205 protein-coding genes, 11 tRNA genes and 1 other RNA gene (2 of these 217 running past the window's edge) are annotated in these 230,686 nt (G+C 40.7%); 142 read left to right on the top strand and 75 right to left on the bottom strand.

From position 1 onward, the window contains the following. The 6 genes in view from hemW to PP2015_RS12455 are tightly spaced (at most 14 nt apart) and all read right to left on the bottom strand, a layout consistent with a single transcriptional unit that may run on beyond the window. A protein-coding gene (gene hemW / locus PP2015_RS12480; protein WP_058030657.1) for a radical SAM family heme chaperone HemW crosses the window boundary here: on the bottom strand, positions 1-495 show its beginning. Its footprint begins 642 nt before the window's first position; only the first 495 of its 1,137 coding nucleotides appear in the window; it begins with the start codon at positions 493-495; its stop codon lies off the left edge, out of view. Positions 496-497: 2 nt separating this feature from the next. Then, the gene (locus PP2015_RS12475) at positions 498-1,085 is read right to left on the bottom strand and encodes an XTP/dITP diphosphatase (RefSeq protein ID WP_058030656.1); all 588 of its coding nucleotides are present in this window, start codon (positions 1,083-1,085) and stop codon (positions 498-500) included. A gap of 7 nt (positions 1,086-1,092) precedes the next feature. Beyond that, positions 1,093-1,527: a DUF4426 domain-containing protein gene (locus PP2015_RS12470; protein ID WP_058030655.1), complete on the bottom strand. Its 435-nt coding sequence runs from the start codon at positions 1,525-1,527 to the stop codon at positions 1,093-1,095. A 12-nt stretch (positions 1,528-1,539) separates the two neighbouring features. Beyond that, a complete protein-coding gene (locus PP2015_RS12465; RefSeq protein ID WP_058030654.1) occupies positions 1,540-2,076 on the bottom strand; it encodes a YggT family protein in 537 nt (178 codons plus the stop codon). A gap of 9 nt (positions 2,077-2,085) precedes the next feature. After that, on the bottom strand, positions 2,086-2,907 hold the full coding sequence (proC, locus tag PP2015_RS12460) for a pyrroline-5-carboxylate reductase (RefSeq protein WP_058030653.1): 822 nt from the start codon (positions 2,905-2,907) through the stop codon (positions 2,086-2,088). Positions 2,908-2,921: 14 nt separating this feature from the next. Next, on the bottom strand, positions 2,922-3,632 hold the full coding sequence (locus PP2015_RS12455) for a YggS family pyridoxal phosphate-dependent enzyme (RefSeq protein WP_058030652.1): 711 nt from the start codon (positions 3,630-3,632) through the stop codon (positions 2,922-2,924). A gap of 2 nt (positions 3,633-3,634) precedes the next feature. Between PP2015_RS12455 and PP2015_RS12450 the strand changes: the two genes are divergently transcribed. Genes PP2015_RS12450 through PP2015_RS12440 form a run of 3 tightly spaced genes read left to right on the top strand, consistent with a single transcriptional unit; the run spans position 3,635 to position 6,694 of the window. Continuing rightward, positions 3,635-4,681, top strand: coding sequence for a type IV pilus twitching motility protein PilT (locus PP2015_RS12450; RefSeq protein ID WP_058030651.1), 1,047 nt, complete (start codon positions 3,635-3,637; stop codon positions 4,679-4,681). An 11-nt stretch (positions 4,682-4,692) separates the two neighbouring features. Beyond that, a complete protein-coding gene (locus PP2015_RS12445) occupies positions 4,693-5,811 on the top strand; it encodes a PilT/PilU family type 4a pilus ATPase (RefSeq protein WP_058030650.1) in 1,119 nt (372 codons plus the stop codon). Next, complete coding sequence (locus PP2015_RS12440) at positions 5,792-6,694, top strand: hypothetical protein (RefSeq protein ID WP_058030649.1); 903 nt, start codon at positions 5,792-5,794, stop codon at positions 6,692-6,694. Before PP2015_RS12445 ends, PP2015_RS12440 begins: the two co-directional genes overlap by 20 nt. Positions 6,695-6,697: 3 nt before the next feature. On the opposite strand, the gene ruvX is transcribed toward PP2015_RS12440, so the two are convergent. The 6 genes from ruvX to PP2015_RS12410 are packed head-to-tail and all read right to left on the bottom strand — an operon-like array spanning position 6,698 to position 10,979. After that, on the bottom strand, positions 6,698-7,147 hold the full coding sequence (ruvX, locus tag PP2015_RS12435) for a Holliday junction resolvase RuvX (protein WP_058030648.1): 450 nt from the start codon (positions 7,145-7,147) through the stop codon (positions 6,698-6,700). A gap of 15 nt (positions 7,148-7,162) precedes the next feature. Further along, the gene (locus PP2015_RS12430) at positions 7,163-7,723 is read right to left on the bottom strand and encodes a YqgE/AlgH family protein (protein WP_058030647.1); all 561 of its coding nucleotides are present in this window, start codon (positions 7,721-7,723) and stop codon (positions 7,163-7,165) included. A gap of 47 nt (positions 7,724-7,770) precedes the next feature. Then, positions 7,771-8,727, bottom strand: coding sequence for a glutathione synthase (gene gshB / locus PP2015_RS12425; protein ID WP_058030646.1), 957 nt, complete (start codon positions 8,725-8,727; stop codon positions 7,771-7,773). A gap of 55 nt (positions 8,728-8,782) precedes the next feature. Further along, positions 8,783-9,517 (bottom strand): 16S rRNA (uracil(1498)-N(3))-methyltransferase, encoded by a 735-nt coding sequence (rsmE, locus tag PP2015_RS12420; protein WP_058030645.1) that lies wholly within the window; start codon positions 9,515-9,517, stop codon positions 8,783-8,785. A 57-nt stretch (positions 9,518-9,574) separates the two neighbouring features. Beyond that, on the bottom strand, positions 9,575-10,051 hold the full coding sequence (locus tag PP2015_RS12415; protein WP_058030644.1) for a hypothetical protein: 477 nt from the start codon (positions 10,049-10,051) through the stop codon (positions 9,575-9,577). Between the two features lie 34 nt (positions 10,052-10,085). Continuing rightward, entirely contained in the window at positions 10,086-10,979 is an 894-nt protein-coding gene (locus tag PP2015_RS12410; RefSeq protein WP_058030643.1) for a DUF350 domain-containing protein, read from the bottom strand. Positions 10,980-11,060: 81 nt separating this feature from the next. On the opposite strand from PP2015_RS12410, the gene glnE reads away from it, so the two are divergent. Then, complete coding sequence (gene glnE, locus PP2015_RS12405; RefSeq protein WP_058030642.1) at positions 11,061-13,856, top strand: bifunctional [glutamate--ammonia ligase]-adenylyl-L-tyrosine phosphorylase/[glutamate--ammonia-ligase] adenylyltransferase; 2,796 nt, start codon at positions 11,061-11,063, stop codon at positions 13,854-13,856. 57 nt (positions 13,857-13,913) lie between these two features. Here glnE and PP2015_RS12400 read toward each other — a convergent pair whose 3' ends face one another. The 3 genes from PP2015_RS12400 to tolC all read right to left on the bottom strand — a co-directional run bounded on the left by PP2015_RS12400 (position 13,914) and on the right by tolC (position 16,933). Further along, on the bottom strand, positions 13,914-14,528 hold the full coding sequence (locus PP2015_RS12400) for a TcpQ domain-containing protein (protein WP_058030641.1): 615 nt from the start codon (positions 14,526-14,528) through the stop codon (positions 13,914-13,916). A 16-nt stretch (positions 14,529-14,544) separates the two neighbouring features. Then, on the bottom strand, positions 14,545-15,471 hold the full coding sequence (gene lpxL, locus PP2015_RS12395; protein ID WP_058030640.1) for an LpxL/LpxP family Kdo(2)-lipid IV(A) lauroyl/palmitoleoyl acyltransferase: 927 nt from the start codon (positions 15,469-15,471) through the stop codon (positions 14,545-14,547). A 121-nt stretch (positions 15,472-15,592) separates the two neighbouring features. Then, entirely contained in the window at positions 15,593-16,933 is a 1,341-nt protein-coding gene (gene tolC / locus PP2015_RS12390; protein WP_058030639.1) for an outer membrane channel protein TolC, read from the bottom strand. 166 nt (positions 16,934-17,099) lie between these two features. Between tolC and nudF the strand changes: the two genes are divergently transcribed. From nudF to PP2015_RS12350, 8 genes are all read left to right on the top strand, one after another. After that, positions 17,100-17,723 (top strand): ADP-ribose diphosphatase, encoded by a 624-nt coding sequence (gene nudF, locus PP2015_RS12385; protein ID WP_058030638.1) that lies wholly within the window; start codon positions 17,100-17,102, stop codon positions 17,721-17,723. A 12-nt stretch (positions 17,724-17,735) separates the two neighbouring features. After that, positions 17,736-18,191 (top strand): DUF1249 domain-containing protein, encoded by a 456-nt coding sequence (locus PP2015_RS12380; RefSeq protein WP_058030637.1) that lies wholly within the window; start codon positions 17,736-17,738, stop codon positions 18,189-18,191. After that, entirely contained in the window at positions 18,178-18,951 is a 774-nt protein-coding gene (locus tag PP2015_RS12375; RefSeq protein WP_058030636.1) for a metallophosphoesterase, read from the top strand. Before PP2015_RS12380 ends, PP2015_RS12375 begins: the two co-directional genes overlap by 14 nt. Then, positions 18,936-19,502: a YqiA/YcfP family alpha/beta fold hydrolase gene (locus PP2015_RS12370; RefSeq protein WP_058030635.1), complete on the top strand. Its 567-nt coding sequence runs from the start codon at positions 18,936-18,938 to the stop codon at positions 19,500-19,502. The genes PP2015_RS12375 and PP2015_RS12370 overlap by 16 nt, the downstream gene beginning before the upstream one ends. Positions 19,503-19,536: 34 nt before the next feature. Then, complete coding sequence (gene parE, locus PP2015_RS12365; RefSeq protein ID WP_058030634.1) at positions 19,537-21,426, top strand: DNA topoisomerase IV subunit B; 1,890 nt, start codon at positions 19,537-19,539, stop codon at positions 21,424-21,426. 113 nt (positions 21,427-21,539) lie between these two features. Next, on the top strand, positions 21,540-23,837 hold the full coding sequence (gene parC / locus PP2015_RS12360; protein WP_058030633.1) for a DNA topoisomerase IV subunit A: 2,298 nt from the start codon (positions 21,540-21,542) through the stop codon (positions 23,835-23,837). Positions 23,838-24,002: 165 nt separating this feature from the next. Beyond that, positions 24,003-24,461, top strand: a complete 459-nt coding sequence (locus PP2015_RS12355) for a helix-turn-helix domain-containing protein (protein WP_058030632.1) — start codon at positions 24,003-24,005, stop codon at positions 24,459-24,461. A gap of 114 nt (positions 24,462-24,575) precedes the next feature. Beyond that, positions 24,576-25,883, top strand: a complete 1,308-nt coding sequence (locus PP2015_RS12350; protein ID WP_058030631.1) for a M20 metallopeptidase family protein — start codon at positions 24,576-24,578, stop codon at positions 25,881-25,883. A 52-nt stretch (positions 25,884-25,935) separates the two neighbouring features. Here PP2015_RS12350 and rluA read toward each other — a convergent pair whose 3' ends face one another. The 5 genes from rluA to rapA form a co-directional block, all read right to left on the bottom strand. Continuing rightward, positions 25,936-26,589: a bifunctional tRNA pseudouridine(32) synthase/23S rRNA pseudouridine(746) synthase RluA gene (rluA, locus tag PP2015_RS12345; protein WP_058030630.1), complete on the bottom strand. Its 654-nt coding sequence runs from the start codon at positions 26,587-26,589 to the stop codon at positions 25,936-25,938. A gap of 122 nt (positions 26,590-26,711) precedes the next feature. Continuing rightward, entirely contained in the window at positions 26,712-28,580 is a 1,869-nt protein-coding gene (locus PP2015_RS12340; protein ID WP_157599089.1) for a methyl-accepting chemotaxis protein, read from the bottom strand. A gap of 177 nt (positions 28,581-28,757) precedes the next feature. Next, positions 28,758-29,672 (bottom strand): DMT family transporter, encoded by a 915-nt coding sequence (locus tag PP2015_RS12335; RefSeq protein WP_058030628.1) that lies wholly within the window; start codon positions 29,670-29,672, stop codon positions 28,758-28,760. A 241-nt stretch (positions 29,673-29,913) separates the two neighbouring features. Further along, positions 29,914-30,534, bottom strand: coding sequence for a hypothetical protein (locus PP2015_RS12330; protein WP_058030627.1), 621 nt, complete (start codon positions 30,532-30,534; stop codon positions 29,914-29,916). Between the two features lie 233 nt (positions 30,535-30,767). Further along, entirely contained in the window at positions 30,768-33,662 is a 2,895-nt protein-coding gene (rapA, locus tag PP2015_RS12325) for an RNA polymerase-associated protein RapA (RefSeq protein ID WP_058030626.1), read from the bottom strand. A gap of 349 nt (positions 33,663-34,011) precedes the next feature. On the opposite strand from rapA, the gene PP2015_RS12320 reads away from it, so the two are divergent. The 3 genes from PP2015_RS12320 to yiaY all read left to right on the top strand — a co-directional run bounded on the left by PP2015_RS12320 (position 34,012) and on the right by yiaY (position 38,271). Then, positions 34,012-35,412, top strand: a complete 1,401-nt coding sequence (locus tag PP2015_RS12320) for a PhoH family protein (protein WP_058030625.1) — start codon at positions 34,012-34,014, stop codon at positions 35,410-35,412. A gap of 619 nt (positions 35,413-36,031) precedes the next feature. Beyond that, positions 36,032-36,901, top strand: coding sequence for an MBL fold metallo-hydrolase (locus PP2015_RS12315; RefSeq protein ID WP_083496649.1), 870 nt, complete (start codon positions 36,032-36,034; stop codon positions 36,899-36,901). A 221-nt stretch (positions 36,902-37,122) separates the two neighbouring features. After that, entirely contained in the window at positions 37,123-38,271 is a 1,149-nt protein-coding gene (gene yiaY, locus PP2015_RS12310; protein WP_058030623.1) for an L-threonine dehydrogenase, read from the top strand. 297 nt (positions 38,272-38,568) lie between these two features. On the opposite strand, the gene PP2015_RS22085 is transcribed toward yiaY, so the two are convergent. After that, the gene (locus PP2015_RS22085; RefSeq protein ID WP_227009232.1) at positions 38,569-39,336 is read right to left on the bottom strand and encodes an NBR1-Ig-like domain-containing protein; all 768 of its coding nucleotides are present in this window, start codon (positions 39,334-39,336) and stop codon (positions 38,569-38,571) included. A gap of 413 nt (positions 39,337-39,749) precedes the next feature. On the opposite strand from PP2015_RS22085, the gene PP2015_RS12300 reads away from it, so the two are divergent. The 3 genes from PP2015_RS12300 to PP2015_RS12290 all read left to right on the top strand — a co-directional run bounded on the left by PP2015_RS12300 (position 39,750) and on the right by PP2015_RS12290 (position 45,308). Then, positions 39,750-40,475 (top strand): substrate-binding periplasmic protein, encoded by a 726-nt coding sequence (locus PP2015_RS12300; RefSeq protein WP_058030622.1) that lies wholly within the window; start codon positions 39,750-39,752, stop codon positions 40,473-40,475. A 183-nt stretch (positions 40,476-40,658) separates the two neighbouring features. Further along, positions 40,659-44,405, top strand: a complete 3,747-nt coding sequence (locus tag PP2015_RS12295) for a PAS domain-containing hybrid sensor histidine kinase/response regulator (protein WP_058030621.1) — start codon at positions 40,659-40,661, stop codon at positions 44,403-44,405. Then, positions 44,406-45,308, top strand: a complete 903-nt coding sequence (locus PP2015_RS12290) for a GGDEF domain-containing response regulator (RefSeq protein WP_058030620.1) — start codon at positions 44,406-44,408, stop codon at positions 45,306-45,308. It abuts the gene before it with no gap. A gap of 34 nt (positions 45,309-45,342) precedes the next feature. On the opposite strand, the gene PP2015_RS12285 is transcribed toward PP2015_RS12290, so the two are convergent. Both PP2015_RS12285 and PP2015_RS12280 read right to left on the bottom strand, forming a co-directional pair. Further along, positions 45,343-45,723 (bottom strand): DUF3192 domain-containing protein, encoded by a 381-nt coding sequence (locus tag PP2015_RS12285; protein WP_058030619.1) that lies wholly within the window; start codon positions 45,721-45,723, stop codon positions 45,343-45,345. Positions 45,724-45,886: 163 nt separating this feature from the next. After that, positions 45,887-46,834: a D-2-hydroxyacid dehydrogenase gene (locus PP2015_RS12280; RefSeq protein WP_058030618.1), complete on the bottom strand. Its 948-nt coding sequence runs from the start codon at positions 46,832-46,834 to the stop codon at positions 45,887-45,889. A gap of 74 nt (positions 46,835-46,908) precedes the next feature. On the opposite strand from PP2015_RS12280, the gene zntR reads away from it, so the two are divergent. From zntR to PP2015_RS21655, 4 genes are all read left to right on the top strand, one after another. After that, positions 46,909-47,322: a Zn(2+)-responsive transcriptional regulator gene (zntR, locus tag PP2015_RS12275; protein WP_058030617.1), complete on the top strand. Its 414-nt coding sequence runs from the start codon at positions 46,909-46,911 to the stop codon at positions 47,320-47,322. Further along, positions 47,306-48,745 (top strand): SO_0444 family Cu/Zn efflux transporter, encoded by a 1,440-nt coding sequence (locus PP2015_RS12270; protein WP_058030616.1) that lies wholly within the window; start codon positions 47,306-47,308, stop codon positions 48,743-48,745. The genes zntR and PP2015_RS12270 overlap by 17 nt, the downstream gene beginning before the upstream one ends. 95 nt (positions 48,746-48,840) lie before the next feature. After that, positions 48,841-49,941: a lysophospholipid acyltransferase family protein gene (locus PP2015_RS12265; RefSeq protein ID WP_058030615.1), complete on the top strand. Its 1,101-nt coding sequence runs from the start codon at positions 48,841-48,843 to the stop codon at positions 49,939-49,941. Positions 49,942-50,082: 141 nt separating this feature from the next. Then, positions 50,083-50,325, top strand: coding sequence for a DUF1289 domain-containing protein (locus PP2015_RS21655; protein WP_083496581.1), 243 nt, complete (start codon positions 50,083-50,085; stop codon positions 50,323-50,325). 10 nt (positions 50,326-50,335) lie between these two features. Here the strand turns inward: PP2015_RS21655 and PP2015_RS12260 are convergent, their stop codons facing one another. Beyond that, positions 50,336-51,022: a type 2 periplasmic-binding domain-containing protein gene (locus PP2015_RS12260; RefSeq protein WP_169792726.1), complete on the bottom strand. Its 687-nt coding sequence runs from the start codon at positions 51,020-51,022 to the stop codon at positions 50,336-50,338. Positions 51,023-51,134: 112 nt separating this feature from the next. On the opposite strand from PP2015_RS12260, the gene PP2015_RS12255 reads away from it, so the two are divergent. From PP2015_RS12255 to PP2015_RS12245, 3 genes are read left to right on the top strand one after another with little or no spacing between them, the layout of a single operon-like run. Beyond that, positions 51,135-51,341, top strand: coding sequence for a DUF3283 family protein (locus PP2015_RS12255; RefSeq protein ID WP_058030613.1), 207 nt, complete (start codon positions 51,135-51,137; stop codon positions 51,339-51,341). A 5-nt stretch (positions 51,342-51,346) separates the two neighbouring features. Continuing rightward, positions 51,347-51,751: a GNAT family N-acetyltransferase gene (locus PP2015_RS12250; RefSeq protein ID WP_058030612.1), complete on the top strand. Its 405-nt coding sequence runs from the start codon at positions 51,347-51,349 to the stop codon at positions 51,749-51,751. 22 nt (positions 51,752-51,773) lie between these two features. After that, entirely contained in the window at positions 51,774-56,276 is a 4,503-nt protein-coding gene (locus PP2015_RS12245; protein ID WP_058030611.1) for an EAL domain-containing protein, read from the top strand. Between the two features lie 20 nt (positions 56,277-56,296). Here the strand turns inward: PP2015_RS12245 and PP2015_RS12240 are convergent, their stop codons facing one another. Continuing rightward, positions 56,297-57,241 carry an ion transporter gene (locus PP2015_RS12240; RefSeq protein ID WP_058030610.1) on the bottom strand — a complete coding sequence of 315 codons (945 nt, stop codon included), beginning with the start codon at positions 57,239-57,241 and terminating at the stop codon, positions 56,297-56,299. Positions 57,242-57,244: 3 nt separating this feature from the next. Continuing rightward, a complete protein-coding gene (locus PP2015_RS12235) occupies positions 57,245-59,926 on the bottom strand; it encodes a bifunctional acetate--CoA ligase family protein/GNAT family N-acetyltransferase (RefSeq protein ID WP_058030609.1) in 2,682 nt (893 codons plus the stop codon). A 410-nt stretch (positions 59,927-60,336) separates the two neighbouring features. On the opposite strand from PP2015_RS12235, the gene PP2015_RS12230 reads away from it, so the two are divergent. Both PP2015_RS12230 and PP2015_RS12225 read left to right on the top strand, forming a co-directional pair. After that, the gene (locus PP2015_RS12230) at positions 60,337-61,023 is read left to right on the top strand and encodes a hypothetical protein (RefSeq protein WP_128724326.1); all 687 of its coding nucleotides are present in this window, start codon (positions 60,337-60,339) and stop codon (positions 61,021-61,023) included. A gap of 55 nt (positions 61,024-61,078) precedes the next feature. Then, positions 61,079-61,921 (top strand): ADP-ribosylglycohydrolase family protein, encoded by an 843-nt coding sequence (locus tag PP2015_RS12225; RefSeq protein WP_058030607.1) that lies wholly within the window; start codon positions 61,079-61,081, stop codon positions 61,919-61,921. Positions 61,922-62,161: 240 nt separating this feature from the next. Here PP2015_RS12225 and PP2015_RS12220 read toward each other — a convergent pair whose 3' ends face one another. The 3 genes from PP2015_RS12220 to PP2015_RS12215 all read right to left on the bottom strand — a co-directional run bounded on the left by PP2015_RS12220 (position 62,162) and on the right by PP2015_RS12215 (position 63,812). Then, positions 62,162-62,623, bottom strand: a complete 462-nt coding sequence (locus PP2015_RS12220; protein WP_058030606.1) for a hypothetical protein — start codon at positions 62,621-62,623, stop codon at positions 62,162-62,164. 32 nt (positions 62,624-62,655) lie between these two features. Next, positions 62,656-62,820, bottom strand: a complete 165-nt coding sequence (locus tag PP2015_RS21895) for a hypothetical protein (RefSeq protein WP_157599088.1) — start codon at positions 62,818-62,820, stop codon at positions 62,656-62,658. A 227-nt stretch (positions 62,821-63,047) separates the two neighbouring features. Next, entirely contained in the window at positions 63,048-63,812 is a 765-nt protein-coding gene (locus PP2015_RS12215) for a hypothetical protein (RefSeq protein WP_058030605.1), read from the bottom strand. Positions 63,813-64,005: 193 nt separating this feature from the next. Between PP2015_RS12215 and PP2015_RS12210 the strand changes: the two genes are divergently transcribed. Further along, entirely contained in the window at positions 64,006-66,105 is a 2,100-nt protein-coding gene (locus tag PP2015_RS12210) for a TonB-dependent receptor (protein WP_058030604.1), read from the top strand. Positions 66,106-66,152: 47 nt separating this feature from the next. Here PP2015_RS12210 and PP2015_RS12205 read toward each other — a convergent pair whose 3' ends face one another. Beyond that, the gene (locus PP2015_RS12205) at positions 66,153-66,338 is read right to left on the bottom strand and encodes a PA3496 family putative envelope integrity protein (RefSeq protein ID WP_058030603.1); all 186 of its coding nucleotides are present in this window, start codon (positions 66,336-66,338) and stop codon (positions 66,153-66,155) included. Positions 66,339-66,929: 591 nt separating this feature from the next. On the opposite strand from PP2015_RS12205, the gene PP2015_RS12200 reads away from it, so the two are divergent. The 3 genes from PP2015_RS12200 to PP2015_RS12190 all read left to right on the top strand — a co-directional run bounded on the left by PP2015_RS12200 (position 66,930) and on the right by PP2015_RS12190 (position 70,822). Next, positions 66,930-69,848, top strand: a complete 2,919-nt coding sequence (locus PP2015_RS12200; RefSeq protein WP_058030602.1) for a M14 family metallopeptidase — start codon at positions 66,930-66,932, stop codon at positions 69,846-69,848. Positions 69,849-70,045: 197 nt separating this feature from the next. Further along, a complete protein-coding gene (locus tag PP2015_RS12195; protein ID WP_058030601.1) occupies positions 70,046-70,225 on the top strand; it encodes a hypothetical protein in 180 nt (59 codons plus the stop codon). Positions 70,226-70,639: 414 nt separating this feature from the next. Beyond that, positions 70,640-70,822, top strand: a complete 183-nt coding sequence (locus PP2015_RS12190; RefSeq protein ID WP_058030600.1) for a hypothetical protein — start codon at positions 70,640-70,642, stop codon at positions 70,820-70,822. Between the two features lie 88 nt (positions 70,823-70,910). Here PP2015_RS12190 and PP2015_RS12185 read toward each other — a convergent pair whose 3' ends face one another. After that, positions 70,911-71,426: an NUDIX hydrolase gene (locus tag PP2015_RS12185; protein ID WP_058030599.1), complete on the bottom strand. Its 516-nt coding sequence runs from the start codon at positions 71,424-71,426 to the stop codon at positions 70,911-70,913. Between the two features lie 127 nt (positions 71,427-71,553). Further along, a complete protein-coding gene (locus tag PP2015_RS12180) occupies positions 71,554-72,606 on the bottom strand; it encodes an aldo/keto reductase (RefSeq protein WP_058030598.1) in 1,053 nt (350 codons plus the stop codon). A 156-nt stretch (positions 72,607-72,762) separates the two neighbouring features. Between PP2015_RS12180 and dinB the strand changes: the two genes are divergently transcribed. Next, entirely contained in the window at positions 72,763-73,824 is a 1,062-nt protein-coding gene (gene dinB / locus PP2015_RS12175; RefSeq protein WP_058030597.1) for a DNA polymerase IV, read from the top strand. Here dinB and PP2015_RS12170 read toward each other — a convergent pair. Continuing rightward, entirely contained in the window at positions 73,821-74,009 is a 189-nt protein-coding gene (locus tag PP2015_RS12170; protein ID WP_128724810.1) for a hypothetical protein, read from the bottom strand. The genes dinB and PP2015_RS12170 overlap by 4 nt on opposite strands. 524 nt (positions 74,010-74,533) lie before the next feature. Further along, the gene (locus PP2015_RS12160; protein WP_058030594.1) at positions 74,534-75,907 is read right to left on the bottom strand and encodes a dihydroorotase; all 1,374 of its coding nucleotides are present in this window, start codon (positions 75,905-75,907) and stop codon (positions 74,534-74,536) included. Positions 75,908-76,215: 308 nt separating this feature from the next. Here PP2015_RS12160 and PP2015_RS12155 point away from each other — a divergent pair, with 308 nt between their 5' ends. Continuing rightward, positions 76,216-77,907 (top strand): carbon starvation CstA family protein, encoded by a 1,692-nt coding sequence (locus PP2015_RS12155; protein WP_058030593.1) that lies wholly within the window; start codon positions 76,216-76,218, stop codon positions 77,905-77,907. A 73-nt stretch (positions 77,908-77,980) separates the two neighbouring features. After that, positions 77,981-79,513 (top strand): M17 family metallopeptidase, encoded by a 1,533-nt coding sequence (locus PP2015_RS12150; RefSeq protein WP_058030592.1) that lies wholly within the window; start codon positions 77,981-77,983, stop codon positions 79,511-79,513. A 54-nt stretch (positions 79,514-79,567) separates the two neighbouring features. On the opposite strand, the gene PP2015_RS12145 is transcribed toward PP2015_RS12150, so the two are convergent. From PP2015_RS12145 to PP2015_RS12110, 8 genes are read right to left on the bottom strand one after another with little or no spacing between them, the layout of a single operon-like run. Then, positions 79,568-80,281, bottom strand: a complete 714-nt coding sequence (locus PP2015_RS12145; RefSeq protein WP_058030591.1) for a DUF3379 family protein — start codon at positions 80,279-80,281, stop codon at positions 79,568-79,570. After that, positions 80,281-80,796, bottom strand: a complete 516-nt coding sequence (locus PP2015_RS12140; protein ID WP_058030590.1) for a sigma-70 family RNA polymerase sigma factor — start codon at positions 80,794-80,796, stop codon at positions 80,281-80,283. Before PP2015_RS12140 ends, PP2015_RS12145 begins: the two co-directional genes overlap by 1 nt. 53 nt (positions 80,797-80,849) lie before the next feature. Continuing rightward, on the bottom strand, positions 80,850-82,481 hold the full coding sequence (locus tag PP2015_RS12135) for a BatD family protein (RefSeq protein WP_058030589.1): 1,632 nt from the start codon (positions 82,479-82,481) through the stop codon (positions 80,850-80,852). Then, positions 82,475-84,346, bottom strand: coding sequence for a vWA domain-containing protein (locus PP2015_RS12130; protein WP_058030588.1), 1,872 nt, complete (start codon positions 84,344-84,346; stop codon positions 82,475-82,477). Before PP2015_RS12130 ends, PP2015_RS12135 begins: the two co-directional genes overlap by 7 nt. 2 nt (positions 84,347-84,348) lie before the next feature. Continuing rightward, positions 84,349-85,347 carry a vWA domain-containing protein gene (locus PP2015_RS12125; protein WP_058030587.1) on the bottom strand — a complete coding sequence of 333 codons (999 nt, stop codon included), beginning with the start codon at positions 85,345-85,347 and terminating at the stop codon, positions 84,349-84,351. Beyond that, complete coding sequence (locus PP2015_RS12120) at positions 85,340-85,774, bottom strand: DUF4381 domain-containing protein (protein ID WP_058030586.1); 435 nt, start codon at positions 85,772-85,774, stop codon at positions 85,340-85,342. The genes PP2015_RS12125 and PP2015_RS12120 overlap by 8 nt, the downstream gene beginning before the upstream one ends. A 3-nt stretch (positions 85,775-85,777) precedes the next feature. Next, entirely contained in the window at positions 85,778-86,725 is a 948-nt protein-coding gene (locus tag PP2015_RS12115; RefSeq protein ID WP_128724793.1) for a DUF58 domain-containing protein, read from the bottom strand. 2 nt (positions 86,726-86,727) lie between these two features. Then, positions 86,728-87,684, bottom strand: a complete 957-nt coding sequence (locus PP2015_RS12110; RefSeq protein ID WP_058030584.1) for an AAA family ATPase — start codon at positions 87,682-87,684, stop codon at positions 86,728-86,730. A 304-nt stretch (positions 87,685-87,988) separates the two neighbouring features. On the opposite strand from PP2015_RS12110, the gene fadI reads away from it, so the two are divergent. The 6 genes from fadI (at position 87,989) to PP2015_RS12080 (ending at position 94,266) form a co-directional block, all read left to right on the top strand. Further along, complete coding sequence (fadI, locus tag PP2015_RS12105) at positions 87,989-89,299, top strand: acetyl-CoA C-acyltransferase FadI (protein WP_058030583.1); 1,311 nt, start codon at positions 87,989-87,991, stop codon at positions 89,297-89,299. Further along, complete coding sequence (gene fadJ / locus PP2015_RS12100) at positions 89,299-91,521, top strand: fatty acid oxidation complex subunit alpha FadJ (protein ID WP_058030582.1); 2,223 nt, start codon at positions 89,299-89,301, stop codon at positions 91,519-91,521. The genes fadI and fadJ overlap by 1 nt, the downstream gene beginning before the upstream one ends. 192 nt (positions 91,522-91,713) lie before the next feature. Next, the gene (locus tag PP2015_RS12095) at positions 91,714-92,283 is read left to right on the top strand and encodes an elongation factor P hydroxylase (protein WP_058030581.1); all 570 of its coding nucleotides are present in this window, start codon (positions 91,714-91,716) and stop codon (positions 92,281-92,283) included. Continuing rightward, positions 92,273-93,400, top strand: a complete 1,128-nt coding sequence (locus PP2015_RS12090) for an ATP-NAD kinase family protein (RefSeq protein ID WP_058030580.1) — start codon at positions 92,273-92,275, stop codon at positions 93,398-93,400. The genes PP2015_RS12095 and PP2015_RS12090 overlap by 11 nt, the downstream gene beginning before the upstream one ends. A gap of 8 nt (positions 93,401-93,408) precedes the next feature. Then, positions 93,409-93,684: a YfcL family protein gene (locus tag PP2015_RS12085; protein ID WP_058030579.1), complete on the top strand. Its 276-nt coding sequence runs from the start codon at positions 93,409-93,411 to the stop codon at positions 93,682-93,684. 132 nt (positions 93,685-93,816) lie between these two features. Further along, entirely contained in the window at positions 93,817-94,266 is a 450-nt protein-coding gene (locus tag PP2015_RS12080; protein ID WP_058030578.1) for an MBOAT family O-acyltransferase, read from the top strand. A 78-nt stretch (positions 94,267-94,344) separates the two neighbouring features. Here PP2015_RS12080 and PP2015_RS12075 read toward each other — a convergent pair whose 3' ends face one another. Together PP2015_RS12075 and PP2015_RS12070 are read right to left on the bottom strand one after the other, a co-directional pair. Further along, the gene (locus PP2015_RS12075; protein ID WP_058030577.1) at positions 94,345-96,318 is read right to left on the bottom strand and encodes a collagenase; all 1,974 of its coding nucleotides are present in this window, start codon (positions 96,316-96,318) and stop codon (positions 94,345-94,347) included. Positions 96,319-96,499: 181 nt separating this feature from the next. After that, positions 96,500-97,354, bottom strand: a complete 855-nt coding sequence (locus PP2015_RS12070) for an HDOD domain-containing protein (protein ID WP_058030576.1) — start codon at positions 97,352-97,354, stop codon at positions 96,500-96,502. 190 nt (positions 97,355-97,544) lie between these two features. On the opposite strand from PP2015_RS12070, the gene PP2015_RS12065 reads away from it, so the two are divergent. Continuing rightward, positions 97,545-99,095, top strand: a complete 1,551-nt coding sequence (locus PP2015_RS12065; protein WP_058030575.1) for an AbgT family transporter — start codon at positions 97,545-97,547, stop codon at positions 99,093-99,095. 143 nt (positions 99,096-99,238) lie between these two features. Here the strand turns inward: PP2015_RS12065 and PP2015_RS12060 are convergent, their stop codons facing one another. The 8 genes from PP2015_RS12060 to PP2015_RS12025 form a co-directional block, all read right to left on the bottom strand. Further along, a complete protein-coding gene (locus PP2015_RS12060; protein WP_237113193.1) occupies positions 99,239-100,324 on the bottom strand; it encodes an alpha-hydroxy acid oxidase in 1,086 nt (361 codons plus the stop codon). 168 nt (positions 100,325-100,492) lie between these two features. Next, positions 100,493-101,341: a fumarylacetoacetate hydrolase family protein gene (locus tag PP2015_RS12055; RefSeq protein WP_058030574.1), complete on the bottom strand. Its 849-nt coding sequence runs from the start codon at positions 101,339-101,341 to the stop codon at positions 100,493-100,495. 20 nt (positions 101,342-101,361) lie between these two features. Next, positions 101,362-101,727 (bottom strand): L-rhamnose mutarotase, encoded by a 366-nt coding sequence (locus PP2015_RS12050; protein ID WP_058030573.1) that lies wholly within the window; start codon positions 101,725-101,727, stop codon positions 101,362-101,364. Between the two features lie 66 nt (positions 101,728-101,793). Beyond that, entirely contained in the window at positions 101,794-102,570 is a 777-nt protein-coding gene (locus PP2015_RS12045) for an SDR family NAD(P)-dependent oxidoreductase (protein ID WP_058030572.1), read from the bottom strand. Further along, positions 102,567-103,424: an amidohydrolase family protein gene (locus tag PP2015_RS12040; RefSeq protein ID WP_227009233.1), complete on the bottom strand. Its 858-nt coding sequence runs from the start codon at positions 103,422-103,424 to the stop codon at positions 102,567-102,569. The genes PP2015_RS12045 and PP2015_RS12040 overlap by 4 nt, the downstream gene beginning before the upstream one ends. Next, a complete protein-coding gene (locus tag PP2015_RS12035) occupies positions 103,421-104,443 on the bottom strand; it encodes an aldo/keto reductase (RefSeq protein WP_058030571.1) in 1,023 nt (340 codons plus the stop codon). Before PP2015_RS12035 ends, PP2015_RS12040 begins: the two co-directional genes overlap by 4 nt. Then, the gene (locus tag PP2015_RS12030; protein ID WP_058030570.1) at positions 104,437-105,651 is read right to left on the bottom strand and encodes a UxaA family hydrolase; all 1,215 of its coding nucleotides are present in this window, start codon (positions 105,649-105,651) and stop codon (positions 104,437-104,439) included. Before PP2015_RS12030 ends, PP2015_RS12035 begins: the two co-directional genes overlap by 7 nt. Then, a complete protein-coding gene (locus PP2015_RS12025) occupies positions 105,648-105,944 on the bottom strand; it encodes a UxaA family hydrolase (protein ID WP_058030569.1) in 297 nt (98 codons plus the stop codon). Before PP2015_RS12025 ends, PP2015_RS12030 begins: the two co-directional genes overlap by 4 nt. A gap of 362 nt (positions 105,945-106,306) precedes the next feature. Between PP2015_RS12025 and PP2015_RS12020 the strand changes: the two genes are divergently transcribed. Both PP2015_RS12020 and PP2015_RS12015 read left to right on the top strand, forming a co-directional pair. Continuing rightward, entirely contained in the window at positions 106,307-109,111 is a 2,805-nt protein-coding gene (locus PP2015_RS12020) for a TonB-dependent receptor (protein ID WP_058030568.1), read from the top strand. Positions 109,112-109,946: 835 nt separating this feature from the next. After that, a complete protein-coding gene (locus tag PP2015_RS12015; RefSeq protein ID WP_058030567.1) occupies positions 109,947-112,139 on the top strand; it encodes a hypothetical protein in 2,193 nt (730 codons plus the stop codon). 837 nt (positions 112,140-112,976) lie between these two features. On the opposite strand, the gene PP2015_RS12010 is transcribed toward PP2015_RS12015, so the two are convergent. The 3 genes from PP2015_RS12010 to PP2015_RS12000 all read right to left on the bottom strand — a co-directional run bounded on the left by PP2015_RS12010 (position 112,977) and on the right by PP2015_RS12000 (position 119,238). Next, entirely contained in the window at positions 112,977-115,199 is a 2,223-nt protein-coding gene (locus PP2015_RS12010; protein ID WP_058030566.1) for an alpha-L-fucosidase, read from the bottom strand. Positions 115,200-115,942: 743 nt separating this feature from the next. Continuing rightward, positions 115,943-117,844 carry an alpha-L-fucosidase gene (locus PP2015_RS12005; RefSeq protein WP_083496579.1) on the bottom strand — a complete coding sequence of 634 codons (1,902 nt, stop codon included), beginning with the start codon at positions 117,842-117,844 and terminating at the stop codon, positions 115,943-115,945. A 617-nt stretch (positions 117,845-118,461) separates the two neighbouring features. Next, positions 118,462-119,238 carry an IclR family transcriptional regulator gene (locus PP2015_RS12000; RefSeq protein ID WP_058030564.1) on the bottom strand — a complete coding sequence of 259 codons (777 nt, stop codon included), beginning with the start codon at positions 119,236-119,238 and terminating at the stop codon, positions 118,462-118,464. Positions 119,239-119,544: 306 nt separating this feature from the next. Here PP2015_RS12000 and PP2015_RS11995 point away from each other — a divergent pair, with 306 nt between their 5' ends. After that, complete coding sequence (locus PP2015_RS11995) at positions 119,545-120,192, top strand: RraA family protein (RefSeq protein WP_058030563.1); 648 nt, start codon at positions 119,545-119,547, stop codon at positions 120,190-120,192. A 45-nt stretch (positions 120,193-120,237) separates the two neighbouring features. Beyond that, entirely contained in the window at positions 120,238-121,638 is a 1,401-nt protein-coding gene (gene fucP / locus PP2015_RS11990) for an L-fucose:H+ symporter permease (RefSeq protein ID WP_058030562.1), read from the top strand. 111 nt (positions 121,639-121,749) lie between these two features. Here the strand turns inward: fucP and PP2015_RS11985 are convergent, their stop codons facing one another. Both PP2015_RS11985 and PP2015_RS11980 read right to left on the bottom strand, forming a co-directional pair. Next, positions 121,750-122,529 (bottom strand): hypothetical protein, encoded by a 780-nt coding sequence (locus tag PP2015_RS11985; RefSeq protein ID WP_058030561.1) that lies wholly within the window; start codon positions 122,527-122,529, stop codon positions 121,750-121,752. 542 nt (positions 122,530-123,071) lie between these two features. Then, positions 123,072-124,385: a Na+/H+ antiporter NhaC family protein gene (locus PP2015_RS11980; RefSeq protein ID WP_058030560.1), complete on the bottom strand. Its 1,314-nt coding sequence runs from the start codon at positions 124,383-124,385 to the stop codon at positions 123,072-123,074. A 477-nt stretch (positions 124,386-124,862) separates the two neighbouring features. On the opposite strand from PP2015_RS11980, the gene dapB reads away from it, so the two are divergent. The 5 genes from dapB (at position 124,863) to PP2015_RS11955 (ending at position 132,396) form a co-directional block, all read left to right on the top strand. Continuing rightward, positions 124,863-125,669, top strand: a complete 807-nt coding sequence (gene dapB, locus PP2015_RS11975; RefSeq protein ID WP_405127341.1) for a 4-hydroxy-tetrahydrodipicolinate reductase — start codon at positions 124,863-124,865, stop codon at positions 125,667-125,669. A gap of 211 nt (positions 125,670-125,880) precedes the next feature. Next, entirely contained in the window at positions 125,881-127,014 is a 1,134-nt protein-coding gene (gene carA / locus PP2015_RS11970) for a glutamine-hydrolyzing carbamoyl-phosphate synthase small subunit (protein WP_058030558.1), read from the top strand. A 16-nt stretch (positions 127,015-127,030) separates the two neighbouring features. Further along, positions 127,031-130,249, top strand: coding sequence for a carbamoyl-phosphate synthase large subunit (gene carB, locus PP2015_RS11965; protein ID WP_058030557.1), 3,219 nt, complete (start codon positions 127,031-127,033; stop codon positions 130,247-130,249). A 114-nt stretch (positions 130,250-130,363) separates the two neighbouring features. Further along, the gene (gene greA, locus PP2015_RS11960; protein ID WP_058030556.1) at positions 130,364-130,840 is read left to right on the top strand and encodes a transcription elongation factor GreA; all 477 of its coding nucleotides are present in this window, start codon (positions 130,364-130,366) and stop codon (positions 130,838-130,840) included. A 314-nt stretch (positions 130,841-131,154) separates the two neighbouring features. Next, the gene (locus PP2015_RS11955) at positions 131,155-132,396 is read left to right on the top strand and encodes a hypothetical protein (protein WP_157599087.1); all 1,242 of its coding nucleotides are present in this window, start codon (positions 131,155-131,157) and stop codon (positions 132,394-132,396) included. Positions 132,397-132,416: 20 nt separating this feature from the next. Here the strand turns inward: PP2015_RS11955 and PP2015_RS11950 are convergent, their stop codons facing one another. Continuing rightward, positions 132,417-132,857: a VOC family protein gene (locus tag PP2015_RS11950; protein WP_058030554.1), complete on the bottom strand. Its 441-nt coding sequence runs from the start codon at positions 132,855-132,857 to the stop codon at positions 132,417-132,419. Positions 132,858-133,015: 158 nt separating this feature from the next. On the opposite strand from PP2015_RS11950, the gene PP2015_RS11945 reads away from it, so the two are divergent. The 6 genes from PP2015_RS11945 (at position 133,016) to ihfA (ending at position 139,801) form a co-directional block, all read left to right on the top strand. Continuing rightward, positions 133,016-134,209, top strand: coding sequence for a sensor domain-containing diguanylate cyclase (locus PP2015_RS11945; protein WP_058030553.1), 1,194 nt, complete (start codon positions 133,016-133,018; stop codon positions 134,207-134,209). Between the two features lie 65 nt (positions 134,210-134,274). Further along, positions 134,275-135,330: a DUF2066 domain-containing protein gene (locus PP2015_RS11940; RefSeq protein ID WP_058030552.1), complete on the top strand. Its 1,056-nt coding sequence runs from the start codon at positions 134,275-134,277 to the stop codon at positions 135,328-135,330. Next, the gene (hda, locus tag PP2015_RS11935; protein WP_171041728.1) at positions 135,327-136,037 is read left to right on the top strand and encodes a DnaA regulatory inactivator Hda; all 711 of its coding nucleotides are present in this window, start codon (positions 135,327-135,329) and stop codon (positions 136,035-136,037) included. Before PP2015_RS11940 ends, hda begins: the two co-directional genes overlap by 4 nt. Before the next feature lie 83 nt (positions 136,038-136,120). Then, on the top strand, positions 136,121-137,101 hold the full coding sequence (pheS, locus tag PP2015_RS11930) for a phenylalanine--tRNA ligase subunit alpha (protein ID WP_058030551.1): 981 nt from the start codon (positions 136,121-136,123) through the stop codon (positions 137,099-137,101). 13 nt (positions 137,102-137,114) lie between these two features. Continuing rightward, positions 137,115-139,502 (top strand): phenylalanine--tRNA ligase subunit beta, encoded by a 2,388-nt coding sequence (gene pheT, locus PP2015_RS11925; RefSeq protein WP_058030550.1) that lies wholly within the window; start codon positions 137,115-137,117, stop codon positions 139,500-139,502. Positions 139,503-139,504: 2 nt separating this feature from the next. Beyond that, positions 139,505-139,801, top strand: a complete 297-nt coding sequence (ihfA, locus tag PP2015_RS11920) for an integration host factor subunit alpha (protein WP_058030549.1) — start codon at positions 139,505-139,507, stop codon at positions 139,799-139,801. Positions 139,802-139,997: 196 nt separating this feature from the next. Here the strand turns inward: ihfA and PP2015_RS11915 are convergent, their stop codons facing one another. The 4 genes from PP2015_RS11915 to PP2015_RS11900 all read right to left on the bottom strand — a co-directional run bounded on the left by PP2015_RS11915 (position 139,998) and on the right by PP2015_RS11900 (position 145,433). Next, complete coding sequence (locus PP2015_RS11915; protein WP_058030548.1) at positions 139,998-140,852, bottom strand: Tim44 domain-containing protein; 855 nt, start codon at positions 140,850-140,852, stop codon at positions 139,998-140,000. Positions 140,853-140,975: 123 nt separating this feature from the next. Further along, a complete protein-coding gene (locus PP2015_RS11910) occupies positions 140,976-141,863 on the bottom strand; it encodes a substrate-binding periplasmic protein (protein ID WP_058030547.1) in 888 nt (295 codons plus the stop codon). 120 nt (positions 141,864-141,983) lie between these two features. Further along, positions 141,984-142,952 (bottom strand): cysteine synthase A, encoded by a 969-nt coding sequence (gene cysK, locus PP2015_RS11905; RefSeq protein WP_058030546.1) that lies wholly within the window; start codon positions 142,950-142,952, stop codon positions 141,984-141,986. Positions 142,953-143,093: 141 nt separating this feature from the next. After that, the gene (locus tag PP2015_RS11900) at positions 143,094-145,433 is read right to left on the bottom strand and encodes a carbohydrate binding family 9 domain-containing protein (RefSeq protein ID WP_058030545.1); all 2,340 of its coding nucleotides are present in this window, start codon (positions 145,431-145,433) and stop codon (positions 143,094-143,096) included. 210 nt (positions 145,434-145,643) lie between these two features. Between PP2015_RS11900 and PP2015_RS11895 the strand changes: the two genes are divergently transcribed. The 15 genes from PP2015_RS11895 to PP2015_RS11825 all read left to right on the top strand — a co-directional run bounded on the left by PP2015_RS11895 (position 145,644) and on the right by PP2015_RS11825 (position 151,583). Further along, on the top strand, positions 145,644-146,792 hold the full coding sequence (locus PP2015_RS11895; protein ID WP_058030544.1) for a dicarboxylate/amino acid:cation symporter: 1,149 nt from the start codon (positions 145,644-145,646) through the stop codon (positions 146,790-146,792). 185 nt (positions 146,793-146,977) lie between these two features. Continuing rightward, positions 146,978-147,628 (top strand): UvrY/SirA/GacA family response regulator transcription factor, encoded by a 651-nt coding sequence (gene uvrY, locus PP2015_RS11890; protein WP_058030543.1) that lies wholly within the window; start codon positions 146,978-146,980, stop codon positions 147,626-147,628. 9 nt (positions 147,629-147,637) lie between these two features. Then, positions 147,638-149,461: an excinuclease ABC subunit UvrC gene (gene uvrC, locus PP2015_RS11885; protein ID WP_058030542.1), complete on the top strand. Its 1,824-nt coding sequence runs from the start codon at positions 147,638-147,640 to the stop codon at positions 149,459-149,461. Between the two features lie 41 nt (positions 149,462-149,502). Beyond that, complete coding sequence (pgsA, locus tag PP2015_RS11880; protein ID WP_058030541.1) at positions 149,503-150,048, top strand: CDP-diacylglycerol--glycerol-3-phosphate 3-phosphatidyltransferase; 546 nt, start codon at positions 149,503-149,505, stop codon at positions 150,046-150,048. Between the two features lie 168 nt (positions 150,049-150,216). Further along, positions 150,217-150,292: transfer RNA gene (locus PP2015_RS11875), tRNA-Gly, on the top strand. 14 nt (positions 150,293-150,306) lie between these two features. Beyond that, a tRNA-Cys gene (locus tag PP2015_RS11870) sits at positions 150,307-150,380 on the top strand. Positions 150,381-150,414: 34 nt separating this feature from the next. Then, a tRNA-Leu gene (locus tag PP2015_RS11865) sits at positions 150,415-150,501 on the top strand. 98 nt (positions 150,502-150,599) lie between these two features. Continuing rightward, positions 150,600-150,675 (top strand) — tRNA-Gly (locus tag PP2015_RS11860). A gap of 31 nt (positions 150,676-150,706) precedes the next feature. Further along, a tRNA-Leu gene (locus tag PP2015_RS11855) sits at positions 150,707-150,793 on the top strand. Positions 150,794-150,815: 22 nt separating this feature from the next. After that, a tRNA-Gly gene (locus PP2015_RS11850) sits at positions 150,816-150,891 on the top strand. A 31-nt stretch (positions 150,892-150,922) separates the two neighbouring features. Beyond that, positions 150,923-150,998: transfer RNA gene (locus PP2015_RS11845), tRNA-Gly, on the top strand. A gap of 110 nt (positions 150,999-151,108) precedes the next feature. Next, a tRNA-Gly gene (locus PP2015_RS11840) sits at positions 151,109-151,184 on the top strand. A 104-nt stretch (positions 151,185-151,288) separates the two neighbouring features. Continuing rightward, positions 151,289-151,364 (top strand) — tRNA-Gly (locus PP2015_RS11835). An 18-nt stretch (positions 151,365-151,382) separates the two neighbouring features. Next, positions 151,383-151,456: transfer RNA gene (locus PP2015_RS11830), tRNA-Cys, on the top strand. 40 nt (positions 151,457-151,496) lie between these two features. Beyond that, positions 151,497-151,583: transfer RNA gene (locus tag PP2015_RS11825), tRNA-Leu, on the top strand. Positions 151,584-151,720: 137 nt separating this feature from the next. Here PP2015_RS11825 and PP2015_RS11820 read toward each other — a convergent pair. Beyond that, positions 151,721-152,053 (bottom strand): ribonuclease E inhibitor RraB, encoded by a 333-nt coding sequence (locus tag PP2015_RS11820; RefSeq protein WP_058030540.1) that lies wholly within the window; start codon positions 152,051-152,053, stop codon positions 151,721-151,723. A gap of 138 nt (positions 152,054-152,191) precedes the next feature. On the opposite strand from PP2015_RS11820, the gene PP2015_RS11815 reads away from it, so the two are divergent. Genes PP2015_RS11815 through PP2015_RS11800 form a run of 4 tightly spaced genes read left to right on the top strand, consistent with a single transcriptional unit; the run spans position 152,192 to position 159,360 of the window. Beyond that, entirely contained in the window at positions 152,192-153,913 is a 1,722-nt protein-coding gene (locus tag PP2015_RS11815; protein ID WP_237113192.1) for an autotransporter assembly complex protein TamA, read from the top strand. Continuing rightward, on the top strand, positions 153,913-157,641 hold the full coding sequence (locus PP2015_RS11810) for a translocation/assembly module TamB domain-containing protein (protein ID WP_058030539.1): 3,729 nt from the start codon (positions 153,913-153,915) through the stop codon (positions 157,639-157,641). Before PP2015_RS11815 ends, PP2015_RS11810 begins: the two co-directional genes overlap by 1 nt. After that, positions 157,638-158,468 (top strand): substrate-binding periplasmic protein, encoded by an 831-nt coding sequence (locus PP2015_RS11805; RefSeq protein WP_058030538.1) that lies wholly within the window; start codon positions 157,638-157,640, stop codon positions 158,466-158,468. The genes PP2015_RS11810 and PP2015_RS11805 overlap by 4 nt, the downstream gene beginning before the upstream one ends. A 4-nt stretch (positions 158,469-158,472) precedes the next feature. Continuing rightward, a complete protein-coding gene (locus PP2015_RS11800; RefSeq protein WP_083496578.1) occupies positions 158,473-159,360 on the top strand; it encodes a peptidylprolyl isomerase in 888 nt (295 codons plus the stop codon). Positions 159,361-159,569: 209 nt separating this feature from the next. Here PP2015_RS11800 and queF read toward each other — a convergent pair whose 3' ends face one another. After that, positions 159,570-160,415, bottom strand: coding sequence for an NADPH-dependent 7-cyano-7-deazaguanine reductase QueF (queF, locus tag PP2015_RS11795; protein ID WP_058030537.1), 846 nt, complete (start codon positions 160,413-160,415; stop codon positions 159,570-159,572). Positions 160,416-160,475: 60 nt separating this feature from the next. Between queF and syd the strand changes: the two genes are divergently transcribed. Further along, positions 160,476-161,015 carry a SecY-interacting protein gene (gene syd, locus PP2015_RS11790; protein ID WP_058031625.1) on the top strand — a complete coding sequence of 180 codons (540 nt, stop codon included), beginning with the start codon at positions 160,476-160,478 and terminating at the stop codon, positions 161,013-161,015. 73 nt (positions 161,016-161,088) lie between these two features. Here the strand turns inward: syd and PP2015_RS11785 are convergent, their stop codons facing one another. Beyond that, positions 161,089-161,862 carry a Zn-ribbon-containing protein gene (locus PP2015_RS11785; protein ID WP_058030536.1) on the bottom strand — a complete coding sequence of 258 codons (774 nt, stop codon included), beginning with the start codon at positions 161,860-161,862 and terminating at the stop codon, positions 161,089-161,091. A 2-nt stretch (positions 161,863-161,864) separates the two neighbouring features. After that, a complete protein-coding gene (locus tag PP2015_RS11780; protein WP_058030535.1) occupies positions 161,865-162,128 on the bottom strand; it encodes a hypothetical protein in 264 nt (87 codons plus the stop codon). A 245-nt stretch (positions 162,129-162,373) separates the two neighbouring features. Here PP2015_RS11780 and PP2015_RS11775 point away from each other — a divergent pair, with 245 nt between their 5' ends. Continuing rightward, complete coding sequence (locus PP2015_RS11775; protein WP_058030534.1) at positions 162,374-163,030, top strand: GNAT family N-acetyltransferase; 657 nt, start codon at positions 162,374-162,376, stop codon at positions 163,028-163,030. A gap of 2,043 nt (positions 163,031-165,073) precedes the next feature. On the opposite strand, the gene PP2015_RS11765 is transcribed toward PP2015_RS11775, so the two are convergent. Both PP2015_RS11765 and PP2015_RS11760 read right to left on the bottom strand, forming a co-directional pair. Next, a complete protein-coding gene (locus PP2015_RS11765; RefSeq protein ID WP_058030532.1) occupies positions 165,074-165,376 on the bottom strand; it encodes a DUF3301 domain-containing protein in 303 nt (100 codons plus the stop codon). Then, positions 165,376-166,404 carry a DUF3549 family protein gene (locus PP2015_RS11760; RefSeq protein WP_058030531.1) on the bottom strand — a complete coding sequence of 343 codons (1,029 nt, stop codon included), beginning with the start codon at positions 166,402-166,404 and terminating at the stop codon, positions 165,376-165,378. The genes PP2015_RS11765 and PP2015_RS11760 overlap by 1 nt, the downstream gene beginning before the upstream one ends. Before the next feature lie 140 nt (positions 166,405-166,544). Between PP2015_RS11760 and PP2015_RS11755 the strand changes: the two genes are divergently transcribed. From PP2015_RS11755 to PP2015_RS11740, 4 genes are read left to right on the top strand one after another with little or no spacing between them, the layout of a single operon-like run. Further along, positions 166,545-166,871 carry a YqcC family protein gene (locus PP2015_RS11755; RefSeq protein WP_058030530.1) on the top strand — a complete coding sequence of 109 codons (327 nt, stop codon included), beginning with the start codon at positions 166,545-166,547 and terminating at the stop codon, positions 166,869-166,871. A 12-nt stretch (positions 166,872-166,883) separates the two neighbouring features. Continuing rightward, positions 166,884-167,618: a tRNA pseudouridine(65) synthase TruC gene (truC, locus tag PP2015_RS11750; RefSeq protein WP_058030529.1), complete on the top strand. Its 735-nt coding sequence runs from the start codon at positions 166,884-166,886 to the stop codon at positions 167,616-167,618. Beyond that, on the top strand, positions 167,618-168,058 hold the full coding sequence (locus tag PP2015_RS11745) for a flavodoxin (RefSeq protein WP_058030528.1): 441 nt from the start codon (positions 167,618-167,620) through the stop codon (positions 168,056-168,058). Before truC ends, PP2015_RS11745 begins: the two co-directional genes overlap by 1 nt. A 1-nt stretch (position 168,059) precedes the next feature. Beyond that, positions 168,060-168,647, top strand: a complete 588-nt coding sequence (locus PP2015_RS11740) for a hypothetical protein (RefSeq protein ID WP_058030527.1) — start codon at positions 168,060-168,062, stop codon at positions 168,645-168,647. A 71-nt stretch (positions 168,648-168,718) separates the two neighbouring features. Here the strand turns inward: PP2015_RS11740 and dapD are convergent, their stop codons facing one another. Together dapD and glnD are read right to left on the bottom strand one after the other, a co-directional pair. Then, a complete protein-coding gene (dapD, locus tag PP2015_RS11735) occupies positions 168,719-169,546 on the bottom strand; it encodes a 2,3,4,5-tetrahydropyridine-2,6-dicarboxylate N-succinyltransferase (RefSeq protein ID WP_058030526.1) in 828 nt (275 codons plus the stop codon). 8 nt (positions 169,547-169,554) lie between these two features. After that, entirely contained in the window at positions 169,555-172,173 is a 2,619-nt protein-coding gene (glnD, locus tag PP2015_RS11730; RefSeq protein WP_058030525.1) for a [protein-PII] uridylyltransferase, read from the bottom strand. 244 nt (positions 172,174-172,417) lie between these two features. Between glnD and PP2015_RS11725 the strand changes: the two genes are divergently transcribed. After that, positions 172,418-172,627 (top strand): hypothetical protein, encoded by a 210-nt coding sequence (locus tag PP2015_RS11725; RefSeq protein ID WP_058030524.1) that lies wholly within the window; start codon positions 172,418-172,420, stop codon positions 172,625-172,627. A gap of 58 nt (positions 172,628-172,685) precedes the next feature. Here the strand turns inward: PP2015_RS11725 and map are convergent, their stop codons facing one another. After that, on the bottom strand, positions 172,686-173,474 hold the full coding sequence (gene map, locus PP2015_RS11720; protein ID WP_058030523.1) for a type I methionyl aminopeptidase: 789 nt from the start codon (positions 173,472-173,474) through the stop codon (positions 172,686-172,688). Positions 173,475-173,738: 264 nt separating this feature from the next. Here map and rpsB point away from each other — a divergent pair, with 264 nt between their 5' ends. From rpsB to PP2015_RS11625, 19 genes are all read left to right on the top strand, one after another. Next, complete coding sequence (gene rpsB, locus PP2015_RS11715) at positions 173,739-174,467, top strand: 30S ribosomal protein S2 (protein WP_058030522.1); 729 nt, start codon at positions 173,739-173,741, stop codon at positions 174,465-174,467. Between the two features lie 103 nt (positions 174,468-174,570). Beyond that, entirely contained in the window at positions 174,571-175,422 is an 852-nt protein-coding gene (tsf, locus tag PP2015_RS11710) for a translation elongation factor Ts (RefSeq protein ID WP_058030521.1), read from the top strand. A 150-nt stretch (positions 175,423-175,572) separates the two neighbouring features. Beyond that, positions 175,573-176,310, top strand: a complete 738-nt coding sequence (pyrH, locus tag PP2015_RS11705) for a UMP kinase (RefSeq protein ID WP_058030520.1) — start codon at positions 175,573-175,575, stop codon at positions 176,308-176,310. A 23-nt stretch (positions 176,311-176,333) separates the two neighbouring features. Further along, on the top strand, positions 176,334-176,891 hold the full coding sequence (gene frr / locus PP2015_RS11700; RefSeq protein ID WP_058030519.1) for a ribosome recycling factor: 558 nt from the start codon (positions 176,334-176,336) through the stop codon (positions 176,889-176,891). A 76-nt stretch (positions 176,892-176,967) separates the two neighbouring features. Beyond that, a complete protein-coding gene (locus tag PP2015_RS11695; protein WP_058030518.1) occupies positions 176,968-177,741 on the top strand; it encodes an isoprenyl transferase in 774 nt (257 codons plus the stop codon). An 11-nt stretch (positions 177,742-177,752) separates the two neighbouring features. Then, complete coding sequence (locus tag PP2015_RS11690; RefSeq protein ID WP_058030517.1) at positions 177,753-178,619, top strand: phosphatidate cytidylyltransferase; 867 nt, start codon at positions 177,753-177,755, stop codon at positions 178,617-178,619. Continuing rightward, entirely contained in the window at positions 178,616-179,806 is a 1,191-nt protein-coding gene (gene ispC, locus PP2015_RS11685) for a 1-deoxy-D-xylulose-5-phosphate reductoisomerase (RefSeq protein ID WP_058030516.1), read from the top strand. The genes PP2015_RS11690 and ispC overlap by 4 nt, the downstream gene beginning before the upstream one ends. Positions 179,807-179,808: 2 nt before the next feature. Next, entirely contained in the window at positions 179,809-181,161 is a 1,353-nt protein-coding gene (gene rseP, locus PP2015_RS11680) for a sigma E protease regulator RseP (RefSeq protein WP_058030515.1), read from the top strand. A 68-nt stretch (positions 181,162-181,229) separates the two neighbouring features. Beyond that, entirely contained in the window at positions 181,230-183,701 is a 2,472-nt protein-coding gene (gene bamA / locus PP2015_RS11675; protein WP_058030514.1) for an outer membrane protein assembly factor BamA, read from the top strand. A 58-nt stretch (positions 183,702-183,759) separates the two neighbouring features. Further along, the gene (locus PP2015_RS11670) at positions 183,760-184,230 is read left to right on the top strand and encodes an OmpH/Skp family outer membrane protein (protein WP_128724147.1); all 471 of its coding nucleotides are present in this window, start codon (positions 183,760-183,762) and stop codon (positions 184,228-184,230) included. Continuing rightward, positions 184,230-185,267 (top strand): UDP-3-O-(3-hydroxymyristoyl)glucosamine N-acyltransferase, encoded by a 1,038-nt coding sequence (gene lpxD / locus PP2015_RS11665; protein WP_058030512.1) that lies wholly within the window; start codon positions 184,230-184,232, stop codon positions 185,265-185,267. Before PP2015_RS11670 ends, lpxD begins: the two co-directional genes overlap by 1 nt. 10 nt (positions 185,268-185,277) lie before the next feature. Then, on the top strand, positions 185,278-185,730 hold the full coding sequence (fabZ, locus tag PP2015_RS11660) for a 3-hydroxyacyl-ACP dehydratase FabZ (protein WP_058031624.1): 453 nt from the start codon (positions 185,278-185,280) through the stop codon (positions 185,728-185,730). Then, positions 185,730-186,503 carry an acyl-ACP--UDP-N-acetylglucosamine O-acyltransferase gene (gene lpxA / locus PP2015_RS11655; protein ID WP_058030511.1) on the top strand — a complete coding sequence of 258 codons (774 nt, stop codon included), beginning with the start codon at positions 185,730-185,732 and terminating at the stop codon, positions 186,501-186,503. The genes fabZ and lpxA overlap by 1 nt, the downstream gene beginning before the upstream one ends. Positions 186,504-186,583: 80 nt before the next feature. Continuing rightward, entirely contained in the window at positions 186,584-187,741 is a 1,158-nt protein-coding gene (gene lpxB, locus PP2015_RS11650) for a lipid-A-disaccharide synthase (protein ID WP_058030510.1), read from the top strand. Then, entirely contained in the window at positions 187,731-188,327 is a 597-nt protein-coding gene (rnhB, locus tag PP2015_RS11645) for a ribonuclease HII (RefSeq protein ID WP_058030509.1), read from the top strand. The genes lpxB and rnhB overlap by 11 nt, the downstream gene beginning before the upstream one ends. Then, a complete protein-coding gene (gene dnaE / locus PP2015_RS11640) occupies positions 188,327-191,818 on the top strand; it encodes a DNA polymerase III subunit alpha (RefSeq protein ID WP_058030508.1) in 3,492 nt (1,163 codons plus the stop codon). The genes rnhB and dnaE overlap by 1 nt, the downstream gene beginning before the upstream one ends. A 14-nt stretch (positions 191,819-191,832) precedes the next feature. Continuing rightward, positions 191,833-192,789 (top strand): acetyl-CoA carboxylase carboxyl transferase subunit alpha, encoded by a 957-nt coding sequence (gene accA / locus PP2015_RS11635; protein WP_058030507.1) that lies wholly within the window; start codon positions 191,833-191,835, stop codon positions 192,787-192,789. Positions 192,790-192,842: 53 nt separating this feature from the next. Then, positions 192,843-194,168, top strand: a complete 1,326-nt coding sequence (tilS, locus tag PP2015_RS11630) for a tRNA lysidine(34) synthetase TilS (protein ID WP_058030506.1) — start codon at positions 192,843-192,845, stop codon at positions 194,166-194,168. Between the two features lies 1 nt (position 194,169). Next, positions 194,170-194,508 (top strand): hypothetical protein, encoded by a 339-nt coding sequence (locus PP2015_RS11625; protein WP_058030505.1) that lies wholly within the window; start codon positions 194,170-194,172, stop codon positions 194,506-194,508. Positions 194,509-194,560: 52 nt separating this feature from the next. Here PP2015_RS11625 and PP2015_RS11620 read toward each other — a convergent pair whose 3' ends face one another. Then, positions 194,561-195,457, bottom strand: a complete 897-nt coding sequence (locus PP2015_RS11620) for a GGDEF domain-containing protein (RefSeq protein ID WP_058030504.1) — start codon at positions 195,455-195,457, stop codon at positions 194,561-194,563. Positions 195,458-195,601: 144 nt separating this feature from the next. Between PP2015_RS11620 and PP2015_RS11615 the strand changes: the two genes are divergently transcribed. Continuing rightward, entirely contained in the window at positions 195,602-197,575 is a 1,974-nt protein-coding gene (locus PP2015_RS11615; RefSeq protein WP_058030503.1) for a monovalent cation:proton antiporter family protein, read from the top strand. 46 nt (positions 197,576-197,621) lie between these two features. Here PP2015_RS11615 and PP2015_RS11610 read toward each other — a convergent pair whose 3' ends face one another. Continuing rightward, positions 197,622-198,773, bottom strand: coding sequence for a patatin-like phospholipase family protein (locus tag PP2015_RS11610; RefSeq protein ID WP_058030502.1), 1,152 nt, complete (start codon positions 198,771-198,773; stop codon positions 197,622-197,624). Positions 198,774-198,924: 151 nt separating this feature from the next. Between PP2015_RS11610 and PP2015_RS11605 the strand changes: the two genes are divergently transcribed. Further along, entirely contained in the window at positions 198,925-199,815 is an 891-nt protein-coding gene (locus tag PP2015_RS11605; RefSeq protein ID WP_058030501.1) for a DUF3014 domain-containing protein, read from the top strand. Positions 199,816-199,945: 130 nt separating this feature from the next. Beyond that, positions 199,946-200,042, top strand: an RNA gene (ffs, locus tag PP2015_RS21645) — signal recognition particle sRNA small type. A gap of 311 nt (positions 200,043-200,353) precedes the next feature. Here the strand turns inward: ffs and PP2015_RS22080 are convergent. Further along, a complete protein-coding gene (locus tag PP2015_RS22080) occupies positions 200,354-202,093 on the bottom strand; it encodes an alpha/beta hydrolase (protein WP_227009235.1) in 1,740 nt (579 codons plus the stop codon). A gap of 617 nt (positions 202,094-202,710) precedes the next feature. Between PP2015_RS22080 and PP2015_RS11595 the strand changes: the two genes are divergently transcribed. The 33 genes from PP2015_RS11595 (at position 202,711) to PP2015_RS11400 (ending at position 226,435) form a co-directional block, all read left to right on the top strand. Then, positions 202,711-203,085, top strand: a complete 375-nt coding sequence (locus tag PP2015_RS11595) for a hypothetical protein (RefSeq protein ID WP_058030500.1) — start codon at positions 202,711-202,713, stop codon at positions 203,083-203,085. Between the two features lie 101 nt (positions 203,086-203,186). Continuing rightward, the gene (locus tag PP2015_RS11590) at positions 203,187-203,627 is read left to right on the top strand and encodes a hypothetical protein (protein ID WP_058030499.1); all 441 of its coding nucleotides are present in this window, start codon (positions 203,187-203,189) and stop codon (positions 203,625-203,627) included. 1,226 nt (positions 203,628-204,853) lie between these two features. Further along, positions 204,854-205,435, top strand: a complete 582-nt coding sequence (locus tag PP2015_RS11575) for a hypothetical protein (RefSeq protein ID WP_058030496.1) — start codon at positions 204,854-204,856, stop codon at positions 205,433-205,435. Between the two features lie 123 nt (positions 205,436-205,558). Further along, positions 205,559-206,068 carry a hypothetical protein gene (locus PP2015_RS11570; protein WP_058030495.1) on the top strand — a complete coding sequence of 170 codons (510 nt, stop codon included), beginning with the start codon at positions 205,559-205,561 and terminating at the stop codon, positions 206,066-206,068. Between the two features lie 111 nt (positions 206,069-206,179). Then, positions 206,180-206,731: a hypothetical protein gene (locus tag PP2015_RS11565; RefSeq protein WP_058030494.1), complete on the top strand. Its 552-nt coding sequence runs from the start codon at positions 206,180-206,182 to the stop codon at positions 206,729-206,731. Between the two features lie 455 nt (positions 206,732-207,186). Beyond that, the gene (locus PP2015_RS11560) at positions 207,187-207,558 is read left to right on the top strand and encodes a cell envelope integrity TolA family protein (protein WP_058030493.1); all 372 of its coding nucleotides are present in this window, start codon (positions 207,187-207,189) and stop codon (positions 207,556-207,558) included. A 124-nt stretch (positions 207,559-207,682) separates the two neighbouring features. Continuing rightward, positions 207,683-208,060, top strand: a complete 378-nt coding sequence (locus tag PP2015_RS11555; protein WP_058030492.1) for a hypothetical protein — start codon at positions 207,683-207,685, stop codon at positions 208,058-208,060. A gap of 113 nt (positions 208,061-208,173) precedes the next feature. Further along, positions 208,174-208,614 carry a DUF6678 family protein gene (locus PP2015_RS11550; RefSeq protein WP_058030491.1) on the top strand — a complete coding sequence of 147 codons (441 nt, stop codon included), beginning with the start codon at positions 208,174-208,176 and terminating at the stop codon, positions 208,612-208,614. A gap of 456 nt (positions 208,615-209,070) precedes the next feature. After that, on the top strand, positions 209,071-209,493 hold the full coding sequence (locus tag PP2015_RS11540; RefSeq protein ID WP_058030477.1) for a hypothetical protein: 423 nt from the start codon (positions 209,071-209,073) through the stop codon (positions 209,491-209,493). Positions 209,494-209,602: 109 nt separating this feature from the next. Next, the gene (locus tag PP2015_RS11535; protein WP_058030489.1) at positions 209,603-209,968 is read left to right on the top strand and encodes a hypothetical protein; all 366 of its coding nucleotides are present in this window, start codon (positions 209,603-209,605) and stop codon (positions 209,966-209,968) included. Positions 209,969-210,090: 122 nt separating this feature from the next. Continuing rightward, entirely contained in the window at positions 210,091-210,348 is a 258-nt protein-coding gene (locus PP2015_RS11530) for a hypothetical protein (RefSeq protein WP_058030488.1), read from the top strand. A gap of 881 nt (positions 210,349-211,229) precedes the next feature. Further along, positions 211,230-211,688 (top strand): hypothetical protein, encoded by a 459-nt coding sequence (locus tag PP2015_RS11520; RefSeq protein ID WP_058030486.1) that lies wholly within the window; start codon positions 211,230-211,232, stop codon positions 211,686-211,688. A 557-nt stretch (positions 211,689-212,245) separates the two neighbouring features. After that, positions 212,246-212,671 carry a hypothetical protein gene (locus PP2015_RS11510; protein WP_058030484.1) on the top strand — a complete coding sequence of 142 codons (426 nt, stop codon included), beginning with the start codon at positions 212,246-212,248 and terminating at the stop codon, positions 212,669-212,671. A 102-nt stretch (positions 212,672-212,773) separates the two neighbouring features. Further along, positions 212,774-213,196 (top strand): hypothetical protein, encoded by a 423-nt coding sequence (locus PP2015_RS11505; RefSeq protein ID WP_058030483.1) that lies wholly within the window; start codon positions 212,774-212,776, stop codon positions 213,194-213,196. A gap of 461 nt (positions 213,197-213,657) precedes the next feature. After that, the gene (locus PP2015_RS11500) at positions 213,658-214,059 is read left to right on the top strand and encodes a hypothetical protein (RefSeq protein ID WP_128724471.1); all 402 of its coding nucleotides are present in this window, start codon (positions 213,658-213,660) and stop codon (positions 214,057-214,059) included. A gap of 455 nt (positions 214,060-214,514) precedes the next feature. Next, positions 214,515-215,024, top strand: coding sequence for a DUF6882 domain-containing protein (locus PP2015_RS11495; RefSeq protein WP_058030481.1), 510 nt, complete (start codon positions 214,515-214,517; stop codon positions 215,022-215,024). A 343-nt stretch (positions 215,025-215,367) separates the two neighbouring features. Then, positions 215,368-215,553: a hypothetical protein gene (locus PP2015_RS11490; RefSeq protein ID WP_058030480.1), complete on the top strand. Its 186-nt coding sequence runs from the start codon at positions 215,368-215,370 to the stop codon at positions 215,551-215,553. A gap of 625 nt (positions 215,554-216,178) precedes the next feature. Further along, entirely contained in the window at positions 216,179-216,481 is a 303-nt protein-coding gene (locus tag PP2015_RS11485) for a hypothetical protein (RefSeq protein WP_058030479.1), read from the top strand. A gap of 115 nt (positions 216,482-216,596) precedes the next feature. Then, positions 216,597-216,926, top strand: a complete 330-nt coding sequence (locus PP2015_RS11480; protein WP_058030478.1) for a hypothetical protein — start codon at positions 216,597-216,599, stop codon at positions 216,924-216,926. A gap of 127 nt (positions 216,927-217,053) precedes the next feature. Then, positions 217,054-217,476, top strand: a complete 423-nt coding sequence (locus PP2015_RS11475; protein WP_058030477.1) for a hypothetical protein — start codon at positions 217,054-217,056, stop codon at positions 217,474-217,476. Between the two features lie 446 nt (positions 217,477-217,922). Next, positions 217,923-218,351: a hypothetical protein gene (locus PP2015_RS11470; RefSeq protein ID WP_058030476.1), complete on the top strand. Its 429-nt coding sequence runs from the start codon at positions 217,923-217,925 to the stop codon at positions 218,349-218,351. A gap of 91 nt (positions 218,352-218,442) precedes the next feature. Further along, positions 218,443-218,877, top strand: a complete 435-nt coding sequence (locus tag PP2015_RS11465) for a hypothetical protein (RefSeq protein WP_128724416.1) — start codon at positions 218,443-218,445, stop codon at positions 218,875-218,877. An 83-nt stretch (positions 218,878-218,960) separates the two neighbouring features. Further along, a complete protein-coding gene (locus PP2015_RS11460) occupies positions 218,961-219,212 on the top strand; it encodes a hypothetical protein (protein WP_058030474.1) in 252 nt (83 codons plus the stop codon). Between the two features lie 121 nt (positions 219,213-219,333). Next, the gene (locus PP2015_RS11455) at positions 219,334-219,651 is read left to right on the top strand and encodes a hypothetical protein (RefSeq protein WP_058030473.1); all 318 of its coding nucleotides are present in this window, start codon (positions 219,334-219,336) and stop codon (positions 219,649-219,651) included. Between the two features lie 804 nt (positions 219,652-220,455). After that, positions 220,456-220,836, top strand: a complete 381-nt coding sequence (locus tag PP2015_RS11450; protein ID WP_058030472.1) for a hypothetical protein — start codon at positions 220,456-220,458, stop codon at positions 220,834-220,836. A gap of 101 nt (positions 220,837-220,937) precedes the next feature. Beyond that, complete coding sequence (locus tag PP2015_RS11445; protein WP_128724477.1) at positions 220,938-221,318, top strand: hypothetical protein; 381 nt, start codon at positions 220,938-220,940, stop codon at positions 221,316-221,318. A gap of 128 nt (positions 221,319-221,446) precedes the next feature. Beyond that, positions 221,447-221,908 carry a hypothetical protein gene (locus tag PP2015_RS11440; protein ID WP_058030470.1) on the top strand — a complete coding sequence of 154 codons (462 nt, stop codon included), beginning with the start codon at positions 221,447-221,449 and terminating at the stop codon, positions 221,906-221,908. Between the two features lie 83 nt (positions 221,909-221,991). Continuing rightward, complete coding sequence (locus PP2015_RS11435; protein ID WP_058030469.1) at positions 221,992-222,390, top strand: hypothetical protein; 399 nt, start codon at positions 221,992-221,994, stop codon at positions 222,388-222,390. A 183-nt stretch (positions 222,391-222,573) separates the two neighbouring features. After that, complete coding sequence (locus tag PP2015_RS11430) at positions 222,574-222,957, top strand: hypothetical protein (protein WP_157599086.1); 384 nt, start codon at positions 222,574-222,576, stop codon at positions 222,955-222,957. Between the two features lie 701 nt (positions 222,958-223,658). After that, complete coding sequence (locus PP2015_RS11420; protein WP_058030466.1) at positions 223,659-224,285, top strand: DUF6037 family protein; 627 nt, start codon at positions 223,659-223,661, stop codon at positions 224,283-224,285. 135 nt (positions 224,286-224,420) lie between these two features. After that, positions 224,421-224,678, top strand: coding sequence for an Imm32 family immunity protein (locus PP2015_RS11415; protein WP_058030465.1), 258 nt, complete (start codon positions 224,421-224,423; stop codon positions 224,676-224,678). A 501-nt stretch (positions 224,679-225,179) separates the two neighbouring features. Next, positions 225,180-225,578: a hypothetical protein gene (locus PP2015_RS11405; protein WP_058030463.1), complete on the top strand. Its 399-nt coding sequence runs from the start codon at positions 225,180-225,182 to the stop codon at positions 225,576-225,578. 110 nt (positions 225,579-225,688) lie between these two features. Beyond that, positions 225,689-226,435, top strand: a complete 747-nt coding sequence (locus PP2015_RS11400) for a C40 family peptidase (RefSeq protein WP_058030462.1) — start codon at positions 225,689-225,691, stop codon at positions 226,433-226,435. A 474-nt stretch (positions 226,436-226,909) separates the two neighbouring features. Here PP2015_RS11400 and PP2015_RS11395 read toward each other — a convergent pair whose 3' ends face one another. Continuing rightward, a complete protein-coding gene (locus PP2015_RS11395) occupies positions 226,910-227,953 on the bottom strand; it encodes an IS110 family RNA-guided transposase (protein WP_058030461.1) in 1,044 nt (347 codons plus the stop codon). A 213-nt stretch (positions 227,954-228,166) separates the two neighbouring features. Here PP2015_RS11395 and PP2015_RS11390 point away from each other — a divergent pair, with 213 nt between their 5' ends. The 5 genes from PP2015_RS11390 to PP2015_RS11370 all read left to right on the top strand — a co-directional run. Continuing rightward, entirely contained in the window at positions 228,167-228,520 is a 354-nt protein-coding gene (locus tag PP2015_RS11390; protein ID WP_058030460.1) for a hypothetical protein, read from the top strand. 123 nt (positions 228,521-228,643) lie between these two features. Further along, a complete protein-coding gene (locus tag PP2015_RS11385; RefSeq protein WP_058030459.1) occupies positions 228,644-229,102 on the top strand; it encodes a hypothetical protein in 459 nt (152 codons plus the stop codon). Positions 229,103-229,210: 108 nt separating this feature from the next. Further along, positions 229,211-229,744: a hypothetical protein gene (locus PP2015_RS11380; protein WP_058030458.1), complete on the top strand. Its 534-nt coding sequence runs from the start codon at positions 229,211-229,213 to the stop codon at positions 229,742-229,744. 67 nt (positions 229,745-229,811) lie between these two features. Continuing rightward, positions 229,812-230,321, top strand: a complete 510-nt coding sequence (locus tag PP2015_RS11375) for a hypothetical protein (RefSeq protein ID WP_058030457.1) — start codon at positions 229,812-229,814, stop codon at positions 230,319-230,321. A 121-nt stretch (positions 230,322-230,442) separates the two neighbouring features. Beyond that, positions 230,443-230,686, top strand: the 5' portion of a protein-coding gene (locus tag PP2015_RS11370) for a hypothetical protein (RefSeq protein ID WP_058030456.1). 116 nt of this gene lie beyond the right edge of the window; only the first 244 of its 360 coding nucleotides appear in the window; the start codon lies at positions 230,443-230,445; its stop codon lies beyond the right edge, outside the window.

The raw sequence follows: 230,686 nt of genomic DNA, 5'->3' as shown, positions 1-230,686 counted from the left end.
ATGCATTAAATCCATATTAAAAGAATTTAAACCTGCAGCTTGTGCTTCTTTTGCTGCGTTTATGGCTTCATTTTCACCGTGAATACGACCTAGCGATTTTAATTTGTCGGCTTGTAAGCTTTGTACACCAATTGAGATACGGTTAATACCCGCTTCAACGTAATGCTTAAACTTGTCTTTTTCTACCGTACCAGGGTTCGCTTCTAAGGTAATTTCAATATTATCTTCAAAGGGAATAAGCTTTTCTATTTCGTCTAATAGCCATTGATAGGCTTTACCCGATAATAAACTTGGTGTGCCACCGCCGACAAAAATACTGTGTAATTTGCGACCTTGAACTAAATGCAAATCAGCCTGCAAGTCGTGAAGTAAGTGTTGAATATATTCTTGTTCAGGAATTTCACCCTTTTGACCGTGGCTGTTAAAGTCACAGTAAGGACATTTTTGCACGCACCAAGGCACGTGCACATATAAGCTTAGAGGAGGAAGCTGCACAATTAGCCTTTTAATTTAGCAACAAGTTGCTGAAGTGCCTGACCGCGATGGCTCAGGGCATTTTTTTGCTCCTTCGTTAATTGTGCAGACGTGCATCCTTCGCTTGCTACATAAAACACCGGATCATAACCAAAGCCTTCACGGCCTTGTTGATCTTCTGTGATACTCCCTTCCCAGCTTGCTTGGCAAACGAGTGGCGTAGGGTCATCAGCATGACGCATATAAACTAGCACACACCAGAAGCGTGCTGAACGTACTACTTTATCTTGCATCTCAACCAGTAACTTATCAATGTTATCTTGGTCGTTTGCGTTTTCACCGGCAAAGCGTGCTGAGTACACGCCCGGTGCGCCGTTTAAAGCATCGACTTCTAAACCTGAGTCATCAGCGATGGCAGGCAGGCCGGTAATTTTAGCAGCGTGACGCGCTTTAATAATGGCATTTTCGATGAAGGTAGTGCCCGTTTCTGGCACGTCAGGCACGTCAAACTGGCTTTGTGGCAATACTTCAATGTTTAACTCATTAAGCATTGCGCCCAGCTCTTTCACTTTACCTTGGTTGCCTGTGGCAAGAACGATTTGTTGACTCATCAGTTAATTAGTCCACGTAGAATTTCTGTTGAAAGTTTAAAACTTGGAAGTTGTTGCCTTGATTAATGTTGATCTTAAAGCGGTAAATCTCTTCATTACGAAAATCAACTTGGGCAAGATAGTAAATGGCATCACCATCAACTACTTCTTTAAATTCCAGCACTTGTTTAGTGCCAAGAAGGTTCTTTGCTTCACCTGTGAGTTTGGCTTTTTGAGCAGGCGTGCCTTTCTTATTAGCAAGCACTGAGATATTAATCACGCCTTTATAATTACTACGCTCAAGCCCATAGGCTTTGGCAATACCAGGTTGAATAAACGTTGAAGGGAAAGCTATGTAGTGCACTTGCCATGGGCCAAGCTCTTTATATTGCCCACCTTGCACTGAATTAGCAGAGGCAATAAAGCTACTTAAAGTTAGGATGAAAGCAATCAAAATTCGCATAAATACTCCTAATTACCCGAGGATATCAACAAGCAGTAAACGCTTTAAAAACTGTAAAGCAATAATCGCAACCAGAATTGATAGGTCAAAACCGCCAATAGGAGGTATTACTTTACGCAGTGGTCTGAGCATAGGCTCACTTAGTTGCTCAAATACTGCAGCAATTGGATTATAACCTTGTGCTACCCAGCTTAATAAAGCCCTAACAATTAAGATAAATAGTATTAGATTGAAAGACTCTGTGATAACCGTTACTAGACTACCTAGTGCGGCACCAACTGGCTCCCAGCCACCATAAAACATCACCATGAGTATAGACACTTTGGCGAAGCCAACTAAAAAGGCAAGTATTAAAGATGCGAGGTCTAAGCCTCCTACACCTGGAATGATTTTGCGTAGAGGGTTAACCGCAAAAGAGGTGGCTTTAACGACGGTTTGACTTAATGGATTGTAAAAGTCAGCCCGAACTAACTGTAGCCAAAAACGCAGTAACACGACCATTAAAAAAAGGTCGAATACAATACCAATTAAAAATTGCATAGCAGTCATGGCTGTCTCCTAAATCTGTTGTTCCATTTCTTCAGCGCGAGCGATACAGGCGTCCATAGCGTCGGCAACGGTAGTTTGTAAGTTTTGTGATTTTAAGTATTCAACAGCCGCGTGTGTTGTACCACCTTTTGATGTGACATTGGCGCGCAGTTGTTCGAGAGAAATATCATCATTGGCAAATGCCATTTCAGCCGCACCTAACGCAGTTTGCTGTACCAGTAATCGAGCTTGTTCATGGCTAAAGCCAAGATTTACGGCTTTTTCAGCAATAGATTGCATAAATAGGAAGAAATACGCAGGCGATGAGCCGGTTACGGCAATGATGTCGTTAATTTGCGACTCTTGTTCTAGCCACAGAGCAATACCTGTCGCGCTGAACATGTCAGTGACAATGGATTTTTCTTCATCGCTAATTGCATCGCTGAATAAGCCACTGACGCCTTTGCCCAATAAGCTAGGTGTATTTGGCATACAGCGTACCAGTTTTGCATCAAAACCCAGCATTTCGCGCAAGCGTTTAACCGTAATGCCCGCTGCAACTGAGATGAATAGTTTGCTACTCATCTCTATACCAGCGTCTTGGAATGTTTGGCAAAGTTCCGCCATCATCTGTGGTTTAACAGAAAGTACGATAATATCGGCTTGCTTAACTGCAGCAAGGTTATCTGATGTGGCATTCACACCTAAGTCAGCTTCAACTTTTGCTAGTTTTTCTGGATTACGGTTGGTGGCAATAATGCTGTTCGCATCGAAGCCATTTTTTACCATACCACCAATGATGGCATAGCTCATGTTACCTGTTCCGATAAACGCGATGGTTTTATTTGACATAGTTTGTGCTTACCTTATTGTCTTTTTCCAAAAATGTCGGTGCCAATACGCACCATGTTCGCCCCTGCAGTGATGGCCGGCTCTAAGTCCTGACTCATGCCCATAGAAAGGGTATCTACTTGAGGATATTGGTGCTTTAGTTTATCAAAGCAAGCTCGCATTTGCTGGAAATATTGTAACTGTTTCTGTTCATCATCAGTTTTTTCAGTGATGGTCATTAAACCACGCAGGTTTAATTGTCGTGCATCTGCAATAAACGAAGCCAATTCATCAAGCTCTGATAGCTGACAACCCGACTTATTTTCGTCTTCACTGATATTTACTTGGATCAGGATGTTCAATGGCATGAGGTTATTCGGTCGTTGTTCGTTTAGGCGTTTTGCAATTTTTAAACGGTCTACACTTTGCACCCAGCTAAAGTGCTCAGCTATATGGCGAGATTTATTTGATTGAATAGGGCCAATAAAATGCCACTCAATGTCTTTTTTATCTTTTAATTGCTGAATTTTATCAACGGCTTCTTGTACGTAAGATTCACCAAACTGACGTTGTCCTGCGTCATAAGCATCTTCAATAAGCTCGATAGGTTTGGTTTTTGACACGGCTAGTAATTGCACTGTATCGGAAAATGGACTGTTTTGTTCTGCTTTTATCACGCGATCGTAGGCGCAGCTCAGACGTTCTGCTATTGTAACCATATTATATTTCAGCTCGTTTGGAGTCATACATGGATATTACTGAATTATTGGCCTTTAGTGTTCAACATAAAGCCTCGGATTTACATTTATCGTCGGGGGTTTCACCGATGATACGGGTTGACGGCGATGTGCGTCGTGTAAATATTCCCGCGTTAGAATCGAAAGACGTAAATAGTCTTGTTTACGATATTATGAATGATAACCAGCGAAAGGACTATGAGCAAAATTTAGAGGTGGATTTTTCATTCGAAGTGCCTAATTTAGCGCGTTTTCGTGTCAACGCGTTTAATACAAGCCGCGGCCCTGCAGCGGTGTTTCGTACTATTCCATCAAAAGTACTGTCGTTAGATGATTTAGGTGCCCCGGATATATTTAGAGATATCTCCGATAACCCTAGAGGATTAGTGTTGGTCACCGGCCCAACAGGTTCAGGTAAATCGACGACCTTAGCGGCCATGGTGGACTATATAAATAATAGCAAGCATCACCATATCCTAACCATCGAAGATCCAATAGAATTTGTGCATCAGAACAAACTCAGTTTAATTAACCAACGGGAAGTTCATAGAGATACACATAGCTTCAAAGCGGCTCTGCGTTCTGCGCTGCGTGAAGATCCGGATGTAATCTTAGTGGGTGAATTACGAGATTTAGAAACTATTCGTCTAGCCATGACCGCAGCTGAAACTGGCCATTTAGTGTTTGGAACTTTGCACACTACATCGGCACCAAAAACCATTGACCGTATCATTGATGTTTTCCCTGGCGAAGAAAAAGACATGGTGCGTTCAATGTTGTCAGAGTCACTGCAAGCGGTTATTTCTCAAACACTGGTAAAAAAGGTGGGTGGTGGTCGTGTGGCAGCGCACGAAATTATGCTTGGTATTCCGGCAATCAGAAACCTTATCCGTGAAGATAAAATTGCACAGATGTACTCGGCTATTCAAACCGGTGCCATGCATGGCATGCAAACTATGGATCAATGTTTAAAAAATCTAGTTAACCGTGGTCTTATAACGGCGCAAGATGCGCAAACTAAAGCGCATGATAAAGCACAATTTGGTCCAAACATGTAGGAGTGACTTAAATGCTACTAAATCAATTCTTACAGGTGATGGTTGATAGACAAGCTTCAGATTTATTTGTATCTGCGGGTTTAGCTGTTAGTGCCAAAATTGATGGCGAATTAACCCCTTTAAGTGAAGAACGTTTAACAGCAGAAGCCTCGCTTGAGCTTGTTGAGTCAGCGATGAATGAAAGGCAAAAAGAAGAGTTTTATCGCGAAAAAGAATGTAATTTCGCGATTGCTACTGATGAAGGGCGTTTCCGTGTTTCTGCGTTTTGGCAAAGAGATTGTGCGGGCATGGTGCTGCGCCGAATTGTGACGAAAATCCCCGATGTAAACGATTTAGGTCTACCTTCAGTTTTAACGGATGTGATCATGTCCAAACGTGGGTTAGTGCTGTTTGTAGGTGGTACAGGCACTGGTAAATCAACCTCATTGGCAGCATTGCTGGGTTATCGTAACCGTAATCAGCGTGGCCACATTCTAACCATTGAAGATCCAATTGAATTTGTGCACGAGCACAAAAAGAGCATCATCACACAGCGTGAAGTAGGTATTGATACAGAGAGTTTTGAAGCGGCGTTAAAAAGCTCTTTGCGACAAGCGCCTGATGTCATTTTGATAGGTGAAATTCGCTCCCAAGAAACCATGGAATATGCATTAAGTTTCGCCGAAACTGGCCACCTATGTGTGGCAACACTTCACGCAAATAATGCTAACCAAGCGATAGATCGTATTATGCATCTGGTTCCAAAAGAGAAACATGATAAACTTAAATATGATTTGGCGTTGAACCTACGTGCAATTGTCGCTCAGCAATTGGTACCTTCAGCGAAGGGAGAGGGTCGTGAAGCAGCGATAGAAATCTTACTTAATTCGCCTATGGTTGCTGAGCTGGTTAAAAAAGGAGACATAGGTTCAATTAAAGAAACTATGGCGAAATCGAAAGAAATGGGTATGCAAACATTTGATCAGGCATTGTTTGAACTGTATAAACAACGTCGTATTAATTATGCAGACGCACTTCACTACGCAGACTCGCCAAATGATCTACGCTTAATGATAAAGCTGCAAAACAATGAGCAGCAAGGCGCAGGTTTCTTACAAGGTGTGACTGTTGATGGGTTGGACTCAAAGTAATAAGTATCTGAGAAGTTTATATTTTGTTTTGCCTTTGTTGGCTGTGTTGTTTTGTCACGCAGTCAACGCAGTAGGTACTGACAAAATACAGATATATGTTAGAGATGATGTTTACATCGATTACAAACGCTTTCTAAACGGACGTAATGTGTCTGAAATCACAGACTTTTCAGGCAATTATATTCGTCGAGATGTTGTTGATATGATTCTGGCCCAGCAGGCACTCGTTCTGGGCGGCTTTACAAAACAATTTGAATATCAAACCGGCAATGTCAACTTTAGAAATACCAAACTCTTAGAACGAGGAAAGCTGTTACTTAGCATGGATAGTTATTGGTTAGAAGATGCTAAAGCCATGTCTAACTCTGTTTATGTCAGTAAAGCCCTTATCAAGCGCGGAGAATATTATGCAGGTGTATTTTTCGCTCCAGACAATAAAAAAATGCAGCGACTGCAAAGCTACCAACAATTAAAAGATTATACGTCAGTAAGTACACCACGTTGGCGGACAGATTGGGAAACACTACATAATCTGCCATTACAAAAGTTATTTGTAGAGCATGAATGGGTATCACAAGCACGTATGGTGAGCATGATGTGGGCTGATTTTATGCTAATGCCACTGATGCCTAGTTTAAAAAATGAATTCAATTTAGAGGGAATAAAGCTAGTTGCTCATCCAAGTTTAGTTGTTCTACTCGATGGCAGTAGACATCTGGTTGTATCTAAATCACATCCTTATGGCAAAGAAGCCTTTAAAGCGCTTCAAGTTGGGCTTGAAATACTGCGGGATCGGGGAATGATCATAAAAGCCTACACGCAAGCAGGCTTTATTCCTGATCTGTCAAAATATGAGGTTTTAAATCAGTTACCAACTAGGTAAGAATTAGTCCCACAGCGATTCGAAAAAGCTTTCTAGAATGATGACCGCAGACATACCATCAACGTTACTCTTGCCTAAGTTTCGATAACCGCCTTGTTCGAATAAACGCGCTTTCGCGTCAGTTGTTGTGAGCCGCTCATCCTGAGTTTCAACTTGTAACTTAAAGTTGTTATGCAGACGATTAGCGAACTTCTTTGCTTGGAACGTAACTTGTTGATTCGTCCCATCCATATTTAACGGCAGTCCAACGACTAATAAATCGGGCTTCCAGTCTGAGATATGGTTACCTATTTCATCCCAGTTAGGAATACCATCTCGCGCTTTTACGGCACCAACACTATTGGCTGTGCCCGTGATCTCTTGACCAACAGCAATGCCAATACTTTTAGTACCAAAATCAAAGCCCATGACTGTTCGTTGGCCAATGGGTGTTTTTTCTTTTTTATCTGACATGAATTATTTTCTGTATTAGGCGTGGCCAGCGATAGTCGCTAATTTCGACACATCGAAGCCAAGCATTTCAACGGCCTTTTGCCATCTTTGTTCTACGGGTGTGTTAAATATAATTGCAGGATCGGCTTTGATAACCAACCAGCTATTTTCTGATAACTCTCTTTCTAACTGACCTTGCTCCCAACCCGCATAGCCAAGGGTAATAATAAATTCACTAGGGCTGTCATCATAAGTTAGGCTGGCAAGCACATCTTTAGAGGTCGTTATCATAATCTCTGAACTAAGCTCTTGACTCGACGAATAGCCATATTTTGGCGTATGAAGCACAAACCCTCTATCAGTATGCACAGGACCGCCTGCAAATACATGACGTTTAGACGCTTCACTCATCTTGTTATTTTCAATATCTATCTTGTCGAGTAGCTCACCGACGGTGACATTGACAGGATGGTTAATCACCAGCCCCATTGCCCCTTCTTCATTATGCTCACAAATATACGTCACACTTTGCTTAAAGTAAGGGTCTTGCAAACTTGGCATTGCGATTAAGAAATGATTTTCTAATGATGATTGCATATCGATGGCCTCAGGTTGGAAGGAGGGGTAATGACTACCCCAATAATTTACTTATTATGGGCGAGTTTTTCTTCGATCGCCTCATAGAGTTTATCCATAATTGAAATATCAAACGCTGCTTCTATTTCTTTTACACAGGTTGGCGCTGTGACATTGATTTCAGTTAGTTTGTTACCAATGATGTCTAAGCCAACAAAAATGAGCCCTTTTTCTTTTAGGGTAGGGGCAACAGCTTGCGCGACTTTTAAATCATCCTCACTGATTGGACGGGCTTCACCACGACCACCAGCGGCTAGGTTTCCACGTGTTTCACCGCCTTGAGGAATACGGGCTAAGCAATAGGGGATAACTTCTCCATTCACCACAAGCACACGTTTATCGCCTTGCTTGATTTCAGGAATATATTGCTGTGCCATTGCGAAGCGGCTGCCATGTTCAGTTAAAGTTTCACAGATTACGCCAATGTTTGGGTCATCCTGCTTTACTCTGAAAATCGATGCACCACCCATGCCATCAAGAGGCTTTAGTATGATGTCGCCATGTTTAGTTAAAAACTCGCGAATTTGTGCTTGAGAGCGCGTGACAAGCGTATCAGGCGTATGCTCACTAAACCATGCAGTGAATAGCTTTTCGTTTGCATCGCGTAAACTCTGAGGCTTGTTAACGACTAAAGTGCCAGCGTCTTCAGCGCGCTCAAGAATATAAGTTGCATAGATATATTCAGTATCAAATGGTGGATCTTTTCTCATTAAGATCACATCTAGGTCACTCAGCGCAATATCCTGCTTATCTTCAAGTGCATACCAGTTATCTACGTCGTCAAACACGGTCGCTCTAGCTGCGGTCGCACGAGCTTGACCTTGATATAAAAACAAGTCGTCCATTTCCATGTAGTAAAGTTCATAGCCGCGTTTTTGAGCACTGAGCATCATGGCAAAGCCAGTGTCTTTTTTAATATTGAAACCACTGATTGGATCGCTAATGATACCGAGTTTAATTGCCATAATGTTTACCTAGTTATTTGAATGTTTTAATCAATATGGGGGTAGAAAAGCACTTTTAAAGTGCTAAATCACCAAATTGCAATTGCAGTGCACTTAATACTGTTAGAGCGGCTGTCTCTGTGCGAAGTACTCGTGGGCCTAGGCGAACATCGACAAAGCCTTGCTCTGAGGTTGTTGTCATTTCTTCATCGGTAAAGCCACCTTCAGGACCGACAACAAAGCGCACACCATTTTTAGGCGTTGGCAATGTTTTTATACTGTGCTCAGCTCGTGGATGAAGGGTAAGTTTCAGTTCATCGCTTTGCTGTGATAGCCATTGTGACAACTGTACGGGAGGGTGAACTTTAGTTACAAAGTTACGGCCAGACTGCTCTGCAGCGGCAATGGCGATTTTTTGCCATTGCTGGTGTTTTTTAGCAAGACGTTCACCGGTCAGTTTTACGCCACAACGGGTCGTAAACAGAGGTGTAATTTCAGTAATGCCTAACTCTACCGATTTTTGAATAGTGAAATCCATCTTATCACCACGAGAGATCCCCTGACCAAGATGAATTTTTAGAGGTGATTCAACATCAGCTTCTATAAATTCAATTGGGGTTGCTGTGACAGATTTTTTGCCGACTTCAACAAGCTCGCATAGGTATTCACCACCCTCACCGTTAAACAAAGACACTTGATCACCAACTTGCATTCTTAGCACTCGACCAATATGACCAGCAGCATCATCAGATAGCTGAACTGGCGTGTTAAGGTTTAACTCAGAGGGTTGAAAAATATGAGGAACACGCATAGTGAATAGACTTAAAAACAAAGATGCTGCAATAGTAAGGCTAAGCGCGAATGACGTCTAGTCATTCTCTAATTTACACAGAGACGCTTCGAGTGATTTGTCTGCTTCATTTAAGTGAGAACTGTCGCAAGACATATGGTTATCCTGAAAAGTATCAGCAATTTGGCTGTAGTTGTAACCTTCAGGAGTTATCTCTACCAAATATCTAACTGGGTGAAGAGAGTTAAAGATGACTCTTTGTTCGTCATTTGCAAGATGAAAGTCTAAATCGTGAATAATGATACCTGCGATTTGGTGATGTTCTTGTAAATAAGCGGCAAGCTCAGTCACACTTATTTCATTGGCGAAATCACAGTAGCAATAATCTTTAATTAGATTGTCGAACATCATTTTTACAAGATGACGAGTGTTTTCACCCGCAACAATAAGATGTTGAGGCTTGTTAGGGAATTGCTGATTCTGATAGGTCACAAAGTCTCTACTGAACTCTGAGTTGCTATCAATGAGTAGAAAATTTTCAAAACAAGTCGCCATACCTTCACCTTGCTTCAGTTAGCATTTGAAAGCGCTAAACTGAAAAGAGATTAATAAGTAAATAGCCCATAGCGGTAAAAACCGCAAATTCTATACAAGCAACGCCAATGTTATCTTGGTGATCAACTTCTAGCCCAACGTTCACTTTTGGTAGAGCAAAGTGAATAAGAGAAAAACTCATTAAATATAACAAAGCCCACATTATTCCGCAGTGAACTAACACACTATTGATATTCTCAACGATGGTGGCCCCATGGTATGGCGCACTTTGTAATCCAGCAAATAGTGCCAAAGATAACCCAACAGTCTTACCCGCATAGCGTATACCAATTGAGGTATTAGCAAGGTTAAAGTTTTGTTGTAATGAAGCCCCTTGATTCGCTTTAGCAAAACGCATTTCTCTTAATTTGCTATCAATAGCGAATACGATTTGTAAAACAATAAAGCTCATAGTTGCCACTAATAAATCACTGACACCTTGTGGGTGAAGCCAATGAAAAATACCAAGAACGAGAATGGTATTGCCAAGTAACATGCCTGAATCAACTAAGGCTGCACAGATGTTTTGCTTCATAATGGCTTTTTCTTCATTAAAGCGATTTAAAATCCATTTGCGGTGAATATATTGGCCCAGCAAAATAAAACTGAATGAGATCACTACGGTAAGAACAGCCAAAGTAAAGTGTCCATTAGTTAAATGCTCGTAAACATCAGGAAAAACATAAGCAGCTGTAATTGCGATGATCCCTATTTGGCAGGCGTAGTTAATGCCAAATGCAAAGTTATCACGTTTGGCTATTTCAGATTCGAGGGCTTTTTTAGCTTTATATTGCATGAGCAAGCGATGACCTATAACGATCAGGCTCGCTAATATAAAACAAATTAAAATGGCAAAAATATTGATATCGAGTAAAGACAAATATGACATATAACGTGTAATGTTATGGTTTTAATAGATTAACTATAACGACTCCCAACTCATTGAGCTACCTAGCTTTGGAGATTTTTTATGCATCAGGTCGGTTTTCCACTTTCACTTTTGCAATTAGCTGAGCAACGTTGGCAGCAATTATATGGCACACAGCCCTATGATGAGCAGCTTGGGCAATTGATTAGTCTAAGTGATTTTGCATTTCGAATTTTAGAAAAGCGCCCTGAATTAGGGGCGTGGTTACAACAACTCGACATAGATTGCCGCCACGTTCCAGAACCTCTTCAAGGTGATCTGACTGAGCTCAGTGATATTGCGTGTTTTAGCCAGCTACGCTTATATCGTCAACAATATTGGCTAAAAGTGATGTGGTTAGATTTGGTTCATCAAAACCCAATTGAAGATAGTATTAGATATATTTCTAATCTTTCAGAGGCTTTAATTGGGGCTGCTAATGAATGGGCGTTTGCGCAAACAACAAAGCAATGTGGCACGCCTTTAGATGAACATGGGATGCCTTTGCCTATGTTGGTATTAGGAATGGGCAAACTCGGTGGTGGAGAACTCAACTTTTCATCAGATATTGACCTAATTTTTACTTACCCAAGAAACATACCTACGCAAGGTGGTAGGCGCAGTTTTGAATCTCAGGTTTTTTATACCAAGGTTGCACAAAAGCTTATCAGTGCATTAAACCAAGTGACTGCAGACGGTCAGGTATTCAGAGTAGATATGCGGCTTCGACCATTCGGCGAAAGTGGACCTTTGGTGATGAGCTTTGCAGCTATGGAGGATTATTACCAAGACCAAGGCCGTGAGTGGGAGAGATATGCGATGCTTAAGGCTAGGCCTCTGGGCGTCGAGACGATTTACTGGGATGAATTTAAACAACTGCTAAAGCCTTTTGTTTATCGCCGTTATATCGACTTCTCAGTGATTGAGTCGCTAAGAAAAATGAAGCATCTCATCGCGCAAGAAGTACGAAGGAAAGGGTTAGTAAATAACATTAAACTCGGAGCGGGTGGTATTCGTGAAGTTGAGTTCATAGTCCAAGCACTTCAGATGATCCGCGGAGGTCGAGATGTTGGTTTGCAAACCCCCTCTATATTGGCTGCTATTTCAGAATTAACTCAGCTTGATATTTTGCCGAGTGAAGTCAGCCTTAGTTTAAAGAGTCACTACTTATTTCTTCGCAGAGTTGAGCAATACCTGCAGGCATTCGACGACCAACAAACACAAACATTGCCAGACATCGAATTAGATAAATCAAGACTCGCTTATCTGTTGAATCAGATAGATTTTGAGTCTGCTCTACCAGAGATTAATCAAGTAATGGAGTCGGTTAGGCAAGAGTTTGCTTTGGTGGTGGGAGATGAACCACAAGAACAAGCAAATCTAGACGATAGCTTTAGTTACGCGTGGCTTCAAAGAGATTGTTTACAGCTAGAAGGGGTTTTAGATAATGCGAAGTTAGCTCAATGGCAAAGTGTGCTTGTTGAATTCGACGCAAAGCTCAATAAAAGACAAGTTGGGACAAGAGGGCGAGATATTCTCGACAAATTAATGCCTGCTTTATTACATGCTCTAGCACAGCAAGAAAGTACAGCTGAGTTACTGCAACGAGTGCTAAATATTGTTGAGATGATAGCCACTCGAACGACTTATCTAGAGTTGTTGTTTGAAAACCAAGGGGCGCTTAAACAGCTAGTATTACTGTGTGGTCATAGCAAATGGATAGCTGAGCATATTGCTAAATACCCAATATTGCTTGATGAACTCATTGACCCAGCAGCGCTTTATAAACCCTTGCCACTGAGTGAGTATCAGACCGAAATTAGACAGTACTTTTTACGTATTGAGCAAGATGATCTTGAATTACAAATGGAAGCACTAAGGCAGTTCAAGCAAACTCATCAATTACGTATTGCAGCAGCTGATGCGACAGGTGTTTTAAGTATCATGAAAGTAAGCGATCATCTAACTGCGCTTGCTGAAGCCATTGTTTTGCAGTCTGTGAATCTGGCTTGGCAGCAAATGGTAAGTCGTTACGGAGAGCCTAAGGGGTGTGATGAGATTAGTAAAGGCTTTGCTGTCATCGCTTATGGAAAAGCCGGTGGGGTAGAGCTTGGGTATGACTCGGATCTCGATTTAGTATTTGTGCATAATCAACAAGGTGATAGCAGCACTGTTGGCAATAAACAGATTTCCTCACGACAGTTTTATCTAAAACTAGCTCAACGTTTGATGCACTTATTTAATACTCGTACAGCGTCAGGTATTTTATATGAGCTTGATACAAGGCTTCGCCCTGAGGGCAACTCTGGCTTATTGGCGATTAATATTGAAAGCTTTAATCATTATCAGCAATCACAAGCGTGGACATGGGAACATCAAGCTTTGACCCGCGCGAGAATGATTTATGGTGAGACAGAGTTAGTCGAGCGTTTTGCAGAGATCCGTAAAAATATTTTATGTACAGCAAGGGATGAAGCTCAATTGAAAGATGATGTGGTCAAAATGCGCGAAAAGATGCGCGCGCATCTTTCTAAAGACAGTAAACAAGCATTTGATTTGAAACAAGGTCATGGCGGTATGACAGACATTGAGTTTATCGCTCAGTTTTTGGTGTTAAATCATGCTAAGCATTGTCATGAACTCACGCAATTTCCAGATAATATTCGTATTCTAGAAAGTGCTGCGCTACACGGTGTGATTAGCTCAGAGCAACAATCTATATTGACAGAATGTTACTGCACACTTCGTGAGCGTTATCACTTAAATAGCTTAAATCAGCACGGTCGATGTGTGCCAAGAGAGCTGGTAGCCGATCAGGTAGAACAGGTCAGAAATATTTGGCAGCAACTTTTTAAGTAAGCTTACTTCTAGAATAAAAAAATGGGGCTAATTTTAGCCCCATTTTTTGTTGATGATTTACTTATTTAATCTTCTACAATTTGTTCTAACGAAGTGAGACGGTTTTTGTGTAATGACCGCTGCGCGATGGTTTGGACAAAAGAAAGTGTATACTTCGTATTCAAAGTCATCATTGATGGCCCTACCTACTTGATAAAGCGCCGATACAAAGTTGCTATCAACTCTAAAGTTATGTTTGACGACATAATCTTTTTCTAAATACCAAAATAGTTCAATGCCTTCTTCACGCGCATAGTTGGCTAATACCTCTTTTAAGGTGCCGCCTGATTCGAAACGTCGTGGTGTTGATTCACCAGTCCAACCGGGTGAGGATGGCTTTACAACGAGTCCTCGTTGAGCAAGCGCATCATCAAGAGGAAAGGTTGGTTTTCCTAACTTGATGACAAATTGATCACGTTCAGTATCTCGCTCACTAACTCGGTTTCTAAAGCTCTCGTAAAACTGCGACAGACCTTTTGCTGCGGCATTACTGGTTTTTGTCATATCCATATTCTCAGGCAGAGCGCCATTGAGAACATAATAGGCTGCTGCAATTAATATTGCGCTCAAGGCGAGGTGTTTTACCCAAAACCCCATTGAAGACGACTTTTTTCTCTTATTTTTTTTAGCCATACATAGCACTCATGATCTATTTATAGTACGACGGCGCATTTTCATCAGGTCGTGTCTTAAACCTTCTGTGTAACCACATATATTGCGATGGTGCTTTATCGATAGATAGCTCCATACGTTCATTTACGCGCCTTACGTCACTATTTTCATCACCACTAGGGAAATTTTCCAGAAGTGGGTAGAACTCAATATGATATTTACCATCTTTATCGCGAGTCCCTGAAAAGCTTAGGGCTTCACAATGTTTGCTTGCTGCAAAAAGGAGAGTTCCGGTTGTTGTCGCAGCATCTTTTACAGCATAGAAAGAAGTGAACTCGCAACGGTTTCGACCATAGTCTTGGTCGGGTAAGTAGTAGCACATCTTTCTATTTTTTAATGATTGCAATAAACCCTTTACATCTCTTTTGCCGATTAATGCCTCGTTAGAGCGAAGGCGACCTCGTGTCATAAAAAACTCCATCAAGGCATTGTTATGTGGTCTGTAGAATCCAACACCAGGCTGGATAGAACCGACTATTCTGCCAAGCATTTCAAGGTGTAACATATGCGGTACAAGTAATAGTACACCTTTACCCTCAGCTTGGACGCGCTCTACATGCTCAAAGCCCTTAATAGAGCCGATGACATTTTTAACCCGCCAGTTTGGCCACCACCATGCCATACCTGTTTCTAACGTTGCTACGCCTGTGTTTTCCATATTCTCTTTTACGAGTTTAGCCTGATCAGCCTCGCTCATATCAGGGAAACAAAGCTTTATATTTACTTCGGCAATTTTTCGGCGTTTCTTAACATATTTATGGACTAGTTTTCCGAGGCCTTGACCTAACCATATTTGTATTTTTTGCGGAAGCCAAGAAATTAGGTAAAGGAAAAGTACACCTAGCCAGGTTAACCAATACTTTGGTGCCAAAAAAGCGAGTTTAAAAGATGGATTTGTGACCACAAAAGTTCTCTCGTACACAGAATTGCCGATAGTTTAACGATAAGCTTTTCAAAATACAAAAGCCGGCAAATGCCGGCTTTTGAAAAAAGAATTTTAAGTGTCTGTTTAACTAGACTTAATTTTAGCCTTCAACAAGACCTTTATTGATAGCTTCAAGGTCAGATCTTGAAAGGGTACCTGTTGCTTGCTTAAGTCTAAGTGATGAAAGCACGTATTGATAACGTAAGTTAGCTAGGTTACGTTTTGCTGCATATAGGTTTCGTGTACTGACTAGTACGTCAACAATAGTACGAGTACCTACTTCAAAACCCGCTTCTGTTGCTTGTAAAGCACTTTCAGCAGAGACAACGGCTTGCTCTAGTGCTCTGTATGTAGCCACATCAGACACAACTTGGTTATAAGACGTGATCACCGAGCGCGTGATGTCACGCATACTCTTTTCTAGATCTTCGCTAGCTGCAACATAATTAGCCCTTGCTCTGTCTGTCGCTGCTTGTGTTTTACCACCAGAATAAATTGGTACGTTTAAAGTTAATCCAATTTGTGTCGTATCGCCACGAGGTTTACCGTCAGCACCAGCTGTATTAGTTAAACCATCTGAGTATGACGCTTCAAAACCAAGTGTTGGGTAATGACCCGCTTGCGCTCTGTCAATTTCATCTGATGCAATGTCGAGTGACGCTTTAGTGATCTGTAAAGATAAATTACGCTCTTTTGCAATATCAATAAAATCGGTTGATTTTTTAGTTGGCTTCACAGTTGAAAAAGTATCAGTGTTTAGAGCATCAAGTTTACTGTGGTATTTGCCAGTGATTGTTCTTAATGTTTCACGCGCGGTTTCAACATCATTTGAAGCAACAATTTCGTCAGCAACTGCACGGTCAAACTGGGCTTGTGCTTCATGCACATCAGTAATTGCTGTTAAGCCCACTTCATAGCGTTGCTTTGTTTGTTCAAGCTGACGTTCGATTGCGCGTTTTTCTGCTTGTACGAATTCAAGATTGTCTAATTTACTTAAAACGTCAAAGTAACCTTGGGCAATGCGAACAATTAGGTCTTGCTGAGCTAAGGCATACTGAGTCTCGGATTGCAGTGCTTGTTTTTCCGCTATGCCCAAACTTTCCCACACACCTAAACTGAATACGGTTTGTGAAAGAGTAAGCGTACGACTGAAAGTGTCTGAAGATGAACTACCAAATACATAACCTTGAGCGTCGTTTCCGTCGTAACTATCGTTATCGGTTTCACCATAGCTCATTCTTAAACCTAATGTTGGTAGTAATTCACCTAATGCGCTGTCTTTAGCAAACTTTTGAGCGTCTGCTTGGGCTTTTGCTTTTAATACCGTAGGATCATTGGCAGTTGCAATGTCGTAAACTTGTAATAAATCTTCGGCTTGAGAAATCGTGCTGGTTAAAGCGCATGATAAACCAACAAGTAGTGATAATAAGCTTTTTTTCATTTGTCGCTCGATCCTTAGACAATTTTTAATTGAGAGTATGTTACCGTGTTTTTATCAATAGCAAAGGGGTAAATACGTAAAAGTTTACGTTCAAGTGTAACAGAATATATTACAGTTGAAATACCTAGTTTTTGGCGTCTAGAGCCCTATTTTTAAAGGTTAATTTATGAAGTCTATAAATCAATTTAATGAAAATGATGTAAAAATCACATCAATTGAGCCGGTTTTTGAGGGCTTCTTTAAAATTCATGCGTATAAATTTAACCATGCTCTTTTTGCTGGTGGTATGAGCCAAACTGTGCGCAGAGAAATATTAGAACGCGGTCATGCTGTTGCTGTTTTACCATATGATCCGAGTACAGATAACGTACTACTTATTGAGCAAATTCGTATAGGGGCTTTGGCAACAAAAGACTCCCCTTGGTTGTTAGAATGTATTGCTGGGATGGCCGAGGGGTCGACGGATTATGAAGAAGTAGTTCGCAAAGAAGCCAAAGAAGAAGCCGGCTTAGAGCTGCAAGAACTTGAATTTATGACATCCTATTTGTCTAGTCCAGGTGGTACCACTGAGCGATTATATTTATATCTGGCGAAAACAGACTTATCTGAAGCTGGTGGTATCTTCGGCTTAGATAACGAAGGTGAAGATATCAAAGTGCATGTTATGCCTTATGATGAAGCGATTGCCCGCCTAAACAGTGGAGAAATTGATAACGCTGCGACCGTGATTAGTCTACAATGGTTAGCGTTAAATAAAGCCCGTATTTTGGAACAATGGCAAGCAGAGTAAAGAGGTGCACAGTTGAGTAATGTGGTTACTAGGCAAGCGTATATTCAATCACTCCCCAAGTATATTACTTTGTGTGAGCGTAACTACTTACGCGCTTTAAAAGTATTACCCGAAGAAGTGGTTGGTGAGAAGCGTAAAATCGTATTAGCCAATGCCACTTACGAAGTACATATTGATGACTGTGCAAAATACACCACTGATATTTCGATTAAACAAACCTCAACAATCAGCGACTATCTGCCTGAACTAGATATTGCTGTGCGTTTATACCATGATGCTAAGGTGGCTGAAGTGGTGCATCATGACTTTCATCAGCGCATTAAGCCTTCTTACGGTTACCCAAATCCGAGTATGCACCACAAAGATGAAAAATATCAGTTGAATGCTTTTTTAGGCGATTGGCTGATGGCATGTTTAGAAAGTGGTCGAGTACCTTTAAATTGGGACGTGAACAATGGCATGGTTTGAACAAATTTATACTTTTGACACCCGCCATCTAAAACTTGCTCATTTCACTGATTGTCACTTATTCGCAAATAGAGAAGGTGAATACTTTTCTGTAAATACAGCAAGCAATTTAACGGCAATCTTCGATTTCCTTGCTACACAGCAATTAGATGCGGCAATATTTGGTGGCGATATTACCCAAGATCATACTCAAGAATCTTATCAGTTATTTGCAGAGCTTTTGGAGCAAAGTGACTTAACCTGTCCGGTCTTTTGGTTGCCCGGGAATCATGATGAGCTGAGTGAATATATGGCGATTGAAAATACCCAAATACTGCCTCATAAAAAACTAGTTGCAGATGGCATTGAAGTCTTACTGCTGAATTCAAAAGGTGACACGCCAGCAGGTTGGTGTACGCAAAGTCACCTAGAAGAATTAAACGCGCATTTGCATGAAACTGAAAATCATGTGCTTGCGCTATGTCACCACCATCCAATGCCAATCAACGGCTATTTAGACAAACATATATTAGAAAATGGGCCGCAATTATTAAATGCCTTGGTTGAGAGTGAAAAAATAAAGGCACTTATTCACGGCCATGTGCATAACGATTACTCGCAGAGCTTTAGAGAGTTGCCTGTGTTAGCGACGCCTGCGACTTCTATTCAGTTTTCAAAAGCAACCCCTAACTGGCAGCAGCAAAATTTGGGGCCCGCAGTGCGGCTAATTGATTTCTCGCGTTCAGCGTTTAAAACAGAGGTGATATGGTTAAACGCGTAATATACATCCACGGGTTTAATAGCTCAGAGAAGTCATTTAAAGCGCAACAGTTTGGACAATGGGTATCAACGCATTATCCTGATATTGAATATATCTCACCGAGATTACACTTTGATCCCAGAGTTGCAATCATTCAGCTAACACAGCTGATTGACCAACATACGGTGTTGTTGGGCAGCTCGTTAGGTGGATATTATGCGACCTATTTGTCGCAGTTGTATAACATTAAAGCAGTTGTGATTAATCCTGCAGTTAAGCCTTTTGAATTATTAGCAGATTACTTGGGACCGCAGTATAATCCCTATCAAGACATGCACTACGAACTTACCTTAGAGCATGTTGCTGCCTTACAATCACTATTTATGACTCATCTTCCACATCCAGGTAGGGTAATGTTGCTTCAGCAAATGGGAGATGAAGTTTTGCCATTTGAGCAAGCAGTTGATTATTTTAAACAATGCGCGCAACATGTAGAGTTTGCCGGTGATCACAGTTTTATGGGTTTTGAGCGTTACTTTGACACCGTTGCCAAATTTCTTAAAATCACGTAAAACAAAACGAATAAAAAAGATAAAGAATTAAGCCATGAGCCAGCAGAATTATAATGCCGAAGCGATAGAAGTTTTAAACGGGTTAGAGCCTGTAAAACGTCGCCCGGGAATGTACACAGATACCACTCGACCTAACCATTTAGGCCAAGAAGTAATAGATAACAGTGTTGATGAAGCATTAGCTGGCCACGCAACCAAGATTGATGTCATCCTGCATGAAGATAACTCACTAGAGGTTATCGATGATGGCCGAGGTATGCCGATTGATATTCACCCAGAAGAAGGCATTCCTGGGGTAGAGCTGATCCTGACTAAACTGCATGCTGGTGGTAAGTTCTCAAACAAAAACTATCAGTTTTCAGGTGGTCTACACGGGGTAGGTATTTCAGTCGTAAACGCCTTGTCAACGCGTGTTGAAATTAGCGTGCGTCGTGATGCTCAAGTCTATGAAATGGCATTTGAAAATGGCGATAAAGTACAAGACCTAGAAGTAACGGGCACGGTAGGTAAGCGCAATACGGGTACTTCAGTCCACTTTTGGCCTGATGCAAGCTACTTTGATTCAGCAAACTTCTCTTTATCTAAACTTAATCACTTATTAAAAGCCAAAGCGGTATTATGCCCTGGTTTACGCATTCGCTTTATCAATAAGCAAACTAAAGAAACGCAAGAATGGCACTATGAAGCCGGCCTTGAAGATTACTTAAAAGACGCAGCTAGCGGTTTCGAAGTATTACCAAAATCACCTTTCACTGGCAGCTTTAGTGGCTCAACAGAAGGTGTCGATTGGGCGCTACACTGGTTACCTGAAGGTGGCGAGTCAATCGCGGAAAGCTACGTAAACTTAATACCGACAGCACAGGGTGGTACACACGTAAATGGTCTTCGCCAAGGTCTATTAGAGGCCATGCGTGAGTTTTGTGAATTCCGTAACTTATTGCCCCGAGGCGTTAAGCTAACCCCAGACGATATCTGGGATAAATGTAGCTATGTGTTATCGGTGAAGATGCAAGACCCACAATTTGCAGGTCAAACCAAAGAAAAATTATCTTCACGTTCATGTGCGACCTTTGTATCGGGCATTGTGAAAGATGCATTTAGCTTGTGGCTAAATGAGCACACAGAAACGGCTGAGCTACTGGCAGAATTGTGTATCAGCAATGCGCAAAAACGTATGCGCGCAGCGAAAAAAGTGGTGCGCAAAAAAGTTACATCAGGTCCAGCATTACCGGGCAAGCTAACCGACTGTTCGGGCAGTGAAACAGAACGCTCAGAGCTCTTTCTAGTAGAGGGTGACTCGGCGGGTGGTTCAGCGAAGCAAGCCCGAGACCGTGAATTCCAAGCTATCATGCCACTGCGCGGTAAAATCCTAAATACCTGGGAAGTTGAATCAGGACAAATTCTAGCATCTCAAGAAGTACATGATATTTCAGTTGCTTTAGGTATCGACCCTGATTCAACTGATTTGTCGGGCCTGCGCTATGGCAAAATTTGTATTCTTGCTGATGCTGACTCAGATGGATTACACATAGCAACACTCTTGTGTGCGCTATTTGTTAAGCATTTCCCAACCTTAGTTAAAGCGGGCCATGTGTATGTGGCAATGCCGCCATTATTCCGTATTGATATTGGTAAAGAAGTTTATTACGCGCTCGATGAAGACGAAAAACGTGGTATTTTAGATAGAATCGAAGCCGAGAAAAAACGCGGTAAAGTGAACGTACAGCGATTCAAAGGTCTGGGTGAAATGAACCCAATGCAGTTACGTGAAACAACCATGGACCCTAATACGCGACGTCTCGTACAGCTGACATTAGACGAAGAAGAGCATACCATTGAAATGATGGATATGCTGCTTGCGAAAAAACGCTCGGGTGACCGTAAATCATGGCTTGAAGAGCATGGCGACAGAGCAGAAGTTTAAGAATAGATTTTAAAATTGAATAGCCGCTAAACGATATAATCGCTAGCGGCTTTGTACGTTTTGTTCATTTTAAAGAATGAAAGCGTATAAAGATAATAACAATAGGGCGCGATATGACAGATCCGCAAACCTTGTCTTTACAGGGCATAGAACAACAAACCATGGGGCGTTTTACCGAAGACGCCTACCTCAATTATTCCATGTATGTGATCATGGACCGTGCACTGCCACATATTGGTGATGGTCTAAAACCAGTACAACGTCGAATTGTGTATGCGATGAGTGAGCTGGGTCTTTCAGCTGCCGCTAAGTATAAAAAGTCAGCACGTACGGTCGGTGATGTACTGGGTAAATACCATCCTCATGGTGACAGCGCGTGTTACGAAGCCATGGTATTAATGGCGCAGCCGTTCTCATACCGTTACCCGCTCGTTGATGGTCAAGGTAACTGGGGTGCTGCGGACGATCCAAAGTCGTTTGCGGCAATGCGTTATACCGAAGCCCGATTATCTAAATTCTCAGAAGTGCTGTTAAAAGAACTTGGTCAAGGCACCGTTGATTGGACTCCGAACTTCGATGGCACCATGAACGAACCGCAAGTGCTGCCAGCACGTTTGCCTCATATCTTACTTAATGGCGTAACGGGTATTGCGGTAGGTATGGCGACAGATATACCGCCACATAATGTTCGAGAGTTAGCGTCTGCCTGTTGTACATTACTTGATAAGCCGAAAACAACTCTTGAAGAGTTGTTAGAACTCGTTCAGGCACCTGATTATCCTACGGATGCTGAAATTATCACGCCAAAAGCGGATATTCAGAAAATCTATACCACGGGTAAAGGCTCAATAAAAATGCGTGCGGTTTACACTGAAGAGCAAGGTGAAGTGGTGATCACAGCTTTACCGCATCAGTGTTCGGGTGCAAAAGTATTAGAGCAGATTGCAGCGCAGATGACAGCGAAAAAGCTGCCTATGGTGGCCGACCTTCGCGATGAGTCAGATCATGAAAATCCAACGCGCATTGTGATTGTCCCTCGTTCAAATCGAGTTAAAGTTGAGCCTCTGATGGCGCACCTATTTGCAACCACAGATTTAGAAAAGAGCTACCGTGTTAACCTGAACATGATTGGCTTAGATGGCAGACCGCAAGTTAAAGACTTACGCTCAATCTTAGCGGAATGGCTTGTGTTCCGCCGTGAAACAGTGCGCCGTCGTTTGCAGTATCGTTTAGATAAAGTGCTTGCTCGACTGCATATTTTAGAAGGTTTAATGATTGCCTTCTTAAACATCGACGAAGTTATCGAAATTATCCGTAATGAAGATAATCCAAAAGCAGAGTTGATGTCGCGCTTTGGTTTATCAGACAAGCAAGCTGAGGCCATTCTTGATTTAAAACTTCGTCATTTAGCGAAGCTAGAAGAGATGAAAATCAAAGGCGAGCAAGATGAACTTGCAGCAGAGCGTGACAAGCTAGAGCTAACACTTGGCTCTGAGCGTCGTATGTCGACCTTGATGAAAAAAGAAATTCAAGAAGCCGCTGAGCTTTACGGTGATGAACGCCGCTCACCTGTAGTTGAGCGTGGTGAATCAAAAGCCTTAAGTGAAAAAGATTTAATTCCTTCAGAAGCTGTGACGGTGGTGCTATCTGAAAAAGGCTGGGCGCGTGTAGCCAAAGGCCATGATATTGATGCTGAAGGCTTGAACTATCGTTCAGGCGATGAATATAAAGCCTCAGCACGGGGTAAGAGCAACCAGCCTGCCGTATTCTTAGACAGTACAGGGCGCGCGTTTGCGACGGATGCACATAGTTTACCGTCAGCCAGAAGCCAAGGTGAACCAATGACGGGTCGCTTTAGCTTAGCGGGTGGCGCGACATTTGAACACGTGGTGATGGGCGAAGAAGAAGAGCTTTACCTAATGGCAACCGATGGCGGCTATGGCTTCATCACTGGCTTTAATGACTTAGTCAGTAAGAATAAAAATGGTAAAGCGCTAGTAACTGTGCCGAAAGGAGCTGAACTTATAGCGCCTATTTCTGTGAATGATGTTGCAACCGATCGCTGTATGGCAATTTCGAATGAAGGTCGAATGCTTATTTTCCCACTGCGTGATTTACCAAAACTGGCTAAAGGTAAAGGTAATAAGATCATCTCTATTCCAAGTGCGAAAGTACAAGCACGTGAAGAGTTTGTCAAAGTACTCGCGTGTGTGCCTGATGGTGCATCGGTTACACTACATGCAGGTAAGCGCAAACTAACCCTTAAGCCGAGTGATTTAGAACATTACTATGGTGAACGTGGTCGTCGTGGTAATAAACTACCAAGAGGGCTTCAACGTGTTGATGAATACGAGATTGAGTTTACTAAGGCAGAGCCTATAGAAGAGGCCCCGTCAGAAAGCTTAGAGTAAGCATTTTAGTTTTGAAAGCCCGCAATTGCGGGCTTTTTTAATGGCTAATCGTATTAGCTAATTATATGAACTTTAAAGATAAAATTTCGTGTCGGGTAAAAGTCGTGGTTGAGTTGCTGTACTTTGTTCATAGTGACCTCGTTGGAAGCAAGGAAACAAGAAATAATGGTTTTAAAACAATTAAGAGTCAGTAGACATTTAACCCAAGAGCAGTTAGCCGAAATGTCAGGCCTCAATGTTCGTACAATTCAGCGAATTGAAAGCGGCCATAATGCCAGTTTGGAATCATTAAAATGCCTTGCCTCTGTTTTAGAAGTGAATGTAGATACATTGCAACAAACGAGGTTAGATATGAAAACACAAAAAGAGTTATGGCAGGCAGCGCCTTTATGGGTGAGATTATGGTTTGCTTTGAACTATCTCAATTTAACGCCGTCAAAACGTGCGACAGTTCGGGCGTTGTTTACTTGCCACATAAGTGGTTATGTATTCTGTGTACTAGGTCTGATCAGTCAGCCAGCATTGGCGGGCGGCATCATTATGTTGGGAGTCGGGTATTTCTTCAATTTTTGTTTATGGCTTGGCAATAAGTACAGTATCTGGAGTGATGCAGAGCACACTTAATTCATTACGTGCTGTCAGTTTCTAAAGTGAGTATTAGACCAGTTGCTATTGGCGAAAAGCGACTGAAACTGATAAGTTTAATGCTCACTTATTACACAAGATAAAAAACAAAAAATGAAAAAACTGACTCTCAGCTTAGCCTTATTACTCAGTGCTAATATTCACGCCCTAGATTTAGATAAATCGGTTCAACAAAGTTTACCTAAACTCAATCAGCTTTATTTACACCTGCACCAAAATCCAGAGTTGTCCTATCAAGAAGAGCAAACAGGTAAACGTTTAGCGAAAGAGCTAGAACAGCTTGGTTTTGATGTGACTAGCAATGTGGGTGGTTTTGGCGTAGTTGGCTTATATAAAAATGGCAATGGCCCAACTGTGATGATCCGCGCGGATACTGATGGGTTACCTATTGTTGAGCAGACAGGTAAAGCGTATGCGTCAAAAGTAAAGGTGTTAGATAAGCATAATAATCAGGTCGGTGTTATGCATGGCTGTGCTCACGATATTCACATGACCAGTATGATCGGTACTGCTGAGCAGCTGATGAAGCACAAAGACCAATGGCAAGGGACGCTGATGATGGTTGCTCAGCCTGCTGAAGAAGTCGGAGGTGGTGCCAAAGCCATGATCAAAGAGGGGTTATTTAAGCAGTTTGCAAAGCCTGACTATGTGTTGGGTTTACATACCAGTGCGTCACTTCCTGCAGGTCAAGTAGCAATCGCACCAGGCTATGCTCTAGCAAACGTGGATTCGGTGGATATTTCAGTCAAAGGCAAAGGCGGACATGGTGCTTACCCACATACCACTATCGACCCTGTGGTATTAGCGTCTCGCATTGTTTTAGGTCTGCAAACCATTACCAGCCGAGAAATTTCACCGCTTAAACCATCTGTTATCACAGTCGGTTCAATTCACGGTGGCTCAAAGCACAATATTATTTCAAATGAAGTGAAGTTGCAGTTAACGTTACGCTCTTATGATCCTGCGGTTCGCGAGCAACAAATTGCCGCAATTAAACGTTTAACCGCGGGCATTGCGCAAAGTGCCGGGTTAGATGAGTCGCTTTATCCAGAAGTGTTGGTGCATGAATCTGAGTCTATTCCATCAACTTATAATAACCCTGAACTTGCAACTCGTATGACAAAGAGCATTAAACAGGAGTTGGGCGACTCGCAGGTTGTCAAAGCTGAGCCTGTTATGGCGGGCGAAGACTTTGGTTTATTTGGCCGTACCGAAGAAAACATTCCCATCACCATTTTTTGGCTAGGTGGGGTTGAGCCAAGCAGCTATCAAGCTGCCATGCAAAGTGGTGAGCCTCTGCCTTCATTACATTCGAGCAAGTTTGCACCAGATTATGAATTGGCAGTACATACGGGTGTAAGAGCCATGACAGCGAGTGCTATTGACCTGTTTAAGCAGTAGTTTTAACTCGTTAAAATATAAAATAGCCGCAAGATTACCTGCGGCTGTTTTATTAAAAAGGCGCAGGGGTGGTAAAAGTCATCATCTCTTCAGTGCGAGGGTGTGCAATTTGCAACATCTCGGCATGCAGCTGTAAACGGTTTGCTGCCGCTAATGCTTCATCTTTAGCATATAACCTGTCACCTAAAATGACATGACCTAGTGATAACATATGTACGCGAAGTTGGTGTGAGCGACCCGTGATAGGGGTAAGTTTTACACGAGTTGCCGCCGCTTCATGCGCTAACACCTCAAAGTGGGTAAGTGATGGTTTGCCACTTTCATGACACACCATTTGTTTCGGTCTATTAGGCCAATCACAGGTTAAGGGTAAATCAACAGAGCCTGTAGGCTGCGCTAATTTGCCATGCACACGGGCAATGTAGTACTTATTGGTTAATCTATCTTGAAATTGAATGCTTAAAAAACGATGAGCTTCTTTGTGCATAGCTAAACACAACACGCCAGAAGTCGCCATGTCTAAACGATGTACTATTCGCGCAGTAGGAAAAACACGGTTTACTCGAGCAATTGCACAATCTGCATGCTTGGGGTCTTTACCGGGCACTGTTAACAATCCACTGGGCTTATTGATAACCAACATATCGTCATCTTGATACAGAATATGTAAATATGGGTCTAGTGGGGGAGCATAGTTAAGTAGCACAGTGATACCTCGTTTTTAGCAAGGGCGCTATTCTACCCTAAGGGCAAGGTAATAAGCGAGTTAACTTCACATACAAAAACAGACCCAAAAGGGTCTGTTTAAAACTCTAGGGTTTGAGTGCCCTATACCTTAAATTGCTCAAGCATATCTTCCTGATGAGCAATTTTATCAAACTGCGACTGCATGGTTTGGTCCACATTGGCAGCTTGAGAGAGCACAGTGTCAGAGATAATACGAATTTCAGAGGCATTGTCATTTACGTCAGTGACTACTTGCCTTTGTTCGTGCAGCATATTGGCGATTTGCATATTTAAATCAACAATATGTGCAATTGAGTCTCGTATCGCATCAAGGGCATGTTTGGTTTCATCGGCTTTACCTACCGTCGTTTGTACCACTTGCTGACTTTGCTTCATCACTTGTACAGCGCTCATTGCACCGGCTTGGAGTTGGTCAATCATTGACTTAATTTCTGTAGTTGCCTCTTGTGTACGTTGCGCAAGTGTTCTTACTTCGTCAGCTACCACCGCAAAACCTCGGCCTGATTCACCGGCACGGGCTGCTTCGATTGCTGCATTGAGCGCTAGTAGGTTAGTTTGCTCGGCAATACCATTGATCACAGACAGAATTTGTTCGATACCACTTGTTGAGACTTCAAGCTCATTCACGACGTTAACAGCATCGCTTATTTGCTCTGACAATTGTGCGATTGAAGAGGTGGTCTCTGATACAACCTTTTGGCCGTCTTGTGCAGCAGTATCAGTATTTTGAATCGCAGAAGCTGCCTCTTGGGCAGTGTTGGCAACACGCTGTTCAGTATCTGACATACTGGCTGTCGCTTCGACTAACGCACCTAACGCATTCACCTGACGCGAGATTTCTTGTCGAGATTGGTTTGCATCATTTGACGTTTGCTTCGCATCGGCAAGAATTTCATGACCTAGGCTCTGAATTTGCTCAATGATCCCCTGAAGACGTGCAGTGAATAAGTTGAAGTTTTCTGCCAATTCAGAAAATTCAGGGTCGCTATCAGTGTTTAAGCGCACAGTTAAATCAGCATTGCCTTTTGCAATATTCGCCATGGCGTCATTAATATCCTCGAGCGGCTTAAGTAGAATATTAATCACAATAGAAAGCAGTACAACAGCAATAATGACAAACAAAATAGTGAAAGTGATTGAGTCACTGGTTAAGTTATCAACCGCGGCAAATACTTTATCTTTTTCAAGTGCCACACCAACCAGCCAGTCAAACCCTTCAACTTGCTGAAACACTAGTATGTGCTCTTTACCATTGAGTTCTATGCTTTGCATTTTTTGTCTAAATTGTGTGTTGCCCAAGAACTTTGAGGCTTTTTCACCATTTAATTTGCTATCAGGGTGAGAAATAATAGTCCCGTCTTCACTCACCATAAAGGCGAAACCAGCGTCAAACAAATTGAACGAGTTAATCATGTTACTGAGCTTTGCCAAGCTAACATCAAAGAAAATAGCACCATGAAATTGACCTGACTTTTTAACCGGTGTGCCAATTGAAACGAGAATTTCTTTTGATACAGAATCGGCGTAAGGTGCGGTAACAATGAGTTTATTTGCGTCCTTAGCATCTTGATACCAAGGGCGCTTTCTTGGGTCCCATGTTGGGCCTGGATTCCAGCTTGGATCGCTGGCAACATATTTGCCCGTGCGCTCTTCACCATACCCTATGAGAATGAATTCTTGTTGTAGCTTTTGCTGAGCAAGTAGCGGTGCAGCTTCATTTAAGCTACCTGTTTGCGCGACTAAATCAGTCGTTAAACTGGCTAAATTTGCACTGCCTTGCATTTGAGCTGTGACAGTATTACTGATCCCTTGAATAATTTCGGTCACGCTTTGTTCAACTTGTTTTTCAAGGTTACTTTTCAGCGAGAAATATTGTTTTATAGAAAGCACAGCCAGTGCAAGCAGTAAGACCAGTGAGGATATGACGATGATTTTGTGTTTAAACTTCACACATAACTCCAAAGGCCAGAGGCCAGTCATTTATTATTATTAAAGTTTTGATTTTTATCTGTTGATTTGAGAGTGATAACTCGGCGCAATCACTCCCTTAGCGAAATGCTAAACCCTACCAAAGTCTAGGGTTTAAATGCTTAAAACACAACTTTACTCAAAGAGTAAAGTTGTGTTTTATTGTTTGTTGGTATTAATTAAGTAGACGGCTGAAAGTGCCAGTGCACCACCAATGCCCACACTTAAAGGAATGGTTTCTCCGAAATACCAAACCGATAACCCCATAGCGGTTACGGGAACCACAAAGATAAAGGAGCTAGAGCGGCTCGGGCCAATTCTCTGGTTTGCCAGGAAAAACACACTCGTGGCAATACTGACTACGATTACAGATAAAAACAGCATATGGTGCCAATAGACATTTGGGTAGTTTGTCATTGAGGTAAGTGGGTTTAAATCAAAGGCAAAGATATAACTCATCACACTGGCCCATAAATACATCAGCGCGCTGAAAGTCATAAAGTCGGCAAATTGTGTCCCGCGTTGGCTTGCAAGCGTTAGAAATGCCCATGAAAGCGCTGCAAGTACAAAGAATAAGTTTCCTGATGCCAAAATCTGTTCGGTATCAAAATGCCAAACCTCAATCATCATCATGCCTCCCGCAAGGCCTAATAACATACCTACGAGCTGCAAAGGCTTAAACTTTTGCTGATTAAAAATAGCAGCAAGGGCAAATGTCATGATAGGGTTTATGGTTGTAACCAGCATACCGCCTTTACCAGGTAAACCGTCATGTAAGCCTAGGAAGAATAGTTGGTTATAACTTGCCAGTAATAACCCTGCAGGTAAAGACCAAAAGAGCGCGGGCTTAGCAAAACGTAAGTTTACCAATTTAAACTTTTTGACTAAGAAAAGAATGGGCAGCATGCTAACGGTAGCCAGAGCAAGTCGATAAAAAACGGTGAGCTTTGCTGGAGCCATATCGGCAATGATTTTCCCTGAAATCCAGCTTGCACCCCAAAATAACATCGCGGTGACGAGTGCTAGAATTACGGGGGCGTCATTCGAGTTTTCTGATTGCTGCAAAGAGTGCATGGTTTTCCTTTAAAGTCCTAATCTAGACAAGTACGTTTTATATCATACTTATTTCAGTTTCATTCGAAAAAGAGGATGAAATTGTCTGATTTTATCGAGCGCTTAAAAGACGGGGCGAATGTTTGATCTAACTCGTTTTAAGTATTAAATATATTGGTGCTGAGGTAGACATTGATGATCCATTTGACTACCAAATGGATGTATAGCTATTTTAATGACACTTCGTTAATGAGTTGGGTAGCTATTCTGCTAGTAGTTTATCTATATCATTGATGGCGTTTTGATAATGCATAATCATGAAAGCTTCTTGCGCGATGAGTTCTAATAGTAAGTTTCTCATCAAATACAGCGTTTCTAGTAAATGTTCTTTTCGGACAGATTCTCTTGTGTAAAAAATATCGCCTAACCGAGACAAAGTGGCTTCAATACTCAAGGCCTGTAAGCGGTATAAAGTCGACAACAAAGATACTGTTTCTATATGCATGTTAGAAGAGATCCCCGACTGCTTAAGAGCATCCCAGGCGGAATTTCTTAACATATCCTGCACTAAACCGTTTGGCATCTGGTTTAAGATAAACTCCCGTTGTTTATTACTTTGCGAAAATTCGGGGGGATTTGTAATGGCGGATTCAACATTGGCAAGTACTTGTTGATGGTAAGGTCGCCACTGTTCTAGCAATGCTTTATTGGCAGTTAATTCGGCTTTTATTAGCTGCAGGGCGCGGACTTTTTCTTGGTCTTTTTTAACTTGCGAATGCATTTCACTTAAAAATAAAGCCAATAGTACACTGAATACGATTAACCCAGATTCAAATAAAACTTTGATGATATTTGCCCGTGCTTTTTTAGTTTTAAATAGCATCTTCCACCCCAAGTGGTTTATTGCCAGTCTCATTAGATTGAGAGTATTTTTAAAGCATAATAAGACTGTATTTGAATTGGGTAAACAGCAAAAGGGTAAATTTACGATGAGAAATCATCAACTTTCAGGTAATACGGTTTAGTGGTGAGCTTTGTAAGCGCTAATAAAAGTTTCGGAAGAAGTTTAAATAGAGAGGAAATGGAGGCCAGCCATTGGCTGACCTCACAGAGCATTTAGTGAGACACCACTATTAAGCGGATCGCATCGAGTTTCAATTGTGCTTTTTCAATAAATTCATCGAGCTGTGCTTTTTGATTATCAAACACCTGAATTTCTTCATCGCGAATATTCGGGTTGATGGCTTTAAGTGCAACAAGACGACCTTGCTCTTCGTTTAACGAGGTTTGCATTTTCTCTTGTGCAACAGCTTTTAGCGTCACTAACTCAGCACCCGCTAATTCATTCGCTTTAGTAATGAGTGGGTGAATGGCTGGCTGTAAAGCATTTGCCAATTTACTACCCGTTTGGCGGCCAACAGCCGAAAGCTGGTTGTTGAATGCATCAAAAGCAACATTCTCAGCTAGGTTATTGCCTGTTTTATCGAGTAATACACGAATAGGTGTTGGTGGTAAGAAACGACCAACCTGCAACGCTTTTGGTGCAGAGGCTTCAGCAACAAAAATTAACTCAACAAAGAAGGTACCTGCAGGTAGCTTTTTGTTTTTTAGTAATGCCACAGACGCACAACCAAAGTCATCGTCACAGATCATATCCATGGTGCCTTGTACCATAGGGTGATCCCAACTAATAAACTGCGCATCTTCTTGTGAAAGAGAGGTTGCACGGTCAAACGTCACAGTAATACCATCATCGCGCAAACACGGGAAAGACGGGTTAAGCATGTGCTCTGTTGGCTTCAAGATAATGGTGTTTTCGCCTTTATCTTCTTGGTTTACACCAAACATATCAAATACATTGATCATGTAAGCTGGTAGCACAACATCGTCATCAAGTTGTTCAATTTCAGCGGCTAATGTATCTGATTTACCTTGACCACTCGAGTGTAGCTCTAATAAACGGTCGCGGCCTTGTTCCATTTGCTTACGTAGTTGTGCGTTTTGTTTTGCAGCTTGTTCTAAAAGTGGGTCTAATTCTTCCTCGTCACAGTTATGCTCACTGATAAACTCTAATAAATCATCGCTGAACTCTTTGTAAAGAAGCTGACCTGTTGTGCTGGTGGTTTCGAATGCATCTAGGCCTTCATGATACCAACGTAATAACACTTCTTGCGCGGTATTTTCAAAGTAAGGCACATGAATGTTGATATCGAACTTCTGTCCAATACGGTCAAGACGGCCAATACGCTGCTCTAACAAGTCAGGGTTGAGCGGTAAATCGAACAGTACAATGTTATGTGAGAATTGGAAGTTACGGCCTTCAGAACCAATTTCAGAACATAGTAACACTTGCGCACTATCGTATTCGTCGGCGAAGTAAGCGGCTGCACGGTCACGTTCAACAATGCTCATGCCTTCGTGGAACACTGCTGATTTAATGGCTTCGCGCTCACGTAAAATTTGCTCAAGGTTGATTGCAGTTTCTGCTTCTGCACAGATCAATAACACCTTTTCGTGCTTAAGCTCTTTGAGTTTGACAATTAACCACTCAACACGTGGGTCAAAGCCTGCCCAGCTACTACCTGTACCTTCAAACTCTTGGAAGATTTTTTCAGGGAACAGGGCACGTAATGCAGACTTTTCAGGTGTTTGAATGCCACCCATATTACCCATTACAGACATGGCGGTTTTGTATTGCTTAGGTAACTCAACCGGGTAGCTATGTAATTTACGGCTTGGGTAACCATCGATACCACTGCGGCTATTACGGAATAAGATACGACCTGTACCGTGGCGGTCTAATAGCATTGACAAGATTTCTTGTTTTGCTGCGTCATCACCGCTTTGTGCTTTGGCAAGTAATTCAGTGATGTCAGTTTCTTTTAACAGAGTCTTTAAAGTCTTCTGATTCTTTTCATCTAACTCGCCTTGTTGTAACAGCTGATTAGCGGCATCAGCCACTTCTTTATAGTGGCTTTCTTCTTCAACAAAAGCGTCGTAATCGTAGAAGCGATCTGGGTCTAACAGCTGCAGACGAGCAAAGTGACTGTAGTGGCCAAGTTGGTCTGGCGTTGCTGTTAGAAGAATTAAACCCGGAATATCTTGGCTAAGCTCTGCAATACGCAGGTACTCTGTGCTTGGCTTTTCTTTAGTTACCGTTAAATGGTGCGCTTCATCGATGATCAATAGATCCCAATCAGCCAAAGTGGCTTGTTCAAACCAGCGGCGTTTTTTAGTGATGAACTCAAGACTCACCAATACCAGTTGCTCAGTTTCGAATACGTTTGGAGAGTCGGCAAATGCTTCGTCACAACGTTCTTCATCGAAGATAGAGAAGTACAAGTTGAAGCGACGCATCATTTCAACCAGCCATTGATGCTGTAAGTTTTCAGGAACCACAATGAGCACGCGGCTGGCACGGCCAGTTAAAATTTGTTGATGTAAAATCATGCCCGCTTCGATGGTTTTACCCAAACCAACTTCATCTGAAAGTAAAACACGTGGCGCGTGACGTTGGCCTACTTCATCAGCAATATATAACTGGTGCGGAATAAGGCTGGCACGTTGGCCAATTAGGCCTTTTAAATGCGATTGCTGACGGGCGAACTGGTGCTGCCATGTGTTATAGCGCAACGTATAACGGTCGAATCTGTCAATTTGACCTGCGAATAAGCGATCTTGTGGCTTATTAAATTTAATAAAGTGGTCTAAAAACGTTTCTTTTAACGTGGTTTTTTCTTCTGTATCGAGGCGAATACCGTGATAGCTCAAAATGCCATTTTGTTCTTCAACGGTTTCTACCTCTAGTTCCCACTCTTCGACACTGCGAATAACATCACCAGGATTAAAGATTACACGGGTCACCGGTGCTTCTTGTACTGAGTAAACGCGGTTTTCTCCACTGGCAGGGAATAAAATCGTAAGCTGTCGCCCCTCTAAAGCTACGATGGTACCTAATCCTAAATCTGATTCAGTATCACTGATCCAGCGCTGACCTAAGGAAAAATTCATGTTTGTCTCGACTTAGCAGAAAAAAGGCGGCTATGTTAACCGTAAGCAAGGGCCTATTCAATCTTGTTTCTCAGGCAATTTTATGCTTTTGAGGATTCAGTAGCGCGCAGATAAATCATTGCCTTTTAAGATAGTCGAAATCTTCTGATTTAGTGAAGGGAATTGATCGGTGTATTGAGCTTTTGGTTTGAGCAAAATTCACGCCTTGAAGGTAAACACAATCTATTTCTGTCATAAAACAGACTTTTATGACAGATAGGCTAAACTTACAGTGTGGCCATGAGTTTTGATGGCAACGTCATCAAAAGCCATGGCTGTCGCGGTATCAATGCAACGATAGGAAGACGCTATGGTAAAAGCTCAAGATGTCGATAAAAAAATGTACGTGCTCGACACTAACGTACTACTCCACGAACCCCTCGCTTATCTCTCTTTCCAAGAACACGATGTAGTCGTCCCAATGACAGTGTTAGAAGAGCTTGACCATATTAAGGATAGAAAACGTGATGTAAGCCGTGATGCTCGCATCGCTATTCGCGGTCTTGAAGATATTTTAAAAGATGCTTCGCCTGAGCAGATGTTAGAAGGTGTTCAGCTTCCTAATACAACGGGACAGAACAACTCCGATAATTGTGGTCGCCTTGTGATTATCAACGACCATCTATTTCCTGATAATGTGTCTGGTTTGCCGGGTAATGAAAATGACCACAGAATCATTAACTGTGCAATCCATTTACAGCAGCAACATAAACTTACTAAAGTTGTGCTAGTCACTAAAGACATTAACATGCGCCTCAAAGCAAAAGGGGCGGGGTTAAAGTTTGTAGAAGACTATCGAACAGACCAACTCATCGACGATATAAAATTGTTAAGCTCGGGATTTAAAAAGTTTCAAGGAGACTTTTGGCAAAGTGTTGGCGAATGCAGTTCAGAGCAGCAAGGGCGTTACACGCTGCATCATATTCCTAAAGAGCGAATAGACGATGTATTTTGCAATGAATATATTGTTGACGAAACAGAGCACTTTGCAGCCCGAGTTGTTGGGTACGATAATCAACATATTACGCTAAAAGACTTAGGTGTAGAGCGTCTTATGCATCAACAAGCTTGGGGCGTCTCACCAAAAAACATTTATCAAGGTATGGCACTGGATGCCTTGTTAGACCCAGAAATAGAGTTGGTGATCTTAACTGGTCCTGCTGGATGCGGTAAAACGCTCCTCGCTTTGGCTTGCGCCCTGGAAATGGTCATCGAGAAAAAAGTGTATGACAAGGTGCTTGTTACTCGTAATACGCCTGAAATTGCAGAGAGTATTGGCTTTCTTCCCGGCACGGAAGAAGAGAAAATGGCACCTTGGCTTGCTGCTATCACCGATACACTTGAGGTGTTACATAAAAATGATGAAAGCCCTATTTCAAGCCGTAACTATATTATGGAAAAGGCCAACATTCAGTTTAAGTCAGTAAACTTTATGCGTGGGCGCAGTATCCAAAATGCGGTGGTGATTTTAGACGAAAGCCAAAACTTAACTGCTTCGCAATTGAAGACCATTATTACCCGATGTGGTGAAGGCACAAAACTCATTTGTACGGGTAACTTGGCACAAATAGACAGTAATTATCTGACCCCAGTGACATCGGGTTTGACTTACTTGGTTGAGCGGTTTAAACACTTTGAAGGTAGCGCCACTATCAATCTTAATGGTGTGGTGAGGAGCCGTTTGGCGTCATTTGCCGAAGAAAACTTATAGTTTAATTAAATAACCTGAGCTCTGGATAATAAATCTATCTCCAGCGGCTACTTTCAACGTTAACAGCGTTGAATTTACTTGCAATAGGCCAGCTATTGACGCGTAAATTCGCCTTGTTATCGCTAAAAGTCTCCGGCTGCAGACTTGAAAAATTACTTATTATTTTAATATCAATATGTTAGTAAATCTCTTAACCAAAGCTCAGGTTAAATATTTTTCATTCAAATCAATGCTCACCTCGGTGGGCATTTTTTATAGCGGTTTTAATCAATCCTTTTATGTTTCTATTTCGTAGCTATATTTTGATACAGGCTGTTTGAATATACCCAAACCACCTCAAGATACGAGGTTCAGCGAGAATTGATTGGCTGTCAGACAAGGTATCGATTTGAAGGTCTAGTGGTTCTAAATCGAAAATTGATAACGCAGTATGAAAGCCAATCAAACTCGCCCAAGGGAGCGTGCTTTCAGTCCTATTTCATCGTCAAAGAACTTGGAAAGGACTCGTCATTACGCTGCGTCCTTTTCCTTGAACTAGAACAGAAGGCAGCGCTCTGAATCATGCATCTTGAGGAAGTTTGGGTATATAAGCAGTTAATAATAACGAAAATTGAGAGTCATCATGAAAACATTACCGATATTAATCGCGGCGTCTTTACTCAGCGCGTCGTTTACAAGCATTGCAAACGTCAAGTTTAAGTTAGAGGCATTGTCTGAAAATCTACATGTGCTTTATGGGCGAGGCGGTAACATTGCCATTAGCACGGGCGATGATGGTATTTATTTGGTAGACGACCAATTCGCCAAGCTCAGTGATGACATTAAAAAACAAATAAGCCAGTTAAAACCTGGCGCGCCTGAGTTTGTAATTAATACACATCACCATGGTGATCATACTGGTGGAAATGAGAACTTTGCCGAGGCAGGGAGCCATGTCATAGCGCATCATAATGTGTATGACCGTTTGAAAGAAAAGCATGGTGAAGGGTCTAAATATCTCCCAGTTTTAAGCTTCAGCCAAGATATGACGCTTCATTTTAACAATGAACACGCACAGCTTTGGCATTACGCTCATGCTCACACCGACGGCGATGCGGTCATTTTTTACAAAAATGCCAATGCAGTACACATGGGAGATATTTTCTTTAATTTAGGCAGTTTACCTTTTGTTGATGTCGACAGTGGTGGTTCGCTTGATGGAGTGATAAAGGCGGTAGAGCAAACTTTAGCGAGAATAGATAACGATACAAAAGTGATCCCCGGTCACGGCCCTGTCACTGACAAACAGGCACTCGAAGCGTATCGAGCATTACTGTTACAAGCTAAAAGCGCCATGGTATCAGCGATGAGCGGCGGCAAATCGCTTGAAGAGGTGCTTGTTGCTAAGCCGCTGTCAGTGTTGAATTTAACTTATTCAAACTGGTTACCAGAAGAGCGAGTGACCACTTTGTTTTATAGAAGCTTGAGTGCGCCACATCATAAACATTAATCGCTATTTGTTATTATTTATTACATCAGTGAAGAGGTTACTTCGCTGATGTAATAACCATCTATGGTTGTCTTCTAAGCACTAAGACTAAAGTGTATGTCCCTAATTAAACACATTTGCTCTGGATCAATTCTTTGATTTTGTTCTGCTGTCACACTTATTGATGTAGTAAGAGTTCAGTAGTAAGAAATCAAAATCTAATTGAATGGGAAATTCACATTATGACTTCAGCGTTTTATATTCCAACAATAAATCTTATGGGTGCAGGTTGTTTGAAGGATGCCGCCGACAGCATTCAAGCACAAGGTTTTAAAAAGGGCCTTATCGTTACCGACCAAGTATTAAATAAAATTGGTGTTGTGGCTCAAGTGCAAGCTTTATTAACTGAACGTGACGTGCAAACGGCTGTTTTTGATGGCACGCAACCAAATCCAACTATTGGCAATGTCGAACAAGGGTTAAGTATTTTATCTGACAACCAATGTGATTTTGTTATATCACTGGGTGGTGGCTCTCCGCATGATTGTGCAAAAGGCATCGCATTAGTTGCCGCTAATGGCGGAAAAATTGCTGACTATGAAGGCGTTGATCAGTCTGCCAAGCCGATGTTACCGCTGATTGCTATTAACACCACCGCAGGAACCGCATCAGAAATGACGCGTTTCTGTATCATTACCGATGAAGCGCGCCACATCAAAATGGCCATTGTTGATAAACATACGACACCGCTTATTTCAGTAAACGATCCAGAGCTAATGCTAGCAAAACCAGCGTCATTGACAGCTGCAACGGGTATGGATGCACTGACACATGCCATTGAAGCATATGTATCTATTGCAGCGACGCCAATCACAGATGCAGTGGCAATTAAAGCCATTGAATTAATCCAAGCCAATCTACGTGAAGCTGTACAAAACGGTGAAAGCATTGAAGCGCGCGAGCAAATGGCTTATGCGCAATTTATGGCGGGAATGGCATTTAATAATGCATCGCTAGGTTATGTGCATGCAATGGCACATCAATTAGGTGGTTTCTATGATTTACCGCACGGTGTATGCAATGCAATTTTATTGCCTCATGTACAGCGCTTTAATGCTAAGGCTTGCCCTGAGCGATTAAAGGATGTCGCAAAAGCCATGGGTGTTGATGTGAGTGCTCTGACAGCAGAAAAAGGTGCAGAAGCGGCGATTGATGCCATCGTTAAATTAGCGGCTGATGTGGGTATTCCTTCTGGTATTGAGCAGCTAGGTGCGAAAGCTGATGATATTCCGACCTTAACTGAAAATGCATTGAAAGATGCCTGTGGATTTACCAACCCAATTCAGGCGACAGCGGATGAAATTTCAGAAATCTTCCGTGCAGCAATGTAATTAAAAAGAACGAATATCAAACCTGAGATAAGGTTACTGAGATGTCGAAGCCTTGGTAAATTTGCCAAGGCTTTTTGTATTGGGGTTTCGTTTTTACTTTTATCTGCTGATGAGAATGCACCTCAGACACTCAATAAAGCCATTCATTTCGCCTTTTGGGGTTATTATTTGATACTTTTTTAGTTTGTCGCCATCAAGAATCATTTACTCGACAAATACACGACATTACTGCTTAGATAGGTCGCACTTAATTTAGAGGGGTAGAATAATTCAAACTTTGATTCTGTGCGGTTGAAGTTAAAGGTTCTCTTCTACCACATGCACAATACTATAAAGCCCTTGTTTGTCAGGAAAAGTTAAATTTCCATTATTATCGACCATCTTCCAATCAGTCCTGCAAGTACCTGGATATCTTGGGGTGGTAAACTCTATAGAAATATCAACGATTTCACCAGATTCTACTGTTGGCAGAGGAATGCTATCACGTGAAAAGCATAAATTAGGGTCTTGAGGCGTCATACGTTTTAGGTGTTTTTCTTTCCAAGGTACTGTGCCGATATTTTGCACTCGCCAAGTTTTAACGAAACGCGTGTTAATCGGAATAGGTGAGCCATCTGGAATAGTTACATCTTTAATAAATTTGGTTGCAAAGCCCGTTGTTAGCTCGATATTCTCTTGCTTATTATCGGAACGAGATGCATAAAGATAGTAAGTGCACGCTAATATACATGTGAAACCTAATAGCCACATAGCATAGCTAGATAAAGTGATGGAGCTAAATGTGTTCGATGTGATGTTAAACCAAGTATTTTTCTGCTTATGAATATCAGACTTGCTTTTTTTATTCTCTGAAGCCTTACTTGTTTGCATCAACAGTGCGAACTCTTCTTCACCAATTTCTAAAACTTCCATCAGCTTTATTTGTAGGTTTTTACTGGGCGCACGTTGGCCATCTAGTACTTTATAAAAGTGGGAACGGCTGCATTCACACATGTTCACTATCTGCTTTATGGTCAGTCCGTTTGTCTCCGAGACACGTTTTACTTGGTGTCTGAGTGGTGTCATTACTATTCCTTCCTTTGGGTTTTTTAGTGTTTTAGGTTTTTTGTCTCAGAGACAATTTTTTCATTGTACATAAAAAAAGCAAGGCATAGAGTTTGTTACGGGAGTTTTGTAATACAAATTACTTATAAAGCATAACTATAGCGCGAGTTTAAGCACCAAGTTAGAAGTCTAATGCAATGAAATGGTTAAAGCACTTTTGGATTTACCTTGTTACACCAAGTCGAGCGTGCGAAGAGTGTACTTTGATATTTAAACCAAAGCAGAGCAATGAGCGGCTATGCGAAAAGTGCCAAGCGCGTAAAAGCGAAGCAAAAAAGTACGCTTCTTCAAGTCTTGAGTAGTTACAAAACCACTCAAGATTTTATGAATTGATTATACTGATAATATAAGTATCAGTTTTTGAGGCGACATAAATGAGTCACCCATGGCTTGTGTTTTTATTACTCGTATCAACTAGCCTATTGGCTAAGCCATTTAATGTCGTAACTGGCATAGATAGACCGCCATACTCTATACAAAATGCAAAGGTAGGCTTTGAAATAGAATTGCTAAATGCGGTGCTAGATAAAGTGGTTGAACATCACGAGTTTGTGATAGCGCCCTATGGCAGAACGATAAAAATACTAGATGTAAACAATATAGATGCGATGACAACTGCGAGTATTTCTGTTTACAAAGCATCTGGTAAGCTTAGTTTGCCTTACATACAGTATCGAAACGTTGCGGTGACTCTAAAAAGCGCAGGTTTAAAGCTTGCATCAATAAATGACCTTGAACGATTTTCAATCGCAACGTTTTTAAATGCGAAAACAATTTTAGGTGATACTTTTAGTCAAGCAGTTTCAAAAGCCAGTCAATATACTGAATTGTCAGATCAATCTCTACAACTTCATATGTTAAGGAAAAATAAGGTTCAAGTCCTTGTAATGGATATAAATATATTCAACTATTTCAATAAGTTTCATGAGCTTGATGTTGATATTCACCAAATCTTTCCACTGACAGCTTATGGGCTTTTAGTCAAAGATGACAGAACAAGAACTGCGTTTGATAAAGAGCTTAAAAAGTTTATAAATTCTTCACGTTATTATAAGTTAGCAGAAGGGTGGTCAATTGAACCGACACTATTAATTGACTGAACAAAAAGCTTGTTATAAATAATACATGATTGCACAGCAATAATGTTGAGTTAACCCCGAAAATAAAGGGCACACAAAAAATTAAGTTTTTTTGGAGCTGCCTTAAACTACTTCATTTAAATTCCCCTATTTGTTAATTGCTTGCTAGTATTAGGTAAATCATTATACCAAAGGAATTTGTGCATGATGATGCACACGGAAGAACAACTCACAACATCACCACTGCAATTTTATCGGCGCGCTTTTTGGGTTGCACTTGCTATTACCATTATGCTTGCAGCTACACTGTCGCTGCATTTATATAATCTGAAACTACAACACACCTTCACTCAACTAGAAGCTCATTATGGTCGGCTTAATAGTCAACTAGACAAAACCATCACAGCCATTGATAACATCTTTCTTGCAGTGGATGTGAGCCTAGAGCAGCCGTTAAGTTACGAATTCCCGCAGCCTAAAGTATCGCCTGTAGTTCAGCATTCGAATTATTTTTATCAATCTCTTGGCAAACACTTTGGTGAGTTGGTGGGCTATGGAGACTTAGATGGCATTGATTTAACACACCCATATTGGCAAAGAGTAATGGCATTGGGCGGTGTTTTTAATACTTCTTTAGCTTTGCTCGAGCCTCTTGAGGCTATCGCGTATGTCAGTGACAGTGGGCTAGTATTCGTGAAGAGACGGCACAACCAACAAAGCGAACTTCTGAGTAAAATTGTTTCTGGCAGCTTTAAAGCAAATCCAGATCCGTCAAAGTATATGGTAAGTCAGCGGATAGAAGTTGCGAATAAAAGTTACTTTGCGCTATCTAGTCAGCGTACCTCAAGTTCACGTGCACATACGCTAATGATCTTTGATGCTACTAAGTTTCAAGCATTGTTTTATGATAAGTCATTGCCTAAAGCAGAAATTTATTTGAACGATAAACTTCATCGAAACGTCATTTCTGCATTATCACTGGGTAAACCAGCTTACTCTGAGCAAAGCGAAATAGCTCCTTGGCATGAAGGTGTTACGTTTTATAAAAGTGACGAGTCGCGACCGCTTGATGTGGTCATGAAAGTATCTGAGAAGGAGTTCGCTGAGACAATAATTTATAGTTTAGGGTTAGAATTTAGTTTTATTCTGTTATTTATTTTAGCAACTTACTTTCCTCTACATTGGCTTTGCGAGCAAATTTTTGTTCGACCATTGAAGGAACTTTTCTCATTCATTCAGCAGCCAGATAATATTTCGAATAACTATATAGTACCTAAGCTCTGGCTTGCTGAATTTAAACAAGTTAAAGCCATTCTCCAGCGTCGTGCACATTTATTTTCTCGAGTAAAAGAAGATCATCTAGCTCTGACAGAGCAATTACACCAAAAGCAGCAGTTTTTAGAACTGGTTGGGCAAGATAAGGAAAGGCAAAGCGCTATTTTGAAAGGTGTTTTAGATGCTGTTCCCGATGCTATCTATTTTAAAAATACTGATGGCATGATCGTCGGCTGCAATAGAGCATTTGAGTGTTTGATAAAAACCAGTAAACAGCATGCACTCGGTAAAGACTTTCATGACTTTGCAGCTCACTTAAATTGTTTAAAAGGGATTGAAGCAAAAGTAAGAGAACAGCATAAACCCATATCTCAAAAAGTAATGGTAGAAGCTAATACTTATTTTACTACTATCGTGCCGTTTTTTAGTGAGCAGCTCGGCATTATGGGCTGCGTTGGTGTGTTGCGTGACATCACAGAACATCAAACAGCGTTACACTTATTGCAAGTGTCTGAATCTAAATTTAAATCAGCAATCGAGTATGCGCCTAATGGCATTGCGCTTGTGAAAGTAGATGGTACTGTAATGATGCTAAATAAAGCTGCGGAACGTTATCTTGGGTGTGAGAACAAACAAGGAGAGCATGTATCTACCTTATTTGGATATGAGAACTATCAGCAACTTTCTCAGTTATTAGAGCATTTATCAAACCATAATCAGTCTGTTGACCAACTTAGTTTGACGCAGTCAGGCACTTATTCATTTCTTGATTTGCGAGTGTCTTTGGTAAGTGATAGCGAGCAAATGCCAAAATACTTTGTTATTCATATTCAAGATGTCACCGAAATTACGACTTCAAGAATGGAAGCTGAAAGAGCCACACTAGCAAAAAGCCGTTTTATAGCCAATTTAAGTCATGAGATCAGGACGCCGCTTAATGTCATTATGGGGCTGGTGGATATGGTAAAAAGAAGCGTGACTGAAAAGCAGCAAAAAAACCGACTAGATACAGTGACGCACGCAGCTGAAACTCTGCTAGACATGTTGAATGACATTTTAGATTTTGCCAAGGTCGAAAGTCACGAAGTGAGTATAAAAAATAACGATATTATCGTCAGTGAGCTCTGTGAAAACCTTAAAGAGTTAATCGAACCATTGGCAAACAAGAAAGGGTTAGATGTTACTTTTGAAGTTGATGATTGTGTTTGGCCTTGTTTATATGGTGATAAGCAAAAAATCACTCAAGTCATGTTAAATCTATTAAACAATGCGGTGAAATATACACAACAGGGAACAGTAAGTTTTCACCTTAAATTAATAAGCACAGATAACGAGAATCAAACCATTCAGTTTTCTGTAAAAGATACGGGCATTGGTATCAAAGAAAGTGATCAAATCAAATTGTTTGATGCATTCACCCAAGTTGATGATAGTTTGTCTCGTGAGCATGAGGGAATTGGTTTAGGGCTGGCTATTGTGAAGCATGAAGTTGAATTACTGGGTGGCACAATTGCATTAAATAGCCAGTTAGGAGAGGGAAGTGAATTTTATTTTTCACTGGCTTTACATAAAAAGCAGCTTGCAGAACAGAAGAAGGCTAAGTCTTGTGTGTATTTTGGTACTACGAAGCCTGATTTGCTTAAAGAATTCGCGATTTGTTCAGTGCAGAAGGTGGATGAATTGCCAAATAATATGCACTATTTATTTGTCGAGAAGGGCTTCTTATCTTATCTATCTCCGACTTTTCTTTCCTCGATTGAAGGTTTAGAGCATATTTATGTGAGTTCAGATGAGTCACAGATTAAAAATATGCACTTAACCGAAATGCTTACATGCAATGCTTCTTTTTGTGAAGAAGGGGCATTTCTTCAATCGTGTTTGTCACAAGTATTTTTTGCAAAACAAAAATCATCCCATTTTTCAGAGCCGTTACAATCATGCGGAGTAAGTAGCTCAAGATCTCAACATAGTTACTGTGGCGCATTATGTTATGTCGTCGATGATAATGAAATAAACCTAGAAATAGCAAAAAACTTATTAAAGCAATTGGGGTTAAATGTCGTTATTAGTAAAACTGCAAAAGATATCTGTAATGCGGTCGATAAACTAAGGCCAGATATTATTTTCATGGATATCCATATGCCAGAGGTTGATGGGTTTCAAGCCGCCAAGCAACTTTCTGATAGCTACCATTTAAATGAGATCCCCATTTTTGCACTAACTGCTAACGCAGAAATATCTTCTCAACAAGAATATTTGCATTCTTCGATGCAGGGATATATTAATAAACCTGTAAGCATTGAAGAGCTAGAGAAAATATTGGTTAAGCACGTAAGACCACAACGCAAGTTTTTTGATGAAGCCTTTGCGCTTCAGCAAATGATGGGTGAATCCTCATTTTTAGATAATATGCTGGTGAAGTTTTCTGAGTTATGCTCGAAATATATTGAGCAATTAGAGAGTGATCTTGAAGTAAAAGACATGATCTTATTAGCGCATAGTGTTAAAGGTGCGTCAGCAGGGTTAGGCTTTGAGCGGTTAGCGGACGCAGCGAAGCAGTTAGAGGCTAATGTGAAGCAAGCGCAAAAAATCGTTAACCCTGAATTAGTCGTTGAGCTTAAAACGCAATTATTAAAAGTACAAGCGTTTATAAATGAAAGAGCAAGAGGGTGTTAAATGGCAAATAGTGCACATATTTTAATTGTAGATGACGACCCTCTAAATCGAGTTGTGTTAGAAAACACTTTGGCTGATGAATACAGTATTTCGCTGTGTGCCAGTGGAGAGGAAGCATTAACTTTTCTAGAGTCAAATACAGTCGATTTGATTATCTCAGACATTAGAATGCCCGGTATGAGTGGGTATGACTTGCTAGAAAAATTAAAAGAAAAGCAAAATACTTACTCAATTCCATTTATTATTATTTCTGCGAGTAACAGCTATAACGATGAAGCCAAAGGACTTGAAATGGGCGCTATGGATTACATTACCAAGCCGTTTAGCCCAGTAATAGTGAAAGCAAGGGTAAAGAATCATTTAGCAATCAAGCAAAAGAACGATTTACTCGAGAAGTTGGCTGCGATTGATGGCTTAACAGAGATCCCTAATCGTAGGTTGCTAGATGAAACGCTAACCAGTTATTGGCAGGCCTGTTCAAAAAGTTATGAACCTCTCTCACTATTTTTAGTAGATATAGATTATTTTAAAGAATTTAATGATACGTACGGCTATGCTGCTGGAGATGAATGCTTGATTAAAGTTGCACAAGCTTTAAATGAGAGCAGTCGTAAGCATGATGGTTTTGTGGCGCGTTATGATGGAGTGCGCTTTGCGGCGTTACAAAAAGGGAGAAATAAAGACCAAATCGCGCTTTTTGCTAAACATATGCATGATGTTATAGATGATTTAACAATTCCTCATAAGAGTTCGCCTATCTGTGCTCATGTGAGTATTAGTATTGGCATTGTGCATATAGATAAAGATTTTAGCGGTAGTGAGCAAGGAGTGTTAAAGCTAGCAGATGACGCGCTTGTTAAGTCTCATATGCAGCAAGAAAGGGTTACAATATTAAGCCGTTAAGTGAGTTTAACGGCTTAATGAAATCTCAGGCTATTTATAAAATTTGTAATAGAGCTGATTGGCCAAAACCAATTAGCTTTTCATTTTTGAAAACAAGTGGCGTGCATTCGTCTTTCGTTACTTTTCCATCAGAGTGTTTACTATTCGTTGCAATGTAAATCACTTTATAAACACCTTCTTCTTTTCTAACTAACTCAGTGAAGTCAGGAGTTGGAAGCTGCTCAAGTACTTGGTTGTAGTCAGCGCCAAGGTCTAATTTTGAAATTGTTTTACGGTTCTCTTTTTGCTGATATTGCCAGCTTTCACCGTTATAGTTTTTACCCCAACCAGTTTCAACGCCATCATCTGAAACAGCCACGATACAGCCTGACAGTAATGGTGCACTTAGCGCAGCAGCAAGTAATAATTTTTTCATTGTAGATTTCCTTAAAAATTCGTTTCGGATAATTTGTTTTTATTAGAGCAATATTGTTGCCAACTTTAAAAGTCTATATTTTACAATTGATTGTTGTTTTTTATACAGAATTTAAAGTGTAGACCCTTCTAAATTTTAGGGTTATTCACCAACTTTTAGCGAATTACACAACCACATTACTGGCTGTGCCATTATTAAAGTTTACAATATTATTTGCTATTTCTTTCACTAGTCGATCAATAGATTCTTTCGCCGCCCAAGCTGTATGTGGGGTTAGTATTAAATTGTGCCCTTGATAATTTGCAAGTGGGTTGTTTGCTTGTGCAGGTTCAACAGATAAAACATCAAAGCCAGCTCCTGCAATTTGGTTATTTGTCAGAATTTCAACTAAAACCGCTTCATCAACTATACCGCCTCTGGCTGTATTGATCACAAAGCTGGTAGGTTTAAGCAAATCTAAGGTCTCCCTATTGAATAAATTTCGGGTTTCATCATTAAGCGGGCAATGGATAGATAACACATCGGCCATCTTTAACGCTTCGGTGAATGCTATTCGGCCAGGGCGAATATCAGTAGCGTTTGGTCTTTCAGCAATAATGACCTGTGCGCCAAATGCTTCGGCAACTTTACCAACAGCTTGCCCTAGGCTGCCATAGCCAAAAATCACAAAGTTTTTACCTGCAAGCTCTGTAATAGGATAATCAAGGCGGCAAAACATATTACTTTTTTGCCAAAGATCATTCGCGCAATCTTGCTGGTAGCGGTGGATGTTGGTCATTAAATTGCCAAGTAGAGTGAAAGTATGTTGCACTACTGATGGAGTTGAGTAACCCGCGACGTTACAAACTCGAATACCCAACTGCTTAGCAGCATCAAGGTCAATATTATTTGTGCCTGTTGCTGCGACACAGATAAGTTTCAGGTTTGGTAATTCGGTTAAGGTTTTAGCATCTAATGCAACCTTATTGGATATTACAATATCAGCATCTTTGCAGTGAGTAAGTACCTGCTCTTTATTTGTGTGCTGGTATTCAACTAATTGTCCTAGTGTCGACAAAGACGCTAGGTTAGCATTGGCAAGTGTGGCTGCATCAAGCAAGACTATCTTCATAAATTTAATCTCTTACCTTGACCTTAGAGTTAACTCAAAGGTTTATAATGTACTTATTAAGTCGGGAGTGTAAGATGAAAATAGGCGAGTTAGCAAAGCGTTTAGATATTAGTACGGATACCTTAAGGTATTACGAAAAGCATGGCTTACTGAGTTTCAGTGAACGCAGCGAGGCAGGTTATCGTATTTATAGCCCTAAACATGAACAACAAATGCAGTTTATTTTAAGAGCAAAAGCAGTTGGGTTTAGCCTTAAAGAAATTCAAGAATTGTTAGCGATTAAAGTCGATAAGCAACTGCACAGCTGTGGTGAAGTGAAACAGCTCACTTTACAGAAAAGGCAAATTGTTCGCGATAAAATAGCTGAATTACAACGCTTTGAAAAATCTTTATCACTGTTAGCTGATGCCTGCTGTGGTGGGCCTGAGCTCGCGACCGGTTGTTCAATCTTAACTACTTTGGAGGCAGCGGATGACCCTGTTATCTAATTTTTGGTCTTTATTTTTAGTGTCAGCCCCGTGGCTAATGTTGGGGTTGCTACTCGCAGGGCTTTTAAATGTGTTTATACCAAAAAACTTCTTACAGAAACACCTAGGTAAAGAAGGGGGTTGGACGACCATCAAAGCAGCCTTGATTGGCGCGCCTATGCCTTTATGCTCTTGCGGGGTTATTCCAGCCGCAGTTGGACTTAGAAGAGCTGGAGGCTCGAAAAGTGCAACGACGGCGTTCTTAGTGTCGACACCTGAGACTGGCGTAGACTCTGTGTCCGTTTCATACGTTCTGCTTGGACCATTTATGGCAGTTATTAGGCCCATAGCTGCAGTATCGAGTGCGATAGTCGCAGGTTTATTGGTGGGCAAAGAGAAAGATTCTGAACAAGAGGGCTTAGATAAAAAGAGTTTAGATAAAAATACTCAAACCGATGTAACTGATACTAATTTGGTATCAACGGGGACTGGGTGTTGTGCGTCTAAACAAACAGATATAGAGAATACCACTGAGAAACAAACTTGCTGCAGTGGTAAAAAGGCTGAAGTAAAAATTGAGCCAAAAGTCTCATGCTGTGAAACAACATCTAAGAATTTGAGCGAGAAGAAAGAAGAGAAATCTGCGGCATCTAGCTGCTGCGGGTCACAGCAAGCAGAAAAGCAAAAAAGCTGCAGTAGCGTAAAAACAGTTGTAGAAACTGAGGCAAAAGCATCTTGTTGTGCCACATCACCTGAGCCTATTATCGTAAATAGCGACAAAGCGTTGCTTGCAACAACTGCTAGCTGTTGTGATACAGAGCATCAAACAAAGCCTGTGAAAAGCGAAGCTTCGTGTTGCGATAGTAAAAAGCATGAACTGCAAGTAGCGTCTTTTTCTTCTAAGCTGAAGCAAGCCATTCATTTTAGTTGTAATAAACTCCTCAGTGATACCATGGGCTGGCTGATGATCGGACTATTTTTTGCTGCGCTTGTGCAAACCTTTGTACCTACATCATTCTTAAGCCAGTGGGGAGATGGCATACTGGCAATGGTTGTGGTGATCTTGGTAAGTATTCCAATGTATATTTGTGCGACTGCTTCTACTCCGATTGCTGCTGGATTATTAATGGCTGGTGTCTCACCAGGTGCAGTATTGGTGTTTATGCTGGCAGGTCCGGCAACAAATATTGCCACTTTAGGTGTTGTTGCGACTGAACTCGGAAAACGCGCTGTGAGCGCTTATTTAACAGGTGTAATTGGTGTAGCCATTGCTTTTGGCTTTTTAACTGATTATTTAGTTGAACAGTATGGTTTTACTGTTAATCCGGCACACGCTATGGAGCATGAACTAATGCCGAGTTGGTTAATACATAGCCTAGGTATTATATTGTTGATTTTAATGTTTCGATTAGTTCTGTTATCGTTAAAACAACGAATGAAATGATAGGCTTATCTGGTCGGAGTTGATAACCTTAGCATCCAACTGATTAGCAAGATAAAATACCTCGTTTTTTTTACCCAGTGACAATGAGTAGTTTTGTGGATAAATACGCAGATATAAGACCTTACAATGATGAAGAAGTCCCAGCCGCGCTGTCTCGCCTTTTAGAAGACAATGATTTTATTGATGTAATTGCCAAGCATAACGCGCCAGGATGGTTAAATAAATGGCCTTTCATTGCAAGACCTTTAGTGCGTAGCCAGCTTCGAAAGAAATGGGGCAATATTGTAACTGTTGAACAGGTTCAACAAGAAGTTGCAGGTTATTTAGAGCTATTAATTAAACGTACGACAAGTGAAGTAACCTTCTCTGGCTTAGAAAAACTCGACAAATCTACATCTTATCTATTTATCTCGAATCACCGTGATATTGCACTTGATCCTGCAATCATGAACTGGGGGCTACATTCACACAATATGCAAACTGTACGTATTGCAATTGGTGATAACTTGTTGCAAGTGCCATATATTAACGAATTGATGCGCTTGAATAAGAGCTTTATCGTGAAGCGTTCAGTGAAAGCACCGAAAGAAATGCTAAAAGCGTTAAGTCAGCTTTCTGCATATATTTATGACTCTTTAGATACCGGTAATTCAATTTGGATTGCGCAAAAAGAGGGGCGTGCAAAAGATGGTGTTGACCAAACAGACCCAGCACTTTTAAAGATGTTACAGCTACAAGGTCGCCGTTTAAAGTTGCCTTTTGAAGACTATGTTAAGCAGTTAAAAATTGTCCCTGTGTCTATTTCTTACCAATACGAGCCTTGTGCCGTGGCTAAAGCAAAAGAACTTGTTCATAAGAAAGCGCATGGCGAGTATGTAAAAGCTGAGGGTGAAGACATTGAAAGTATTATCGAAGGCATGCGCTCAGACAAAGGCCATGTGCATGTTTCGTTTGGTTCGCCGATTACACAAGAGTGTGATACGCCTGAAGCGTTAGCCGCAAGTATCGACAAACAAATTATCAGTCAGTATCACCTTCATTCATCTAATTACATTGCTGGTGGTCAAGAAGAGTCTGTTTCGTCTGAATTGAAGAGTGAATTTCAGACCCGTCTTGAGTCAATTCCAAGTGAATTACACCAACAAATTTTGGCCATGTACGCTGAGCCATTAAAGCGCAAAGGCGAATTTGTTTAAGTGTTATTTAAATGATTAGAGGGGAGCTGTCAGGCTCCCTTTTTTATTGCATGCTTTTATTTCTCAATTTATGTTGTTGACAACAGTAGGTTAAAAAATCTAAAAATAGATTAAAGACTATACATTTTTAACGAACTGTTGATGGAACAGATTGAGATTTTTGAGATCCCTAGTCCATGTAAGGGGATCTGCCAGGTAAATAATCGCGGCTACTGCAAAGGGTGTTACCGTAGTAGAGAAGAGCGCTTTGCCTGGAATACACTAACAGATCAACAAAAAAGAAAAGTGATAACCTTATGTCAGCAACGCTATAAGCGGTATTTAGCCAGTAAGAAAAAACAATCCAAAGAAGACACTGTTCAACAAACCCCTTTCGATTTTTAACACCCCTTCATCATAGATTATGTTTACTCTTTAATTCGCGCATTTTTCCTGATTGTTTCAACTGCGTCAGTGTTGCCGTGAGCGCAGGTATTAAGTGCTGGTGTTTTTTGTGAAGGTAATGATAGACATGTTGAGAGTCTAGTGTAGTGAATTTGATACCTGCTTTTTGAAGCTTGTGCATATAAGGATCTAAATAAAAGCCGATAACGAGTGCTGCAGAAACCTGTTTCTGTATTAGTAAATTGAGTAATGTTGAAACGCTTTTCACTTTATAAAGCTGACCATTGTATGGGTTTGACTCAAGGTATTTAGCAGGCGCTGGGTAAGTAGAATGGATAACCAGAGAAGGCATGTCAGATAAAGTACATGCATTACAAAAGCTGATTAGGTTAAGTTTAAAGTCTAATAAGGGAGTCTCGAGTCGGACTAAATTTTTATAAGTATTTTCCAACCCCGATATTTTTGCTAACTGCCCGTCTAATACGCCTTCATTCGCAGCAACTAAAGCACTGTCTCGGTTAAAGTCTATTAACTTAACGTTTATTCCATTTTCTTTATAAACGAGTGAAATTAGCTCTACAACATATCTTGATTGAGGTGTGTCAGCAGGGCGATTAAACGTGAGTATATCGCCGCTAGCTTGAGCAAATGGCGCAAATAACAGAAGTAAAAATATACATCGTTGCAAAAAAAACAAAACTATTCCTTTTATATCTTCTTCACTGTTTCCCAAATTATGGCGATTTATAGCTAAAAATAGTAAGGTAGTTAGTCTTATTTTTACGTACTTAAATTTTAGCGAAGCCATTATGAGTTACAACTTGTGCAACTTGCCTAGACAAGAAAAATACCAAATTCAATTGGATTACGAAGCGTCATTTTGGGCTTATCAAATTAAACGAGGCAAAAACTCTCGTGAAACGATTTACGATACTATCAACAATCGCCCACTTTCGGAACAGCAAATCTTAAAGCAAAAGTTTGAATATTATCTCAGCATGATGTTAGCAGGCTAACAGCTTTGAATGTTGAACGTTTAGAGCAAATAGCCATTCCTTTGGCGAATAAGTTTTATCAAGCGCACAACGTACGCGGTCGTGCAAATAAGCAAGATGAAGTATGGGTGGTTAAGAACCCATCTATCATTGCAGCGTGTCGTATTCAAAATAGAGTTGATGCGTTATTTTTATCTACGTTATATGTAGATGAAAAATGGCGCGGGAAGGGGATAGCTAAACAAATTATTCTTGCCGCTCTATCTCAACATACTCAACCTGTGTTTACTTTTGCATACGCCCACTTAGAAGCATTTTATCAAGCTATTCATTTTAGATGCGTTGACACCTTGCCAGAAGAATTAGCATATATGTTTAAGGCCTATCGACAACAAGGCCGTGACATAATTGCAATGAAATATCAGGCCTAGAGGCCACTAAGGAGGAGATAACATGAGGCTAATAACCACAGTCATTATTTGGATATTACTGATATGTAGCACTATGGTCTTTGCCAGTGTTAGTCGCTTATCTCCAGCGGAAGGTTTATCACAAAGTTACGTTAATACTTTGCTCCTTGATAGCCAAGGTTTCTTGTGGCTCTCAACAGAAGCTGGTTTAAACCGATATGATGGCTATCAAGTACTTAATGTATCAGGGCCGGATGGTGTGCTTGAAGAAGTTGTATTGAACCGAATCTATCAAGACTCTCAAGAAAGGATTTGGATAGCTACTCAAAGCGCTGGCTTTTTCAGTTACGATGTAAGATCTGATAGCTATAAAACTTATTTTCCAGCACCAAAAACAGAAGAAGATTACGTAAACTTTTCAATAAACCAAATTTTAGAGAAAGACGAGAACCACATTTGGCTTGGCCGTTTTGACAATGTTGCTTTAATGCAAGTCGATACCGGCGAAATTGTTGACGAGATCAAGTTACCTGTGACCGAGGGACGCACTTTTGTAAGAGCTCTTCTTAATTTTGGCGATTTTCTCTTTATTGCAACCACAGATGGTGCGTTTGTATTTCAACACTCTTCAAAACAACTGCAGAGAATAAAGTATATTGATGACGTTACTCATGAATATCAATCCAATACTAAACGACTTTATCTAAAAGATACGAATACCTTATTGCTTGGGGCTGTGAAAGGGCTATATGAAATAGACATTAGTGGCCTACAGCAGAAGTTTGCAAGTTCCTCATTTGAATGGCAATACAAAACTCTATTTGCAGACATTAATGTATGGGATATAGAGCCCCAAGACGACCATTTACTCCTCGCAACAGACAAAGGGCTAATACATTTTTGGCCTGAAACAGGAGACAAAGTTCGAGATCAAAGACTGTTAAACAGTGAGTTTACTCTGGCAGATAGCAGTATTATGGAAATAGTACGTGATAGCCACAACGGGTTATGGCTAGCGACCAAAAGTGATGGCGCGTTTTATCTCTCGGAGCAAGTAGACCGATTTAATAATGTTAGTAGCTTGAATACACAGGGCTCAGGGTTTTCACATAATACCGTTTGGCGAATGGTGGAGCTGGGTGGCTATATTTGGGCTGCCACAAACGATGGCCTAACACGGTACGACCCTGAAAAAAATGAAACGCAAATTTTCTTAAAAGGATATATGGGAGAAGATGTTTACCCTGAATTTTCAATATATACACTTCATCTTTATGAAGAAAAACTGTGGATAGAAACAAATCGCGGTTTCTTTGTATACGATCCAGTTAAAGATAAAGCGACACAATTAACTGGGCGGGATGAAGAAGAAACTAAAATCCTTCAAGATAGGTTGTATGGTGTTTATGTATCTGAAGATGGATTTGTGTATTTTATTCATGCTGAGCATGGCTTTTTTAAATACAATATCACCGATAGAACATTGCACAAGCTAGAAGGGGAATTTGAGCAGTTTGACCCGTTTTTGTCTTTTTCATTTTTAAAGCCTTTACCAAGCCATCCAACTCATCCGTTGTTTTTTACGGGCGGAACTTTGTATCGCTTTGACCCCATCTTTAATAAATTGCATACCATTTATGCGGTTCCGGACGCGCATAAAGATATACCCATTATCGTGCAATCATACATGATAGATAAAAATAATATTCTGTGGCTGTCGCTTTCAAATTACGGATTAATAGGTCTCGACCCGCAAAGCTCTGAGCGTGTGCACACCATAGACTTAGAAGAAAACAACCTTGGCACCTTAATGTACGGTATGCAAGAAGACGATGAAGGTATGATTTGGATGTCTTCTCATAAAGGAATTTGGCGTTTAGACCCTGATAATCTTCATTTACAGCAATTTACTACTGGTGATGGGTTACTGAGTAATGAATTTAACGGTGGAGCGACTTTAAAACTCAGTAATGGTCATATTGCTTATGGTTCAGTAAAAGGCTTCACTATGTTTGACCCTAAGGTAAATAGACCACAGAGAAATTTATTAGATAGGGTAAATATTACCTCTGTTGAACTTATGTCAAGAAAGCTAACTCACAGTGGGCTTAAGGTGTTTGAAGAGATTGAATTAACCCACGATGATATAGGCCTAGAAGTGTCTTTTTCTGCGATGAGCTTCATTTATCAAGAGCGTATTGTCTACGAATATCAAATTTCAGGTGGGCAAAGGATTTTAACGCGAGGCAATAATCGGGTTGTGTTTCCAAAGTTAAACCCAGGGAATTATCAGTTGAAGGTATGGGCTAAAGATCCGCTCACAGGAGACTACACGCCGCCAGCTTCGCTCAGTATTAAAGTGAATTATCCTGTCTGGCGCTCTCCTTTGGCGATAGCCAGCTATGTTTTTATTATTACTCTTTTATTTGCTTTGTGGTTGCGTCGAAAGCAACGCATTGAGCAAATTCTACTGGCGGCACACAAAGAGACACAAACTAGTGAAATGCGTTTAAAGCTTGCACTTGAAAGTAGTGATTCAGGGGTATGGGACTGGCAGTTAGATCATCACTTAATCTATCAACCCAGATTAACCGCAGAGCTGGGATATAGTAATGATGCTGTAACATTGGATGAGTATTTGCAGAAAATTCATCCATTTGAACGTAATTTATTTAGACTTGAATGGCTCGAGTTCGTAACAACTAATAAAGGCTATTTTAATTGCACATATCGTGTGCAGCATAAAGAAGGTCATTGGCGTTGGTATAAAGACTCGGGCAAAGTTATGGCGTGGACCAACGATGTGCCTGAGCGTGTAACGGGTACTTATACCAACCTCACCAGAGAGAAGATGTTTGCTGAGCGGGCAAGATTGTTTGGTGCAGCTTTTGAGCAAGCGAGAGACTGGGTGTTTATTCTAGATAAGCAGTTGCGTATTAAAGCGTGTAATGCAGCTTTACAACAAGCTTTTAATATTGAAGAAGAGCCAAAGTCTAGCTCAGCCCTAAACTTAGGGTTGCCAATTGCAACGAGAATGCATTACTTACGCAAAATAAGTCAGCTAAAAGTATCGGAATACTTTGTTGGTGAGGAAAGGCTCGGCCTGCCTGATGGTACACAATGCCATGTACTTATTAAAGTGACGGCAGTATCTGATGGAAATGGTGAATTGAGTAATTATGTGGTTGGTTTAACCGATATCAGTGCACAAAAACGTTCTGAACGCTCATTACAGCAGCTAGAAAATATCAATACTGTCACACAGCTTGCTGGCAAAGCTCGTTTTATAGATTGGGTTGAACATGCCATCAGTCAAAATGAGCCTAATCAAAGCTTAGCGGTGATGGCGATAAGAGTCGACCGACTTAAACATTTCTATGACATTTATGGTAAGTCATTTTTTGTTAGCTTAATCAAGCACATTGCTAAGCAATTGTCGCTTAGCCTTGGGCAGCAAGTTAACATCGCGTTTGCCAATGGCCGTGAATTTATGGTGCTGTTAGAGCGATTAACTGAACCTGCTGAGGTTACCCAATTCATCACTAAAATTAAAAGTCAGTTTGAGTATGCACAATTAATCGATGGTCATAACATCCAACTAGTTCCATTTATTGGTGTAGCGAGTTTTCCAGAAGATGCTGATAATGCTGAAGAACTATGTCAAAAATCACGCATGGCGTTAAATCATGCCATGGACGAAACAAGCAGAGACTACAAGTTCTTTACACGTGCCATGCAAACGCGTGCTGAAAGGATCTTTGCAATCGAACAAAGCCTTATGACTTCGCTTAAAGAAGGCAACTTCGTAAATCAATATCAACCAATTTTGAACTATGAAACACAACAAGTAGAAGGGCTCGAAGTCTCACTTAAATGGCCATCACTAGATGATTACTCTCAACAAGATGTCAATGACGTGGCCAAGCAAATAGGCGCGAGTCACCGGCTTTTATTACATGCTTTGAGTGCCGGCCTTATTGAGTTAAAGCAGTGGCACTTGCATCACCCGAATCTTTATTTAGCGGTTAATTTGACTGCTGCAGACTTAGTGCAGGGTGATTTGTTGAGTCGTATTGCAAATGTGATTTCACGTTCGAATATTGGCGCAGAGCATGTTGTCTTTGAGATCACCGAAGCACTGACGGTGATTAATTCTGAGCAAACACTTTGTTTAATGACTCAACTTAAATCAATTGGCTGTCAGATTCATATTAATGGTTTTGGCTCTGAATTTGCGTCTCTGGCCTCTTTGCAAAGCCTACCCGTTGATGCCTTTAAGATAGCGCCAGCACTCATTAATCAAAAAGAGGGGGATCAAGCAGTGATTGCCCACGCAGTGATTAGTGTTGCTAATCTGCTTGAAAAGCGTTGTATTGCTGAAGGCGTGGTTAACGCTGAGCAAATAAATACATTCAGAGATATTGGCTGTGAAATTTTTCAAGGCCCAATTTATGGTGACCCAATCACAGGTGATCATGTAGCAAACATGCTAGATAAAGCTTGGTATGTTTTTGCTCCTAAAATCCCCGCAGAATTAGAACCTTAAAAAATATAAAATTACTGTGGCTAAAGCTTGTGGCCACAGTGCCTGCAATACTGGCTATGGACGCGTTTATTGGTCATCACTTTGATAGCTTGGTTAGCTTCAGCAGCGCTTAGCCCCAATTCAACTCTCAGGGCCTCAAGATGGGCGCGTTCTTCTTCGTCAACATGGCCGTCTATCAAGCTATGTAATACAGCTTCATGAAAAACTTCACGACGCTTACGTAACTGCTCAGCAAAGCTCGATGCTAATAAACCCGTTGGTATGGCTACCATACCCATACTTAGCATAGTAATGACACCGCCAAAAAAGCGACCTAATGGCGTAATAGGTACCACATCACCGTAACCAACTGTGGTTAGAGTGGCCATTGCCCACCACATAGCATCAGGTATTGAGCCAAACTTATCGGGTTGAACATCGTGTTCAATAAGATAAATACCGCATGACGCCATGATAAGCACTACAGACATAATAAAAAAGGCCGCCATTAAACTGCTGGCTTCTTCTTTAAATGCTGCCAATAACAACTGCATGGCTTTTGAGTAACGGGTTAGTTTGAATATTCTTAGTAATCTTACAACACGTAAGAAACGCAGATCAAAGCTGAAGAACATCATCAGAATGGTTGGCGCGATAGCGAGTAAATCAATTATCGCAAGCGGCGTCAGTGCATATTTAAAGCGCTTTTTCAGGTTTGAGCCTTTAACTTGTTTGTATTCGATTTTATCGACACAAGACCATAACCTTGCTAAGTACTCTATAGTAAATATGGCGACAGAACCAATCTCTATAACAAGAAAAACAGTGTGATAAGTTTGGGCGAGTGAGGCCACAGATTCTAAAACAATGGCAATCACATTAACCATAATTAAGCAGATCAAAAATACATCGAGTATGTGACCTGCTTTTTGATGTCGGCCACTACTTTCAAGTAAGCTTGCGACCTTTTGTCTGTTTGTTAGCATAGTTTATTGTTGTGCTTCATCTAACTTCAAAACCATATTAATGGTTCCTTCTTCAAAGTCACGGGTTACTTTGAAGCCTAAGCGCTTAGAAAGCTCAATCATGCCGGTATTTTCTGGCAGAGTAATACCTTCAACAACGCCCACTCCTTGGCTACGGCAATAGTCTATGGCTGCATTCATAAGCAGTTTTCCAAGTCCTAAGCCTTGGCTTCCTGAGCGAACGACAACAGCAAATTCCGCAGAGAGATTATCTGGATCCATTAATACGCGAGATACTCCCAGCGTGCGATAAGCGCTTTTATGCGGGGCAGAGACGATGAATGCCATTTCTCGGTCGTAATCAATTTGCGTCATTTTAGCCAATTGTTCATGGTTGAACTCAGGCAGTTCACCAAAGAAGCGTTTATATCTGTCTTCTTTGGTCAGCGACTGGTCAAACTCTTGGTGGGCGCGCTCATCTTCAGGGCGTATTGGTCTTAAAACAGCTGCTTGGCCATCTTTCAAAGTGACCTTCTGCTCCCACTCTTTGGGATAAGGTTTGATGGCTAAGCGTTTGCGATTGGCTTTGACCTGATAAGGGCGAAGCTGTATCGCGGCGTCGAGTACTAAAAATTGCCCTTCACTGGCAAGTACAGGGTTAAGCTCTAAATTATAAATATCGGGTTGGTCAACCAATAATTGTGAAATACGCGTCAGCAGGGCGCAAAGGCGATATTTATCGACTTTATCGGGTAAGGTGCGCTCTTTTAGCACGCCTTTGTCTTGGGCTGCAGCGATTAAGTATTTGGCCAAGTTCATATTAAGTGGAGGGAGGGCCACTGCGGCTTGAGAGAACTCAAGACCGGTACCTGCTTCACCTAACAATATGACAGGACCAAAGCCAGGCTCGGTTTTGATGGCAATACGCAGCTCTTGTGCACCGGCTCTAGGCGCCATACGCTGCAATGAAAAACCTTCAATAATGGCATCCGGGTAGGCTTCTTTAATACGTAGCAAGATGGCAAAGGCATTTTGCTCGACTTCATTGCCATCATTTAAATTCAGTACTACGCCACCCACTTCAGACTTTGAAGGAATAGACGGGCTGATAAGCTTTAACGCCACAGGAAAACCAAGTCGCTCAGCTTGCTCTTTTGCTTCGCTTGGAGTGAGCGCAATTTCAGTTTGAATACACTCAATTGAATAGTGAGATAAAACTTTTCGGGCAAGGTGCGTTGATAAGTGGGTATGGCCTTCAGCGATAAACTCTGCAATTTCATGCTTTGCCGCCTGACTATTGATCAATAGGTCGCTACTGATCGACTCAGGCGTTTGCGTTAAATGCTTTTGGTTACGGCGATAGCTTACTAAGTGCATAAATGCCCCAACCGCGCCTTCAGGTGTGCGGTAGGTCGGAATTGAATGTTCCGCACACACATAGCGCGCTTCATAAGCCGCATACTCTCCCATAAATACGGTCATGACATAAGGGCGAGCCATTTTTGGAATTTTTTCTAAGGCGTTGGCAATGATCTCAGCATACTCTTCGCTGGGTGCAAGCGCTGAAGGCGTGTGGATGATCAGTAAGTTTTTCACCTCAGGCGCTTTAAGCAATATCTCTAGCGCTTGTTGGTAGCGTTTTGGTGATGAGTCTCCAAATAAATCGACGGGGTTATAGATTTTCTCAGCCTGAGGAATGACTTTATTCAATGCTTCACGAGTTTGGTCACTCAGCTCCGCCAGTTTTCCTGAGCCTTGTAAAAGTGTATCAACCGCCATAATGCCTGGGCCGCCGCCATTGGTGAGAATGGTCAACTGTTCTACTTGTAACAGTTTAGGGTGAAGCGCCAAGGTCTGAGTGGCGGCAAAGAGCTCTCGTAAATCATTCACCCTTAGCATACCCGCTCGTTGGAACATGGCATCGTACACCGCGTCGTCACTGCTTTGGCCGCCAGTATGAATATACGCAGCTTCTGCACCAGCGCGAGTGCGACCTGTTTTAATTACCAACACAGGTTTACTGAATGCAGCGGCACGTGCGGCAGATATAAAGCGGCGAACGTCATCAATGTTATCGATATACAGTAATATCGCGCGAGTTTTCGCATCACGGCCTAAAAAGTCCAATAACTCGTCAAAGTCGATATCAATACAATCGCCGACAGAAATAAAGTATGAAAAACCAATACGCTTATTCTGCGCCCAATCTAAAATGGTTGAGCACACTGCTGCCGACTGTGAAATAAACGCCAATTTGCCTGGCTCAGCGACAGTATGCGAAAAGCTGGCATTTAAACCTAAGTGAGGTATGAGTAGGCCTAAACAGTTGGGTCCAAGTAGAGTCACGCCCGCTTCTTTTGCAGTCTGCTTAAGGGCGCTCTTTTGAGCTTGGTTTGCACCCGAGGCTATAATAATTGCATGTTGACAGCCTAGCTCACCGAGTTCGATGATGATTTGCTTTAAGGTATTTTTGTTGGTACAGATGACAGCAAGATCAGGTGTTTGCGGCAGCGCTTTAATGTTGTGGTAGGCAAGCACACCATGCACCGCTTTATGCTTTGGAGAAACCGGCATGATCGGCCCTTTAAAGCCACCTTGAAGTAAGTTGCGCATAACTACAAAGCCTGCACGCCCCGCATTATTTGACGCACCAATGACTGCAACTGACTTAGGATTAAAAAACTGGCTGATCCGCTTAACACTCATCTACTGTTCCTTACCAAACATTTTTTATAACTTTAACACGTAACAGAGCACAGAAAAGTTGATTTAAGTTAGCGTTGTCATTAAATAACTGACTTTATACCAAAGTCTTATTTGTAGGGAGAGAATTAAGAATCTATTGGAGATGCTTTCGTATTTGTTATTTAATGTGAATGCTTTTCACTCGATATGGTGATGAGAAGATTAAGGTGATTGCAATGACTACTCTTTTCAAAATATCTGGAACGTTAGCGCGACTCTCAAATATTCTTTTCTCTTTTACTAAATATGAATGATTGGTAATTAAGAAGGTAATAATGCTATTTTGCTTAATTAAAGCAAAGGTTAAATAAATGATAATTGGTAATTCAAATGTACAGAGTTTGAATCATCCACTAAGTCAGGCAGATTTTATGTCTGACTTAGAAAATGGGGAAATTACTCATGTTTATTACATCGAAAATGATAGTCATTTCGTAGTTGAAGAAACAATTAGTAATTCAGATGGTTCTAATTCAATTAACTTTTATGTTTTTGATAGTCTTAATGGAGAGTATATAACTCCAGAACAGAGAATGGTCTCGCATTCGACTAGAGTTTACAGGTATAAGCTTGACTCAGATTTCATGGTAGAGGCGAAAGTATCTGTTGATAAGGATACTGGCGGGGAATTTTTGGAGTATATAGTTAAGGACTCCTTAGGTGATACTAGAGGAAGATTTTGGCTGCCAGGTCTCTACTTCAACTTCTGTTTCGAAACTTCAAGTAAGTTAGTGCAGCAGAGAGCGCTTAAATTATTACAAACTAATCATGAGGAGTTTGAAAGCAATAATGCTTTTTACGAGCGTTATTTTGCTTCAAGTTTCGAAGATAAAAGAAAAATACTAACAAGCTGTTTTCGTCGGTATAACAGGAGTTGTGGCGAAGGTGGATGTGGTGAGCTTTACGCTTTTTTAAATCAAGAAATGTACGACAACCTCAAAGTTGACGAAGATTTTTTACCAGCTTTGAAAGAGATAGCAGCAAATGATATACACAGAGAAGATGAGCAATCAACAGAACAAGTATTTAAAGCAATGTTTTATAATGTTGTGATGTAAGTAAATTTTTTAATTAAAATGCTTTGTATTTATAAAACTACTAGGATAATTTTTTATGTTGGTTGAAATCGCGGTTGCAGATGCTTACGGTGCCGGTTTTGAGTTCGTAGAACAAGAAGTAATCGTAGCCGAAAATAAGCTAATCGATTATCGAGCGCATCAATTATCTGGAATTAAAGGGTGTTACACTGATGATACTCAAATGTCATTGGCACTAGCAGAGCTAATGCTTAAAGACATAGAGTGGACTCAAGAGAATATCGCCGAGGTATTTTATGAATGCTACAAGCGAGACCCTGTTCATGGTTATGCAAAGCGTTTACAAACTGCATTTTCAGAAGCAGAAAATGCAGCCATTTTTGCTCGTATGATCAATTCGGATAGTTTCGGGAATGGCGCTATGATGCGTTCTGTGCCTTTAGGTTATTTTAACAGTGAAGCGGAGGTGATAGATCACGCCACTATTCAGGCAAGCGTAACTCATAATCATCCTATCGCAATTGACGCGTCAGTTTGTATTGCTCTTGCAGCACATGCTGGCTTGTATGGTAAGGTCACCCTTATTGAATTACCTGAATACTTATTATCGCTAGGTTACAAAGTAAATAGTGGTTGGCATGGAAGAGTAAAAGCTATATCTGAAGACACTTTATCAGCGGTGATAAGTAATTTAATGGGTCATAATTGCTATAGCACTTTAATTAGGAATGCAGTTAACTTTGGTGGAGACACTGATAGTGTTGCGGCGATCAGTTGCGGTGTAGCAAGTTGTTATAAAGAAACTAAGAAAACTCTACCGGAACATTTGCTTAAAAACTTTTCAAAACACAGTTACGGTTTAGATTATTTGGCAGATTTAGACTCACAACTTAAAAACAAATACTTAGCTGATATTTGAGAGCTCGACTTAAAATTATAAGTAATTGCTGTTTCAAAAAATAAACCCCACTGAAAAAGTGGGGTTATGATCAATCAGAAATCTGATGAAAAAACCGAGTTCCTAGTTCTAAAATGAACTAATAAAGTCTCGGGTATGCCAATTAATTAAATTTAACATTAAATTCAACTTGTACTTTATGAGTAATCGCAAAGCTTACAGGAGCATTGGTAAGTTCAGTTTCTTTATTGCCACTTGTACTTATTTCACCAACGACTGTAATTGAAAACTCATCAGTGCCGCATGTATCTTTATTTTTACTGGTAATTTAACCGACGTTTGGTTTGGTTCAAAATCGATATGATTTGTATTAAAGTCAATGCAGAATGAAGGGTCTTCAAACGAAATAGCCGAGAAGTTTTCTGATTGTGCTTCCCATTCAATCTTTATATCTTGCCCTTCATTGAGGTTATAAACAAAAGTAGTGTCAGCAATGTCGATAGAGTTTGGTACTTGTGGAATAGAAAGCTCAAAAGAATCTGTCACTTCATTATTTCTTACAAACTCCGCTTGAAGTATATGTTCCTCGTCAGTTTTGATCATGGTTGAAGGCTCACCCTCAACGACACAGCATACAGTTTCAGTTGGTAAAGATTTTACAAAGTTCTTATCTCGATGAACTTGATTATTTAATGTAATGTTAAACTGATCTCCATTATTCAATTTTATCCGCGCACCATCTTTCGAGTATAAGTCTACTGACTTAGGCCTATATCACTCGTTGAGTTTTTTTGGTCACTTACAACGTCTAATGCAACGTTATAAGAGAAGTCGCGGACATCCGTTGAATAGCTATCTTTTGAGTCGCATGCAGAAAGAAGTGCGGTGCTGATGATTAAGAGTGCTTCTTTGTATTTCATTTTTATTATGATTTTGTAATTCTTTGTACCTTTTGTGGTATAGAAAAATTTATACGGGAAAAAGTATTTTATAGTTAGGTTGCATTAAAAGAGGAAATTATTGAGCGCTAGAATTTATAATCCAATTCATGATTTTTTCAGGTGCTTGGGCTTGAGATAGAGTCGATGTATAAGAGCAAAATCTCATGTAGAACACGTTAGCTTAAAATGTACTTTTTACAATAAACCTATTTTTTCTTCGGCAACCACTTTTCCATCGCTGCATCAAAAGCTTTCTCAATTTTATCTTTATCACACTTATAAGGCAGGCCTTGCCAAGTGGTCGGCAGACTTGAATCGATAGAGCGATTGTTTGGGTCCATTTGGTTGTCTTTAAAACAATATGCGCCTTTTTGATAAAGTCTATAGGTTGGTCCTTGATAAACCAGTTTCGGCAAGTCTTTATTTTCACGCGCTTCTTTGTGCTTTTTTGGGGTTGAGATCCGGCCATTGCCAAAACGGTCAACCGATTGAGTTGTGTTATTTGATTGCTGCGTAGAGAAATAGTCATGCTCACCTGAGCGAATGTTATCAAGTGCTTTGAACGGATCTATCCTCGGTTTTTCTAAGTTGTTTTTATTTGTGTCATTCACTTGAATTGCTTCTGCTGCTTGCTGAGTCTCTATCACTTCTGTTTGCACGATAGCGGGTTGTGAAGTGACTTGTGTTTGCTCTGCTACCGCGTTTTCATCGGCTTGTTCGGCTTGTTCGGCTTGTTCGGCTTGTTCGGCTTGTTCGGCTTGTTCGGCTTGTTCGGCTTGTTCGGCTTGTTCAGGCTCTACTTTAGCTTCAACTTCTACTTTGCTTTCAGGTTCTTCTATCACTAGGTAAGTTTTCATCGTAGGCTGTGGTTTTGGTGGAATTGGCAGCACAAATTGTTTGTGTAAGAAATAGATAATAGCAATATGTAAAAATACCGAAACTATCAATGATTTTTGCCAACCTTTTAACACACCAAAGCTCTCCCTAATATAGATACGGGTTTGAACCTATTCGGTTTAATTAGTTCATTTATCAGGTAAAATTTGTCATAAATTAGATAATTATATTTTTAGAAAAAAGATAAATCCAAAACGCAAATGGCAGCGTAAACGTTATTCATTATCATTTAGTTATTAATCTTTTTAAATTGTATATGGAGTGAATGTGAAATTTTCGTTGTCTCTTATCGCGCTTTCTTTGGTTGCTAGTCATGCAATGGCACAAGATGTTCAATTAGATATTGAGAAAATAGAAGTCAGTGGTAAATATTTGGCGTCGGATGTATCTAATTCAGTTAAAACCCCCACACCTATAATTGATGTACCGCAAAGCTTATCAGTATTGACTGCTGAGCAGTTATCTCAACGTGGTATTTCAAACATTGGGCAAATTATTGACTACTTACCGGGTGTAAATACCACACAAGGTGAAGGGCACCGAGATGCCATTGTATTTCGGGGCGTTCGTTCTACTGCTGATTTTTATATCGATGGTCACAGAGATGATGTGCAATATTACCGTTCACTTTACAATATTGAGCAAGTAGAAGTGTTAAGAGGGCCGAATGCACTACTGTTTGGTCGTGGTGGCACGGGCGGTATTTTAAACCGTGTCAGCAAAAAAGCACAGTTGTCAGACAGTTTTGCTGGTTACAATTTGTCTTTAGACAGTTTTGGTGGCACGAGCACGCATCTAGACGTTAACCAGTCGGTGTCTGATGAAATGGCATTTAGAGTCAATGCTATGTTTGAAACACTTGATAACCATAGAGATTTCTACGACGGTGAGCGCATCGGCATTAACCCTACAGCACGATTTATGCTGTCTGATGCGACGACTTTAGATACTTCGTTTGAGTATATCGATCATGAACGTTTTATTGACCGTGGTATTCCAACTAATTCTGAGGGGCGTCCGGCAGAGGAGTTGTTGGATATTGTGATTGCCGATCCTCAGAATAATTACCACACAACGAAAGGGCGTACATTTAATACTGCATTACAACACTATTTTAGCGATTCAATAAAAGCCAATGTCAGTGTATTTTATGGCACTTATGACAAGGTGTACGCAAACTTTTATGCTACTGGCTATGATGCAAATGAAAATAAAGTCCAGCTAGATGGCTATCTAGATGAAACCACACGTGAAAACTTAATCATTACCAGTAATGTGGTGAATGAGTTCACAACAGGTTGGTTTGAACATACTCTGATTGTCGGTGGTGAATATATTGATACTGAATCAGATCAATACCGTTTTAACCCAGTTTGGAGTAGTAATCAAAGTGATAAAGAGTGGTTTAGTGCTACACGTCCACTTAATCTCGATGGTTTTGTTGGTGTAAACGCCGATGGTCAAACTGTCTCGACGAACTTTGCTGAAGACTTAAACGACGATACCCGTGTCGATCTAGAAGTCACTTCTTTCTATGTACAAGATCAAATTGCGATGAATGAACATTTTGATCTTGTGCTTGGTGCCCGTTACGACCGTTTTGACATAGCTGTTGTGAATATGAAAAGTGCCACCAATGAGCAAAGAACGCGTGTCGATACAGAGGTGTCACCACGTTTAGGCGCAATTTATAAACCAGCAGAAAATGTCTCTTTTTACTGGAGTTACAGCGAATCATTTATGCCACGCAGCGGTGAGCAGTATACTGACATTAATGGTGACAAAGATAAGCTCAAGCCAGATACTTTCGAGAATAACGAAATTGGTTTGAAGTGGGATTTAGACAGTGGTTTAAGTCTCACAACGGCATTTTTTAGAAATACCCAAAGCTCCCCGCAACCTGCTGATGATGACCCTTCAACGCTCGATGTTGTTGACTCAGATATCGAAGGCTTTGAGATCCAGTTATCGGGGCAGATAACAGAAGGATTATCTATCTCGACCAACTATGGTTACCTAAAAGGCGAAGTAGTCAACCGTGATGGGCTAACAGACCTAACGCCACGCGAATTACCAAAAAATAAAGCGTCACTTTGGGCGCAATATCAGGTAACAGAGCAATTAGATGTTGGGGTTGGCGCTATGTATCAGGCAAAAACTTATATAAATACCTCTAACAGCGCATTTTTGCCGAGTTTTACCCGTTATGATATGTACGCAAATTATCAATTAAGTCATGACTATAAGTTGCAACTTAAGCTAGAGAATTTGACCGATAAAGTTTATTTCCCAAATTCTCATTCAACGCATCAGGCGTCTGTAGGCCAACCATTTAATGCGAAGCTTACTTTCTCAGGCCGTTTTTAATTAAGGTTGTTTATGACAAAAAAGAGGCCTAGGCCTCTTTTCTTGTATTAATGGTCTCGATAGCTAAAGTCATCTTCACCAAGGTGCTTGCGTAATTGGCGCTGCTCTAAATAATCGTCGAGCTTTCTTTTGACTTGTCGCTTGTGCGAGTTTTGGTTGTTGCGATGGTGCTCTTTAGCATAGTCATGATCAAAGTCATCATTAAAAGCGTCATAAGAAAAAGTTTTACCCACAATGCTCTCCAAAAATAGGTAAATAATTAGTTGTCTTTAACGGCTCGGCGCAAGGATTTGGCTTTGGCGTTTTCAATTGATTTTTTACTGTGAAATCGGATTTTTGAAAAATGATTTATTTTTATCATAACGATAAAAAGTATTTAACCTGAGCTTTGGTTAAGGAATTAACTATTGTATTGATGTTGAGATCATAAGTGCTTTATTCAGTCTACAGCCGGAAACTTTTAGCGGTCATACCGCTCACTCGTAAATAGCAGGCCTATAGTAAGTACACTCTAAAAGTAGTCGCTGGAGGTAGATTTATTTTCCAGAGCTCAGGTTATTTGTTTAGGTTGAGTTGTCAGTAGTGATATCTACTTTTCACACGTATAGTCAAATTGACTTCAACGGCTAAAAATTAAAACCTTTTTGCTCATTAACTTTATTAACTATGAAATTAAAAAAATAAATAAAATCAGAGTTTTGAGTTGATGTCTGCAACTTGTCGCACAGTAATTGAGCGGTGTTTTTCTGTGTGATAATGTAACATTTTGGTGGTGGCGAATCTTCATTGCCATTCAAAGTAAAATAACAAAAAAGGTTTCAACAATGCGCAATAAACTGCTTTCAGTAGCTGTAGCGAGTACTTTAATGATAAGTTCGCACGCTTCTGCAAATATGAGCCTTGCACCGACTGAACTGCAAGGGTTAAATTACAACAAGTCACTTGTCACTGGCGCATTAGACGCCAATATACCTACGCCTGAAAGTATTCTAGGGTTTCCTGTTGGCCAAAGAGCTGCAACGCCTGAGCAAATTACGGAAGCACTCAAAGTGTGGCAAAAGGCCAGCGACAAAGTTCAGCTTGTAGAATATGCACGCTCACATGAGGGCAGACCCTTACATTATTTAGTTATTTCTTCACCTGAAAACCTAGCGCAAGTAGATAGCATTAAAGCTGACTTAGGCAAGTTGGCAAACCCAGTTAACTTATCAAAGCAAGCAGAGCAGAGCATTATTGAGCGCTTACCGGCGGTTGCATGGATGGCATACTCTATTCATGGCAATGAAGGGTCTGGCAGTGATGCTGCGCTAGCAACAATTTACAAGCTTATTGCCTCGAAAGATCAAGACATTCAGTCATTACTTTCGGATGCTGTGGTTATCGTAGATCCTCTTATGAACCCTGATGGTCGCGCTCGTTTTACAAAAGAGCTTCAGCAACGAAGAGGGACTTCTCCGAATGTTGATACTCAGTCAAAATTACACACAGATGCATGGGCAACTGGGCGCAGCAATCATTACTTCTTTGACTTAAACCGTGACTTTATTTTAGGTGTTCACCCTGAAACTCGAGGCATTGTTCAGTCTATCAATGAATGGAATCCACAGCTGATGATAGACGCCCATGAAATGGGGCCGATGGACTCTTATCTGTTTGGTTTGGCTCGACAGCCAGTAAATAAAAATTTATCCGAGTCTTCTCGCAAATGGGGAGAAGTCTTTGAAGCTGATCAGGCGCAAGCTTTTGATGATCAAAAATGGCCTTATTACACCGGTGAGTGGTTAGAAAACCTCTATCCAGGGTACTCAAGTTATGCAGCTTTTAGAGGCACGATTCATATTCTGTATGAGCAAGCCCGCATTAAAGAAGATGGAGTAATGCAACATAATGGCAGAATTGTGAGCTATGCAGAGTCGGTAGATAAACAATATGTCAGCAGCATTGAAAATTTAAAGACTCTGGCGAAACACTCTAAAGCAATTTATCGAGACTTTGTTAAAGATAAGCGACGGTTAATCTCAGATGATAGCCCGTATGCAGATCAGAGCTTCGCAATTTTACCTACGAAAAATAAACAGCGTTTAGCGAAGTTTATTGACTTGATGCAGCTCCAAGGGTTTGAAATTCATCAAACAACCAAAACAATAAAGGTTAAAAAAGCGAAGACACAGCTTGGTGAGGTTATTACTTCAGAACTGCCTGAAGGCACTTTAATTATTCGTAACCGACAGCCACAAGGACGACTCATCTCTACTATGCTCGAGTTCGACGCTAAAATTAGCAATGACGTGTTAGTTGAAGAGCGTCAAAGAGTGCTGCGTGATGGCTCAAGCCTCATGTACGATGCCACAGCTTGGAATATCACCATGATGCATGGCTTAGAAGCTTTGACGATACCACAACATATCACTAAGCATATTCGCCTCTATGAGCCGTCTGATGAAGAGTCGTTTATTATCAAAAAAGCGGGCTCCATCGCCTATGTCGTAGATGGCAATAATGATGCATCTGTTGGTTTTGCTGCACGTCTTATGGAGCGCGGTGTAACTACGAGAGTAATTGATAAGAATACAGTGTTAGATGGGGTGACCTTGAGCCGAGGCTCAATTGTTGTTTCGCGTTATGACAATGAATTTTTTGAGGGTAATTTAGACCAGGTTGTAGAACAGACCGCAACCGAAGTTAAAGTCACAGCAAAGGCTGTTCGTTCTGGTTTAAGTAATAGAGACTTACCAGACATTGGCGGCGCGCATTTTAGGGTATTAACTCAACCTAGAATTGCTATTTTAAGTGGTAACGGCATTAACTCACTCGACTTTGGCACGATTTGGCACTCAATTGATAGCAACTTAGGGATCAGACATTCTCATTTAGACAGCAACCGACTGAGTTACACTGACTTGAGGCGTTATAACACCTTGGTGATACCTGCAACTTGGTATAGCCAGTTGAGCAAAGATGAATTATCAGCGATTAAAACTTGGGTAGAAGCTGGTGGTACGTTAGTGGCAATCGACGGCTCTGCATTGCCATTTACAGGTAAAGATGCTGGTTTAAGTCGAGTAAGACAGATCCAAGATACTTTAAAAGAGGTTGAGCAGTACGATATTTCATTACAAAGAGAGTGGCTTGCTCAGCAAAGCAGCTACGCTGAAATTGAGAATATCTGGTCGCATGATGCTGCGACAGATATTAATTACCCTTGGAAGAGCAGAGCAAAATCAAAAAGCGAAAAAGAGCTTAAGAAGCAATATAACTGGTTAGCTAAATTTAGACCTTCAGGCGCAATTGTAGCTGCGCGAACTGACCAGAAGCATTGGCTTACTTTTGGTTCACCAGAGGTGATCCCTGTTTTAATTTCTCGAAATCCGGTTTTGATGGCAAAAGAGGGCGTTCGTTCTGCAGTTAGACTAGGTGCTTATCAAGAAATGAGCAAAAGTGAATGGAGCAAAACGGTTAAGCAAGCAAAAGATAAAGAGTTAGATCGCAAAGTGGGTTGGTCAAGCTTGCCTGATAAACAAGAGTTGAAGCTGCGTATGAGTGGTCTGCTTTGGCCTGAGGCGAGCAAACGTATAGCGAACTCTGCTTATTTAACACAAGAGCGCAAAGGCAATGGACAAATTATTTTATTTGCAGGGCAGCCAGTATTTAGAGGATCGACATTAGCGACAAATCGCTTACTGCTAAACGCATTGGTGTATGGCCCCGGCCTTGGTGCACGTCAACCTGTGACTAACTTATAAAGTAGGTAGAGAATAGGTTGATAAAACAATACTTTTATCAACCAATCCTAAAAATCAAAATGGTTGTTTAGTTTTTAATTCATTGAAGATGTTAATTACTTTTTTCTTTGTTGATTTTTTACTCTAAATTGTTAATGTCTAATTGTGCTCAGTTTAGTTGCGCACGTACTAATCATAACTTTTAAGGAAAAATAAACATGAAATTAAAACTACAGAAGAAGAAAATTAAAACGCTTTCTCCAAATTCACAATCTTTACCTATTGCACAAACAAACCAAGTTGCTGGCGGTACATCGGTTGGCAGTGTTGATTATACAAATGGAGCTGTGTGTGACTGGCTGTTTAGTAATGGTGGCGCAGTAATGTGTAAATCATAACAAGTTACCATAATAGCCGAGGCTGTTTGTTCTCGGCTTAATAAGAGCAACATGATTAACCACTTTTGAAATAATTAAATCCCCCTTAATTTTCTCCAACAAAAGAATCTTTCTAACTGCTTTGTATCAAAAGACTGCCCAGAAAAGATTTATCGCAATTTTTCCTAAAAATAGGTTAATAAACATTTATGTTGAATGTATAAGCCTTTAATTTGTTGAGGTTTTTAATTGACAATTCATCTTCAAATGTCATTTTAAAAAAATGATTTTTTGTTAGTTTGAGGTTAAACAAAAGTTATTTGTGCTTGATATGGCGAAAGAGTGAGTGTGAAAGTTGACAATAATGCTGTTTTTTTGCACATTAAATTGGTTGGTTAATTAATAGCCAGCTGATAAATATAAGGAAAATTAAAAATGAAATTATCATTGAATAAAAAGTCGATTAAGCAGTTGTCAAAAAGCAGTAGTTTGCCAGCAAAAATGACACCTCAAGTTGCTGGTGGCGTTCAGGATTCTTTAGTGTGTAACTCTAATGGTGTTTGTTGGACATTTAGAGGTAAACCCCACTGCGAAATCTGGGACGATGAAAGCTTTTAAATAATACCAAATTAGGTGTAGCCATTAGTGGGTACACCTATATGAAAAATAATTATTTTATTTATAAATCAGTATAGCTAAACTGCATTTAGCAGTCCTTATCGAGCAGCTCAAACCTAATTTTTTCTAACAAAAATATCTCTCTCTGAATAGATAGGCCTTTCTTCTCGCTTTGTGCCAAAGTTTGTTTGTTGTGTGCAATGGCCTCATCAATATTTACCCAAACAGGGCGCATGCCGTTCGCCACTTCGTAGTGTTCCATTTGTGGTTTATCAAACTCTCCGCAGATCTCACACACATAACAATCTGACACGATATGCACATAGTCGAAATCGTCTTTGTACCAAGCACGAATTTCTTCAAATCGGCCAAATGCACTGCATTGGGTAATGCTTTTAACGCCGGTTTCTTCTTGTAGTTCGCGGAGTAAAGCCTCTTCAATGGCTTCGTTTTCATCAACGCCACCACCGGGTAGTGTGTAATCGTCATAACGCTCAGTGAAGAGTAATAGGGTGTCGCTGCCTTTTAAAACAATGGCGCGTGCGGTATGACGAGTGAAGATTGAACCTTCAGGTTTGCTAGGTGGTGTGTTGAGTAACTGCATCGAAAAACTGACCTCTAAAATTTCGGTTGCCAGTATAACGATTAGAATGTGTGATTACAGCTTTTGAGATAATATTTGGAATTACAAAAGGGCTCAGCAAGAGCCCTTTAAATAATCTACATTTGGGTTAAAAAGGTGCGGGGTAGCGACTGAATATGTCAGCCACATCATTTAATGCTTCCTCAGAAAGAGGCATATTAAATGCGGCGATGTTCTCTTTTAATTGACTCATATTGGTTGCGCCAATAATGGTTGATGTCACGCCTTTTACTTGGTCGCACCATGCAAGGGCTAATTGTGCAGGCGTAATATTCAGCTTTTTCGCTAAAGTAACGTATTCGGCTGTGGCAAGGCCTGCTTGTTCAGTGTCTCTAAATAAGCCTTGGCGCTGAACAAGTGTCCAGCGGCTGCCCTCAGGACGAGCACCGTTTAAATATTTTCCTGTCAGCATACCTGCAGCTAGCGGTGACCAAGGTAAATAAGCTATGTCTTCATGCCAGCAGTTTTCAATTAAGTATGGCCAGTCTTTGGCATGCAATAAGCTGAATTCATTTTGAATTGATACAGGTTTTACTAAGTTATGCTGCTCAGCAAGGCGCAAATAGGTGTTTATGCCCCATGTTGTGTCGTCTGATAAACCCCAATGACGGATTTTGCCCGCTTTAATACTCTTTGTTAATGCTTCAATAATGGCTTCCATACTGGCGATTTCAGCTTGCGTATCGACATCTACAAAGTTGTGGCCATTAGGTTTGTGCTGTGCAAAATGCGGAGATTGACGATTTGGCCAATGCAATTGGTATAGGTCGATATAATCGGTATTTAACCTTTCCAAAGAATCATCAATGGCCTTGTAAATGGCGTCGGGCGTTATAGGTCCGCCATTTCTTACCCAGCTCAAGCCCGGGCCTGCAATTTTGGTAGCAATCACCACTTTCTCACGCTTCTCTTTATGGCGTGCAAGCCAATTACCAATTATGGTCTCAGTTTTACCATAGGTTTCTGGTGAAGGTGGAACTGCATACATTTCAGCAGTATCAATAAAGTTGACGCCTTGACTGAGGGCATAATTGATTTGTTCATCGGCATCATGCTGATTGTTTTGCAATCCCCATGTCATGCTACCGAGACAAATACGTGATACATCAATTTGACTACTGCCTAAACGACTAAATTGCATGTGCGCTCCTTGAGTTATCAGCTCAGTGTAAAATAAAAAGCTGAGATTCGATTTTTTATTAAGTAGTTAGTGTAGTTGATCTTAAAGCGCAGTAACAGTTGCAATAAAAGCAGAAATTGCGCCATAATAACTGTGTTTATATACAGTGCTTCATATATGCGTAAATTTATCCACATAGACATGGACTGCTTTTATGCCGCAGTCGAGATGAGGGACAATCCTGAGTTGGCTAAAGTGCCAATGGCGATTGGCGGCAATAGCAACCGTGGGGTTTTGGCGACATCAAACTATATTGCTCGTGAATATGGAGTACGCGCTGCTATGTCTAATTATCAGGCAAAAAAGCTGTGCCCGCATTTACGCATCGTGCCGGGGAGAATGTCGCTTTATAAAGAAATTTCGCAGCAGATCAGAGCCATTTTTGCCCGTTATACTGATTTAATTGAACCCTTGTCCTTAGATGAAGCTTACCTTGATGTGACGGACTGCACCCAATGCAAAGGCAGCGCAACTTTAATTGCTCAACAAATTCGTGATGAAATCTTCAAAGAAACGGGTTTAACTGCCTCAGCTGGGGTGGCGCCGATTAAGTTTTTGGCGAAAATTGCCAGCGATGAAAATAAACCAAACGGCCAATTTGTGATCACCCCAGATAAAGTGGATGCATTTATTGAAGATCTACCACTTAAAAAAATCCCCGGCGTAGGTAAAGTGACAATGCAAAAATTGCTTGCCCATGGCTTTGAGTTTGGTCGCGATATCAAAAATGCCGATGAAACATTATTAAAACAAAAGTTCGGCAAACTAGGCGACATGTTATGGCGTCGTTGTCATGGTATTGATGAGCGCCGCGTTGAAACTGACAGGGTGCGTAAGTCAGTGGGGGTTGAAACCACTTTTGAAAAAGATACTGCTGATATTGATGTATTGAAAATGCGTATTATCAAACAATTATTACCCGAGCTAAAAATTCGAGCCAGTAAATATCTAGACGAGCAACACATCATAAAATTGGGAGTTAAAGTGAAATATTTCGACTTTCAACTTGTTAGTAAAGAATGCCAGTTTGATAAGTTAGACAGTGCTTTATTTTGCCAATTATTAACGGATTTACTTGAACGGAATCAAGGTCACAAAGCCGTTCGATTGATTGGCATTCAGGTGGGGTTATCGGCTAAAGAAACAAGCCATAACCAAATGCACTTATTTTCTAGTTAGCTGCAGCTACTATGATAAAAACCGTTGTCGTGTTGAATTATCATGTAGGTTAAAGCTGTACCCTCGTTGTCATGGTACCAGCTAAACTCTATTTCTAGACCGCTAACAATAAATGTGCGGCTGATCTCTATGGCATCTTTAAAGCCATCTACTGCTTTTCCTAAAATTGCTTCTATGTCTTCCACTCTTGTGTCTTCATCAAAATAAAAAGTGTGTTCGCGGAAAAAAATGCCACTAGTGTATGAGTTATACCAATCATCAATAATACTCAATCAATTTTAGGGACTAAAACTGACGCTAGCTTCGTTAAAAATTTCTTATTTAGAACAACTAAATAGCAAAATTTTAGCCTTGCTATCGACCAGTTTTCCTTGCCTAAAAATAGACCGCTTAATTAAGAGGGTTGGTATTAAAAGCATGAAAGTCATCAGCAAAATTTAAAAATAGGCGGGTAAAATTATTGTCTTCTAGGGTGAGAGAATAGCCGCTGTTAAAGCATTTTCTGTACTCTGTTTTATTGGGCTCTCCTTTATTTTTTGTTAGGGCCAGTGCGCCGAATAAGTGAACATCCAGGTAAAATTTCATATTAGTTTAAATGTGATTTGGCTTTGGTTAGTTTAAACAGGTGAGTGGCGTGAAGCAAAAAAATTGCCGCCAAGGATAATATCAGCTTTGGCGGCAATAGTTAGGTTTTTAAAAAACGAATACCTTAAGCATTTTTTACGTAAATGCGCTCTTCCCATGGCAGGAGCTCTAGTTGTTCCCCTTTTTTACTGGTATCAAATTCGCCGTTATCAAATACCTTATGGCCGTTCACATAAGTTTGTTTCACTTGCGCTTTAAAAGTTTGGCCTTCAACTGGACTCCAACCACATTTATATAAGATATTGTCTTTAGACACAGTCCAAGGCGAGTCCATATCTACAAGTGTAAAATCGGCTTTATAGCCTGGACGAATATAGCCTCGATCTTTAAAACCATAAAGCAGTGCAGGGTTATGACACATCTTTTCAACTATCTTTTCAAGAGTAAGATAACCTTGTAGATGAAGCTCAATCATGGCAACCAATGAGTGCTGCACAAATGGGCCGCCCGACATTGCTTTGAAGTACGTATTTTGTTTTTCTTCTAAAGTATGTGGTGCATGATCAGTGGTAATGATATCGATGCGGTCATCGTTAATCGCAGCAATAAGCCCTAAACGGTCTTGCTCGGTTTTGATGGCTGGGTTCCACTTAATTAAGGTTCCTTTTTCTTCGTAGTCGCTGTCGCTAAACCACAAATGATGCACACTGGCTTCAGTTGTGATGCGCTTTTCTTCAAGTGGAATATCATTGTGGAACATCGCCGCTTCTTTCGCTGTGGTCAGGTGTAAAACGTGTAAACGTGCATTGTGCTTCGTGGCTAAGCGAATTGCACGTTCGGTTGCTTTAACACAGGCTTCTTCTGAGCGAATAATAGGGTGAAATTTAACAGGCACATCTTCGCCATATTCAGCTTTAAACTTTTGCTCGTTCTCGTGAATGATGCCTTCGATTTCAGCATGGATAGCAATGATGTTCTTACTCTTTGAAAAAATCTTATCTAAGGTTTCTTCACTGTCAGCAAGCAGGTTTCCTGGGCCTGCGAAGTATAAGCCGTCATCAGATAAACAAGAGTAGCCAGTAGTATCAGTGTCTAGTAGCGCGTCAACATTATCGTTATTCAGGCCCATATAAAAGTCATAATTCGCCAGAGATTTGGTTGCAGCCAGTGCGTTTTTAGCTTGCCAAACTTCATGGTTTAATACGTTTGGACGAGAGTTTGGCATATCAATATAGGAAGTAACACCACCTGCTACAGCGGCTTTTGACTCGCTTTCCATATCGGCTTTGTGTGTTACACCTGGATCTCTAAAGTGAACTTGACCGTCAATCACACCGGGTATTAAGTACTTACCCTTCGCATCAATAATGAGTGCATCGGTGTATTCAGGCATGGTCTCACCAATGTAAATAAAACGGTCTTGCTCAATAGCTACGCTGCCGTTGAATGTTTTTCCTTCATTAATAATCACAGCATTTGTGATGATAGTAATCGCCATAATATTTCACTTTTCTTGGTAGTAATCGTTGATAAGAAAGCGAGTAGCTCTCTGTATACTTTGGTTTGATAGTTTTGTTATATCGTAACATTTTAATTTGTATCTATCTTCAATGAATAAGGTTTTTTAAGCGCTAATGAACAACTTCACTCTGACGTAAAAGTTGTTACTCCCTTGAATGATTAATTCAATGTTTGAAATACAATAACCCTATAACTTATGGGGTGACTAAAATCTTAATTTGAAATTGTAAATTTCGTGTTAAGGTGAAGTGAGCGTATAACTAAAACTGAGAAAAGGAGTATCTGATGCAGTCTATTCTGATTGTATTATTTGGTATTGCCGGCATGCTATTTGGCTGGTTTGTCTACTCTAAGTTCATCGCCACTAAGATTTTTAAAATGGACGATAACTTTGTTACCCCAGCCCACGAGCTTAACGATGGGGTTGATTATGTGCCAACCAATAAACTGGTACTTTGGGGGCATCACTTTACCTCTGTGGCAGGGGCCGCCCCGATTGTTGGGCCTGCGATTGCAGTATACTGGGGGTGGGTACCAGCCGTACTTTGGGTCGTATTTGGTACGATTTTCTTTGCAGGTGTGCATGATATGGGTGCACTTTGGGCCAGTACGCGCCATAAAGGTAAGTCAATGGGCGCACTATCTGAAAGCGTGATAGGTAAACGTACACGCGTATTGTTCATGATAGTAGTGTTCTTATTACTGCTTATGGTAAACGCGGTATTTGGTGTGGTTATTGCCAACTCATTAGTTGCAAACCCGAGTGCAGTCGTGCCTGCTTGGGCGGCCATTGTAGTCGCACTCATTATCGGCCAGTTATTAAAGCGTCAGATCCCGCTTATTCCATTGTGCGTGATTGGTGTTGCAGTACTTTATGCAACGATTTTTATGGGTGCAGAAATGCCGGTGTCATTACCAACAGAAATGTTTGGCTTAACTGACAAAGCGAACTGGATAGTGATTTTATTTATCTATGCAGCGGTTGCCTCACTGCTGCCAGTTTGGATGCTATTACAGCCACGTGACTTTATTAATGGTATGCAGCTATTAGTGGGTTTAGTGTTACTTTATGGCGCCGTATTTGTGGTGATGCCAGATATCACCGCGCCTGCATTCAATACACAAACTGCCATTGATACGCCGAGTATAATTCCGCTGTTGTTTGTCACCATCGCGTGTGGTGCCGTATCTGGCTTCCACGGCATTGTGTCCTCGGGTACGAGTTCTAAACAGCTTGATAAAGAAACAGATGGCCGATTTGTTGGTTACTTAGGCGCGGTAGGTGAAGGGTGTTTAGCACTGATCACGTTAGTTGCGGTTAGTGGTGTGATGTTGGCCGTGTCACCAGAAGAGTGGCACGAAATTTATAGCCATTTGGGGGCGGGAAGTGTGAGCGCCTTTATTACGGGTGGTTCAAATCTTATCAGTGAAGGGTGGGGCTTTTCAGCTGAAATTGCAGCGACTTTACTGGCAGTAATGGTGGTGTTATTTGCGGGCACGACTATGGATTCGGGCGTACGTTTGCAGCGATATATCATCCAAGAGTGGGGCGATATTTATAACATTGGTGTGCTTAAGAATGGCTTAGTCGCAACCTTTGTTGCGGTAGCATGTTGTTTATTGCTTGCATTTGGTGCTGGTGGCGCATCGGGTACAGGCGGTATGGTGTTATGGCCGCTATTTGGCTCGACTAACCAGATCTTAGCAAGCCTAACTTTACTCGTGCTGTCTGTGTACTTAATCAAACTAGGTCGACCAGCTAAATATACGCTTATTCCTATGGTCTTTGTGATCTTGATGGCTTTCTTCGCGGGCTTAATTAAGCTGGTAGAATACTACGAGAAAGGTAACTGGCTGTTGGTGGTTTTAGACTTAATTGTGTTAGTAGTCAGTGTCTTGGTGATGCTTGAAGCCTGGTCAGTGATAGGCAAGCACAAGCAGAATAAAACCAGTGGTGAAGGCGAAATTGAGAATTAATCGCAGTTTATAGCTTTACAGCTTTATTTATCCGATAATTGGCCCTAATTGAATAACAATAAGGGCCTTTTTTATGTCTTTTCCTCTCGCGATTGCTTTTAACGGTAATCTTCCAACTGACGCAGATGCTGTCATTGTGATCACCGGCAATGTTGAAGATTTAGGTCAAGCAGAACTAAATGACATTGTTGCACCTGCACTGGCAATTGATGCACGCATCAAACAAAAAGCATCATTACTATTTGCAGAGAACTTACCGGGCAAACGTCTTATTGTGGCACCAACAGGGCCATTAACGCGTGACTATGATGACGTACGTCGTATCTTCGAAGCAGCTAAAAGCGCTATCACCGAAGCCAAAGCGGCTGGTGTTACTCAGCCTGTGTTACAGCTTGCCTCTATTGCTGATGATGCGCGTTACTCACAAGCTTTAGAAGTTGCATTCTTAGGCATGTGCCAAGCGTTATGGCAGCCTCTTGAAGCAAGAGAATACCATGGTAAGAGCATTGAGCCGGTTAAGCAGGTATTTTTAGCCGGTGCTAGCGAAGAGCAAGTTAAGCAGTTAAATGCCATTGCAGCAGGCCAATATGCGGCAAGAGATTTATGTGGTACTGAGCCAGAGCGTATGGCACCACCTAAATTTGCTGATTACTGTGTTGAGCTGTTAAAAGACTCAGTGGTCGATGTTGAAGTGATCGACAGCATTGACACAATCAACAAAGACTACCCAATGCTTGCGACCGTTGCGCGCGCCTCTTATGCGGTAGAGCGCCATCATCCTCGTGTTGTGAAAATGACCTATGAGCCTAAAGGTAACGTTGAAAGAACCTTACTGTTCGTAGGTAAAGGCTTAGTGTATGACACAGGTGGTGCAGACCTTAAAGTCGGTGGTTTCATGGCAGGTATGAGCCGTGACAAAGGCGGTGCTGCATCGGTGGCAGGCTTCATGAAAGCAGTAGCTGATTATCAACCTAAAGGCGTTAAAGTAATCGCTTATTTAGCAGTGGTTCGTAACTCAATTGGCTCTGATTGTTTCGTACCAGATGAAATCATCACGTGTCGTGAAGGGTTACGCGTTCGCATCGGTAACACAGATGCAGAAGGCCGTCTGGCAATGGGTGATCTACTGAGTGAAGTGAAAGACCTTGCGAAGAATGAAGTAAATCCTGAGTTATTTACGGTGGCAACATTAACCGGTCACGCTGCTCGTGCTGTGGGTCCTTACAGTGCGTACGTTGAGAATGGTCCTGCACGTGCAGCGAATGTATCTCGCCAGATTGCTGACTTAGGTGACTTATGGGCAGATGCAGCCGAAGTAAATCGTAGCCGTCGAGAAGACTATGACTTCGTTCAGCCACGCACGCTAGCCGATGATGTACTTTCAAGTAACAATGCGCCATCAGCGGTTACAGCACGTGGTCACCAATTCCCAATGGCGTTCTTAGCGCTAGTGGGTGGTCTAGACAAGCACGGCTTAGACTCAGAGCAACCATTACCTTATGTGCACATGGACATTGCAGGTTCTGGTGTTGAAGGCGGTGATTGGCAGCATGGCAAGCCAACGGCTGCAACAGTTGCGAGTTTATTTGCTAGATACTGTTTATAAGTTGATAAAAGTAAAAAGGCGCATTATGCGCCTTTTTTTGTTTTTGTATGAAGCCTATAACCAGCGGAGCGCTTGTTGTACGTCCTCTTGATAGTCGTTGACCGGTGAATTTCTGTCAGCAACCAAAATCATGTTGGCTTTATCTTCATTTGAGATCACACCTGCAAAACGCGCATCATTAAAATCACCCAGTTGCTTGTCTTGAATGTCACCTGAGTGCGGTACAACAAACACGGTGATAGGACCGTGATCTGACTGGAATATTAGGTGTAAACTGCGCTGCCCTTTAAAATGGCAAAAAGTCGCATAGGTTACTTTGCCAGGTAAGGACTCAAATTTCCCTCCTAACATGGCAAGCTTCTCGTTGACCGCTTGTAGGCCAACCTCTTTGTCGCGCTCTAGCGCTTTTACTTCATAATAAACATGCGCCAATGCATGTTCACCAGCCTGAAGGTCATTTGAACCGCCCACACTTAAGAAGTATAAGCTGACTGCTAACGTGATTGATGCTGCGGTGGCAAAAGGTTTGTTAAAACGGCCAAACCAGCCCTGCGTCACATTACTTGCAGGCGCCTCTTTGGTTTGCGTCATCAGCTTTTCAGTGAGATCTGGTGGCACAGGTATATCAAGTGCTAGGTTTATTTTGTCGTCTAACAACAACAGCTCATCTAACAGCTTTTGATGTTCAGGGTTTTGCTGTGCAAACGCAATGACTTCTGGATCGTTGGGATCGGCAAATGCGCGACGACGAAATTCTAATTCATCCATCAGTTTGTGGCCCCCGTCATGGTCTGTGGTTGAGACATCAATGCCTCTTTCAATTGGTTGCGTGCGCGATAAAGACGCGTCATTACAGTGTTCTTGTTCAGCTCTAAAATCTCAGCTATTTCATCACCAGAACACCCCATGACAACTTGCAAAAGTAACGGCTCTCTATATTCAATCGAGAGCTGACTTATTTGTCTTTGGATCACCGTTTGTTCCATCTCTGAATCTAATGTGGTGCTTTGGTTATCGACTATGGTGTCGTTGTCGACGTCGGCATAATCGAATTGTTTACGTTCAAATCGTCTCGCATTTTCGCGACGTACTATGGTTAATAACCAAGGTTTTACCGCTTTCTCATCTTGTAAAGAATCTAAAGCTCGCCACGCACGCAAAAACGTCTCTTGTACTAAGTCTTCTGCTACAGTCGGATCTTTGCTAAGCCAGTAGGCAAAGCGATAAAGCTCCGTCTGATACTGCTTAACCAACTCTTCGTAGCGTTGTTGTTTTTTGGTCATACCCAATAGACCTTAGTAAGTAAGTTTTTCTTACACACTTTTCATAAAAATTTTCAGTACAGAGGTTGTAGCGAGCTACGTTTCTGATCTGCTTGGTTTTTCTCAATTTGAGATATGAGCTTAGCAATTTTCTCAAGATTTGCAGAAGCCGTCCCTTCACTATAAAGGGCTGCTTGTAAGTTTACAATTTCTGCTTTTAGCTCAGCGTTATCTAACTCCTTTAGCCACTGGCTAAAAGAGGTTGTAGTGAGCTCAGTAGTAACAAACTCACTTAATAACTGATAAAAGCGCGTTTTATCGTTCGCTTTAGCCGCTTGTGTTAGCAAGCTCAAACTCATTCTTGGTTTAAATGTGTCATTGGTTTGAGTTTCAATCGCTGGTTTTTTTCGACCGATAAAACCAAGCCAAACAAAAATCAAAGTGAAAATCCAAAGCACATAGCCCGATATCAAAATGCCCCAATCAAGCAATGTCTTTTCAACGGGAACTTCAACAATCGTTGGCTCGATTGCCTGTTGATTTTGCGATGGTGCTGTCATGTTTGGTATAGCCGGAGCAGTTTGATTCGGATCAGCAATAACGGTCAGTGTACGAGCTGGCAAGGTCGCATATTGCACACGTTTAATCACTGTATTGAACCAAGGCAGTTTTACTTCAGGTAGGGTGTAAGTGCCTGGTGTTTGTGGCACCAGTGCATACGAGCTGACAAGTTGTGAGATCACTCGACCATCACGTGCAAGTTGGTTACGCTCGCTCTCATCAGGGTAGCTTCTAAAGCCATCAACTTCTGGCAGGCGAATTTCAGGCAACTGCTCTTTGGTTACGCCTAAAGCGGTCAGGGTGATAGTACGCGTGATGGGTGTACCAACTACTACTTCATCAGAGATGGGCTGAAACTCTTCACTTAAATTGACTAATTCACTGGGTAACCATGCGCCATTGTAGGTTTCAGGTACGGGTTGCACGTCAATTGTTTCAGCTTTGCCCATGGCAGAGACCGACATCCGGCGATAATTCTCTCTAACTTGACCATTAAAAATGGGCGGCTCGATAGTATATTCACCACTTTTTTGAGGTTGAAGTAGATACTCTCGGCTAATGACCATATAACGGCGACCATCAACTACTTCATAGTCTTCTTTTTGCTTACCAAGAAGTGTGACTTGCGCGTCTTCCATAGCGGGCGCTGACAGTTGCCCGTCTAATAGGTCTTTACCTAAATAAAGTTTAACCGTGTAAAGGCCTGCTTGTTGAACAAACAACTTACTTGGCTTTAATTCGGTTTTGATAAAGATGTCTTTTTGTTCATCGGCATCGTTACTACGTGCAACTACTTTTAATTTGATTGGGTCGCTACTTTTACCAGAAACAGTAAAAGCTGGAATCGTAATGTCGCCCGCTTTACGAGACATGAGCTGCATTTGCCAAGTGGTTTCACTACTCGCCTGACCATTGATGATGCGGGTACTTGAGCCGGTATTGATTGGGCCCATTACAAATTGTCTCGCTAAAGCGCTGGTATCTGGCTGCTGGCCTGATACACGACCATCCGCTGAAATAGTTAGTGTAAAATATTCACCCACTAAAACAGGGTTTCTGTCGACCGATGCGGTTAACTTGTCAAAAGCGACGCTCGCTGTGCTAAACAGTAAAAATACACAGGCAATATAAAAACGGGTTACCATGATTGTTTAGATCCTCCAAGGCGACGTTGTTGGGCTCTTTTTTGGGCCTCTAAGCGCATTTTGTTTCGTAATAGAATGGCAGGGTCATCAGGTACTTTCCTGAGTAACTGGTTTAACTGCTGCGCTTTTTCTTTTTCTTCAGGGGTCATTGGCTTAGCTTGAGCTGATTGCATCATTTGCTGCTGACCTTGTTGTTCATTATTTTCAGTGGCTTGTTGCGGCTGAGGTTGGGCTTGTTGCTCAGATTGCTCGCCGTCTTTTTGCTCGGTTTGATCTTGCTGCTGTTGTGCGTCGGCTTGCATATCAGGCTTGTTTTGCTGACCCGAGTTTTGTTGTTCGGCATCTTGATCTGATTGTTCGCCTTGTTGCTGGTCAGATTGCTCGCCAGACTCGCCTTGCTGCTGGTCTTGTTGACCTTGCTCAGACTTGTTTGATTGACCTTGTTGATCTGATTGCTCACCTGATTGCTGTTCTTGATCACTCTCTCCATCTTGAGATTGATTCTGTTGTTGCTGCTCTTGTTGTTGCTTCATTTGCTCTAACAGGGCCTTGTTTTCTTTGGCTTGGTCAAAGTCAGGGTTTTGCTTAAGTGCTTGCTCATAGGCGGCAATGGCTTCATCCAGTTTGCCAAGTTGGGCAAGGGCATTACCATAATTGTATTGACCAATCGCCGAGGGGCTGTTTTTCAATGCCGCAGCGGCTTGCTCATACTGACCTTGTTTGTAAAGTGCAGCACCTTTTAAATCAGTGTTATCAGCAGAAGCTGCTTTTTCAAACTCTTTAGATTGATATGCAGATAAGGCATTTTGGTCGGTATTTTTAAACCATGACTGCCAATCTGCAGCATAAACAGGTTGAGACAGAGGCAGCATAAAGAACATTGCACATAATACCAAGGCCGATTTACGCAGGAGTAATAATGCCAATGGGATCAATAAAATTAAGCCATATTTACCCGCATCAATGCGCCAAAGTATTTTGTTTTCCTCATCGTTTTGATCAGCTTCGTTGGTGCTTGCCGTTGGCGCAAATACTTGAATATCTTCAGCCCCAGGTGTGTAAGCCGAAAACTGACCACCACTGATAGCAGCAAGGTTTCTAAGGGGCGCCACATTCAACCTTGGAATGACTATTTCACCGCTACGACCTTTCATAAATCCGCCTTCAGGCAAGGCAATCGGCGCACCTTGCGCGGTGCCGATGGCATAGATGCTTAATGTAAACTTACTGCTTTGCATGGCTTCTCGAACTTCGTCGACATCACTTTGATCAAGCCCATCAGTAATTAAAATAATCTCGCCTTGTATGTACCCCGCTTGAGACAACAGTTGCATAGCTTGGTCGATACCTGCATACACATTTGAGCCTTTGCTAGGCATAATCTCTGGGCTAAGGCTTGGAATTAAATTACTTAATGTACTGGCGTCAGAAGTCAGTGGAGATACGGTAAACGCATCACCTGCGTAGGCAACCAATGCGGTTTCGCCTTCTTTAAATAGCTCGACCATATCGAGTGCTTTAAAACGCGCTTGGGTGAGTCGGTCTGGTTTAATGTCGGTTGAGAACATCGAATAAGACATGTCCATGACAACCACTCGCGCTTGTTTTGACTTAAATACCGGCACTTCTTGTTTTTCAAAACTGGGGCCTGCAATAAAAATAATGCATAGCAAAGTAAATAGCGCCAGCAGCCATGGGTTTGCTTGTTTGCTTGCTTTACCTTCGGTTAGCATTGCATGGGCTAAATGCGGCGCAATTAATCCAGATTTATTGTTACGGCTTTTATTGAGCACTTGTACCGTGGTTAAAATGGCCCAAGGGATAATCAAAAGTAACAGTAGGGGTCTTAAAAATTCAAATTCCATCATTAAGCCTCCTTACCCGAACGTGAAAACAGTCGTATAATATTAACGTACAGTTGATTAAGCATCAGTAATGCCAGCGCCGCTGCTAGAGGCCAAAAGAACAAGGCGATTTGCGGTCTGAAGGTTTCATTTTCGTCACTGATTGGTTCTAGTTTATCTAGCTCTTGATAGATTTGCTGAAGCCCTGCGACATCTTTTGCTCTAAAATATAAGCCGCCAGTTTCGGTGGCAATTTTATTTAACGTGGTTTCGTCAATGCTGCTGCCGCCAATCCCGCCCATGCCAAATAGACTGAAGCCGCCTCGACCATCCGATCCAACGCCAACGGTGTAAACTTTAATGCCTTCTTCGCGAGCTAAAATAAGCGCTTCATCAGGCTCCAAGTTACCCGCGGTATTTTGACCATCGGTCAGCAATATGAGAATACGGTTACTGTCTTGCTTTTGGCTGAAGCGTTTTACGGCTAGGCCCAAAGCGTCACCGATTGCAGTGGCACGACCTACAAGGCCTATTTGTGATTCGCTGAGCATTTGACTCACCGTATCTAAGTCACGGGTAAGGGGAGTTTGTAAAAAAGCGGTATCGGCGAATAAAATCAGACCAAGGCGATCGCCCTGACGCTGCTCGATAAAATCACCTAAAACCGCTTTCACCACGGATAACCTATCTACATAACGGCCTTGATACTCCATATCTTGCTCAGTCATCGAACCCGATAAATCCACGGCCAGCATAATATCGCGACCTTCATTAGGTAAAGTAACAGGGTCGTCTAAGTATTGTGGGTTAGCCGCAGCAATGACCAAACATAACCAAACTAGGGCTTCGAACCAGTTGGTTTTTTGTTTTGACTCTTTGAGACTAGGCGCCAGTTTAGAAAATTGAGCAAACATAGGCATACGCAGCCTTTGTTTAGCTTGCTCAGTACTGGCGGTAAAACGCCTTAAAATCCAAGGCAGGGGTAACAGTAAAAACGCCCAAGGCCAGCTAAATTCAAACATTAATGGCCTCCTTGAGTTTTAGATTTTTGATGGCGTTAAAGAGTTGTTTGGCTAATTCAGGGTTGTTCTTTGGGCCATATAAGCTGTGTAACGCCTGCTCAGAAATATCTTCACCACTGAGTTTATTTAACATGCTTTGCCACTTTTTAGTAGGCAATGAAGTCAAAGGCGCACCGTAATAATGCTTTACGAGGCGTTTTAAGATTATATGCAGTTGCTGCGCATCATCACTTTGTTGCTTAGCCAGCTCGATGGCGGCTTTTTTGGCTTTTAAAAATTGTTGGCGCTTATAAAGCCACATGCCAAGCGTGATGAGCAAAATAAGTGAAGCGATTATCACTGCCCAAGTTGGCAGCGACAATGGCCACCAAGCCACTTGCTCTGGCGGTAAAACATCATGAAGTGCGTCTAGTGGTGAAGCTTGCATCGGTTAAAGTCTCACTACTTGCTGTTCAATAGGGTGGGCTGCTGAAAAGTTCAACATGCTCATGCCTGTGCGTTGTAATCGTTGAAAGCGTTGGTTAAACACTTGCGCGGTTTGCTCAGCAAACTTGTCTCTAAATTGTTTGTTCATCAGTGGCAATGTCCAAGATTGGCCTTCGGCATCGACCTTGATGGCATCTTGGTAGGCAGGCAACTGATGTTCGAACGGATCACTTATCTGACAACCAATCAGTTCACAGTGGCGCGCTAGACGTTCAAGCTGTTTGAAGTCGGCTTCTTGCAGGTGATTAAAGTCAGAGATGAGATAAATTAAGCTGCCCGGTTTGGCTAAGTGCGTTAAGCGTTTTAAGTTGTCGGAAAATCGATTTTCAGCGTTTTGTTCACGATTAGCAAAGGCGTGTTTGTGAATATCGACCAATTGATGGCTTAATGACAGCACGCCTTTGTCGCGCGCTGTGGGTTTTAATTCATGGTGGGCGTATTCACTAAAGACAATGCCACCTAAACGGTCGCCACGTTGACATGCTGACCAAGCCACAAGCGCACTTAAATGTGCGGCTTGCACAGACTTCAGTAAAAGCTGCGAGCCAAACAACATACTGTTTGATAAATCGGTAAACACAAACACGGGTCGCTCTTTTTCTTCTTGATAGAGCTTAGTGTGAGTGATGCCTGTACGGGCCGTGACTCGCCAGTCGATGGCACGAATGTCGTCACCATATTGATATTGGCGAACTTCAGCAAACTCCATCCCGCGGCCTTTGTGTGGCGCAAGGTATTGGCCTGCTTGGCTGCTTTGAATGCGCTTTTTAGGTTTTAACGACAAAAGATGTGCTTTTGATTTGTAGTAAAGCAATTCTTTTAAGTCGAGCTCGGCGCCATTACTGTGACACTGAGTTAACCATTGCGCGGTATCGAATACGGCTTGCTGCATCATTATGGTACTGGGACAAGTTCAAGAATACGGCTGATCACTTGGTCTTTACTGATACCATCAGCCTGCGCTTCGTAACTTAAAATAATGCGATGACGCAATACATTATACAGTACAGCTTGAATATCATCTGGCGTCACAAAATCACGTTCATGTAACCATGCGTGTGCGCGAGCACATTTATCAAGGGCGATAGTGGCACGCGGGCTGGCGCCAAACTCAATCCAACGACCCAGTTGCTCATCAAGTTTTGCAGCTTCACGAGTTGCTATGATCAGTTGAACAAGATACTGCTCTAGCGGCTCAGCAAGATGCATCGATAACACTTTCTTACGTGCTTCAAATAAGGTGTTTTGGCTAATGGCGGTGAAATCAGCTTGATGCTCTTCGAGCGCTTCGCCTCGGGTTAAACGAAGGATGGCCAGTTCGTTTTCAGCGCCCGGGTAGTCGATGTTTAAATGTAATAAGAAGCGGTCTAATTGTGCTTCCGGCAGCGGGTATGTGCCTTCTTGCTCCAGCGGGTTTTGCGTGGCCATCACCATGAACAGATCTGACAGCGGATAAGTGTTCTTACCAACCGTCACTTGACGCTCAGCCATTGCTTCTAACAGCGCTGATTGTACTTTGGCTGGTGCACGGTTAATTTCGTCGGCTAAGATAAGATTGTGAAATAGCGGGCCACTTTCGAAAACGAATTCATTGGTTTGCTGACGATAAATGTCAGTACCTGTGACATCGGCTGGTAATAAGTCTGGGGTAAATTGCACACGTTGGAAGGTGCCTTCTATGCCTTTAGCGAGGGCGTTAACAGCACGGGTTTTTGCAAGTCCCGGCGGGCCTTCAACCAATAGGTGGCCGTCTGCAAGCATCGCAATAAGTAGCGCTAGGGTCAGTTCTGGTTGACCAATAATCTGCGTATCTAAATATTTTTTCAGAGCTGAGAATTCATTTACTGCCATGGTTTGTCCTTTGCTGACAAAATTTTTTGCTTAATTTATAAGGATTCTATCGTTACTTCTCAAGTGTTTGTTATGAATAAACACAAAATTTGAAGGAAAGAGTTTCATATCGGTTAGACTGCGCTACATCAAATAGTTCCCTTGTTTTGTAAAGATATTTTGCGTCTGGTCAAAAAAACATCTAGGGTTGAGTTTGGTGCTCAATTTATAGCCGAATTAAAATTTTTATTGGCATATTTTTGTTGGTTGTTTAGAATCGATGTAAATTCAACAGGTCAGACCTGTCAGTGGGAGAGCAAATTCAATGTCTGAACAAAACATACTAAAAACAAGAAAAGGCGATAGAATCGCGATTGTCAGCGGTCTTCGTACCCCATTTGCCAAGCAGGCAACAGCATTCCATCATGTTCCAGCGCTAGACCTAGGCAAACTTGTCGTTAATGAGATGCTTGAGCGTCTTAACTTTGATAAAAATGAAATTGACCAATTGGTTTTTGGTCAAGTAGTACAAATGCCTGAAGCGCCAAACATCGCGCGTGAAATTGTATTAGGCACAGGTATGCCAGTATCGGTCGATGCCTACTCAGTATCTAGAGCGTGTGCTACTAGCTTCCAAGCCATTGCGAACGTCGCTGAGTCTATTGTGGCAGGTAACGCTCATGTTGGTATTGCTGGTGGTGCAGATTCATCTTCTGTATTACCAATTGGTGTAAGCAAAAAGCTAGCAGGCAGCTTAGTTGATTTAAACAAAGCGCGTACATTAGGCCAGCGCTTAAAAATCTTCAGCAAACTTCGTCTTAAAGATTTATTACCTGTACCGCCAGCTGTGGCTGAGTATTCTACTGGTTTATCTATGGGCCAAACGGCTGAACAGATGGCTAAAACGCATGGTATTAGCCGCGCGGATCAAGACGCATTGGCACACCGTTCACACTCATTAGCGAGTAAAGCTTGGAATGATGGCCTACTTGCAGATGAAGTGATGGCGGCACATGTACCACCTTATAAGTCTTTCATCGAACAAGATAACAACATTCGTCATAACTCAACCATTGAAGGTTATGCAAAGCCTCGCCCTGTGTTTGACAGACAACACGGCTCTGTAACTGCCGCAAACGCAACACCATTAACAGATGGTGCAGCAGCAGTATTGATGATGAGTGAAAGCAAAGCTAAGGCGCTCGGTTATGAGATCCTTGGTTATGTACGTAGTTTTGGTTTCTCAGCAATCGGCGTACACGAAGATATGCTAATGGGTCCTGCGCACTCAACGCCTATCGCGTTAGACAGAGCGGGGATCAGCTTACAAGATTTAGATTTAATTGAAATGCACGAAGCATTTGCTGCGCAAGCGCTTGCGAACATGAAGATGTTTGGCAGTGATAAGTTTGCGCAAGAAAAACTGGGTCGCTCGAAAGCGATCGGTGAAATTGATATGGATAAGTTTAACGTTAACGGTGGTTCACTGGCTTATGGTCACCCATTTGCAGCGACTGGCGCACGTCTTATCACACAGAGCTTAAATGAATTAAAACGCCGTGGTGGCGGGTTGGCACTGACAACTGCATGTGCTGCAGGTGGTCTTGGTGCGGCCTTCGTATTGGAGAGTGCATAATGTCAGTATTTAATTATGAGCTAACGGATAGCAAGGTTGCAGTTGTAACCATTGATGTTGCCGACGAAAAAATGAATACCTTGCGCGCAAGTTTTGCTGATGACCTATCGGCAATCTTAAAGCAAGGCCGTGATGATAACATTACAGGTATGGTGTTCATCAGTGGTAAAAAAGATAACTTTATCGCAGGTGCTGATATCAAGATGCTGGATAGTGCAAAAACGCGTAACGATGCGTTAGAACTATCAGAAATGTGTCAACAAGCTTTCTTCACTATGGCAAATCAAGCATACCCGACGGTTGCTGCAATCCATGGTGCAGCATTAGGCGGTGGTCTAGAGTTTGCTCTTGCCTGTGATTACCGTGTATGTACAGACAGCGACATCACAAAACTAGGTTTACCAGAAGTACAGCTAGGTTTATTACCAGGTGGTGGCGGCACACAACGTTTACCAAAACTAGTGGGTATTCAAAAGTCGCTAGAGTGGATGCTTACAGGTAAGCAAGTACGTGCTAAGCAAGCTAAAAAAGCAGGCCTTGTGAATGATTGTGTACCACAAAGTATTCTGCTTGATGTGGCAACCAAGTTTGCTACAAAAGGCAAAGCAAAACCATCTCAGCCTAAGTTAGATAAGTTAAGCTGGGCGCTTGAGTCAAACCCATTTGGTCGTAACATCATCTTCAAAAAAGCAGAAGAAGGTGTGCTAAAGAAAACCGGCGGCCATTATCCTGCACCAATTAACATCATTAAAGCTGTGCGTGCCTCTGTTGAGCTTGATCCAATGAAAGCTTACAAAACGGAAGCAGAAGGGTTTGCTGACTTAGTAATGACCGAGGTGTCAAAGTCACTTCGTGGTATTTTCTTCGCGACCACTGAAATGAAAAAAGACTACCAAGACGATGTTGCAAAAGTGAAGCGTACAGCGGTACTTGGTGGTGGTTTAATGGGCGCAGGTATTGCCCATGTAAGTGCGGTTAAAGCGAAAGCCTTAGTGCGCGTAAAAGACGTGGCGCAGCAAGGTGTGAGCAATGCACTTAACTACAGCTACAAGATTTTATCTAAGCGTCAGAAGCGTCGCATCATGTCTCATGCCGATGTGCAGCAAACTATGAACCGCATTACGGGCACAACCGATTATTCGGGCTTTAAGCACGTTGATATGGTGATTGAAGCGGTGTTTGAAGACTTAAACCTTAAGCAAAGCATGGTGGCAGAAATTGAACAAAACTGTTCACCTGAGACTATTTTTGCTAGTAACACGTCGTCACTGCCGATTGCACAAATTGCTGAAAAAGCAGAACGCCCAGAGAACATCATTGGCTTACATTACTTCTCACCAGTAGAAAAAATGCCATTGGTTGAGATCATTCCTCATGACGGCACTTCTGAGCAAACTATTGCGCGTACGGTTCAATTTGCCCGTAAGCAAGGCAAAACACCTATCGTGGTAAAAGACAAAGCGGGCTTCTACGTAAACCGTATTTTAGCGCCTTACGTGAATGAAGCGGCAAATCTATTGCTAGCAGGTGAGCCAATCGAGAAGATTGATGCCGCACTGGTTGAATTTGGTTTCCCAGTTGGTCCACTGGCATTACTTGATGAAGTAGGTATCGACATTGGCTCTAAGATTGCACCAATCCTTGAAAAAGAGCTGGGCGATCGCTTCAAAGCACCCGATGCGTTTAATCGTTTAATCGACAGCAAACGTTTAGGTCGTAAGACAGGTCGTGGTTTCTACAAGTACGACAAAAAAGGTAAGAAAGTCGATGAGTCTGTATACGAGTTACTTGGTGTAACACCAAGCCCACGCTTGAATAAGAAAGAAATCGCAGATCGCTGTGTGTCTTTAATGCTAAATGAAGCAGCACGCTGTTTAGATGAAGGCATTATTGCTAACGAGCGCGATGGTGATATTGGCGCAATCTTTGGTATTGGTTTCCCACCATTCTTAGGCGGTCCTTTCACTTACATGAACAAGATGGGGATTGAAAACCTGTGTTCACAGTTAGCAACGTTTGCAAACGACAATCCGGTATTTACGCCTGCTGAGTGTTTAATGCCAGCAGAGGTTGCTAAGCCTGAACTTGAAGTGGTTGCTGAAGCAGAAGACGTTATCGAAACGCCAACTGAAGAAGAAAAAGTTAAAACGGAGTCAGAGGCTGTAAAAGCTGACGAGTCTAGCGCTGATGACAACTTAAAGGCGTCTGAAAAGCCAGCTTAATAACAAGATAACTAAGTTATACAAACAGTTATTTCCCTACATTGTTTTGAATATAAAGGCGTCATCAGACGCCTTTTTTCGTATCATCAGAAATGGATGAGGCTCATTTTTACTTTCACGGTAAAAAACCTTACAATGCGGCGCAATTATCGACATCAGCATTTTGGATCTCTAGCCCTTTTGATACACCCAATGACAAACCCAATATCACACCATATTTCAGATCTGACGCAAATCTTTGATGGCCTGTTTTGTGAGGCGTACAACACGCGCTTGATAAAAGGTGAGCATGAGCCGATTTATCTACCTGAAAATGCCGACACCCCATATAACCAAGTGGTTTTTGCACATGGTTTTTATGCCAGTGCGCTGCACGAAATTGCCCATTGGTTAGTGGCAGGAGAGCGTCGACGTGAGCTTGAAGATTATGGGTATTGGTATTGCCCAGATGGTCGAAGTGCAGAGCAACAGCATGAGTTTGAAAAAGTAGAAATCAAACCACAAGCTATTGAATGGGCGTTAAGCGCAGCTGCCGGGTTTGATTTTAATGTGTCGGTCGACAATTTAAATGGTGAGCAAACCTGTCGTTTTAGTTTTCAAAAGCGCGTACAGGCACAAGTGTTCGAGCTATTAGAAAAGGGCTTTAACATTCGCACCGAAGAGTTATTAAAAGCACTGAGTGACTTTTATAAAACCCCATGGCCGTTAACTGCAGCGCAGTTTGATTGGCAGTGCCCAGAGGAGTTTTTAGATGCAGTTTAAACTAGGATTGATCATTAACCCAGTTGCAGGGTTGGGTGGTAGTGTGGCGCTAAAAGGCAGTGATGGCAGTGATACCGCAGCCAAGGCAATGGCATTAGGTGCTGAGCCAAAAGCCAATGCTCGTACTGCATTAGCCCTTGAACAACTAAAAGAAAACCAAACAAACATCCATATTTATACCGTCAATGGTGAAATGGGCGAGCGACTGGCTAAAGAAATGGGCTTTGAGACGTATGTGGCTTATCAAAGTGCCACTCCTACAACCCCTGAAGACACCGAAGCCGCTGCAAAAGCACTGTTAGCCGAAGGTGTTGATATGATTTTATTCGCAGGGGGTGATGGCACTGCGCGTAATATTTGTGCTGCCGTTGATGACTCAATTCCTGTTTTAGGTGTACCTGCTGGCTGTAAAATTCACTCTGGGGTCTATGCAATTACACCAAAAGCTGCTGGCCGTGTCGTCGATATGCTTGTAAAAGGCGAGCTTGTCACTCTAGGTGAAGCCGACGTGATGGACATTGATGAAGAGGCATTCCGTCAAGGTACAGTAAAAGCGAAACGCTACGGCGAAATGCAAGTACCAAGTGAGTTGCGCTATGTGCAAAGCGTTAAAAATGGCGGCAAAGAAAGTGATGAATTGGTGCTTGCCGATATTGCTGCTTACGTGATTAGCGAGATGGAAGATGACGAGCAATATATCATGGGCTCAGGCTCGACGGTTGCAGCGGTTATGGAAGAGCTTGGCCTTGAGAATACCTTATTAGGGGTAGATCTAATCTGTGATCAAGAGTTGATTGGTCAAGACATGATCGCCGCAGATTTACTGGCTGCCGCAGAAAAAATGTCAACTAAGTTAGTAATAACTTTAATTGGTGGACAAGGCCACATCTTTGGCCGTGGTAACCAACAATTAAGCCCAGCGCTCATTCGCAAAATTGGCAAAGAGAATATTTTGGTCATTGCTACAAAGACCAAGCTGCAAGCGCTGAATGGCAGACCGCTCATCGCCGATACGGGTGATGAAGCATTAGATAAAGAATTAAGTGGTTACATTAAAGTGATCACAGGCTATAACGACCATGTGATGTATGCCGTTGGCCACGAAGAATTAAACTAGGAGATAAGATGTTATTTCAACAATACGTAGAGTCAGCGCAGCAGTTTTTTGATGATTTAGTAGATAGAGCCAGTGATGATGAACTATTTGCTGGTGGTTACCTACGTGGTCACTTTGATTTGGCTGTCGGTTACGCACAGGTTGAAGGTGAAGATTTAACACCTGAAGAGCTAAACGAGCAAATCGAAAAAAGCTTGGTCAAGGCGTATCGCAATGGCGAACTCACTGAAGATGACAAAACCCATGTGGTTAATATCTGGGAGCAAGTTAAAGCCTTAGCTTAACCAGCCTTTAATATATGATTACGCAAAACTATCTTGATTATTTCAGCCGAGATAGTTTCGACCGCGATTATTTCGCGGTTTTTTGTTTTTGCGATAGGGTAGAGTCGGAAATAGAGTTTAGCAGGGGACTAAATGGCAACTAAAATCACCTTGGCGCAGTTCGTAAAGCTACGTAATGGCGTGCCCTTAGGTCATACTGACTCTTTAAAAAGCATGCTATCTCGCTCTCTCGGTGCAAGCTCATTTGCTCAGTTCTGGCAATATTGGAATCCGGTGTGGGGTTACTACTTATCTCAATGTGTTTATCAGCCAATTAAACGTTTCTTTGGCAAGTCAATTGCGGTCGCTGCGACTTTCTTCGTCAGTGGCTTTTTGCACGATTTGGCTATAATGCTGATAAAACAGCAAAGCAGTATTTTGCTGACGGTGTGGTTTACTTTGATGGGGTTAGCCGTCGTGCTGAGTGAAGTCGTAAAACTGAGATATAGTGCATTACCTTGGTTTATCAGAGCACTAATAAATATCGGCTTTATAGTTGCTAGCTATTATATTGCTAAGCAATTATTGAGTTGGGTGCTTTAAAAAGTAAAAAAGCCATCTACTTGCGAAGATGGCCTTGAACACACTGTAATGAACAATGTTAACTCAAAGGGAAATTGCTTAATCTTGCTGTTCAGCTTTTAGCGCATTTTCATGCCAGTACTGCCAATGCATATGTGCTTTGTCTTCAGCTAAATGTTTAGGTTGTAGGTAGTCTTTGTATGTGTAGCGATAAAACTGACGCGGCTTTTTCGGATCTGTATTCGCTTCGTCTTTTGTTTGCTCGGCTTTGTGTGCTTGCAACCAAGTTTTGAATTCAGCGCCATATTTTTCACCAGACTCATCTAGCAGCTTTTTATAGCCATCGAAGAAGTCGGTGCGTAAGAAGTGCGCCAGCTTTAAATACTCTTCACGGTGCTTTTCAAACATAAAGCGCACGGCCAAATAACCCCATTTATACACGCGGTCTTGCCCATCTTTATATTCTGTGTCGAGCACCTCTTGTAGGCTCGGCCAATCTTTCTCATCAAGCTCAAACGCTTTTTTAAATGCACGTGGATTATTGTCGCCCTCAGCAATATATTCGGCCAAGCCTTCAGACCACCAAACCATATTGCTTGGGAAGTGGTTGAAGGTGTCGTATTTATTGAAACGGCCATCTAAATAATGCACAAATTCGTGATTTAGATTCCATACCGCAAACTTAGGGCGCACCCAGAAGTGCTCAAAAGTATAGAAGGTTGCAATGTTATCTGGGTCTTGGGTTGTGCCTTCGATATACATGCCGCCGTTGTCAGTGTGAATATCAAAGATAAGTTGACCCCAGCGGTTGTACTCGGCGTGATTATCAAAGATCACAATACGAAGCTGGTCGTTGAAATCATTCGCTACAGGTTGGCGTTGCGTTGCGAGTTTCTCATGAAAGGTATCCACTTGCTCGTTTAAGCGCTGACATGAATCATTCAGCTCTTTTTTGCTCATCGCTTGCGCTAAAATGTAAGCACTTTTTGAGCACTCATGCTTAATCGGCAATACATCGGCAATTTTAGGTTCAATACAACGACCTGCTAACGGTGCTTCACTGCACTCTGACTTACCTCTAAACGACGTTACCACATACGGAATGCTGTAAAGGGTCTGCTTTTCAAGCTCTGAAAGCGCGCTCTCTTTGCCAAGCGCTTGCCATACTTGGTTGTCGAGCTTTTCTAGTTCAGCTTCGACTGGCAAACTGGTTTTATCGTCGTTTAGGCTTTTTTGGGCCTCTTCGTCTAAGGTGTAGTACTCGTTCCAATATTGCGTGACATATAAGTTGTAATGCTGTGCCAATGCCCATAATGCATGTTGCTTTGGCCAGTCATCTCCCTCTCGCATTGCATTTTTGCTGCTAATAAAATTAACTAATGCGGTTTGTAAAAGACTTTGTTGTTGAACAGCATCCGAAAATGCTTCTTTGTTTTTACGTCTTGCTTCATAAGGGAGAACAGCACCGGCTCTAAGTACTTCCCACATCGCGTAATCGACAGCTTTGCCCTTAGATGTATTGCCTTGAGGCAACGCACTTTCACCATAAAGCGTAATTAATTGGCTAAGTGGTTGTATGTGCTCGGCAGTTTTACCTTGTAGCGCCTCATTAAAGTACAAGCGAAATAGTGCAGTGGCGTAGTTTTCATGAATGCGAGCAACCGTCTCGTTGATGGTGTAAAAATCATTATGCTCAGCAATGGCAAGTAAGGCTTGGTTTAAAGATTCAGCAGTGCCTGCTTGCCAGTCTTTAGCAGGGCCAAAGCTGCTAAAAATACGAAGATAATAGGTTAAGCGCTCTAATTTTTGGCTTGTTAAGCCATGTTGTTTTACTTCTTCATGAATGGCTTCTGAAACTGCGAGCAATAAACCGGCTTGGTGATGATCAAATTGAGTGCTCCACAAAGTATCAAGCTCGGCGTTAACAATGTTTTGCACCGCAACTTGGGCTTCATCACTTACGACGATAATAGGCGTTTTTGATTCATCTGATGTGTTTTTGGTATCAAGGGTATTACAGCCAACAAGGCCAAGTGCAACACTGGTAGCTAATGCAAGCGCTCTTATTTTCATTGTTATCTACTCAATAATAAATATTGAATACAATATACATATTTTTATGGTAGTAGGAAACCTTGTTGGGATAAAACGGCTAATGTTATGGTTAAATGAATTTAATAAATGGAAAAACGAAGAGTAGAGCCAACTTGATTGTCAGCTCTGATTTTACGAAATACTGAGTATAGTGCGGGTATTAACCAAACTTTTCTTGAAAATAATCTTCGACATCCTCTTTGATGTCTTGATAATCATCTTCCTCTAACTCAAGTGCTTTTAAAACCTTATCTTTAATGAATGGCCAATCTGGGTCGGCAATAAAGCGTTTTTGGGTGTGAACAAGGTTCTCTGCCATCTTGAGAGTGGCGAGGGTCATATGTTCTTCGTCAGTATGCTTTTCTGAGAAGTATTCAGCATCGTGATGGCGCAAAATAAGCTGACAAGTGCTCTTGGGCAGATGCCAACTGTTTGCTAAAAAATACCCAATCACTGCATGATTGGTTTTGTATGCTTCTTCTTCGTGTTGCACTAGGTTTTTATCATAATCTCGGTTGGCGGCGCCAAGTACTTTTACATAGTCGCTATATTTTACGGCAAGCGCAGGGATGCCCGCATCATGAAATAACCCCAGCATATGTAGGTTTTCGGTAGGCACCTTAGATTTTATCTTCTTGCCAATTAATGTTGCGACATCAGCAATTTCTGTCGCCGTATCCCAAAAGCGTTCTAGTTTAATACAACAGCTTTTTTGGTCGAACGCTTGTTTTAGTAAGAAACCGCTTACGAGCGTAGCAATGCTGTTTAAACCTAAGAACATGACAGCTTGACGAATATCAGTAATGGTTCTGGCCAGGCCATAGCTTGGTGAGTTAATAACTTTTAACACGGCTGCTGAAGTCGCAACGTCGGTTGAGATTAAATTTGCGATGTCATTCAAATCAGGCTCTGGATCTTTGAGCGTTTGCTGAAGCTGAGTCAGCAGTTCTGGTTTAGGTGGAAGATTAAAACCAGATTTAATGTCTTTAAGCACTGAATCATCAATATCTATCATGGTAAGTCGGATCCCTTTAATGATTTGTGCTAATTGTAGTGGAATTTTAATTCCTAATTATTGCGATAACGCAAAAAAATAATTTTATGGTTATTAACTAAGCGGATCGTATGGCCTTTGGGGACGTTATCTTGCTTGAGAGTAGCAATCTAAGTTAAGGTTAAGTAATTTTGTTTTATTGGAAGAAAGCATGACTCAACAAGCGAATACGGCTCAGCCAACCGGTGCTGTGGCCAAGTTTCTTAATGGTATCGAACGGGTAGGCAATAAACTACCTGATCCAGCCATTATCTTTTTATCTGCCATGTTATTAATATGGTTACTTTCTTGGTTATTTTCAAGTACGACTTTCGATGCAATCGATCCACGTACTGGTGAAGCAATCGTTGTACACAACCTGTTAAGCGGTGATGCACTGGCAGGTTTTTTAGCCTCAATGGTTAAAACGTTCACAGGCTTTGCACCATTAGGTGTTGTTCTTGTTGCTATGTTAGGTGTGGGGGTTGCTGAGCACTCAGGCTACATTAACGCGGGTTTAAAAATGATGCTTAAGCGCACACCGCAGGCATTATTAACACCGTCAATTATTTTAATCGCGATCGTGAGCCACACAGCCACTGATGCAGGTTATGTATTGGTTATTCCAATTGCGGGTGTAATTTACTATGCCATGGGCCGTCACCCTCTGGCGGGTATCGCAGCCGCATTTGCAGGTGTAAGTGGTGGCTTCAGTGCCAACTTCGTACCGTCTGGTATTGACCCATTACTGCAAAGCTTCACACAAAGCTCTGCACAAATCATCGATCCAACAATTGCGGTAAACCCACTAAACAACTGGTTTTTCACCTCAGCGTCGAGCGTATTTATCATCCTATTAGGTTGGTATATCACTGATAAAATCATTGAGCCTCGTTTACAGGCTACTAAAGTAGATGGCGATACTGACAACCTACCTTCTTTTGATGAAGTCACTTCTAAAGAGCGTAAAGCATTCTTGGTTGCATCTTCAGTGATGATTGCAGGTCTTGCATTATTAGCTTATGCATCAAGCGGTGAAGACTCAGCACTTCGCAGTCCGAATGGGTCACTGACTGATTTTAGTGCACCGCTTATGCAATCAATTGTGCCACTTATCTTCTTACTATTTTGGATCCCTGGTGCCATCTTTGGTTTCATGGTTGGTACTTTTAAGTCATCGAAAGACATGATTGATGCCATGAGTAAAGCAATGGGTAGCATGGCTTACTACATTGTTATGGCGTTCTTCTGTGCCTTGTTTATCTCAGCATTCAGCCAGTCAAACCTTGGTGCATTATTGGCAATTGAAGGTGCGGAAGTACTTAAAGCGCTTGCTTTACCAAGCTACATCACAGTGATTGGTATTATTTTCTTAACCGCTTTTGTTAACTTATTTGTTGGCTCAAGCTCGGCAAAGTGGGCGCTATTAGGTCCAATCTTTGTGCCTATGTTAATGCAACTTGGTATTTCACCAGACTTAAGCCAAGCGGCTTACCGTGTTGGTGACTCAAGCTCAAACATCATTACACCGCTGATGCCTTACTTCCCACTGGTGGTTGTATATTGTCAGAAGTATGTGAAAGACACTGGTATCGGTACATTGATTGCGATGATGCTGCCTTATTCAATTGCATTCTTAATTGGTTGGAGCTTGTTCTTATTGGCTTATTGGGGTCTTGGTATTCCGCTAGGCCTGCAATCAAGCTATACCTACCCAGGTTAAAAAAATGCCCCTTATGGGGCATTTTTTTTGAATACGATTTGGGAGTAAGCCACATCACTAAAGAACGTGTGATAAAGAGCCTGTGGGATTGCATAGGCTAAAAAAAAGCCCCCAGTAATTGGGGGCAAAGTTAGCGCTAACTGTTAATTCCTTACTAGATAATTTGGTAAATCAGCAACTTTTTCACAACGTAGTTGTTTCATGATTTGAGTAAGTTGCATTGTGAGGGCATTTATTGTGTGATAACCACCATACTTTCCTAAAGCTCCTACACCATATACAAAAGTTCGGCCTAAGAATGTAAATTCGGCACCAGAGGCGAGGGCGCTGGCTATGTTAGTACCGTTTTGAATACCGCTATCCATAAAGATTTTTATTTGATCTTTGTATTTTGCCGATAGGGATTGTGTCGTCAGTACGGGAGATTCACCAGCATCGAGCTGTCGGCCACCATGATTTGAAATAACAACACCATCAGCGCCTAATTTAATTGCATCGAGCACATCTTGCTCGCTAATTAACCCTTTCACAATGAGTGGACCTTGCCAAAAGTCTCTTATATGTTTCAACCCTTCTAAATCAACTGGACCCATGACAGTTTTATTCATAAAACTGGCTAGTTGATCCATAGGCATATTCTTTGGCATATACGGCTTAAGCGTTTCCATTTCTGGTTTGCCTGCAATAGCCGTTTCGATCAGCCAATTGGGTTTTGCAAGCATTTGAAGAATATTACTGAGGCTCATTTTAGGCGGCATAGACAATCCATTTCTAATGTCTCTTGGCCTATAACCAAAAGTGGGTACATCTACTGTGACCACCAATACTTTATACCCTGCTGATTTCACTCTATTGAGCAAATCTTTTCTAATACCAGCATCTGAGGGGTTATAAACTTGATACCAAGCATGACCTTCAGACACTTCTGCAATTCTTTCTAGTGAGCTTGAAGAAACAGTACTCAAAATGTATGGAATGTTTTTTTCCATTGCTGCTTTAGCCAGAATTTCGGGCGCTTTAGGCCACATTAAACCTTGCAAACCGACTGGCGCGATGCCAAAGGGAGCAGAATATTTATGGCCAAATAACTCTACTGACAAATCACAATCATTATATGGCTTGAGCAATTGGCTTCTAAGCTCAACACTGTCAATTTGTTGCTCATTCTTTCTAACACTAGTGTCTTCCATGCATCCACTGATCAGATAATCATACGCGAATTTTGGCATCCGCTTTTGAGCTTTTCTTTTGAGATCCTCAGTACAGGGATACTTTGGGTTATAGTAATCTTTCATTGCTTTGCCTATTTGTGGCTTTTCTAAAACCTTCATTGAACAAAAGTTTAATAATGCGAAAAGCCACATCTTTTAATTGAACGGGTAGGTTAAAAGGAAAAGCTATTTTTTATAGCGTTCTACTTTTTGTACTTGTTCGCCAAGACCTTCAATACCAAGGCGCATTTCATCACCCTCTTTCAGGTATTGAGGTGGAGTCATACCTAACCCTACACCCGGTGGTGTACCCGTTGAAATTACGTCACCAGGCTGTAAGCTCATAAATTGGCTGATGTAGTGAACAAGAAAAGGAACAGTAAATACCATTGTATTGGTATTGCCGTTTTGTTTAATTTCACCATTTACTTCTAACCAAATATGAAGATTGTTTGGCTCTTTTACTTCATCAGCAGTTGCCATAAAAGGACCCATTGGCGCAAATGTGTCACATCCTTTACCTTTACACCATTGACCGCCTTTTTCTAGCTGATACGTTCTTTCTGATAAATCATTGATTAGACAAAAACCCGCAACATAGTCCATTGCGTCTTCTTCTGATACATATTTGGCTTCTTTACCAATAATGACACCCAGCTCTACTTCCCAATCTGATTTTTCAGAATCAGGTGGTAAAACAACAGCGTCATTCGGCCCAACAATTGATGAGGTTGCTTTCATAAATAACACAGGCTCATCAGGTACATCCATACCAGATTCAGCTGCGTGGTCTGCATAGTTAAGGCCTACACAAATAAATTTCCCAACGTTGGCAATGGGCGGGGCGATTCTTACAGGCTCATCAATTACAGGTGCCGATTTGTAATTTAATCTTTTGATTTTTTCTAAACCATCAGATAAAAAGAAGGCTTTGTCATAATCTTGAAAATAAGAAGATAGATCTCTAATTTTACCGTTGCTGTCTATAACACCCGGTCTTTCATCATTTTTTTCGCCAAATCTAATAAGTTTCATGTTGTACCTCTAAAATTTAATTACTGTTTATCTTTGTTGGCTACATGGGCTTTAAGATCGAAGATTTTTTCCATCACAACCCACTTTTCGCCTTTTTTAGAGCTTGGCAATGTTTGCTGAAATCGAGACATTAAGACTTCCCATGCTTTTACAATGTCATCGTTTTTGCCTGCTTGTTTATCAGAGAATGAAAACGATTCGTTGGCTTCCATCACCATGACAAGCCTGTTTTCAACAAGATAAATTTCCATAACTTCAATGCCAGACTCTTCAATACTCTCAATTACTTCAGCCCAAACAGAACCTGGTCGGTGGTAGTCAACATATTGTTCGATAAGAAGTTCGTCGTCTTTAAGATCTAGAGCTAATACAAATCTATTATTCATGTCTCGTACCTATCTTTTAGGGTTAAAAATAAACACCGCAAGGGGTTGAAAGTTGTGTTGCTTGAGTTAGTTGTTCAATGTGACAAACCCACCATCAATAGGGATGTTGCTGCCTGTGATAAAGGCGGCATCGTCTGAACATAAAAAGCAAATCAAAGAAGAAATTTCATTGACGGCGCCCATACGACCAATAGGCTGAGAGTTAGATAACATCTCGAACATTTCTTCTTTATTATCTGGATAGGTTTTCTCTAAAAAATTATCTACGAAAGGTGTATGAACTCGCGCTGGGGCAATGCAATTGCATCGAATACCATCAGAGATATAATCTTTTGCGACAGAGTAAGTCATAGTAAGAACAGCGCCTTTACTCATAGAGTAAGCAAACCTATCTTTAATACCCACTGAAGATGCAATAGACGCAATGTTCAGTATGACCCCTTGTTTGCGTTGCTTCATTTGCGGAATGACTGCATGCATTAAGTTGTAACAACCTTTGACATTGACGTTGTATATACGGTCTAGATCTTGTTCGGTTGTTTGCTCGATAGTGCCAATATGCGCAATACCTGCATTATTGACTAAAATGTCAATTTCAAACTTTTTGCTTAACTCTGAAACGTAATCATTCACTATGCTTGAATTCGAGACGTCGACTTTTAAAAAGTCAGCTTTACCACCTTTGTCAATAATCGTGCCGACAACTTCTTCTGCTCCTTGTGTATCCATGTCGAAAATAATGACATAAGCACCTTCACTCGCAAATTGAATCGCTGTTTCTCTGCCAATACCACTACCACCGCCAGTGATAAGAACGGTCTTATCTAGAAATCTTTGAGTCATTCTACTTCTCCTACATTTAGACTATAAAATTCAATGGCACTGCCGGCCCAAATAAGATGTTGATAGTTTGGGATCGTCTCGTCTAAAAAGATTTTCACCACGTTGAACCAGTTGTCATAGTCACTAGCAAGGTTTACAACTGGCCAATCACTTCCCCACATTACACGCCTAGCACCAAATGACTTTAAGATGTGGTCCATCACATTTCTGATAAGCAGAAAGTCTGGTGATTCTCCTGCTTCAGTTAGTACACCCGAGAGCTTGCAATAAACATTTTTGTTGATAGAAATAGAAGCAATGTCGAAAAACCATTGGTTAGCATTGCTGTTTGTTTTAAATCTGGTCAACTCTGGTTTTGCGCAATGATCTATCACGATTTTTAAGTCGGGAAATCTCTTCGCAAGTGTGTCAATTATTTTGATATGTTGAGGTTTAATTAGGGCATCAAATGTCAGGTCAAGCTCAATAAGCTTGTCAAAAACAACTTCAAAATTAGGTGATAAAATCCATTTATCGTCTTTAATTTCTTGTATCATTGGCCTAACCCCTTTGAAAAGTGGGTTTTGCGCAAGCTCAGTTAATGTAGAGAGAACATCCTCGCTTTCAAAGTCGACCCAACCAACAACCCCTTTAACAAAAGGATGCTGATTTGCTAAATCAAGAAGATATCTGGTTTCTTCCACTGTCGCTGCAGCTTGAACTAACACGGTACCTTCAATGCCATTTTTTTTCAGTTTTCCACTTAGCTCATCTGGTAAGAAGTCTCTATAAAGTGGTTCTAAGTCACTTGTTAGCCAGTCGTAGTCATTACGCTGAAGTGACCAAAAATGTTGGTGACAGTCGATCTTAATCATAGTGATATTCCCGGAATAGGTGCTTCGCAATGAATAAGTCCTTTATCTCTGAGTGTTTGCCAAAATTCGGCAGGTATTGTTTCTTTGATCTGTTTTACAGTTGATTCAACACGATTCGCAGAGCTTAACCCTGGAATAACACTCACAACTGCTGGGTGAGCAAGTGGAAATTGTAGTGCTGCAGAAGCAAGTGAAACATTATATTCTTCACATACACTTTCAATGTCTGCGACACGTTGAGTTATCTCTTTAGGTGCGGGACCATAGTCATAATGAGGGACTGACTTTGCATTTTTAACACCCGTGGCTAAAATGCCAGAATTATACGGACCACCTAAAATAATAGAGATGTTGTCACGTTCACATTTGGGTAAAAATGAAGTGAGCGCTTCTTGCTCAAGCAATGTGTAACGACCTGCGAGTAAGAAGCAGTCAAATTTGCAATACTCCATTGCCTGTTCGCAAACCTGATACTCATTTACACCTAATCCAATGGCTTTTATTACACCTTGATCACGCAATTCTTCTAAAGCTCTGAACCCACTTTCTGCAATTTTAAATTGCACAGGGTGCTGATCACCATGTGTTGCAGAACCAATGTCATGCATGTAAACGATATCAATTTTTGACAGACCTAAACGCTGAATACTGTCTTCGACAGACCGCATAATACCGTTATAGGAATAGTCATATTCTGGCTCAAAGGGCATCGGGGAGCAAAAGCCATATTTGTCGCTGGCATTAGCACATGGCTTAAGGAGGCGGCCCACTTTAGTCGACAAAACCCAATCATCTTGATTCTCAGTTCTTAAGACATTGCCTATTCTTCTTTCACTCAAGCCAAAGCCATAGTAAGGGGCGGTATCAAATTGATTGATACCCAGTTCTAGGGCTTTTTCTACCGCACGATATGCGTCATTATCACTAATGGGACGGTATAAATTGCCTAAGGTAGCTGCACCGAACCCTAATTCAGTGACATGAAGTCCAGTGTTTCCGATTTGATTCTTGTTTAGCATAAAGCATCGCCTTTATGTTTAAGAGTTAATTTAGAATCCTCTTCATGATTAAAGCGCTTGTATGTCAGAACAAACTCTTGGTGGCCTAATTGTTCAGATTTAGATTTTTTCCCTGAACAAACATCAATTACCTTATTAACAATTTCTTGACCTGTTTCATTGATAGTAGATTCACCGAGCAAAATCTTCCCTGCGTTTACATCCATATCGTCAGATAAATTTTCATAAGTCTCTGGGTTGGCACATACTTTAACGATAGGTGAAATTGCTGAGCCAACTACAGAGCCTCGTCCTGTAGTAAAAAGAACAAGGTGACAGCCTGACGCTATCATTTCTACAATTTCAGCATTATCAGCAATATTAGGGAAACCGAACATGGGTTCTCCATCTGGAACAACATCCATTAAATATAGACCTTTTCCAGATGGTGCTTCTCCTGGCTTTATTACCCCTTGGATTTCTGAGCGACCAGATTTGGCATATGCACCCATCGATTTTTCTTCTTGAGTAGTCAGGCCGCCTTCTGCATTACCAGGTGCAAAGCTACCGTAACCCATTTTTTGATAATAAATTTCGGCTTTTTCGATCGCACCCAGAATATTAGCCGCGACAACTTGATTTGCAGCTCGGTCGATCATTACATCTTCACAGCCGATAAGTTCGCCTGTTTCTTCGAACATACATGTAGCGCCATGATCGATTAAGTGATCAAAACAACTGCCCACAGCGGGGTTTGCGGTGATACCGCTCGTTCCATCAGAGCCACCACAAATTGTGCCCACAACGATGTCGCTTATTTCCAGATCAACAAGCGGGGTTGATGCTAAGCTATTTAACTGTTCTGCAACGATTTCTTTGCCTTTAACGATACTTTTAGCTGTGCCTTGGTTTTGTTGAATTACCAAAGTTGAACAAGGTCTACCACTGTCTTTGACTGCATTAGCAAGTGCTTCTCGGTTAAACCCTTCACAACCTAAAGACACAATTAACGTACTGCCCACATTTGGATGGGTACACAATTTTGTCATGATATCTAAGGCGTAATCATTAGGGTAACAACCTGAGAATCCAACAAGTTGCACACTATCGTTGTCGAAAGAGTCAACTATTTTAGAAGCTACATGCTTGGCGCATTCAACCAAATAAACAACAAGTGTTGCGTTACGGATACCTTTTTTTCCGTTATTTCTTAAATAGCCTTTCATCATGCTTCTCCCACTTTTGACTGTCTTGTATGGCTAGAAATGTAATCACTTTTCATATTGTGTAAGTGGACATGTTGGCCAATTTCGGTATCAGAAAGCATCGAACCGATAGATACCCCATATTTAATGACTTTATCGCCCTTTGAGAGCGCTTTTCTGGCAATTTTATGGCCAATATCTAAATCGCTTTCTAATTTGTATTTCACAGAATCAATAGAAATTTCTTGGCCTTTTTTTAGTGGGCTACAACAGATAAGCACATTATCTTCGTTGTTTATTAAAATAATCTCAGACATATCGTTTCACATATAAATATTTGGTTTGTATTTAAATCATATTTGCCGTTTTTAGGTATGTCAAATAGTTTTGTTATTTTGTGAATAGTAGGTGAAAGAAATTATTTCATTTTAAATTTTTTTTATAAAAGCCTTATATAGTTGCTTTGTTCAGGTCTTTGAAAACTAAGTGAGAATGTAACTCGATTGTTGCTGGACACATTTTTCTGATTAAGATGATGTTGCGTTATTGTGTTTTATATGTAATTCTTAATTTCGAATATGAACTTGCGTATCAGGTGTTCAGATACTAAAAGATATATGTGTAGGTACTTGAACTTGAGTTGCTGCAAATAATATTAACTACAATTAGGTGTAACATTATGACAACACAATCAACACTGCCTTTTAAAAGAAAGGGTCTCAGCTCAGTTATAACAAATATGATTTCTGGTTCTGCGATAGCAACCGCTAGTTTGGCTTTTTCAGCAACTGCGTTGGCAGAAGAAAGCAGCGACGTGAAAGAGAAGAAAAAGTCTGAGGTAGAAGTAATACTCGTTTCAGGGTTCAAACAAAGTTTAAACGCCGCTACAACACTAAAAAAAGGAACAACTGTTGTAGCTGACGTAATTAGCGCTGAAGATATTGGTAAATTTCCAGATCAAAACTTAGCTGAGTCTTTGCAAAGAATCACAGGTGTTCAAGTAGCTCGCAACCGTGGTGAAGGCCGTTCAATTACGGTCAGGGGTTTAAATCCTGATTTCACTCGTGTTCAGTTTAATGGAAGAAGCTTACCATCAGCTGGCTCTGGCAGAAGTTTCGACTTTACAATCTTACCTTCTGACTTTGTACATAGTTTACAAGTTTACAAATCGCCGTCTGCAGATATGGAAGAAGGTGGTTTATCTGCAACCGTTAATGTTGAAACCCTAAAGCCACTTTCCTTAGGTGAACGTTCTTTTGTTGTTTCAGCAAAAGCGATCCAAGAAGAAAATTCAGGTGAGACTACGCCTTACCTTTCTGCACTTTATAACGACACTTTTGCAGATGACTCAGTGGGTGTTAGTTTTGGTGTGCATTTTGATGAAAGAGAAGTTGAATCTCATTTTTATGAAGCATTTGGTTTGATCAATTGGCCAGAAGCGTGGAATGGACAAGATTATAATTTCGATGGCGATACAGACGATACATTCAGATATGATGCTGCTACCGGTTTTGCAATGTTTAAAGAAGAGCGAAAACGTACCACTTTATTCAATACATTGCAGTGGAGACCAACGGATGATTTAGACCTATCTTTAGAAACGTTATATTCAAAGTTTGAAACTGATGGTATCAAACCATTGAACTCTTTCCGTTGGGTTAATATAGCTGGTGGTGCAGGTGTAACTGGTAGTTCAATTGTAGCAGATCCATTAGGTGGCTCTGATGGCTATACTAATCGACTTCAAGTTGATGGTGTCGATTTACGAAACTCTACTCGACATAACGATGAAAAAGATGAGTTACTGTCGGTATCTCTTTCAGGTGAATACACACTCTCAGACAATTTATTGACTAAAGCTGAGTTGTCATATGCTAAATCTGAGCGTGAAACAACTGCACTTGCGCTTAATGTCATTGGTCGTCCCCACGCTTTCTTTCAATACAGAGAAGATCTGAGTGCAATTGCCGATCATGGTTTTGTTGAGGGCGGTCCAGATCCATTGGCGCCAGAGTTATTTAATTCAGTGGGTGTAAATGGTGATTATAAGAAGCCAACAGAAGATGAAAATATTGATTTTAGACTCGATTTTGATTACTACACCGATTATGAATTGAGTGATAATTTGACGATTACGAATGTTGAGTTTGGTATCAAGTTAAGCCAGAAAGAAAAGTTTTTAGGCCACCAATTCATCAACATTGGTTCGCAAGAAAATATCGAGAAATTTGCTGAGTTATTAGGTGAAACTTACGATCCAAACTCTGTAGAAGGTGGCAGTTTTAGTGCCGCTAACTACATGACTTTACACTCACCTTCTAATTACCTTGATGGTTTTGGTAATGGTCAATTTGTAACTTCTTGGCTATCAGCTGATATGGATAAAGTGCTTTCGAAAGTTTCAGCTGAGCAACTTGCTGCTATCCAGTTGGACGTTGGTGGTCCAGGACAAATTGAAGTTAAAGAAAATGTAACCGCGGCATATTTTAAAGTTAATTTTGACGGCATGGACACTAAGCTACGCGGTAACTTTGGTGTACGTGTAGTACAAACTAAGCAGGAATCAGCGGGTAATATCCCTGATCTATCGACAATCAGATTTGATGGTGGTGGTGTAACAAGTGTTGACTCTTCTGAAAGCAGCATGACGCGAGACTACACAGAAGTTCTCCCTAGCTTAAACATTGCCTACGATGTAACAGATGATGTCATTGTTAGATTTGCAGCTGCGCGAGTAATGTCACGACCAACATTGCAAGTGCTTTCTCCTGCAACCCAGATCAACGCAAATGTTCAAAGTATTAATTCGAGTAATCCTAATGTTGATCCATTCATTGCAGATCAAATCGATTTATCTTTTGAATGGTATTTTGCTGAAGCTGGTATGGTGTCGTTTGCGCCGTTTATGAAATCGATTGATTCGTTTATCGTTAATTCAAGAAAAGATGAACAACACACGGTTACTGACCTCGATGGTAATAACCCTAGAACCTTGAACTTCTCAAGGTTTGCACCTGATAACGGTCGTGGTTCGGACATGTATGGTTTTGAACTAAATTGGCTACAACCATTAGATGAGATTATTGAAGGGTTTGGCTTCACTGCAAATTTCACGTTTGTTGATGCTGATGATATTCAATTAGATGAGTCAGGACCTTTACTGCCATTAGAAGGCTTATCAAGAACAAGTTACAACTTGGTAGCATATTACGAAACAGAGACTTTCGGTGCTCGTTTTGCCTATAACTACCGAGATCAATTTACGACTCAAGAAATGAACTATTTTAATGATGGCCGATATATCAAGAGCTATAGCCAGTTAGACTTCTCTGCATCATATGACATAAGCGAAGATTCAAGTGTGATTTTTGAAGTGCTTAATCTAACTGATGAAGTAACTGTAGAGACAAACTCAATTGGTATCAACCGTGGCGTAGAAGATGTTGGTAAACGCTTTACGCTTGGTTTTAGAACTAAGTTTTAACCTTTTCAACGTTAGAAGTGAGAGAAAATGGATTTTCTCAGCCCTAGAACGGGGTGACTCAACCTAAAAAGCCTCGCGGTCAATTTATTTTGACCGCAAGGTTTTTTATTTAGCTACTCAATCCCTTCCAGGGATCAAAACTGATGCAACCTAAGTTGAAATTTCCTATTTAGAACAACTAAACAGCAAAATTTCGCCTGTGTGAATGGATGTAGGTGACTCAGCGTTAGCAGGACGCGTGAACGGTGTTAGCAACAAGTTTTCTTTGCCTCAAAATAGATCGCTCAATTCAGAGGATTGGCATTATTAAAAGTTGTTTGTAGTTTTTAGCGTATTAAAAACCTGCCTTGTAGGGGAATGATATTCTTAAATACTTCATATATTGCCTTATCGGCATTTTCACTTTCTAAAAGATATATAGTCCTAGCATATAAAAGAATTGTAATAGTCAGTGTTTGTATCAATTCAGTCCCTATCGCGCGTCAATTGTACCTTTTTTCATAAAATTTCTTTTAAGCCCTCAGATATAAAGCTAATTTTTAAATTAACAATTCAAGTATGAATTAATTTGCAAGTTCAATTAGTTTGTTTTTTGCAATAGAGGTGGTTTTTAATCTATAGGTATGTTTTAACAGGGGTTTTGTTTGTTTTCTTGTTGATTTTTGTCTTTTTTGTTGTGCTGTTGTAAATGAATTATGTGTTTGTTTTATTTTTTGGGTTGTTTTTTGTTCATTTAGATGTTTTTATATTTACATATGGATGTGTGTTTTATATTTAGATTTTAATAATAAGTCGAATGGAATCTGTTGTAATAAATTGAACACGTGAGGTAACAATGAAATCATTATTTAAGGTTTTAAGTATTGCTGGTGCAGTCTCATCTGGCTTAGCTATGGCTGCAACAATACCGCAAGCTGGTGACAACCCTTTGGTTGTGGATCAGACTGCGACCACAGATAATATTACTTTCTTAATGGCGGCAGCTGCAGAGCGACCTAATACGATTGGTCTAAAGCAATTAGGCAGTTCAGCAAAGCATGGTTGGCTGAAGTTTTTTGATGATACATCGAAATCATTGAAGTGGAACTTACAACTTGCGCAGGGCAAAAAGTATCAAGTCACAGCTCTGATGAAGCCAGTGAGCGAGCATCAAAAATTTGAACTTAAAGTTCATAATGGCCAAAGCCTGCATTTCACAGTAGAAGAAAAAGGTTGGCAAAGGGTGAACGCTGGTTTTGTTTATTTACCCGCGGGTGTTCAGACGCTTGAATTAAAGCGAACAACAGCAAATGGGGATGTTGAGATTAAGTCTCTAGAGCTTATTGCAGAGGATGACTTACAAAGTTACCAACACCGTGTAGATGAGTTTAAATCTAAAAACCAAAAGTTCAATCAGTATGACTTTGGCATTATGTTTCAATATGGTGGCTGGACCTACCCGCAATCGGGCCCAGCTAAGAGCTTAGATCAACAAGCCGCTGATACCGATGTAGATGCACTCGTTGATATGATCAAAGAATCAGGGGCAGATTATGTTATTTGGTCTACTAGCTGGGCAACTTATGAAATTAATGCACCACTAAGCTCTGTAGATAATATAGTTGGTCATTCAAATCGTACTTCTTCAAGAGACTTGTTATTTGAAGTGGCAAATGCATTAGAAGAAGCTGACATTGATCTTTACTTTTATTATCACGTTGGTCACTCAAGATACAATGGTCATGATTGGTGGGATGCGCAAGAGTGGCCAAGTACTTATGTTTATACTGGCCTTGGTGACAGATCAACTTTCTTCAATAACTGGGAAAGTGTTATCTCAGAGATGAGCCAAAGATATGGTCGATTATTAGATGGTTGGTTCTTTGATGACGGTTTGGCATATTACCCAGCACCTTTCGAACGTTTAGGTAAAGCAGCTAAATTAGGTAACCCAGATAGAATCGTCTCTTATAACTCATGGCAAGTTGCACATTATACTGACTTTGAAGACATCTCATTCGGTGAAGAGTGTAAAGACGCTGGTGCAGAAGTTGGCAGTAATGGCTTATACACAAGTGAAGGGGACGCAGGCCTTCAAGGCCAATGTATGTATCGATTAGAAAACGATTGGGGTATTTATAGAGAAAACCAACCAATCGGGCCAACTCGACTCGGTTTGAAGTCAGCAACCAATATGGTACTTGATAGAGCAAGCCGAGGCGTGCCTACTTCTTTCAACGTTATGATGTATGAAGATGGCAGCATTGCTCAAGATAGCTTAGATTTAATGTCAAGATTACGTTCAGCTCTTGATAGCCAACAAAGCCCTGCTATTAATGATGATAATAGTAATATCAAAAAAGTCGGTAATTGGGGTCGCTCTACAAACCGTGGTGTGGGAGATTTCAATGATGACGTCTCATATACTAGAACAAATGGTGACTACTATGAATATAGCTTCTTTGGTTCAGGTATTACCATCAGCGGTCCAATGCGTTCAGACATGGGAGAAATTGAAATCTTCATTGATGGTGTTAGTAAAGGTGTTGTGAATACACAAGGGTCTAACACAGCTCAAGATGTCTACTTCTCTGTTGATAACCTTTCTGCTTCAGCGCATACCGTTAAAGTCGTTAAGAAAAGCGGCAACTTTATGGTATTGGATAAAATTGAAGTAAGCTCGAAGGAAGTTAAGCATAATGATAACAGCGGCTATATCAAGAAGAATGGTTCTTGGGGTTATGGCAATAGACGCGGTATTGGTGAGTACGGTGATGATATTTCTTACACCACTCGTAACGGTGACTCAATTGAATTTACGTTCACGGGCACAGAGGTAACATTCATTGGTCAAAGTTTCAAAGATCAAGGTGATATTGAAATTTTCATCAATAATGAGAGCCAAGGTATTGTTAGCACATACAGCACTGATAGAATCACTCAAAAAGAAGTATTTAAAATTGAAAACCTACCTTTAGGTGTTCACACATTAAAGGCAGTTAAGCGTTCTGGCCGCTTTATGGTAGTTGATGCAATTAGCTTTCAATAATTAATAAGTCTTTTACCGTTTTTAAGTCGAGCCTACAGCTCGACTTTTTTGTTCTCTTTACAACTCTACTTATAGAAAGTCACTTTAAATTACAATAACAGCCTCATTCATATTTTCATCCGTTTAGATTAGCCGTTCAGGTTATTTCTGACTCACCATAAAAATAAAGCTTTGAGAGGGCGTGTCACTCAGCGTGTAATAGATTATATATGACTGGTTATTGTAGTAGCTCAAATGCTTAGTGAGTTATTGCCGTTTTTTAACGGTCTGTTTGCTAGGTGTTCTATCTTAAGCCTGGTTACTCGCATTAATACATACTTTTAAGCTTATCTACTTTTTGCAGCAGCTTACATAAATTTCGCTTCTTATTTAATCTGAGCAGAATAGAGTTCTACTATCCAGAGTTCAGGCTGTTTAGATTCACAGCGCTCTTGAGGTCAATGAGCAAATACCGTTCGATATCAACTTAAGCCATTAAATGTCTAATCTTTATGTGTTTATGAAAATTATTCTAGACTAGATGTAGAGCTGTAAACTGGGGCGCTTCTTTGCTGGGTTATGTCTAGTACTTTTACTGTTGACTTAATTATCTTTGTCTTATGCTTGTGATTTTAAATTCTTTTATCAAGCTTGTATTTTAGGTGAATTAGTAAAGAAGTGAGAGATAGCTCTTTTTATGAAGAACATGAGAGGTATTGAGTAATCCATAATATGGATGAATTTAGCCTACCAGGTGAAAAGAGAAGGGTAAGCGTTTATATGGCCACAAACGCTTACCCTTAAAAGCTACCTACCTTGCTTGGTTGGAGTGAATCTCAGTAGGTAGTATACAACTCGTTATTTTACAACTAATTTGATTGCGTCAAGCGGGAAGAAGCTACCGCTGCGTTTAACTAATCGAATAGTGTGATTACCCTCTGGTAGATCTTCTTTAGTAAAGATTGCTTCTGCTGGGCTATATCCAGTCGGAGTGTATGCAGATACTAAACCTTGACTCACACCATTAATAATCACTTCAACATTACCGTAAGCTCTATTTTTAGGCACAATCACTGAAACAGCGGTACCTGAAAAGGTTAGCTCAGCATAGTCACCATTTTTAGTGGTATAAGTAACGTCGTCATTGATGTCATCAGCATTTCTATTAGATGAGTTTGCCCAATTACCTGAGTAGCTGATCTCGCTGCTATCATCATTTAATGTGGTAATTTGGTTTTGAACTTCGAACTTATCTAAAATCAGATAATGACCATTCAATTTAACAAGTTTCAATTCATGCTCAGAAGCACTTAGGTTATTAATCTGGAATACGGGCGTTTGAGGGTTGTAGCCAGCCTGTTTTGCAGAAACGACACCTTGACTTTGTCCATCAATAAATACTTCTACATCGCCTTGGTCAACACTGGTTGGCATATAGACTTTAACGCCTGTTCCTGTGAAGTTTAGTGTAGCTGAACTGTTGTTTGCACTCGCCCATGCTACGTTATCTTGGTAGTCACCAGCTCGACGGTTGTTTGAGACCTTCCAATCGCCTGAGTAAGTGATCGAACTGTGAGTGTCATTGAGTGTGTTACAGCCAAAGCTACAATCTACAGTTTGCTCAGCTTCCAATTTAGCTTTTAGTTGTTGAAGTACACTGAGTGATGTGTTTGATACTGAGCCATCTTCAAAAATTAACATATTGAAAGAAATTGGTGTTTTCTTATCATGATAAGACTTAACTAAGTCATAAGCTGCTTCTACAGAATACTTAGTTGGACCAATTTTTTGGTTTTGATGATAAATACCCCAACCAGGTTCCATGGTGATCATACAGTGGCCATAGACACCTTTATCACTGCCTGAGGTATATAGACCAGTACCACCTTCTTCAGCACCATGAACTTTACACTCTTCACCAAATGACAAATCCTCAAAGTCTGTGTAATGCGGTGCAATCCAAGGGTTGTATGAAATTAGTCGATCAGGGTTACCTGCTTTAGCAGCGGCACCTAACCTTTCAAAAGGCGCAGGGTAATAAATCAAACCGTCGTCAAAAAACCACCCATCAAGTAAGCTACCATAACGGTTACCCATTTCACTTACTACGTTAACCCAGTTATCGAAAAATACACTACGGTCTCCAGTACCTGTAGTGGTAAATTCTTCAGGCCATTGTTGGGCTTGCCACCATGGACGCGCATTACTTTGGCCTCCGAAGTGACCTGAGTGATAGTAAAAATAGAAGTCGATATTATGCTTATCTAATTCTGTTGCAATATCTTTGAATAGATCGCGTGTTGCCGTATCTTCAGAATGGCCAAGAATATTATCTAATGCTTGGTTAGGTGCATGCATTTGATAAGTCCACCAAGTTGCAGACCACACCACATATTTTGCACCTGTACTTTCTACCATCTCAGCAAACGCTGTTACGTCGAAGTCATTAGCTTGTTGTTCTAATGTCTTTTTTGGACCCGTTGGAGGGTAAGTCCAAGCACCATACTGAAACATGACACCGTAATCCTGATTAGAGAATTTAGCGGTACTAGATTTAAGTGCTTGAATTCTTGCATCTCGTTGAGGTTTTTCACTTGTTTTGACAAGTTCTAAAGATTTAATTGATGCACTTCCATTTCGACCTAAACGACTTAGTTTTAGTTGGTGAGTACCGGCAGGAACAACGATACTTCCTGCATCTTCTCTGCTCCAGCCTGAATGGCCGATTTCAAAAATAGTGCTGTTCCCATCGACTTCAAGCTTAAATTTTTCTCCTGTTCTTGAAGAAACCAAAGCAGTGATATCAAAAGATGTGCTTTGTTCTACGGATACACTCCATTCTAGTGTTTCACCATAGTCAAAACTATTTAACCAAGCATGTTTTGGTAGGTCATAGTTTTGTACATAGGTTGTATCAGGACGTTTTGCCGCTGCAGCCATCAAGTAATGTACATTATCAATTTGAGCTGTAGTGGTTAACGAGATTGGGTTTGAACCTGCTTGAGGCACTTCACCAGCAAGTAATGGAGCTCCTGTAAATATTAACAAGGAGGTAAGTAATGGCTTCAATGTTGTTGTCATTTTACTTCTCTACATCATTTGCCAATTGAGAAAGATCATCTCTATTGGCATTAGGTTGAGATAGTCCGTCATCTATTACTAAAAGTGTTTTGCTTAAACTGCACGGCAATACACCATTTTGTTATTCAGATTAGGTATAAATACTTTAGCCCAATATTGATGAGTTTGATAGTTTAACTTAACAATGCTGGTTTATATTTGAATTGCTAATCTGTATTTAGAATAGATGTGGATGTTTAAAAATTCAACTTGTTTTTACATTTAATTTACTGGAGTAAGGTTTTTTAACCGAGAGAGCTTAGCTAAGATAATAATTTACTTAATAAAGGCTGAGGGTAAATGCCGTAAAGAAATGGTTAGGCTGGTGTGCGCTCAGGGCGGAAATGCCGTTACTCAATAATACTCAATCATTTTGAGGGACTAAAACAGATGCTAGCTTTGTTAAAAATTTCTTTTTAGAACAAATAAATAGAAAAATTTTAGCCTTACCTACATGAAAGTAGACACCACAGCGATAGCAAGACGCGTGAGCGGTGCGCTCGACCGGTTTTCCTTGATTTAAAATAGATCGCTTAATTAAGCGCAGTGGTATAAAGGGCAAGAGTGATAGCGAGCTGCTGTAATCAGGCAGCATAAAAAATATCATAAATGATTTTTGATTTTTTATATAAATAGAACTCACAGCAAGGTAGGGGCAAGCACCTACTTTACTGCGAATTCTGCGCGAATATATTACATTTTCATCAGTGGCTATTTGCTGATTTTGCCCAAAACTTAAACTGTTCAAGTTTAATGGAGCTTGAATTGTTACTATCGTTTTTGAGGCGTATATATCTCAGTTTCTTACCTGGCATAAGTGCACCAGCATTGAAGCCATTTATCTCAACATCAGCATGTGCTTGAGAGTCATGTTTGTCTGATTCCCATACAACTTCCCAGCTTTTTCCATCAAGAGAGGTTTCAAGTTGTAAGTCGTCACTCTTGAGATCTCCTTTTATGGTAATGCCTGTAACAGACATTTCGGCGTGGAGACTTACTTGAATCCATGGTTTTCGTTCTTTCCTCGTTTCAAAAAAGGCCTCTTTTTGATTGATTTTATCCAGCGTTGTCGCAGAAGTCTTAAGGATCGAACTAGCTGAAATATCTGCCTGATTTTTGACTTCTTGGCCATAAACTAATTCATAACCAAACGCTGAAAGCTCTTCACCAACATCAGTATTTGGTTCAAGAGAGCCATCATAATCTATGGCTGTTATGTGCTGCACATCCGAGTCCATAGTGAGTTTTATGATGGTGCCAGTCTCAGGTGGTGTTTCTTTTAATCCTACTATTATCTTACCTTGCTGTTGGTTTAGGTCTACTGGCTCACCTGACATGGTCACTGCTTTTACCGCATTTATGCCTTCTAAAGAGGGCATGCTAATGGTGCCTGTGAAATTTGGTTTTATATGTAAATAGACGTTTTTGCCGTTTCTTGTTGAACCACCCCAAGCTCTAGGCTTCCAAGGACCACCTCGTGTGCCATAGATAGCTTCACCATTACTAGATAACCACTTGCCTACTTCGAGCATGACGTTTTTTTGCTTTGATTCGAATTCGCCACTCCACATCGGGCCCCAAGAAAGAAGCAGGTTTCCGTTATTAATCGCTGTATTCGTCAGTGCTTGTATTACTTCTGAAGGGGATTTTAGAGCGCCACCTGAATAGCCCCAAGTTGTTTCTAATGAAACCGCAGATTCCCAAGGTCTCCAATCTTGAAAGCCTCCCAGCCTTTGTTCTGGTGTATCGAAATCACCGGGAACAGATGCACGGTTATTCATAACAATATAAGGCTGTAACCTTCGGACCATACGAGTTAGGTTTTCTGCGTCCCAATGATGTGCTTCGTACATACCTCCCCACCAAGCAGCATCCCACCATAAAACGTCAATTTTACCGTATTTGGTTAGGAGCTCTTTAACAACATTAAATTGATATTTTAAGTATTTATGGTGTTGTGGACCGGCTTGTTGTTTATCAGCACCAAACCCTTTTGGTTGATAGTGAGGGTGGTACCAATCTCGTTGAGAATAATAAAGCCCTATAGGCATATCAGCTTCATGAGCTGCATCTACAATTTCTTTTACGTAGTCACGTTTAAATGGTGAGTTAGTGATTTTGAAATCAGAATAGTCTGTGTCCCATAAATGAAAACCATCATGGTGTTTAGCTAGTAAAATAATGTACTTAACTCCAGAGTCCTGAGCTATTTTTATCCACTCTTTGGCATCAAATTTTTCAAACTTGAGCTTGTCGGACCAACCAACCCACTCGGCATCTGGAGGTGTTTCTCCATTCGCAAGACCAGTGCCATCAGGGACAATTCGTTGCGATGTTTCGACCACACCCCATGATAATTCTTTTTCTGAGTAAGAGGTTACTCCAAAGCTAATCATCATTCCGTAACGCCAATCTTGAAATCGTTCGACACTGACGGTGGGGGCAAAGTTACTACTTTCCCAAGCCTGCTTTGAAAACTTTTGGGTTAAGTAAGGTGCTTTGGTAGGGAGTGGATCCCCTTCTTTATGTGACCAAACTGCATGGCCATTTAAGCTGGTCAAACCCAGCGACAGCATAGCGATTGAATAGAGTCTCTTTAAGAACATATGACGGATACCTCTTATTGATATATTTAAATCTAGGTTTAGCTGAGCCAAAAATCTATTTGTACTTCAAGTTTTGAGAGTAAAGTTTTTAACTTTGAGGCTTGGCTACCTATTAAATTAATCGATTTTTATTTGGTTCGGTGATTTATATTTAAACCATAGCATGCAATTTGGGTATGTAAAAGGGTAATTTAAATTTCTGGTTATACGAGTGTTTGGTTGTTTTTTGTATATCAAATTATTTCAATTGGTTACGTGATATCTTAAGTGCAATATTATTGAAGTTTGTACAGTTTTTAGAGCAGGTTATGGGTTGTTTATTTTGTGCAGCTTTGAAGACTTTGCTGTAAATTTCAGTAGTTTTTATGTATTAACAGGGGGTATTTAACTGTGGGGGAAGCAGCTCTGGTAAGTTCAGATTTTCGCTTTTAGGCGTGAATAAATCATGGATTGTTTGTTAAAAGCCTAGTGCTTTTTTTAGGTCGCTTTTGGCGTGTTAAGAGCTTAGCTGCATCATGTTCGTTTTATTACTGTGCAAAAAACGAACATGATTGTGAAGAGGTTGGCTTATTTTGTCATTAAGCTAATTTTTTAAGTGAGCATTATGGTTTGCCAGTTTAAAAGCCGCCGAATGTTTTAGCTAATGAAGATAATTTTTTCGTACATTTACTAATCTCTTCAAGACAAGCTGCGGGACTAGGGGTGTTGATCCCTCTATGCTTACAGTACGGTACGGTGAGTGCTGCTGTGGCTTCATGTTTGTCGTCGATAAAAATGGGTGAAGATAAATCTAATACGCCAGAGGTTGTGACGCTAGACATTTTAATATACCCATTTTTTCTGGTTTCACTAAGTAAGCTTTCTAGTTTCTCTTTGTTAAAGTCATTTGAGGAAGCGTACTGTTTATATATTTCTTCTCTTTTTTTCTCTTCCATCCAAGACAGTAAAATAATGCCAGAACAAGAGGTATGTAGGTCCATGCGGTACCCAACTCTTACAGAGAAGCTAATTTGAGTCGGGTTTTCAACCCTTGCGATAATGACACCATGATTACCACTCATAACTGTTAGGTGGCACGATTGGCTGATCTTTTGAGCTAACTCATGCATTAGGGGAAAAGCAGCTTCAACTAAAGTGCCAACAGGCGGAACGCTCATACCTAAGTCGAATAATTTATTTGAAACCACAAAACTGTCTGAATCACCATGGCGAGATAAGTAACCTCTAGCTTCTAGCACAGCAGCCATTCTGTATAGTTCACTTTTAGAACGACCTAACTCAAGTGAGATCTGTGCTAGAGTCATCGGGTTCTTCTTCTCTACAAGCAGCTCTAGAATATCTAACCCTTTATCTAGTGCTGGCGCAGAGTAATTCTTTGTTTTTTCTTCTTTCATTAGTGATTACCTTATCTAATAAGCAAACAATTCAAGCTTTTTGATTCGCTAGTGAAGTAGTAATTTAACTAATGATACCACTGTATTAAGTTACGCGTTAATCATAAATGGCAATAATTGGGTATATTTTGTTTAATTTCCGTTATTTCAAGCCATTACATACTATTTTTCATTCGGTATTGTGCCTGTGCACTAGTTGAGGGGCCAGTTTCGAAGCGCGAAGTTATGAATAATGGTTTGACATGATAGATTTTGTGTGCACTATATATAGATGAGCGTTTTATATATGAAATAAGTGGTGAAAAAATGAATAAATATTTACAACTTCTTGAAAAAGCTTATTCAGGCATCGTGTTCGATGTTTTAAGAAGTTTTGGCCATCCAAACTGTGTTTTACCAGATACGATTCGCCCATTGAATCTTGAACATAGTATTGTAGGTCCGGCTTTTACAGTTGAGGGTCAGGCTAACTCAGATCTGACGGAACATGAATCGTTAACCCAATGGTGTCAGATGCTGTCTAAAGCTCCAAAGGGTCATATTGTTATTTGTCAACCTAATGACGGTAATGTAGCTCACATGGGGGAGTTATCTTCTGAAACGTTCGTCTACAAGGGGGTGACAGGATACATTGTAGATGGTGGCTGTAGAGACAGTGGCTTTATCACCAAAACCGGCTTCCCTGTTTGGTCAAAATACTATACGCCAAGAGATGTTGTTGGATGCTGGCAACCAACTGCTTTTAATCAACCTATCACCATTGGTGGGGTAGAGATAAAAGCAAACGATATTATTTTCGCTGACCGCGACGGTGTTGTAGTGATCCCGAGTGATTTACTTGAGCAAGTTGCTAACAAAGTTGATGAACTCATCCATACTGAAAACAAAGTGAGAACAGCAATTTTATCAGGAACAGACCCAGTCGACGCGTATTTAAAGTACGGTAAATTCTAAATTAGGGTCCTGAATTAATTCATTGCGACGTGGAGGAAATAAAAGATGAGTTCAAATCAAGAAACTAAATTAGGTAAAGGCCGAGATGATTCGCCTCCGATTTTGACGCGGCAGGCATTACCAGGTTTTTTGTTGGTAGCGATGCTATTTCCTCTATGGGGGTTTGTTAATGATGTAACTAACCCTTTGGTGAATGTATTCAAAGACATTTTCATGATCTCAAATGCTCAGAGCAGTTTGGTGCAGTTTGCTTTTTATTTTGGTTACGGGGCCATGGCAATTCCTGCTGCTCTTTTTATTCGTTATTTTTCTTATAAAGCAGGAATTTTGCTTGGATTAGCAATTTACACACTCGGAGCCTTGATGTTTGTGCCTGCAACTTACTTTGTCGAATTTTACTTTTTCCTTTGCGCATTATTTATTGCAACTACGGGCTTGGCACTATTAGAAGTGACATGTAACCCGTATATTTTATCAATGGGTGCAAAAGAGACCGCAACAAGACGGTTAAATCTCGCTCAAGCTTTTAATCCAATTGGTTCGCTACTTGGTATGACGACAGCGACAATTTTCCTTAATAATTTACAAGTTGAAGCGTTTAAACAAGCTGAGCGAAACGCAAACCCTGAATATCAAAATATGTTACCAGCTGTAGCTGACTCTAAAATTAGTGCTAGTTTAGAATCGTTTGCTCAGACAGAACCTGAAGCTTTTCATTCTCTTCAACTTCATGATCTTATGATTATCAGAGAGCCTTACATTATTATCGCTGCTGTAGTGATGGTCCTCTTCCTCGTTTTTCTTTTTACACCATTTAAAGCAGATAAAAATACCACTGACCCTTTAACAAAAAAAGCGTTGAAAGAAACCCTTATTCGATTAAAAGGAAATAGACGCTACTTAGAAGGTATTATTACTCAAGCTTGTTATGTGGGGGCGCAAATCATGTGTTGGACCTTTATTATCCATTATGGAGTCACAAATTTAGGTATGCCAGCAGCGGAAGCTCAGAAATATAATATTGTGGCAATGATCATGTTCTTAAGTGGGCGTTTCATTTGTACTTTTGCCCTTAATTATATTCGAGCTGAAAAGCTACTATGTTTACTCGCTGCAACGGCTGTATTTTTGACCTTGGGTTGTATTACGTTAGAAGGTTATATTGGCTTATATTGTTTGGTTTTAGTTTCATTATGTATGTCGTTAATGTACCCGACAATTTATGGGCTAGCTTTAAAAGATTTAGATGATGATGCCAGTTTAGCGTCTGCTGGTTTGGTCATGGCTATTATGGGTGGGGCATTAATGCCTCTTCTTCAAGGCACGTTAATAGATATATTACCGAATATTGGTTATATATCATCAGTTCAACTTTCTTTCATTGTTCCAATGTTGTGTCTTTCAGTTGTCTGTTTATATGGTTATAGATGTTTAAATAATCTATGAGAAGAAGTAAGTTTAGAGAAGCGCATATTTAGCGCTTCTCTATGTTCTTAAAAGAAAGGCTTAAGAGAAAAAGCTAAGTGAGATTTAACCCCTAATTTCGCTCGTTTTTATTTAAAATTGCCAAACTATGTGGAGCTGGGGTGAAGACTCAGTAATATCGGTTCCAAGCTTGTTTCGCCACCATTGCCATTCTATACCAAGCATTAATTGCTTTTCTTTATTCATTAGAGCATGACCTATATCCCAGCGCACAGCTGGCTGAGCTAAGATCCAACCTTTCACGTCATTGCCAAATTCATCTTCACGACTGGCAATGTATTCCACGTGTCCGGTGAAATAAAACTTATGTTCAGAGATATTAAATGGCATGCCCCAAGCAACATCAAACATCCAGCTGTCACTTTGAGTCGGTGCACCGCCTTTTGCAACACCTTCACTGTCGTCAATGTAAGCGGTAATCATAGTTGAAAGAAAGTCAAAGCCTGGCGCTTTCCAGTTTAACTTTACGCCCGGTAAATACTTAATGACTTTAGCATCGCCAGATACATTGATACCCGCCACAAAGCTGGCACTTTGCATTGTTGAATTAACATTTGGTTGCCACGCTTTTGGCATTAAGAAGCTTGAATACCATTCGCCATAAAAGTCGTTGTTATTAAAGCCGTCATCTAAATCATCTTTAGTAAAGTCGATAAAAAAGAAGTTATCACCATAGTCATATCCAGATGCATGCTGCACAGAATAAATTTGCGTTTGCGCACTTTGTTGGCTAAATGGGTTTTTTACATCGCCAGAGTTAAAGTGAAATTGCGTGTCGCTCCAATTCGCTGCAGTAGCAGAAAAAGAGCTACATAACGCGAGAGAGGCTAATAAGCGGATGTTTTGATTCATGATAAATTATTCGCAGAGGGTAGATAAAGTGAATTATATACTCAAATTACTTCAAGTGACGAGGTTCAGCGAGAATTGATTGGCTTTAAGACAAGGTATAATTAACCTAAACTCGGGGTAATAAATCTATCTACAGCGACTACTTTCAATGCTAACTGCGTTGAATTCACTTGCAATAGGCTTGCTATTGACGCGTAAATTCGCCTTGTTATCCCTTAAAGTTTCCGGCTGTAGACTTTTAAGAATTCCTACCATTTTAAATCAATACACTAATAAATCTCTTAACCCAAGTTCAGGTTCTTTGATGATTTAGTGGTTCTAAATCGAAAATAGATGACGCAGTATGAAAGTCAATCAAACTCGTCTAAGGAAGTGCTTATTCACTTATGATAAGTATAAAAAGAGCATTGAAAGTAGAGAGGCATTGCATTTCTAGAACTACTAAGAAGCGCTCTGAACATTGTTTTTGAGGTATTTTGGGTATATTTATAGCCCCAAAGAAATTGGGGCTATAAATCAAGAAAAGTGGTTTTTGTTAGTCTTTATGCTTTATTTCTGCGCAAGCAGATTACTGCTATGGCGGTGAATGCTAAAATAAAGCAGTAGAAAGATGATGTTGAGACATCCCATGGACTGATCTTGAAGGTCGCGCCAAGTAATAATGCTTGTGCACCATAAGGTAACGACCCTTGCATTACACATGCAAAAATATCGAGTAAGCTTGCTGAGCGTTTCGCTGAAATTTTTCCGTCTTCAGCTAGCTTCTTTGCGACCGGGCCAGCAACAATAATACTTACGGTATTGTTAGCAATACATAGGTTAGAGGTCAGTACCAGTGCAGCAATGCCTAATTGATCCGCTACTTTACGGTGAAACTTTGCGATAAACGCCGTTAAACCTTGGATTTTATGTGCCAGATAATCAAGACCGCCATTCACACGGATAAACTCAGACAGACCGCCAATGAACATAGACAGCAAGAAAATCTCTTGCATATCGCTGAAGCCTTTATAAACGTCTTTAGCGAAACTGCCGATTTCATAGTTGGCCGTAAAGCCCATCGCTGCGGCGAAGATGATGCCACTAAATAGCACCACGAATACATTTAGACCCGCAACAGCCAGTACTAAGATAAACGCATAAGGTAATACTAATAACCAATCAAAGTCTTTGGTTTCTACGGCCTGTGGCTCAGGGGTTAGGAAAGTCAGTAGGGCGATAGTTAAAATAGCTGCTGGGATGGCAATCTTTAAGTTTTCTTTAAACTTATCTTTCATTTCACAGCCCTGCGTACGTGTTGCAGCAATGGTGGTGTCAGAAATAATAGATAAGTTATCACCAAACATCGCACCAGAAACTATGGTGCCCGCCATAAGCGCTGGGTCTATACCTGTTTTAAGTGATACGGCATACGCAATCGGACCGATAGCACCTATGGTACCCATTGATGTACCCATCGCAGTTGACACTACGGCAGCAATTAAAAAGAGGCCTGGTAGAAGCATTGAAGGCGGAATAAGCGATAAACCAGCATTGACAACCGCATCGACACCACCTGTTGCGCCTGCAACAGCAGAAAACGCACCTGCTAATAAGTAGATTAAGCACATGGTGATGATATTTGAGTGACCCGCACCTTTTATAAAGGTGTCTACACTGTCATTGATCGGTTTGCGGTTAACCCAAAATGCGATAACGATGGCAGGTAATATTGCTACAGGCGCAGGCAACTGGTAGAACGCATAATCTACGCCTTGCGATTGTAGGTATAAGCCTGCACCTAAAAAGAGTGCCACAAAGGTTAGTAAAGGCAGTAGCGACAACTTGGCTGCTACCTTGTTTACAGACGCCTGCATGTAAACCTCATATTAAGAAATAGTTATTTTTATTATGCAATCATTGTTCACACAATTGCGTGCATAATTCAAGCGATAAAAAAGGATGTGTGAATGTATAGATGGCTAGATGTTTTGTCAAACTTAATCCATGAAAAAAGCCCTACAATGTGACTTTAATCTTTTATCTATAAATTAGAGGGTAGCTGCATAACAGATAATGCTAGGCAGGCTTTTGAAAAGCACAAACCTATTTTAAATGAACATTATCATTTATTGGTTATATCGTGTTTATGACTTAACTATTAACTTCTGAACCTTTATTGCATTCCATGCAGATTTCGTCAGCTAATTTAGTTATTGCGCTTTTCTTCATTATATGAGGCTTAATTTCAGTAATGGAGCTAACTGAAGTTTCAGCGAAAACATAATATATGAAATTTTTAAAGATGATTTATGGCAACAAACTCTGTATAAACACAGAAAATTTGAATGGGGATGAATATGACTAACATCGCAATTTTTGGCGCCAATGGCCGAATGGGCAAAGTGTTGTGTGAAGCAGCGCTTATTTCAGGTAATACTTCACTCGCGGCGGCTTATGTACGTGACCAACATGATTTAATTGGCACTAAAGTGCAGCATTTTATTAATCAGGGTGAAACGGGCGTTGCTTTCTCAACCGAAGCTGTGATTGCCGAAGACGTTGATGTAGCCATTGATTTCACTTTACCTGCAGGTATGAAAAAGCACTTAGCAACAGCGCTAGCGCGTAAAACGCCTTTAGTTATTGGCACAACAGGTTTAACAGCTGAAGATATGACAGAGCTTGAACAAGCGGCGAAACATATTCCAATCGTGTTCTCTCGTAATTTCTCTGTGGGTATCAACTTGTTAGAAAACCTTGTAAAACAAGCTGCAAAAACGCTGAGCGATGACGTAGATATTGAAGTGTTCGAGTTGCACCATAGACACAAAATCGATGCCCCATCGGGGACTGCTTTGATGATTGGTGAAGCGATTGCACAGGCCAAAGGCTGGGATCATGATGAAGTTGCTGTTTTTGATCGTAGTCAAGATGAGCATGAAAAATCTCAAAAAGAGATTGGCTATTCAGTGATGCGTGGCGGTGACATAGTAGGTGAACATACGGCTTACTTTGCTGCAGAAGGCGAAAGACTTGAATTAACCCACAAAGCAAGCTCTAAAATGACCTTTGCTAAAGGTGCTGTAAGGGCTGCAGCTTGGTTAAAAGACAAGCCTGTTGGACTTTATACCATGCAAGATGTGCTAGGATTTAGGTAGAAAAGTTACTTTTTTAACCGTTTCAAGTAAAAAAACAGTTAAAGGGGATATTTTTAATTTTTTAAGGTTTTCTCATAGACCTTTCTCAAGTTTTCATCTAAAATACTTGGAATTTGCCAAATTTTTATAAGTGGCGTGTTACCAAGCGCTTTTTAAACGGGTATTCCGGCTTTGTTGGCTGGGTCCCGTTTTTTACCATTAGGAGGTTAACTTGACTAAATCCGCTCTGTTAGTCCTAGAAGACGGCACAGTGTTCCGCGGTACAGCTATCGGTGCTGACGGTATGTCAGTTGGTGAAGTTGTATTCAACACTTCGATGACTGGTTATCAGGAAATTTTGACTGATCCATCGTACGCAGAACAGATCGTAACTCTGACTTACCCGCATATCGGTAATACGGGTACTAATAGCGAAGATGAAGAAGCGAATAAAATCTGGGCGAAAGGCCTAGTAATTCGTGACTTACCTTTGCTTGCTAGTAACTTCCGTAACGAGCAATCACTAGATGATTACTTAAAGCAGCGCAATATTTTAGGTATCGCAGATATCGATACACGTAAGTTAACGCGTATTTTACGTGATAAAGGCGCGCAAAACGGTTGTATCATCGCTGGTGATATTGACGAGCAAAAGGCACTAGAAGCTGCACAAGCTTTCCCGGGCCTAAAAGGTATGGATTTAGCCAAAGTTGTGTGTACAAAAGAGCAGTACACATGGAACGAGACAAGCTGGACGCTTGGCGAGGGCTTTAAAACACTTGCTGACGAAGATGCAAAATTCCACGTTGTTGCTTATGACTTCGGTGTGAAGAAAAACATCCTTCGTATGCTAGTAGACCGCGGTTGTAAACTAACAGTTGTTCCTGCAGAAACCTCCGCTGCAGACGTGTTAGCACTAAACCCAGATGGTATCTTCCTTTCGAATGGTCCTGGTGATCCAGAGCCGTGTACTTACGCTATCGAAGCAATCAAAACTTTCCTTGAAACAGACACACCAATTTTTGGTATCTGTTTAGGTCACCAGCTTTTAGCCCTAGCTTCAGGCGCACAAACGGTGAAAATGAAGTTTGGTCACCACGGTGGTAACCACCCGGTTAAAGACCTAGACCGTAATGTTGTTATGATCACTGCGCAAAACCACGGTTTCGCAGCAGATGAAGCAAGCCTACCAGAAAACTTACGTGCGACGCACGTATCGTTATTCGATGGCACATTACAAGGTATTCACCGTACTGATAAGCCAGCATTTAGCTTCCAAGGTCACCCAGAAGCGAGCCCAGGTCCTCACGACGCTGCGCCACTGTTCGACCATTTCATTGAACTAATGCAAGCACGTAAAGCGTAATTAGAGCGGAGTAACCATGCCAAAACGTACCGACATACAAAGTATTCTAATTTTAGGTGCAGGCCCGATCGTTATCGGTCAGGCGTGTGAGTTTGACTACTCAGGCGCGCAAGCTTGTAAAGCACTTAGAGAAGAGGGTTACCGAGTTATCCTAGTTAACTCAAACCCTGCAACTATCATGACTGACCCTGAAATGGCTGATGCGACTTACATCGAGCCAATTCACTGGGAAGTTGTTGAGCGCATCATTGAAAAAGAAAAGCCAGATGCTGTATTACCTACAATGGGTGGTCAGACTGCGCTTAACTGTGCACTTGACCTAGACAAGCACGGCGTACTTGCAAAGCATGGCGTTGAGCTAATAGGTGCAACAGCAGATGCAATCGACAAAGCAGAAAACCGTGAGCGTTTTGATGCTGCGATGAAGGCCATTGGCCTTGAGTGTCCTCGCGCAGAAATCGCACACTCAATGGATGAAGCACGTGACACGTTAACACGTATCGGCTTCCCATGTATTATTCGCCCTTCTTTCACCATGGGCGGTACCGGTGGTGGTGTTGCTTACAACATGGAAGAGTTCGAAGAGATCTGTACTCGTGGTCTTGACCTTTCACCTACAAGCGAGCTTCTAATTGATGAAAGCTTACTAGGTTGGAAAGAGTACGAGATGGAAGTTGTACGTGACAAAAACGACAACTGTATCATCGTATGTTCTATCGAGAACTTCGACCCTATGGGTGTTCACACAGGTGACTCAATCACTGTAGCACCAGCACAAACACTAACTGACAAAGAATATCAGCTAATGCGTAACGCATCGATGGCGGTTCTTCGTGAGATCGGTGTTGAAACAGGTGGTTCAAACGTTCAGTTTGGTGTAAATCCAGCTGATGGCCGCATGGTTATCATTGAGATGAACCCGCGTGTATCTCGTTCATCTGCACTTGCATCAAAAGCAACGGGTTTCCCAATTGCGAAAATCGCTGCAAAATTAGCAGTAGGTTATACGCTAGACGAGCTTCAAAACGACATCACAGGTGGCGCAACACCTGCTTCGTTCGAGCCGTCAATTGACTACGTTGTAACTAAGATCCCTCGTTTCAACTTCGAAAAATTCGCAGGTTCTAACGACCGTCTAACGACTCAGATGAAGTCGGTAGGTGAAGTTATGGCAATCGGCCGTAACCAGCAAGAGTCTCTTCAAAAAGCACTTCGTGGTTTAGAAGTTGGTGCAACGGGCTTCAACCCAATTGTTGCGCTTGACGATCCGAATGCAAATGAAAAAATCGTTCGTGAATTACGTGAGCCAGGTGCAGAGCGTATTTGGTTCGTTGCAGATGCAATGCGTCACGGTATGAGCGTTGAAGATGTGTTTGAGCTGACTAAGATTGACCGTTGGTACCTAGTTCAAATCGAAGACATCATCAAAGATGAAGCAAAAATCGTTGAAGGCGGCATGGCTGGCTTGAACAAAGATTTCTTACGCCGCTTAAAGCGTAAAGGTTTTGCTGATGCACGTATCGCTGAGCTATTAGGCGTAAGCGAGTCAGAAGTACGTAAGAAGCGTCATACTTTAGAAGTATTGCCTGTATACAAGCGAGTAGATACGTGTGCGGCAGAATTTAGCTCAGACACAGCTTACATGTACTCATCATACGATGAAGAGTGTGAAGCAAACCCGTCTGACAAAGACAAGATCATGGTTATCGGCGGCGGCCCTAACCGTATCGGTCAAGGTATCGAATTCGATTACTGTTGTGTACACGCAGCCCTTGCAATGCGCGAAGACGGCTACGAGACTATCATGGTTAACTGTAACCCTGAGACTGTTTCAACTGACTACGACACATCAGACCGTCTATTCTTTGAGCCAATCACGTTAGAAGACGTATTAGAAATCGTTCGTGTTGAAAAGCCAAAAGGCGTTATCGTGCAGTACGGTGGTCAAACACCACTTAAACTAGCGCGTGAACTTGAAGCGAACGGTGTGCCAATCATTGGTACTTCACCAGATGCAATCGACCGTGCTGAAGACCGTGAGCGCTTCCAGCAAATGGTTGAGCGTTTAGACCTGCTTCAGCCTGAGAATGCAACGGTTACTTCACTAGAAGAGGCAGTGGCTAAGTCTCAAGAAATCGGTTTCCCACTGGTTGTTCGCCCTTCATACGTACTGGGTGGTCGCGCGATGGAAATCGTATACGACGAAGACGATTTACGTCGTTACATGACTGAAGCGGTACAAGCGTCTAACGAAGCGCCAGTTCTACTTGACCGTTTCCTAGATGACGCGATTGAAATCGACGTAGATGCTATTTGTGACGGTGAGCAAGTTATCATTGGTGGTATCATGGAGCACATCGAGCAAGCAGGTGTTCACTCAGGTGACTCAGCATGTTCACTACCAGCTTACTCATTAAGCCCTGAAATCCAAGATCGCATGCGTGACCAAGTAACACGCATGGCGTTAGAGCTTGGCGTTGTGGGTCTAATGAATACCCAGTTTGCTGTTAAAGATGGCGAAGTATACCTAATCGAGGTTAACCCTCGTGCAGCGCGTACTGTACCATTTGTATCTAAGGCAACGGGTGTTGCACTTGCTAAAGTAGCTGCGCGTTGTATGGCGGGTCAGTCACTTGCAAGCCAAGGCGTGACGAAAGAAATTATTCCTCCTTACTACAGCGTAAAAGAAGTGGTACTTCCATTCGCTAAATTCCCGGGCGTTGACCCAATGCGTGGTCCTGAAATGCGTTCAACCGGTGAAGTTATGGGTGTGGGTGACACATTCGCTGAAGCATTCGCTAAAGCACAGCTTGGTGCAGGTAACGTAATGCCACGTGGTGGCCGTGCGCTACTTTCAGTTCGCAACAGCGATAAGAAGCGTATTGTTGAGCTTGCTCGTACGATGCGTGAATTAGGCTTCGAACTAGATGCAACTGGCGGTACTGCGAAAGCACTTGAAGAAGCAGGTATTGAAGCGCGTCGCGTAAACAAGGTTTACGAAGGTCGTCCTCATATTCTTGACCGTATTAAGAATGGCGAGTACAGCTACATTGTAAACACGACTGAAGGTCGTCAAGCGATTGAAGATTCTAAAGTACTTCGTCGTGGTGCACTGCAAGGTAAAGTAAATTACACAACAACGCTTAACGCTGCATTTGCTAACTGTAAAGCAAACTCTGCAGATGACCGTGCAACGGTTTCTTCAGTACAAGAGCTACACAAGCGCGTAAATTAATTGTCGAGGCATTGCCTAGTCTATGCATCGTGATATAGACTTAGTCAATTAATTGAAATATAAAAGCCCGGTTTTACCGGGCTTTTACTTCTGTACTTCTGGGAAAGAAAGACAATGCAACAAACTCCGATGACAGTACGTGGTGAGCAATTACTGCGTGAAGAGCTAAACGAATTAAAAACAGTTCGCCGTCCTAAGATCGTGGCTGACATTGCGGAAGCCCGTGAACACGGTGACTTAAAAGAAAATGCTGAATACCATGCTGCACGTGAAGAGCAGGGGTTCTGTGAAGGTCGTATTCAAGAAATTGAAGCAAAACTGTCGACTGTACAAATCATTGACGTTACTAAGATGCAAAATAATGGCAAAGTTATTTTCGGTTCTACAGTGACAATCGTGAATTGTGACACAGACGAAGAAACAACTTACCGCATCGTGGGTGATGATGAAGCAGACATCAAAAACAATCTGATTTCATTTAACTCGCCAATTGCACGCGGTTTGATTGGTAAAGAGTTAGATGATGCGGTAACCATCAAAACACCAAATGGTGATGTTGAATTCGAAATTATTGAAGTTCAGTACATCTAATTTCTTGTTGTAGATATTCTCTGAAAGCCAAGCATTAGCTTGGCTTTTTTTATACCTGTAATACCGTGTAATTGCAAAGTCAGCATGATAATTTAAAGTTAACGTATAAAAGAAAGGTTCAATCATCTTTAGGGATTAAAGCGTTTACTCATAGTGTTAATAATTGTCTATTCAAAACTGTAAGGATGCAGAAGATAGAGCAGTTAAGAAGTAGTAGCCAAGAAAAACTAAATAGCATTTAGCTAAAGACACGTTTTCTTTGCTTTTTATTTCTCACTTAATTTAAACAATTAGTGTAACAGGGAGCGTTAATTATGGTTGCTGATACTCATCTTCAATTTACATTGCAACATCAATTTTTTGATGTGTTGCTAGACAAAATATCTAGTTTAATTTGTTTAGAATCCCTTGCTCATTCCCACTACCATAGATTCATTAATCAACAGCAAGAAATAAGTAGATGTGGAGCTAGGGTGCTGTATGGTGGAAAATTCTATCAATTATCAAATGGCACAAAAACTCTTTATGAAGCAATCTTACTGACGAATGATAGTGAGCCTCTATTTGCTTCTTTGGCTGAGATCGAGTTTTTCTTAAAAAAGCATTCTATGCATGCCACTTTTATCGAACTAGCTGCAAGTCAAACAGTTCTTCCATGCTTTTATAAAAAAAATATGAGTTTGGTGACGGCTTCATTGCTGCAGCAATGGTTTAATTTCGGTCCATTTGGGTTTCATATTGAATGGTTAAAAGAGATGCCTAACTATAACGCCAGCTATATTACGAGGGCATTACTTTATCTAGATAAAAGCTTATCTGAAAAAGACTGGTTACTTGGTTATGGGCTACATTCGAACATCATGCCCATTTCAGACAATCACCCAACCATACATCAAATCATGAACAGCTTAGATATATGCCGACCAATTTGTATTTTGGATGCTCATTTACCAATTGCTTATGTCAATGATATCACTGCTGAACTGATTTTTAATCAACTAAAAGGGAATTCACCTTTTAAGCATTTTGAAGCGTTTAAAAGGTTGTTAGATGAGCAAGGGGGGTTGTTTGACCAGCAATTACTATGGCTGATTGATATTTTTCCAGAGGAGCAGCTGCGACAGCAAGCATCTCACCTGCTCACAACGATTGATGATATTTTATATAAAAGTAAAGAGGCAGGGTTTAGTTCGTTACTAGTAAATGACACACATAAATTCTCTAAACAGGTTATCGACTATTATCAGCAATATGCTTTACCTGTAAAAGTAGTCAGTGACGCCATAAATGATGGTGATTATGAAGTTCATATATCTCCTGAGTATCCGGTAGAGCCTTTATCTCCTTTGAGAACTCTTTTTACTACTTTAAAAAACCAAGCGATAAATAAAAAACAGCCTCAAAGTTTACAAACAATTTGTGCAGCTATGCAAAATGGGGTAACAGATGATGGCGGTTATGTTGTTTTGAGTGAAGACCCATTCAATGTTTATAAAGAAGATTTACTGTCAATTCACGTATTAGGAAAGGTTGACACAATTGATAGGGTCAGTTGACCCAATCAATTGTATTGAAGTTACCAGCTACCGGTATTTTCCATATCGACCCAAGGTTGCTGTGGTGGTAGAGAGTCACCTTTTTGTAATAGCTCGATAGAAATACCATCAGGTGATTTAACAAATGCCATATGGCCGCAACGAGGTGGACGATTTATGGTGACACCTGCATCCATGAGTTTTTGACAAAGCGCATAAATATTCTCGACGGCAAATGCTAAATGCCCGAAATTTCTGCCGCCAGTGTATTCTTCTGTATCCCAGTTGTAAGTAAGCTCAATAGTCGGGCTGAAAGTTTGTTTAGCCATTTCAAGCTGGCCTGGGGCCGCTAAATAGACCAATGTAAACCTGCCAGCCTCGCTATCATAGCGTTTCACTTCATTAAGACCTAATAGATCACAATAAAATGCTAATGATGCGTCTAAGTCTTTAACGCGCACCATAGTATGTAAAAATTCCATCATTGCTCCTAATCAACTTTGTGACAGACCTCATTAAACGAATAAAGTCTCAGGTTGGTTTGAAAAATCAATTAAATGTTCTAAGTTAAATTAAATACACATAGCTTAACGGACAATACTTATCTAGGGTAGGACAGATGAGTATGCAAAGGATATTAATGGCCAAATTAACCATTACCAGTGATAACAATGTTATTGATAGCATGACAGACATTGTTGCATGCTTGAATACCAGCGACTCAATTCAAAGATTTCTGCTCGATATTCACTGTATATTACAAAAAGTGACCTATGCCGATAATTTTTATGTAGTGCTATTCAAAAAAAATGGTGAGCTATCTTTTCCATATTTCCATGATGTCAAAGACGATATTCGGGCTGAAGATTTAGAAGATATTAAGTTTGAACAAATTAAAAAGACGCTTACAGCTTATGCTCTAGAGCAAAAAACAATTTGTAACTTTACTGATGTAGAAATTCAGCAGCTAATTGATGCTGGCACATTACAGGTGTTAGGCACAGTTCCGCAGCAATGGCTTTGCTTCCCGTTAAAGAATCGCAATCACTTTCTTGGCGCTTTCATAATTCAATCTTATCGGCGTAATGATGAATATTCTGGCGTCATTGTTGATGTACTTTACACCATTAGTCATGTCATCTCGTCTGCACTTGATGCATTTAATAATCAACAAGCTTTGCTCGAAGCCAATCAAACATTGCAAGATTATCAAGCAGAACTGGAGAAACATGTTGCAGCTCGAACACAAGAGCTGCAACAAAGCTTAGAAGATTTACAACATGAGGTTGAGAAAAGCGAAAAGCTGCAATCACAACTAGAATACGAGTCATTGCATGACAATCTGACAAATTTAGCGAATCGAAAGTATCTATTCAAAGAGCTGTCGCGGTTAGCCTCTAAATCAGAGAGAAATAAAATAGAAGTGTATGTGCTGTATTTGGATTTGGATGACTTTAAACCAATAAACGATGATTTTGGTCACAAAAGCGGTGATTTAGTGTTAAGAACGGTTGCGCAAAGGCTGACGAGTGAAGTTAGAGGATATGATTTGGTTGCCAGAATCGGAGGTGATGAATTTGTAGTTTTACTAATGGAACCGTTACATTTTGGTGTGTTGGAGCAGTTATGTAAGCGGTTGCTTAGCAGTATTCAACAACCTATTCAATTAGAATCAGATCAGATAGTTCAGTGTGGTTGTAGTATTGGCGTTGCAGGAAATTACAACCAACAGTTCAAGGCTGAAAATTTATTACATCAAGCAGATCAGTCATTGTACGAAGCAAAAAACAAAGGTAAAAACCAAGTTCACTTTGCTATGAGTCATGAGCAATAGGTTTAACTTGCTTTATCTTTTAGTTGCTTTAGGATCAAACTCAAACGTTTTGTAAATGCCTTGATATGATCCTTAGATTGTTATTTTTGTGTTGTTTAATCTCTCCAAGCTTAGTTAAAGCAATAGAGGTTTTAGACCTTTATGAAAGCACACTTTATATTAAAGATAAAACACGTGCCAGTCGCGTGGATGCAAGCCAAGCAGCGCTTACTAATGTAATCAAAAAGTTGACTGGCAAGTCCGAAGCAAGTTCTCACCCTTTAATTCGCCAAGCAATGCGCTCAATTTCTGACTACATGTTGAAATATGAGTATTTAGAAACACGTGATGGTGAATTACAAATTAAAGTAAAATTCGAAGCGCAAAAAGTTGAAGAACTTGTTCAAGACGCAAACCTGCCACTATGGGGTAATAGACGACCAAAGATAGCTATTTGGCTGGCGATTGAAGATGGTTTTCGTAGAGACTTCGTGACCCAAGAAAGCTACCCTCAGCTCGAACGTCTTATTTACGATACAGCTCAAGATTGGGGCGTACCAGTGGTTGTGCCACTGATGGATTTAGAAGATAGAAGCAAAGTTGGCATAGCAGAGGTGTGGGGTAACTTCTCTGAGCCAGTTGAGATTGCGTCGATGCGTTATCAAGCCGAGCGCGTGATCACAGCAAGAATGTTTAAGCCAGAAGCCAGTGATTTTTGGCAATTGGAGTGGCGCTATACTGATGCAGAATTATTCGAGTCGAATCAATTGGTAGGCGACAAGCAGCAGGTGTTGATTCAAATGGTTAATAACTTTTCTGATGCTTTGGTTAAGCAGTTTGCTATTGACCCAAATAAAACCTATGCGTCAGCAAGCTCAGTACTGACTGTCGATAAATTATCTGATTTTGTGACTATAGAACAGGCGAGAAGGCAGCTTATTAGTATCAGTACTGTTGTTGAAGTGGATGTGATCGAACGTACAAACGATGCGGTAAAGTTCCTGGTTGAGCACACCTCAGATGTTACCGATTTAGTCAAAGCGATTAAACTTGAGCAAAGCTTTACGCCTTTTGTAGATCCGAGAGCATTTTATCAATTAGAAGATAGCCATAACCTCAAGTATTCATGGGTAGGCGAATAATGCAGTTAGAGCCAATGCAAATGGCTTTGCCAGTGACTTTACCTGATGATGAAACTTTCAGTGCCTATTTTGGTGGGGAAGAGTCTCTTGAAGTTAATCACTTAAAGGCGACGTTAGAAAATCGCAATGACGACTTTCAATTTACTTATCTATGTGGCTTAGCTGATTCAGGAAAATCTCACTTACTTTATGCCACTTGTATTGCGGCACAAGAATTAGGCTTATCGACCATGCTTTTGAGCCTTCGAGAAGTGATCAGTTTTGGCCCAGAAGTACTCGATGGTTTAGAGTCTTTAGATGTCTTGTGTATAGATGACGTGCATTTAGTCGCTGGCGTAGATATATGGGAAAAAGCGCTCTTTAACTTTTTCAATCGATTTAATGAAAAAGGTAAGTGTTTAGTGGTTACGGCAGATTTGTTGCCTGATATGTTACATATCAACTTGCCTGATTTAGAGTCTCGTCTGAAATGGGGAACGACATTTCAGATCCGCTCAATGAGCGATGATGATAAAGCAGAAGCATTAGTTAAACGTGCGAACATGCGAGGTCTTGAATTAACCGACGAATGCGCGCGTTTTTTACTGACCAGATTAAGCCGTGATATGCGCGCTTTGCTCGATATTTTAGACAGACTCGATCATGCATCGATGGCTGCACAAAGAAAACTCACAATTCCTTTCATAAAAGCCACTTTAAAACTGTAGAAGGGCTAGAATACAGCCCTTGCTTTCAGTTATCATTGTCGATTAATAAACAGCAAATTACCTCAATAAAGATCAGGTAGAAAATGAACTTAGAGAATATCTTAGCCGAAGCGCTAGAAGCCGTTTCGAGCGCGAGCGAAATTGCGCACCTAGAAGATGTACGCGTAAAATACCTTGGTAAAAAAGGTGAGATCACAGGTCTTTTAAAGACTTTAGGTAAATTGGCACCAGAAGAGCGTAAAGACGCGGGTGCTGTGATCAACAAAGCTAAAACGCAAGTACAAGACGCAATTAACGAAAAGAGAGAAGCATTGGTTGCTGCTGAGCTTGAAAAGAAACTCGCTGCAGAAACAATTGATGTGACTTTACCAGGTCGTGTAATGCCGACAGGCGGCATTCACCCAGTAACTCGTACAATTGAAAGAATTGAAACTTTCTTTGGCGAGTTAGGTTTTGCTGTTAAATCTGGCCCTGAAGTTGAAGACGACTTCCACAACTTTGATGCATTAAATATTCCAGAGCATCATCCTGCACGAGCTGATCACGATACTTTCTACTTTAACCCTAAGTTGGTTTTACGTACGCAAACAAGTGGTGTACAGATCCGAACTATGGAAACTGAACAGCCGCCACTACGTATTATCTCTCCAGGCCGTGTTTATCGTAACGACTACGACCAAACACACACGCCAATGTTCCACCAAGTTGAAGGCCTAATGGTTGATACTGACGTGAGCTTTACTGAACTGAAAGGTATTTTGCACGACTTCTTACGCAACTTCTTCGAAGAAGACATGGAAATCCGTTTCCGTCCTTCATACTTCCCATTTACAGAGCCTTCAGCTGAAGTAGATGTTAAAGGTAAAAATGGTAAATGGTTAGAAGTATTAGGTTGCGGTATGGTGCATCCAAACGTACTGAAGTCTGTTGGCATTGACCCAGAAAAATACACTGGCTTTGCATTCGGCATGGGCGTTGAGCGTTTAACTATGCTTCGCTACGGTGTGAACGACTTACGTGCGTTCTTCGAAAATGACATGAAATTCCTAAACCAATTCAGATAAGAGCGAAAGAAATATGAAATTTAGTGAAAAGTGGTTACGTGAGTGGGTAAATCCAGCTATCGATACCGAGGCTCTTTCTGAACAACTTTCAATGGCTGGCCTTGAAGTTGATGGTGTGGATGCCGTTGCCGGTGACTTTAGTGGCGTTGTGATTGGTGAAGTGGTTGAGTGTGGTCAACACCCTGATGCTGACAAATTACGCGTAACAAAAATCAATGTAGGTGAAGACGAGCTGCTAGACATCGTATGTGGTGCAGCAAATTGTCGCCAAGGCCTAAAAGTTGCAGTTGCTAAAGTTGGTGCGGTATTACCGGGTGACTTTAAAATTAAAAAAGCAAAGCTTCGTGGTCAACCTTCTCATGGCATGTTATGCGCATTTGAAGAGCTAGGCATGGCTGAAAGCTCTGATGGTATTTTAGAACTGCCAGCAGACGCACCAATTGGCCAATGTATTCGTGAATACTTTAACCTTGATGACGTGACAATTGACGTTGACCTAACAGCAAACCGCAGTGACTGTTTAGGCATTAAAGGTCTTGCACGTGAAGTGGGTGTATTGAACAGCCAAGACGTGACTGAAGTTGCGATTGCTGCAGTTGAGCCAACAATTGAAGACACGATTAATATTGAGCTAGTAAATAGCCAAGCTTGTCCTCGTTACTTAGGCCGTATCATTAAAGGTATTAACCTTGAAGCGACAACACCGCTATGGATGGTTGAAAAGCTTCGTCGTTCAGGTGTACGCTCAATCGACCCGGTTGTTGACGTAACAAACTACGTGTTACTAGAGCTTGGTCACCCAATGCACGCGTTTGACTTAGCAGCAATTGAAGGTGGAATTAAAGTTCGTAACGCAAACGAAAATGAAGAGCTTGTGTTACTTGATGGTAATACTGCAAAACTTAACCCTTCAACTTTACTTATTGCTGATAACAACAAAGCGCTAGCAATGGCGGGTATTTTTGGCGGAGAAGGTTCAGGCGTTAAAGAAGGTACGCAAGACATTTTACTTGAAAGTGCATTCTTCGCACCACTGGCGATTGCAGGTCAAGCTCGTAGCTATGGCTTACACACAGATGCATCGCACCGTTACGAGCGTGGCGTTGATCCTAAGTTACAGCGAGATGCCATGGAGCGTGCAACAGCATTACTTCTTGAGATTGTAGGTGGTGAAGCAGGTCCAGTTGTTGAGGCTGTGTCTGAAGCAGATCTTCCAGTTGAGAAGTCAGTAACACTTCGACGTGAGCGTTTAGACCGTGTTATCGGTTATCACATTGAAGACGCTAAGGTAACAGATATTCTAACTCGCTTAGGTTTAACGGTTGAATTTACAAATGACACTTGGAATGCACAAGTGCCAAGCTACCGTTTCGACATCAGCATCGAAGAAGACCTAATCGAAGAAGTGGCGCGTGTATTTGGTTATAACAACATTCCAAATGTAGCACCGACAGCTGCGCTTAAGATGACAACGCACCAAGAAGCTAAGCTTCCAGTTGCTAAGTTCAGAAATGAGCTGGTTGCACGTGGCTACCAAGAAGCGATTACGTACAGCTTCGTTGACCCTAAAGTACAGCAGCAGCTTCATCCACAAAGCGATGCGTTAGTATTACCACACCCGATTTCGATTGAAATGTCAGCAATGCGTGTAAGCTTAATGACAGGTTTAATCAACACGGTTGTATATAACCAAAACCGTCAGCAATCACGTTTACGTTTCTTTGAGCACGGCTTAAAGTTCTTAAAAGATGAGACTGCAGAAAACGGTGTGAGCCAAATTGCGGTTCTAGGCGGTATTATTTACGGTAATACACATAACGAGCATTGGTCAATTGAGTCTAAGCCGGTAGATTTCTTTGACGCTAAAGGTGATGTAGAAGCCTTGATTGCTTTAACAAATGATGTAAGTCGTTTCTCGTTCAAAGCCGAAGCAAATGATGGCCTACACCCAGGTCAATCTGCAGCAATTTACCTTGATGACAAAAAAGTTGGCTTTATTGGTGCTGTTCATCCTCAGCTTCAAAAGTCTCTTGGTTTAAACAATGCAGCGTTTGTATTTGAAATTGAAGCAGATGCATTAGTTGCTCGTAAGCTGCCAGAGGCGGTTAGCGTGTCAAAATTCCCATCAAATCGCAGAGATATTGCTATTTTAGTTGCGGATGACGTAAAAATAGGCGATATTTTAAATAGCATTGAGAAAGTTGGCGGAAATCAATTAGTTGACCTAAACTTATTCGATGTGTACAAGGGTAAAGGTATTGAGCCGGGCTTTAAGAGCTTAGCGATTGCCCTTACATTGCAAGCAGTTGATAAAACGCTCGAAGAGAATGACATCAATACGCTTGTAGAAAACGTGGTGGCAGAACTTGCCAACAAATTTAATGCATCGTTGAGGGACTAGATATGGCGCTTACTAAAGCAGACATAGCTGAACACCTATTTGAAAAATTGGGGATGAACAAAAAGGATGCCAAAGACATAGTTGAAGCGTTTTTTGAAGAAATCCGCTCAGCGCTGGAAAAAGGAGAGCAGGTAAAGCTTTCTGGTTTTGGCAACTTTGATCTAAGAGACAAAAAAGAGAGACCAGGACGTAATCCTAAAACTGGAGAAGATATTCCAATCTCTGCACGTCGTGTTGTAACTTTCCGCCCTGGGCAGAAGTTAAAGACACGTGTAGAAGTAGGAACAAGCAAAGAATAGCTTAACTAACCTGAACTTTGGTTAACAGATTTATTATCCATCGTTTAGGCTAACAGTCTCACCTGATTTATAAATAAAACCCTAGCGAACGCTGGGGTTTTTTATTTTGAAAAGCTAAAAGCACACAATAACGAGCCTAAAATTCAGGCATAAAAAAACGCCTCATTAAGAGGCGTTTCCAGTATTTATTGATAAATTAATCAATTAGGTCTTCAACACCAACAATTAACCAAGGTGCTTCACCTTGAGTTTGGCGCTCTAAGTGCCAAATCTCATGAATAGGCTCTTCTTGATTGTCACCAAGGTCACGGTATTTACCTTTAAACATAATGCTCACTTCCCAAACATGTGGGTGTGTGTCAGCACGAACAAGTTGCGCGTCAACAAATATTACTTCGGTTGCAACACTGTCATGTTGTTCACGCTCAGCTTTAAATTCTTCAACTAATGCTGGGCTTAGGTACTCAGCCATTTTGTTGTAGTCTTTGTCATTCCAGGCTTTTTGAACTGTGTGGTAGTGGTCACGTGCACCTTGTAAGAAGCCGTTAACATCGAAATCTTTAGGCAGATTAAATGGCACATCATTTTGCTGTCCGAAACCTCCTGAAGACTGCATTGGTTGCTGCGCTTGGAACTGCTGTGGCTGTTGTTGGAATTGTTGCTGCTGACCAAATTGAGGGCCACCTGCCATTTGTGGCTGTTGGCGTTTTGCCATCATGCCCTTGATCAACTTGAAAATAACAAATGCTGCAATTGCTAACAGGATCATTTCTAAGAACTGGAAGCCTTCAAAATCATCACCCATCATAGCTGCAATTAGACCACCTGCTAATAAGCCACCAAGTACACCGGCCATAATGCCTTTTTTACTTGATTTTCCAGCTGTTTTTGCAGGTAAGCTTTTTGTATCAACTTGTTGTTTTTGCTGAGTAGTTGAAGTGCTGTGTGTTTTTCCTGATTTCTTTTTACCGAACTTCTTACGGGCTTCAGCATCGAAGCTAGTTGCGAATAAAAGTGAGATCAGTGAAAAAATAACGAGAAAGTTTTTCATACTATTCCTATTAAACTGAAGTTTTGGTTAGTTTAAATAATGAATAGTTAAAGTTAAATAAAATTTTATAAAAAAGTGTTTAAAGACAGTTTTAATCGAACTAAATGTCAGCAATTATGGAATTTAGTAACATTCGGTGATCCCCATATCGACGATTCTATCTGTTTCACCACTGTTGTTAAATTGATAAAGGCTCTTATTGATATCACCCAGTAGTGTTCTCCAATTAGGGGATCGTTTACTCAATGCAAAGTAAAGATTGTTGTATTGGAGTGAGTGGGTTTCACGTTCTATATTCCTTAATAGAGTCGCTTTTTCTGGTCGAGGTAATTCGGAGTAACTGACGGTGAATTTAAGTACTTTTGGATCGCCAATAATTAAATCTACACGCTTACCAACTAATAATTTGACCAGCTGTAAGTCATCAACAGCTTCAATAATGGTAAACTCATCATTGTCCATCATGGCATCAAATTCAGGGGTATTTTGATAACCTCTTACTACACCAATTTTTTGACCTTTAAGTGACAGTAAGTTTCCGGTAAATCGATCAGCATCACCTTTACGTTTTAAAAAACCTATTTCACCACCTGGGAAGGGGTTTGAAAGCGCGAGAAGTTCGCGCCTAGTTTTTCCCTCAACCGTGTCTGAGGGGGCAGAGTCTTCAATATAGTACTCAGGCATGAGAATATCAGCTTTGCCGAGTTCGGTGGCTCTTACTGCTCTGGCCCAGGGTAGAAACTCGATATATACACTGTATCCTTGTTCGACAAGCAAAGCGACGGTGAATTGAAATACCCAACCTTTATTACATAACTGACTTCCAATATAAGGCGGCCAATCAAGGGTTACGATGTGGACAGGTTTTGAATCGTTTGCATTAAACAGTAAGCCATTTTTATAAGTTTTCCCTTGAACTACTTGATATATATTATCTTTGAAATAGCCAACATTCATACTTGCAAAAGTACTAGAGCTAAATAGAACAATAATAAAAATAAATAGTCGCATGAGGATGTTAGTCTTAAAAAACTTATAAATAAGTTTAGAAAGGAGAGGTAAAAACGTAAAGACAAAAATAAAGAAAGCCGACAAATGTCGGCTTTTCTGAATTTGAAAGCAAAGTTCAAATTATTGAACTAACTCTTGATCGCTGAATTGGTCAGCAAATAATGGGCTTGATAGGTAACGCTCTGTTGCACTTGGTAGAATAACAACAATGTTCTTATCTGCGTTTTCTGGCTTTTCAGCAAGGCGTTTAGCTGCAACAACTGCAGCACCTGAAGAAATACCCACCAGGATACCTTCATCGCGCATTAGCTGGTGTGCCATTTCAATTGCATCTTCATTTGAAACTAGCTCAGTACCATCGATAAGTTCTAGATCAAGGTTATCAGGGATGAAACCTGCACCGATACCTTGGATTTTGTGAGGACCAGGCTTAACTTCTTCACCAGCAAGTGTTTGCGTGATTACAGGAGAATCAACAGGCTCAACCGCGATTGCTTTCACATCAAGGCCTTTCTCTTGTTTAAGGTAGCGTGTAGTACCAGAAATTGTACCACCTGTACCAACACCGGCAACGAAGAAGTCAACTTTGCCTTCCATCGCTTCAAAGATTTCAGGACCTGTTGTTTCGAAGTGAATTTTCGGGTTAGCAGGGTTCTCGAATTGTTGAAGTAATACATACTTTTCTGGATCGCTTGCTAGGATCTCATTCGCTTTTTCGATAGCGCCTTTCATACCTTTAGCGCCTTCAGTCAGTACTAGATTAGCGCCTAATGCTTTAAGTAGCTTACGACGTTCAAGGCTCATTGTGTTTGGCATAGTTAGCGTTAGCTTATAACCACGAGATGCAGCAACAAACGCAAGTGCGATACCTGTGTTACCAGATGTTGGCTCGATGATTTCTTTGCCTTCAGTTAAAGTACCTGCTTTTTCAGCTTCCCAGATCATTGAAGCGCCAATACGACACTTAACACTGAAGCTTGGGTTACGTGCTTCAACTTTAGCGAAAACGTTACCACCTGTTACACGGTTTAATTTAACGATCGGAGTATTGCCAATAGTTAGGCTATTATCTGCAAAGATTTTAGACATTGTGTTCTCTTTCATGATCTAGATTTAATTAGTGTTCACTTTACTGAGGTCGGACAAAAACAGAAGTAAAGATTGGCTATAAGATATATCAAATATGCTTATAGCCGAAAAGTATAAAAAGTTTGTTTTATATGCTTTACATTACATTAACCAAGCATAGCTAAACTTCATAAAGAAAGTCTTTGAATCCTTTGTAATTTCTTCTAATTCATCATCTTGATAGCCACTATCAGAGAAGCCAGCAAAGAACACAGTTTGAGGGTTTAACTTATAAGAGTAAAGTAGCTGTGTGCTTAACCCTTTATAAGTGGCATCAACTGAGTCGATGTAATTACTCGGGTTGCGTTCAATGTCTGTTTTAATCACAGCCAATCTTAAATAGCTATTTAAATTAAACTGATAAGTCATTCGTACATCAGTTAGATTGGCAGTGAATACATCTGCGCCATCTGCTTCTAATGTTTGATAAGTATGTCTGAATCGCAGTTCAAAATGCTTGCCTAAATTCAGATTAATGACAGGGCGTACTCTGAACTGTTCTCCTAGACGGTTGTTAGCAAGGTCTACTTTATTACCCGTGCTAATATTAAGGCTGGTAAACACACCTGATACCGGCTTCATTTCCATGTAGGTCCAGAGGTTGTTTTCGGTAAACAAATCTGTGTTTCCGTCGATGGCAAGGCTTGCTTCGTTATGTCTAAGGCCTGTACGTTTTCTATGTTCTACACCTGTATTAATATGACTTTGCAGTGGACCATTAATAGAGAAGTTAGTTTGTACTTCTTTCTCTAATAATTCATTATTGTCGTTATGCGTAATGTCCCAATCAGTGTACCAATTAGCACGGTTCCACCAAGTGTTCTCATCGCCATACCAACGATACTCGTAACCGGCCAAAAACTTATTGAAGTCGATTTGCGACATAAAGCCTAAATCAGAGCGTAGACCTCTATCTCGGTACTGATAGCTGGTAAAAGCACGCCAATGCTTTTCGTTATGCTCATAATTTAATAAGTAGCCCATACCTTTAGTATCTACTTCATTAAGCACACGTAAAGTGCTTTCATTTAAATCGCAGTCTGAGCTTTCTTCGCATTCTGGCTGAGATGGTTTTTGGCAGTCGCCTTGTTCACCATTACACAGTTCATCAACAAAAGCTTGCGTATAGTCGGTATCTGAAAACAATACTTGCGCTTTAAAAATATCGTTATTTGTAAGCTTATACTTGCTGTCTAAGCTAATCACTTGGTTACTGTAATCATTGCTTTGCCTTACCGTTGTTGTCGTTCCTACAGATAACACATTGTTAAAGTCATAGCGGTATCTTAATGCTAGGTTCTCGCTTTTTTGGTCAAATGAAACAACGCGCGAGCCTAAGTTACCCGGGATCATTACATTTAGTTTTTCATCGTTAGCGATGAAGGCACCAACAGTGTGACCTTGCTTATTACTGGTAAACTTCACGCCATAATCTGGCGCAGCAATATTTCTGGTATGGATCAGGTTTAAATGTGATGAGAAGTAGTCAGAATTATCTAAAAAGAAAGCACGCTTTTCTGGAAAGAACAAACTAAAGCTATTGTTGACGCTGAGCTGGCCTGTATCGGCTTCTACTTGAGAAAAGTCAGGATTCAGAGTGGCGTTAAGTGTCATATCAGGGGTGATAGCCCATTTTACATCTAAGCTTGGCTCGACATTATCTTCATCAATCCATTCACCAGTCTCATTACCATCGATATCTCGAGTTTGTTGTTTACTTGCAACCAGTGAGGGAATAAGCGCAAAGTTGTTGCCTTGTTTTGCTTGCTCAAAGCCGGTGTACTCAGGCATTTGGCAGATCCAACAGTTATTGGCATGTTCAATCTGCATACTCGAAATACGAAGACGTTGATCTCGTGGGTAGAACCTTAAAAACTCCATAGCCATGGTTTTTGTGTCTATACTGTCATCAAAATTCAAAACCCTTAAAGGAATTTCTACTTCGACGTAATAACCACCCTCATGGATGGTACCAGCACTATCCCAAATACCATTCCAAGAGCTGTTTTCGCTTTTCGTTAGTTCATTTTCAATAGAATCTTGTTGCACACCAAGAGGATTAATAAATAATTGATAAGCACTCAAGCTATTGTTGAATGAGTCAATTTTGATACCAACAAGGTCATCGTTCCAAGCACTATCACGGTCTCGATAGAAAGCGCGAATAAGTTCAGGGTTTGGGTCTTTTGCATCGAATGCAATGAATAATGAGGTACCATTTTCGAATACGTAAGCCGTTGTTTCAATTGGGCTCTTAATGTTTTCTTGTGGCCATGTAACATTATTAATTGTTATTTTTTTTGCTTGTTGCCAAACGGCTTCGTCAAGTTTGCCATCAATTTCAGCCGTAGCGTTAATAAAAGGCAGTGATTCAGAGGCAAATGATTGACTAGAAGCAGCGAGTAATGCTGCAAAGATGGTCGATAGAGAAGTTTTTAACATTATTGCGGTAATTTATAACACCAGAAATTAGCATAAATTAAATAGCACTCTAAGTTTGTTAACAATGCATAATCGTTAGAGGCACCGTTTTTTAAGTTAAGTGTCTCAGTGTGTACCTGTTATGCTAATTCTTATGAAGAATAACGAATTTATAACAAATTCTCTGTAAAACATGTTAAAACGGCGCATCGTTTTTATCAGGGATAATTTATGTCGTTAATTTTGAAGTTACTTGCCGGTATCGCCGCAGGTATTGTGGTGGGCTCATATCTACCTTTACCGCTAGTAGAGCTACTTTACACATTTAAAGTGATTGTAGGTCAATTAATTAGTTTTACCATTCCTTTAATTATCTTGTTTTTCATAGCCTCAGGTATTGCAGGTTTGCCTAAAGAAGCGGGGCATTTATTAGGTAAAACAGTGGGCTTTGCTTATGGCTCTACTATTTTAGCGGGCACCTTAGCTTTCTTGTTGGTAAACGCTTTCGTTCCATTTTTTGAAGGCACAACAACTTACCAAGCTGTTCAAGGCACAGAACTAAAGAGTTTTATTAATATTGAAATCCCACCTTTGATGGGCGTAATGACTGCACTGGCAGCTGCATTCATTTTTGGTATTGGTATTAGTCAACTGGCATTGAAAGACCTACAGAATGTAGTTGATCAAGGTCGTGATGTCATTGATGCTTTGCTAGCGAAAGTGATTATTCCTGCTCTTCCTTTTTACATTGCGGGTGTATTCGCTGAAATGGCGGTTGCAGGCACAGTGGCTGATACTTTAAGCACGTTTGGTATTGTTTTAGTTGCTGCGGTAGTAATGCACTGGTTGTGGTTATCTGTTTTGTTCATCGGTTCGGGTATTTTGTTAAAGCGTAGCCCAATCGAATTAGTCAAAAACATGTTACCGGCTTACTTTACTGCGATAGGAACTATGTCTAGTGCGGCAACTATTCCAGTTTCTTTACGAGCGAGTAAAGCTAATGGCGTAAAAGAGGAAGTCGCCAACTTTTCTGTGCCACTGTGTGCAACCATTCACCTTTCAGGTTCAACCATTACAATAGTAACGTGTGCTATGGCAGTAATGTTATTGTCACCAGAAATGTCGATGCCTAGTATTACAAGCATTTTGCCATTTATTTTGATGTTAGGTGTTGTCATGATCGCAGCCCCAGGTGCACCAGGAGGAGCGGTGATGTCAGCACTGGGCTTATTGACTTCAATGCTTGGTTTTTCTGAAGGCGCAGTTGCGTTAATGATTGCACTTTATCTAGCCCAAGATAGCTTTGGTACAGCGTGTAATGTCACCGGCGATGGTGTGATTGCATTATGGGTGAATAAGTTCTCAGAGCAAGGCAAATAATATAATAAAACACAGTCACTTAAAGTAAAAAGACTAGAACCAACATTCTGGTCTTTTTTAGTTATTTAGTATGGTTTTTTAGCTAATACAAAAGTTTATTCGTTATTTTTTACATAATTATGTGTTAATCTCGAATTGCTATTTTCTGTGATTGCGATTACCAAATTTTCTGTGAGGGTGTGCCATTGATTAATGTGCTATTAGTTGATGATCATGAGCTAGTAAGAACCGGCATCAAACGAATTCTAGATGATGTTCGTGGCTTTAAAGTAATAGGTGAAGCTAAAACGGGTGAAGAAGCGGTGAAGTTTTGTCGCGATAATAACCCGGATATTGTTTTAATGGACATGAATATGCCTGGGATTGGCGGTCTCGAAGCGACAAAAAAAATATGCCGATACAATCCTGATATAAAGGTAATTGTATTAACTGTACATTGTGAAGACCCATTCCCAAGCAAAGTAATGCAAGTGGGCGCACAGGGCTACCTGACCAAAGGTACAGGCTCAGACGAAATGATCAATGCCATCCGTGCGGTAAACTCAGGACAGCGATACATTGCCCCTGAAATTGCCCAACAAATTGCGCTTGCGCAGTTTAGTGGTCGCAACGATGAAAACCCATTTCAATCTTTATCTGAGCGCGAGCTGCAAATCATGTTGATGATCACTAAGGGTGAAAAAGCACAAGATATTGCAGACAGGCTTAACTTGAGTTCAAAAACGGTGAACAGCTATCGTTACCGCATGTTCGAAAAACTAAATGTAGGCGGTGATGTAGAGCTGACACATTTAGCCATTCGCCATAAAATGATTGATATAGACACATCGAACTAATCATCTTTAATGGCAGTATTTGATTCAAAAGCCTTTTTAAAAACATTATCTACAGAACCTGGTGTTTATCGTATGTACGATGCACAACATCAGGTTATTTATGTTGGTAAGGCGAAAAATTTAAAAAAACGCGTTTCGAGTTACTTTCGTAGTAACATCCCTGACGCTAAAACCCGAGTATTGGTAAGTAACATCGCTAATATAGAGGTGACGCTGACAAATACAGAAACCGAAGCTCTACTTTTAGAAAATAATCTAATAAAACAGTATCAACCTAGATACAACATCTTATTAAGGGACGATAAGTCTTACCCTTATATTTTCTTAAGTGGACATAAGCACCCTAGGTTGGCTTTTCACCGAGGAAGCCGAAAACAAAAAGGTGATTATTTCGGTCCGTACCCAAGTAGTGCCGCAGTATCAGAAAGTTTGCGCTTAATGCAAAAAATTTTCCCTGTTCGCCAATGCGAAGATGCATATTACCGTGCCCGTAGCCGACCGTGTTTGCAATATCAGCTAAAACGTTGTGCGGCACCTTGTGTTGGCAAGGTTTCTGACGATGAATATAAAGAACAAGTCGATCTGGTAAAGCAGTTTTTATCAGGAAAATCTCATCAAGTGATTGCGGCCTTGGTAGAGAAGATGGAACAGGCCAGTATGGCCTTGAACTTTGAACTCGCCGCAAAAGTGCGAGATCAAATTGCGATTTTAAGACAAATGCAAGAACAGCAGTTTGTGGCTGGTAATCTAGGTGAAATAGATATTATTGGTTTCCAGCAGCAAAACGGCATTTGTGCGATTCATTTATTAATGGTCCGAGACCATAAAGTACTGGGGAGTAAGACCTACTTCCCTAAAGTGCCTAAAGACTCGCAACAAGACGAAATTGTCACGTCATTTATTGGGCAATATTATGTAGGCGCGGGCACGCAACGTCAGATCCCGAAAGAAATCGTGCTGCCTTTTGAATTGCAAGAGCAAAATGAACTCATTAATGCGCTATCGCAACTGGCTGATAAAAAAGTAGAGTTAAAGGCGTCTGTTCGCTCTGAACGTGCGCAATATCTCGCACTTGCAAATAAAAATGCATTAAACAGCATTGTTGTAAAACAAAACGCGCAAGATTCCATTACTAAACGCTACGCTTTATTAAAAGAAGCATTGCAATTGAGCGATATCAACCGTATGGAGTGTTTCGATATCAGCCATACTATGGGTGAAAATACCATTGCTTCCTGTGTGGTATTTGATGGTAGTGGTCCAAATAATAAAGAATATCGCCGCTATAACGTCACAGGGATCACACCAGGTGATGACTATGCGGCAATGGCATTTGCTTTGAATAAACGTTATGGCAAGTTGAAAGATGAAGAGAAGATCCCAGATGTTATCTTTATAGATGGTGGTAAGGGACAACTTAATAAAGCAGAAGCGTTTTTTGAAGATTGGCCGCATAGCAAAATGCCATTGCTAGTCGGTGTAGCGAAAGGCACAAGCCGAAAACCCGGTCTAGAGACATTATTGATAGATGGTGGCAGACGAACGGTTAACCTTGACTCAGATTCACCTGCTTTACATCTAATTCAACATATACGAGATGAATCACACCGTTTTGCCATAGCAGGGCATAGAAACAAACGGCAAAAACAGCGAACTCAATCTTTGTTAGAAGAAATAGAAGGAGTAGGGCAGAAACGTCGACAAGCCTTGTTAAAATACTTAGGTGGTATGCAAGGTGTAAAATCGGCTACTATAGCGCAGTTAAATCAAGTGCCAGGGATCAGCCAAGATATGGCTGAAAAGATATTTAATCATTTGCATGACAAAGCCTAATTGATCATGCAACACTATAAAAAAAGATACACAAAGTAGTTATGTGGAATATTCCTAATACCCTAACAACATTTAGATTGTTACTTATCCCTGTTTTTGCAGTGGTGTTTTATTTGCCTTATTCATGGGCTTTTTTTGCAGCCGCCTTTATTTTCTGGCTAGCATCGGTAACCGATATTCTTGATGGCTACTTGGCACGAAAACTAGATCAATCAACGCCTTTTGGAGCGTTTTTAGATCCTGTTGCAGATAAAGTCATGGTGAGTGTGGCTCTCGTTGTTTTAGCAACCCACTATCAAAACATCTTTATTACTTTGGCTGCGCTTATCATTATTAGCCGCGAAATTGTGATATCAGCACTAAGAGAGTGGATGGCCGAGCAAGGCAAACGTGGCAATGTAGCAGTGAGTAATATGGGTAAGTTTAAAACTGCTGCACAAATGTTAGCCATTATTGGTTTGATTTGGCAGTATGCGCCTTGGATGACCATGTTAAGTTATGCCCTTTTGGCAATTGCAACACTATTAACTGTGACGTCAATGTTGGCATATTTGAATGCGGCAAAGTCTGAATTGATTAAATCTTGATATTTTACGGCTATATAGGCAGCAGTTTAGATAAAAATTGAGCAAACGATTAAAAACATTCATTTTTTATATTGACGCATTATTAAAGATCTGTAGAATGCGTCCGTGTTGAGAGGGCAGTATGCCTCAAAACGATAAAAGAAGTGAGTAAATGACTTACTTTGGAATGCGAGTATAGCTCAGCTGGTAGAGCGCGACCTTGCCAAGGTCGAGGTCACGAGTTCGAACCTCGTTACTCGCTCCAATCTTTTATACGTCGGCGGAATGGCAGAGTGGCCATGCAGCGGATTGCAAATCCGTCTACCTCGGTTCGACTCCGGGTTCCGCCTCCATTTCTCAACACTCCACATGCGTAAGCAGCCCGATGCCCGGGTGGTGGAATTGGTAGACACAAGGGATTTAAAATCCCTCGTCAGTAATGACGTGCCGGTTCAAGTCCGGCCCCGGGCACCATTGGTTTTAGAATCAATTGATGCGAGTATAACTCAGCTGGTAAAACGTAAAGGCGCGACCTTAGTTTTTTTTAGTTGAATTAAAAAGCAACATGGAATGCGAGTATAGCTCAGCTGGTAGAGCGCGACCTTGCCAAGGTCGAGGTCACGAGTTCGAACCTCGTTACTCGCTCCAAATTGGTTTTATATGCAACGCAAAACCCGATGCCCGGGTGGTGGAATTGGTAGACACAAGGGATTTAAAATCCCTCGTCAGTAATGACGTGCCGGTTCAAGTCCGGCCCCGGGCACCATTGATTTTAGAATCAATTTGATGCGAGTATAGCTCAGCTGGTAGAGCGCGACCTTGCCAAGGTCGAGGTCACGAGTTCGAACCTCGTTACTCGCTCCAAATTGGTTTTAATGTTAAAGATTTATGGAACGCGAGTATAGCTCAGCTGGTAGAGCGCGACCTTGCCAAGGTCGAGGTCACGAGTTCGAACCTCGTTACTCGCTCCAATTTATCTTTAACTTAAAAATGTTAAACGGAATGCAAGTATAGTTCAGCTGATAAACATAGAGACGCGATCTTGTTTTTATCTAATCTGAATTAAAAAGCATTATGGAACGCGAGTATAGCTCAGCTGGTAGAGCGCGACCTTGCCAAGGTCGAGGTCACGAGTTCGAACCTCGTTACTCGCTCCAACTTAACATTTACTCTAAATAAATGAATGCAAGTATAGTTTAGCTGATAAAGGTAAAGACGCGACCTCGTTTTATCTCAGTTGAAATAAAAAGCATTATGGAACGCGAGTATAGCTCAGCTGGTAGAGCGCGACCTTGCCAAGGTCGAGGTCACGAGTTCGAACCTCGTTACTCGCTCCAATTTATTTTGAACATTTAGGCGGAATGGCAGAGTGGCCATGCAGCGGATTGCAAATCCGTCTACCTCGGTTCGACTCCGGGTTCCGCCTCCATTATCGAAAGATAACTCTCCACATGCGAAAGCAGCCCGATGCCCGGGTGGTGGAATTGGTAGACACAAGGGATTTAAAATCCCTCGTCAGTAATGACGTGCCGGTTCAAGTCCGGCCCCGGGCACCATTTATTCTCTTAAAACTTTTCTTTTTAATCTTATTAAAAACTAACTTTCTAACTTTCTAACTTTCTAACTTCTCGCTTTATTTTGTGCAATAAAAAAGGCGCGTGTCGCACCTTTTAAAAATTTAAACTGATTTTCTTTATTCAGTATCAGCCATAATACCCCAGCCATCGCCATAGCCTTCATGTGAATTGGCAATGCTTTCTAGGTATTGTTCAGTTTGGCTTAAAAGCTGATGTTCTGGCACCATTTCAACCGTTGTTACAACTTCCCATACACCTGTGTCTTTACACTTTTGTAATTCGGTCTTTGGCGCAAGCTCATCTTCAGAAATTGCTTTAGCAAAAGACTCAGCTTGATCTTTTTGCTCAAATAAAATGAAAAAGTCGACCATGTGCATTTGGTTTAAGTTAATGCCTTCAGCAGCCATTTCAGCTAATAATTGGCCGTTATCGTCATCAGGAAATTGCATAGTGTTACCCAGTATTTTTAACTATGTGTATTGTCGGTGATATTAGCAAAAATAAAAAGCTTTAAAGCGAGATTTATTGTTCATCTATTGTTGATTTGAAATATGCTACACTGGCACTTCGGTATGGGAGGGAAGTATTTGAAACTGTTTGCGATTGTTGTTATTTGTTGGTGTTTAACTTTTTCTTTATCAACACAGGCTGAGGCGCAATGGCAAGTTGAGGCCATTGAATTTGGCGAAATGCCTGATGAGTTGAGTAAAAATATCAATGGCACGTTGAAGCCGCTACTCAATCAGCCTTTTTCGCAGTCGTTAGAAAACAAATTACTTTCTCAGACCGAGCGAGCTTTACAGGCGCTTGGCTATTATCATGCAAATATCACCTTATCACGTGTCGAGCAAAGCAGTACCCTCAAAATAGAGGCAGAGATTGGCGAACCTATTCGTTGGAAATCGATTCAAATTGAAATAAAAGGCGAGGCCAATAAAGACTCATTTTTGCAAAAAGTATTGTCTAGCATTCCTATTAAAGCCAATGACATAGTTAATCACGATAATTATGAGCAGACAAAAAGTGTGCTTGAATCAAGCCTGATCTCGAAAGGGTATTTTGATTTTAAATGGCTTACTCATCGCCTAGAAATTCATAAACAAAAAAACTTTGCGGTAGCTAAGCTAAAACTAGACTCGGGAAATCGTTATCGTTTTGGCAAAGTTGAAGTGAGCAGGCAAAGTTTGGCGAAAAAATATATTCAGTCACTTGCGCCATTTGATGAAAATACCTTATACGATGAAAACTTACTGTCTGAATATAATTTAGCACTGAATAAAACCCCGTATTTCAGTGCCATTAAAGTTTATCCACAATTACAAAACCGAAAAAATAATTTAGTACCCATTCGTATTGAGGTGGTCGATAAGCCAGCCAATACGTTTGAAGTGGGGGGCGGCTTTAGTACAGAGATAGGCGCAAAAGCACGATTTAAATGGTCAAAGCCATGGATCACCGAAGATGGTCATTTTTTTGATGGCAATTTATTTGTTGCTGAAAAACAGCAGCGTGTCACAGGCAGTTATAGCATTCCGGTGAGCAACCCGAATGATGACTTGTGGCGGGTGACAACCGGTTATGCTCTTGAAGATGAACTGACTGAGGGAGTTAATAGTAAAATCTGGAACGTACAGTTACAGCGCCAATGGTTAACCAGTAATAACTGGGTACGCACGGCATTCTTAAAAAGAGAGCATGAAACAACAACTCAAGCAGGTATCACCGATAAAACGGAGATGTTAATTCCGGGTATTAGCTATGCCAAAAAACAAGCCGTTGGCGGTGTCACGCCTTCTTGGGGGCAACAAACCTTGATCTCGTTAGAGTTCGCCAGTGATGATTTAATTTCTTCCACAACTTTGTTTAAAGCACAGTGGGAGCAAGCATGGTTAAGAAAGTTTGCACTTAAGCATTGGTTTATTGCAAGGCTAGATGCGGGTGCCATTGTCACTGACGACATTAACGAAGTGCCATTTAACTTACGATTTTTTGCTGGGGGTGATCAGAGTATTCGAGGTTTTGCCTATCAATCTGTCGCGCCTTATGAAGAGGGCAAAATTGTCGGTGGTAAATACCTTGCAACGGCTTCGGTAGAATATAACTATCAATTTATGCCAAATTGGCGATTGGCTTTATTTGTTGACTCGGGCACGGCAACTAATGACTTCTCAGAATCATGGGCCGTGGGTGCGGGTTTTGGTTTTCGCTATATTACACCTGTAGGGCCTATTCGGTTAGATCACGCTTGGGGGCTCAGTAAAGAAAGTAAAAGCACACGTCTAAGTATTATTATTGGGCCGGAGATTTAATGCGCTTACACCCTATAACAAAAAGAGTTTTAAATATTGGTTTAGGCACGCTGGTTTTTCTATTTTGTTTAGTGTTTACCAGTGTTGGTCATCAAAGCCTTTTATGGGTTTTAAATAAGTCGGTCGATGGCTTAAATATTAAACTTGATCAAGGTCGTTTATTCGCAGGTGAAAGACTCGATATCACTTGGCGCAGCGAAGGGCTAAATTTATCACTGAGCAACTTTAGGCCGCAACTCAATTGGTTTACCTGTGCAACGGTATGTGTAGAAATAACTGCAGACAGTGTCGATGTAAAGCTTGCTAACTCGTCTACAAATAAAACCACTGAAGAAACCGTAGCAGAAACAAAAACAGAGCAAAGTGAAGAGTCACAAGGTGTTTTTACATTGCCCGTGAATGTCGCCATCGCTAAATTAAATGTGGCTAATATCAAGTTTCAGCAAGGTGATTTGAGAGTTCAAATATCGGACATAAAATCATCAGCTCAATTAATCGACGCAGCAGCAAGGTTGCATGATACTTCAATAAAGCGCATTCATATTATTGATAAAAGAGAAAAAGAACAAGAAAGCCAAGCGCTTACTGAGTTGGCGGCCTTGCCAGCTATTGTTTTACCAGATGGTCTTGATGTTCGAGTATCGCAACTGGCTCTAAGGTCTTTTGAGTACGAAACACCAGCTGGCTCGCAACGCATTAAGCACTTCAATATCGAGGCGAACATCACCTCTCAACAACTTGAATGGCAAAATTTATACTTAGAATATCAGCAGTTCGTTTTGCGCAGTTTTGGTGAGCTTAAAGCCGAAGCAATCAAGCAGCCGTTGGCGTCAATTAAATCAATTACTACGCTGACCACGGAAGAAGAACTCGTCAGGTTACATTTAAATGGCAGCTTTTCTGAGCTAAATATTGACTTAAAGGCCGAAGGTCAGTACCAGGCTGCTGTGTTTGGTAATCTAAATCTTAAACAAACAAACTGGCCATTTGATGTATCGGCACATGTTTACAACCTCCCGTTCTCATACAAAATTCGTGGGCAAGAGTATGATGCTTTAATGGAACAAGCCCAGGTCGAACTTAAAGGCAATGCCGACGATTATAAGTTAAAACTTGATGTCATTGCCGATCAAAAAGAGCTTACAGAGCTTAGTGCAAAAGTGTCCGGAAGAGGCGGTTTAACCGCTATTTCAGAGTTTGCTGGTCGTTTGAACGCGTCAGAAGGCGGTGCCAATTTAACCGGAAAATTAGCTTGGTCTGAGGGTGTGGACGTGCAATTTCACTTAGTAATGGACGCATTACCGCTGTTTTTTATCGACCAGCAGTCGGTGTTAAGCGGTTCAATGAGTGTCTTGGCTAAACAGCAAACTGAGGGGTGGCAAATTGATATTCCTGACGTTGATGTCGACGGGAAACTTTCAGATCTTCCTTTAGCACTCGACGCCAGTTTTAGACTGAATGAGCAGTTGTTTGGCCAAGTCGATAAACTAAAAATGCAGCTCGGTTCGAGCAATTTGCAGTTGTCGGGCTCACTACAGCAAGAGCTGGATTTATCTGGGCGTTTTGCTATTGCACATAACAACCGTTCACAAAAAGCGAATGCGTTGCTGCCTTTTGATGTTGATGCTCAAGGCGAGTTGCAGATTAAAGGGGACCATCATCAACCTAAAGTCAGCTTTAGTTCAGTAATTTCAAAGTTCGAAAATAATGACATTAGTCTCAAAGGGGGCAAGCTCGGTGCCAGCGTTGATTTAGCCAATAATTGGCAAACAAAGACTTTATTATCCATTGAGCAACTCTCAGTCCCTGAGCATCAACTTAATAATATCGAGTTACGTTTCACGGGCGATCAAACTGCACATCGCGCTCAGTTATCAAGTCGTGGAGACGTTCACGCAGAGCTAGATATTCTAGGTGGTTTAAACGCACAAATCTGGCAGGGCGAAATTGTATCTGGGCAAATTGCCTATAAACAATTTGAGACAAGTTTAAAGCATCATTCAAAGCTTAAATATGCCAGTGCGCTGCAATGGCAAACAGGAAAATTATGCGGCGAATTAAATAAATCGCCATGGTGCTTACAAGCCGAACAAAAGGGCAAACAAGGCCAGTTTGATATGGATATTCAAGGCTTTGAATTGGCATCGTTACAAGCATTTTTACCCGTACAACTTAAACTAAATGGTAAAACCAGCCTTAACTCCGCGTTGTCATGGCATGATAAGAAACTTAGCGGGCTTAATGCCAAAGCAAGTTTGCAAAATGTTGCAATAGCACACTCCGAAGCTGATACCGACGCAAATGTTCCGATTGAACATGTCGAAATTAATTTGAGCGGAGACGGTCAGGCTATTTTAAGTCGTTGGCAATTAGATTCTTCGCTATTAGGTAATGTATCTGGTGAAGTAGCTGCGAAAGTGCAAGATAATCAATTACATTCACCAACAGCAAAGATAGAATTGCATGCACTTGCTTTAAACCCAATAGGTCAATTGGCTAATCGCTTCTTGCCACAGCCGATTAATTTAGATGGGCAGTTATCTTCAAAGCTCGCGTTTTCGGGTGATCTAAAACAGCCGAATGTAGTCGGAGAGATAAACGTAACGTCATTTGGTATTGAGCAGTCAGCAATGCCGGTTAGTTTCGTAGATTCGTCATTGAAACTTGATTTAAATGGCCAGACTGCCCGTCTAAACGGTGCACTAAACACCAATGAAGATGGGGTTCTAAATTTAACTGGCTCACTAGATTGGCAAGATAAATTAAATGCTCAAATTGATGTGTCTGGCGAACAAGTACAAATTAATCCGCAAAAAGATATGCGCTTTACTGTCTCTCCTGAATTGTCCGTAAAGTATCAAGATGCTCACTTGTCACTTGGCGGGCGAGTCGATATTCCTCAAGGCAGAATCAAAATCTCTCAATTGCCTGAGCAAGTAGTTTCAGTCTCAGATGATCAAGTTATTATTGATATGCAAACTCAGGAACAAAGTAGTTTGCCATTTACTTATACACTGGATTTAGATGTAGCACTACAAGATGACTTTAGAGTGTACGCATTTGGACTAGATAGCTATGTTTTTGGCCAAATCAGTTTAGATAAAACCCCTGATACCCCTTTGCTTGCCAGTGGAGAGTTTGAGTTGCGAGAAGGCGTATATCAAGCACTTGGTCAAGATTTGCTCATTCAACAAGGGCAAATTGGTTTTAATGGGCCATTATCTCGCCCTTATTTAAATGTAAAGGCAATACGTAACCCAGAAGTAACAGCAGATGATGTTACGGCAGGTGTTGAACTTACAGGTAGCGCCAGTAATCCAAGCTTGAATATTTTCTCTCAGCCAGCAATGGATCAAGCTCATGCATTATCTTATTTGTTGAATGGTGAGCCGCTTGATAAGAGTGAAAATAACAATAATGCATTGTTATCTCAGATGTTACTTGCGCAGAGTATTAATTTTAGTGAAAGCTTTATTAATAAGGCGGGTAAAAAAATCGGCATTGAAGATGTGAGTGTTAGTGCAAAGGGGAGTGGTGATGATACTCAGGTCGAGCTCTCAGGTTATATTACCCCAAGTGTTCAAGTGAGTTATCGGGTGGGAGTATTTGAAGCCATGAATGAGATTGCGATTCGTTACAGAGTATTCTCAAAATTATATATTGAAGCGACAAGTGGTTTATACGATAGTATAGACTTACTCTATCAATTTGATTGGGGATCTGAATGAAGTCTTGGATTATCGCTCTGTGTTTAAATGCCTGTTTTTGTTTTTCAGCCTGTGCTGAACAAACAGTGCGTATCACTTCAGGAGCTGATCCATATGTCATTGCGCTTCTTAATCATACTTTAAGCTATCAAAATGAAGTTCATACGCTGGACTTTGTTAAAAATATTCCTACTCAAAATCGTGCGATACGTTTGTTAGGTGCTGAAAATGGCATTGACGTATTTTGGTCAGTAACCTCTGATGAAAGAGAAAAACAAGCTTTAGCAGTTAGAATACCTATTGTTAAAGGTGTGCTTGGCTATCGTCTCGGGGTGATTAAAAAATCCAGACTTGAATTTTTTACAAAACTGCGAAGTGATGGTGAATTGAAAAAATTGAGGTATGGACTAAGAACTGATTGGCCTGACACGGTTATTTTTAAAGACAACGATTTTAATGTTTTAGAATACTCACAAGAGAATTCGGGCTATGATCTATTGGAGGCATCACGCATTGATGTACTTCCTATTGATGCATTATTTGCAAATGATATCGCCAACATGAGTGACTTAACAATCGATCCCGCTCATGTCTTTTATTACCCCTCAGCAGTTTATTTTTTTGTAGATAAAAATAACAAAACTTTATATCAAAAACTTAAAGTTGGCTTAGATAAATCCATAGAAGACGGTTCGTTTGATACGTTATTCAACCGCCATTTCGAAAATGAGTTAGCTGAATTAGCTTTGGATAAACGTCAAAAAATTACTCTGGTAAATACTTTACTTCCCGCCAGTGCACCTATTCATACAACAAAATACTGGTATAACAATAATCAAGGAAAATAAAAACATGCTTTTACGCGCTTTTGGCCTAACAGCTTGTGTATTGCTCGCTGGTTGTAGCAGCACGCAAAATACTGAGTCAGTACCTATTAAACCTGAAGTTCGCTCACCAAGTACCATCATTAGCTCAGCGTCAGCCGATGTATGGCAGCAAGTAAACAACGACGATGTATTAAGAATTGATTTACCAACAGGTCGCGTTTACGTACACCTTAACCCAGAACTCGCACCGGGGCATGTCGATAATATTAAAAAACTCGCGCGCGAAGGCTTTTATGATGGTTTAAATGTGTACCGTTTTGTTGAAAGCTTTGTGGCGCAAGGTGGCGATCAGTCCGGCGAAAAACAGCCAACTCAAGGTAGTAAAGGCATTGCGGGTGAGATGTTTTTAACCACTGAAACATCTCTTGAGATCACTCCACTCAATGCGCTTGACGGCTATGCTGATAAAACCGGTTTTTTGAATGGCTTTGCAGTTGCACAAAACAGCGATGGTAAAAAGACTTGGATGACCCACTGTACGGGCACATTCGCGATGGCGCGCGGCAACGAAATCGACAGCGGTGGCACTGAGTTTTATATCACCTTAGCGCCACAGCGTTATCTAGATAAAAACACCACAGTATTTGGCCGAGTGCTTGAAGGCATGGAGCATGCCCAGCGTTTAATGCGCACACCTGTAGAAGGGCAGCCGTTTAATTTAATTAGCCAAGTGCGTGTGTTAAGTGATATTTCGGGTGAAGACAACAGTGCTTTTACGGTATTTGATACCAGCTCAGAGGACTTTAAAGAGTTGATTGAATCTCGTAAAAATCGCCCAAGCGAGTGGTTTGTCGATAAGCCAAATCATACAGACGTTTGCTCGGTATCTATCCCGACCAAACGCCTGAATTAAAAGTGATTAACCTGAACTTTGGTTAAGAGATTTACAAATACTTTGATAATCAGAGGTAACTCTTTTCTAAGTCTGCAGCCGGAGACTTTTAGGGATAACAAGGCGAATTTACGCGTCAATAGCTGGCCTATTGCAAGTGAATTCAACAATGTTAGCGTTAAAAGTAGCCGCTGGAGATAGATTTATTATCCAGAGTCCAGGTTAATTATTTACTGACGGTTTGTTCGAATGTGATAAGCCGTCTTATCGCTTTCACTGCTGCGGTAAGGGTTAATGTCTAATCCACCACGTCTTGTATAGCGCGCATAAACCTCTAACTTGCTCGGGTTTAATTCACGCATTAAGTCACAGTAAATTCGTTCTACACACTGCTCATGAAACTCATTGTGATCTCTAAAAGAAATAAGATACTTAAGCAGTGACTCTTTGCACACAGGCTTGCCCGTGTAACTTATCACAATACTTGCCCAGTCAGGCTGAGACGTAATTAAGCAGTTCGATTTAAGTAAGTGGCTATGTAGTGTTTCAGTCACTTCATTGCCATCTTTTACCACGATTAAACCTTCTTGCGGGCTGTAGGTATCAACCTCAATATCAAGCTCATCAATACATTCGCCCGGCATGGCCGTGAATGGAATACAGGCATAGTCTTCAGCTTTGAATAACGTCACTTCGACGTCAGTCTGTGCTGCTTTGCTTAAATCATTGGTTAAAATAGTTTGTACCTCGTCAAAGCTGGCAAACTTAGTTTGGTTAAAACTATTTAAATACAGCTTGAACGACTTAGACTCGATAATATGAGAGCTTTGGCATGGGAACACAAACGCCGCCACAGCCACTTGCGGCTTACCTTTGCTATTCAGCCAAGATAGCTCATAGCCAGTCCAAGTATCTTCCCCTTTAAATGGCAAGTTTTGCTCATCTACCGCAATTTGGTCACGGTTTAGCTTTCTTGCAATTGGGAATAATAAACTTGCATCGTATTGCGACGCGTACTCGGTCGTTTTACCTAACACTGACTCTTTCAGCTCAGGTGCATTGTTGTAATCTGTCATGTTTCACCAATAGTGGTTACAATGGCGCGTATTATAGCGTATCGCACACAGGTTAACAGTATGACAATTAAGCCGCTTTTATCAGAGCTTCACGACAAGTTTAAATCTCACTATCAGCAACAACATGGCACTTTACCGTGCATGTATCACGATGCTGACTGGCCAAGCCCATGCGAAGTTGGCGAAGTGCTAAGCGAGCAACAAATTCAGTGGCAAGCCGTTCCACAGCCAGCAAAAAATAGCCTAAATGATTTAGCAAACGCGTTAGAGTGTGGTTTTCCTGATGCGTTGAATGAGTTCTACAGCAGCTTTTATGCAGGAAACATCATAGGCAAAGTAGAAGGTCATCAAATCGAGTTATTACAAGCGTGGAATGAAGATGACTTTGTGCGTTTACAGCAAAATATTACAGGTCATGTATTAATGAAGCGTAAGCTCAAACATGCTGATACGGTTTTCATTGGGTTAACCGAGCAAGATGACTTGTTGATCACCGTTGAACTTGAGACTAGCAAAGTCTGGTTAGAGTATGTCGGCAAAAGACCGCACCATGTTCTGTCTGATAGCCTAGAAGCATTTTTGCAATCGATTGAGTTTTAATACACATACCTTAATTAATAAAAAAGCGCTCACTTAAACAGTTTGAGCGCTTTTTTACTTTTTAGTTTCGAGTTTACTGAAAATCCCAAGAGATATTCGACACTAGCTCACAGCTGTCACAGCGAAAATCAAATAAGCCAAACCAAGGTTCATCTAACTTCCAATCACCGCCACAGCTTGGGCATTTACGCGCTTGTTCTGCTTCTAGGCTTTCACCGCCTACGCGATACAAATAGTAATAAACCGGCTTTTTGGTCAGGAAACGAATACGCTTAGACAAGTCCATACCACGACGGAATAAATCGCTTTCTGTACTAGAAATCTCTTCTAACGCCGCAAATTCACAGCGGGTGGCACCGTTGATCTGAATCTGATCACATGCTTGCCAATCCTCTTGCCACTTAATTAAAGCCTTGTAATCGCCATTGGCAATGGCAGGAATTTTATAAAGTGGCACAGGCTGAAAGTCATCGCCGCAATAAAGCGGGCTGCATGTATGCACATAGGTGGTATATAAGATATAAGAAGACGGAGCGTCGCATAAGTCGGCGCCATTGGCATGAATATCCTGACCGATCACCTTTACTTTCGGTGCCAGCAAGCCTGCTTCTTGTAAAAGCTCAATGGCTTTTTTTACAAACGGGCTGTGATTAAGCGGGTGTAGCGCATCCTCAAGCGGGCACATAACACGGGTAATAAAGTAGCCGTCTTTTAATACGGTCGGAAACTCATCCCCGATGATCTGTCCGTTAAAACGTAGGGCATTCACCACGCGATTAATGGCGCGCTCAGCGTCATCTAGCGTGGTGTCTTGGTAACAATCAAAAGTTAAATCTACAACGAACATAATTAGTTATCTTTTTCTAATAGCGCGAGTAAGCGGTCAAGTTTTTGTTCAATGCGGTCAAGCTGGCTTTGCTCTGTAGCTTTGACTTTTGGGGTTGCTGCAGGCTGAGTGTTGATGCAATTTGGATCATTTTTGTAGGCGGTCAACCCAGCAATAACCAAAGGCATAGGTACTGGCTCTGATAATTTAGATTTAGTTAAAGCCACAGTCGGGGTTTTGTTTTCAGCAACTAAGGCTGCAATAGCAGAATGAACAGCAGGATGCATGCGTTTTACTCAACAAAATAAAACGCATTCTAGCATAAATCTTTAAAGCTCATAGCTGTGCGCTCAACGATGCTAAACGATTCGCTTTACATAATACACAGTGATCGATTCGTTCTCTCAATGTTTATGTAAATACCAAGAGACTAGAGTGTACTGATAGCATTAACTTGCCTTTTTGCTTAAAAAACACTCAGTAACTATAGTTGACTAAGTTTTCTAGTAAAAATTAGGTAACAGGAAAAATAATGAAAATAGTAGAAGCAGATCAACTGAGCCTAAAGTATTTGGAGCCGGAAGAAATAAACATTGCAGCAAGCCTGCTGTTTCAAGCTTATCAAAGCGATGAATTATTAAAGCAAGTGCTAAGTGCAGATTCTGATGATGACTTTGCGAAAAAGTTACGCGCACTTATTCGCGAAGAACTACAGACTTTTTCGCAAAGTGGTCAAGCCATGTTAGGCGCATTTATCGACGAACAGCTGGTGGGTGTTGCGTGTGCAATCGCCACCAACGGACCTTTGTCTGCTCAGCGTTTTTGGCATTGGCGTTTAAAGCTCATGCTCAGCGCAGGGTATGTTCAAACCAAGCAATTGGTCGCCAAAGAGCAAGCGATAAGAGCGGCTTTAGAGCAATATGGTGAATGCTTTTATTTGTCATTAATTGCCATTCACCCAAACGTACAAGGTCAAGGCCTTGGTCATTACTTATTAAACGGGGTCGAGCAACTTCACCTAGCCGAAGAAGAGATCACAGGCGTGGCAGTATTCATTACACAAACAGCGCAAAAAGCCTTTTTCTTAAAGCACCAATATGAGGTGATTGAGCAAATGACTTTCGGCGAAGTGTCGGGTGAATTGATGTATAAAAAATTAGATGCGGACGGATCGGAAAATTCGCTGTGAGACATTTCCCACATGGTTGTGGGTTTTGGTGTTTTAAACACTTCGCTTTGGCTATGATTTTATTTTAAGTCTATGATAAATAACAAATATCATGTTTTTAACATAAAATGACAATAAATAAATTGCCGTAGGCCGCTTTTGTACTCGGCAAATTACCGTAAACTTAATCATGTCAGGAAGGCAAAGGGATAGGAAAAAGGAATATAGCATAGGGATAAAGGACTAATGCTAGGGCAAGAAGCTCAACAGGATCCTCTGGATGAGGCGTGTAACGGAGTTGCACACAGGAAAAGGAAACACACAGGAGTGTGAGGACTGCCCAAAGAAGGGTGAAGCGGAAACTAGGATGGTTTAAGGTGTTAGGACAACACCTAGGATGAGGATGGAGTACAGGGTGTACTAGGAGCGCATAGGATTTTGCGAAGCGGATTTAGGATAGTAGGAACACAGGACGTGTATAGGATTTTAAACGGACTTATGGTTGTTGATGGAAGACGGCCATTCAGCGGAAGATAAAACAGGATACAGGCTTTGGAAGCTCTCATGGATGTTGTCAACTTTAGGCGCGACTTATGTTGCGCCTTAGTTCTTTCTGACGTCTAGTTTTTCTTTTCTAAACTTTCCAAAATTCATCACCTTATCGTTCAAGATATTCGTTGCGAAGCATGGTTATTTTGCGCAATGTGGAATGAACAATTTTAGCCGCTTTTGTAGGTCGTGATTTATGGCGACATTTTGGGTTTTGACTCTGTGCTTTAGCGCGATAGGTTTAAAAGCTGCCTTCAATTTGACTCTTTGTCGCGTTGGCGACGGCAACCAAAGGGCGGCTAAGCATTTCAATTTTATACTAAGCAGAAACTCATCCTTGAAGCCTTTGCCTGTCAGCATCCAGCCACTATTTTGAAGAGTTCATTTTGTAGGTCGTGCTTTAGCGCGACAGGTTTAAAAGCTGCCTTCAATTTGACTCTTTGTCGCGTTGGCGACGGCAACCAAAGGGCGGCTGCCGCCGACCGCCCTCTGGACTCCCACGGCGCCCTTCATCACACCAGATCCTTCAAAGAATAAATTGATATGAACGTACACGCCATGAAGGTACATCCATGTACAAGCATGGCTTGGCTCGCATCCATGCGAGCGCATTACTCATCAATTAATTCTTTTCAGGGTGTGATAAAAGGGAAAAGGTGTTGCCTGTTGGTTTTGTGCATAGGGCTGCAATGTGCAAAATATACGTTGCGAAGCAAGGTTACTTTTGCGCAAGGTGAAATGAGCGATTTTAACTGTTGATAGAAACATCATTGGTAGCACCGACTTATCGTGCAAAATATACGTTGCGAAGCAAGGTTACTTTTGAGCAAGGTGAAATGAGCAATCTTAACTGTCCTCACTAAATCAGCAATCTCCGAACCTGACAGATCGGAAAATTAGCTGTGAGATATTTCCCACATGGTTGTGGGTTTTGGTGTTTTAAACACTTTGCTTTGGCTGTGATTTGTTTTTAAGTTTATGAAAAATATGAAATATCTTATTTTTAAAATAATATGACATTAAATAAATTGCTGTAAGTCGCTTTTGCTCTCGGCAAATTACCGTAAACTTAATCATGTCAGGAAGGCAAAGGGATAGGAAAAAGGAATATAGCATAGGGATAAAGGACTAATGCTAGGGCAAGAAGCTCAACAGGATCCTCTGGATGAGGCGTGTAACGGAGTTGCACAAAGGAAACAGGACGCACACAGGAGTGTGAGGATAGCCCAAAGATGGGTGAAGCGGAAACTAGGATGGTTACAGGTATTAGGATGATACCTAGGATGAGGATGGAGTACAGGGTGTACTAGGAGCGCATAGGATTTTGCGAAGTGGATTTAGGATAGTAGGAACACAGGACGTGTATAGGATTTTAAATGGATTTTTGGTTGTCGATGGAAGATAACCATTCAGCGGAAGATAAAACAGGATATAGGCTTCGGAAGCTCTCATGGATGTTGTCAACTTTAGGCGCGACTTATGTTGCGCCTTAGTTTTTTCTGGAACCTGTCTTTTTTAGCCCAAGCGATGCGGTGGAATATCTGCTTGCACTAGCTTTTCATTTTCAAGATATAAATAACCTTGATATAAGCTCTCGCCGTCTGAGCTAAATTCAAACAAAAACTGACTTTTTATTCCCAAACGACCACTTTTTAAAATGCCGGGTAGCACTTTTTTACAGGCGACACTGAGCAACTGCACTTGTAATTGCTTTGCTTGTCTTTGCGCATGTTCGTTTGCGGCTTCTGCGATTTTACGGCTATACCAAAAAAAGCCGATAACACTGCCGATAACAATAAAAAGCCAGAGAGTTGCCATTAAGAGAATAACCTACCTATCGCACGAGATAAGGTGTCGCTGCGATTTTCTGCTCGAAGAATACCTAGTACGTGTGGGCGAAGTGACGGAATTGCAACTAAGTCCGCAAAAATACTTGGGAATAACTCAGGCATTTGCTCATTATTAACTGCTAAATCAAGTAGCTTGAATAGGGCTTCTGGTTTTTCAAAGCATAACCAATAACGCCCCGCTAGAGTCAGTAACACGTCTGGTTGGTTGCCTAACTCGCTTGCTAGTACTTGCTCGACTAACTGAGATTTTAACCCTTGTGCTTTGCTACCCGAAAGCGCACGCATGTTGTTAATTAATAGGTTTAAATTATTTTCTGCGATGGCTTGTTCGCATTGCGTGAAGAATAGTTCTGCAAGCTGGGTGTTAATTTCAACATGCTCTAGCATCGCACTTAAAGGCTGCTGAACTTCTTGTGGCAAGCTCGTCCACACCTTAGTTAGGTTTGCGTTGTTTTGGCCGTGATCAAGTCTAAAGGCAAAATCAGCTAGCCCTTGTACTGCAATACTTTGCCACGCGTCGTCTGTTAAATTGCCAGCAAAAAACTGTTCGGTAAACTCATAATACTGCGAAGCAGGCCGCTTTAATTCAGTTTTTAATAGTGCATTGAACGCAGCAAGTTTATTGGCATTCGGTGTAAATACATATGGGTTGTTGTCTAGCTTACCATCGGCTTGCTCGCCTGTTAACTCAGTGCCTAATGCTTCAAGTACCATATTTGCGAAGTGATCACGGCTTGCAAGCACTAACTTACTTTGTTCATCAAGGGGCATTTTTAAAAACCACACATACGGATCAGCGGTGGCTTGGTTATCCCAAAATTGAATGGCGATCAGGGCATGACCAGCAAGCGGGTAAGGGTAAGGTACCTGACCATTTTCAAGTTGATTGAAGAGGGCTTTATCAATTTTAGTGATTTTTCGACCCATGTCGTAAACACGCCACTGTGTGCCTGCTGTGTTTAAAAGATCACCTAAAGTAGAAATATGCGCAGTCATAGTTCGCTCATGCAAATTTTAAATTAGCCGAATTATACGGATTTTCTCGGCACTTGATAAGCGAAGCTGTAAAGCTACTGTAAAGAAGTTAGCTGGGCTATAATTCGCGGGTTTTAAATAGTCTACAAAGAGTTGGTTTGATGAGTCACGCCCAATACCAAGCAGTTTATACCTTATTGAAAGAGCTCGAAGCGGTATTACGCATCGCCAAGCTTTGGCAAAGTGAAAGCATTGAGGCTGAAAAGCTAAATTCTACCGCGCCATTTTGTTGTGATGTGATGACATTTGAGCAGTGGTTGCAGTTTGTGTTTATTCCTAAAATGTCCTTGATGATAGAGCAAGGTATGGCGCTACCGGCCAATATGTCGATTGCGCCCATGGCTGAAATGAGCTTTGCCACTCACCCGCAATATTCGCAGATTTTAAGTCTACTGACTAAGTTAGACGAAAGCTTACAAAAGAATTAAAAGAGAAAGACCATGCTTGAGATTGTCTATCAAGACGAAAACTATGTGGCGATTAATAAGCCTTCGGGCTTATTGGTGCATCGTTCATTTTTAGATAAACGCGAAACCCAATTTGCCATGCAAATGTTGCGTGATCAGCTCGGTCAGCACGTATTTCCGGTGCATCGATTAGACCGACCTACCAGTGGTATTTTGTTGTTTGCATTGAGCTCAGAAGCAGCCAGAGACATGAATCAAGTATTTATTGAGGGCAAAATCGAAAAGCGCTATTTGGCACTGGTGCGGGGTTTTGCGACAGAGCATGTTTATCTAGACAGGCCTTTAAAAGAGCATTTAGATAAAATCGCCGACAAATTTGCCGATCAAGATAAAGCACCGCAAGAAGCGCAAACAGAGTTTAACTGTTTACACCAGGCAAGTTTGCCTATTCCTTTTGGGAAATTCCCGAGCATTCGTTATTCGCTGGTGGAGTGTTTTCCTAAAACCGGTCGTAAGCATCAAATTCGCCGTCATTTAAAGCATTTGGCACATCCTATTTTGGGTGATGTGAACCATGGTGATAACAAGCATAATCACTTTTTTTATGAGCATTTTGGTTTGCAGCGCTTAATGTTATTTGCAACTCGGTTAAAGTTTGTTCATCCTTATACAAAACAAGAAATTACCATTCGGGCGAACCTAGGCGAAGAGATGCTAAATATCTGTGCGCAGTTGGGGTGGCCCAGCAGCGAACAGGACTATCAATAATGGCATCAATTTCAATTTTTGTAGGCAGTGTGTATGGCAATGCACAGAGTTTAGCAGAGCAGGTGCAAACGGCTTTGTCATCGTCGCATCAAGTGCGCTTATTTGAAAGCGCAAGCATCGATGATGTAAAAGCCGCTGAAGTGGCTTTGTTTATTACCTCGACCACAGGTTCTGGTGATCTTCCTGACAACATAGAGCCATTGATTATGCAGCTGCGTAGTCAGTCGCCTATGTTAACCGGTAAAAAAGCGGGGGTGATCTCCTTGGGCGACTCAAGCTACGGTGACACCTATTGTGGTGCCGGCAAGCAAGTCGATGCCTTATTACAAGAATTGAGTGTACAACAAACTGCACCGCGTTTAGACGTCGATGCATGTGAGTATTTTGAACCATGGGAAGTGGTTGAAGCTTGGCTAACGGACTGGCAGAAAACACTTTAATATGTCTAGGTTACAACAATTTAAATGGGTATTTTTACTCAGCAGTATTTTAATTGTGCTGCCAGCAATTGAGAGTAGCTGGTTTGATAACGCATTTGGTTTAAAATGGGGCAGTGAAAAGCTCATGTACTACTTCAGCGTGTTTTTGGTGCCGCTGAAGTTAGCCATGATCATTGCCGGTTGTTGGTTGCTTATTTACTTTGTGAAACACAATGAGGTGAGCAGCAAGGTGAAGCTAGCAGTACTGCCATTAATGTTTATTGCCTCTGTACAAGTCATCATGCTGAGTATCACATCGGTCTATTATGTGTTTAATGGCACCAAGGCCGATAATTATATCGAGCAAGCCAATATCAGCATTCAAAGCCAAGCACCGGGTAAGCTACTGACTGCATATCACGACATTAATATTATGTGCGATAGAGGACTTGGGTTTTACGAGTTGTTATCGGTTATAAAAGAGCCTTGGCTTGGTAAAGCATTAGCCATTGAAAGTTATGAGCCGTTAGAGCAACTCACCATCAGCTTTACAGCAGACAACCAAAGACAGTTTAAGCGGTATGATCTTCAAGGTTTAAGTTGTAACTAACCACTCCATAAAATCGAATAAAAAAGGCCGCAAATCGTCATTGATTTGCGGCCTTTTAAATTTTTTATTGACTACTCATCGATAGAGCGAAGTAGTGCGTTAATACCCACTTTTTCACGTGTCTGTTGGTCAACTTTCTTCACGATAATTGCTGCGTAAAGGCTGTGAGAACCATCTTTGCTTGGCAATGAACCTGGTACAACGACCGCACCTGCTGGTACGCGACCATAATGGATTTCACCCGTTTCACGGTCATAAATACGTGTACTTTGAGAAATGTATACGCCCATTGAAATTACCGCGCCTTCTTCAACAATCACGCCTTCAACGATTTCAGAGCGTGCACCGATGAAACAGTTATCTTCAATGATAGTTGGGTTTGCTTGTAATGGCTCTAATACACCACCAATGCCAACACCACCAGAAAGGTGCACGTTTTTACCAATCTGTGCACATGAACCAACTGTAGCCCATGTATCAACCATAGTGCCTTCATCAACGTATGCACCTATGTTCACGTAGGAGGGCATAAGTACCACGTTCTTACCTACGAAGCTGCCCTGACGTGCAACAGCGTTTGGTACTACGCGCATACCGCCTTGTTGGAATTGCTCCGGCGTGTAGTCAGAAAATTTAAGTGGCACCTTGTCATAAAACTGGTTTACGCCATCATTCATTGGTTGGTTATCACGAATACGGAAAGACAGCAGTACTGCTTTTTTTAGCCACTGATGCACAACCCATTCACCACTGATTTTTTCTGCAACACGAGCAGCACCAGAGTCTAACAATGCAAGAGATTGAATAATTGCATCATTAACTTCGTCACTCACTTGCGTAGGAGTAATGCCATCACGTTGCTCCCATGCTTGTTCGATGATGGTTTTTAAATCTGACATAGTTTCCTCTAATTTGTTTCTGCGTTTAATTTTTTCATTAGGTCTCGTTGAAGCTCTATTTTATGATCTTCATCGAGGGCTTGATAATCTTTATTTGAAATGACGAAAAAGTCTTCTGCACGTTCGCCAACCGTTGTAATACGTGCTGCATGAATATGTAGTGAATTAGCCTGAAATACTTCTGCAATCTTGGTCAGTAGACCTGGAATATCGATGGCTTGAATTTCTATGAGATTGCGATTTTCCCGTGCATGCGGTCTCACAATCACTTTAGGCTTAATATTAAAATCTTTAAAGCGATGAGAGCGGTTTTTCTTCACTCTGATCTTTTTCTTTGGATCTTGAAGAATTGATTCAATGCCTTTACGGATTGAGCGAGCGCGGTTAACTGATACGGGATCGCCGTCTTGCTCAAGTATCACAAAGTTAAAGACCACAAATCCATCTTTAGTGGTCATGACTTGTGCGTGTTGAATTTGTGCTTTTTTAGAGCCGATAACACTCACAAGTTTGGCAAATAAACTGGCTTCATAAGGGCTATAAACAAAGACTTGCGTGCCACCATGAAGCGGCTTTTCACCCACAATCACACTAAAGTCATTTAAGTCTTTTACTTTTAATAAGTGCTCTGATTGCCATGAAATTTGCTGCTCGCTAAACCCGGTAAAATAGTTTGCTTTAAAACGAGACCAAATAAAGTCAATTTGGCTCTCTTCAAAACCCAGCTCAATAAGGCGATGTTTGGCTTGCTGCTTTTTATCGCGAATTTGGTCACGCATGTCCATTGGGTTTTCAAGACCCGCTCTTAAAGCGCGTTGCGTATGTAAATACAGCTCACGGAGCAGGGTGTTTTTCCAATCATTCCAAAGGTTGTCATTGGTGGCACGAATATCCGCCACGGTTAGACAATATAGGTAATCGAGTTGACGCTCATTCTTTACATGTGAAGCAAACTCTGCAATCACATTCGGGTCATTAATGTCTTTACGTTGTGCAGTAACCGACATTAATAAATGGTTTTCAACCAGCCAAGCGACTAAACGTGCTTCTGAATTACTAAAACCATGCACTTTACAAAAGGTACTAGCATCAACTGCGCCTAGCTCTGAGTGATCGCCACCGCGGCCTTTGGCAATATCATGGAAAATACCAGCAAGGTAAAGTAGCTCAGGCTTGTCCATGCGGGTGACAATTTCAGAGCAAATGGGGAAATCTTTTTGCTTATTCTTATCGAAATATTTATAGATGTTATTAATCAGCTTGTGAGTATGTTCATCTACCGTATAAGCATGGAATAAGTCGAACTGCATCTGCCCAAATATGTTTCGCCACTGAGGCAAATAGGCCGCGATAATGCCGTGTTTATGCATAAGCGTAAAAGCTCGGCCCATGCCATTAGGGTGCTTAATTAAGCGTAAGAAAGCATCTCTACATCCTGCATAATCTTGTAAGTCACCTAATAGTCGGCGGCGAACTTGGCGCATGGTTCTTAGTGTATTGGGCTCAATGTCTGTGATTTCTGGGTTATCAGCGATATGCTCAAACAACACAAAAATATGTTCGCGTTTGAAGAAAACGGAAGGGTCGGTGACTTGAATACGATTGCCCACGCGCTCAAAATTTTTATCGAGCGGTTGAGGCTTATGATTAACTTGGTCAACCAAGATACTTTGTTCAAAATATGACAGCAGCATCTGGTTCATTTCACGCACTCGACTCATAATTCTGAACAAGCGTTTCATCATGCGCTCTACTGAGGCTTTACCCTCAGAACCAAATCCTAATAACTCTGCCGCATGAGGCTGATAGTCGAATAATAAACGGTTTTCATTTCTGCCTGCTGCAAGGTGCAGAGCAAATCGAATATTCCAAAGATTTTCGATACATTCGAGCAACTCTTGATACTCTTCATGGGTGAGGTATCCGTGGCTGATGAGCTCACGAAGTGTCTCTGCATGGAAATGCTTTTTTGCTACCCAGAAAATGGTTTGTAGGTCGCGAAGACCGCCAGGGTTTTCTTTTACATTAGGTTCGAGGTTGTATGCTGTGCCATGGCACTTCTTTCGGCGAATTTTTTGCTCATCAACTTTGGCGATAAAGAACTCTTCTGAACGCCAAATAGGGGTTTCGATAATGTGGCTTTTAAGGCGTTCAAATTCTAACTCATTACCACTTATCAGGCGGCACTCAAGTAAGCTTGTTGTGAAGTGCACGTCTTGCTTTTTTTGCTCTAATACTTGTTCGTGCGTGCGTACACTGTGACCTATTTCTAAACCCAGATCCCATAAATGGGTTACAAACTGCCCAAGAGACTCTTTTAATTGGTCGTTTGGCTCGGAACGTACAAGCAATAAAAAGTCGATATCGGAATAAGGATGCAGCTCACCTCGACCATACCCGCCGACTGCAATCAGAGCAATATCATCGTGTTTGTTCAAACTTGTAATGACATAAAGCTTTTGCAAGAGTAAGTCGACAAATTCTGCACGGGCTCTAATGAGGTGTTTCACAGGTTGTTTCGAGAACTCATTGCTGAGCCATTTATAGAAGTAAGCTGAACAATCTTTGAAATCGTCAAGTGAGTTAGCTGAATCAAGAAGCGTTTTTAATTTATTGGGTAATGCCACGGAATATCCCTGATTTTTTTATCAATTGAATTGATGAGCGCCTTGTAAGTTTTACACTAAGTTGCTGTGAATTGCGAGCTATGTAGTAAGAGAACAGAATTGAACGTTTAGTTGTTAAGCTGGCTACAATTCTAAAATTTAGTAAGTAAGTATTTATTTTGGGTATTTTTGTTTTTAAATTGTTGATAGTTTGTTTTTTGTATGTTTTTATTAGGTTGGTTTTAATTAATAACAAGGAAAAGACATGAAAAATACATTTAAAACTTGCTTAATTGCTTCAATAACATTTTTTGCTGCATCGCTAGCGCCTATCAGTGAGTCTATTGCATTACCAAGTGGCGGTTCGTATATTTGTGATAGATCAGTGCTGTATTATGTATATTTTGAAGGCGGTGAATTTAAAAGGATCCGAGTTTCAGGAAAATGTGAAGGAACAGGCTTCTTAGACTTTTAAGATTATAAAAAATGCCAACTATCTGAGTTGGCATTTATAGCATTTAGAACAATGAAATCTATTTGTGTTCAATTACACGTTCAATGGTCTCATCGTTACGTAGCGTTAAAATTTCAACACCATTGTCAGTAACAAGCAAAGTATGCTCCCACTGAGCTGACAAGCTACGGTCTTTAGTGACAACCGTCCAACCATCTTTAAGTAGTTTACATTGACGCTTACCGGCATTCACCATAGGTTCAATCGTTAAACACATACCTGCTTTAAGTGTTTCGCCTGTGCCAGGTTTACCATAGTGCATAACCTGTGGCTCTTCGTGGAATTCAGCGCCGATACCGTGACCGCAGTATTCACGAACAATAGAATAGCTAAAGCCTTCAGCATATTTTTGAATCGCAGCGCCAATATCACCTAAACGTACACCTGGCTTAACCATTTTAATTGCAAGGTATAAGCTTTCTTGTGTGATTTGGGCTAAACGTTTGCCTTGAATATTTGGCGTACCAACATGAAACATTTTTGAGGTATCACCGTGGTAGCCATCTTTGATCACGGTAATGTCGATATTGATTATATCGCCGTCTTTGAGAGGCTTGTCATTTGGGATGCCGTGACAAATTACATGGTTGACTGAAGTACAAATTGATTTTGGAAAACCATGATAGTTTAGAGGTGCAGGCACTGCATCTTGAACGTCAACAATATAATTGTGACAAATGGTGTTTAGCTCTTCAGTTGTTACCCCTGGCTTCACATGAGGTTCGATCATTTCAAGGACTTCAGCCGCTAAGCGACCGGCAACACGCATTTTTTCGATTTCTTCAGGGGTTTTAATCACTGCACTCATTGAGGCTCCAATCGTTAATTTTTCACTTTGCAATAACGCACAAATTTTAGTCGTATCGTTGAATCTGGCGCTTTAATATGGTATAAAGCGCGCCGTCTTTTTACAAATTTATCTTTCAAGATAGTTTGTAGTTAAGACAAACATACTTTTTATATTAACACACACACATATCGACACATACACTTGGGTGCAGGTAATTACATATTACGTGTTGGTGCTATGGGATATGTGGAGGCCTAACCCTAAATATTAGAGGAAATTAAAATGGCAAACGTTTCAATGCGCGATATGCTTCAAGCTGGTGTTCACTTCGGTCACCAAGCACGTTACTGGAATCCTAAGATGAAGCCGTTCATCTTCGGTGCACGTAACCGCGTTCATATCATCAACCTAGAAAAAACTGTTCCTATGTTCAACGATGCACTTAAGTTCTTACAGAACGTTGCGTCGAACAAAGGTAAAATCCTTTTCGTAGGTACTAAGCGCGCTGCAAGCGAAGCAGTTAAAGAAGCAGCTCTTCAAAGCGATCAGTTCTATGTAAATCACCGCTGGTTAGGTGGTATGTTGACTAACTGGAAAACAGTTCGTCAATCAATCAAGCGTCTTAAAGACCTTGAAGCTCAAAGCCAAGACGGTACTTTCGAAAAGCTTACTAAAAAAGAAGCGCTAATGAAAACGCGTGAAATGGAAAAGCTTGAGAAGAGCCTTGGCGGTATCAAAGACATGGGCGGTCTTCCAGACGCTATCTTTGTAATCGACGCTGACCACGAGCACATCGCTATCCGTGAAGCAAACAACCTAGGTATTCCAGTAGTATCTGTAGTTGATACTAACTCAAACCCAGACGGTGTTGACTTCATCGTACCAGGTAACGATGACGCGATCCGCGCTATCCAGCTTTACACTGGTGCTGTTGCAACGGCTATCACTGAAGGTCGTGAAAGCAACATCGTTGCACAAGCTGAAAACGACGATTTCGTAGAAGCTGAGTAATTAGCTTTCATCAAGCCTTCATCAAAATAAGATGAAGGCTTGATATTCTTGAAGAGCGGTCATTCCGCACCCCGAAAAAAACTTCATATTTGAGGATATACTAATGGCTGTAACTGCTGCCCTAGTTAAAGAATTACGCGAGCGTACTGGCGCTGGCATGATGGATTGTAAAAAAGCACTAACTGAAACTAACGGTGATATCGAGCTAGCTATCGAAAACATGCGTAAGAGTGGTGCTGCTAAAGCTGCTAAGAAAGCGGGTAACATCGCTGCAGAAGGTACAATCTTAATCAAGCAAGGCGAAGGTTTTGCTGCGCTTCTAGAAGTTAACTGTCAGACTGACTTCGTTGCTAAAGACGAAAACTTCCTAGGTTTCGCTAACACTGTACTTGACGCTGCTGTTGAGTCAAAAGGTGATATCGAAGCTCTTAAAGCTCAGTTCGAAGAAACTCGTGTTGCTCTAGTTGCTAAAATCGGTGAAAACATCAACGTTCGTCGCGTTGAGTATATCGATGGTGACAAGCTTTCTGCATACCGTCACGGCGACCGTATCGGTGTTGTTGTTACTGGTGATGCTGACGAAGAAACACTTAAGCACGTTGCTATGCACGTTGCTGCTTCTAAGCCTGACTTCGTTAACCCTGAAGACGTTCCAGCTGAAGTTGTTGAAAAAGAAAAAGCAGTTCAAGTTGAAATCGCTATGAACGAAGGTAAGCCTGCAGAAATCGCTGAGAAGATGGTTGTAGGTCGTATGAAGAAGTTCACTGGTGAGATCTCTCTTACTGGTCAAGCGTTCATCATGGAACCTAAGAAATCTGTTGGCGAATTCCTTAAAGAGAAAGGCGCTTCAGTTTCTAACTTCATCCGTTTAGAAGTAGGTGAAGGTATCGAGAAGAAAGAAGAAGATTTTGCAGCAGAAGTTGCAGCGCAAATCGCAGCAGCTAAAGGCGAGTAATTTTACTCATGGAGCAGAGGCAAAAAGCCATATTTAGGCAGCATTTGCTTTTGCTTCAATGCTGAAAATTCTTTAGAATAACCGCGCATTTATGAGTTTCATAAGCGCGGTTATTTTTTATCCCCCACTTTTACATATGGCCCTGAGATTATGACTACGAATAGAAAACCTGTTTTTAGACGCGTTCTTCTTAAATTAAGCGGTGAAGCTTTAATGGGAGACGAAGGCTTTGGTATCGATCCAAAAGTATTGGATCGTATGGCGCAAGAAATCAAAGAGCTTGTAGAACTCGACGTAGAAGTAGGTTTAGTTATCGGTGGCGGTAACTTCTTACGTGGTGGCTCATTAGCAGAAGCGGGCATGAACCGTGTAGTCGGCGACCACATGGGTATGCTAGCAACTGTAATGAATGGTTTAGCAATGCGTGACGCACTTCACCGTGCATTTGTAAACGCACGTCTTATGTCTGCTATTCCTCTTAATGGTGTATGTGATGCATACAACTGGGCTGAAGCAATTAGCCTATTAAAGTCTGGCCGCGTGGTAATCTTCTCGGCTGGTACAGGCAACCCGTTCTTCACAACAGATTCTGCGGCGTGTTTACGTGGCATTGAAATCGAAGCTGATACAGTAATTAAAGCGACTAAGGTTGATGGCGTATTCAGTGATGACCCTGTGAAGAACCCAGACGCGACACTTCACCGTCATTTATCTTATAATGAAGTGATCGACAAAGAATTAAAGGTTATGGACTTAGCGGCATTTACGCTAGCTCGTGACCACAATATGCCTTTAAGTGTATTCAACATGAATAAACCTGGTGCGCTTAAACGCGTTATCATGGGTGAAGAAGAGGGTACCCTTATTTCTTCACAAGCAGCTGAATAATCTACAAAGACTAGGATTGAATTGTGATTAACGATATCAAAAAAGACGCTGAAGAGCGCATGAAAAAAAGCGTGGCAGCACTTGCTAGCCAGCTATCAAAAATCCGTACTGGTCGTGCTCACCCAGCATTATTAGACGGTATTACTGTTTCTTACTATGGTGCTGACACGCCTCTAAACCAAGTAGCAAATGTAACAACTGAAGACTCTCGTACATTAGCAATCAATGTATTCGATAAATCTTTAGCACAAGCAGTTGAAAAAGCGATTATGTCTTCAGATTTAGGTCTAAACCCTATGTCTGCAGGTACCGTGATCCGCGTACCTCTTCCTCCATTAACAGAAGAGCGTCGTAAAGACCTAATCAAGATTGTTCGTGGTGAGGTTGAAGGTGGTCGTGTTGCTATCCGTAATATTCGTCGTGATGCGAATGGTGATATCAAGTCGCTACTAAAAGACAAAGACATCTCAGAAGATGAAGCACGTCAAAGCGAAGACGAGATCCAAAAGTTAACAGACAAGTATGTTAAAGAAATGGATACACAGCTAAGCGCGAAAGAAGCTGAATTGATGGAAATCTAACCAGCTCAAATTTATTAGTTTTGAAACGCCGTCTAGGGTATACTAGGCGGCGTTTTTTTTTACCTAAATCGGAATTATGGTTTTAAGTACTGAAACAGTTTCAAAGCAGTCTTTGCCTAAACATGTTGCTATTATCATGGATGGCAATGGGCGTTGGGCGCAAAGCCGCAATCGTCCTCGTACATACGGACACAAAAAGGGTGTAGATTCCGTTCGTTCGGCTGTTCAGTTTTGTACAAAACTGGGTATTGAATCGTTGACGCTTTTTGCTTTTAGCAGTGAAAATTGGCGTCGACCTGAAGATGAAGTCAGTACCTTAATGGAACTGTTTTTATTCGTCTTATCTAAAGAAGTTAAAAAACTACATAAGAATAATGTAAAACTGACTATTATTGGTGATATTTCACGCTTTCCTGACTCTTTACAAGATAGGGTAAAAGCGGCACATGAATTAACCGCTAATAATACAGGTCTGAAATTAAATGTTGCGGCAAATTACGGTGGCCGTTGGGATATTGTACAAGCAGCTCAATGTATGGCGCAGCAAGTACAAGATGGCCAACTTACTGTGAGAGACATCACAGAAGACACTTTGTCAGCACAATTAAGTATGGCAGATCAAAGTGAATTAGACTTGTTGATAAGGACTGGCGGAGATTGCCGCATCAGCAACTTTTTACTTTGGCAGGCAGCTTATGCTGAGCTCTATTTTACTGATACGCTTTGGCCTGATTTTAATGAAGAGGCTTTTTCTGAGGCAATTGCTTGCTTTGTATCTAGAGAACGACGCTTTGGCTGTACCGGCGAACAAATAAAACAATTACTTGCCGAGTCCAAAACAACAAGTTAAAGGTTATTAATTTGCTTAAATTACGTATTTTAACGTCAGTGGTTTTAGCGCCACTGGCTATGCTTTTGGTGTTTTATACACCGCTATCACTATTCAGTTTCATTGCCGGTGCGATTACTCTTTTAGGTGCTTGGGAATGGTCTTCATTAATGGGCCTAAAAAAAATGGCACAAAGAAGCACATTCGTTGCTTTAGTTGCCGCTATTCTAGGTGCACTTCACTTGCATTGGCCCATTGAATCACTCTGGCAAAATGGACAATTACTGTCTGATGCAAATTATGTTTTCACCCTTGCATTTGCCTGGTGGCTCGTTGCGACTTTTCTTGTTGTGAAATATCCAAGCATGTCTCGCGCGTGGTCTGAAGGTCTTGTTATGAAGGCCGTAGCTGGCTTACTCACACTTGTGCCACTTTGGCTTGCTCTGAATGTATTGCGTAGTGCTGAATATCAACAATCTGAGCTATTTGGTTCAACCCTGATTATGGTGGTTCTTGGCATCGTTTGGAGTGCTGATATAGGCGCTTATTTTGCGGGTAAAAACCTAGGTAAGCATAAGTTAATGCCGAAAGTAAGCCCAAACAAAACCATTGAAGGGTTAGTTGGTGGTTTACTTACAGCAGTGGTTTTTGTCGTTATTTTTTGTGCTTGTGCAGACGTCGAACAAGCAATGTGGCCAGTTTATGCCTTATTAACTGTGTTTATCGCACTGTTTTCAGCTGTGGGTGACTTACTAGAAAGTATGTTTAAGCGTGAAGCAGGTTTAAAAGACTCAGGCAGCTGCTTACCTGGCCATGGTGGTATCCTAGACCGTATTGATAGCCTCACAGCAGCAGCACCCATATTTGCACTTTGTTATGCGTGGACGGTGGCGTTATGAGCATTCAACAGGTAGCAATCCTTGGCTCAACAGGGTCAATTGGAGTTTCTACTTTAGATGTGATTGCCCGCAATGCTGATAAATTTTCGGTGTTTGCCTTAGTTGCTGGTCGTAATGTTGAGGTAATGCGAAAGCAGTGCCTGACATTTAAACCAAAGTTTGCGGTGATGCAATGTGAGCAAGCAGCAAAGCAACTGAGAGGTGACCTAGCAGGATCAGAAATTCAGGTTCTGACAGGCGTTCAAGCTATGCAAGATGTGGTTTCTCACAGTGACGTTGATATCGTTATGTCTGCGATTGTTGGAGCAGCAGGCTTGTTGCCAACAATCAGTGCGGTCGAGCACAGCAAAAAAGTGCTTTTAGCGAATAAAGAGTCTTTGGTGATGTCAGGCCAAATCTTTATGGATAAAGTGAAGCAACATGGGGCTACCTTGTTGCCGATAGATAGCGAACATAATGCCATTTATCAAAGCTTACCAACCGCATTTCAACAGCATTCAGATCCTAAATTAAATCAGTTCGGTATTCGCAAAATCCTTTTGACTGGTTCAGGCGGACCTTTCTTGACCCGTAACATTGAGACTTTAGCTGATGTAACCGTTGAAGAAGCTGTTGCCCATCCAAATTGGTCAATGGGGCAGAAGATCTCAGTAGACTCTGCGACCATGATGAATAAAGGGTTAGAGTTTATCGAAGCGAAGTGGTTGTTTAACTGTGATGCAGATGACATAGAAGTGGTGATCCACCCGCAAAGCATGATCCACTCGATGGTACAGTACCAAGATGGCTCTGTGATTGCACAAATGGGTCAACCGGATATGCGAACACCGATTGCATATGGCTTGTCTTATCCTGAGCGAATTGATGCGGGTGTCGAACCTTTAGATTTCTCACAAATCTGTGATTTTACTTTCACAAAACCGGATTATCATCGTTATCCCAATTTAGCGTTAGCAATAGAAGCCTGTAAAACGGGACAAGCCGCAACGACCGCTGTCAATGCGGCAAATGAAATTGCTGTGGCGGCGTTTTTGAATAAACAAATTGGTTTTACTGATATTTATAAAGTGAATGCTGAGGTGCTTAATCGCATCGCGATAACAAACCTCTCTAGTATCGATGATGTGCTTGCTCAAGACAATGAAGCAAGAGTTTTAGCTAAACACATACTTAAAACCATGGAGTGATTATGTTTGAGTTTTTCCGGCACTTAGGGTCATTTATTATTGCATTGGGCATTTTAGTTACTGTGCATGAATATGGACACTTTTGGGTTGCACGAAAAGCAGGCGTAAAAGTTCTGAGATTTTCAATAGGGTTTGGTAAACCGTTATGCCGCTGGCATGATAAATTAGGCACCGAATATGTGATTGCCATGATACCACTTGGCGGTTATGTAAAAATGCTAGACGAGCGTGTCGAAGCCGTCGACCCTAGCGAATCACATCTTTCTTTCAATAACAAATCAGTCTGGTCTCGCATTGCCATTGTAATCGCTGGCCCAATGGCCAATTTTATTTTTGCTATTTTCGCGTTGGCACTCATGTATATGATTGGCGTGCAAAATGCCAAACCTGTTGTAGGTGATGTGCATGCACAAAGCCGAGCAGCATTGGCACAATTACAGTCGGGCGATCATATTTTAGCCATGGGTGGTCAAGATGTACTTTCTTGGCAAGAAGTCACCTTCAGTTTGATGTCTCACTTAGGTGAGCAGTCAGTCGACGTCAAAGTGCAAGACGCACAGCAGCAAATTCAAATTCGTACTATCGATTTAACTGGCTGGAAGCTAGATAAAAAAGATCAACCACCTCTAGATGCAATTGGTATCGTACCATATAGACCTGCTTTAACTCTCACTATTGGCCATGTTGCAAAAGGCTCAGCAGCAAGCCAAGCGGGCTTGCAAGTAGGTGATAAGCTTCTGACTGCAAATGGCCAAGAAATCGAACAATGGCAATCTTTGGTTAGTCTTGTTCAAGCTTCACCTAACAAAGCGATTCAGCTAGAGGTGATGAGAAATGGCTATCGTCAAATTTTATCAGTGACTCCAGAATCGAGAACTGGACCAAATGGTATCCAGCAAGGCTTTTTAGGTGTCGTCCCACAGTTAGAAAGTTGGCCGCCTGGGTATATTGAAACTAGACATTATGGCCCATTGGATAGTATTGTGCTTGGCGTACAAAAGACCTACGCATTGATCACGTTAAGTTTTGACATGATTGGTAACTTAATTACGGGCAAAGTGTCAGTGAATAATTTAAGTGGTCCAGTAGGTATTGCAGTAGGCGCAGGTACCAGTGTCAGTTATGGTTTAGTGGCTTTCCTCAGTTTCTTAGCGTTAATAAGTGTCAATTTAGGTGTATTTAATTTATTGCCGCTGCCAGTTTTAGATGGCGGGCATTTAATGTATTACATAATTGAACTTATTCGTAAAAAACCAGTCTCTGAAAAGACACAAGAGTTAGGTTATAAAATTGGGGCGATGTTGCTTCTTGGCCTAACCTGTTTTGCATTGCTTAATGATGTTTCAAGGTTATAAACCAAAATGTCATTTAGAGCCACAAAGCGCTATGTACGCTAATAGTTGTAAAGGATAAAGATAATAAAATGCCGATAAAAAAACATCTCGCAGTAACCAGTTTACTTGGCGCAAGCTTTGCGGCAGCTGGGCAAAGCTCCTTTATCGTAGAAGATTTAAAAGTTGAAGGTTTACAGCGTGTGGCACTGGGTGCTGCACTGACCCACATTCCAATTAATGTGGGTGATAACATCGATGAATATACGATTTCTCAAACAGTCAAAGCGTTATATAAATCAGGCCACTTTGAAGACATTACTGTCTATCGTGACGATGAATTACTCATCTTCAAAGTAAGAGAAAGACCGACGATTGCATCAATTGAATTTGATGGCAATAAAGACATCAAAGACGAGCAATTAAATGATAGTCTTGATCAGCAAAATATCCGTGCAGGTGAGCCTTTAGATAGAACTGTTTTATCTAATATTGAAAAAGGCTTAATCGATTTCTTCCACAGTATTGGTAAATATAATGCCAAGATCGAAGTAAGCATCACCGAGTTGCCACGTAACCGTGTGCGTTTAAATCTTGATTTTGAAGAGGGTGACGCAGCATCAGTTAGACAAATTAACTTAGTTGGTAATGAACTGTTTTCTGACGAAGAACTATTAAGTCTTGTTGAATCACAACAAGACTTACCTTGGTGGAAGTTCTTATCAAATGATCGCTATCAAAAGCAGACTATTGAAGGCGATTTAGAAAAAATCAGAAGTTTTTATCTAGATAAAGGTTATCTGCGTTTTAACATCGACTCAACACAAGTGTCAGTGAGCCCTGAACGTGAGTCAGTGTATGTCACTGCAAACATTACAGAAGGCGAAAAGTACACGGTTAAAGGTTTTGACTTTATTGGTGATTTATTAGGCCGTGAAGAACTTCTTAAGAGCATTATCCCGCTTAAATCGGGCGAGCTTTACAATGGTTCAGTGGTAACTGCTTCAGAAGAATACATAAAAAGCTATTTAGCACGATTTGGTTATGCAAATGCCGAAGTTCGAACCATACCTGAAATTGATGACGAAAATAAAGAAGTAAAACTAACACTATCAGTAAATCCAGGTAACCGTATTTATGTGCGCCGTATTATGGTTAATGGGAATCAGATAACCGCAGATGAAGTTGTGCGTCGAGAAATGACGCAACTTGAAGGCGCATGGCTATCTAACCAGAGCCTTGAGCGTTCAAAACTGCAGATTCAACGTCTACCTTATATGGAAAACGTTGAGTTTGAAGTAAAACCGATAGCAGGCATTGATGACCAAGTTGATGTTGACTTCACCGTTAAAGAGCAACCAGCAGGTAGCTTCCAAGCGGGGGTTGCATATGGTTCATATGCTGGTCTGCAGTTTAATATCGGTGTCAGTGAATCAAACTTCTTAGGTACAGGTAATCAGTTAGCGTTTAACATCAATACGTCAAAAGGTTCTGATCGCTACAGTGTTTCCTATACTGACCCATACTTCACGCCAGATGGTGTGTCGCAAGGTACAAGTATCTTCTACAGTAACTACGACTCATCAGCTTTCAGTTTAGTACCTTATAAGTCTAAGAGTTATGGTATCGGTACTAACTTTGGTTTCCCAATCGATGCGGTTAACCGTATTAACTTTGGTGGGCGATGGATTGAAGAAAGCTTATCTGATATTGCTGACTACGAGCAAACTCGTATCATGCGCTTAGCATTCTTTAATCCTGATGATCCTGATGCAGCGTATGAATTTACCAAATATGAAATGAGTGTCGGTTGGTCTAGAATTACCGTTAACCGCGGTATGTTCCCAACAGCGGGTTCTCGTCAGTCGTTAACACTGAATGCAACTACACCTAATTCAGATCTTAATTTCTTTAAGATTAATTATAACTCTCGTTTCTATTGGCCAATCAGTAATGATCATCGCTGGGTATTCTCTACCAGAGCTGCATTAGCATATGGTAATGGTTATGGGTCAACGAATGGCTTTGATCAGATTCTGCCTTTCCAAGAATACTTCAGAATCACTGAAGAAGAATTACGTGGTTTCGATAGAAACACCATTCTCCCTGAAGCGATTAGAAGAAGAACATCGAGTATCTCAGGTTCAGTTTTGCCTGATGGCAGCTCGACAGGTACAATTGGTTCACCTTCAGAGTTTGACCGATTGGAACTTTGGGGTCGAATTGGTGGTAATGCGAAAGCTGTGGCAGGTATGGAGCTAATTGTTCCGACGCCATTCTTGGACGAAGATAATACAAGCTCTGTTCGAACAAGCCTCTTTGTTGACGCTGCGAATGTTTGGGATACTGAGTTTGATATTGACCGCTATTCAAACTTACCTGAAGATCAGGTTAATCAATTGCGCGATTTTGGAGACCCTACTCGCTTTAGAGTATCAACGGGTCTGTCATTACAATGGATTTCCCCTATGGGACCAATGCTGATTAGTTTTGCTTATCCACTGAAGAAAGAAGACAAAGACGAAACTAAAACCATCAGCTTTAATATAACGAATACTTTCTAAGGAGTTTTTTGTGAAAACGATTATAAAAACAACGGCATTAAGCATTTTAGCAGCATTAATGATGGGTACTTCAGCAAGCGCACTTGCTCACAAAGTAGGTATTGTTGATATGCAATCTATTTATCAACAAATTCCTCAAATGGCTAAAATTGAGCAGCAGCTTCAAACTGAATTTGCTGAGCGCCGTCAGGAGCTTGAAAAGTTACAAGGTGATGTTCGCTTTGAAATGGAAAAGTTTCAGCGTGAAAGTGCTACAATGAGTGATGACCAAAAGAATGCGCTTCGCGACAAAATTCAAGGCATGCAAAAGCAATTAGCTGAAAAAGGTCGTCCTTTAGAGCAAGAAATTAAAGCGCGTCAAAATCAAGAGTTAGCTAAAGTACAAAAGCTGATCGTTGAAACTATTCAATCTGTAGCTAAAAGCGGTAAGTTTGATGAAGTTAAGGTAAAAGATACGACAATTTACTTTAACCCTGATAAAGTAACCGACCTTTCTAGCAAGGTTGTTGAAGCAGTTAGCAAAAAGTAATGACAAAACAGTATACCCTCGCTCAAATTAGCGAATTTTTAGGCGCATCCCTTGACGGGGATGCGTCTCATTGTATTGAGAAGATAGCAACTTTGGCAAATGCCAAAGGGTCGGATATCGCTTTTTTGGCGAATAAGAAATACCGTTCTCAGCTTGACGAAACAAAAGCTGGCGCAGTGATTATTTCAGAAAAAGAAGCAGCGCTATTTTCTGGCAATAAGATCGTTGTTAAAGACGCTTATATTGCATACGCAAAACTTGCACAAATGATGGATACGACCCCGGCTTGTGCCCGTGGTATTCACCCAAGTGCAGTCATTGACAAAAATGCTCAGCTTGGAGAAAACGTCAGTATTGCTGCAAATGCTGTTATATCATCAGGTGTTGTGCTTGGGGATAATGTGCAAATCGGTGCTGGATGCTTCATTGGTGAAAACACCAAAATAGGGCATGGTACAAAGCTTTGGGCTAATGTCAGTGTTTATCATGATATTGAGATTGGTGAATATTGCTTATTCCAATCTGGTGCAGTGATTGGCAGTGATGGTTTTGGTTATGCAAATGAAGCAGGGAAGTGGGTGAAAATTCCACAATTAGGTCGAGTTTTAATTGGTGATCGCGTTGAAATAGGTGCGAGCACAACCATCGACCGAGGCGCTTTGGATGACACGATTATCCACGATGATGTGATTTTAGATAATCAAATTCAAATTGCTCATAATGTTGAAATTGGTCAAGGTAGCGCGATGGCTGCCTGCTCAGTGGTAGCAGGAAGTACAACGATTGGTAAGTATTGCCAAATTGCAGGTCTTGTCGGTATCAATGGACATATCGATATTTGTGACGGTGTGATGCTGACAGGAATGACCATGGTGACTAAGTCAATTACCGAACCTGGCGCATATTCTTCTGGTATGCCGCACACAACCAATAAAGAATGGCGTCGTAATATGGCGCATTTAAGAAATTTATCTGATTTTAAAGAGCGTATTAAATCGTTAGAAACACGCTCATCTCAAAAAACAGTTGATGAATAAGGATACTATTTTGGCCAACGAATTAAACAGTTTTGATGTTCAAGAAATCATGCGTTTATTGCCACACCGTTACCCTATGCTATTGGTAGACAAAGTGGTGGATTTTCAGCCGGGTGATTACTTGCATGCGGTAAAAAACGTTACCGTAAATGAGCCAATTTTTACGGGTCACTTCCCTGACCAGAAAATTTTTCCAGGTGTACTTATTTTAGAAGCTATGGCACAAGCTACTGGTTTATTAGGCTTTAAAACAGTGCAAAATACTGGTGACAACGAGCTATACTTATTTGCAGGAATTGATAATGCACGTTTTAAACAGCCTGTAGTTCCTGGCGATCAGATGCATATTCACGTTAAATTCGAAAAAGAGCGTCGCAACATCTGGCGCTTTTCAGCAGAAGCAAAAGTTGATGGTAAGGTTGTGTGTACTGCAGACCTTATGTGTGCAAGAAGAGAGTTTTAATGTTAATTCATCCTACTGCAGTTATTGAACCAGGCGCCCAACTTGGCGAAAACGTAAAAGTAGGGCCTTACAGTTACATTGGTAATGATGTTGTTATCGGAGATAACACCATCATCGAATCACACGTAGTTGTTAAAGGGCCTTCGACGATCGGTAAAGGTAATCACTTTTATCAGTTTGCGTCAATTGGTGAAGCCTGCCAAGACAAAAAGTACAAGGATGAACCAACTCAATTAATCATGGGTGACAATAATATTGTTCGAGAATGTGCGACCATACACCGTGGCACAATTCAAGATCAGGGCGTGACTAAAATAGGCAGTAACAACTTATTTATGGCTTACACGCACATTGCTCATGATGCTGTGATTGGTAATAATGTCATTTTTTCAAATGGTGCAAGTGTAGCTGGTCACGTCCATGTGGGTGACTGGGCTATTTTAGCTGGTAATACGGGTGTACATCAGTTCTGTAAAATTGGTGCGCACGCATTCATTGGTATGTATTCAGGTGTGAGTAAAGACGTTCCTCCTTTCGTTACTACTACAGGTATGCCAGCAAAACCCGCTGCCGTGAACACCGAAGGCATGAAGCGACGCGGGTTTGAAAGCGACGAAATTATGGCAGTTCGTAGAGCGTATAAAGCACTTTATAGAAAGGGCCTAACGTTAGATGAAGCGGTTGCTTCATTAGCGGACGATGCGAAACAGTTTGCAGCTGTACAAAGCATGATTGACTTCTTAGATACGTCTGAGCGCGGCATTATTCGCTAGCCTCGACGGTTTATTTAAAGCATGTACAAACGCCATACAATTCAATGTGTATGGCGTTTTTATTTAAAAAGAATTAGAACATGACGACAGATACACAGCCAATCACGATTGGTGTTGTTGCGGGCGAATTGTCCGGCGATATTTTGGGTGCAGGCTTAATCAGAGCATTAAAAGTGCATTACCCTAACGCACGCTTTATTGGCATTGCAGGCCCAAAAATGCAGGCTGAAGGCTGTGAGAGTTTATTCGATATGGAAGAGCTCTCAGTGATGGGGTTAGTTGAGGTTTTGGGTCGATTACCCCGTTTACTGAAAATCAGAAAACAGCTCGTTCAGCACTTTATAGATAATCCACCAGATGTTTATGTGGGCATTGATGCGCCAGACTTTAACCTTCGTGTAGAAAAACCGTTAAAAGCGGCTGGCATAAAAACAGTGCAATACGTGAGCCCTTCAGTGTGGGCTTGGCGTCAAAAGCGTATCTTCAATATTGCAGAGGCAACTAGCTTGGTTTTGTCGTTATTACCATTTGAAAAAGCTTTTTATGACAAACATGACGTGCCGTGTACGTTTGTCGGCCACACCTTAGCCGATGACATTCCACTTGAAACCGATACCAATGCGGCGAGAGCTAAGTTAAACCTTTCTGCTGAAGATACCGTTTTAGCGCTTCTTCCGGGCAGTCGCGGCTCAGAGGTTGGTTTATTAAGCGAGACTTACCTGCAAACTGCTCAAAAACTACAAGAGCGTATTCCTGAATTAAAAGTTATCGTGCCTTTAGTAAACGATAAACGCAGAGCGCAATTCACTGAGATAAAAGAAAAAGCCGCACCAAATCTAAAAGTTCAGCTTTTGGACGGTCAATCTAGTGAAGCGATGACCGCGGCAAACGCTGTATTACTTGCCTCTGGTACTGCGACACTTGAAGCCATGCTATATAAAAAGCCTATGGTGGTCGGGTATAAGTTTAAGCCTGTGAGTTATTGGATCTTCAAAAACTTTTTTACTTTTAATATTAAGTATTTCTCTCTTCCTAATTTATTGGCTGATGCGCCCTTGGTGCCTGAATTTTTACAAGATGAATGTAATAGCGATGCGCTAGCCGATGCGCTTTTTCCTATGCTAAAAGGCGGTAGCCAAGCATTGATTGATAAATTTTACAATATTCACAACAACATTCGACTTGATGCCAGCAAACAAGCGGCTCTAGCAGTTAAGGAGCTTATAAATGCAAATTGAACGACCAAATGTTAAATATATTGCAGGTGTAGACGAAGTTGGCCGTGGCCCACTAGTAGGTGATGTTGTCACCGCTGCGGTTATTTTAGATCCGAGTCAGCCCATTGAAGGCCTTGCTGATTCTAAAAAGCTTTCAGAGAAAAAGCGTAATGCACTCGCTGCAGAAATAAAAGAAAAAGCACTTTGCTATCACATTGCTCGTGCCAGTGTGGCTGAAATTGACGAGCTGAATATTTTACATGCGACCATGCTTGCTATGACTCGTGCTGTCGAAGGTCTGACTATTCAGCCCGAATTTGTATTTGTAGATGGCAACCGCTTACCAAAACTAAGCATGGCAGCGCAGAGTGTGGTTAAAGGCGATAGTTTAGTCGAAGAGATCAGTGCAGCGTCAATTTTAGCAAAAGTTGCACGTGACCAAGAAATGCTAGAGCTTGATGCACAATACCCAGAATATGGCTTTGCAGGTCATAAAGGCTACCCAACGAAAGCGCATTTTGCGGCATTAGAGCAATACGGTGCAACGCCACACCACCGCACGTCATTTAAGCCTGTACAGCGAATTTTGCAAAGTAAGGAGCAGTAATGCCAGCACCGCAGTTTGTTCATTTACGCGTTCACAGTGACTTCTCTATGGTTGATGGCCTGGCAAAGACCAAGCCGATTGTTGCGCGAGCACAAGAGTTAGCGCTTCCTGCCTTTGCTATTACTGATCAAATGAACTTATGTGGCCTTGTACGTTTCTATGGCGGGGCGCATGGTGCAGGTATTAAGCCAATCGTCGGGGCGGATATCTGGCTTAAAAGTGATGAGTTTCCTGAAGAGCCATGCCGTTTGGTGGTACTTGCCAAAAATAATGATGGCTACAAAAATCTGACTTTACTTATTTCGAGAGCCTATCAGCGAGGCCATGTCTTCCACCGTCCTGTGGTTGATAAGCAGTGGCTTGCTGAGCACAAAGAAGGCTTAATTTTACTTTCGGGTGGTAAAGACGGCGATGTGGGTAAGGCGCTTCTAAAGCATAACCATCAATTGGTATTAGATACGGTTGCTTTCTATGAAGAACATTTCAAAGATCATTTTTACCTCGAATTAATACGAACAGGTCGTGCTGACGAAGAGGATTACTTACATGAGGCGGTGAAACTGGCTGAGCAACGTGACTTGCCGGTTGTGGCCACCAATGAAGTGGTGTTTTTAAATGAGCATGACTTTGATGCGCACGAAATTCGTGTTGCGATTCACGATGGTTACACGCTTGAAGACAAACGTCGTCCAAAACGATTCTCAAAAGAGCAGTATTTAAAAACCCCTGAGCAAATGATTGAATTGTTCAGTGATATTCCTGAAGCACTCGAGAACAGTGTTGAAATTGCAAAGCGCTGTAATGTGACCGTTCAGCTTGGAACCTACTTCTTACCAGATTACCCGACTGGTGATTTAAAAATAGAAGACTTCTTAGTTAAGGTATCCGAAGACGGCCTTGAAGAGCGTTTGCAGTTCTTATTCCCTGACGAAGATCAACGTAAAGAAAAGCGCGCTGAGTATGATGAACGTCTTAAAATCGAACTTGACGTTATCAACCAAATGGGATTCCCAGGTTACTTCTTGATCGTAATGGAGTTCATCCAGTGGAGTAAAGATAACAATATTCCAGTAGGGCCAGGGCGTGGTTCGGGTGCCGGTTCATTAGTGGCTTATGCACTGAAAATCACAGACCTTGACCCCCTTGAATTTGACTTACTATTCGAGCGATTCCTAAACCCGGAACGTATCTCGATGCCTGACTTCGACGTCGACTTCTGTATGGATAGACGAGACGAGGTAATCGACCACGTAGCTAAGTTATATGGGCGGGACGCGGTATCTCAGATCATCACTTTTGGTACTATGGCTGCAAAAGCAGTAATACGTGACGTAGGTCGTGTACTTGGTCACCCGTATGGCTTCGTTGACCGTATATCAAAGTTAGTACCGCCAGATCCAGGTATGACCCTAGCTAAAGCCTTTGATGTCGAGCCCCGTTTACCAGAAGCTTATGATGGTGATGAAGAAGTAAAAGAGCTTATCGACATGTGTCGCATCCTTGAAGGCTGTACACGTAACGCCGGTAAACATGCCGGTGGTGTTGTTATCTCGCCAACGACCATTACTGACTTCGCTGCGCTTTATTGCGATGAAGAAGGTAAGTTCCCGGTTACGCAATTTGATAAAAACGACGTTGAAACAGCTGGTCTGGTTAAGTTTGACTTCTTAGGTCTAAGAACACTGACAATTTTGCAGTGGGCACTTGATATGACTAACGAGCGTTTAGCTCGAGAAGGTAAAGAGCCTGTCGATATTAATGCCATCCCGCTTGATGACAAACCGAGTATTGAGTTATTACTTCGCGCCGAAACCACTGCGGTATTCCAGCTTGAATCTCGGGGTATGAAAGACCTAATTCGTCGCCTTAAACCCGACTGCTTCGAAGATATGATCGCACTGGTAGCCCTATTCCGACCGGGTCCACTGCAATCAGGCATGGTAGATAACTTTATCGACCGTAAGCATGGTCGAGAAGATATTTCATACCCTGATGCACAATATCAGCATGACAGTTTACAACCTATTCTAGAGCCAACCTACGGGATCATCCTCTATCAGGAGCAGGTAATGCAGATCGCGCAGGTGCTAGCGGGTTATACGCTAGGTGGCGCTGACATGCTTCGCCGTGCGATGGGTAAGAAAAAGCCTGAAGAAATGGCGAAGCAGCGTTCAACCTTCGAAGATGGTGCCGTGAATAACGGGGTCGATGGCGAACTCGCCATGAAGATCTTCGACTTGGTAGAAAAATTCGCAGGTTACGGCTTCAACAAATCTCACTCTGCTGCCTATGCACTGGTTTCGTATCAAACGCTTTGGATGAAAACCCATTACCCAGCCGAGTTCATGGCTGCGGTAATGTCGGCGGATATGGATAATACCGACAAAATTGTCACCCTAGTTGATGAATGTGAAAACATGAAGTTGGCCTTATTACCGCCTAACGTCAATGAAGGCTTATATAAGTTTACTGTTAACTTAAAAGGCGAAATTGTTTACGGTATCGGTGCGATTAAAGGAGTAGGTGAAGGCCCGGTTGAAGCTATTCTTGAAGCACGTGAGCAAGGTGGTGAGTTTAAGGATTTATTCGATTTCTGCGCACGAGTTGATTTAAAGCGTTTAAACAAGCGTGTGGTTGAAAAGCTGATTTATGCAGGTGCTTTAGACAAACTGGGACCTGAGCAAAATCAAGCTGGTCGTTCAATCCTAATCGCTAGTCTACCTGCTGCAATGAAAGCTGCTGAGCAGCATCACAAAGCAGAAGCGATTGGTCAAAGTGACTTGTTTGGTTTGCTTGCGACAGAGCCAGATGAAGTGGAGCAAGCGTTTGAGTCTGCTCTTCCTATGCCAGATAAAGAGTGGTTAAACGGTGAGAAAGAAACGTTAGGCTTATATTTAACGGGTCACCCAATCAATCAGTATCGTAAAGAGTTAAAACACTATACGTCGGGTAAACTGGTTGACTTACAGCCGACTAACCGTGATGTTAGCGCAACGGCGGCCGGTTTGGTGATAAATGCAAGAACGCTGATTAATAAACGAAATCAACGTTGGGGTTTAATAACTTTAGATGACAAAAGTGCCCGAATTGATGTACGCTTATTTCCTGAACAGTACGAAACTTATCAAGAATTGCTGCAAATTAACCAAATCTTGGTAATATCTGGACAGGTCAGCTTTGATAACTTCTCTGGTGGCATTACAATGACAGCCAGAGACGTGTGTACCATAGCTCAGGCGCGTGAAAAACGCATCAGAGCAATAAAAATGACTCTAAATATGGTGCAAATTGACGCGAACTTCTTCGATAATTTACGAAAAGTCTTAGAACCTTATAAATTCGGTACTTGCGAAGTTAAGGTTCAATATCAGCGTCCTGATGCGTTAGCAGAACTAACGTTAGGTACAGAATGGTGTGTGACGCCAACAGATGATCTTATAACGCGATTATCTCAGTTAGCGGCACAAGATATAGAATTAGAATTTAATTAATTAGGTTGTAGAGCATGAGCCTCAATTATCTTGATTTTGAGCTTCCAATTGCTGAATTAGAAGCAAAAATTAAAGAATTACAAAATGTTAGCCGTTCAGGCAGTTTAGACCTGAGCTTAGAAGAAGAAATTTCTCGTTTAAAAGAAAAGAACGTTGAGCTAACTAAAAAAGTATTCTCTGAATTAGGTGCATGGCAGGTTTCTCAACTTGCACGTCACCCGTTACGCCCATATGCACGTGATTACATCGAGCGCATTTTTACTGAGTTTGACGAATTTGCGGGTGACCGTACATTTGCAAACGACCCTGCAATTTTAGGTGGTGTTGCACGTTTAGACGGTAAGCCTGTTATGGTTATCGGTCAGCAAAAAGGTCGTGACACAGCAGAAAAGATCAAGCGTAACTTCGGTATGCCAAAGCCAGAAGGTTACCGTAAAGCCCTTCGTTTAATGGAAATGGCTGAGCGTTTTAAAATGCCAATCATCACATTCATTGACACGCCGGGTGCGTACCCAGGTGTTGGCGCTGAAGAGCGTGGTCAAAGTGAAGCAATCGCACGTAACCTAAAAGTAATGGCAGCTTTAAAAGTGCCAACAATTTGTACGGTTATCGGTGAAGGTGGTTCGGGCGGTGCACTTGCCATTGGTGTAGGTGACCGTGTGAACATGCTTCAGTACAGCACGTACTCAGTAATTTCTCCTGAAGGTTGTGCATCAATTCTTTGGAAGAGTGCTGAAAAAGCGCCACTTGCTGCAGAAGCGATGGGTGTATCGGCAACGCGAGTAAAAGAGCTAGACCTGATCAATAACATCATTGATGAACCACTAGGTGGTGCACATCGTAACTACGATGAGATGGCGAAAAACTTAAAAGCTCAACTTAACCGTGACCTTGCTGAATTAACAGCATTAAGCACTGAAGACATGCTTGAACAGCGTTACAAGCGACTAATGTCGTTTGGTTACTGCTAAACTCAAGCTTTTGAAAAAAGCCGCTCTATGCGGCTTTTTTGCGTTTTAGAGTTATGAAACAAACCACTTTATATAAACAGTTTAAAACAGCATTAGAGCCGAAGTTACATCTGGGCTCAGGTCTAACGGTGGCACTATCGGGTGGTGTCGACTCTGTCGTTTTATTACACTTGTGTAAGACCTTCCTTGATAATCTAGAGGCAAATCAGTCTTTTTCAGTCGAAGCTATTTATGTTAACCATGGTTTATCTGAAAATGCTCAAGACTGGCAGATATTCTGCGAGCAGCTTTGTCTATCTCTGCATATTCCTTTTAAAACCAAGCGCGTTAATGTTCAGCCAAAAGCTAGACAATCCCTTGAGGCACTTGCACGAGATGCGCGCTATCAGGCGCTTGATGAACTAGCAGAGCAGGGCAATCTAATTTTATTAGGTCAGCATGCAGACGATCAGTTAGAAACATTCTTATTACGACTCAAGCGCGGTTCTGGCCTAACAGGGCTCAGTGCAATGCATGACGAAGTTCGTTTATCATCAGGTAGGCAATGTATTAGGCCACTTTTGCACATCTCACGAGAAGACATTGAAGCATTTTCTCGCACTTTTTCTTTATCGCATATTGAAGATGAGTCGAATCAAGATGATAAATTCGACCGCAATTTTTTACGTAACCAAATTATTCCGCCGCTTAAAAAACGCTTTAATGGTTTTTTAAAAAGTACGCTGCGCAGTATCGAGCTGTTACAGCAGCAGCAAGCCTTAATTGACGAAATAAGCCAAGCGGATTTATTGCTCTGTGAAGATAAAAACGATGTGCCTGCCACACTAAAACTCAATGAGTTAAAACAGTTTAGTGCGCTTAGGCAGAGCAATGTTGTGAGAGCATGGTTAAGCGATTTAGGGGTAGTCATGCCTTCAAAAGCGCAAATGTCACAGATTTTAACGCAAAGTCTAGAAAGTCGTGAAGATGCACAAATGCAGGTGCAGTTATCGAAAGGGGCGATCAGACGATACAGAGAAAAGTTGTATTTTGATGCGCAGGACGCCACTCCAAATAACGTTGAAAACATCGACAGCACAATACTAGTCTTAAATGATAAAACGACATTAAAACGCGAATCTGGCGGATTACTTAGACTGCCTTTTGAGCATGAGCGCGTTTCTATCCGTTTTGGGCTGCTAAAGTCACAAATAAAACCATATAAGAAAATACGCAGTAATACGTTAAAATACTGGCTTAAAGATTTGAAAGTCCCCACATGGCAGCGAGATCATATCCCCCTAGTGTTTTATAACGACAACCTTGTACAGGTTGTGGGCCACTTTGTATCTGCTGATTATATCAGTGAGGGTCACGGTATTTCTTGGGAGTTAACCTAATATGCAACAGAGAAAAATTGGTCAGTCGTTAGCGCAAAAATCCCCCATTGGCATTGTGTTTACTTTACTACTATTTATTCCCTTAGCAATGAGCAGTGAGCTAATCGTTGAAAATTTAATCTCAGCGATGGTGCTTGGTATGGTGACCGTGATTCTATTATTGAGCTATTGGCACGGAAAAGGCGGTAGCTTTTTTATTTTCGCGCTTTTAATGCCATTAGTTTTAGTTGTGATTGCTGAGTTACCGAGTTTTGTTGCTCTAGCGTGGTTGATCAATGCTTTTTTCTTTGGTGCTTCGAGTTGTTTATTCGCTTATTTGCTGTGGAGCAAGTCAAAGTAATAGAGAGGATGAAAGTGCCAAAGCAAGTTAGGGGCTTGCTTTGGCGAATTGTTTAGATAGCGCGTGCGCAGTTTCTGCCAGCCGCTTTTGCTTTGTATAAGCCTTTATCTGCCCTTGCGAAAATATTGTCTTCACAATCTTGATTTTCAGCGAGTGTGAATCCTATGCTGGTTGTTACTTCATACTTGGCCATTAGGTCACAACTCCCTACAGATGTCATAATTCGCTCTGCAATTAGTTTGTTAGTAACGAATTCAGGATCATCCACTAAAATTGCAAATTCATCACCACCAAATCGATACACACTATCAGTTGCTCTGATAGAGGCTTTTAAAATATTTGAAAACTCAATGAGCACGTCATCACCGGCTTTATGTCCAAAGTTGTCATTCACTTGCTTGAAGTTATCTAAATCAAGCAGCATTAAACTGAACTTACGTTGATGGCGACGGCCATTTTCTATTTTTTGAACTAGGTTGTCATTAAATTGGCTACGATTATACAAGCCCGTTAATGAATCTTTGGTAGCCAGTTGTAATACTCTTTGGTACATCAGAGCATTGCGTAACGGATACACTAAAACTTGGTGTATAGATTGCAGTTTGTTTTTAATTGCTGGGCTTAACTGGTACTGACAAAAATATACAAGCTTGCCGAGATGTTCACCATTAAGATCTAAGTCAAAGCTAAAAGGCGTGTACTGCTTGTCACTATCCTTTAACTGAAAAGCGCCTAATGCAGTGTGAAATTGTAGTCCCGATAGTTTGATAATTCGCTGGGCATGTTCAGCATAAATAGCTAGCAGTTCTTCTATATCAAGTGTTGTTTGAAGTTTCTCAACTAAGCGGTGAGCAAACATTGGCTCTTGGTTTAAATATTGTTCAGTATTAAACGGCAAATAGTCGCCACGTGTTGTGAGCCTTTGCGTCAGAATATGGACGTTTTCCATTAGTTAGAACCCCTAATTATCATAACTAAGTTCAACTAAGCTATTTTTATGCCAAATTTTTAAACTGGCTGAAAAACAATCGCTTGCTATAGTTAATTTAAGTCGAATTATAAACATCAACAAAATAGACTCTCTGGAGGCCATTTGCAGAGCATTTATAGTCAAGTTTTTGCCTTATTACTTGCCGCAATGATCTTAGTTTGGCTGTTCAAACGAATCGGTTTGCCGGCGATATTAGCTTATTTAGTAACTGGGGTACTGGCGAGTAGCCCAAGTATAGGCTGGATGAGCATGAGTGATGAGATGCACTTTATTGCTGAACTTGGCATAGTGTTTTTATTATTCAGTCTTGGGTTAGAGTTTTCCGTTCCCAAGTTAATGGCAATGCGAAACTTGGTATTTGGGCTCGGTGGCCTGCAAGTTATTTTAACCATCTTGGTTGCCATCCCCATAGTCCGTTTCTTTGATTATGGCTGGCTTAGCGCATTTACTATTGCGAGTATTATGGCGCTTTCTTCAACAGCAGTCGTGGTCAAGATATTAAAAGAAAATGGCGCACTCAATCAGCGGCGAGGCCAGCTTTCTGTTGGTATCTTATTATTTCAAGATATCGCTGTCGTACCTTTACTCATTAGTATTCCCTTATTTGCACAGGCTGACAATCAAATGCTGGCAAGCACACTGGTGATAGCCTTAGCGAAAGGGGCTTTTGTCTGTATTTTATTATGGGCCATTGGTAAATGGCTGTTGCCGTTTGTTTTTAATGAAGTCGCACAAGTCAGAACCGATGAATTATTTGTGCTGTCTACTTTAGTGGTTGCTTTGTGCGCGGCTGGTCTGACTTACTTATTTGGTTTGTCTATGGCACTTGGGGCGTTTTTAGCAGGCATGATGTTAGGAGAGAGTCAGTATCGACATCAATTAGAAGCTGAGATCCGGCCCTTTAGAGACATATTAATGGGGCTGTTTTTTGTCACTGTTGGTATGCAGCTCAATGTCGGCTTTGTTATTGAAATGTTTTGGCATATTTGCGCTGCGTTAGTGGTTTTATTTGTCCTGAAACTATTACTTATCTGGGGCTGTGCGCAATTAATTGGTGAGCGTAAAAAAGATGCCATTGCATCAGGTATTTTACTTTGGCAGATGGGGGAGTTTGGTTTTGTGCTCATCGCGTTGGCTTCAACACACCAACTAATGGCTTCGACGACCGCGTCGTTTTTAATCGCGCTGGGTGTGTTCTCGATGGCACTCACGCCTTATTTAATCAGTCAAACAGACCGTATTTTGAGCGTGTTAAATATCGATAGCGAACAGGGTAACGAACAATTTCAAAAAACGTTCGGCAGTCATAATTTAAATGGTCATGTTTTAATTCTTGGGTATGGTCGGGTAGGGCAAACCATAACACGCTTTTTAAAGCCAGAAGCTATCCCCTATGTTGCAATTGAACGAAACCCACTTCTTGTCCAAGAGGCGCAAAATGCGGGAGAACCAGTATTATTCGGGCATGCTGCGCAAAATACCATTTTAAAATCAGCCAAAGTTGAACAAGCTAAGCTGGTGATAGTCACTATGTCTGACTTTGAGCAAAACCAACCTGTGATAGATGCGATAAAAAGAGTCGCGCCGGGTGTCTCAATTATTGTTCGCGCCACAGATGACATACACCTTGAAGATTTTAAAAAGATGGGGGTGGCAGAAGTTGTGCCTGAAGCACTTGAAGCAAGCTTAATGCTTATTTCTCATGTATTGCACATGTCAGGTGTGCCGATGCGAAGGATATTGCGTAGAGTAAGCCAAGAGCGTGAAAATCGATACGAGTTTCTTCATGGCTTCTTTACCGACGGATCTGTAGAGCAAAATAGTGAACCTTTAGAGCGTTTAGAGTATTTGCATGCCATTGCGTTACCTGAAGCAGCCTTTGCTGTAGATAAGCAAATAGGGCATTTAAATCTTAACAAGCAAAGGGTGGTGATCACTGCTCTACGTCGAGATGGGCAAGAAATCGAATCGCCCGATGACGATGTTGTTTTGCAAGCCAATGATATTCTTTTACTTAAAGGAAAACCAAGGCGAGTTGAGCGAGCAGAACAATTTTTGTTAGAAGGTCTATCGTAATGAAGGACTTGAGCATACTTATCTAAAGCGTCAATTGAGCTATTATTTAATTCAGCTCAAGAAAATCTCTGATTTCGTCAAGTCTATTTAGACCATCTTGATAGCCAAACTCAATGAGTCTCCTTGTATAGGCTTTTTCAAACATAAGATAGCTTGGTAAACTCGACTCAGAATGTTTCTTTACACCGATTGTTCTAAGAAGTGCTCTTACAGCCAATGGCATACTTTCATAACACTCAGCAGCTAATTCGTTAAAGTTCTGCGTCGGGTTAATGACCAGGGTCGATATTTGTTTGAGCTCTTTATGCTTGTTTTTTGCGTTTGTGGGCAACAAACCAATGGTTCTATTAACGCGTTGTAAACGTTCTAGATCTGAATGTAATGTGTCAGCAAATACACCGTCAAGCAAATGACCTGCGACAGTTGAAACACCGGGAAAGTGTGGCTCATAGCCAACTTCTCGATGACGTTTTGGTTGCTCTACACCAATGATAAATATTTTATCAGCGCCAAGATGAATCGATGGGCTAAGTGGTGAAAGCTGATGAACCGAGCCATCACCGTAGTAATGATGTTTCAATCTGACACTCGGAAAAACCATGGGGATTGCGCTTGAAGCCATCAGTAAATCCAAGGTGATTTGACCTACAACCCCTTCACGTTTTGCTCGTTGCCAAGGCTCGGCGTTATTTGCTTGAAATACAGCTACTGATTTGCCTGTTGAATAGCTTGAAACCGTCACAGAGACAGCATCTAAATACTTTCTATGTAAATTTCGATCAATACGAGATAAGTCTAAAACATCATTCAATAATGCTCGAAGTGGCGAGTTGTCCAGTAGGCTGGCGGGTGGGTGATTTAAATAGTCAGATTGAAAACTACGCATCATATTGCCAAGAATATAACTCGATGCGCCAGTGAACGAACTCTTATAAACCATATGTGTATGAAATTGACGCCATACCCACTCAATCTTGCGCACCGCCAAGTGCATACACGAGGCATAACACGCCATAGCGGCAGAGTTAATTGCGCCCGCAGAGGTGCCATTAATAATTTGAAAAGGAATTCTGGCGTTGCGAGGCATGCTCAAGGCCAGAGCTTTTAGCACACCAACTTGGTAAGCGGCTCTTGCGCCACCACCTGTGAGTAACAGCGCCATTTTTGAGCGTTGAGTATTTTGAGGTTTTTTTTCCATATTCGCCCTTAATTATTATGAACTTTTTGCTGCGAATGCCATCAGTTACCGTATATCACTTGCAACAATTACTCAGTGATATATCTTTACTTTATAACTAATTATAGAATATTCAACGGAATATTGTGTTCAGCCATTAAACGGAGCAAACATGTCAGAACAACCTTCTACAAAGCCTTCCCAAACCCAGCTGCTATTTGCAGCCGTTGTTGTTATGGCGTTAATCGTCGTTGCTGTTTTTATTCTTTCAAGCAAATCTGAACAGCCTGTCGAAAATGAAAAGTTTAAGCAAGATGTCGTCGTGCCAGCTGTAGAACCTGCAAAACCTATCAATACAGCACAAAGTCAACCGGAGCCTGAGCCAGAACCAGAGGTTGTAGAAACATATGAGCCTGAACCGCAGCCAGAACCGACCCCTGAGCCTGTTGAAGAGCGTATCGTTGAAGCAAAACCTGCTGAGCCTCAGCTTCCATCTTTGGATGAGAGTGATGCTGAAGTGCAACAGAGCTTAGGTGAATATCTCACTGAGCAATCTTTAGGTTTGTTAATGACTGAGGATATGGTACGCAGAACCGTGGTATTCGTAGATAATTTAGCGCAAGGCAAGCTTGCGAAAAAGCATGCACCTGTGAGTGCTCCGGTTGATAAATTTATGGCGCTAGAGTCAGACATCATCATTACAGATCCTAATAGTTTTGAGCGTTACACACCTTATGTCGATATGCTAACGCAGATGAGTAATGCGCAAATCGTCCGTGTGTACAGAAAGTTTCAACCGCTTATTTTTGAAGCCTATGAAGAAATTGGCTATGAGGGCGAAGATTTTAATTACACTTTAAATGAAGCGATCACAGAGCTTTTAGATACACCAATTCCTGAAACAAGCTTGCCACTGATTAAAGATTCAGTGACTTATAGCTATGCATATCCTGAGTGGGAAAAGTTATCGGATGCGCAAAAGCAGTTTTTACGTATGGGTCCTGCTAACATGAAACGTGTTAAGACTAAGCTTGAAGCTGTGAAGAAGTCTTTAGCTAATTAATCTCGCCATATTTTAAACCGATTGTTTAAGCATTAGGCAATCGGTTTAATTAATTCAGTTTTTCCTTGAATCTAAAGCACATAATAGAGATAATCCTTCCCGCGCCTAACAAGGCCCACTATGGTGGTCTTATTGGTCCTCTCGCAACAATAGTTCGTGAACCTGGTCAGGTCCGGAAGGAAGCAGCCACAGCGAATGACTTGTGTGCCGGGATGTGGCTGGTAAGACTACCACCCAATCCTTAAAAGTTTTCAGATTTATACTCCCAAAAAATAATACACTTTTCTCTCCTTAGCTAATCGAAGCTGTTTGTATTCATTTTAAATCAAACCAACGTCCTTATTTACTATTTAATTGAGCTTCCAAGAGAGAAAATAGTGGTGAGTCGCTCTAACACTATTTTGGATAAAACGTGTTAGAGACTAATGGAAGTTTTGCTGTAATCGCTGCCGTTAAAAACGATTCTATACCTTTCCTAAAGGTAAACTTGCTTTCTTAATGCGTTAATGACTCGCTTGTTTAAAATAAAGCTGATTAGCTATATCGCACTCGTTATTCCAATATCATCCAAGATGATAGTTACATCTCTAGTCGGTGCAAAAATAAAGACAAGCTCTAATTCGCTTTCGGCACTGATTGGCTTATTCAATTCAATAGGGAGTGTGAAGGTTTGCAAAACTGGCTCCGTTGGCGCATATCTCACACCACCTTTTTCCAATTCAGAGAAGTCAGAAATTAATAAAGGCGAGACACTGCCAGATGCGGCCAAGCTTTTTTTAAATATTACATCAGACTTATTAAGTAGCTCTACCTTGGTATCAGATAACAAATTGTATGATCCACATTCTTCGTTTTCTCCTGAATCAGCTCTAGCCAGTGAGAAACTTAGGTAGGGTTTTTCTTTGCGATTTTGCTGAGACAACTCAGCACCTGTGAACTTAATGCTCAACCGTGTTTCAACTTGTTTCTTAAGTTGAACCTTCAATACCTTATTAGAGGTTTTAGTGCCGTTTCTTAAACGCTCTGAGTTTATGCTGATTTTCACATCTTCTATTTTTTTACCAGGTAAGACTTTAACGAAGCTTTCTTTTTCAGCGCCTCCCTCAAAATCTTCTATAGTTTTGAAGTCAGATGTCATATGGCGACTGATATAAATATCGTCAGGAAGGCCAAACTCACTAGCCACGGGTTGTCTAAAAATTTTTCGATACGCTTTTTTGTTCGCCAATGTAGCTTCTAAGAAAGCAGAAACATACACTTTAGCTAACTTCTCTTGTTGTTTGGGGGTTAATAGCTTTGAATAAAAATCTTTGCTGCTTCCCCAATGGTAATCATCAGACATGTCTTGATTAAAGTTTATGTGGTTAGCACGATAAATATAAATGGACTGCTTTAAGAAATCTTTATCAGCATCAAAGTGAGTGCGATGCCATTGTTGGCTACCAAGAAACTGATAAACATCTGCATCATGGCCTCCTTGTAACACTAAATAGTTAACATTTTTCAGGATGTTTCTGCCATCGGCATGTTGATATTGCCCGTCCATTGGGGCTAATGCGACAACGGACTTAATGTTAAAACCAAACTCTGTTGATTCAGTACTATCTGGTAAAGTTTTCCATTGATTAAATGACGCAGCTAAAGCAACAGCCTCACCGCCCCTAGACATACCTATTAAAGCGATATTCTCTAAATCTAGTTTGTTATAAAAAGCATGGTCTTGCTCAGCATTCCATTTTTTTAGCAGTTTGATATGTTCAAGTAGTATCCAACCGCGTGCACCATTTTCACCCCACAAGTCATTCAAATACGTTTGATCTACTTGCACCACAAAATGCCCACGGCTGGCGAGCAACTCACCCAGATAATCAAACCCAGGCGCAGAATTTCCATGGACTAATAATACTAACGGCAGAGGTTGGGCTGCTAACGGAAGCCAAACTTTAGCCTGCAAAGGTAAATTACTACTTTTAAATTTGTGGTAAGCATTGTCTTCATATCCTTGGTTGCGAGAATAGTCGGAAAGAAAGCTCGGCAAGTTCACATTTGGAGTAATGACATCCGGTTTTGAGATAGCAAATAAAAAGGGTTGTTCGCCATAGTTCATTACTTTGTATTTATGTTTGCCCAGTTCAGCAGGGTTAGGTAAACCCGTAAACGAACTATTTGGCTGGCTATATCTTTCAATAACACACTCTAAAACATCTGAAGCGAATGTCGAAAAAGAGGCGGTAACCATGGATAGGATGGCAAAAAAACACGAAAAACGAGTGAGCATCAAAATTGTCCCTAATGTCAAAATTTAGCGCATGGTATTGTATATCAAATTGATCTTGCTATAAAAAAATACAATTTTTTATAGTTATGCTCTCTGAGACGCAAGTTGCTCAAAAAAGGTTTAAATCAGTGTTTGAATAAAAGCCTGAAGGTTGCACTTAAAGTAAAATACTAATTCAGCGCTTATGGCCTACAACTTCTGTTTCTGACATGATGCCAATTCAGATAAAACCTCTTAAATAAGTCACTTTTAGCTTCAAACATCATTGGAAATAAACCCTTAAAAACTTACATAGCCTATTCGTTGAATTGTCTCAAACACTAGGTGTTTGGTTTAATTTTTACCCAAGAAAGAACGGTTTAGTTTAGCTTTTAAATTATCTTGGAAGGAAGAATAATAAGTGCAGATAGCTTTTACTGCCCAAACCCTAGACAAATATTAACTCGTGTAGATAAGGCTAGAGCTTTACGTAGAGTCTTTACAGCTAATAGCTTCAGTAATATGGAGCTTTTGATAAAAATTCAAATTTTTTACTATTCCTGATTTTCGATATTTACAATGCCTGACTATTTCGAGTGGAGTCTGCAAATTGTTGATTCTTATAGATTAGCAATGTAATGTTAACAAAATTAACAGGAAAGATTCCCGATTTTGTTCAGATAAAATCAGGCATTTTTCCTTTGAAAAAGCTGTTATATACCTTTAGAGTTATGCATTTGAAAATTGATATCTTGCGTAAAAATTACAATTTGGAAATCGAATCGCCATTTACCTTATTTATAGATGGTAATACCGTTGTTTTTGATGCTCTCATCAAAGGTTATGGTGCAAAAAACGGAATGGTAATTGATGCAGACGGTAGCAAATTAATCAATTTAAACTCTGAGTTATCTGCTTTAAACTATGGCTTTTCGTGTTTAAATCTAAATGCTTCCGATATCGCTGATGGTTTTGATGAAATCCTCGGTGATTGGGGTGCAAGCGGTATATAACAAGCAAATAAACAGGGACAAATAACAGCTTGGCTTTTGTTCACTACGTTCACTATTTTAGCCAAGCATTATTTGCCCGTTATTAGGGCGTTAGGCATCTTATGGAAACTTCCTGCATAGTTGAAAAATTCGAGTCTAGAGATCCTCACAAAATTTGGGAGGCTACCTGGGAAATTCTTCGCTGTAATGACTTGGATAAGTTGTCTGAACTCAAAGCATATATTCCAGTGTTTTCTGAAATACTAGCAAAAGTGGAAATGGGTGGTGCTATAAGAAGCAATGCCGAAGACACAAAGCTTTCATTAAAATATATTGAGCAACGCTGCCAAGGCTCATGCCGCTGTTATTTGTATTCTGGGCAAAACATGTTTAACCCAGAGAAAGAGGCAGAGCTAAGCTTCGTTGAAATTGTTACCTCACAGGTAATGAAAGAGCTTTATGAGCATCATTTTGCCGTAACTTGCTGTGAGTGTTCTAAAAAATTTAAAGTAAGAGAGGTTCACGGTTGGCATGTGCCATGGTACGAGTGGTCAAATGCCTAACAAGCCGGTCAAGGGCGGACGCAAAACAGTAGGCTTGCGCTCGTGCCTCGCTAATTTTAGCCTACTATTTATGCGCCGCTTACCGGGGCGTTATGCGTCTCTTTAAATCGCTGTCTTTAATGCAGTTTTTACTTCAAGTCTTTTCTTCAAATCAGCTTTTAGGTACAGTGGCGTAATTAAGTTCTAAGTTGGTCTTGGCCTTTCATTTTTCAATTTAAGCTGTGACCAGAAAGGTCATTCACCAGTCGAACGCTTCTTTGCAATTTTGAGTTTGGTGAGTGTTTTTATAAATAAAAGTTTAGCTAGCTAGTGCAGGCGCGAGCGCTTTGAAAGCAGTGTGTCAACGCATAACAAAGTCGTCAACGCGGACAAAAAACTGTTGGCTGTTACGCTTCGCTTCACATTTAGCCAACAATTTTTTGCCGGTTACAACGGCGTTAGTTACTAATGGAATTCATCCAGTAAGGAGATAAGGTGAATCTTAAAAAGCACAAATCAGGTTTTTTAGCTGGCTTCATGTCAAGTACAGCACTTCTAGTAAGCGACTTATTTATTTTTGGTAACTTACAACTAAATCAGTTATCTATTATTTGTTTAAGTTTAGTAAGCATAATTTGTCTTTGCGGTTTTGTTTCTACAATAAAATCAGATGCTCAAAAGGTATCGTAACTAACAAGGCCGTTAAACCAAGGACACAAAACAGCAGGCTTGTGCTCCTTCGTCGCCAATTTTAGCCTGCTATTTTGTGCCGTTTACGGCAAGCGTTAGTATTCAATGGAGATTGACATTAAATTTCACCAATATATTCCCAGAATAGAAAATTTAAATGAGCAACAAAGGTGTGACTTTTACCGTTGGTTGGCTCACTCCTTGACAGTTTCTATAAGGGTTATAATTTGTGATAAGACTCTGCCACAGAGTGAAATTCTTAATCGTGTGAAGTGGCTTAATGAAATTGAGCATAGGGCTATCACCAAAACTTATGTAAGACCATTCGATATAGAAGATACATTGGACTTCTTTGACATGATCAACGATTACGTAGATAAAAATAATAATATCAGCTCTCAGCTACATCATTGTTTTACAAAATCATTGAACCAGTTGAACAAATGAATACTAACAAGTTAATTAAACAGAGGACGCAAAACAGTAGGCTTGCGCTCCTTCGTCGCTTATTTTAGCCTACTATTTTTCGCCGTTTATTAAGGCGTTAGTGGTATTTCATGGCTCAGGTTGATTTCTTTGCATCCGATGATGATTTCATAGATTTAGTAGATTGGTTGCTAACCGAAACTGATTTTAAAATCTTTGAAGCTTATTCACGCATAGATCACGATATTAGACAAATAGTGACCGCTAAAGACTTAGTGGATTTAGCTAATGAAAGAAAAAACTCATCTTTCCTATTACGCTTTTGGTCACCGAGTGTGACTAATGAGCCTGTGTTTAAGAGTATTAAACTAAACCCAAATATCGGTAAATTCCGAACAAGTTTGGAAGGCGCTGGAGTTATACAGTTAGAACATGGTCGGGTTGAAAACAATCGTATTTTCAATTCTACTTTAAGCCACTGGAATGAAGCAGGTGCAAAAGCGAAATGCATGTACCCAACCGATGTAGTTGATTGGAAAAAATTAAGATCTATATCTGGTCAGTTAAATCGCCATATTAAAAATAAGTTGGCTCATGCAAAGGTGGGTAGCGCTCCTGTCTTAAAAGGGGCGATAAAACAAATTGATAGTGGTTTACCACTTTGGTACTGCGGTAAAGAAATAACAAAAGCAGATTTAGATCTTGGGACATAATACCACTAACAAACGCTTTAACCATAAAGGACGCAAAACAGCAGGCTTGCGCTCCTTCGTCGCTAATTTTAGCCTGCTATTTTGCGCCGGTTAAGCGAGGCGTTATATTGCAATGGAGCTTAGGTGCAGTATCCAATAATATTAAATGTTTTAATCGCTTCTTTTATCACTTACTTAGGCAGTCGAGAAACGTTTAAGCGCAGAAATATAAAACCTAACACAATATATCCAAGTAAATTTAATGTTTACTTAATATGGTTAATTGCCTCTGTTTTTATCCCATTACCTATTCATCAATTTATTTTAGTTGGAGAAGTTCCATACTGGTCAGTTACTATCGTATTAATGTTGCTGGGTACGGGGCTAACCACATATTATTTGAGTATGAAAATTAACTATACAGCAGATTACTTGTGTAAAACTCACTTGTTTCTTCCTGCAGATACTTATCCATTAAAATCACTTTTATGCATTTCCTTTTGCAGTGGTGATGCAAATAGGACAAGTAGAGGTTATATATTAGAGTTTTCGTTTGGTAATCTACCAATTGATTCTGACAGTATTAATATTGAAGGCCTGTTAAAATTACTAGAAAGTAAGGGTCATAAAATACCGAATCGTTCAGCAATATAACAAGTTAATTAAACAGTGGACGCAAAACAGCAGGCTTGCGCTCATTCTTCGCTTAGTTTAGCCTGCTATTTTCCGCCGTTTATTAAGGCGTTATACGCACTAAGAGTAATCATGGAAGTCAGAGTTAATAACAAAAAAGAAATCCTAAAATCATTTATTGGTTGGTTGCCTTTAGCCTTAGGAGCTACTGTATTCTATGGTATGCTTTTCATATTTATTATTAAGCGGTTACTCACCGAATTTATAGATATAGACCAAGAACTAGCGGGAGAAGTAGGTTTGCTTTTTGGTGTGGTAGTTCTTGTCACCTGTTTATACCTTTACCTAAACTGGATAACTAAATCACTTTCATCATATCGACTAGCCATTAGAGGTGAAATCCTGTTAGTAAAAGGAATATCAGGATGGAAAACTCTTGATAAAGAAGTCCCCATCAATTCTATTCAAAAAATATATATTGGTGCAAACGCTAGCGCTGTAGAAAAATTATCCTCTGGGCACAATGCAGTAAGTGAACAAGTAGCTTCAAGGTTAGTATTTTTTACTCGTGAAGGTAAGTCATTTAAATTAGACTTTGCAGCAAAAGCTTTTGATAATAAATCACTTTTTGACTTCTTAGTCACGATTAAGAGAAATGGTGTTGATACCAATGTCGGCGTATAACAAGTGCCTAAACCAAAGGACGCAAAACAGCAGGCTTGCGCTCCTTCGTCGCTAATTTTAGCCTGCTATTTCGCGCCGGTTAGGCAAGCGTTATGCGTCACTCTAAATCGCTGTCTTTAGTTCAGTTTTTGCTTCAAGTCTTTTCTTCAAATTAGCTTTTAGGTACAGTGGCGCAATTAAGTTTTAAGTTGGTCTTAGCTTTTCGTTTTTCAATTTAAGCTGTGACCAGAAAGGTCATTCACCAGTCCAACGCTTCTTTGCAATTTTGAGTTTGGTGAGTGTTTTTATAAATAAAAGTTTAGCTTGTTGGTGCAGGCGCAAGCGCTTTGAAAGCAGTGTGTCAACGCATAACAAGCAATTCAACAGGGATAAAAAACTTGCGGGCTATTCGCTTCGCTCAATTTTAGCCCACAATTTTTTACCCGTTAATCGGGCGTTATATTTACAGGGAAATTATGCGTCAAATTTTAATGTTAGCTGCTTTAAATTTCTTGGTCGGTTGCGCTGCGACAAATTTGAAGCCTGATAGTTGCTTTGATATGGAGTCTTGCGTTGAACTTGTGACTAATAAATTGTCCTCTAATTTTCCCGCTGATAGAAAGTTCAAAGGGCAAGAAATTAAAATCGAGTTTTTTCTAAATGACAATGCTGAAGTCATTGAATATACGATAACAAATGAATCAGGTATTCCTGAATTGGATATTGCTGCTATTAAAGCAGTTAAGGCCTCCTCTCCATTTAATGAGCTAAAAGTTTTACCTGCCGACGTATTTAACAAATTTAAACATGTAAAGCTTACAGTTGCCCCAACATTTGAGGGTTTGTAAATATAACAAGCTGTTAAACAAGGACAAAATACAGTTGGCTTTTGCTCCTTCGTCGCTTATTTTAGCCAACTTTATTTTGCCTGTTAACAGGGCGTTAGGTATACAAGCAGGCTATGGAGAGTAAGTGAAACAATTATTTTTAATATATATTTTTTCAACCATTCCTCCCTTAGTAATTTATCTGGTCAGCATTTATGGTTTTGATAATTGTGATGTGCACTTGGGGTGTTTTGGCTTTTTTTCGGTTTTCTCTATTTATGTTTTAGTTTGGGGGTTACTGGGAGGGGTTGGCTTTATTATTTCATGTGTTTTAACTAAATCTTCAGTTAAAGGTATAGATTTATCTTTTAAATATCTTGCAAGTCTAGGGTTGATAATTGGTGTAAGCCATTTTGTTGTGCAACTTAACATAGATAATTTCTTGGTCATGTTAACTATACCTATTTTGCTATCTTGGTTTTGTAGTTCAGTCTTATTTCATATATCGGCAAAACAGGTTTAAAGTATACCTAACAATGCGTTAAAGGCGGATTCGTAACAGTTGGCTCGGTTCCGCTTCGCTCCACAAGTTTAGCCAACTATAACTCACCGCTTAACGCGGCGTTAGGTGTTTCTATGAGCTTACTGCCAACGGCAGAATCTTGCCCTCAAGAAATAGATAAATCAAAGTTGCTAAAGCAAATACACCAAAAGCAGTTGGTGGGGTTGTGCAATAACACCAAGTGGAATGAAATTCTAACCGCGTTTAGAGACAACCAATGGTTTGTCGCCAACCGTTCCAAATGGATTAACGGACAGATATCACAATGGGAAAATGACTGGGCTTATCATCTACCATTTCCATTTTTGGGTGTGGAGTGGTTTGATATTTGCTATGAGAAAGTAGATTTTCACATTGAAAACGGTGGTAGACATACTGTCGTAACTAATTTAAAAAATGAGATATTAGAGTTTATTAAAAACGTAGGTGTCGAATTCGAATTTAATAATACTTTTGTAAGAGTTTGGGGGTATGCCCCAAAATGCTACTTAAACTTTAACAATGAAAACACCTAACAAATTAATTAAACAATGGACGCAAAACAGCAGGCTTGCGCTCCTTCGTCGCTTAGTTTAGCCTGCTATTTTTCGCCGTTTATTAAGGCGTTATGCGTCACTTTAAATCGCTGTGTTTAAAGCAGTTTTTACTTCAAGTCTTTTCTTCAAATCAGCTTTTAGGTACAGTAGCGTAATCACATTTTAAGTGGGTCTTGGCTTTTCGTTTTTCAATTTAAGCTGTGACCAGAAAGGTCATTCACCAGTAGAGCGCTTCTTTGCAATTTTTGGTTCGGTGAGTGTTTTTATAAATAAAAGTTTAGCTCGTTGGTGCAGGCGCAAGCGCTTTGAATGTGGTGTGTCAACGCATAACAAGCAATTAAACAGGGATAAAAAACTTGCGGGCTATTCGCTTCGCTCAATTTTAGCCCACAATTTTTTACCCGTTAATCGGGCGTTAGCAGTACAGGGAGATTCGTGAGTAAATTTATCTGGGAAATAACAGCTCAAGATCTACTAGAGCATGCCATTTGGCAATTTCCGCACTGGAAAGATGAAACAGTTGATGAAACAGTTATAAGTCCAGCCTCTGAATCTGATGCTCTTGAACCAAATTCTGATTTACTTGTGAAGGCAAAGTTTACCGATGCCAAGGGTAATAAATTCTTCGGTTACATTAAAATTGCTTCAACTGGAATTGAAAATACTCAACCATGCATGTTTTTTAATGGTGAAGCTATTGGTTTTTGGTTTGGTATTTCTAAGCCTAACAGTTTTGTCTTACCTAAATTATATTTTCCAATTGAAGCAGTATCAGAGTCCATACATGGTTTGCCTTCTCAAGTAGAGACAATTAGAGGTTATGGATATTTAGGAACAAATTCGATAATGTACTGCTAACAAACGCTTTAACCAAAGGACGCAAAACAGCAGGCTTGCGCTCCTTCGTCGCTAATTTTAGCCTGCTATTTTGCGCCGGTTAAGCGAGGCGTTATGTTTTTAGACAGGTATGCGTAAACTTTTAGTATGTGCTTATACTTTAACAAGTTGGAATGTTATGGCGTCTTATACCTTACACATTGAGCGTGAAAACCAAATTTCTGAGACTGAATGGCTCGCAATTTGTGAAAAGGATTCATCGTTAACGGTTCAGCATGTTGCTAAAACCACGAATCCTCAGACGGGAGAAATTATTGAAATTCAAACTCCAAACAGTTGCGTCTGGACTAGCCCAATTTTAAGAAGAAAGTACAACTTTACTTATGCTAATGGCAGTATCAGTTTTGGTAGCGATAAAGCTCAAATTAAAAAAGCAAAAAAGCTAGCTCAGCTACTTAGTGCAAAAGTCATTGGTGATGAAGGCGAAGAATATTAGAAACATAACAAATTAATTAAACAATGGACGTAAAACAGCAGGCTTGCGCTCATTCTTCGCTTAGTTTAGCCTGCTATTTTCCGCCGTTTATTAAGGCGTTATAAGCACAGGTAATATAGAGTATGGAAGACGTATTCAGTGAAATTGGTAAAGGTTTTTTACGAGCTATTGGATATATCTTAGCTGAAATATTCTATGGAACGATATGTTATTGGGTTGGGTGGCCAATTTGCAAGTTATTAACTTTCGGTAGATATCCTAGGCCAAAACAATTTGTTTATCTTGAAGGTGATTCTAGTTCAGGATTTTGGTGTAGCGCAGTTGGCTTTATGACCATAATTATAACGGTTTTATATTTTGCAGGAGCATTTGCAAGTTGAAGTAAAGTGCTTATAACAAGTGCCTAAACCAAAGGACGCAAAACAGCAGGCTTGCGCTCCTTCGTCGCCAACTTTAGCCTGCTATTTTTCGCCGGTTAGGCAAGCGTTATGCGTCACTTTAAATTGCTGTCTTTAAAACGGTTTTTACTTCAAGTCTTTTCTTCAAATCAGCTTTTAGGTACAGTGGCGTAAGTAAGTTTTAAGTTGGCCTTGGCTTTTCATTTTTCAATTTAAGCTGTGACCAGAATCATCATTCACCAGTCGAACGCTTCTTTGTAATTTTTGGTTTGGTGAGTGTTTATAAATTTAAAGTTTGGCTTATTGGTGCAGGCGCAAGCGCTTTAAAAGTTGTGTGTCAACGCATAACAAACAATTAAACTGGGATAAAAAACTCGCGGGCTATTCGCTTCGCTCAATTTTAGCCCACAATTTTTTACCCGTTAATCGGGCGTTATGTGACTAGGGAAGTTCAGTGTTTCTGGAGTACGAATTTTATTACTGGATTATATGGTGTTTAATTACCTTTTGCTTTGCTAAAAGGCTCGGTTATCTAGGTCTTTTTATCGCCCATTTAATTGTACTCACATCCATTGCTATTAGTGATATTTACTTAATGTCAGAGTTTATGAAAAACCCAGAGTGGGATGGTACTCCTGATATGGATATATTGTTTTTCTTAGGGATAATTTTTAGGGTAATAATCATTAATACATGCCTTTTACCAATAGGGCTTATAGGCAAGCATTTAGGTAAAAGAGTTAAAGTCACATAACAATTTAATTAAACCGTGGACGCAAAACAGTAGGCTTGCGCTCCTTCGTCGCTTATTTTAGCCTACTATTTTTCGCCGTTTATTAAGGCGTTAGGGTTACAATCAGGCAATGAAGTGGACTGAACCTTGGATTAAATCAATCCAAAACCAAGAGAAATATAGCCTCATTTCAAAGGGGGTGTTAACAAGCTGCTTACTATGGACGTTGTTTTTCGTTTTTATGGCAGTTGTAAGCCTGTTGACTAAAGATGACTTTATCAGTCATCTAGCTAAAACAATTTGGATTGCTCCTGTGCTAGGTTTCACTTTAGCTTGGGTTTTGTATACGGTCACGTGGCTGTCACCAGTTAAAATTGATTCCGGTCCTAAAGGCCTTGTCAGAATCAAAGCAGATAATATAACTTCGATACCTTGGGAGCTGATCTCTTCGTACAGGTTTATATTTAACGGCATCGTTTTTAAGTTTACTGATGATAGTGAAATCACATTCTTATTACCTGACGATATAGATCGAAATTTAATAGCAAAGGAACTTGAAGCACACTCAATCAAAAAAGATGTTTTGTAACCCTAACAAATTAATTAAACCATGGACGCAAAACAGCAGGCTTGCGCTCATTCTTCGCTTAGTTTAGCCTGCTATTTTTCGCCGTTTATTAAGGCGTTATATGCCTATGATATTTTTGAACCGTTCTATAGCTTTGGTGTCTCTTCTTATAAGCTTTATCATGCTATACGGTGTAGGTGAGCGATTTTTAAGTGCGCTATGGATGCTCTATAAATTTTATGGGGGCAATGGAGAAGGGATTTCGCTTGGTGTTTCAATGACACTTATTACTTATCTCGTCTCATTTGGTTTAATAGCTGTTTCAAGGGTTATGTACACTAAATCTGGTGATACTGTTGCTTTATCACTATCCAAAGTTACGAGCCACATATTGTGGTTTGGGCTAATGCTTTTAACTATTTTGCTTGTTACACCACTAGCTCACCTTTATTCGAGATAGCGGCATATAACAAATTAATTAAACAGTGGACGCAAAACAGCAGGCTTGCGCTCATTCTTCGCTTAGTTTAGCCTGCTATTTTCCGCCGTTTATTAAGGCGTTAGGCATAGGTTTTAGCATGGAAGTAAAATTCGGGACTGGATTGGGTAATATAAGGTTTGGGGTTGATCAAGTTACCCTAAAAAGCCTCATAGGAGAGCCTAACAAAATTGACACCGATAATGATGGGCTTCAGCTTCTCCAATACAACAAACTTAAGTGTACGTTTTGGATGGATGAAACTGATAGGCTTCATTGGATTCAATGCTCAAATCCGGCGCTATTAATTCAAGGAGTTAAAATTATAGGTTTAGAGGTGCTTGTTGCTATTTCTGAACTCAAGTCAATTATTGAAACGCCTTTTGAATTTGAAGATTACGGAACAATGGAAAGTTACTCCTTTCCAGAACAAGAGTTTGAAATTCAATCTGAGTACGGAGTTGTAACTACAGTTTGTTTTGGTCATTTCTGGAAAGGTGATGAACCGTTGTATCCCAATGCCTAACAAGGCCGTTAAAAAAGGACACAAAACAGCAGGCTTGTGCTCCTTCGTCGCCAATTTTAGCCTGCTATTTTGTGCCGTTTACGGCAAGCGTTAGGTGTTTCTGTGATCTCTGAGTATTTTGATGATTTGGATGTAAAGAAAGAGTTTTCTCAGGAGTTCATTTCCTTATGGAGTGGCTGGCTAGGTCGAGATGAGTGTTACAAACTAGATGAAGTATCAGAAGCTGAATGGGAAAGGTTTAATCAATTAGTTAGGTTACTACATTCAGAATATGAAATGTACGCTGTTAATTTAGAAAACGAGACCATTAATAAACTTGAAGACCTAGATAAATATTTGCCCACTTACGCAGAAGATATGGATAGAGGGCAAATGAACTTCACGACTATTATTATTCCTTCTTTAAATGCAGTTTTAGCTGAAACTTGGGATTACACATATGTCCTTTATCATAAAAATAATGGTGCAGTTGAATCGCTTAAACCTCTAATAAAAAAGAGTAATTTGTATAGTTTTAGTGACTAAACACCTAACAAGTTAATTAAACAGTGGACGTAAAACAGCAGGCTTGCGCTCATTCTTCGCTTAGTTTAGCCTGCTATTTTTCGCCGGTTAGGCAAGCGTTATGCGTCACTTTAAATTGCTGTCTTTAAAACGGTTTTTACTTCAAGTCTTTTCTTCAAATCAGCTTTTAGGTACAGTGGCGTAAGTAAGTTTTAAGTTGGCCTTGGCTTTTCATTTTTCAATTTAAGCTGTGACCAGAATCATCATTCACCAGTCGAACGCTTCTTTGTAATTTTTGGTTTGGTGAGTGTTTATAAATTTAAAGTTTGGCTTATTGGTGCAGGCGCAAGCGCTTTAAAAGTTGTGTGTCAACGCATAACAAACAATTAAACTGGGATAAAAAACTCGCGGGCTATTCGCTTCGCTCAATTTTAGCCCACAATTTTTTACCCGTTAATCGGGCGTTATATGGCTCAGGAAATATGCGAATAACTTTATTATTTTTGTTTTTTGTTAGCTTTACTTCATTGGCTGAAACATTCGTTTGTGATCCTCACCCTGAGTGGCCAAATGATAGGAAATTCAAAGCTAAAATTGAAGTAAGTGAAGTAGGCGATGGTCTTGAAGCTAAGTTAATTGATATTAACTTAAGTGAACCTTGGCCTCTAACTAAACAATGTGACTCCCCTTTGATGATAGCGAATAAAAAAATGAAGGGGTGGCCTCAAGGGCGAGTAGCTAAATTTTGGTTACCTAATGATAAAGAGTGTAGCTTTATGATTTACTTAACTCTAGGTGGTGATGAGCCAGCTATGCTTTCACCTAGAAGAACGAATAAATCTTTTGGTGAGAAACCGTATTTGGCAAGGTGTACACCCATCTAACAAGTGCCTAAACCAAAGGACGCAAAACAGCAGGCTTGCGCTCCTTTGTCGCTAATTTTAGCCTGCTATTTTTCGCCGGTTAGGCAAGCGTTATGCGTCACTCTAAATCGCTGTCTTTAGTTCAGTTTTTGCTTCAAGTCTTTTCTTCAAATTAGCTTTTAGGTACAGTGGCGCAATTAAGTTTTAAGTTGGTCTTAGCTTTTCGTTTTTCAATTTAAGCTGTGACCAGAAAGGTCATTCACCAGTCCAACGCTTCTTTGCAATTTTGAGTTTGGTGAGTGTTTTTATAAATAAAAGTTTAGCTTGTTGGTGCAGGCGCAAGCGCTTTGAAAGCAGTGTGTCAACGCATAACAAGCAATTCAACAGGGATAAAAAACTTGCGGGCTATTCGCTTCGCTCAATTTTAGCCCACAATTTTTTACCCGTTAATCGGGCGTTATACCTACTGGGAAAGTATGAAGAAGCTCATAGCATCAATATTTAGTTTATTTGCATCTGGCGCCAATGCTTCGGATGATTGGGTGGATTTCGTCACAATTGCTCATAACTCTTTGTCAGAAAAGCAAGAGTCGATTATGGCTGAGTATAAAATCGGAGAGCATGAACGATTCGATTGGGATCAAGAGAATGGAACTTTGGTGTTTTCCAACGACGGTAAGCCAGTAGTTATTGCTAAAGTACAATTCGTAGGCTCCGTTTCTACTAAGTCTGATACTTGGCTTTGGTCTTGGGCGAACAACACAATTTTAGACAATGTAAAAGACCAAATGCATAAAGTGAAAGAGTATGGTGTATCTAAAAATTATGAAGCTCTCATCAATGAAAAATGGTCTGCCGATGAGGTAGATGGTTGGGAAATGACTTCAATCACAAGTTACCTTTTAAATGCTAAAGGCGCGTACAGAACTACTGATAAAACTGGTTTTACTTATATGGTAATTACAGACATCCATTGGGTAAAGTAGGTATAACAAGTGCCTAAACCAAGGGACGCAAAACAGCAGGCTTGCGCTCCTTCGTCGCTAATTTTAGCCTGCTATTTCGCGCCGGTTAGGCAAGCGTTATGCGTCTCTTTAAATCGCTGTCTTTAATGCAGTTTTTACTTCAAGTCTTTTCTTCAAATCAGCTTTTAGGTACAGTGGCGTAATTAAGTTCTAAGTTGGTCTTGGCCTTTCATTTTTCAATTTAAGCTGTGACCAGAAAGGTCATTCACCAGTCGAACGCTTCTTTGCAATTTTGAGTTTGGTGAGTGTTTTTATAAATAAAAGTTTAGCTAGCTAGTGCAGGCGCGAGCGCTTTGAAAGCAGTGTGTCAACGCATAACAAAGTCGTCAACGCGGACAAAAAACTGTTGGCTGTTACGCTTCGCTTCACATTTAGCCAACAATTTTTTGCCGGTTACAACGGCGTTATGCGTCACTCTAAATCGCTGTCTTTAGTTCAGTTTTTGCCTCAAGTCTTTTCATCAAATCAGCTTTTAGGTACAGTGGCGTAATCAAGTTTTAAGTTGGTCTTGGCTTTTCCGTTTTTCAATTTAAGCTGTGACCAGAAAGGTCATTCACCAGTCGAGCGCTTCTTTGCAATTTTGAGTTTGGTGGGAGCTTTTTAATTTTTAGTTTGGCTTTTTAGTGCAGGCGCAAGCGCTTTGAAAGTGGTGTGTCAACGCATAACAAGCAATTAAACAGGGATAAAAAACTTGCGGGCTATTCGCTTCGCTCAATTTTAGCCCACAATTTTTTACCCGTTAATCGGGCGTTATGCGTCACTTTAAATAGCTGTCTTTAAAACGGTTTTTTCTTCAAGTCTTTTCTTTAAATCAGCTTTTAGGTACAGTGGCGTAATCAAGTTTTAAGTAGGTCTTGGCTTTTCGTTTTTCAATTTAAGCTGTGACCAGAAAGGTCATTCACCAGTAGAGCGCTTCTTTGCAATTTTTGGTTCGGTGAGTGTTTAAATAAATAAAAGTTTAGCTCGTTGGTGCAGGCGCAAGCGCTTTGAAAGTGGTGTGTCAATGCATAACAAGCAATTAAACAGGGATAAAAAAACTTGCGGGCTATTCGCTTCGCTCAATTTTAGCCCACAATTTTTTACCCGTTAATCGGGCGTTATGTTTCAAGTTGAGCATGGATAGAATCGAAACAATAGTTAAGTCACTTCGAAAAGTTCACTCTGATTTAGAATCTACTGAATTCGAATTAGTGTTTTCCTTTCCTAGCGAGAAAATGGCTAAAGAATACTTTAGAAAAATCTATCATTGGGAACATCATGATACGATGATTAAGTATCAACTTGACGGGATATACTTCTCAGGTTTTAAAATTAAAACAGACTTAAATGCTATACATCTTAAGCACTTAACAGAGTGCTATGTTGATTTAGCATCTGAAACCGAGGGTAATCTTTACCGCTGGAAACTGTGGGTTTGAAACATAACAAGTTAATTAAACAGTGGACGCAAAACAGCAGGCTTGCGCTCATTCTTCGCTTAGTTTAGCCTACTATTTTCCGCCGTTTATTAAGGCGTTATGTGTAAAGTGAAGAATGGATAAAGTTGCTCTACTTAGGATGTTGGCATTTACACTGCCATTAGTTTTATTTGGCCTTATGCTTTTTCCTTGGCCTTTTAATTTAATCAATGCTGCTATGGTTTTCGACGCTCCAATAAAAGGTTTTTTTGATGGTATAACTCGATGGATTGTTGCAATTAGCTTAGTTAGCTACCCATTGTTATATGGAGTTGCTACCTTTTTGTCGTTTAAAGCAATGAAAAACAAAAGAAAACCTTTAATAGTCCTAATGTTTTCATGTATATCTATTTTGAGTGCCCATTCTATTTTTATGATTTATATGGCATTTGAAATTTTGCATTAAGGCGAAATTTTACACATAACAAAGTTGTAAACGCGGACAAAAAACAGTTGGCTTTGTTCGTACCTCACAAAATTTTAGCCAACTATTTTTAGCCGGTTACAACGGCGTTAGCAGTACAGGGAGATTCGTGAGTAAATTTATCTGGGAAATAACAGCTCAAGATCTACTAGAGCATGCCATTTGGCAATTTCCGCACTGGAAAGATGAAACAGTTGATGAAACAGTTATAAGTCCAGCCTCTGAATCTGATGCTCTTGAACCAAATTCTGATTTACTTGTGAAGGCAAAGTTTACCGATGCCAAGGGTAATAAATTCTTCGGTTACATTAAAATTGCTTCAACTGGAATTGAAAATACTCAACCATGCATGTTTTTTAATGGTGAAGCTATTGGTTTTTGGTTTGGTATTTCTAAGCCTAACAGTTTTGTCTTACCTAAATTATATTTTCCAATTGAAGCAGTATCAGAGTCCATACATGGTTTGCCTTCTCAAGTAGAGACAATTAGAGGTTATGGATATTTAGGAACAAATTCGATAATGTACTGCTAACAAACGCTTTAACCAAAGGACGCAAAACAGCAGGCTTGCGCTCCTTCGTCGCTAATTTTAGCCTGCTATTTTGCGCCGGTTAAGCGAGGCGTTATGCGTCACTTTAAATCACTGTCTTTAAAACGGTTTTTGCCTCAAGTCTTTTCTTCAAATTGGCTTTTAGGTACAGTGGCGTAATTAAGTTTTAAGTTGATCTTGGCTTTTCGTTTTTTCAATTTTAGCTGTGACCAGAAAGGTCATTCACCAGTCGAACGCTTCTTTGCAATTTTGAGTTTGGTGGGTGTTTTTTAATTTTAAGTTTGGCTTATTAGTGCAGGCGCAAGCGCTTTTAATTTTGTTTGTCAACGCATAACAAGGCGCTAAACTAGGACAAAATTAAATAAGCTCGTCGCTTCGCTCGATTATAGCTTATTTAATTTTGCCTGTTAGCTAAGCGTTAGCTGCACATGTCGAAATTTAAGAGATTACTGTACATTGTTGAATTTATGGTGGGGTTTGGGCCTTCTCTATTAATTTTAACGGTTGGTGTGATTTTTAGTCCTGCAATAATAGCTGGTGTTTTCACAGGTCATTCTGAATCTCTTTTGTTTGTTTTTCTTGTATTAGGTGGGTTAGTTGGCTTTTGGGGGGCAATTAGTCTACTTGTTTTAACATTACACCCAGAACAAGAAAATACTCCTCCAAATCGTTTAAAAGTTTACGTTTTAACAGGTGTAATAGTATCCACTTTTATATGCTGTGCTGTTGGTATAACTAATTTATATTTGTTACCTTTTATTTGTGCGCCGCTATTTGTAACTCTGCATTTAGTTTTTATTCAGCGAAACTACCTCAGAGGTAGTGCAGCTAACAAGGTTGTAAACTCGGACAAATAACAGTTGGCTTTGTTCGTGCCTCACAAATTTTAGCCAACTATTATTAGCCGGTTACAACGGCGTTAGTGTTAAATGAAGTATGGAGATGAATTTGAGATTTTCAGAAGATGAAATGGTAAGCGCACTAATTGCATTAAGGGAAAATGAAAAACCAGTTTATGGCTTTTTTGCAGCCTTTTTTGCTTTAATCCCAGCAGTTTCAATGTATTTTCTATTTGCAGATATGGGAGGCGCTCTTTATGTAATGTTTGCAATCCCTCCTGCGATGGTTGGTTTTGCTGCTAGATTTGTTGGTCGTAGTTACAAGTTTAAGCACCGTTTACCAGTTGGCTTCCTCGGTGTTTTCGCTCATTTGGTAGGTTGTTATCTGCTAAGTTTAAACCCATTCCTCTACCTAATGGCTCCTGTAGCATTTGTGATTTCTGCTAGTGTCGCAAAGGTTAAACTAGAGAGAGTTCATATTTGGGCGTTAGATCAAGAAGAAATGGGAAAAATTAACACTAACAAGCAATTAAACAGGGATTAAAAACAGTGGGCTCTTCGCTTCGCTCAATTTTAGCCCACTATTTTTAACCCGTTAATCGAGCGTTATATGCAATGGAGGCGTCTGTGATTTTAAACGTAATCTATTTTGTTTTATCACTATTTTTTACCTTTCTTGTATATGAAAGCTTACCGCGAAATGGGTGCCATTCTAATGGTGTTTGCATAGATTTTGATTTTTTTGAGTTAACGGGAGTCTTGTACTTCTTTTTGGCTTTGTTCTTTGCAGTTTTGTGCTTAATAAGGCTTTTTAATAAAGCAACGTATATAGAGCTAAATGATTATAATGCAAAAGATTTAAGTGATATTGATGGTTAATTGCATATAACAAACGCTTTAACCAAAAGGACGCAAAACAGCAGGCTTGCGCTCCTTCGTCGCTAATTTTAGCCTGCTATTTTGCGCCGGTTAAGCGAGGCGTTATGTTTTCTGGTGATGTATGGCAATCCCGAAGAAAGGTTCACGTAAAATAGTTGTTGATACAGTCGAGTACAGATGGACAATTAGAAGCAAACCAACATATAGTCAAGGTGCTTTTGGTAACCATATGACAGCAGCAGTTGAGTTGGCTGAAAAGTCTGGAGCAGTTTTATCCATAACATTTCCTTGGGTACGTTGTGATAATTGGATTGGAAACCCAGAGTTACCAGTAACACCAAAAGATATTGAAAATTGCATCAGGTCTGCTCTTCAAGACGGTTGGCAGCCTGCAAAGAAAGGTAGCGCTTTTAAATTTGTTCATGAAATGAAAACATAACAAAGTCGTAAACGCGGACAAATAACAGTTGGCTTTGTTCGTGCCTCACAAATTTAGCCAACTATTATTGGCCGGTTACAACGGCGTTATGCGTCACTTAAAACCGCTGTCTTTAATGCAGTTTTCACTTCAAGTCTTTTCTTCAAATCAGCTTTTAGGTACAGTGGTGTAATCAAATTTTATGTTGGTCTTAGCTTTTGGTTTTTCAATTTAAGCTGTGACCAGAAAGGTCATTCACCAGTCGAACGCTTCTCTGCAATTTTAGGTTTGGTGAGTGTTTTTAAATTTATAAGTTTGGCTTATTGGTGCAGGCGCAAGCGCTTCTAAATTTGAGTGTCAACGCATAACAAAGTCGTCAACGCGGACAAAAAACTGTTGGCTGCTACGCTTCGCTTCACATTTTAGCCAACAATTTTTTGCCGGTTACAACGGCGTTATGCGTCACTTTAAATTGCTGTCTTTAAAACGGTTTTTACTTCAAGTCTTTCCATCAAATCAGTTTTTAGGTACAGTGGCGTAATCAAATTTTAAGTTGGTCTTGGCTTTTCGTTTTTCAATTTAAGCTGTGACCAGAAATGTCATTCACCAGTCGAACGCTTCTTTGCAATTTTTGGTTTGGTGAGTGTTTTTATAAATTAAAGTTTAGCTCGCTGGTGCAGGCGCAAGCGCTTTGAAAGCGGTGTGTCAACGCATAACAAGCAATTAAACAGGGATAAAAAACTTGCGGGCTATTCGCTTCGCTCAATTTTAGCCCACAATTTTTTACCCGTTAATCGGGCGTTATGTACCTGAGGGAGTGTAGACGTGATATCTGACTTCACATTTAAAAAAGATGGCGTAATCGGTAGTTGGCTAGGAAGTGCTGATGGTACTGACGAAACCGTTAAGCTGCAATTTAACTCCGATTATTCAGGTACGTTAATTAGAGAATGGACTGAGAATGACGGTTCCATTGTGAAACAGACTTATTTCTCTTCTTCCAACTCAATAATCCAAAGTTCTGGTTTACTGATTTGTGATTTTGAAAATGAGAAGAAAGTGACAAAAATCAAAGTATCTCTTTTCCCATTTATCTTTGGTAATAGACAAAAAGGAATGGATGGTTCTATGTATATGTTTCAAAATGGTATTAAATGCTTTTGTTTGCGCGTTTCCTTTGAAAGTTCAGAGAAAATCGGTACATAACAAGGCAATTATGGATGGGACGTCTAAAGCTTGGCTGACGCTCATTCTTCGCTAATTTTAGCCAAGCTTAATACTCCCCATATTGAGGCGTTAGTAGTCATATGGAAATATCAGAGTTCAGGAGAGTAATGTTCGGATTAGCGAGGGAAGTAGATGCTTCAATCTGTGATGTTCTCGTTCCTGATGTTGTTCCAAATTTCATAGCATGTAACCTTAGAGCTAGTGAATTCTCGATTTATGTACTTTGTAACGAGCAGAGTGAATGGGCTTTCGTTTCAGACTATGACCCAACGAACCAAAAACTCAACTTCGTTGATAATGAGGTTATCTCCTCAATATTAAGTAATTCATTTAGTATTAGAGTAGCTTCAGTTGAAGAATTAGGCTCTCCGTTTGTTGCGAGAGACAAAATGCTAGAATCTGATATTAAATATTGGAAGCCACAAACAATGGGTGAAGCTTTGTTTAATTGGTGGGACTGACTACTAACAAGGCCGTTACACCGTGGACACAAAACAGCAGGCTTGTGCTCCTTCGTCGCTAATTTTAGCCTGCTATTTTGTGCCGTTTACGGCAAGCGTTAGGTTTTCCCCGCAGAATGGAGTGAAAGTTGTTTTCTAAATTTATATCAGGATTATTGTATGGTTTAGGCTTTTCAATATCAGTTCTTATTGTCAGTTTAGCAACTTACTATTTTTGGCCTTCTCCAGAGAGTACATACTCGCAAATCTATGTTGAAACAGAGACGGTAAGAAATCTAGAGTTTTCTAGTGTAGAGATAATAGAAGGCGAGAATGAAGTGTTCATTTCTGGCTCCGCTAAGAATAAGTCTAGGCTAGACTATAGCTCCTTATTAATTGAAATAGAGCTTTTTGATGACACTTCCAAGTTCGTTGCTGAATGTGAGTATATGATTAAAGACTCTTTGGTTAGTGGAGGCAATTTAAACTTTTCAACATCATGTAATATACCTAAGTTATTGACTAGCAAGGTGATTAGTGCAAATGTAAAAGTAATTCGTGGCAGTATATCAAATAAAAAACCTAACAAAGTTGTAAACGCGGACAAATAACAGTTGGCTTTGTTCGTACCTCACAAAATTTTAGCCAACTATTATTAGCCGGTTACAACGGCGTTATGTTTAAGGAGTTAACATTGAAATATTTAATAATTAGCCTGCTACTATTTTGTTCTAACTCTTTCGCTGATGATTCATGTCCATATCAAAATGATGGCTCTTTCACATTATTACAAAATCTAAATTCTGAATTTGCCACTTCATTTCGACCATTAATGTATTTAAACAATGGTGAATTTGAAAAGGCTAAGCAAGTATTGATAAATGATGTTACTGCTAATGTATTTGCAATTAATCTTTTTATATCAGAGCCAAAATGTAACTTTCCTGAGCATGAATTAATTATTGCTAAAAATTATCTTAAAATGGTGGCAAATATGCAGGAGAACTTTCCTGTACCAGAGTGGAAAGATAAGGAGTTTATGCTCATCTTGGAAAAAGGTAAAAGCCTTGAAGATGAAATTATGAGTAATTAAGAAATAGTTAAACATAACAAAGTTGTAAAAGCGGACAAATAACAGTTGGCTTTGTTCGTACCTCACAAATTTTAGCCAACTATTATTAGCCGGTTACAACGGCGTTAGCACTACAAGGATAGTTTAGCAATTATGTTGATAATTCAGACACGCGTACAAGGTTTACTCAACAGGTTGTATACAATGTCCATTCAATACTTTTGGTTCATTGCAGTAGGGTTAATCTTTGCCATGTCCACAGGAATTTATCCGAAAGACATGGTTTTGCTTTTTTTCATTTTGATAATCTCCATAGTGCTTTTCACCATCTGGTTATTCGTTTTTAACTCTGGTAGAAGTAAGGTTATTGAATACGGCTTAGAGCTTAATGAACAAGGGATAACATTCATTGATTTTGGCGTTAAAGTCACTTTGGAGTGGAAGCATTTTGAAGGCTTTAAAATTGTTAATAGCTTACCTAGGTTAATAGTTCTAAAAAGCTCGAAAAGTAACGATATAAAGTTTAGCTATTATTTGTTTTCATCTGCTCAAAGAAAGAAATTATTCGATTATTTAGAGTCAAAGTAGTGCTAACAAGCAATTCAACAGGGTTTAAAAACAGCGGGCTCTTCGCTTCGCTCAATTTTAGCCCACTATTTTTAACCCGTTAATCGAGCGTTATGTGGCATGGAGATAAATTGAGAACCTCAAGGATAGTCAAATACACTTTCATCATGTTCGTACTGCTTACAGCACTAAGTACATTTACGAGTGTGGTAATAGGAGTCGACAATTTAGCGGCACTATCATTTGGGGAATATTTTACATATCAATTAATGCCGCCATCTTTGTTAGCAGTAGCCATGTATGCACTAATGGCGAAACGAGACTCAGCTAAAGCCTGGAGATACACTGCCAGTGTGTTTTTGTTTGGCTTCTCAATGGGCATGTTAATCCTTTCGTTGCTGATGCAAGAACTGTATATCCCACCAACATGGTTCGTAGAGCTTCCTTTGTCGGTAGCCTCGGCTATTGTTGGTACTTTAATCGGGATAAAGTGTAGTATAAAAAGTGCGTCTGCCACATAACAAACGCATTAATGAATGGACGTCTAAAGCTTGGCTGACGCTCGTTCCTCGCTGATTTTAGCCAAGCTTAATCCGCCTATTATGCGGGCGTTATATTGAATTTGACTAACCAACCCGTTTGAAGGAATCTCCCTCCTTGCACAATTATGGATAAATCTTTAAATTACTTATAGTTAAATTGAATTTGGATTAGGTATCAGGATGAGTGTTTTTGCTAGTTTTAAGCTCCTCAAAGAAGATATGGAGAGTTTGGGGTGGGTTATCGAAGCCTTTCCATTTAAGTATAAGAGCTATAGCTATGTAGTTTTAGCGAAACTGTATCAAAGGCATGAACGAAAACCCAAGTTTGCTCTGATGAAAGCAGAGTTTATAAGACAAGATGATGCCAGTATAAATAAAACTTTCCCTGTTAATTCTGCTGGCTTTGACACTACTCCGAAAGAGCTAAGAGAGTTTTTTGGTATTGAGTATGGCAGTAACATCGGTGATATCTTGAAGCAGTTCAATGAATACTTTGCTCAATTCATACCAGAACAAGTTACTTTAAATAAACCAGACCTCTTAAAAGACTCAATGGTACGTTCGTTGTCCGAAAGCGATAGTGAAGATCCAAATAGATTGTACTGCTTTGATGCTAGAAGAAATGGTGGGGATGGTAAAAGAACGCAATTCAATGATAATAAAACAAGATTGCTAAGACCCACTCTTTATTCGTTACTCAAAGATGAACAAACAGTAAGCTTTTTCTATTCATCTGACCCGCACCAAGAAGAGAGCGATGAACAAATACTTACGAAGTTTAGTCAAAGAAAGGCCAAGGTCATATAAGTGGCTATAACTACTTGTTTCAATATAACAAAGCAATTAAGACGGATTCATAACCGCGTGCCGGACTCGCTCCGCTCAAACATGGCACACGGTTATTCACCGCTTATTGCGGCGTTATATGCCAAAAGGATTCGGATGTTAACTTTAGAAAAAGACGAAAAAGCTGAACAAGTTCTCATTCATGCCTCACCAGAAAAGCTTCGCTGGTTAGCGTCTCGATTAGAGGCTATTGCAGCGGAAGCTGAAAAGTCTGGAAATGCACATGATCATCTAATGACAGAAGATTGGGGTGGTCATGAGTTAACCAATGAGTTAATTGGAAACCCTGAGTCTCGAGAAATTATTAACCATCTTGTTATTTACGGTCACAAAATAGAGAAAACTGGCATATAACAAAGCAAATTAAAAAGGGCGGACAAAAAACAGTTGGCTTTGTTCGTGCCTCACAAAGTTTAGCCAACTATTTTTTGCCGTTTATTTGCGGCGTTAGGTATAACCTTTGAAAACTGTAAGATGTCCTAAACATGGAAAGCAAGAGGTTGGTGTAGCCTGCATTCATATTTTACTTGCACTAGATGAAAATAAGACTGTTGGCTTTTACACTAAAGACTACAATGACTGTGCTCGCCCTTGGGCTTGGTGTTCAGATTGTGAACATGAGCTTGTTAAACTCGGGGACAACGACAAAAGAAGTTGGATGCGGAGAGCTAATTTTAAAGTTGTTTGTTGCAACTGTTGGGATGAGGCAAAAGAACTGTCTAGCGCTAATGGGTAATACCTAACAAGTGCCTAAACCAAAGGACGCAAAACAGCAGGCTTGCGCTCCTTCGTCGCTAACTTTAGCCTGCTATTTTTCGCCGGTTAGGCAAACGTTAGGTATTTTATCGAGCAATCATGGAACCAGATTACAAAAGTTACTCTTTAGACGAGCTATATGATGTGAAAGAGAACATTGATGCCGACTTATATCCTGAGAGGTTTCAATCTTTAGCAAAAGAAATTAAGTCTAGAGAATCAAAGATTGATATTCCTGTTGAAACCGGAACAAACGAAGAAAATGATAGCGAGGGTAGCGTAATTCTAAGAATCCTTGCGGGCATTACTGCGCTCTATTTTGGTTGGTGTGTTATCAATGCTTTTGTGAGCGGCAGTATTAGTGGTCGTTCAGGGTACGAATATTTTGCAGATAGTCAACCAACAATGTTTGGTATTTGGGTGATTATACATTGCGTATTTTTCTTTTTAATTACATGGTGGATTTTTAATAAGTCCAGCAGTAAAAGAAGTACCTAACAAAGTGCTTAAAGGTCGGACACAAAAAGCTTGGCTTTGCTCGTACCTCGCAAATTTTAGCCAAGCATTTTGTGCCGTTTAGCACAGCGTTATGTTTTTAAAAGAGTCTCATGCTAAATTCAATCATTTACCCATATATTAAGCGCAAAAAAGACTCACTAAAAAGGCGAGTCGATATTCGAGGCGACAAAATTTGGATGGGGCCTAAACCTAAACCTATAGATCAAAGTGATCTTGTCATTGGTGATGTCCTGTTTTGTGGCAGTGCCGAAAGTGATAAGGCTACAACTTTAATACAAAACATGACTGACGGTGCTTATGTTCATTGTGGTGTGTACATAGGTAACGGAATAGTCGCAGATATAGCAACATCAGGCGCACGAAAAATAAAATTCGAATCTTTTTATGAAAACTATAGTTATTTAGCTATTGGTAGGTGTCCTGGAATTTCCCCTCCAAGGCAGCGTGCAATTATTAGATACGCCAATTTATGTATCAAAAACTCAGTAAAATACAATTGGATCGGCGCAATATTATTGCCTTTCTATGAATATTCTTATGTTAAATCTCAATATAGAATTGCACTTGGTAAAAAATATAAAGAACCAACAACATATAAAAAGCGACTTACCAAATCTAGGTTATTTTGCTCAGAATTTGTCGTTCAATGTTTTAAATCCTGTGGTTACATTATGAAAAGCGATCCATATTCAATATCTCATGTGTGTTCACCCACATGGCTTGCCGAAGAAAATACCTTTCAATTAATTGGCTACATGTCATCAAATGGGCTTTTAAATGTTGATGATAGTGACCCATTTTTAGGCGGTTGCAGCTACGTGCTAGAAAAAACATAACACATATGAACCTTCTCCGGTCAAGTAAGCATAACGATTCTTTTTAGCTGCTTTTAAGCAGCTAATTTGTATCTGCAACTTTTAAATCTGTTCAACTTCGCTATGTCGGTGAGCCGTTAAAATCGTTTACGGCAAACACATATTGAGGGTCTCTTATTGCGATCTCATCGCTGCCTAAATCGGTCGATACAACTTATCGTTTAGGGCCACTAGATATTCATCGGTTAACCTTAATCTGGCGCTACTCAAGGGGATGGCTCATTCGTCCAGTTAGTTAAAGGCTCAGTTAAGGTGTAAACGATTTAATTCATTGCTTAAATTAATGCGCACCAATGGGGTGTCTAATCAAGGCCAAATAGCTTATTACTTCGACAACACTTACCTGCCATATTCAGCTTTTGCTGACAAAACACAAATAATGCATGGTTGTTCATGCTTATCTAGTTAGGTGTAGAGCTCACCCCATTGTGCGACTTAACTTTTTAAAAAACGTTCATCATCAAATACCGTTTTGTTCTTAAGCATAAAATAAACACAGCGCCCGAGCTTATGGGCGAGCACTGAGAGTGCTTTGGCTTTGCTCATGCGTTTTTGTAACTTGTTTAAGTCGCGCCGAGCCTTGTCGTTTCCTCGTAAATAAAGCACTGCAGCTTCACTGAATGCCCACTTTAAGTGGCCATTACCAATTTTATTGCCACTGGTGCCATAGGTTTTGCCAGCAGATTCCGCTTTACACTTAACGAGCCGACAATAAGAAGCGAATTTTTGTACAGACTCAAAGCGGTTAATATCACCAATTTCATACAAAATAGTCATGGCTAGAATAAGACCAATACCTGGAATGGTTCGCAGTTGTGCGTAATAGTTTGGTTGATGCTTTTTAGCTTTACTCTCTAAATAATACTCAAGTTTTTTAAGTTCCTCTGCGTAGGCATCGAGTATGGCTAAATCAAAGTTAACATTACGTTGAACGGCTTGGTCGTCGAAACGCGTTTGGAATTCTTGTCGAACACATTTGTTTTTCATGTGCAATTCAAGCGGTGGGTAGTTGTACTGACTATTGGTGTTAACGATATGCGCTTTTAGTTGTGCGCCATGCTGAACTAGTCGTGTTCTTCTACGCAGTAAATCGCGAGTCGAACGCATGTTAGTAGGGTAATTGTAAGCCAGCGGAAAGTTGCCACCACGTAATAGGCTAGCGATTTTATAAGAATCAATTTTATCGTTTTTAGCTTTGCCACCATGAATGGCTTTCATATAAAGGGTATGACCAAGCACAAAATCAATATCCTGTTCGGCACATAAATCACTGACCCAATACCAGCAATGCATGCACTCAACACCAATTACGATATCTTCACGATAAGGAGAAATGAGTTTAAGTAATTCAGTTTTATCCGCTTTTATTTTTTGATGAACGACCTTATTACCACGTTCATCAAGAATGCAAACGTATAAAATGCGTGCATGAAGGTCAATTCCACAATAATATTTGTGAAAAGTAGTATAGAATTTCATTGAGCTTTCTCCTTTTGGTTTGGTCGCCTTGAAGTTTAGCTGTTCGCTAAACTTCGGGGAGAAGGTTCAATAAGTATCAAAGTCGTCAACGCGGACAAAAAACTGTTGGATGTTACGCTTCGCTTCACATTTTAGCCAACAATTTTTTGCCGGTTACAACGGCGTTATATTGATAAATTAGCTTTCTGCTCATTTATACTTAAGGATAATTTTATGAAATATAAATTGTTAATGTTGTTAGGTATGGCAATTAGCAACCCTTCAATTGCTAGTACTTACCAAGGAGTGATTACTGGAATAGGAGTTGGCCCACATTATGATGCTTTATGCTCAGGGGCAACTTCATGCGCAGTTATAATGGTAGAGTCATCCCACACTAAAGCTGAATGTAATTCAGATTCATGGAGCTTTGTTTTTGATGCGAGCACGGATACTGGTAAAAATACACTCTCCTTAGCCTTGGCTGCTGAAATGAGTAAACAAATTGTTGTTATCGGAGGAACAGGTCTTTGCACTATCCAAGGTTCCATTGAAGATCTAAAGTATCTATATCATAAAAATTGGTAAGTGGTTATATCAATATAACAAACACTTCAAACGGAACAAAAACAGTTGTTTAGGTTCCGCTTCGCTTCACATTTTAACCAACTATTTTTGTCCGCTTAAGTGGGCTTTATATTGCAATCAAATATGAAGTATAAATGTCCAAATTGCGATAAGACTATTTTCAATCGAAGATTATCGCATTGTGAGTTTTGTAATTTTGAGCTACCACGAGAGCTATTACTGAGTAATGCCGAAAAAATAAAGCTTGATAATGAATATAAAGCAGCTCAATTAAATACATCTAGGCAAAGGTTAAGTAAAGATGTTGGGTATTCGGGAGTTACTGAAACAAACGAAGTTAGCTTTCTGCTCGGAGAGCCGAGCCTTCGTGCTAGAGCTCCCAGAAAATGTATTAAATGTAGTTTATCTGTGTCAGAAGACTTTGAAGAGTGCCCGTATTGTTTTGGTAAGAACAAAAGTGAAGTAAACAAGGTGAAGGTAGCTTACCAACAAGAGATGAAATCGGTTCAAGGGTTAGGTAAATACTTTCTTTTTGCTTTTGTAATTGTCGCTTTAATTATGATTGGTGCATTTGCAATATAACAAATTAATTAACCCGTGGACGCAAAACAGTAGGCTTGCGCTCCTTCGTCGCTTATTTTAGCCTACTATTTTTCGCCGTTTATTAAGGCGTTAGGCATCAAGGAAAGTATGGACGATAACATTAAGATCGGAGATTGGGTCAGAAGCTATGGGTCAGGAATATGGAGAGTTCACCGAATTCTGGAACTCAATGATTTTGATATTCAAAGTCAAACTAACAAACCTAGAACTGTCATTTTCTCTTCACGCTTTGTAAACGACTCTTATAAGCGCTCTTTTTCAACCGAAAGCTGTGATACGGCATTTGTTTATCATTTGGATTCAAATGAAAAAGAAGAGTTGGATGCGTTTATGGAAAGCAGCCCTGAGCTTGTTGCAAAGTTTGATGCTTACAAACCTAAGAGTATAGATGCAGTTTACAACGCCAACGTAAATATACCCGCATCAGGGAGTCAGGCTGACTTGGAGGAAGCACTATCTTCGTTCCAAAAATTAAACTTAGAACAGTTATATAACCAGCTAATTGAATCTAAAATTGGCTCAAGTGGTGCAAAGGGGTGGACAGCTCAATTTGTATCAAGTAATCATGAGTGCCTTAATAGAAAATTGTTATATAGCTTTTCAAAGGTATTGGCATTTTGATGCCTCACAAATTTTAGCCAACTAATTTTTGCCGTTTATTTGCGGCGTTAAGTTATTAGGATAGTACGTGCGTAAATTTATAAATCTAGGCAAATATAGGCAAAAGGAGCTTAACTCCAATTTTCCAGAGCTATTTAAGATTTACGGTGCCGAAGATTCGTCTCACTATAAAAGAATAGCAGTATCGGTTTTTGATCATTGGTTAACTCGTGAAGAGTTTCAAAATGATTACCCTTCAAGAGAAGAGCATTTGCAGAGAAATGAGGCTTTGTACAATTTTGCTAAAGTAATGGCAGCAAATACTGAAGTGTTTAATTTCAAATTCAAAGGCAAATGGGATAAGTGTTACCCATGCTTTAGAAAATTTAGCTCTCAAGAAGCTAAGATAGATTACTTACAGCCTGCAGGTGATAACGATTCATCAGATAAATTCTGCAAATTAGTTCTACCCGAATTTAATGCAGCGTATTTTGAAAGTTGGGATTACACTAATGTTTTTTATATTCAAAACGATAGTGTCATATCTGAAATTAAGAAATGGGCTAGTGAAGCAGGCGTATATTGCTTAGAGTATTAGTAACTTAACAAAGTGCTTAAAGGGCGGACACAAAAGCTTGGCTGTGCTCGTTCCTTGCAAATTTTAGCCAAGCATTTTGTGCTGTTTAGCACGGCGTTATACGAAAATGAGGTAGTAAGTTATGGTATCAAAATTTAGAGTCGCACTACTATTTTTAATAAGCCTAGTGTCGCTAAAAGCTGTGGCGGTCCATGAGCAAACAGCTTACGGAAAAATAGTTGGAATAGAGTCAAGACCTTGGGGTATGCATATTCAAACTAACTTTGCAGGTGGTGCAAAGAATAATTGCCCTGTTAAAGCTGGTGATACGTATATGTACGATTTCAAGTATGAAAACAGCAATAATAGCCCAGGAGCAAGCGCTG

Source organism: Pseudoalteromonas phenolica, from assembly GCF_001444405.1.
Classification (GTDB): Bacteria; Pseudomonadota; Gammaproteobacteria; order Enterobacterales; family Alteromonadaceae; genus Pseudoalteromonas; species Pseudoalteromonas phenolica.
Note: the sequence above shows the minus strand (reverse complement) of the source record. Positions and strands in the feature narration are given on the sequence as shown.

Bases quoted from the DNA above. Each gene is read 5' to 3' on its own strand.
- rseP (WP_058030515.1), top strand. From the start codon at position 179,809: ATGTTTGAGTTTTTCCGGCACTTAGGGTCATTTATTATTGCATTGGGC.
- PP2015_RS12450 (WP_058030651.1), top strand. From the start codon at position 3,635: ATGGATATTACTGAATTATTGGCCTTTAGTGTTCAACATAAAGCCTCG.
- pyrH (WP_058030520.1), top strand. From the start codon at position 175,573: ATGACTACGAATAGAAAACCTGTTTTTAGACGCGTTCTTCTTAAATTA.
- PP2015_RS11940 (WP_058030552.1), top strand. From the start codon at position 134,275: ATGATCCTTAGATTGTTATTTTTGTGTTGTTTAATCTCTCCAAGCTTA.
- PP2015_RS11955 (WP_157599087.1), top strand. From the start codon at position 131,155: ATGGTTGCTGATACTCATCTTCAATTTACATTGCAACATCAATTTTTT.
- fadJ (WP_058030582.1), top strand. From the start codon at position 89,299: ATGTCAGTATTTAATTATGAGCTAACGGATAGCAAGGTTGCAGTTGTA.
- PP2015_RS11405 (WP_058030463.1), top strand. From the start codon at position 225,180: ATGGAACCAGATTACAAAAGTTACTCTTTAGACGAGCTATATGATGTG.
- PP2015_RS11495 (WP_058030481.1), top strand. From the start codon at position 214,515: ATGAAGAAGCTCATAGCATCAATATTTAGTTTATTTGCATCTGGCGCC.
- PP2015_RS12030 (WP_058030570.1), bottom strand. From the start codon at position 105,651: ATGATGAAAGGCTATTTAAGAAATAACGGAAAAAAAGGTATCCGTAAC.
- PP2015_RS12080 (WP_058030578.1), top strand. From the start codon at position 93,817: ATGGCAACTAAAATCACCTTGGCGCAGTTCGTAAAGCTACGTAATGGC.
- PP2015_RS12270 (WP_058030616.1), top strand. From the start codon at position 47,306: ATGACCCTGTTATCTAATTTTTGGTCTTTATTTTTAGTGTCAGCCCCG.
- PP2015_RS12005 (WP_083496579.1), bottom strand. From the start codon at position 117,844: ATGTTCTTAAAGAGACTCTATTCAATCGCTATGCTGTCGCTGGGTTTG.
- PP2015_RS22080 (WP_227009235.1), bottom strand. From the start codon at position 202,093: ATGCTCACTCGTTTTTCGTGTTTTTTTGCCATCCTATCCATGGTTACC.
- tilS (WP_058030506.1), top strand. From the start codon at position 192,843: ATGAAACAAACCACTTTATATAAACAGTTTAAAACAGCATTAGAGCCG.
- PP2015_RS12070 (WP_058030576.1), bottom strand. From the start codon at position 97,354: ATGATAGATATTGATGATTCAGTGCTTAAAGACATTAAATCTGGTTTT.
- PP2015_RS12065 (WP_058030575.1), top strand. From the start codon at position 97,545: ATGACTCAACAAGCGAATACGGCTCAGCCAACCGGTGCTGTGGCCAAG.
- PP2015_RS11520 (WP_058030486.1), top strand. From the start codon at position 211,230: ATGAAGTGGACTGAACCTTGGATTAAATCAATCCAAAACCAAGAGAAA.
- yiaY (WP_058030623.1), top strand. From the start codon at position 37,123: ATGACTTCAGCGTTTTATATTCCAACAATAAATCTTATGGGTGCAGGT.
- carB (WP_058030557.1), top strand. From the start codon at position 127,031: ATGCCAAAACGTACCGACATACAAAGTATTCTAATTTTAGGTGCAGGC.
- PP2015_RS12035 (WP_058030571.1), bottom strand. From the start codon at position 104,443: ATGCTAAACAAGAATCAAATCGGAAACACTGGACTTCATGTCACTGAA.
- ruvX (WP_058030648.1), bottom strand. From the start codon at position 7,147: ATGTCAGATAAAAAAGAAAAAACACCCATTGGCCAACGAACAGTCATG.
- PP2015_RS12290 (WP_058030620.1), top strand. From the start codon at position 44,406: ATGGCAAATAGTGCACATATTTTAATTGTAGATGACGACCCTCTAAAT.
- PP2015_RS12130 (WP_058030588.1), bottom strand. From the start codon at position 84,346: ATGGAATTTGAATTTTTAAGACCCCTACTGTTACTTTTGATTATCCCT.
- PP2015_RS11985 (WP_058030561.1), bottom strand. From the start codon at position 122,529: ATGAATCAAAACATCCGCTTATTAGCCTCTCTCGCGTTATGTAGCTCT.
- dapD (WP_058030526.1), bottom strand. From the start codon at position 169,546: ATGTCAGATTTAAAAACCATCATCGAACAAGCATGGGAGCAACGTGAT.
- PP2015_RS11620 (WP_058030504.1), bottom strand. From the start codon at position 195,457: ATGGAAAACGTCCATATTCTGACGCAAAGGCTCACAACACGTGGCGAC.
- dapB (WP_405127341.1), top strand. From the start codon at position 124,863: ATGAATATGACTAACATCGCAATTTTTGGCGCCAATGGCCGAATGGGC.
- pgsA (WP_058030541.1), top strand. From the start codon at position 149,503: ATGTGGAATATTCCTAATACCCTAACAACATTTAGATTGTTACTTATC.
- rpsB (WP_058030522.1), top strand. From the start codon at position 173,739: ATGGCAAACGTTTCAATGCGCGATATGCTTCAAGCTGGTGTTCACTTC.
- PP2015_RS12015 (WP_058030567.1), top strand. From the start codon at position 109,947: ATGAAATCATTATTTAAGGTTTTAAGTATTGCTGGTGCAGTCTCATCT.
- accA (WP_058030507.1), top strand. From the start codon at position 191,833: ATGAGCCTCAATTATCTTGATTTTGAGCTTCCAATTGCTGAATTAGAA.
- PP2015_RS11535 (WP_058030489.1), top strand. From the start codon at position 209,603: ATGCGTAAACTTTTAGTATGTGCTTATACTTTAACAAGTTGGAATGTT.
- PP2015_RS12060 (WP_237113193.1), bottom strand. From the start codon at position 100,324: ATGCCAAAATTCGCGTATGATTATCTGATCAGTGGATGCATGGAAGAC.
- PP2015_RS11775 (WP_058030534.1), top strand. From the start codon at position 162,374: ATGAAAATAGTAGAAGCAGATCAACTGAGCCTAAAGTATTTGGAGCCG.
- PP2015_RS11895 (WP_058030544.1), top strand. From the start codon at position 145,644: ATGTCGTTAATTTTGAAGTTACTTGCCGGTATCGCCGCAGGTATTGTG.
- PP2015_RS11695 (WP_058030518.1), top strand. From the start codon at position 176,968: ATGGTTTTAAGTACTGAAACAGTTTCAAAGCAGTCTTTGCCTAAACAT.
- PP2015_RS12050 (WP_058030573.1), bottom strand. From the start codon at position 101,727: ATGAATAATAGATTTGTATTAGCTCTAGATCTTAAAGACGACGAACTT.
- parE (WP_058030634.1), top strand. From the start codon at position 19,537: ATGAGCCAGCAGAATTATAATGCCGAAGCGATAGAAGTTTTAAACGGG.
- PP2015_RS12350 (WP_058030631.1), top strand. From the start codon at position 24,576: ATGAAAAAACTGACTCTCAGCTTAGCCTTATTACTCAGTGCTAATATT.
- PP2015_RS12010 (WP_058030566.1), bottom strand. From the start codon at position 115,199: ATGACAACAACATTGAAGCCATTACTTACCTCCTTGTTAATATTTACA.
- PP2015_RS11760 (WP_058030531.1), bottom strand. From the start codon at position 166,404: ATGACTGCGCATATTTCTACTTTAGGTGATCTTTTAAACACAGCAGGC.
- PP2015_RS12195 (WP_058030601.1), top strand. From the start codon at position 70,046: ATGAAATTAAAACTACAGAAGAAGAAAATTAAAACGCTTTCTCCAAAT.
- syd (WP_058031625.1), top strand. From the start codon at position 160,476: ATGACAATTAAGCCGCTTTTATCAGAGCTTCACGACAAGTTTAAATCT.
- truC (WP_058030529.1), top strand. From the start codon at position 166,884: ATGCTTGAGATTGTCTATCAAGACGAAAACTATGTGGCGATTAATAAG.
- PP2015_RS11605 (WP_058030501.1), top strand. From the start codon at position 198,925: ATGTCAGAACAACCTTCTACAAAGCCTTCCCAAACCCAGCTGCTATTT.
- PP2015_RS11780 (WP_058030535.1), bottom strand. From the start codon at position 162,128: ATGCATCCTGCTGTTCATTCTGCTATTGCAGCCTTAGTTGCTGAAAAC.
- PP2015_RS11430 (WP_157599086.1), top strand. From the start codon at position 222,574: ATGTCCATTCAATACTTTTGGTTCATTGCAGTAGGGTTAATCTTTGCC.
- PP2015_RS12040 (WP_227009233.1), bottom strand. From the start codon at position 103,424: ATGATTAAGATCGACTGTCACCAACATTTTTGGTCACTTCAGCGTAAT.
- PP2015_RS12090 (WP_058030580.1), top strand. From the start codon at position 92,273: ATGCAGTTTAAACTAGGATTGATCATTAACCCAGTTGCAGGGTTGGGT.
- PP2015_RS12455 (WP_058030652.1), bottom strand. From the start codon at position 3,632: ATGACTCCAAACGAGCTGAAATATAATATGGTTACAATAGCAGAACGT.
- PP2015_RS11995 (WP_058030563.1), top strand. From the start codon at position 119,545: ATGAATAAATATTTACAACTTCTTGAAAAAGCTTATTCAGGCATCGTG.
- lpxD (WP_058030512.1), top strand. From the start codon at position 184,230: ATGACAAAACAGTATACCCTCGCTCAAATTAGCGAATTTTTAGGCGCA.
- ihfA (WP_058030549.1), top strand. From the start codon at position 139,505: ATGGCGCTTACTAAAGCAGACATAGCTGAACACCTATTTGAAAAATTG.
- PP2015_RS11755 (WP_058030530.1), top strand. From the start codon at position 166,545: ATGAGTCACGCCCAATACCAAGCAGTTTATACCTTATTGAAAGAGCTC.
- tsf (WP_058030521.1), top strand. From the start codon at position 174,571: ATGGCTGTAACTGCTGCCCTAGTTAAAGAATTACGCGAGCGTACTGGC.
- PP2015_RS11980 (WP_058030560.1), bottom strand. From the start codon at position 124,385: ATGCAGGCGTCTGTAAACAAGGTAGCAGCCAAGTTGTCGCTACTGCCT.
- glnE (WP_058030642.1), top strand. From the start codon at position 11,061: ATGCATCAGGTCGGTTTTCCACTTTCACTTTTGCAATTAGCTGAGCAA.
- PP2015_RS11670 (WP_128724147.1), top strand. From the start codon at position 183,760: ATGATGGGTACTTCAGCAAGCGCACTTGCTCACAAAGTAGGTATTGTT.
- parC (WP_058030633.1), top strand. From the start codon at position 21,540: ATGACAGATCCGCAAACCTTGTCTTTACAGGGCATAGAACAACAAACC.
- PP2015_RS12120 (WP_058030586.1), bottom strand. From the start codon at position 85,774: ATGCAAGCTTCACCACTAGACGCACTTCATGATGTTTTACCGCCAGAG.
- PP2015_RS12185 (WP_058030599.1), bottom strand. From the start codon at position 71,426: ATGCAGTTACTCAACACACCACCTAGCAAACCTGAAGGTTCAATCTTC.
- PP2015_RS11915 (WP_058030548.1), bottom strand. From the start codon at position 140,852: ATGAAAAACTTTCTCGTTATTTTTTCACTGATCTCACTTTTATTCGCA.
- PP2015_RS12190 (WP_058030600.1), top strand. From the start codon at position 70,640: ATGAAATTATCATTGAATAAAAAGTCGATTAAGCAGTTGTCAAAAAGC.
- PP2015_RS11610 (WP_058030502.1), bottom strand. From the start codon at position 198,773: ATGGAAAAAAAACCTCAAAATACTCAACGCTCAAAAATGGCGCTGTTA.
- PP2015_RS11530 (WP_058030488.1), top strand. From the start codon at position 210,091: ATGGAAGACGTATTCAGTGAAATTGGTAAAGGTTTTTTACGAGCTATT.
- PP2015_RS11800 (WP_083496578.1), top strand. From the start codon at position 158,473: ATGCTTTTACGCGCTTTTGGCCTAACAGCTTGTGTATTGCTCGCTGGT.
- PP2015_RS11765 (WP_058030532.1), bottom strand. From the start codon at position 165,376: ATGGCAACTCTCTGGCTTTTTATTGTTATCGGCAGTGTTATCGGCTTT.
- dnaE (WP_058030508.1), top strand. From the start codon at position 188,327: ATGCCAGCACCGCAGTTTGTTCATTTACGCGTTCACAGTGACTTCTCT.
- PP2015_RS12245 (WP_058030611.1), top strand. From the start codon at position 51,774: ATGAGGCTAATAACCACAGTCATTATTTGGATATTACTGATATGTAGC.
- PP2015_RS11565 (WP_058030494.1), top strand. From the start codon at position 206,180: ATGGAAGTCAGAGTTAATAACAAAAAAGAAATCCTAAAATCATTTATT.
- PP2015_RS12475 (WP_058030656.1), bottom strand. From the start codon at position 1,085: ATGAGTCAACAAATCGTTCTTGCCACAGGCAACCAAGGTAAAGTGAAA.
- PP2015_RS21655 (WP_083496581.1), top strand. From the start codon at position 50,083: ATGGAACAGATTGAGATTTTTGAGATCCCTAGTCCATGTAAGGGGATC.
- PP2015_RS11455 (WP_058030473.1), top strand. From the start codon at position 219,334: ATGGCAATCCCGAAGAAAGGTTCACGTAAAATAGTTGTTGATACAGTC.
- gshB (WP_058030646.1), bottom strand. From the start codon at position 8,727: ATGGCAATTAAACTCGGTATCATTAGCGATCCAATCAGTGGTTTCAAT.
- PP2015_RS12430 (WP_058030647.1), bottom strand. From the start codon at position 7,723: ATGCAATCATCATTAGAAAATCATTTCTTAATCGCAATGCCAAGTTTG.
- PP2015_RS11820 (WP_058030540.1), bottom strand. From the start codon at position 152,053: ATGCAATTTCCTGATGACGATAACGGCCAATTATTAGCTGAAATGGCT.
- PP2015_RS12155 (WP_058030593.1), top strand. From the start codon at position 76,216: ATGCAGTCTATTCTGATTGTATTATTTGGTATTGCCGGCATGCTATTT.
- PP2015_RS12085 (WP_058030579.1), top strand. From the start codon at position 93,409: ATGTTATTTCAACAATACGTAGAGTCAGCGCAGCAGTTTTTTGATGAT.
- PP2015_RS11415 (WP_058030465.1), top strand. From the start codon at position 224,421: ATGTTAACTTTAGAAAAAGACGAAAAAGCTGAACAAGTTCTCATTCAT.
- PP2015_RS11550 (WP_058030491.1), top strand. From the start codon at position 208,174: ATGAGCTTACTGCCAACGGCAGAATCTTGCCCTCAAGAAATAGATAAA.
- PP2015_RS12045 (WP_058030572.1), bottom strand. From the start codon at position 102,570: ATGACTCAAAGATTTCTAGATAAGACCGTTCTTATCACTGGCGGTGGT.
- PP2015_RS12160 (WP_058030594.1), bottom strand. From the start codon at position 75,907: ATGGCGATTACTATCATCACAAATGCTGTGATTATTAATGAAGGAAAA.
- greA (WP_058030556.1), top strand. From the start codon at position 130,364: ATGCAACAAACTCCGATGACAGTACGTGGTGAGCAATTACTGCGTGAA.
- PP2015_RS12370 (WP_058030635.1), top strand. From the start codon at position 18,936: ATGGTTAAACGCGTAATATACATCCACGGGTTTAATAGCTCAGAGAAG.
- PP2015_RS12135 (WP_058030589.1), bottom strand. From the start codon at position 82,481: ATGGTAACCCGTTTTTATATTGCCTGTGTATTTTTACTGTTTAGCACA.
- PP2015_RS11480 (WP_058030478.1), top strand. From the start codon at position 216,597: ATGGATAAAGTTGCTCTACTTAGGATGTTGGCATTTACACTGCCATTA.
- cysK (WP_058030546.1), bottom strand. From the start codon at position 142,952: ATGTCTAAAATCTTTGCAGATAATAGCCTAACTATTGGCAATACTCCG.
- PP2015_RS11395 (WP_058030461.1), bottom strand. From the start codon at position 227,953: ATGAAATTCTATACTACTTTTCACAAATATTATTGTGGAATTGACCTT.
- PP2015_RS12200 (WP_058030602.1), top strand. From the start codon at position 66,930: ATGCGCAATAAACTGCTTTCAGTAGCTGTAGCGAGTACTTTAATGATA.
- PP2015_RS11510 (WP_058030484.1), top strand. From the start codon at position 212,246: ATGGAAGTAAAATTCGGGACTGGATTGGGTAATATAAGGTTTGGGGTT.
- PP2015_RS11725 (WP_058030524.1), top strand. From the start codon at position 172,418: ATGAAAAATACATTTAAAACTTGCTTAATTGCTTCAATAACATTTTTT.
- PP2015_RS12110 (WP_058030584.1), bottom strand. From the start codon at position 87,684: ATGGCAGTAAATGAATTCTCAGCTCTGAAAAAATATTTAGATACGCAG.
- PP2015_RS12335 (WP_058030628.1), bottom strand. From the start codon at position 29,672: ATGCACTCTTTGCAGCAATCAGAAAACTCGAATGACGCCCCCGTAATT.
- PP2015_RS12075 (WP_058030577.1), bottom strand. From the start codon at position 96,318: ATGAAAATAAGAGCGCTTGCATTAGCTACCAGTGTTGCACTTGGCCTT.
- rnhB (WP_058030509.1), top strand. From the start codon at position 187,731: ATGCAAATTGAACGACCAAATGTTAAATATATTGCAGGTGTAGACGAA.
- PP2015_RS12225 (WP_058030607.1), top strand. From the start codon at position 61,079: ATGTTGGTTGAAATCGCGGTTGCAGATGCTTACGGTGCCGGTTTTGAG.
- PP2015_RS11400 (WP_058030462.1), top strand. From the start codon at position 225,689: ATGCTAAATTCAATCATTTACCCATATATTAAGCGCAAAAAAGACTCA.
- PP2015_RS12115 (WP_128724793.1), bottom strand. From the start codon at position 86,725: ATGCAGCAAGCCGTATTCGATACCGCGCAATGGTTAACTCAGTGTCAC.
- PP2015_RS12055 (WP_058030574.1), bottom strand. From the start codon at position 101,341: ATGAAACTTATTAGATTTGGCGAAAAAAATGATGAAAGACCGGGTGTT.
- PP2015_RS12410 (WP_058030643.1), bottom strand. From the start codon at position 10,979: ATGTCATATTTGTCTTTACTCGATATCAATATTTTTGCCATTTTAATT.
- PP2015_RS12230 (WP_128724326.1), top strand. From the start codon at position 60,337: ATGTCTGACTTAGAAAATGGGGAAATTACTCATGTTTATTACATCGAA.
- PP2015_RS11380 (WP_058030458.1), top strand. From the start codon at position 229,211: ATGGACGATAACATTAAGATCGGAGATTGGGTCAGAAGCTATGGGTCA.
- PP2015_RS21895 (WP_157599088.1), bottom strand. From the start codon at position 62,820: ATGAAATACAAAGAAGCACTCTTAATCATCAGCACCGCACTTCTTTCT.
- PP2015_RS12285 (WP_058030619.1), bottom strand. From the start codon at position 45,723: ATGAAAAAATTATTACTTGCTGCTGCGCTAAGTGCACCATTACTGTCA.
- PP2015_RS11445 (WP_128724477.1), top strand. From the start codon at position 220,938: ATGGAAATATCAGAGTTCAGGAGAGTAATGTTCGGATTAGCGAGGGAA.
- map (WP_058030523.1), bottom strand. From the start codon at position 173,474: ATGAGTGCAGTGATTAAAACCCCTGAAGAAATCGAAAAAATGCGTGTT.
- PP2015_RS12020 (WP_058030568.1), top strand. From the start codon at position 106,307: ATGACAACACAATCAACACTGCCTTTTAAAAGAAAGGGTCTCAGCTCA.
- pheT (WP_058030550.1), top strand. From the start codon at position 137,115: ATGAAATTTAGTGAAAAGTGGTTACGTGAGTGGGTAAATCCAGCTATC.
- rapA (WP_058030626.1), bottom strand. From the start codon at position 33,662: ATGAATTTTTCCTTAGGTCAGCGCTGGATCAGTGATACTGAATCAGAT.
- PP2015_RS11900 (WP_058030545.1), bottom strand. From the start codon at position 145,433: ATGTTAAAAACTTCTCTATCGACCATCTTTGCAGCATTACTCGCTGCT.
- PP2015_RS11745 (WP_058030528.1), top strand. From the start codon at position 167,618: ATGGCATCAATTTCAATTTTTGTAGGCAGTGTGTATGGCAATGCACAG.
- uvrC (WP_058030542.1), top strand. From the start codon at position 147,638: ATGGCAGTATTTGATTCAAAAGCCTTTTTAAAAACATTATCTACAGAA.
- fadI (WP_058030583.1), top strand. From the start codon at position 87,989: ATGTCTGAACAAAACATACTAAAAACAAGAAAAGGCGATAGAATCGCG.
- PP2015_RS11575 (WP_058030496.1), top strand. From the start codon at position 204,854: ATGGCTCAGGTTGATTTCTTTGCATCCGATGATGATTTCATAGATTTA.
- PP2015_RS12465 (WP_058030654.1), bottom strand. From the start codon at position 2,076: ATGACTGCTATGCAATTTTTAATTGGTATTGTATTCGACCTTTTTTTA.
- PP2015_RS12440 (WP_058030649.1), top strand. From the start codon at position 5,792: ATGGGTTGGACTCAAAGTAATAAGTATCTGAGAAGTTTATATTTTGTT.
- PP2015_RS12235 (WP_058030609.1), bottom strand. From the start codon at position 59,926: ATGAGTGTTAAGCGGATCAGCCAGTTTTTTAATCCTAAGTCAGTTGCA.
- PP2015_RS12255 (WP_058030613.1), top strand. From the start codon at position 51,135: ATGAGTTACAACTTGTGCAACTTGCCTAGACAAGAAAAATACCAAATT.
- PP2015_RS12025 (WP_058030569.1), bottom strand. From the start codon at position 105,944: ATGTCTGAGATTATTTTAATAAACAACGAAGATAATGTGCTTATCTGT.
- PP2015_RS12295 (WP_058030621.1), top strand. From the start codon at position 40,659: ATGATGATGCACACGGAAGAACAACTCACAACATCACCACTGCAATTT.
- PP2015_RS12400 (WP_058030641.1), bottom strand. From the start codon at position 14,528: ATGGCTAAAAAAAATAAGAGAAAAAAGTCGTCTTCAATGGGGTTTTGG.
- PP2015_RS11810 (WP_058030539.1), top strand. From the start codon at position 153,913: ATGCGCTTACACCCTATAACAAAAAGAGTTTTAAATATTGGTTTAGGC.
- PP2015_RS11390 (WP_058030460.1), top strand. From the start codon at position 228,167: ATGAAATATAAATTGTTAATGTTGTTAGGTATGGCAATTAGCAACCCT.
- PP2015_RS12000 (WP_058030564.1), bottom strand. From the start codon at position 119,238: ATGAAAGAAGAAAAAACAAAGAATTACTCTGCGCCAGCACTAGATAAA.
- PP2015_RS11500 (WP_128724471.1), top strand. From the start codon at position 213,658: ATGCGAATAACTTTATTATTTTTGTTTTTTGTTAGCTTTACTTCATTG.
- ispC (WP_058030516.1), top strand. From the start codon at position 178,616: ATGAGCATTCAACAGGTAGCAATCCTTGGCTCAACAGGGTCAATTGGA.
- PP2015_RS11470 (WP_058030476.1), top strand. From the start codon at position 217,923: ATGTCGAAATTTAAGAGATTACTGTACATTGTTGAATTTATGGTGGGG.
- PP2015_RS12445 (WP_058030650.1), top strand. From the start codon at position 4,693: ATGCTACTAAATCAATTCTTACAGGTGATGGTTGATAGACAAGCTTCA.
- lpxA (WP_058030511.1), top strand. From the start codon at position 185,730: ATGTTAATTCATCCTACTGCAGTTATTGAACCAGGCGCCCAACTTGGC.
- PP2015_RS11590 (WP_058030499.1), top strand. From the start codon at position 203,187: ATGGAAACTTCCTGCATAGTTGAAAAATTCGAGTCTAGAGATCCTCAC.
- PP2015_RS12300 (WP_058030622.1), top strand. From the start codon at position 39,750: ATGAGTCACCCATGGCTTGTGTTTTTATTACTCGTATCAACTAGCCTA.
- PP2015_RS11785 (WP_058030536.1), bottom strand. From the start codon at position 161,862: ATGTTCGTTGTAGATTTAACTTTTGATTGTTACCAAGACACCACGCTA.
- PP2015_RS11945 (WP_058030553.1), top strand. From the start codon at position 133,016: ATGGCCAAATTAACCATTACCAGTGATAACAATGTTATTGATAGCATG.
- PP2015_RS12280 (WP_058030618.1), bottom strand. From the start codon at position 46,834: ATGAAGATAGTCTTGCTTGATGCAGCCACACTTGCCAATGCTAACCTA.
- PP2015_RS12145 (WP_058030591.1), bottom strand. From the start codon at position 80,281: ATGGATGAATTAGAATTTCGTCGTCGCGCATTTGCCGATCCCAACGAT.
- bamA (WP_058030514.1), top strand. From the start codon at position 181,230: ATGCCGATAAAAAAACATCTCGCAGTAACCAGTTTACTTGGCGCAAGC.
- nudF (WP_058030638.1), top strand. From the start codon at position 17,100: ATGAAGTCTATAAATCAATTTAATGAAAATGATGTAAAAATCACATCA.
- rsmE (WP_058030645.1), bottom strand. From the start codon at position 9,517: ATGCGTGTTCCTCATATTTTTCAACCCTCTGAGTTAAACCTTAACACG.
- PP2015_RS12330 (WP_058030627.1), bottom strand. From the start codon at position 30,534: ATGCTATTTAAAACTAAAAAAGCACGGGCAAATATCATCAAAGTTTTA.
- PP2015_RS12140 (WP_058030590.1), bottom strand. From the start codon at position 80,796: ATGACCAAAAAACAACAACGCTACGAAGAGTTGGTTAAGCAGTATCAG.
- queF (WP_058030537.1), bottom strand. From the start codon at position 160,415: ATGACAGATTACAACAATGCACCTGAGCTGAAAGAGTCAGTGTTAGGT.
- PP2015_RS12240 (WP_058030610.1), bottom strand. From the start codon at position 57,241: ATGCTAACAAACAGACAAAAGGTCGCAAGCTTACTTGAAAGTAGTGGC.
- PP2015_RS11950 (WP_058030554.1), bottom strand. From the start codon at position 132,857: ATGGAATTTTTACATACTATGGTGCGCGTTAAAGACTTAGACGCATCA.
- PP2015_RS11805 (WP_058030538.1), top strand. From the start codon at position 157,638: ATGAAGTCTTGGATTATCGCTCTGTGTTTAAATGCCTGTTTTTGTTTT.
- PP2015_RS11910 (WP_058030547.1), bottom strand. From the start codon at position 141,863: ATGCGACTATTTATTTTTATTATTGTTCTATTTAGCTCTAGTACTTTT.
- PP2015_RS11625 (WP_058030505.1), top strand. From the start codon at position 194,170: ATGCAACAGAGAAAAATTGGTCAGTCGTTAGCGCAAAAATCCCCCATT.
- PP2015_RS12355 (WP_058030632.1), top strand. From the start codon at position 24,003: ATGGTTTTAAAACAATTAAGAGTCAGTAGACATTTAACCCAAGAGCAG.
- PP2015_RS12095 (WP_058030581.1), top strand. From the start codon at position 91,714: ATGACAAACCCAATATCACACCATATTTCAGATCTGACGCAAATCTTT.
- PP2015_RS22085 (WP_227009232.1), bottom strand. From the start codon at position 39,336: ATGACACCACTCAGACACCAAGTAAAACGTGTCTCGGAGACAAACGGA.
- lpxB (WP_058030510.1), top strand. From the start codon at position 186,584: ATGACGACAGATACACAGCCAATCACGATTGGTGTTGTTGCGGGCGAA.
- zntR (WP_058030617.1), top strand. From the start codon at position 46,909: ATGAAAATAGGCGAGTTAGCAAAGCGTTTAGATATTAGTACGGATACC.
- PP2015_RS12375 (WP_058030636.1), top strand. From the start codon at position 18,178: ATGGCATGGTTTGAACAAATTTATACTTTTGACACCCGCCATCTAAAA.
- dinB (WP_058030597.1), top strand. From the start codon at position 72,763: ATGCGTAAATTTATCCACATAGACATGGACTGCTTTTATGCCGCAGTC.
- pheS (WP_058030551.1), top strand. From the start codon at position 136,121: ATGAACTTAGAGAATATCTTAGCCGAAGCGCTAGAAGCCGTTTCGAGC.
- PP2015_RS11420 (WP_058030466.1), top strand. From the start codon at position 223,659: ATGAGTGTTTTTGCTAGTTTTAAGCTCCTCAAAGAAGATATGGAGAGT.
- tolC (WP_058030639.1), bottom strand. From the start codon at position 16,933: ATGAAAAAAAGCTTATTATCACTACTTGTTGGTTTATCATGCGCTTTA.
- PP2015_RS11485 (WP_058030479.1), top strand. From the start codon at position 216,179: ATGGATAGAATCGAAACAATAGTTAAGTCACTTCGAAAAGTTCACTCT.
- proC (WP_058030653.1), bottom strand. From the start codon at position 2,907: ATGTCAAATAAAACCATCGCGTTTATCGGAACAGGTAACATGAGCTAT.
- PP2015_RS12470 (WP_058030655.1), bottom strand. From the start codon at position 1,527: ATGCGAATTTTGATTGCTTTCATCCTAACTTTAAGTAGCTTTATTGCC.
- PP2015_RS11560 (WP_058030493.1), top strand. From the start codon at position 207,187: ATGCGTCAAATTTTAATGTTAGCTGCTTTAAATTTCTTGGTCGGTTGC.
- PP2015_RS12180 (WP_058030598.1), bottom strand. From the start codon at position 72,606: ATGCAATTTAGTCGTTTAGGCAGTAGTCAAATTGATGTATCACGTATT.
- PP2015_RS12320 (WP_058030625.1), top strand. From the start codon at position 34,012: ATGGTAAAAGCTCAAGATGTCGATAAAAAAATGTACGTGCTCGACACT.
- fucP (WP_058030562.1), top strand. From the start codon at position 120,238: ATGAGTTCAAATCAAGAAACTAAATTAGGTAAAGGCCGAGATGATTCG.
- PP2015_RS11740 (WP_058030527.1), top strand. From the start codon at position 168,060: ATGTCTAGGTTACAACAATTTAAATGGGTATTTTTACTCAGCAGTATT.
- PP2015_RS11595 (WP_058030500.1), top strand. From the start codon at position 202,711: ATGTTAACAAAATTAACAGGAAAGATTCCCGATTTTGTTCAGATAAAA.
- PP2015_RS12415 (WP_058030644.1), bottom strand. From the start codon at position 10,051: ATGGCGACTTGTTTTGAAAATTTTCTACTCATTGATAGCAACTCAGAG.
- PP2015_RS12125 (WP_058030587.1), bottom strand. From the start codon at position 85,347: ATGTTTGAATTTAGCTGGCCTTGGGCGTTTTTACTGTTACCCCTGCCT.
- PP2015_RS11385 (WP_058030459.1), top strand. From the start codon at position 228,644: ATGAAGTATAAATGTCCAAATTGCGATAAGACTATTTTCAATCGAAGA.
- PP2015_RS12150 (WP_058030592.1), top strand. From the start codon at position 77,981: ATGTCTTTTCCTCTCGCGATTGCTTTTAACGGTAATCTTCCAACTGAC.